Annotated in this window: 216 protein-coding genes and 6 pseudogenes (1 of these 222 only partly in view); 73 read left to right on the forward strand and 149 right to left on the reverse strand. The window is 71.3% G+C overall.

What is annotated here, in order from left to right:
• Both ACXJMZ_RS04900 and ACXJMZ_RS04905 read right to left on the reverse strand, forming a co-directional pair.
• A partial coding sequence (locus ACXJMZ_RS04900) for an acyl-CoA dehydrogenase family protein (protein WP_457028747.1) occupies positions 1–181 on the reverse strand: 181 nt, incomplete at its 3' end.
• A 128-nt stretch (positions 182–309) separates the two neighbouring features.
• Positions 310–1437, reverse strand: coding sequence for an LCP family protein (locus ACXJMZ_RS04905; RefSeq protein ID WP_457028748.1), 1128 nt, complete (start codon positions 1435–1437; stop codon positions 310–312).
• A gap of 154 nt (positions 1438–1591) precedes the next feature.
• Between ACXJMZ_RS04905 and ACXJMZ_RS04910 the strand changes: the two genes are divergently transcribed.
• Both ACXJMZ_RS04910 and ACXJMZ_RS04915 read left to right on the forward strand, forming a co-directional pair.
• The gene (locus ACXJMZ_RS04910; RefSeq protein WP_457028749.1) at positions 1592–2935 is read left to right on the forward strand and encodes a UDP-glucose dehydrogenase family protein; all 1344 of its coding nucleotides are present in this window, start codon (positions 1592–1594) and stop codon (positions 2933–2935) included.
• 29 nt (positions 2936–2964) lie between these two features.
• A complete protein-coding gene (locus ACXJMZ_RS04915) occupies positions 2965–3366 on the forward strand; it encodes a CoA-binding protein (protein WP_457028750.1) in 402 nt (133 codons plus the stop codon).
• A 122-nt stretch (positions 3367–3488) separates the two neighbouring features.
• On the opposite strand, the gene ACXJMZ_RS04920 is transcribed toward ACXJMZ_RS04915, so the two are convergent.
• Positions 3489–4289: a DUF1028 domain-containing protein gene (locus ACXJMZ_RS04920; protein WP_457028751.1), complete on the reverse strand. Its 801-nt coding sequence runs from the start codon at positions 4287–4289 to the stop codon at positions 3489–3491.
• A 45-nt stretch (positions 4290–4334) separates the two neighbouring features.
• The gene (locus tag ACXJMZ_RS04925) at positions 4335–5510 is read right to left on the reverse strand and encodes a dipeptidase (protein ID WP_457028752.1); all 1176 of its coding nucleotides are present in this window, start codon (positions 5508–5510) and stop codon (positions 4335–4337) included.
• Positions 5511–5635: 125 nt separating this feature from the next.
• Between ACXJMZ_RS04925 and ACXJMZ_RS04930 the strand changes: the two genes are divergently transcribed.
• Genes ACXJMZ_RS04930 through ACXJMZ_RS04940 form a run of 3 tightly spaced genes read left to right on the forward strand, consistent with a single transcriptional unit; the run spans position 5636 to position 8925 of the window.
• Positions 5636–6934, forward strand: a complete 1299-nt coding sequence (locus ACXJMZ_RS04930) for an MFS transporter (RefSeq protein WP_457028753.1) — start codon at positions 5636–5638, stop codon at positions 6932–6934.
• Positions 6935–6943: 9 nt separating this feature from the next.
• Positions 6944–7606 (forward strand): response regulator, encoded by a 663-nt coding sequence (locus ACXJMZ_RS04935; protein ID WP_457028754.1) that lies wholly within the window; start codon positions 6944–6946, stop codon positions 7604–7606.
• Positions 7606–8925 carry a sensor histidine kinase gene (locus tag ACXJMZ_RS04940; RefSeq protein ID WP_457028755.1) on the forward strand — a complete coding sequence of 440 codons (1320 nt, stop codon included), beginning with the start codon at positions 7606–7608 and terminating at the stop codon, positions 8923–8925. The genes ACXJMZ_RS04935 and ACXJMZ_RS04940 overlap by 1 nt, the downstream gene beginning before the upstream one ends.
• Here the strand turns inward: ACXJMZ_RS04940 and ACXJMZ_RS04945 are convergent.
• Genes ACXJMZ_RS04945 through ACXJMZ_RS04955 form a run of 3 tightly spaced genes read right to left on the reverse strand, consistent with a single transcriptional unit; the run spans position 8919 to position 11496 of the window.
• The gene (locus ACXJMZ_RS04945; RefSeq protein WP_457028756.1) at positions 8919–9851 is read right to left on the reverse strand and encodes a TAXI family TRAP transporter solute-binding subunit; all 933 of its coding nucleotides are present in this window, start codon (positions 9849–9851) and stop codon (positions 8919–8921) included. The two genes, ACXJMZ_RS04940 and ACXJMZ_RS04945, sit on opposite strands and share 7 nt — an antisense overlap.
• A gap of 5 nt (positions 9852–9856) precedes the next feature.
• Positions 9857–10381, reverse strand: a complete 525-nt coding sequence (gene purE / locus ACXJMZ_RS04950; RefSeq protein WP_457028757.1) for a 5-(carboxyamino)imidazole ribonucleotide mutase — start codon at positions 10379–10381, stop codon at positions 9857–9859.
• Positions 10378–11496: a 5-(carboxyamino)imidazole ribonucleotide synthase gene (locus ACXJMZ_RS04955; protein WP_457028758.1), complete on the reverse strand. Its 1119-nt coding sequence runs from the start codon at positions 11494–11496 to the stop codon at positions 10378–10380. Before ACXJMZ_RS04955 ends, purE begins: the two co-directional genes overlap by 4 nt.
• Before the next feature lie 250 nt (positions 11497–11746).
• On the opposite strand from ACXJMZ_RS04955, the gene ACXJMZ_RS04960 reads away from it, so the two are divergent.
• Positions 11747–12268, forward strand: coding sequence for a GtrA family protein (locus tag ACXJMZ_RS04960; protein WP_457028759.1), 522 nt, complete (start codon positions 11747–11749; stop codon positions 12266–12268).
• A gap of 12 nt (positions 12269–12280) precedes the next feature.
• Here the strand turns inward: ACXJMZ_RS04960 and ACXJMZ_RS04965 are convergent, their stop codons facing one another.
• Complete coding sequence (locus tag ACXJMZ_RS04965; protein ID WP_457028760.1) at positions 12281–13525, reverse strand: ATP-binding protein; 1245 nt, start codon at positions 13523–13525, stop codon at positions 12281–12283.
• A gap of 16 nt (positions 13526–13541) precedes the next feature.
• The gene (locus tag ACXJMZ_RS04970; protein WP_057231015.1) at positions 13542–14216 is read right to left on the reverse strand and encodes a response regulator transcription factor; all 675 of its coding nucleotides are present in this window, start codon (positions 14214–14216) and stop codon (positions 13542–13544) included.
• A gap of 365 nt (positions 14217–14581) precedes the next feature.
• Here ACXJMZ_RS04970 and ACXJMZ_RS04975 point away from each other — a divergent pair, with 365 nt between their 5' ends.
• Positions 14582–16090 carry a peptide MFS transporter gene (locus ACXJMZ_RS04975; RefSeq protein ID WP_457028761.1) on the forward strand — a complete coding sequence of 503 codons (1509 nt, stop codon included), beginning with the start codon at positions 14582–14584 and terminating at the stop codon, positions 16088–16090.
• 7 nt (positions 16091–16097) lie between these two features.
• Here ACXJMZ_RS04975 and hutI read toward each other — a convergent pair whose 3' ends face one another.
• The 7 genes from hutI to ACXJMZ_RS05010 form a co-directional block, all read right to left on the reverse strand.
• A complete protein-coding gene (gene hutI / locus ACXJMZ_RS04980; RefSeq protein WP_457028762.1) occupies positions 16098–17174 on the reverse strand; it encodes an imidazolonepropionase in 1077 nt (358 codons plus the stop codon).
• Positions 17141–18601 carry a formimidoylglutamate deiminase gene (locus ACXJMZ_RS04985; protein ID WP_457028763.1) on the reverse strand — a complete coding sequence of 487 codons (1461 nt, stop codon included), beginning with the start codon at positions 18599–18601 and terminating at the stop codon, positions 17141–17143. Before ACXJMZ_RS04985 ends, hutI begins: the two co-directional genes overlap by 34 nt.
• Positions 18592–19776 (reverse strand): allantoate amidohydrolase, encoded by a 1185-nt coding sequence (locus ACXJMZ_RS04990; RefSeq protein ID WP_457028971.1) that lies wholly within the window; start codon positions 19774–19776, stop codon positions 18592–18594. Before ACXJMZ_RS04990 ends, ACXJMZ_RS04985 begins: the two co-directional genes overlap by 10 nt.
• Positions 19777–19787: 11 nt before the next feature.
• Entirely contained in the window at positions 19788–21458 is a 1671-nt protein-coding gene (gene hutU, locus ACXJMZ_RS04995) for a urocanate hydratase (RefSeq protein WP_457028764.1), read from the reverse strand.
• A 103-nt stretch (positions 21459–21561) separates the two neighbouring features.
• Positions 21562–21885 (reverse strand): hypothetical protein, encoded by a 324-nt coding sequence (locus ACXJMZ_RS05000; RefSeq protein ID WP_457028765.1) that lies wholly within the window; start codon positions 21883–21885, stop codon positions 21562–21564.
• Between the two features lie 106 nt (positions 21886–21991).
• Positions 21992–22807 (reverse strand): formate dehydrogenase accessory sulfurtransferase FdhD, encoded by an 816-nt coding sequence (fdhD, locus tag ACXJMZ_RS05005; protein WP_457028766.1) that lies wholly within the window; start codon positions 22805–22807, stop codon positions 21992–21994.
• Between the two features lie 40 nt (positions 22808–22847).
• The gene (locus ACXJMZ_RS05010; RefSeq protein ID WP_457028767.1) at positions 22848–25046 is read right to left on the reverse strand and encodes an MMPL family transporter; all 2199 of its coding nucleotides are present in this window, start codon (positions 25044–25046) and stop codon (positions 22848–22850) included.
• A 135-nt stretch (positions 25047–25181) separates the two neighbouring features.
• Here ACXJMZ_RS05010 and ACXJMZ_RS05015 point away from each other — a divergent pair, with 135 nt between their 5' ends.
• Positions 25182–26318, forward strand: a complete 1137-nt coding sequence (locus tag ACXJMZ_RS05015) for a sensor histidine kinase (protein WP_457028768.1) — start codon at positions 25182–25184, stop codon at positions 26316–26318.
• A complete protein-coding gene (locus ACXJMZ_RS05020) occupies positions 26315–26980 on the forward strand; it encodes a response regulator (RefSeq protein WP_457028769.1) in 666 nt (221 codons plus the stop codon). The genes ACXJMZ_RS05015 and ACXJMZ_RS05020 overlap by 4 nt, the downstream gene beginning before the upstream one ends.
• On the opposite strand, the gene ACXJMZ_RS05025 is transcribed toward ACXJMZ_RS05020, so the two are convergent.
• A complete protein-coding gene (locus tag ACXJMZ_RS05025) occupies positions 26977–27570 on the reverse strand; it encodes an MBL fold metallo-hydrolase (protein WP_457028770.1) in 594 nt (197 codons plus the stop codon). The two genes, ACXJMZ_RS05020 and ACXJMZ_RS05025, sit on opposite strands and share 4 nt — an antisense overlap.
• Before the next feature lie 83 nt (positions 27571–27653).
• On the opposite strand from ACXJMZ_RS05025, the gene ACXJMZ_RS05030 reads away from it, so the two are divergent.
• Both ACXJMZ_RS05030 and hutH read left to right on the forward strand, forming a co-directional pair.
• Positions 27654–28613, forward strand: a complete 960-nt coding sequence (locus ACXJMZ_RS05030; RefSeq protein ID WP_457028771.1) for a GlxA family transcriptional regulator — start codon at positions 27654–27656, stop codon at positions 28611–28613.
• A 42-nt stretch (positions 28614–28655) separates the two neighbouring features.
• Positions 28656–30230 (forward strand): histidine ammonia-lyase, encoded by a 1575-nt coding sequence (gene hutH, locus ACXJMZ_RS05035; RefSeq protein WP_457028972.1) that lies wholly within the window; start codon positions 28656–28658, stop codon positions 30228–30230.
• Positions 30231–30257: 27 nt separating this feature from the next.
• Here hutH and ACXJMZ_RS05040 read toward each other — a convergent pair whose 3' ends face one another.
• Positions 30258–30647: a hypothetical protein gene (locus ACXJMZ_RS05040; RefSeq protein WP_457028772.1), complete on the reverse strand. Its 390-nt coding sequence runs from the start codon at positions 30645–30647 to the stop codon at positions 30258–30260.
• A 193-nt stretch (positions 30648–30840) separates the two neighbouring features.
• On the opposite strand from ACXJMZ_RS05040, the gene ACXJMZ_RS05045 reads away from it, so the two are divergent.
• Positions 30841–31710: a MurR/RpiR family transcriptional regulator gene (locus ACXJMZ_RS05045; RefSeq protein WP_457028773.1), complete on the forward strand. Its 870-nt coding sequence runs from the start codon at positions 30841–30843 to the stop codon at positions 31708–31710.
• Positions 31711–31716: 6 nt separating this feature from the next.
• Here the strand turns inward: ACXJMZ_RS05045 and ACXJMZ_RS05050 are convergent, their stop codons facing one another.
• From ACXJMZ_RS05050 to ACXJMZ_RS05080, 7 genes and pseudogenes are all read right to left on the reverse strand, one after another.
• The gene (locus tag ACXJMZ_RS05050) at positions 31717–32955 is read right to left on the reverse strand and encodes a cytochrome P450 (RefSeq protein ID WP_457028774.1); all 1239 of its coding nucleotides are present in this window, start codon (positions 32953–32955) and stop codon (positions 31717–31719) included.
• Positions 32948–36004 (reverse strand): non-ribosomal peptide synthetase, encoded by a 3057-nt coding sequence (locus ACXJMZ_RS05055; RefSeq protein WP_457028775.1) that lies wholly within the window; start codon positions 36002–36004, stop codon positions 32948–32950. The genes ACXJMZ_RS05050 and ACXJMZ_RS05055 overlap by 8 nt, the downstream gene beginning before the upstream one ends.
• Before the next feature lie 209 nt (positions 36005–36213).
• Positions 36214–36522, reverse strand: a complete 309-nt coding sequence (locus ACXJMZ_RS05060) for a hypothetical protein (RefSeq protein ID WP_457028776.1) — start codon at positions 36520–36522, stop codon at positions 36214–36216.
• Between the two features lie 715 nt (positions 36523–37237).
• Positions 37238–38461: pseudogene (locus ACXJMZ_RS05065) on the reverse strand (diguanylate cyclase domain-containing protein); the annotation flags it as partial.
• A gap of 152 nt (positions 38462–38613) precedes the next feature.
• Complete coding sequence (locus tag ACXJMZ_RS05070; RefSeq protein ID WP_457028777.1) at positions 38614–39720, reverse strand: adenylate/guanylate cyclase domain-containing protein; 1107 nt, start codon at positions 39718–39720, stop codon at positions 38614–38616.
• A 156-nt stretch (positions 39721–39876) separates the two neighbouring features.
• Positions 39877–40770 (reverse strand): biotin--[acetyl-CoA-carboxylase] ligase, encoded by an 894-nt coding sequence (locus ACXJMZ_RS05075; protein ID WP_457028778.1) that lies wholly within the window; start codon positions 40768–40770, stop codon positions 39877–39879.
• A 23-nt stretch (positions 40771–40793) separates the two neighbouring features.
• Positions 40794–41234 carry a nuclear transport factor 2 family protein gene (locus ACXJMZ_RS05080; protein WP_457028779.1) on the reverse strand — a complete coding sequence of 147 codons (441 nt, stop codon included), beginning with the start codon at positions 41232–41234 and terminating at the stop codon, positions 40794–40796.
• Positions 41235–41507: 273 nt separating this feature from the next.
• Between ACXJMZ_RS05080 and ACXJMZ_RS05085 the strand changes: the two genes are divergently transcribed.
• The 4 genes from ACXJMZ_RS05085 to ACXJMZ_RS05100 all read left to right on the forward strand — a co-directional run bounded on the left by ACXJMZ_RS05085 (position 41508) and on the right by ACXJMZ_RS05100 (position 44321).
• Complete coding sequence (locus ACXJMZ_RS05085; RefSeq protein ID WP_457028780.1) at positions 41508–43100, forward strand: acyl-CoA carboxylase subunit beta; 1593 nt, start codon at positions 41508–41510, stop codon at positions 43098–43100.
• 25 nt (positions 43101–43125) lie between these two features.
• Complete coding sequence (locus tag ACXJMZ_RS05090; protein WP_057240907.1) at positions 43126–43347, forward strand: acyl-CoA carboxylase subunit epsilon; 222 nt, start codon at positions 43126–43128, stop codon at positions 43345–43347.
• A gap of 53 nt (positions 43348–43400) precedes the next feature.
• On the forward strand, positions 43401–43526 hold the full coding sequence (mmpB, locus tag ACXJMZ_RS05095) for a morphogenic membrane protein MmpB (protein WP_457028781.1): 126 nt from the start codon (positions 43401–43403) through the stop codon (positions 43524–43526).
• A 198-nt stretch (positions 43527–43724) separates the two neighbouring features.
• The gene (locus ACXJMZ_RS05100; RefSeq protein ID WP_457028782.1) at positions 43725–44321 is read left to right on the forward strand and encodes a nucleoside triphosphate pyrophosphatase; all 597 of its coding nucleotides are present in this window, start codon (positions 43725–43727) and stop codon (positions 44319–44321) included.
• 11 nt (positions 44322–44332) lie between these two features.
• Here the strand turns inward: ACXJMZ_RS05100 and ACXJMZ_RS05105 are convergent, their stop codons facing one another.
• A complete protein-coding gene (locus ACXJMZ_RS05105) occupies positions 44333–45079 on the reverse strand; it encodes an alpha/beta hydrolase (protein WP_457028783.1) in 747 nt (248 codons plus the stop codon).
• A 268-nt stretch (positions 45080–45347) separates the two neighbouring features.
• Here ACXJMZ_RS05105 and ACXJMZ_RS05110 point away from each other — a divergent pair, with 268 nt between their 5' ends.
• Together ACXJMZ_RS05110 and ACXJMZ_RS05115 are read left to right on the forward strand one after the other, a co-directional pair.
• Positions 45348–46076, forward strand: a complete 729-nt coding sequence (locus tag ACXJMZ_RS05110; protein ID WP_457028784.1) for a hypothetical protein — start codon at positions 45348–45350, stop codon at positions 46074–46076.
• Positions 46077–46326: 250 nt separating this feature from the next.
• Entirely contained in the window at positions 46327–48102 is a 1776-nt protein-coding gene (locus ACXJMZ_RS05115) for an acetyl/propionyl/methylcrotonyl-CoA carboxylase subunit alpha (protein ID WP_457028785.1), read from the forward strand.
• Between the two features lie 123 nt (positions 48103–48225).
• Here the strand turns inward: ACXJMZ_RS05115 and ACXJMZ_RS05120 are convergent, their stop codons facing one another.
• Both ACXJMZ_RS05120 and ACXJMZ_RS05125 read right to left on the reverse strand, forming a co-directional pair.
• Positions 48226–49119 (reverse strand): DeoR/GlpR family DNA-binding transcription regulator, encoded by an 894-nt coding sequence (locus tag ACXJMZ_RS05120; protein ID WP_457028973.1) that lies wholly within the window; start codon positions 49117–49119, stop codon positions 48226–48228.
• Positions 49120–49342: 223 nt separating this feature from the next.
• Positions 49343–50797, reverse strand: coding sequence for an NAD(P)H-quinone dehydrogenase (locus tag ACXJMZ_RS05125; protein WP_457028786.1), 1455 nt, complete (start codon positions 50795–50797; stop codon positions 49343–49345).
• 159 nt (positions 50798–50956) lie between these two features.
• Here ACXJMZ_RS05125 and ACXJMZ_RS05130 point away from each other — a divergent pair, with 159 nt between their 5' ends.
• From ACXJMZ_RS05130 to ACXJMZ_RS05150, 5 genes are all read left to right on the forward strand, one after another.
• Positions 50957–51394, forward strand: coding sequence for a gamma-glutamylcyclotransferase (locus ACXJMZ_RS05130; RefSeq protein ID WP_457028787.1), 438 nt, complete (start codon positions 50957–50959; stop codon positions 51392–51394).
• 152 nt (positions 51395–51546) lie between these two features.
• A complete protein-coding gene (locus tag ACXJMZ_RS05135) occupies positions 51547–52368 on the forward strand; it encodes a purine-nucleoside phosphorylase (protein ID WP_457028788.1) in 822 nt (273 codons plus the stop codon).
• A 102-nt stretch (positions 52369–52470) separates the two neighbouring features.
• Positions 52471–54150 (forward strand): phospho-sugar mutase, encoded by a 1680-nt coding sequence (locus ACXJMZ_RS05140; protein ID WP_457028789.1) that lies wholly within the window; start codon positions 52471–52473, stop codon positions 54148–54150.
• 107 nt (positions 54151–54257) lie between these two features.
• On the forward strand, positions 54258–54731 hold the full coding sequence (locus ACXJMZ_RS05145) for a hypothetical protein (protein WP_057231080.1): 474 nt from the start codon (positions 54258–54260) through the stop codon (positions 54729–54731).
• Positions 54728–55081, forward strand: a complete 354-nt coding sequence (locus ACXJMZ_RS05150) for a hypothetical protein (RefSeq protein WP_457028790.1) — start codon at positions 54728–54730, stop codon at positions 55079–55081. Before ACXJMZ_RS05145 ends, ACXJMZ_RS05150 begins: the two co-directional genes overlap by 4 nt.
• A 66-nt stretch (positions 55082–55147) precedes the next feature.
• On the opposite strand, the gene ACXJMZ_RS05155 is transcribed toward ACXJMZ_RS05150, so the two are convergent.
• The 5 genes from ACXJMZ_RS05155 to ACXJMZ_RS05175 form a co-directional block, all read right to left on the reverse strand.
• On the reverse strand, positions 55148–55828 hold the full coding sequence (locus ACXJMZ_RS05155; RefSeq protein WP_457028791.1) for a PH domain-containing protein: 681 nt from the start codon (positions 55826–55828) through the stop codon (positions 55148–55150).
• Positions 55829–55919: 91 nt separating this feature from the next.
• The gene (locus tag ACXJMZ_RS05160) at positions 55920–56657 is read right to left on the reverse strand and encodes an ABC transporter permease (protein ID WP_457028792.1); all 738 of its coding nucleotides are present in this window, start codon (positions 56655–56657) and stop codon (positions 55920–55922) included.
• Positions 56654–57385 (reverse strand): ABC transporter ATP-binding protein, encoded by a 732-nt coding sequence (locus ACXJMZ_RS05165; protein ID WP_457028793.1) that lies wholly within the window; start codon positions 57383–57385, stop codon positions 56654–56656. Before ACXJMZ_RS05165 ends, ACXJMZ_RS05160 begins: the two co-directional genes overlap by 4 nt.
• 65 nt (positions 57386–57450) lie before the next feature.
• Positions 57451–58074, reverse strand: a complete 624-nt coding sequence (locus tag ACXJMZ_RS05170) for a TetR/AcrR family transcriptional regulator (protein ID WP_457028794.1) — start codon at positions 58072–58074, stop codon at positions 57451–57453.
• 310 nt (positions 58075–58384) lie between these two features.
• On the reverse strand, positions 58385–59086 hold the full coding sequence (locus tag ACXJMZ_RS05175) for an aminoglycoside 3'-phosphotransferase (protein ID WP_457028795.1): 702 nt from the start codon (positions 59084–59086) through the stop codon (positions 58385–58387).
• 131 nt (positions 59087–59217) lie between these two features.
• Between ACXJMZ_RS05175 and deoC the strand changes: the two genes are divergently transcribed.
• The 5 genes from deoC (at position 59218) to ACXJMZ_RS05200 (ending at position 64038) form a co-directional block, all read left to right on the forward strand.
• Complete coding sequence (gene deoC / locus ACXJMZ_RS05180) at positions 59218–60204, forward strand: deoxyribose-phosphate aldolase (RefSeq protein ID WP_457028796.1); 987 nt, start codon at positions 59218–59220, stop codon at positions 60202–60204.
• Between the two features lie 5 nt (positions 60205–60209).
• On the forward strand, positions 60210–61688 hold the full coding sequence (locus tag ACXJMZ_RS05185) for an aldehyde dehydrogenase family protein (RefSeq protein WP_457028797.1): 1479 nt from the start codon (positions 60210–60212) through the stop codon (positions 61686–61688).
• Positions 61681–62577: an aldehyde dehydrogenase family protein gene (locus ACXJMZ_RS05190; protein WP_457028798.1), complete on the forward strand. Its 897-nt coding sequence runs from the start codon at positions 61681–61683 to the stop codon at positions 62575–62577. Before ACXJMZ_RS05185 ends, ACXJMZ_RS05190 begins: the two co-directional genes overlap by 8 nt.
• 380 nt (positions 62578–62957) lie before the next feature.
• Complete coding sequence (locus ACXJMZ_RS05195) at positions 62958–63350, forward strand: hypothetical protein (protein WP_457028799.1); 393 nt, start codon at positions 62958–62960, stop codon at positions 63348–63350.
• Positions 63351–63399: 49 nt separating this feature from the next.
• Positions 63400–64038: an ATP-binding protein gene (locus ACXJMZ_RS05200; RefSeq protein WP_457028800.1), complete on the forward strand. Its 639-nt coding sequence runs from the start codon at positions 63400–63402 to the stop codon at positions 64036–64038.
• 170 nt (positions 64039–64208) lie between these two features.
• Here ACXJMZ_RS05200 and ACXJMZ_RS05205 read toward each other — a convergent pair whose 3' ends face one another.
• Positions 64209–65117: a SigE family RNA polymerase sigma factor gene (locus tag ACXJMZ_RS05205; protein ID WP_457028801.1), complete on the reverse strand. Its 909-nt coding sequence runs from the start codon at positions 65115–65117 to the stop codon at positions 64209–64211.
• 235 nt (positions 65118–65352) lie between these two features.
• Here ACXJMZ_RS05205 and ACXJMZ_RS05210 point away from each other — a divergent pair, with 235 nt between their 5' ends.
• The 5 genes from ACXJMZ_RS05210 (at position 65353) to ACXJMZ_RS05230 (ending at position 68862) form a co-directional block, all read left to right on the forward strand.
• Positions 65353–66030 carry a response regulator transcription factor gene (locus ACXJMZ_RS05210; protein ID WP_184918780.1) on the forward strand — a complete coding sequence of 226 codons (678 nt, stop codon included), beginning with the start codon at positions 65353–65355 and terminating at the stop codon, positions 66028–66030.
• Positions 66031–66055: 25 nt separating this feature from the next.
• Complete coding sequence (locus tag ACXJMZ_RS05215; protein WP_457028802.1) at positions 66056–67552, forward strand: ATP-binding protein; 1497 nt, start codon at positions 66056–66058, stop codon at positions 67550–67552.
• Complete coding sequence (locus ACXJMZ_RS05220; protein ID WP_457028803.1) at positions 67549–67845, forward strand: hypothetical protein; 297 nt, start codon at positions 67549–67551, stop codon at positions 67843–67845. The genes ACXJMZ_RS05215 and ACXJMZ_RS05220 overlap by 4 nt, the downstream gene beginning before the upstream one ends.
• Before the next feature lie 85 nt (positions 67846–67930).
• Entirely contained in the window at positions 67931–68494 is a 564-nt protein-coding gene (locus tag ACXJMZ_RS05225) for a VanZ family protein (RefSeq protein ID WP_457028804.1), read from the forward strand.
• A gap of 185 nt (positions 68495–68679) precedes the next feature.
• Positions 68680–68862: a PspC domain-containing protein gene (locus ACXJMZ_RS05230; RefSeq protein WP_057231113.1), complete on the forward strand. Its 183-nt coding sequence runs from the start codon at positions 68680–68682 to the stop codon at positions 68860–68862.
• 87 nt (positions 68863–68949) lie between these two features.
• On the opposite strand, the gene ACXJMZ_RS05235 is transcribed toward ACXJMZ_RS05230, so the two are convergent.
• The 4 genes from ACXJMZ_RS05235 to ACXJMZ_RS05250 all read right to left on the reverse strand — a co-directional run bounded on the left by ACXJMZ_RS05235 (position 68950) and on the right by ACXJMZ_RS05250 (position 72916).
• Positions 68950–69417, reverse strand: coding sequence for a hypothetical protein (locus ACXJMZ_RS05235; RefSeq protein ID WP_457028805.1), 468 nt, complete (start codon positions 69415–69417; stop codon positions 68950–68952).
• A 209-nt stretch (positions 69418–69626) separates the two neighbouring features.
• Positions 69627–70787, reverse strand: coding sequence for an adenosine deaminase (locus tag ACXJMZ_RS05240; RefSeq protein ID WP_057231117.1), 1161 nt, complete (start codon positions 70785–70787; stop codon positions 69627–69629).
• Positions 70788–70890: 103 nt separating this feature from the next.
• Entirely contained in the window at positions 70891–71916 is a 1026-nt protein-coding gene (locus ACXJMZ_RS05245; RefSeq protein ID WP_457028806.1) for a GNAT family N-acetyltransferase, read from the reverse strand.
• Between the two features lie 37 nt (positions 71917–71953).
• Positions 71954–72916, reverse strand: coding sequence for a polysaccharide deacetylase family protein (locus ACXJMZ_RS05250; protein ID WP_457028807.1), 963 nt, complete (start codon positions 72914–72916; stop codon positions 71954–71956).
• Positions 72917–73161: 245 nt separating this feature from the next.
• Here ACXJMZ_RS05250 and ACXJMZ_RS05255 point away from each other — a divergent pair, with 245 nt between their 5' ends.
• A complete protein-coding gene (locus ACXJMZ_RS05255) occupies positions 73162–73449 on the forward strand; it encodes a hypothetical protein (protein ID WP_457028808.1) in 288 nt (95 codons plus the stop codon).
• Between the two features lie 27 nt (positions 73450–73476).
• On the opposite strand, the gene ACXJMZ_RS05260 is transcribed toward ACXJMZ_RS05255, so the two are convergent.
• On the reverse strand, positions 73477–74433 hold the full coding sequence (locus ACXJMZ_RS05260) for a LysR family transcriptional regulator (RefSeq protein WP_457028809.1): 957 nt from the start codon (positions 74431–74433) through the stop codon (positions 73477–73479).
• A 64-nt stretch (positions 74434–74497) separates the two neighbouring features.
• Here ACXJMZ_RS05260 and ACXJMZ_RS05265 point away from each other — a divergent pair, with 64 nt between their 5' ends.
• The 3 genes from ACXJMZ_RS05265 (at position 74498) to ACXJMZ_RS05275 (ending at position 76634) form a co-directional block, all read left to right on the forward strand.
• Positions 74498–75790: an MFS transporter gene (locus ACXJMZ_RS05265; protein ID WP_457028810.1), complete on the forward strand. Its 1293-nt coding sequence runs from the start codon at positions 74498–74500 to the stop codon at positions 75788–75790.
• Positions 75787–76341: a Uma2 family endonuclease gene (locus ACXJMZ_RS05270; protein WP_457028811.1), complete on the forward strand. Its 555-nt coding sequence runs from the start codon at positions 75787–75789 to the stop codon at positions 76339–76341. The genes ACXJMZ_RS05265 and ACXJMZ_RS05270 overlap by 4 nt, the downstream gene beginning before the upstream one ends.
• Positions 76342–76412: 71 nt before the next feature.
• On the forward strand, positions 76413–76634 hold the full coding sequence (locus ACXJMZ_RS05275) for a hypothetical protein (protein WP_457028812.1): 222 nt from the start codon (positions 76413–76415) through the stop codon (positions 76632–76634).
• 32 nt (positions 76635–76666) lie between these two features.
• Here the strand turns inward: ACXJMZ_RS05275 and ACXJMZ_RS05280 are convergent, their stop codons facing one another.
• The 8 genes from ACXJMZ_RS05280 to ACXJMZ_RS05315 all read right to left on the reverse strand — a co-directional run bounded on the left by ACXJMZ_RS05280 (position 76667) and on the right by ACXJMZ_RS05315 (position 87045).
• Positions 76667–77944 carry a thymidine phosphorylase gene (locus ACXJMZ_RS05280; protein WP_457028813.1) on the reverse strand — a complete coding sequence of 426 codons (1278 nt, stop codon included), beginning with the start codon at positions 77942–77944 and terminating at the stop codon, positions 76667–76669.
• A gap of 107 nt (positions 77945–78051) precedes the next feature.
• Positions 78052–78447, reverse strand: coding sequence for a cytidine deaminase (locus ACXJMZ_RS05285; protein WP_457028814.1), 396 nt, complete (start codon positions 78445–78447; stop codon positions 78052–78054).
• Positions 78444–79712, reverse strand: a complete 1269-nt coding sequence (locus ACXJMZ_RS05290; RefSeq protein WP_457028815.1) for an ABC transporter permease — start codon at positions 79710–79712, stop codon at positions 78444–78446. Before ACXJMZ_RS05290 ends, ACXJMZ_RS05285 begins: the two co-directional genes overlap by 4 nt.
• Entirely contained in the window at positions 79709–80860 is a 1152-nt protein-coding gene (locus ACXJMZ_RS05295) for an ABC transporter permease (protein WP_457028816.1), read from the reverse strand. Before ACXJMZ_RS05295 ends, ACXJMZ_RS05290 begins: the two co-directional genes overlap by 4 nt.
• A gap of 5 nt (positions 80861–80865) precedes the next feature.
• The gene (locus tag ACXJMZ_RS05300; RefSeq protein WP_457028974.1) at positions 80866–82437 is read right to left on the reverse strand and encodes an ABC transporter ATP-binding protein; all 1572 of its coding nucleotides are present in this window, start codon (positions 82435–82437) and stop codon (positions 80866–80868) included.
• 272 nt (positions 82438–82709) lie between these two features.
• Positions 82710–83768 carry a BMP family lipoprotein gene (locus ACXJMZ_RS05305; RefSeq protein WP_457028817.1) on the reverse strand — a complete coding sequence of 353 codons (1059 nt, stop codon included), beginning with the start codon at positions 83766–83768 and terminating at the stop codon, positions 82710–82712.
• A 219-nt stretch (positions 83769–83987) separates the two neighbouring features.
• Positions 83988–85238: an amidohydrolase gene (locus ACXJMZ_RS05310; RefSeq protein WP_457028818.1), complete on the reverse strand. Its 1251-nt coding sequence runs from the start codon at positions 85236–85238 to the stop codon at positions 83988–83990.
• Positions 85239–85455: 217 nt separating this feature from the next.
• Positions 85456–87045, reverse strand: a complete 1590-nt coding sequence (locus ACXJMZ_RS05315; protein ID WP_457028819.1) for an acyl-CoA mutase large subunit family protein — start codon at positions 87043–87045, stop codon at positions 85456–85458.
• A 232-nt stretch (positions 87046–87277) separates the two neighbouring features.
• Here ACXJMZ_RS05315 and ACXJMZ_RS05320 point away from each other — a divergent pair, with 232 nt between their 5' ends.
• The 6 genes from ACXJMZ_RS05320 to ACXJMZ_RS05345 all read left to right on the forward strand — a co-directional run bounded on the left by ACXJMZ_RS05320 (position 87278) and on the right by ACXJMZ_RS05345 (position 92474).
• Positions 87278–88018: an SDR family oxidoreductase gene (locus ACXJMZ_RS05320; protein WP_457028820.1), complete on the forward strand. Its 741-nt coding sequence runs from the start codon at positions 87278–87280 to the stop codon at positions 88016–88018.
• A 293-nt stretch (positions 88019–88311) separates the two neighbouring features.
• Positions 88312–88830, forward strand: coding sequence for a 2-oxo-4-hydroxy-4-carboxy-5-ureidoimidazoline decarboxylase (locus tag ACXJMZ_RS05325; protein ID WP_457028975.1), 519 nt, complete (start codon positions 88312–88314; stop codon positions 88828–88830).
• Positions 88831–89051: 221 nt separating this feature from the next.
• Complete coding sequence (gene sdhC / locus ACXJMZ_RS05330) at positions 89052–89432, forward strand: succinate dehydrogenase, cytochrome b556 subunit (RefSeq protein ID WP_457028821.1); 381 nt, start codon at positions 89052–89054, stop codon at positions 89430–89432.
• A 6-nt stretch (positions 89433–89438) separates the two neighbouring features.
• The gene (gene sdhD / locus ACXJMZ_RS05335; RefSeq protein WP_457028822.1) at positions 89439–89930 is read left to right on the forward strand and encodes a succinate dehydrogenase, hydrophobic membrane anchor protein; all 492 of its coding nucleotides are present in this window, start codon (positions 89439–89441) and stop codon (positions 89928–89930) included.
• Positions 89931–89958: 28 nt separating this feature from the next.
• The gene (sdhA, locus tag ACXJMZ_RS05340; protein WP_457028823.1) at positions 89959–91701 is read left to right on the forward strand and encodes a succinate dehydrogenase flavoprotein subunit; all 1743 of its coding nucleotides are present in this window, start codon (positions 89959–89961) and stop codon (positions 91699–91701) included.
• On the forward strand, positions 91701–92474 hold the full coding sequence (locus ACXJMZ_RS05345; protein WP_457028824.1) for a succinate dehydrogenase iron-sulfur subunit: 774 nt from the start codon (positions 91701–91703) through the stop codon (positions 92472–92474). Before sdhA ends, ACXJMZ_RS05345 begins: the two co-directional genes overlap by 1 nt.
• Here ACXJMZ_RS05345 and ACXJMZ_RS05350 read toward each other — a convergent pair.
• Together ACXJMZ_RS05350 and ACXJMZ_RS05355 are read right to left on the reverse strand one after the other, a co-directional pair.
• On the reverse strand, positions 92471–93925 hold the full coding sequence (locus tag ACXJMZ_RS05350) for a hypothetical protein (protein ID WP_457028825.1): 1455 nt from the start codon (positions 93923–93925) through the stop codon (positions 92471–92473). The two genes, ACXJMZ_RS05345 and ACXJMZ_RS05350, sit on opposite strands and share 4 nt — an antisense overlap.
• Before the next feature lie 88 nt (positions 93926–94013).
• Positions 94014–94259, reverse strand: a complete 246-nt coding sequence (locus tag ACXJMZ_RS05355) for an SCO4848 family membrane protein (protein ID WP_457028826.1) — start codon at positions 94257–94259, stop codon at positions 94014–94016.
• 138 nt (positions 94260–94397) lie between these two features.
• Here ACXJMZ_RS05355 and ACXJMZ_RS05360 point away from each other — a divergent pair, with 138 nt between their 5' ends.
• On the forward strand, positions 94398–95609 hold the full coding sequence (locus ACXJMZ_RS05360; protein WP_457028827.1) for a D-alanyl-D-alanine carboxypeptidase family protein: 1212 nt from the start codon (positions 94398–94400) through the stop codon (positions 95607–95609).
• 7 nt (positions 95610–95616) lie between these two features.
• Here ACXJMZ_RS05360 and ACXJMZ_RS05365 read toward each other — a convergent pair whose 3' ends face one another.
• From ACXJMZ_RS05365 to ACXJMZ_RS05375, 3 genes are all read right to left on the reverse strand, one after another.
• A complete protein-coding gene (locus tag ACXJMZ_RS05365) occupies positions 95617–96540 on the reverse strand; it encodes a YihY/virulence factor BrkB family protein (RefSeq protein WP_457028828.1) in 924 nt (307 codons plus the stop codon).
• Positions 96541–96630: 90 nt separating this feature from the next.
• Positions 96631–97590, reverse strand: a complete 960-nt coding sequence (locus tag ACXJMZ_RS05370; RefSeq protein ID WP_457028829.1) for a class I SAM-dependent methyltransferase — start codon at positions 97588–97590, stop codon at positions 96631–96633.
• A 256-nt stretch (positions 97591–97846) separates the two neighbouring features.
• A complete protein-coding gene (locus ACXJMZ_RS05375) occupies positions 97847–98863 on the reverse strand; it encodes a glycosyltransferase family 2 protein (RefSeq protein ID WP_457028830.1) in 1017 nt (338 codons plus the stop codon).
• Between the two features lie 75 nt (positions 98864–98938).
• Between ACXJMZ_RS05375 and ACXJMZ_RS05380 the strand changes: the two genes are divergently transcribed.
• From ACXJMZ_RS05380 to ACXJMZ_RS05395, 4 genes and pseudogenes are all read left to right on the forward strand, one after another.
• Entirely contained in the window at positions 98939–99502 is a 564-nt protein-coding gene (locus tag ACXJMZ_RS05380) for a class I SAM-dependent methyltransferase (RefSeq protein WP_457028831.1), read from the forward strand.
• A 119-nt stretch (positions 99503–99621) separates the two neighbouring features.
• Positions 99622–103170 (forward strand): bifunctional glycosyltransferase/CDP-glycerol:glycerophosphate glycerophosphotransferase, encoded by a 3549-nt coding sequence (locus ACXJMZ_RS05385; RefSeq protein ID WP_457028832.1) that lies wholly within the window; start codon positions 99622–99624, stop codon positions 103168–103170.
• Positions 103171–103396: 226 nt separating this feature from the next.
• Positions 103397–105241, forward strand: a pseudogene (locus ACXJMZ_RS05390) (CDP-glycerol glycerophosphotransferase family protein); the annotation flags it as partial.
• A gap of 152 nt (positions 105242–105393) precedes the next feature.
• Complete coding sequence (locus tag ACXJMZ_RS05395) at positions 105394–105801, forward strand: CDP-glycerol glycerophosphotransferase family protein (protein WP_457028833.1); 408 nt, start codon at positions 105394–105396, stop codon at positions 105799–105801.
• 25 nt (positions 105802–105826) lie between these two features.
• Here ACXJMZ_RS05395 and ACXJMZ_RS05400 read toward each other — a convergent pair whose 3' ends face one another.
• The 6 genes from ACXJMZ_RS05400 to ACXJMZ_RS05425 all read right to left on the reverse strand — a co-directional run bounded on the left by ACXJMZ_RS05400 (position 105827) and on the right by ACXJMZ_RS05425 (position 110878).
• A complete protein-coding gene (locus ACXJMZ_RS05400; RefSeq protein WP_457028834.1) occupies positions 105827–106387 on the reverse strand; it encodes a 2'-5' RNA ligase family protein in 561 nt (186 codons plus the stop codon).
• On the reverse strand, positions 106387–107424 hold the full coding sequence (gene trpS / locus ACXJMZ_RS05405; RefSeq protein WP_457028835.1) for a tryptophan--tRNA ligase: 1038 nt from the start codon (positions 107422–107424) through the stop codon (positions 106387–106389). The genes ACXJMZ_RS05400 and trpS overlap by 1 nt, the downstream gene beginning before the upstream one ends.
• 30 nt (positions 107425–107454) lie before the next feature.
• Positions 107455–108336, reverse strand: a complete 882-nt coding sequence (locus ACXJMZ_RS05410; RefSeq protein ID WP_457028836.1) for a hemolysin family protein — start codon at positions 108334–108336, stop codon at positions 107455–107457.
• Between the two features lie 83 nt (positions 108337–108419).
• Entirely contained in the window at positions 108420–109409 is a 990-nt protein-coding gene (locus ACXJMZ_RS05415) for a malate dehydrogenase (RefSeq protein WP_457028837.1), read from the reverse strand.
• 204 nt (positions 109410–109613) lie between these two features.
• Positions 109614–110015: a DUF3017 domain-containing protein gene (locus ACXJMZ_RS05420; protein WP_457028838.1), complete on the reverse strand. Its 402-nt coding sequence runs from the start codon at positions 110013–110015 to the stop codon at positions 109614–109616.
• A gap of 5 nt (positions 110016–110020) precedes the next feature.
• On the reverse strand, positions 110021–110878 hold the full coding sequence (locus tag ACXJMZ_RS05425; protein WP_057231179.1) for a bifunctional methylenetetrahydrofolate dehydrogenase/methenyltetrahydrofolate cyclohydrolase: 858 nt from the start codon (positions 110876–110878) through the stop codon (positions 110021–110023).
• 209 nt (positions 110879–111087) lie between these two features.
• Here ACXJMZ_RS05425 and ACXJMZ_RS05430 point away from each other — a divergent pair, with 209 nt between their 5' ends.
• The 3 genes from ACXJMZ_RS05430 to ACXJMZ_RS05440 all read left to right on the forward strand — a co-directional run bounded on the left by ACXJMZ_RS05430 (position 111088) and on the right by ACXJMZ_RS05440 (position 112750).
• On the forward strand, positions 111088–111489 hold the full coding sequence (locus ACXJMZ_RS05430) for a DUF4190 domain-containing protein (RefSeq protein WP_457028839.1): 402 nt from the start codon (positions 111088–111090) through the stop codon (positions 111487–111489).
• Positions 111486–111899, forward strand: a complete 414-nt coding sequence (locus ACXJMZ_RS05435; protein ID WP_457028840.1) for a DUF2752 domain-containing protein — start codon at positions 111486–111488, stop codon at positions 111897–111899. The genes ACXJMZ_RS05430 and ACXJMZ_RS05435 overlap by 4 nt, the downstream gene beginning before the upstream one ends.
• Positions 111900–112042: 143 nt before the next feature.
• A complete protein-coding gene (locus ACXJMZ_RS05440) occupies positions 112043–112750 on the forward strand; it encodes an RDD family protein (RefSeq protein ID WP_457028841.1) in 708 nt (235 codons plus the stop codon).
• A gap of 69 nt (positions 112751–112819) precedes the next feature.
• On the opposite strand, the gene purH is transcribed toward ACXJMZ_RS05440, so the two are convergent.
• Positions 112820–114400, reverse strand: coding sequence for a bifunctional phosphoribosylaminoimidazolecarboxamide formyltransferase/IMP cyclohydrolase (gene purH / locus ACXJMZ_RS05445; RefSeq protein WP_057231186.1), 1581 nt, complete (start codon positions 114398–114400; stop codon positions 112820–112822).
• Positions 114397–115071 (reverse strand): phosphoribosylglycinamide formyltransferase, encoded by a 675-nt coding sequence (gene purN / locus ACXJMZ_RS05450; protein ID WP_457028842.1) that lies wholly within the window; start codon positions 115069–115071, stop codon positions 114397–114399. The genes purH and purN overlap by 4 nt, the downstream gene beginning before the upstream one ends.
• A 340-nt stretch (positions 115072–115411) precedes the next feature.
• Here purN and ACXJMZ_RS05455 point away from each other — a divergent pair, with 340 nt between their 5' ends.
• Entirely contained in the window at positions 115412–116077 is a 666-nt protein-coding gene (locus ACXJMZ_RS05455) for a hypothetical protein (protein ID WP_457028843.1), read from the forward strand.
• Positions 116078–116090: 13 nt separating this feature from the next.
• On the opposite strand, the gene ACXJMZ_RS05460 is transcribed toward ACXJMZ_RS05455, so the two are convergent.
• Positions 116091–117461 carry a cell division protein PerM gene (locus ACXJMZ_RS05460; protein WP_457028844.1) on the reverse strand — a complete coding sequence of 457 codons (1371 nt, stop codon included), beginning with the start codon at positions 117459–117461 and terminating at the stop codon, positions 116091–116093.
• 114 nt (positions 117462–117575) lie between these two features.
• Here ACXJMZ_RS05460 and ACXJMZ_RS05465 point away from each other — a divergent pair, with 114 nt between their 5' ends.
• Positions 117576–119033, forward strand: coding sequence for a LuxR C-terminal-related transcriptional regulator (locus ACXJMZ_RS05465; protein WP_457028845.1), 1458 nt, complete (start codon positions 117576–117578; stop codon positions 119031–119033).
• Between the two features lie 115 nt (positions 119034–119148).
• On the opposite strand, the gene sucD is transcribed toward ACXJMZ_RS05465, so the two are convergent.
• The 5 genes and pseudogenes from sucD to ACXJMZ_RS05490 all read right to left on the reverse strand — a co-directional run bounded on the left by sucD (position 119149) and on the right by ACXJMZ_RS05490 (position 126322).
• Positions 119149–120033 carry a succinate--CoA ligase subunit alpha gene (gene sucD, locus ACXJMZ_RS05470; RefSeq protein WP_457028846.1) on the reverse strand — a complete coding sequence of 295 codons (885 nt, stop codon included), beginning with the start codon at positions 120031–120033 and terminating at the stop codon, positions 119149–119151.
• 16 nt (positions 120034–120049) lie between these two features.
• The gene (gene sucC, locus ACXJMZ_RS05475; protein WP_457028847.1) at positions 120050–121222 is read right to left on the reverse strand and encodes an ADP-forming succinate--CoA ligase subunit beta; all 1173 of its coding nucleotides are present in this window, start codon (positions 121220–121222) and stop codon (positions 120050–120052) included.
• Positions 121223–121605: 383 nt separating this feature from the next.
• Positions 121606–122790: a VWA domain-containing protein gene (locus tag ACXJMZ_RS05480; RefSeq protein WP_457028848.1), complete on the reverse strand. Its 1185-nt coding sequence runs from the start codon at positions 122788–122790 to the stop codon at positions 121606–121608.
• A pseudogene (locus ACXJMZ_RS05485) lies at positions 122787–125158 on the reverse strand (DUF5682 family protein). The gene ACXJMZ_RS05480 and the pseudogene ACXJMZ_RS05485 overlap by 4 nt, the downstream one beginning before the upstream one ends.
• 54 nt (positions 125159–125212) lie before the next feature.
• Positions 125213–126322, reverse strand: a complete 1110-nt coding sequence (locus ACXJMZ_RS05490; RefSeq protein WP_457028849.1) for an ATP-binding protein — start codon at positions 126320–126322, stop codon at positions 125213–125215.
• Between the two features lie 248 nt (positions 126323–126570).
• Between ACXJMZ_RS05490 and ACXJMZ_RS05495 the strand changes: the two genes are divergently transcribed.
• On the forward strand, positions 126571–127869 hold the full coding sequence (locus tag ACXJMZ_RS05495) for an SWIM zinc finger family protein (RefSeq protein ID WP_457028850.1): 1299 nt from the start codon (positions 126571–126573) through the stop codon (positions 127867–127869).
• Between the two features lie 232 nt (positions 127870–128101).
• Positions 128102–129667 (forward strand): DUF5691 domain-containing protein, encoded by a 1566-nt coding sequence (locus ACXJMZ_RS05500; protein WP_457028851.1) that lies wholly within the window; start codon positions 128102–128104, stop codon positions 129665–129667.
• 11 nt (positions 129668–129678) lie between these two features.
• On the opposite strand, the gene ACXJMZ_RS05505 is transcribed toward ACXJMZ_RS05500, so the two are convergent.
• The gene (locus tag ACXJMZ_RS05505) at positions 129679–130086 is read right to left on the reverse strand and encodes a cobalamin B12-binding domain-containing protein (RefSeq protein WP_057231203.1); all 408 of its coding nucleotides are present in this window, start codon (positions 130084–130086) and stop codon (positions 129679–129681) included.
• Between the two features lie 171 nt (positions 130087–130257).
• Positions 130258–131076 (reverse strand): LysR family transcriptional regulator, encoded by an 819-nt coding sequence (locus ACXJMZ_RS05510; RefSeq protein ID WP_457028852.1) that lies wholly within the window; start codon positions 131074–131076, stop codon positions 130258–130260.
• Between the two features lie 108 nt (positions 131077–131184).
• Here ACXJMZ_RS05510 and ACXJMZ_RS05515 point away from each other — a divergent pair, with 108 nt between their 5' ends.
• Positions 131185–131694 carry a nuclear transport factor 2 family protein gene (locus ACXJMZ_RS05515; protein WP_457028853.1) on the forward strand — a complete coding sequence of 170 codons (510 nt, stop codon included), beginning with the start codon at positions 131185–131187 and terminating at the stop codon, positions 131692–131694.
• Here the strand turns inward: ACXJMZ_RS05515 and pcrA are convergent.
• From pcrA to ACXJMZ_RS05530, 3 genes are all read right to left on the reverse strand, one after another.
• Positions 131579–134224, reverse strand: coding sequence for a DNA helicase PcrA (pcrA, locus tag ACXJMZ_RS05520; RefSeq protein ID WP_457028854.1), 2646 nt, complete (start codon positions 134222–134224; stop codon positions 131579–131581). The two genes, ACXJMZ_RS05515 and pcrA, sit on opposite strands and share 116 nt — an antisense overlap.
• A gap of 92 nt (positions 134225–134316) precedes the next feature.
• Positions 134317–135015 carry a LuxR C-terminal-related transcriptional regulator gene (locus tag ACXJMZ_RS05525; RefSeq protein WP_457028855.1) on the reverse strand — a complete coding sequence of 233 codons (699 nt, stop codon included), beginning with the start codon at positions 135013–135015 and terminating at the stop codon, positions 134317–134319.
• A complete protein-coding gene (locus tag ACXJMZ_RS05530; protein ID WP_457028976.1) occupies positions 135008–136378 on the reverse strand; it encodes an ATP-binding protein in 1371 nt (456 codons plus the stop codon). The genes ACXJMZ_RS05525 and ACXJMZ_RS05530 overlap by 8 nt, the downstream gene beginning before the upstream one ends.
• A 214-nt stretch (positions 136379–136592) precedes the next feature.
• Here ACXJMZ_RS05530 and ACXJMZ_RS05535 point away from each other — a divergent pair, with 214 nt between their 5' ends.
• Together ACXJMZ_RS05535 and ACXJMZ_RS05540 are read left to right on the forward strand one after the other, a co-directional pair.
• Positions 136593–138062 carry a PspC domain-containing protein gene (locus tag ACXJMZ_RS05535; protein WP_457028856.1) on the forward strand — a complete coding sequence of 490 codons (1470 nt, stop codon included), beginning with the start codon at positions 136593–136595 and terminating at the stop codon, positions 138060–138062.
• Positions 138059–138295, forward strand: coding sequence for a hypothetical protein (locus ACXJMZ_RS05540; RefSeq protein ID WP_457028857.1), 237 nt, complete (start codon positions 138059–138061; stop codon positions 138293–138295). The genes ACXJMZ_RS05535 and ACXJMZ_RS05540 overlap by 4 nt, the downstream gene beginning before the upstream one ends.
• Here ACXJMZ_RS05540 and ACXJMZ_RS05545 read toward each other — a convergent pair.
• The 8 genes and pseudogenes from ACXJMZ_RS05545 to ACXJMZ_RS05580 form a co-directional block, all read right to left on the reverse strand.
• Positions 138292–138747 (reverse strand): QcrA and Rieske domain-containing protein, encoded by a 456-nt coding sequence (locus tag ACXJMZ_RS05545; RefSeq protein ID WP_457028977.1) that lies wholly within the window; start codon positions 138745–138747, stop codon positions 138292–138294. The two genes, ACXJMZ_RS05540 and ACXJMZ_RS05545, sit on opposite strands and share 4 nt — an antisense overlap.
• A 42-nt stretch (positions 138748–138789) precedes the next feature.
• Positions 138790–139308: pseudogene (locus ACXJMZ_RS05550) on the reverse strand (DoxX family membrane protein); the annotation flags it as partial.
• Between the two features lie 161 nt (positions 139309–139469).
• A complete protein-coding gene (gene guaA, locus ACXJMZ_RS05555) occupies positions 139470–141065 on the reverse strand; it encodes a glutamine-hydrolyzing GMP synthase (protein WP_457028858.1) in 1596 nt (531 codons plus the stop codon).
• A 743-nt stretch (positions 141066–141808) separates the two neighbouring features.
• Positions 141809–143305, reverse strand: a complete 1497-nt coding sequence (locus ACXJMZ_RS05560; protein ID WP_457028859.1) for a hypothetical protein — start codon at positions 143303–143305, stop codon at positions 141809–141811.
• Positions 143306–143354: 49 nt separating this feature from the next.
• Positions 143355–145121 carry a GMC oxidoreductase gene (locus tag ACXJMZ_RS05565; protein WP_457028860.1) on the reverse strand — a complete coding sequence of 589 codons (1767 nt, stop codon included), beginning with the start codon at positions 145119–145121 and terminating at the stop codon, positions 143355–143357.
• Positions 145122–145163: 42 nt separating this feature from the next.
• Complete coding sequence (locus ACXJMZ_RS05570) at positions 145164–146783, reverse strand: succinic semialdehyde dehydrogenase (RefSeq protein ID WP_457028861.1); 1620 nt, start codon at positions 146781–146783, stop codon at positions 145164–145166.
• A gap of 71 nt (positions 146784–146854) precedes the next feature.
• Positions 146855–148429, reverse strand: coding sequence for a protein kinase domain-containing protein (locus tag ACXJMZ_RS05575; protein WP_457028862.1), 1575 nt, complete (start codon positions 148427–148429; stop codon positions 146855–146857).
• A gap of 54 nt (positions 148430–148483) precedes the next feature.
• Entirely contained in the window at positions 148484–149434 is a 951-nt protein-coding gene (locus ACXJMZ_RS05580; protein WP_457028863.1) for a hypothetical protein, read from the reverse strand.
• A gap of 125 nt (positions 149435–149559) precedes the next feature.
• On the opposite strand from ACXJMZ_RS05580, the gene ACXJMZ_RS05585 reads away from it, so the two are divergent.
• Complete coding sequence (locus ACXJMZ_RS05585) at positions 149560–150078, forward strand: SHOCT domain-containing protein (RefSeq protein ID WP_457028864.1); 519 nt, start codon at positions 149560–149562, stop codon at positions 150076–150078.
• Between the two features lies 1 nt (position 150079).
• On the opposite strand, the gene ACXJMZ_RS05590 is transcribed toward ACXJMZ_RS05585, so the two are convergent.
• Positions 150080–151651 (reverse strand): serine/threonine-protein kinase, encoded by a 1572-nt coding sequence (locus tag ACXJMZ_RS05590; protein WP_457028978.1) that lies wholly within the window; start codon positions 151649–151651, stop codon positions 150080–150082.
• Positions 151652–151837: 186 nt separating this feature from the next.
• Here ACXJMZ_RS05590 and ACXJMZ_RS05595 point away from each other — a divergent pair, with 186 nt between their 5' ends.
• Complete coding sequence (locus ACXJMZ_RS05595) at positions 151838–152320, forward strand: hypothetical protein (RefSeq protein ID WP_457028865.1); 483 nt, start codon at positions 151838–151840, stop codon at positions 152318–152320.
• Between the two features lie 61 nt (positions 152321–152381).
• Here the strand turns inward: ACXJMZ_RS05595 and ACXJMZ_RS05600 are convergent, their stop codons facing one another.
• The 4 genes and pseudogenes from ACXJMZ_RS05600 to ACXJMZ_RS05615 all read right to left on the reverse strand — a co-directional run bounded on the left by ACXJMZ_RS05600 (position 152382) and on the right by ACXJMZ_RS05615 (position 156774).
• Positions 152382–153506, reverse strand: a complete 1125-nt coding sequence (locus ACXJMZ_RS05600) for a GuaB3 family IMP dehydrogenase-related protein (protein WP_457028866.1) — start codon at positions 153504–153506, stop codon at positions 152382–152384.
• A 133-nt stretch (positions 153507–153639) separates the two neighbouring features.
• Positions 153640–155085 (reverse strand): annotated as a pseudogene (guaB, locus tag ACXJMZ_RS05605) (IMP dehydrogenase); the annotation flags it as partial.
• Positions 155086–155337: 252 nt separating this feature from the next.
• The gene (gene shbA / locus ACXJMZ_RS05610) at positions 155338–155967 is read right to left on the reverse strand and encodes an RNA polymerase sigma factor ShbA (protein ID WP_457028867.1); all 630 of its coding nucleotides are present in this window, start codon (positions 155965–155967) and stop codon (positions 155338–155340) included.
• Between the two features lie 195 nt (positions 155968–156162).
• Positions 156163–156774: a response regulator transcription factor gene (locus tag ACXJMZ_RS05615; protein ID WP_014136228.1), complete on the reverse strand. Its 612-nt coding sequence runs from the start codon at positions 156772–156774 to the stop codon at positions 156163–156165.
• Positions 156775–157266: 492 nt separating this feature from the next.
• Here ACXJMZ_RS05615 and ACXJMZ_RS05620 point away from each other — a divergent pair, with 492 nt between their 5' ends.
• Complete coding sequence (locus ACXJMZ_RS05620; protein ID WP_057231235.1) at positions 157267–157593, forward strand: WhiB family transcriptional regulator; 327 nt, start codon at positions 157267–157269, stop codon at positions 157591–157593.
• A gap of 49 nt (positions 157594–157642) precedes the next feature.
• Here the strand turns inward: ACXJMZ_RS05620 and ACXJMZ_RS05625 are convergent, their stop codons facing one another.
• The 3 genes from ACXJMZ_RS05625 to groES all read right to left on the reverse strand — a co-directional run bounded on the left by ACXJMZ_RS05625 (position 157643) and on the right by groES (position 160932).
• Positions 157643–158644: a LysR substrate-binding domain-containing protein gene (locus ACXJMZ_RS05625; RefSeq protein ID WP_457028868.1), complete on the reverse strand. Its 1002-nt coding sequence runs from the start codon at positions 158642–158644 to the stop codon at positions 157643–157645.
• A gap of 260 nt (positions 158645–158904) precedes the next feature.
• The gene (gene groL, locus ACXJMZ_RS05630; protein ID WP_457028869.1) at positions 158905–160527 is read right to left on the reverse strand and encodes a chaperonin GroEL; all 1623 of its coding nucleotides are present in this window, start codon (positions 160525–160527) and stop codon (positions 158905–158907) included.
• A gap of 99 nt (positions 160528–160626) precedes the next feature.
• Positions 160627–160932 carry a co-chaperone GroES gene (gene groES / locus ACXJMZ_RS05635; RefSeq protein WP_057231242.1) on the reverse strand — a complete coding sequence of 102 codons (306 nt, stop codon included), beginning with the start codon at positions 160930–160932 and terminating at the stop codon, positions 160627–160629.
• Between the two features lie 249 nt (positions 160933–161181).
• Between groES and ACXJMZ_RS05640 the strand changes: the two genes are divergently transcribed.
• Positions 161182–161598: a DUF6234 family protein gene (locus tag ACXJMZ_RS05640; RefSeq protein WP_457028870.1), complete on the forward strand. Its 417-nt coding sequence runs from the start codon at positions 161182–161184 to the stop codon at positions 161596–161598.
• Between the two features lie 19 nt (positions 161599–161617).
• Positions 161618–162790 carry a THUMP-like domain-containing protein gene (locus ACXJMZ_RS05645; protein ID WP_457028871.1) on the forward strand — a complete coding sequence of 391 codons (1173 nt, stop codon included), beginning with the start codon at positions 161618–161620 and terminating at the stop codon, positions 162788–162790.
• Positions 162791–162793: 3 nt separating this feature from the next.
• Here the strand turns inward: ACXJMZ_RS05645 and ACXJMZ_RS05650 are convergent, their stop codons facing one another.
• The 5 genes from ACXJMZ_RS05650 to tsaB are packed head-to-tail and all read right to left on the reverse strand — an operon-like array spanning position 162794 to position 166126.
• Entirely contained in the window at positions 162794–163621 is an 828-nt protein-coding gene (locus ACXJMZ_RS05650; protein WP_457028872.1) for a polysaccharide deacetylase family protein, read from the reverse strand.
• Positions 163622–163673: 52 nt separating this feature from the next.
• The gene (locus tag ACXJMZ_RS05655; RefSeq protein ID WP_457028873.1) at positions 163674–163934 is read right to left on the reverse strand and encodes a hypothetical protein; all 261 of its coding nucleotides are present in this window, start codon (positions 163932–163934) and stop codon (positions 163674–163676) included.
• Complete coding sequence (tsaD, locus tag ACXJMZ_RS05660; protein ID WP_457028874.1) at positions 163931–165010, reverse strand: tRNA (adenosine(37)-N6)-threonylcarbamoyltransferase complex transferase subunit TsaD; 1080 nt, start codon at positions 165008–165010, stop codon at positions 163931–163933. Before tsaD ends, ACXJMZ_RS05655 begins: the two co-directional genes overlap by 4 nt.
• On the reverse strand, positions 165003–165485 hold the full coding sequence (rimI, locus tag ACXJMZ_RS05665) for a ribosomal protein S18-alanine N-acetyltransferase (protein ID WP_457028875.1): 483 nt from the start codon (positions 165483–165485) through the stop codon (positions 165003–165005). The genes tsaD and rimI overlap by 8 nt, the downstream gene beginning before the upstream one ends.
• Positions 165482–166126 (reverse strand): tRNA (adenosine(37)-N6)-threonylcarbamoyltransferase complex dimerization subunit type 1 TsaB, encoded by a 645-nt coding sequence (gene tsaB / locus ACXJMZ_RS05670; protein ID WP_457028876.1) that lies wholly within the window; start codon positions 166124–166126, stop codon positions 165482–165484. Before tsaB ends, rimI begins: the two co-directional genes overlap by 4 nt.
• A gap of 141 nt (positions 166127–166267) precedes the next feature.
• On the opposite strand from tsaB, the gene ACXJMZ_RS05675 reads away from it, so the two are divergent.
• A complete protein-coding gene (locus ACXJMZ_RS05675) occupies positions 166268–166822 on the forward strand; it encodes a L,D-transpeptidase (protein WP_457028877.1) in 555 nt (184 codons plus the stop codon).
• A 7-nt stretch (positions 166823–166829) separates the two neighbouring features.
• Here ACXJMZ_RS05675 and ACXJMZ_RS05680 read toward each other — a convergent pair whose 3' ends face one another.
• The 6 genes from ACXJMZ_RS05680 to ACXJMZ_RS05705 form a co-directional block, all read right to left on the reverse strand.
• Positions 166830–166964 (reverse strand): hypothetical protein, encoded by a 135-nt coding sequence (locus tag ACXJMZ_RS05680; RefSeq protein ID WP_457028878.1) that lies wholly within the window; start codon positions 166962–166964, stop codon positions 166830–166832.
• 96 nt (positions 166965–167060) lie between these two features.
• Positions 167061–167555 (reverse strand): tRNA (adenosine(37)-N6)-threonylcarbamoyltransferase complex ATPase subunit type 1 TsaE, encoded by a 495-nt coding sequence (gene tsaE / locus ACXJMZ_RS05685; protein WP_457028879.1) that lies wholly within the window; start codon positions 167553–167555, stop codon positions 167061–167063.
• Positions 167552–168637, reverse strand: a complete 1086-nt coding sequence (locus ACXJMZ_RS05690; RefSeq protein ID WP_457028880.1) for an alpha/beta fold hydrolase — start codon at positions 168635–168637, stop codon at positions 167552–167554. The genes tsaE and ACXJMZ_RS05690 overlap by 4 nt, the downstream gene beginning before the upstream one ends.
• Positions 168634–169815, reverse strand: a complete 1182-nt coding sequence (gene alr, locus ACXJMZ_RS05695) for an alanine racemase (RefSeq protein ID WP_457028881.1) — start codon at positions 169813–169815, stop codon at positions 168634–168636. Before alr ends, ACXJMZ_RS05690 begins: the two co-directional genes overlap by 4 nt.
• Positions 169816–169964: 149 nt before the next feature.
• Positions 169965–171422: an NAD(P)H-hydrate dehydratase gene (locus ACXJMZ_RS05700; RefSeq protein ID WP_457028882.1), complete on the reverse strand. Its 1458-nt coding sequence runs from the start codon at positions 171420–171422 to the stop codon at positions 169965–169967.
• Positions 171423–171438: 16 nt separating this feature from the next.
• Positions 171439–171807 (reverse strand): holo-ACP synthase, encoded by a 369-nt coding sequence (locus ACXJMZ_RS05705; RefSeq protein WP_057231267.1) that lies wholly within the window; start codon positions 171805–171807, stop codon positions 171439–171441.
• A gap of 136 nt (positions 171808–171943) precedes the next feature.
• Between ACXJMZ_RS05705 and ACXJMZ_RS05710 the strand changes: the two genes are divergently transcribed.
• Positions 171944–172501 (forward strand): Uma2 family endonuclease, encoded by a 558-nt coding sequence (locus ACXJMZ_RS05710; protein ID WP_457028883.1) that lies wholly within the window; start codon positions 171944–171946, stop codon positions 172499–172501.
• 30 nt (positions 172502–172531) lie between these two features.
• On the opposite strand, the gene glmS is transcribed toward ACXJMZ_RS05710, so the two are convergent.
• Positions 172532–174388: a glutamine--fructose-6-phosphate transaminase (isomerizing) gene (gene glmS / locus ACXJMZ_RS05715; protein ID WP_457028884.1), complete on the reverse strand. Its 1857-nt coding sequence runs from the start codon at positions 174386–174388 to the stop codon at positions 172532–172534.
• 88 nt (positions 174389–174476) lie between these two features.
• Here glmS and coaA point away from each other — a divergent pair, with 88 nt between their 5' ends.
• The 4 genes from coaA (at position 174477) to ACXJMZ_RS05735 (ending at position 179751) form a co-directional block, all read left to right on the forward strand.
• Positions 174477–175469, forward strand: coding sequence for a type I pantothenate kinase (gene coaA / locus ACXJMZ_RS05720; RefSeq protein ID WP_057231273.1), 993 nt, complete (start codon positions 174477–174479; stop codon positions 175467–175469).
• A gap of 184 nt (positions 175470–175653) precedes the next feature.
• Positions 175654–176973 (forward strand): glycosyltransferase family 2 protein, encoded by a 1320-nt coding sequence (locus ACXJMZ_RS05725; protein WP_457028885.1) that lies wholly within the window; start codon positions 175654–175656, stop codon positions 176971–176973.
• Positions 176974–176986: 13 nt separating this feature from the next.
• Positions 176987–178087: a glycoside hydrolase family 26 protein gene (locus ACXJMZ_RS05730; RefSeq protein WP_457028886.1), complete on the forward strand. Its 1101-nt coding sequence runs from the start codon at positions 176987–176989 to the stop codon at positions 178085–178087.
• A gap of 50 nt (positions 178088–178137) precedes the next feature.
• Positions 178138–179751 carry a glycosyltransferase family 39 protein gene (locus tag ACXJMZ_RS05735; protein WP_457028887.1) on the forward strand — a complete coding sequence of 538 codons (1614 nt, stop codon included), beginning with the start codon at positions 178138–178140 and terminating at the stop codon, positions 179749–179751.
• A 25-nt stretch (positions 179752–179776) separates the two neighbouring features.
• Here the strand turns inward: ACXJMZ_RS05735 and ACXJMZ_RS05740 are convergent, their stop codons facing one another.
• The 44 genes and pseudogenes from ACXJMZ_RS05740 to rfbB form a co-directional block, all read right to left on the reverse strand.
• Positions 179777–180877: a glycoside hydrolase family 26 protein gene (locus tag ACXJMZ_RS05740; RefSeq protein WP_457028888.1), complete on the reverse strand. Its 1101-nt coding sequence runs from the start codon at positions 180875–180877 to the stop codon at positions 179777–179779.
• Between the two features lie 36 nt (positions 180878–180913).
• Positions 180914–181942, reverse strand: a complete 1029-nt coding sequence (locus tag ACXJMZ_RS05745; RefSeq protein WP_457028889.1) for a hypothetical protein — start codon at positions 181940–181942, stop codon at positions 180914–180916.
• Between the two features lie 145 nt (positions 181943–182087).
• A complete protein-coding gene (gene glmM / locus ACXJMZ_RS05750) occupies positions 182088–183455 on the reverse strand; it encodes a phosphoglucosamine mutase (RefSeq protein ID WP_457028890.1) in 1368 nt (455 codons plus the stop codon).
• Positions 183456–183634: 179 nt separating this feature from the next.
• Positions 183635–184150, reverse strand: coding sequence for a 30S ribosomal protein S9 (gene rpsI, locus ACXJMZ_RS05755; protein WP_221504372.1), 516 nt, complete (start codon positions 184148–184150; stop codon positions 183635–183637).
• Positions 184151–184180: 30 nt separating this feature from the next.
• Complete coding sequence (rplM, locus tag ACXJMZ_RS05760; RefSeq protein ID WP_057231290.1) at positions 184181–184624, reverse strand: 50S ribosomal protein L13; 444 nt, start codon at positions 184622–184624, stop codon at positions 184181–184183.
• A gap of 222 nt (positions 184625–184846) precedes the next feature.
• On the reverse strand, positions 184847–186511 hold the full coding sequence (locus ACXJMZ_RS05765) for an ABC-F family ATP-binding cassette domain-containing protein (RefSeq protein WP_057231292.1): 1665 nt from the start codon (positions 186509–186511) through the stop codon (positions 184847–184849).
• A 42-nt stretch (positions 186512–186553) separates the two neighbouring features.
• On the reverse strand, positions 186554–187453 hold the full coding sequence (truA, locus tag ACXJMZ_RS05770) for a tRNA pseudouridine(38-40) synthase TruA (protein WP_457028891.1): 900 nt from the start codon (positions 187451–187453) through the stop codon (positions 186554–186556).
• Between the two features lie 94 nt (positions 187454–187547).
• Positions 187548–188033 (reverse strand): 50S ribosomal protein L17, encoded by a 486-nt coding sequence (gene rplQ / locus ACXJMZ_RS05775; RefSeq protein ID WP_057231296.1) that lies wholly within the window; start codon positions 188031–188033, stop codon positions 187548–187550.
• A 129-nt stretch (positions 188034–188162) separates the two neighbouring features.
• Complete coding sequence (locus tag ACXJMZ_RS05780) at positions 188163–189185, reverse strand: DNA-directed RNA polymerase subunit alpha (RefSeq protein ID WP_441245653.1); 1023 nt, start codon at positions 189183–189185, stop codon at positions 188163–188165.
• Positions 189186–189313: 128 nt separating this feature from the next.
• Positions 189314–189721 carry a 30S ribosomal protein S11 gene (gene rpsK, locus ACXJMZ_RS05785; RefSeq protein ID WP_057231298.1) on the reverse strand — a complete coding sequence of 136 codons (408 nt, stop codon included), beginning with the start codon at positions 189719–189721 and terminating at the stop codon, positions 189314–189316.
• 71 nt (positions 189722–189792) lie between these two features.
• Positions 189793–190173 carry a 30S ribosomal protein S13 gene (gene rpsM, locus ACXJMZ_RS05790; RefSeq protein ID WP_057231300.1) on the reverse strand — a complete coding sequence of 127 codons (381 nt, stop codon included), beginning with the start codon at positions 190171–190173 and terminating at the stop codon, positions 189793–189795.
• Positions 190174–190367: 194 nt separating this feature from the next.
• Positions 190368–190481 carry a 50S ribosomal protein L36 gene (gene rpmJ, locus ACXJMZ_RS05795; RefSeq protein WP_003956441.1) on the reverse strand — a complete coding sequence of 38 codons (114 nt, stop codon included), beginning with the start codon at positions 190479–190481 and terminating at the stop codon, positions 190368–190370.
• A gap of 35 nt (positions 190482–190516) precedes the next feature.
• Complete coding sequence (infA, locus tag ACXJMZ_RS05800) at positions 190517–190738, reverse strand: translation initiation factor IF-1 (RefSeq protein WP_014047798.1); 222 nt, start codon at positions 190736–190738, stop codon at positions 190517–190519.
• 161 nt (positions 190739–190899) lie between these two features.
• Entirely contained in the window at positions 190900–191322 is a 423-nt protein-coding gene (gene mscL / locus ACXJMZ_RS05805; RefSeq protein ID WP_057231302.1) for a large conductance mechanosensitive channel protein MscL, read from the reverse strand.
• 90 nt (positions 191323–191412) lie between these two features.
• The gene (gene map, locus ACXJMZ_RS05810) at positions 191413–192252 is read right to left on the reverse strand and encodes a type I methionyl aminopeptidase (protein WP_057232107.1); all 840 of its coding nucleotides are present in this window, start codon (positions 192250–192252) and stop codon (positions 191413–191415) included.
• 88 nt (positions 192253–192340) lie between these two features.
• Positions 192341–192886, reverse strand: a pseudogene (locus tag ACXJMZ_RS05815) (adenylate kinase); the annotation flags it as partial.
• A complete protein-coding gene (secY, locus tag ACXJMZ_RS05820; protein ID WP_457028892.1) occupies positions 192886–194193 on the reverse strand; it encodes a preprotein translocase subunit SecY in 1308 nt (435 codons plus the stop codon). The pseudogene ACXJMZ_RS05815 and the gene secY, both read right to left, overlap by 1 nt.
• Before the next feature lie 297 nt (positions 194194–194490).
• Complete coding sequence (rplO, locus tag ACXJMZ_RS05825) at positions 194491–194946, reverse strand: 50S ribosomal protein L15 (RefSeq protein ID WP_057231308.1); 456 nt, start codon at positions 194944–194946, stop codon at positions 194491–194493.
• Between the two features lies 1 nt (position 194947).
• Entirely contained in the window at positions 194948–195130 is a 183-nt protein-coding gene (gene rpmD, locus ACXJMZ_RS05830; RefSeq protein ID WP_057231310.1) for a 50S ribosomal protein L30, read from the reverse strand.
• Positions 195130–195765 (reverse strand): 30S ribosomal protein S5, encoded by a 636-nt coding sequence (gene rpsE, locus ACXJMZ_RS05835; protein ID WP_057231312.1) that lies wholly within the window; start codon positions 195763–195765, stop codon positions 195130–195132. Before rpsE ends, rpmD begins: the two co-directional genes overlap by 1 nt.
• A gap of 48 nt (positions 195766–195813) precedes the next feature.
• Positions 195814–196197: a 50S ribosomal protein L18 gene (gene rplR / locus ACXJMZ_RS05840; protein ID WP_057231314.1), complete on the reverse strand. Its 384-nt coding sequence runs from the start codon at positions 196195–196197 to the stop codon at positions 195814–195816.
• 3 nt (positions 196198–196200) lie between these two features.
• Positions 196201–196740 carry a 50S ribosomal protein L6 gene (gene rplF, locus ACXJMZ_RS05845; RefSeq protein WP_057231316.1) on the reverse strand — a complete coding sequence of 180 codons (540 nt, stop codon included), beginning with the start codon at positions 196738–196740 and terminating at the stop codon, positions 196201–196203.
• Positions 196741–196762: 22 nt separating this feature from the next.
• Entirely contained in the window at positions 196763–197170 is a 408-nt protein-coding gene (gene rpsH / locus ACXJMZ_RS05850) for a 30S ribosomal protein S8 (protein ID WP_057231318.1), read from the reverse strand.
• A 267-nt stretch (positions 197171–197437) separates the two neighbouring features.
• The gene (locus ACXJMZ_RS05855) at positions 197438–197623 is read right to left on the reverse strand and encodes a type Z 30S ribosomal protein S14 (RefSeq protein ID WP_057231320.1); all 186 of its coding nucleotides are present in this window, start codon (positions 197621–197623) and stop codon (positions 197438–197440) included.
• A 4-nt stretch (positions 197624–197627) separates the two neighbouring features.
• Complete coding sequence (gene rplE, locus ACXJMZ_RS05860) at positions 197628–198197, reverse strand: 50S ribosomal protein L5 (protein WP_057231323.1); 570 nt, start codon at positions 198195–198197, stop codon at positions 197628–197630.
• Positions 198197–198508, reverse strand: a complete 312-nt coding sequence (gene rplX, locus ACXJMZ_RS05865; protein WP_057231325.1) for a 50S ribosomal protein L24 — start codon at positions 198506–198508, stop codon at positions 198197–198199. The genes rplE and rplX overlap by 1 nt, the downstream gene beginning before the upstream one ends.
• 15 nt (positions 198509–198523) lie before the next feature.
• On the reverse strand, positions 198524–198895 hold the full coding sequence (gene rplN / locus ACXJMZ_RS05870; RefSeq protein WP_030263487.1) for a 50S ribosomal protein L14: 372 nt from the start codon (positions 198893–198895) through the stop codon (positions 198524–198526).
• Between the two features lie 102 nt (positions 198896–198997).
• Positions 198998–199273 (reverse strand): 30S ribosomal protein S17, encoded by a 276-nt coding sequence (gene rpsQ / locus ACXJMZ_RS05875; protein WP_057231327.1) that lies wholly within the window; start codon positions 199271–199273, stop codon positions 198998–199000.
• Entirely contained in the window at positions 199273–199497 is a 225-nt protein-coding gene (gene rpmC / locus ACXJMZ_RS05880) for a 50S ribosomal protein L29 (protein WP_030393300.1), read from the reverse strand. The genes rpsQ and rpmC overlap by 1 nt, the downstream gene beginning before the upstream one ends.
• Positions 199497–199916: a 50S ribosomal protein L16 gene (gene rplP, locus ACXJMZ_RS05885; RefSeq protein WP_057231329.1), complete on the reverse strand. Its 420-nt coding sequence runs from the start codon at positions 199914–199916 to the stop codon at positions 199497–199499. Before rplP ends, rpmC begins: the two co-directional genes overlap by 1 nt.
• A 5-nt stretch (positions 199917–199921) precedes the next feature.
• Positions 199922–200758 (reverse strand): 30S ribosomal protein S3, encoded by an 837-nt coding sequence (rpsC, locus tag ACXJMZ_RS05890; RefSeq protein WP_057231331.1) that lies wholly within the window; start codon positions 200756–200758, stop codon positions 199922–199924.
• Positions 200758–201105 carry a 50S ribosomal protein L22 gene (gene rplV / locus ACXJMZ_RS05895; RefSeq protein ID WP_057231334.1) on the reverse strand — a complete coding sequence of 116 codons (348 nt, stop codon included), beginning with the start codon at positions 201103–201105 and terminating at the stop codon, positions 200758–200760. Before rplV ends, rpsC begins: the two co-directional genes overlap by 1 nt.
• Before the next feature lie 49 nt (positions 201106–201154).
• Complete coding sequence (gene rpsS / locus ACXJMZ_RS05900) at positions 201155–201436, reverse strand: 30S ribosomal protein S19 (protein WP_057231336.1); 282 nt, start codon at positions 201434–201436, stop codon at positions 201155–201157.
• Between the two features lie 11 nt (positions 201437–201447).
• Complete coding sequence (gene rplB / locus ACXJMZ_RS05905) at positions 201448–202284, reverse strand: 50S ribosomal protein L2 (RefSeq protein ID WP_057231338.1); 837 nt, start codon at positions 202282–202284, stop codon at positions 201448–201450.
• Positions 202285–202326: 42 nt separating this feature from the next.
• The gene (rplW, locus tag ACXJMZ_RS05910) at positions 202327–202647 is read right to left on the reverse strand and encodes a 50S ribosomal protein L23 (protein ID WP_030393296.1); all 321 of its coding nucleotides are present in this window, start codon (positions 202645–202647) and stop codon (positions 202327–202329) included.
• Entirely contained in the window at positions 202647–203324 is a 678-nt protein-coding gene (rplD, locus tag ACXJMZ_RS05915) for a 50S ribosomal protein L4 (protein WP_057231341.1), read from the reverse strand. Before rplD ends, rplW begins: the two co-directional genes overlap by 1 nt.
• Positions 203325–203328: 4 nt before the next feature.
• Positions 203329–203973: a 50S ribosomal protein L3 gene (gene rplC / locus ACXJMZ_RS05920; protein WP_057231343.1), complete on the reverse strand. Its 645-nt coding sequence runs from the start codon at positions 203971–203973 to the stop codon at positions 203329–203331.
• A gap of 14 nt (positions 203974–203987) precedes the next feature.
• Complete coding sequence (gene rpsJ, locus ACXJMZ_RS05925; RefSeq protein WP_012785157.1) at positions 203988–204296, reverse strand: 30S ribosomal protein S10; 309 nt, start codon at positions 204294–204296, stop codon at positions 203988–203990.
• 473 nt (positions 204297–204769) lie between these two features.
• Positions 204770–206560 carry a hypothetical protein gene (locus tag ACXJMZ_RS05930; RefSeq protein ID WP_457028893.1) on the reverse strand — a complete coding sequence of 597 codons (1791 nt, stop codon included), beginning with the start codon at positions 206558–206560 and terminating at the stop codon, positions 204770–204772.
• 115 nt (positions 206561–206675) lie between these two features.
• On the reverse strand, positions 206676–207446 hold the full coding sequence (locus ACXJMZ_RS05935; RefSeq protein ID WP_457028894.1) for a glycosyltransferase family 2 protein: 771 nt from the start codon (positions 207444–207446) through the stop codon (positions 206676–206678).
• The gene (locus ACXJMZ_RS05940; RefSeq protein ID WP_057231351.1) at positions 207443–207844 is read right to left on the reverse strand and encodes a DUF2304 domain-containing protein; all 402 of its coding nucleotides are present in this window, start codon (positions 207842–207844) and stop codon (positions 207443–207445) included. Before ACXJMZ_RS05940 ends, ACXJMZ_RS05935 begins: the two co-directional genes overlap by 4 nt.
• A 99-nt stretch (positions 207845–207943) precedes the next feature.
• A complete protein-coding gene (locus ACXJMZ_RS05945) occupies positions 207944–209005 on the reverse strand; it encodes a lipopolysaccharide biosynthesis protein (RefSeq protein ID WP_457028895.1) in 1062 nt (353 codons plus the stop codon).
• On the reverse strand, positions 208984–209157 hold the full coding sequence (locus tag ACXJMZ_RS05950; RefSeq protein ID WP_457028896.1) for a hypothetical protein: 174 nt from the start codon (positions 209155–209157) through the stop codon (positions 208984–208986). Before ACXJMZ_RS05950 ends, ACXJMZ_RS05945 begins: the two co-directional genes overlap by 22 nt.
• Positions 209158–209173: 16 nt before the next feature.
• A complete protein-coding gene (rfbB, locus tag ACXJMZ_RS05955; protein WP_057231354.1) occupies positions 209174–210151 on the reverse strand; it encodes a dTDP-glucose 4,6-dehydratase in 978 nt (325 codons plus the stop codon).
• 81 nt (positions 210152–210232) lie between these two features.
• Between rfbB and rfbA the strand changes: the two genes are divergently transcribed.
• The 4 genes from rfbA to ACXJMZ_RS05975 all read left to right on the forward strand — a co-directional run bounded on the left by rfbA (position 210233) and on the right by ACXJMZ_RS05975 (position 213785).
• On the forward strand, positions 210233–211108 hold the full coding sequence (gene rfbA, locus ACXJMZ_RS05960; RefSeq protein WP_457028897.1) for a glucose-1-phosphate thymidylyltransferase RfbA: 876 nt from the start codon (positions 210233–210235) through the stop codon (positions 211106–211108).
• The gene (rfbC, locus tag ACXJMZ_RS05965; protein ID WP_057231359.1) at positions 211105–211704 is read left to right on the forward strand and encodes a dTDP-4-dehydrorhamnose 3,5-epimerase; all 600 of its coding nucleotides are present in this window, start codon (positions 211105–211107) and stop codon (positions 211702–211704) included. The genes rfbA and rfbC overlap by 4 nt, the downstream gene beginning before the upstream one ends.
• Positions 211705–211895: 191 nt before the next feature.
• Positions 211896–212798: a glycosyltransferase family 2 protein gene (locus ACXJMZ_RS05970; RefSeq protein WP_457028898.1), complete on the forward strand. Its 903-nt coding sequence runs from the start codon at positions 211896–211898 to the stop codon at positions 212796–212798.
• A gap of 27 nt (positions 212799–212825) precedes the next feature.
• Positions 212826–213785 carry an NAD-dependent epimerase/dehydratase family protein gene (locus tag ACXJMZ_RS05975; RefSeq protein WP_457028899.1) on the forward strand — a complete coding sequence of 320 codons (960 nt, stop codon included), beginning with the start codon at positions 212826–212828 and terminating at the stop codon, positions 213783–213785.
• Here the strand turns inward: ACXJMZ_RS05975 and ACXJMZ_RS05980 are convergent.
• The 6 genes from ACXJMZ_RS05980 to tuf form a co-directional block, all read right to left on the reverse strand.
• Positions 213682–215751: a hypothetical protein gene (locus tag ACXJMZ_RS05980; RefSeq protein ID WP_457028900.1), complete on the reverse strand. Its 2070-nt coding sequence runs from the start codon at positions 215749–215751 to the stop codon at positions 213682–213684. The genes ACXJMZ_RS05975 and ACXJMZ_RS05980 overlap by 104 nt on opposite strands.
• Positions 215752–215952: 201 nt before the next feature.
• Positions 215953–216405 (reverse strand): GtrA family protein, encoded by a 453-nt coding sequence (locus ACXJMZ_RS05985; protein WP_457028901.1) that lies wholly within the window; start codon positions 216403–216405, stop codon positions 215953–215955.
• Between the two features lie 41 nt (positions 216406–216446).
• On the reverse strand, positions 216447–218840 hold the full coding sequence (locus ACXJMZ_RS05990; protein WP_457028902.1) for a hypothetical protein: 2394 nt from the start codon (positions 218838–218840) through the stop codon (positions 216447–216449).
• Positions 218841–218943: 103 nt separating this feature from the next.
• Positions 218944–219957, reverse strand: a complete 1014-nt coding sequence (locus ACXJMZ_RS05995) for a glycosyltransferase family 2 protein (protein ID WP_457028903.1) — start codon at positions 219955–219957, stop codon at positions 218944–218946.
• 187 nt (positions 219958–220144) lie between these two features.
• A complete protein-coding gene (locus ACXJMZ_RS06000; protein WP_457028904.1) occupies positions 220145–221335 on the reverse strand; it encodes an acyltransferase family protein in 1191 nt (396 codons plus the stop codon).
• Positions 221336–221361: 26 nt separating this feature from the next.
• On the reverse strand, positions 221362–222516 hold the 3' portion of the coding sequence (gene tuf, locus ACXJMZ_RS06005; protein ID WP_457028905.1) for an elongation factor Tu. 66 nt of this gene lie beyond the right edge of the window; 1155 of the gene's 1221 nt are visible here — the last part of the coding sequence; its start codon lies beyond the right edge, outside the window; the stop codon is at positions 221362–221364.

The raw sequence follows: 222516 nt of genomic DNA on the forward strand, positions 1-222516 counted from the left end.
TGTGCAGGTCGTTGGCCTGCAGCGCGTCCAGCGCCTCCTGCGGGAACCGGCCCTGCTCGTCCACCTCCGCCGCGAACGGAGCGATCTTCGCCTCCGCCAGCGACCGCACCGCCTCCCGGAGCATCTCGTGCTCCTCGGAAAGCCGGAAGAGGTCGAAATCCGCCCCGGAGTTGCCCGCCATGTGCCTCGCCCCTTGAATTCGGACCACGTTAGTTACCGTTAAGTAAGCGTAATTCTAGGCTCGCGCCCTGCCTACCCCGTACGTGACATGCGTGACACCGACTCATCACACCGGTTCAGCACGCCGGCTCAGCGGACGTTCTCGTCCAGCGTGTCGCCGGTGCCGGGGTGCTGGGCCAGGTACTCGAGCACCCCGTCGTTGCGGACCGCCTCCCAGAGCTGCTTGGCCACCCGCTGGTCGAGGTAGACCACCGACTGGCCGCCCTCGTCGCCGAAGCCGCCGAACGGCGCGTTCATGAACCGCACTCCGTCGCCGCGCAGCCCGCGCAGGCTCCAGGCCAGGTCGTAGAGGTCGGTGTTGCTCAGCTTGTCGTCCACGCTGACCACCTCGCCGACCGAGCCGAGCAGGCCGGTCAGCTTGCCGGGGTTGCCCAGGGTGCCGGAGCTGAGGGTCTGCTGCATCAGGGCGCGCAGGAAGTTCTGCTGACGCTTCGTCCGGTCCAGGTCGCCGTTGGGCAGTCCGTACCGCTCCCGGACGTAGAGCAGTGCGGTCGCCCCGTCCATGTGCTGGGTGCCGGCCGCCCAGTGCCTGGCCTCGCCCTTGCCCTCGATCTCCTTCGGGATGGTGATGTCCACCCCGCCGACCGCGTCGGTGAGGGACCGGAAGCCGTTCCAGTCCACCACCGCCAGGTGGTCGATCGGGATGCCCGTCAGGTCCTGGATGGTGCGCACCATCAGGGCCGGGCCGCCGAACGAGTACGCCGCGTTGAGCTTGGCCTTGCCGTGGCCCGGCACGTCCACCCAGGTGTCCCGGGCCAGCGAGATCACCGAGGCGTTCTTCCGGTCCGCCGACAGGTGCAGCAGCATCATGGTGTCGCTGCGGGCCGCCCCCGCCTGCCAGACCGGGGCCTTGGCAGGGGCGCCCGGGTCGGTCCTGGCGTCCAGGCCGACCAGCAGGAAGGTCACCCCGGCGTTGGGCACCGGCTTCGGCCGCTCCGACTCGGCGAGGCTGGGCAGCGCACCCGGGATCCGGGCCACCGAGGAGGCGTAGTGGTCGGCCGTCCAGTACACCGCTCCCGCGCAGCCGCCGGTGATCAGCAGCACCGTCAGCAGGACGCCCAGCAGCAGCCGGCGGCCCCGCCGCCGGGACCTGGGCGGGGCCGCAGGCTCCTCGACGTCCCCGGCCTGCTCGGGCCGGTCCGACCGGTCGGCGAAGATGCTCAGTCCGGCGGAGTCCGCCCCGTCCTCGGTGCTCATGCGGGCATTGTCCGGTCGGACGGCGCGCACCGGGCCGGAACCGGTACGAGGAGGGCGAAGTCGTTACCTCTCGGCCATGGGTACTCGGCGCGGCCGCCGCCGGATAACATCGGTCCCTGCCCGACCGAGCAGATCTGAACCAAAGGGGAAGCGCGTGACCCTCCGCATTACGGTGATCGGCACCGGATACCTCGGTGCTACGCATGCCGCGTGCATGGCGGAGCTCGGTTTCGAGGTGCTCGGCCTGGACATCGACCCGGAGAAGATCGCCACGCTGGCCGCCGGGAAGATCCCGATGTACGAGCCCGACCTGGCCGAGCTGCTGGTCAAGCACGTACCCGGTCACCCCGGCTCGTCCGGCAGGCTGCGCTTCACCACCTCGTACGAGGAGGTCGCGGACTTCGGTGACGTGCACTTCATCTGTACCAACACCCCGCAGAAGAAGGGTGAGTTCGCCGCCGACATGTCCTATGTCGACGCCGCGCTGGACTCGCTCGCCCCGCACCTCAAGCGCCCCACCCTGGTGGTCGGCAAGTCCACCGTGCCGGTCGGCAGCGCCAACCGACTCGCCGTCAGGCTGGCCGAGCTGGCCCCGGTCGGCGCGGCCGCCGAGCTGGCCTGGAACCCGGAGTTCCTCCGCGAGGGCTTCGCCGTCGGCGACACCCTGCACCCCGACCGGCTGGTGGTCGGCGTCCGCAGCGAGCGGGCCGAGGCGCTGCTCCGCGAGGTGTACGCGACGCCGGTCTCCGAGGGCGTGCCGTTCGTGGTGACCGACTTCCCCACCGCGGAGCTGGTCAAGGCCGCGGCCAACTCCTTCCTGGCCACCAAGATCTCGTTCATCAACGCGATGGCCGAGGTGTGCGAGAGCGCGGGCGCGGACGTGGTCCAGCTCAGCAAGGCGCTCTCCTTCGACGAGCGGATCGGCGGCAAGTTCCTCAACGCCGGGGTCGGCTTCGGCGGCGGCTGCCTGCCCAAGGACATCCGGGCCTTCATGGCCCGCGCCGGGGAGCTCGGCGCCGACCAGGCGCTGACCTTCCTGCGCGAGGTCGACTCGATCAACATGCGCCGCCGGTCCCGGATGGTCGAGCTGGCCCGCGAGCAGTGCGGCGGCGGCTTCCTCGGCCGCCGGGTCGCCGTGCTCGGCGCCGCCTTCAAGCCCAACTCCGACGACATCCGGGACTCCCCCGCGCTCAACGTCGCCGCGCAGATCCAGCTCCAGGGCGCCCAGGTCACGGTCTACGACCCCAAGGCGATGGACAACGCCCGCAAGATGTTCCCCAGCCTCAGCTACGCCGGCTCCGCCGTCGAGGCGGCCGAGGGCGCCCACGTGGTCCTGCACCTGACCGAGTGGCAGGAGTTCCGCGACCTCGACCCGGCCGTCCTGGGCGGCGTGGTCGCCGAGCGCCGGATACTGGACGGCCGGAACATCCTGGACGACGCCAAGTGGCGCGCGGCCGGCTGGCACTACCGCGCGATGGGCCGCCCGACGGTGGAATAGCCGCTGTCCACCGGGGAGTTGCAGCGGGTATGAGCGACGACGCGGTGGTGCGGAAGATCCTGCTGGAGAGTGGCGACACCTGGGCGGTGGTCGGGCTGTCCAACAACACCGCCCGGGCCGCGTACGGGGTGGCCCGGGTGCTGCAGCGGGCGGGCAAGCGGGTCGTGCCGGTGCACCCCAAGGCCGAGACGGTGCTCGGCGAGCCGGGCTACGCCACGCTCGCGGACATCCCGTTCGCGGTGGACGTGGTGGACGTCTTCGTGAACTCCTCGCTGGCCGGGGCGGTCGCCGACGAAGCGGTCGCCAAGGGCGCGAAGGCGGTCTGGTTCCAGCTCGACGTGATCGACCACGAGGCGTACGCCCGCACCACGGCGGCCGGCCTCGACATGGTGATGAACCGCTGCCCGGCGATCGAGCTGCCGCTCCTCTGAGCTGCCGCCCAGCCAGGCACCACCAGGGGCTCGGGGAACTGCGAAAGTGCCTGACCATCTACGTACGGATCGCCTTGTACGAGGTCGGCGTCGCAGTTCCCCGAGCCCCTGGTGGCTGACGCCTAGGCTCTGCGCAGGTGGTCCAGGACCAGCGGGTCGATGTAGCCCGGGACGAGGCGGCCCTCGAGGTTCTCGACGCCGGCCCAGCGGTCCAGGGTGGGGTGGCCGGCGGCGGTCAACAGGCCGGTGACCTCGATGGCCAGCTCTCCGGTCAGCTCCAGCAGGGTGGCCGGGTCCGGGGTGCCGAAGAGGGTCTCGTGGATGACGAGCAGGCGGGCCAGTTCGGTGACCGGGTCGGGGTGGTCGTCCACCCGGAGGTCGTGGGAGGTGTCGCTGAGGCCGCCGTAGCCGGCGCCCCGGTCGGCGATGTACAGGGCCGCGCTCTGTCGGCCCCGGCTGTCGCCGCCCGCTGCGTCACCGGCCGCCAGGGTGGCCACCAGCCGGTCGGCGAACGGGAGTTCGGCACCGCCGAGCCACGCCGCCTCCATCGCCTCGACCACCTCGGGCCCGGTCAGGATGTTGCCCTGGATCGCGTAGCCGGGGCCCGCGACGCCGCCCGCCCAGTCCAGGCAGTCCGCCCCGGTCCAGGTCACGCCGTCGCCGGAGGTGCCGACCAGGCCGAGCTGGCGGTCGGCCCGGCCCGGGTCGGCGGCGGTCAGTCCGGCCACCACGTCGGCGGGGGCGACGCCGGTCCGGAGCAGGGTGAGGCCCTGCGGCCGGTAGGCGAAGTTGGCCATCGCCTGGGTGGCCAGCGCACCGACCTCCGCCTCGGCGGCCGGGACGACCGCGCCTGCGGCGAGGAACTTGCTGGCCACCGCGACACCGACGGCGCTGCCCGAACGGGCCACTACGGAGAAGGTCACGCCGACGGACGATAGCCGTTCGTCGCGTCCATGCCTAGAGAGTGCCTAGAGAGTGACGATCGACGGCCGCCGGACCGACCGGAGGTCACGGGCCACCGCCTCCGCGTCCCGCAGCACCCGCACCGCGTTGTGCCAGGTGAGCTTCGCCAGATCGGCCTCCGACCAGCCCCGGCCGAGCAGTTCGGCGATCAGGTGCGGGTAGCCGGCCACGTCGTCCAGGCCGGCCGGGGTGAAGGCCGTGCCGTCGAAGTCGCCGCCGATCCCGAGGTGGTCGATCCCGGCCACCTGCCGCATGTGGTCGAGGTGGTCGGCCACGGTGCCGACGGTGGCGACCGGGCGGGGGTGGGCGTCCTCGTAGGCGCGCTGCACGGCCATCGCCTCGGGGGTGGTCTCCAGCGGGTGGAAGCCGTGCGCCCGCATGTTCTGGTCGGCGTCCACGGTCCACTCGATCGCGGCGGGCAGGATGAACTTGGGCACGAAGGTGACCATCGCGACGCCCCCGTTGGCGGGCAGTTGGGCCAGCACGTCGTCGGGGATGTTGCGCGGGTGGTCGCAGACCGCCCGGGCCGAGGAGTGCGAGAAGATCACCGGCGCCTCGGTGATCCGCAGGGCGTCCCGCATGGTGTCGGCGGAGACGTGCGAGAGGTCGACCAGCATGCCGAGCCGGTTCATCTCCAGCACCACCTCCTCGCCGAACGCGGTCAGGCCGCCGTGCTCGGGCTTGTCGGTGGCCGAGTCGGCCCAGGGCACGTTGTCGTTGTGGGTGAGCGTCAGATACCGCACACCCAGCTGGTACAGCGCCCGCAGGGTGGCCAGCGAACTGTTGATCGAGTGCCCGCCCTCGGCGCCCATCAGCGAGGCGATCCGGCCCTCGGCGCGGGCGGTCTCGACGTCCTCGGCGGTGAGCGCGAGCTGGAGCTGGTCCGGGTAGCGCTCGGTCATCATCCGGACGAAGTCGATCTGTTCCAGGGTGGCGCTGACCGCCTGGTCCCCCGCGTAGTCGGACCGCACGTACACCGACCAGAACTGCGCGCCGACCCCGCCCGCCCGCAGACGGCCGAAGTCGGTGTGCAGTCGGGACCGCTGATCGGCCGTCAGGTCGATCGCGTCCAGGTCGTACCCCACCTGGGCGCGCATCGCCCACGGCAGGTCGTTGTGACCGTCCACCACAGGTGCGGTTCGGAGAAGCTCACGGGCTCGGGCCAGCGGGTCGGTAGTCATACCAACAGTTCTACCGCCTCTGTTAACCAGAGGTTAGTTCTTCGCCGCTGCCCTGGGCCGGTCCGCTCACTCTGCTGGACGCTGCGAGGCACAGCGGAACCCTCCACCCACCCGGGAGCGACCCCATGAAGTCAGCGACACCCTGGAAGGCCGTGATCGGCGGCTCTGTCGGCAACCTGGTCGAGTGGTACGACTGGTTCGTCTATGCCAGCTTCGCCACCTACTTCGCCTCGGCGTTCTTCCCGCACGGCAACCCGACCGCCCAACTCCTCAACACCGCAGGCATCTTCGCGGTCGGCTTCTTCATGCGACCGGTCGGCGGCTGGCTGCTCGGCCGGTACGCGGACCGGCGCGGCCGGAAGGCCGCGCTCACCCTGACCGTGTCGCTGATGTCGGTCAGCGCCCTGCTGATCGCCGTCGCCCCGACCTACGAGCAGGTCGGCTACGCGGGCGCGGTCGTCCTGCTGGTCGCCCGGCTGCTCCAGGGTCTGTCGGTCGGCGGCGAGTACGCGGCCAGCGCCACCTATCTGACCGAGGCGTCGCAGCCGGGCCGGCGCGGGTTCGTCTCCAGCTTCCAGTACGTTTCGATGACCTTCGGTCAACTGCTGGGCCTGGGACTGCAGATCGTGCTCCAGCACACCATGACCACGGCCGACCTGCACGCGTACGGCTGGCGGATCCCGTTCGTCGCCGGGGCGCTCGGTGCGGCGGTGGTGTTCTGGCTGCGGCGCAACCTCGTGGAGACCGAGGCGTACACCGAGACCGAGGGCTCCGCCGAGCGCGGCACGCTGCGTCGACTGCTGGCGCACAGGCGGGAGTTCGTCCTGGTGATGGCGCTGACCATGGGCGGCACGGTGGCGTACTACACCTACACCACCTACCTGACCAAGTACCTCTCCAACACCGCCGGGCTGAGCAAGAACGACGCCGCCCTGGTCAGCTTCTGCGCGCTGACCGTCTTCATGCTGCTGCAGCCGCTGGCCGGTTCGCTCTCCGACCGGATCGGCCGCCGGCCGCTGCTGATCACCTTCGGGGTCGGCGCCACCTTCGGCACGGTCCCGCTGATGACCACGCTCTCGCACACCGGGAGCTTCGGCGGGGCGCTGCTGCTCGCGGTGGCCGCGCTGGTCATCGTCACCGGCTACACCTCGATCAACGCCGTGGTGAAGGCCGAGCTGTTCCCGACCCAGATCCGGGCGCTCGGGGTGGCGCTGCCGTACGCGCTGGCCAACGCGCTGTTCGGCGGGACGGCCGAGTACGTGGCGCTCTGGTTCAAGGACGCGGGCATCGAGTCGGGCTACTACTGGTACGTCTCCTCGCTGGCGGCGGTCTCCCTGGTGGTCTACCTGACGATGCGTGAGACCCGGGACAACGCACTCACCGAGGGCCGTCAGTCGGCTGCCAAGGCCACGGTCCCCGCCTAAGGTGTGGTCATGCGCGTGCTTCTGGTCGAGGACGACGACCGTCTCGCCGCCGCTCTGATCCCGGCGCTCGCCCGGCACGGCCACCAGGTGGTCCGGGCCGGGCGGGCGGACGACGCCTTCCGGCTCAAGGACACCTGCGAGTTCGTCCTGCTCGACCTGGGCCTGCCCGACCTGGACGGTCTCGAACTGCTGCGCCGGCTACGCCGGGTGTCCACCGTGCCGGTGATCGTGCTGACCGCCAGGACCGAGGAGCGGGACATCCTGCGCGGCCTGCGCTCGGGCGCCGACGACTACCTGGCGAAGCCGTTCCGGACCGCCGAACTGGCCGCCAGGATGGCCGCGGTGGTGCGGCGCGGCTCCCGTCCGCTGGCCGTCGCCGGGCGGGTGGTGCAGATCGGCGACGTCCTGATCGACCTGGAGACCCGGCGGGTCACCGTGACCGGGGAGCCGGTCGCCCTCACCCGCCGGGAGTTCGACGTGCTGGCCGTGCTCGCCCGCGAGCCCGGCACGGTGCGCGGCCGGGAGGAGATCCTGGACGAACTCTGGGGCGACGTCCAGCTGTCGGCCTCCCGCTCGCTGGACGTGCACATCGCCGGCATCCGCTCCAAGACCGGCCGCCCGCAGCTGGTCGAGACGCTCCGGGCCACCGGCTACCGGCTGGCCGCCCGCTGATGCAGCGTCGGCTGCTGGTGGTCCAACTCCTGCTGATCGGCTGCCTGGTGGCGGCGCTGGCGGTACCGCTCGCACTGGCGTACTCCTCGCACCGGACCGGGCAACTGCTGCTCGCCCGCCGGGCGGACGCCACCCGGTTCGCCGAGCTCACCGACCGGGCGCTGCGCGAGGGCGGCCCGTCCGGCCTGCCGGCCGAGGTCACCCGGTACGCGGAGCTGTACGGCACAGCGGTGGAGATCCGGGACCGGGACGGGCGGCTGATCGCGGGCACCCCGGTCGGCGGGGACCGGGCGGCCGGGCGGGCGCTGTCCGGCCGGACCACGGACGGGCTGCCGCTGCTCACCCCGTTCGGCCCGGCCTCGGTGCTGGTCGCCGAACCGGCCGGGCGGGACGACCAGGTGTCCGGGGTGGTGGTGCTCCGGGTCTCCACGGCGGCGGCCCGCCGCTCGGTGGCCGTGGTCTGGGCCGCGCTCGCGGTCGGCGCGGTGCTGGCGCTGCTCTGCTCGCTGATCGCCGCCCGGCGGCTGACCGCCTGGGTCCTGCGACCGGTCGGCGAACTCGACCGCACCACCCGGGAGATCGCCGAGGGGCGGCTCGGCGCCAGGATCGGCACCGTCCGCGGCCCGGTCGAACTGCGCCGCCTGGAGGAGCGGTTCAACGCCATGGCGGACGCCATCTCGGTCGCCGTGGAACGCCAGCGCGCCTTCGTCGCGGACGCCTCGCACGAGCTGCGTACCCCGCTCACCGTGCTCTCGCTGCGGCTGGAGAACCTGGAGCCGTACCTGACCGCCGAGGGCCACCCTGGGTACCAGCAGACGCTGGCCGAACTCGACCGGCTGGAGGCCCTGTTGGAGGACCTGCTGACGCTCGCCCGGGTGGAGGCGGACGCCGGGCTGCCGGAGACCCTGCCGGCCGGCCGGTTGCTCGCCCGGCTGACCGGCTGGCAGGAGCTGTACACCGCCAAGGGCCTGACCCTCACCGTGCACGTCACGGACGGACCGCCGCTGCCCGCCGCCGTGGCCCGGATCGCCGACATCGCCCTCGACAACGCGGCGAAGTTCGTCCCGGCCGGCGGCCGGGTGGAGGTCTCGCTGACCGGCCGGGTGCTCCGGGTCGCCGACGACGGCCCGGGGCTGGACGAGACCGGCCGCCGGGCCGCCGTCGGCCGGTTCTGGCGCGCGCCGGAGCAGCGCAACGTCACCGGCAGCGGCCTGGGGCTCGCCATCGCGGTCGAACTGGCCCGCAGCTGCGGCGGCACACTCGCCCTGCTGCCGAACCAACCATCCGGCCTGGTGGTCGAGTTGAGGCTGGGTCAGTAGACCGCGCGGTAGTGCCGGGCCGCACCCGGGTGCAGCGGGACGGTACCGGTGCCGATCGCGTACCGCTCGTCCAGCCGGCCGCCCGGCGCGTCCGGGGTCTGCAGGTGGTCCCGGCGGCGGAACAGCACCTCGGTGACGGCCTGCACGATGTCCGGGTCGAGACCGGCGGCGCAGACCAGGTAGCTCGGGGTCCCGACGGTCGGGGTCGGCCCCGGTTGACGGTAGGCGCCGAGCGGGATCGAGACGCTCTCGTACACCGGCCCGTACGCGGTGCGCAGCGCGGCCGACTGCGCCGCCAGCGGGACCAGCCGGACCGGCCGCAGCTCGGCCAGCTCGGTGATCGCCCGGGTGGGCACGCCGCCGGACCAGAAGAACGCGTCCAGCTCCCCGGCCCGCAGCGCCGCCACCGACTCGGCCGGGCCCAGCAGTTGAGCGCCCACCGTGCTCAGACCGGCGGCGGTCAGCACCCGTTCGGCCACCACGGCGGTGCCGGACTCGGCGGCGCCGATCGAGTACCTGCGCCCGGCGAGTTCACCGACGGTCGAGAGCTGCCGGTCCGAAGGGGCCACCAGGTGCAGGTAGTTGAGGTACAGCCGGGCGATCGCGGTCACCGTGACCGGCCGGGTGAAGGCACCGCGCCCGGCCACCGCGTCGGCCGCACTGTCGGCCAGGGCCAGCCCCAGCTCGGCCCCGCCCTCGCCGATCAGCCTGAGGTTGCGCACGCTCGCGGCCGTCGACAGCACCTCGACGGTCAGGCCGGGGTGAGCCTGCCCGATCTCCTCGGCGAGCCGCCGGCCGAAGGTCTGGTACGGCCCGCCCTCGGGGCCGGCCGCCAGCCGCAGCACGCCACGCGGCGCGGGCGCCGAACACCCCGTCAGCACCGCGGCGGCCCCCAGGGCGAGGGCCGCGCGGCGCGACAGTGACAAGCGCCCTACTTGCCGAAGCCGAAGGAGCCGGAGCCCGCCACCTTGGCGCGGAGCTTCTTGCCCTTCTCGGTGGCCTGGCTGTTCAGCTCGGCCTGGAACTCGGTCATCTTCTCGGACAGCTCCGGGTCGAAGGCGGCCACGATCCGGACCGCCAGCAGCCCGGCGTTGCGGGCCCCGGCGACCGAGACGGTGGCGACCGGCACCCCGGCGGGCATCTGAACGATCGACAGCAGGCTGTCCATGCCGTCCAGGTAGCGCAGCGGGACCGGCACGCCGATCACCGGCAGCGGGGTGACCGAGGCGAGCATGCCCGGCAGGTGGGCAGCACCGCCCGCGCCCGCGATGATCGCCTTCAGGCCCCGGGTGTGCGCCTGCTCGCCGTACGCGATCATCTCGCGCGGCATCCGGTGCGCGGACACCACGTCGACCTCGTACGGGATCTCGAACTCGTCGAGCGCCTGGGCGGCGGCCTCCATCACGGGCCAGTCGGAGTCGGAGCCCATCACGATGCCGATAACTGGCTGGGTCATTCGGTGATCGTCCCTCGCAGGTAGGCGGCCGCGTGGCGGGCGCGCTCGCGGACGTCGTCGAGGTCGTCCCCGAAGACGTTGACGTGGCCGACCTTGCGGCCGGGCTTCACGTCCTTTCCGTACATGTGGATCCGCAGGCCGGGGTCGCGGGCCATGCAGTGCAGGTAGGCCCGGTACATGTCCGGGTAGTCGCCGCCGAGCACGTTGACCATCACGGTCCACTTGGCGCGCGGACGCGGGTCACCGAGCGGGAGGTCGAGGACGGCCCGCAGGTGGTTCTCGAACTGCGAGGTGACCGCGCCGTCCTGGGTCCAGTGACCGGAGTTGTGCGGCCGCATCGCCAGCTCGTTGACCAGGATCCGGCCGTCCCGGGTCTGGAACAGCTCGACCGCCAGGTGGCCGGTGATGTCCAGCTCGCCGGCGATCCGCAGGGCCAGCTGCTGGGCCTGGTCGGAGAGCGCCGGGTCGAGCTCGGGGGCGGGGGCGGTGACCTCGGCACAGACGCCGTTCTCCTGGAGGCTCTCCACCACCGGGTAGGCGACCGCCTGGCCGCTGGGCGAGCGGACCACGTTGGCGGCCAGCTCGCGGAGGAAGTCGACCTTCTCCTCGGCCAGCACCGGCACACCCGCCAGGAACGGCGCGTGAGCCTCGTTCTCGTCGCCGACGACCCAGACACCCTTGCCGTCGTAGCCGCCGCGCACCGTCTTGAGCACCACGGGGTAGCCGTCGCCCTCCTCGGCGAACGCGGTCACGTCGGCCGGGTCGGCGACCAGCCGGTGCCGGGGGCAGGGCACGCCGATCGAGTCCAGCTTGGCCCGCATCACACCCTTGTCCTGGGCGTTGACCAGAGCCTCCGGGCCCGGGCGGACGGCGATGCCGTCGGCCTGCAGGGCGCGCAGGTGCTCGGTCGGCACGTGCTCGTGGTCGAAGGTGATCACGTCGCACCCGGCCGCGAAGCGGCGCAGGGTGTCGAGGTCCCGGTAGTCACCGAGCACCACGTCGGAGACCACCTGTGCGGCGGAGTCCTGAGGGGTGTCGGCGAGGAGCCGGAAGCGGATCCCCAGCGGGATGCCCGCCTGGTGCGCCATCCGGGCGAGCTGTCCGCCGCCGATCATGCCCACCACTGGAAAATTTGCATTGCCCGCGAAAGTCACGCTGCCCAGGATATCCGGGCCGGTGGGGGGCGGTGCACCAGCCGTCGCCGGCGGGGAGGCGGGGGTGGGCAGCGGCGGGGTGCCCGGCGGGAGCGAGTAGCCTGGTTGGCCGGGCCCGAAGCACACTGTCCGATCATGTGTTTGCGAAGCAGCCCACCGCGCTGCACCTGCGCGAGCACCGTTTCGTCGGCAAAACACTGGAGATCCGCGGATGACGAGCATGACCGGCCCGAAGCCCTCGCTGACGCAGAAGCTCCGGGGCATCCGCGGCGAGGCGCTCAAATTCGGCCTGGTCGGCCTGAGCGGCGTGGTCGTCAACTTCGCGGTCTTCTGGATCTGCATCAACGGCCTCGGGCTGGCCACGCTGCGCTCCAACATCGCGGCCACCCTGGTGGCGATCGCCAGCAACTACCTCGGCTACCGGTACTGGCTCTACAAGGACCGCGACGCCAGCTCGCGCAAGCGGGAGATCACGCTCTTCCTGCTGTTCAGCGGCGCGGGCATGCTGATCGAGACCGGCATCCTCGGACTGTCGGAGTACGGGTTCGGCTTCGACAGCGACCTGCAGAAGTTCGCCGCCAAGACCCTCGGCCTGGGCATCGGCACGGTGTTCCGCTTCCTCTCCTACCGCACCTGGGTCTTCAAGGCGCTGCCCGAGCTGGCCGAGCCCGCCGCCGTCCCGGCGCCCGGCGCACCTGCCGTGGCCGTCGAGCAGCCGCAGTACGCGAAGTGACCTGACCAGGTCTCAGCTCTCCTCGTCCGCCCGGGTGAGGAAGAGCGCGAAGACCGGCGGCTGCAACGAGAGCAGCTCCAGCCGCGCCCCGTCCGCCTCGGCCAGGTCGCGGGCCACCGCGAGCCCGATGCCGGTGGAGTTGCGGCCGCTGACGGCCCGTTCGAAGACCCGGTTGCCCAGCTCGGTCGGCACTCCGGGGCCCTCGTCCTGCACCTCGAGCACCACCGAGCGGCCGGACGGCCTGGCCCGGACGGTGACCGTCCCGGCGCCGTGCATCAGCGAGTTCTCGATCAGGGTGGCCAGCACCTGGGCCACCATCCCGGGCGTGCCCAGCACCCGCACCTCGCGCAGGCCCTCGACCCGCAGGGTCCGGCCGGTGCCGCGCATGGTCGGGCTCCACTCGGCCAGCTGCTGCTTGACCACCTCGTCCAGCTCGAAGACCACCGCCGTGGGGCTGCGCGGGTCGCGCTGGTTGGTGAGCAGCCGCTGCACCACGTCGGTGAGCCGCTCCACCTGCTGGAGCGCGATGGTGGACTCCTCCTTCACGGTGTCCGGCTCGCTCGCCAGTGTGTTGATCTCCTCCAGCCGCATCGAGAGCGCGGTGAGCGGGGTACGGAGCTGGTGCGAGGCGTCGGCGGAGAGCCGTCGCTCGGCGGACAGCATCCGGGCGATCCGCTCGGCGCTGGCGTCCAGCACCTCGGCCACCCGGTCCAGCTCCGGTACGCCGTACCGGCGGTCCCGGGGCCTCGGGTCACCGGAGCCGAGCCGCTCGGCGGTCTCCGCCAGGTCGACCAGCGGCCGGGCCAGCCGCTTGGCCTGCCAGACCGCCAGCGCCACCGCCGCCTGGACCGCGAGCAGCGCGACCGCGCCGAGCAGCAGCAGCATGTTGGCGATCTCGTGGTCCACCCCGCGCCGGGACTGCACCACCGTGACCGTCTCGCCGTCGGCGCCGGACTCGGTGACGCTGAGCACCGGCGGCGCGGGCGGGGTGCCGATCGACAGCACCGGCTGCCCCGGCACCGCGATGGTGACGTAGCCGCCCTCGGGGAGCTGGGCGGTGAACTTCTCGCCGGTGATCGGCTCCTGCGCCGCGAGCCGGCTCTCCACCAGGCCGAGCACCCGGACGGCCTGGGCGTCCACCCGGGCGTCGGCGGCGTTGACGATGGACTGCTTCTCGACCAGGGCGATCGGGACGCAGAACACCACCACCATCACCAGGACCACGCCGAGCAGGGAGTTGATCATCCGGCGTTTCACGCGGGCTTGCCCCTGATCAGTTCTTCTCGAAGCGGAAGCCGACGCCGCGGACGGTGGAGATGTAGCGCGGGTTGGCCGCGTCGTCGCCGAGCTTCTTGCGCAGCCAGGAGATGTGCATGTCCAGGGTCTTGGTCGAGGTCCACCAGGTGGTGTCCCAGACCTGACGCATGATGTCCTCCCGGGTGACCACCCGTCCGGCATCCCGGACCAGTACCCGGAGCAGCTCGAACTCCTTGGCGGAGAGGGTCAGCTCCTCCTCTCCCAGCCACGCGCGGTGCGACTCGATGTCGATCTTCACGCCGTGCGCCCCGGTGGTCAGCTGGTCCACGTTGCCACGCCGGAGCAGCGCCCGGACCCGGGCCAGCAGCTCGGCCAGCCGGAACGGCTTGGTGACGTAGTCGTCCGCCCCGGCGTCCAGGCCGACCACGGTGTCCACCTCGTCGGCCCGGGCGGTGAGCACCAGCACCGGACAGGTCCGGCCCTCGGCGCGGAGCCGACGGGCCACCTCCAGGCCGTCCATCTCGGGCAGGCCGAGGTCGAGCACGATCAGGTCGACGTCCTCGGTGAGCCCGGCCGCGAGCGCCCCGGGGCCCTCCTCGCGGACGAGCACCTCGTAGCCCTCCCGTCGGAGCGCACGGGCCAGCGGTTCGGAGATCGCCGGGTCGTCCTCGGCCAGCAGCACACAGGTCATGTGGCAGATGGTAGTCCGAGTGCGACGCGACGTTCAGAGGCTTCGGCCCGCCGGGGCGACCTGGGAGCCGGAGGGGCCCCTGAGGGTCCGTCGGCTCTGTGAACTAGTTCACAGAGCGTTAGCGGGGCGGACCCACGGCCCTCCGGCGGGATTTTCGCACTGATCATGACATCGACGACAGATATGCCGGATGCGGCTGCGATTTCAAGGACATGCCCCGGAATGACCATGGATCCAGGCACCGTGGAGGTGTTTCTCTTTACTCGGGCATTAGGTATATAGAGGGCCTTGTCCCCTGATAGGTCCTGAAAACGCGACGTAGAGTGTTCTGGTCCCTGCCCCGCCGCCACAAGGAACCCCCACTCATGGCGTCAACAACTCTGGACGTCGGCACTGCGCCGAACCCGACCAGCAGCGGCCCGACCTTCTTCGGACACCCCCGTGGACTGGCCACCCTCTTCATGACGGAGATGTGGGAGCGGTTCAGCTTCTACGGGATGCGCGCCCTGCTGGTGCTCTACATGGGCGCGAGCGTCGCGGACGGCGGCGTCGGGATGAAGGTCGCCACGGCGGCCGCCGTGTACAGCGTCTACAACGCCATGGTCTACCTGCTCGCCCTGCCCGGCGGCTGGATCGCCGACCGCTTCCTCGGCGCCCGCAAGACGGTCGCGATCGGCGGCGCGATCATCATGCTCGGCCACTTCGCGCTGGCGCTGCCGCCCGAGGCCACCTTCTTCGCCGGCCTGGGCCTGATCGCGATCGGCTCCGGCCTGCTCAAGGCCAACATCTCCACCATGGTCGGCCACCTCTACGACGGCCCCAACGACCCGCGCCGCGACGGTGGCTTCACCATCTTCTACATGGGCATCAACCTCGGTGCCTTCGTCGCCCCGCTGGTGATCGGCACGGTCGGACAGACGGTGGACTGGCACCTCGGCTTCGCGCTGGCCGGGGTCGGCATGGCGATCGGCCTGATCCAGTACCTGCTGGGCAGCCGTCACCTGAGCGCCCGCAGCAGCGTGGTGGCCGCTCCGATGTCCGAGGCCGAGAAGCGCGGCGTGCTCCGCAAGGCGCTGTTCTGGCTGACCCTGGCCGTGGTCTTCTACGGCGTGGTCGCGCTGACCACCGGTCTGAGCATCAACTGGATCATCTGGCCGCTCTCGATCGCCGGCATCGTGATCCCGGTGGTCTACTTCGCCCGGCTGCGCCGGGACAAGGACCTGAGCAGCGACGAGAAGTCCAAGATGAGCGGCTACATCTGGTTCTTCGTGGCCGCCGCCGTGTTCTGGATGATCTACGACCAGTCCGGCTCCACGCTGAACCTGTTCGCCCAGGACAACACCGCCTCCTCGCTGTTCGGGTTCGACTTCCCGTCCAGCTGGTTCCAGTCGCTCAACCCGCTCTACATCATGGCGCTGGCCCCGGTCTTCGCCTGGCTCTGGGTCTGGCTGGCCCGGCGCCGGCAGAACCCGTCCACCACGGTGAAGTTCGCCTTCGGCCTGCTGATGATCGGCGGCTCGTTCCTGGTGATGATGCTGGCGATGGCCGCCGCCTCCGGTGGCACCAAGGTCACCCCGCTCTGGCTGGCCCTGGTCTACCTGATCCAGACCGTCGGCGAACTGACCCTCTCCCCGGTCGGACTCTCCGTCACCACCAAGCTGGCGCCCGCCAAGTACGCCAGCCAGATGATGGGCATCTGGTTCCTCGCCGTCACCGCGGGCGACTGTACCGCCTCGATCATCCAGCTGCTGGTCGGTGACTCCACCGGCAGCACCTGGTACTTCGCCTCCCAGGGGCTGCTGGCCATCCTGGCCGGGGTGGCGCTGCTGATGTACCGCAAGAAGGTCGTGAAGCTGATGGGCGACGTGCACTGACGTCTGCTCAGCCCGGAGGGGGGGGGGGGGGGAGCCCGACGTCGGTTCGGCGCAGCGCGCGAGCGCCGCCGGCGGTGGCCGCGTACACCGCCTCGTCCGGGGTCATGCCCATCTCGCGGACCGCGACCGCGATGCAGAACGCCATCGAACTGGTGAAGCTGGAGCCGGGGTTGCAGTCGGTGGAGAGCGCGACGGTGACGCCCGCGTCCAGCAGGCGGCGCGCGTCCGGGTACTTCGCCCGGGTGGAGAACTCCGCGCCGGGGAGCAGCGTGGCGACGGTGTCGCCACCGGCCAGCGCGTCCACGTCGGCGTCGGTCAGGTGAGTGCAGTGGTCGGCCGAGGCCGCCCCCAGCTCGACCGCGAGCTGGACGCCCGGGCCGTGGTGCAGCTGGTTGGCGTGTACCCGGGGGATCAGCCCGCGCTTGGCCCCGGCGGTCAGGATCGCCCGGGCCTGGTCGCCGTCGAAGGCGCCCTGCTCGCAGAACACGTCCACCCAACGGGCGTGCGGGGCACAGGCGTCCAGCATCTCGCCGGTCACCAGGTCGACGTACGCCGCCGGGTCGTCCTTGAACTCCGGGGCCACCACGTGGGCGCCGAGGTAGGTGGTCTCCGGGGTGTGCGCGGCGGCGATCCGCAGCGCGCGGGCCTCGTCCTCGGTGGTCAGGCCGTAGCCCGACTTGCACTCGATGGTGGTGGTGCCCTGGCAGAGCGCCTCGCCGATGAAGCGGGTGAGGTTCGCCTCCAGCTCGGCGTCGGTGGCGGCGCGGGTGGCGGCGACGGTGGTTTTGATGCCGCCCGCGGTGTAGGACTGGCCGCTCATCCGGGCGTTGAACTCGGCGGTGCGGTCACCGGCGAAGACCAGGTGGGCATGCGAGTCGACGAAGCCGGGGATCATCGCCCGGCCCTCGGCGTCGAAGCGGTCGTCGGCGGGCGGCGCGGCGGCGGCTGCGCCGACCCAGGCGATCCGGTCTCCGTCGATCACCACGGCGGCGTCGGTCAGGGGGGTGCCGGTGTTGGTGACCAGGGAACCGAGGTTGGTGATCAGGGTGCTCACGGGATTGCCTTTCGAGGGGAGCTCAGGCATCTACGGTCCAGGGGCGACATGCGAAAGTGCCTGACCATGTACGTACGTTGAACGCTTCCGAGGTCGGCGTCGCCGTTCCTCGAGCCCCTGGTGGTGCCTGGCTGAGCGCCTGCGACACGTGTGCCCGAGAGGATCAGCCCCTCTCGGGCATTGACGATGTGCCGGCCGCCGACCACCACGTGGCGGACGTCGGCGGCCGAGGCGGCGAAGACCGCCGTCTCGGCGCCGAGTGCGGGCGGCGGCCCGGCGGTACGGACCGAGTCGAGCGCCAGCACGGTGAAGTCGGCCAGTGCGCCGACCTCGATCCGGCCCGCCTCGGACCAGCCGAGGGAGGCGTGGCCGTCCTGACTGCCCGCCCGGAGCAGGGAGTTGGCGGTCCAGTGGCCCCGGGTGCGGGTCCGCAGGCGTTCGTCCAGCTCCAGGGCCCGGGCCTCCTCGAACGGGTCGATCACCGCGTGGCTGTCGCTGCCGAGGGTGACCGGGCAGCCGGCACTGGCCAGCCGCCGGGCCGGCCCGATGCCGTCCGCGAGGTCCCGTTCGGTGGTGGGGCACATGCAGATGGTGGTCGAGGAGTCCGAGAGCAGCTGGATGTCCTCGTCCGTCAGGTGGGTGGCGTGCACCGCGGAGGTGCGCGGCCCGAGCACGCCGTGGTCGGCGAGCAGCCTGGTGGGGGTGACGCCGTGGGCGGTGAGGCAGGCGTCGTTCTCGGCGGTCTGCTCGGAGAGGTGGACGTGCAGCGGGGCCTCGGCCTGCGCGGCCCACTGCGCGACGGTGCTCAACTGCCCGGCGGGGACGGCCCGGACGGAGTGCACGGCAGCGCCGATCCGGGCGTGCTCGGTCGGCTTGAGAGCGCTGACCCGCTCTGCCCAGGCGTCCGAGTCACCGTCGCTGAACCGGAGTTGGGGCCTGGTCGGTTCGGCCCCGAAGCCGGAGGAGAGGTAGCAGGTGTCCAGCAGGGTGATCCGGATACCGGCCCGGGCCGCCGCCTCGATCAGGGCGTGGCCCATCGCGTTCGGGTCGGCGTACCGGCTGCCGCCGGGAGCGTGGTGCAGGTAGTGGAACTCGCCCACGCTGGTGATCCCGGCGAGTGCCATCTCGGCGTAGACGGCGGTGGCCAGCGCCAGGTAGCTGTCCGGGTCGAGCGCACCGGCGAACCGGTACATGGTGTCCCGCCAGGTCCAGAAGGTGCCGGAGCCGACCTGGACGCTACCCCGGAGCGCCCGGTGGAAGGCGTGCGAGTGGGCATTCGCCTGGCCGGGCAGCAGCAGCCCGGCCAGGCGGACCGCGCCGGACGGGCAGGGCCCGCTGTCCGGCGTGACCCGGGTGATCCGCCCGTCCGCCACCGCGATCTGCACGTCCCGCTCGACCACCGGGCCGTTGGCGTGCGGCAGCCAGGCGTGCTCGGCCCAGTAGGTGGTCACTGACACGCCAGATCCTCCAGGACGTCGGCGAGCGCGGTCACACCGGCCAGGCAGTCGGCCTGCTCGGCGTACTCGGCCGGGGAGTGCGAGACCCCGCTCGGGTTACGTACGAACAGCATGGCGGTCGGGACGGCCGATGCCAGGATTCCGGCGTCGTGTCCTGCTCCGGTCGGCAGCACCGGCACGCCGCCCAGACGCTTGGCGAGGCGGTCGCGCAGCGGTCCGTCGAAGTCGACCACCGGGGTGTACGACTCGCGGGTCAGTTCGACCCGGACGCCGTCCCGCTCGCCCCGCCGCAGTGCGGACTGCCTGATCTGCTCGACCAGTTCGGTCAGCACGCTCTCGTCGGCCGCCCGGGAGTCCAGCCAGCCGCGGATCAGCGAGGCGATCGCGTTGGTGCCGTTCGGCTCCACCGCGACCTTGCCGAAGGTGGCCAGCGCCCCGGCCAGTTCGGCCTGCTGCCGGGCCGACAGGACGGTGTCGGCGAAGGTCAGCATCGGGTCGCGGCGGTCCTCGATCCGGGTGGTCCCGGCGTGGTTGGCCTCGCCGTGGAAGTCGAACCGCCACCGGCCGTGCGGCCAGATCGCGCTGGCCACGCCGACCGGCTGATCCTCCGTCAGGTAGCGGCCCTGCTCGACGTGCAGCTCGACGAAGGCGCCGATCCGGCGCAGCCGGTCGTCGTCCGCACCGATCGCGGCCGGGTCGTAGCCCGCCCGCTCCATCGCGTCGGGCAGCCGGACGCCGTCGGCGTCGCGCAGCTCGTACGCGCTCTCGCGGGAGAGCACCCCGGCGCTGAGCCGGGAGCCGATGCAGGCCACGCCGAACCGGGCACCCTCCTCGTCGCCGAAGTTGACGATCGCCAGCGGGCGGGTGAACTCCGTACCCCGGTCACGGAGTTCGTCCAGCGCGGCGAAGGAGGAGACCACCCCGAGCGGGCCGTCGAAGGCGCCGCCGTCCGGCACCGAGTCCAGGTGCGAGCCGGTGACGATCGCGCCCTCTGCGGTCGGATCGCCCAGCCAGGCCCACTGGTTGCCGTTGCGGTCCAGCTCGTACGTCAGGCCCCGGTTGGTGGCCTGCTGCTCGAACCAGGCCCGGCACTCGGCGTCGGCCGAGTTCCAGGCGTGCCGGCGGTAGCCCCCGGAGGAGGCGGAGCGGCCCACGGGGAGCAGCTCCGCCCACATCGATTCGAAGGTCACAGCTCACCCATCGGGATGCGCACACCACGCTCGTCGGCGACCTCGACCGCGCGGTCGTAGCCCGCGTCCACGTGCCGGATCACGCCCATGCCCGGGTCGTTGGTGAGCACCCGGCGGATCTTCTCGCCCGCCAGCGCGGTGCCGTCGGCGACCGTGACCTGGCCCGCGTGGATCGAGCGGCCGATGCCGACGCCGCCGCCGTGGTGGATGGAGACCCAGGAGGCGCCGGAGGCGACGTTGACCATGGCGTTCAGCAGCGGCCAGTCGGCGATCGCGTCGGAGCCGTCCAGCATCGCCTCGGTCTCCCGGTACGGGGAGGCCACCGAGCCGCAGTCCAGGTGGTCGCGGCCGATCACGATCGGCGCGGACAGCTCGCCGGACGCGACCATGTCGTTGAAGCGCTCGCCGGCCTTGTCGCGCTCGCCGTAGCCGAGCCAGCAGATCCGCGCCGGGAGGCCCTGGAAGTGCACCTTCTCCTGGGCCATCTTGATCCAGCGGTGCAGCGACTCGTTCTCCGGGAAGAGGTCGAGCACGGCCTTGTCGGTCTTGTAGATGTCCTGCGCGTCACCCGAGAGCGCGGCCCAGCGGAACGGGCCCTTGCCCTCGCAGAACAGCGGCCGGATGTACGCCGGCACGAAGCCGGGGAAGTCGAACGCGCGCTCGTAGCCCGCGAGCTTGGCCTCGCCACGGATCGAGTTGCCGTAGTCGAAGACCTCGGCGCCACGGTCCTGGAAGCCGACCATCGCCTCGACGTGCCTGGCCATCGACTCGCGCGAGCGCCGGGTGAAGTCGGCCGGCTCGGCCGCCGCGTAGGCCGCCATGTCGTCGAAGTCGACACCGATCGGCAGGTAGGCCAGCGGGTCGTGCGCGCTGGTCTGGTCGGTCACGATGTCGATCGGCGCGTCCATCGCGAGCAGCTGCGGGAACAGCTCGGCCGCGTTGCCCAGCAGGCCGATCGACAGCGGCTGCTTCTTGTCCCGGGCGGCGGTGGCGAGTTCGAGCGCGTGGTCGAGGTTCTTGGCCTCGACGTCCAGGTAGCGGTGCTCGATCCGGCGGGCGATCCGGGACGGGTCGCAGTCGATACAGATCGCCACGCCACCGTTCATGGTGACGGCCAGCGGCTGGGCGCCGCCCATGCCGCCGAGACCGGCGGTCAGGGTGATGGTGCCCTCAAGGGTGTCGTTGAACTTCTTCGCCGCGACGGCACCGAAGGTCTCGTACGTGCCCTGCAGGATGCCCTGGGTACCGATGTAGATCCAGGAGCCGGCCGTCATCTGGCCGTACATGGTGAGCCCGAGGTTCTCCAGCCGGCGGAACTCCTCCCAGTTGGCCCAGTCGCCGACCAGGTTGGAGTTGGCGATCAGCACCCGGGGCGCCCACTCGTGGGTCTGCATCACACCGACCGGCCGCCCGGACTGGACCAGCATGGTCTCGTCCTGCTTGAGGGTCTGCAGCGTGCGCACCATCGCGTCGTACGAGCGCCAGTCCCGGGCCGCCTTGCCGGTGCCGCCGTAGACCACCAGCTTCGACGGGTGCTCGGCCACCTCGGGGTCGAGGTTGTTCATGAGCATCCGCAGGGCGGCCTCCTGCTGCCAGCCCTGCGTCGTCAGCTGCGTCCCACGCGCCGCACGCACCTCGCGCGGACCACTGCCCTGCTGCTGCACCATGCTCACGGTCTCCTTGCGGATGGATTCATTCAAAGCCTGTTCGACTGAATATATCCAATCATCCGAACGGCGGCCAGAGGCAACCCCGGGCTTTCGGTACTGCTCAGGCCGCGTCGCCGTCGTTCCAGCTGATGCCGTTGTCGGCGAGCCAGGCGCGGTCGTCGGCGTGCGGGGCCTCCGGGGCGACGGGTTTCGGCGGGCGGGGGATCTCCTGGATCGGGCCCAGTCCGTACTTCTCGGCGGAGGCCGAGGCGGCCGGGCCCGGGTTGATCACGCCGACGTGGACGGCGGTCTCGTCACCCTCCTCGAGAATCTGCAGGTCGGGGTGGGGCGGTTGGCGGAGAGCGATCCGGCGGCCGCAGGTGGGGCAGGACCACTCGTCGGCGCCCGAGGCGAGGCGGCCGACCAGTTTCATCTCGTGGATCACGCGCATGGCTGTGCAGACCCCCGTCCGGCCCCGAACGCCAGGGCCTACTGACGGGATGCCCGCGCACGGACCGTCAACAACCGTGCGACACCAAGCTGTTGCAGGATCAGGCCAACCGGTCGGCACCCGTGTAGACGTTGGCCCCCTCGCCACGCAGGAAGCCGATCAGGGTCAGGCCCAGCTCCTCCGCCAGCTCCACCGCCAGCGAGGACGGCGCCGAGACGGCGGCCAGCACCGGGATGCCCGCCAGCGCCGCCTTCTGGGTCAGCTCGAACGAGGCCCGCCCGCTCACCAGCAGCAGGTGCCCGGTCAGCGGCAGCAGGCCCTCCCGGAGCGCCCAGCCCACCACCTTGTCGACCGCGTTGTGGCGTCCGACGTCCTCCCGGACGCAGAGCAGCTCGCCCTCCGCCGTGAAGAGACCGGCCGCGTGCAGGCCACCGGTCGAGTCGAACGCCCGCTGGGCGGCCCGGAGTTGGTCCGGCAGCCCGTACAGCACCTGCGGCCGCACCCGGACTCGGTCGTCCGCGACCGGCCAGCGCACCCGGGTCCGTACCGCGTCCACGGTGTCCCGGCCGCACAGGCCGCAGGCGCTGGTGGTCAGCAGGTTCCGGTGGGTCGTCAGGGCGGGGCGGCCGCCGCGCAGCGTCGCGTCCACCACGTTGTAGGTGTTCAGCCCGTCCGCGTCGGTCCCGGCGCAGTACCGCAGCGCGGCCAGCTCCTCCGAGGCGTGCAACATCCCCTCGCCGACCAGGAAGCCCGCCACCAGATCGAAGTCGTGGCCAGGGGTGCGCATGGTCACGGTCAGCGGCTCGCCGCCGACCCGGATCTCCAGCGGTTCCTCCGCCGCCAGCAGGTCCGCCCGCTCGCCCCGCTCGTCGCCGCGCAGCCGCAGCACCCGCCGCCGCACCGTCGCCCGTGCCATTCGTACCCCTTTCACGGCCGACCGGCCACCGCCTGCCAGGCTACGACGGCTCCCGGACGGCCTCGGACCACGCGCGGTGCTGAGGGTGGCCGGCCTCGACGGCCCGCGGGCGGAGCGGCCACCAGATGGCCCGGCCGAGGAGTGCCGCGAGGGCGGGGACCAGCACCAATGAGAGGACCAGCGCGGAGAGCATGATGCCGAGCGCCATCGCGAAGGCGACCTGTTCGCTTCCCGGGGTGGTGGCGAGCGTGGCGAAGGAGCCGGCCAGCACCAGACCGGCCGTCGCGATGGCCGGTGCCGTGTGCCGTACCGCACGGGCCACGGCGGCCCGGGCCGAGCCCGGCCGCTGCATCTCCTCCCGGATCCGGTCGGCGATCAGGATGTTGTAGTCGGTGCCCAGGGCCACCACGAACAGGAACAGCACCAGGGGGAGCGTGAAGCTGACGCCCGGCCGGCCGAGGCCGTGCTGGAACAGCAGGGTGGCGGCGCCGAGGGTGGCGGCGAAACCGAGCCCGACGGAGAGCATCAGGACCACCGGGGCGAGCAGACTGCGCAGGAGCAGCAGCAGGATCAGCCCGATCAGCGCGGCCGCGACCGGGAACACGATCGTGAGGTCGTGGTCGACGGCGGTCGAGACGTCCGCGAGGATCGCCGCCGACCCGCCCACGTGGGCCGTCGTCCCGGCGGGCGTGTGCTGGGCGACCGCAGCCCGGATCGGCCCGGAGGCCAGGTCGCGGGCCTGCTGGCTCTGCGGGTCGGCGGTCGGGTAGAGGTCGATCCGGGCGGCCCGGTGGTCCTTGTTCAGGACGGTCGGTGCGACCTGGCCCACGCCGCCGACCTGGGTGAGTGCCCGGGAGAGGCCGTCCAGCCCGGCGGTGCTGAGGGTGCCGCCGTCGGTGGCGGTGACGAAGACGCTGGTCGGGTCCGACACTCCGGCCGGCAGCGCGCGCGAGATCTCGGCCGCGGTGGCCACCGCGGGCGTCTGCTCCCCGGAGCCGCCCCGGCCGTAGTCCATCCGGATGCCGGTCATCCCGGCGGCCAGCGCGGCGAGCAGGGCGACGGAGACTGTCAGCATGGCCAGCGGCCGTCGGGTGACCAGTGCGCCGAAGCGGGCGGCGCGGCCCTCGGGCGGTCGCCGGCGCAGAGCGCGGGAGGGCCAGAACATCTTGCGCCCGGCGGCCGCGAGCAGCGCGGGCATCAGGGTGAGGCTGCCGAGCAGCATCACCAGGACCGCGGTGGCGATGGCCGGGCCCAGCGAGCGGAACTGCCCGAAGGTCGCCAGGCCCAGCGTGGCGAACGCGGCCACGATGGTCAGCGCCGCCGAGGTGATCGCGGTGCCCACCCGGCCGGAGACCTGGGCGGCCGCCTCGCGGGCGGGCTGCTCGGGCCGGTCGCGCAACTGCTCGCGGAAGCGGAACAGCAGGAACAGCAGGTAGTCGATGCCGATGCCGAGCAGGACCACGCTGATCAGGCCCGGGGTGCTTGGGTCGAGCTTGCTCCCGGTGATCATCGCGGCACCCGCGACCGCACCCGCCGCCACGCCGCCGATCAGGGCGACCGCGAGCAGCGGAAGCACGGCTGCCAGCACACTGCGGAACACCAGCACGTTGAGCAGGACGATGAGCCCCGTGACGAGGGCGCCGCCGACCTTGGTGGCGGTCTCGTTCGCATCGGTGCTGTCGACCAGGTCGGCGAGACCACCGGTGAAGCCGGTGCGCATCCCCGCGTCGGCGAACTGCGTCCGGGCGGCATCCCGGAAGGTCCGGTAGACCCCCTGGACCCCCTCGTCGGACGGATTCCCGGCCAACTGGACGGAGAGCAGCTCGAAGCTCCGGTCGGGCGCCGTCATCGCCGGGGCGATCCGGGGCGTCTGGGAAGCGTCCGGGGCCAGGAACTGCGGGGCGTCGTCCTTCCTCGGCATGGCCACCCGGCGCTGGGCCAGCTTCGCCGCCTCCGCCTCGACCCGCTGCTGGTCGGCGGCGCTGAGGGCGCTGCCGTCGGACCTGGCGACCAGCACCGTCACGGTGGTGGCTTCGAGGTCCACCCCGAACTGCTCCTCGGCGATCCGCAGCGCGGCGGCCGAGTCGTAGCTCGCGGGCAGGAAGTTCCCGGTCTGGTGCTGGGTGACCCGGGCCATCATGGTCGGGGCCAGGGCGGTCAGGGCGAAACCCAGCACCGCCCAGAGGCAGATGACCTTCCATGGGTTTCTGGTGGAGTATCCGGTCAGGGCGCGGATCAAGGAGTCCTCCGACGGACGGGCTCGAGTACGGACGTGGGGGGGGGGGGGGGTCACGGGCCCGGTCCGCCGCTGGTACTGCCGCTGCGGCCGCTGTGCAAGGCTGTTCGGGACAGCCGGACAGAAGGGGAACGGACAATGCCCAGCAGCAGCAGCGAGCCGCCGTGGCCCCGCAACGACGCGCTCGTGGCCGCCGGGGCCTGCGCACTGAACCTGCTCAGCTACGTGTTCTTCACCGACCCCGGTGGCCGGCACCAGGTGAGCGTGTCCGGGTTCCTGCTCGTCGCGGTGGCGGCCGTGCCACTGCTCGCCCGGCGCAGCCACCCGGTGGCGGTGCTCGCCGCCGTACTGGCCCTCGACGCGACCGCCGCGCTGACCCTCCCGCTGCCCAGCCACTTCGGTGCCGTCCTGGTCGTCGCCCTGTACTCGGTCGCCCGGGCCTGCCCCGGCCGGGTGACGGCGGTCGCCGCCGTCGCGGCGGCGGCGCTGACGGTGCTGAGCCAGAGCAGCGACCCGATCCCGCCCTGGCGGGAGGCCGTCGGCCCGCCGCTCTCCGTCCTGATCGTGGTCGGCGCCGCGCTCGCGGTGAACCGCTGGCAGCGGGAGGTGGAGGCCAACCGCAGGCTGCTCGCCGACCGTGCGGTGGCCGACGAACGCCGCCGCATCGCACGGGAGTTGCACGACATCGTGGCCCACCACATCACCACCATGCAGCTGATGGCCGGCGGCGCCCGGGCCAACCTCGGCAGACCCGAGGTGGTCCGGGACGCCCTGGTCACCCTGGAGTCCTCCGGGCGGCTCGCGCTCCGCGAGATGCGCCAACTCCTCGACGTACTAAGGGCCGACGACGAACCGGAGGCCGCGCCCTCGCTGCCCCAGCCCGGTGCCGACGACCTCGACCGCCTGGTGGCCGAGTCCCGGCTGGCCGGGCTGCCGACCGAGCTCACGGTCCACGGGGCGGTACACCCGCTGCCACCGACCGTCGGTCTGACGGTCTTCCGGATCGCCCAGGAGGCCCTGACCAACACCCGCAAGTACGCGGGGTCCGCCCGCGCCTCCGTGCGGCTGACGTACGGTCAGAACCTGGTCACCGTCGAGGTGCGGGACGACGGCGGGGACGCGCCGCCACCGACCGGTCCGGGCGGCTACGGCCTGATCGGGATGCGCGAGCGCGTCGCCCTGCACGGCGGAACGCTCACCGTCGGCCCGCTGCCCGAGGGAGGCTTCGGCGTGCTGGCCGAGCTCCCGCTGACCACGGAGGAGGTGCACCGGTGACACCGATCAGGGTGCTGATCGCGGACGACCAGCCGCTGGTCCGGCGCGGCCTGTCGCTGATCCTCTCCCCCGACCCGTCCATCGAGGTGGTGGGCGAGGCCGAGAACGGCGCTCAGGCCGTCACCCTCGCCGCCCGGCTGCGCCCCGACGTCGTGGTGATGGACATCCGGATGCCCGTCCTCGACGGGGTGGCCGCGACCGCGGAGCTCGCCGCCACCCTGCCCGGCTGCCGGGTGCTGGCCCTCAGCACCTTCGACCTGGACGAGTACGTGGTCGGCGCGCTGCGTGCCGGTGCCCACGGGTTCCTGCCCAAGGACAGCTCCCCGGAGGACCTGGCTGCGGCGATCCGCACCGTCCACACCGGCGAGGCCGTGGTCGCGCCGCGCCTGCTCACCCGGCTGATCTCCACCTACGTACGGGTACCCCGCGATGCCCGTCCGGCCCCGGCCGACCTGGGTGAACTCACGCCCCGCGAGGTCGAGGTGTGGCGTCTGATGGCCACCGGCCTCGACAACGCCGGGATCGCCCGCGCCCTGGAGCTCAGCCTCTCCACCGTCAAGAACCACATCACCAGCATCTTCGACAAGCTCGCCGTCCGGGACCGCGCCCAGGCGGTCATCGCGGCCTACGAGTCCGGTCTCGTCACCGCCGGGAAGTCCTAGAGCGGTGCGTTCTCGTCGGCCTTGAACGCGGGTCCGTGGCCGGGGACGAGCAGGTCGGCGGCGGCCAGGACGCGCAGCCGTGAGGTGCGGTGCTGGTCGTGGTCCGACGCGACCGGGTCCTCCACCGGGCCGTTCGGCCGCCACCAGAGGTCGCCGACGAAGGCCACCACGCCCTCGGGGGTGCCGGCCAGCAGGGTGATGTCCTCGGGGCTGTGGCCGGGGGTGCGGATCAGCCGCAGCGACGGGGTGAGCTCGTATCCCTCGGCGTCCCGGTCGGTCCACTGGTCGCCCTGGTAGACCGCCTTGTGGTCGTGCACCCGGGCCAGGCCGAACAGGCCGACGTTCATGGTGTTGTCCGGGTGGTGGTGGCTGAGCACCACGTCGGTGATGTCGTCGGGGCCGAGGCCGAGCTCGGCGAGCGGGCCGAGGATGCGGTCCCGGCTCGCCACCATGCCCGGGTCGACGATCACGTGCCGGTCGCCGTCCCGCAGGTAGGAGACGGTGGCGGCCACGCCGGGGCCGGTGGAGAGGGTGTAACCGGTGGTCAGGATCGTGTACTTGGCGCTGCGGCCGAGCGGTGCGTCTTTCATGGCCCTGAGTCTTCCGGGCCACCCGGACCCGTACGAGTGGCCTTCCTGCCGCTGATCGCGGGATTCGTGCCAGACTCCCCCGCATGCCTTTCCTGACCGTCGCCGCCTACGCCCCGCCCGGCGTCGGCATCCTGGCCGCCGGCATCGTGGCCGAGGTGTTCGACCCGCGCGGGGGCGGCCTGCCCGTCTTCGACTTCGCGCTCTGCACCGACCGTCCCGGACAGGTCAGGACCGACACCGGCCTGCCGCTCGTGGTCGGACACGGCCTGGAGCGGCTGGCCACCGCCGATCTGGTCCTCACGCTGCCCTGGGCGGACTTCCGCACCCCACCGGCACCCGCCGTCCTTGACGCCCTGTCAGCCGCCCACCGGCGCGGCGCACTGGTCGCCAGCCACTGCGTCGGCGCCTTCGCCCTCGCGGCCGCCGGGCTGCTCGACGGCCGCCGGGCCACCACCCACTGGCGGTTCGCCGACCTGCTGGCCCGTCAGTACCCGGCCGTCCAGGTCGACTCCACCGCCCTGTACGTCGACGAAGGTCCGCTGGTCACGGGCGCGGGCGCGGCGGCCGGCTTCGACCTCTGCCTGCACCTGATCCGGCGGGAGTACGGCGCCGCGACGGCCAACGCGATCGCCCGGGACCTGGTGCTGCCCTCGCACCGGGACGGCGGGCAGGCCCAGTACGTGGCGGCGCCCGTCCCCGAGGACTGTCAGGACGAACGGCTCGGCGAGGTGCTCGGCTGGGCCCGCGAGCACCTCGACCAGCCGCTCCCGGTCGCCGAGCTGGCCCGCCGCGCCCTGATGAGCCGGCGCTCCTTCGCCCGCCGCTTCACCGCGGCCACCGGCACCACCCCGCACTCCTGGCTGCTGAACCTGCGGCTCAGCCGGGCCGAGGAACTGCTGGAGACCACCAGCCTGCCGGTCGAGGAGATCGCCCGCCGGGTCGGGTACGGGAGCGCGGCGGTGCTGCGCGAACAGTTCGTCCGCCGCCGAGGCGTGCCGCCCCGCTCGTACCGGCGCTCGTTCGCCCAGGTGTCCGCACCGTAGTTGTCATATCTTCATTCACCTGGTGTGATTGTGTATATGGATATGCACAGTGCTGTGGACCCCGACGCTCCGCTGGTCCTGGTCGGCAAGGCCGACGTCAGTGCGGAGGACGTGATCGCCGTCGCGCGCGGCAACGCCCGGGTCGAGATCGGCCCCGACGCGCTCGCCGAGATGGCCACCGCCCGCGCCCGGATCGACGCGCTGGCCGCCGAGCCGCGCCCGGTCTACGGCATCTCGACCGGCTTCGGTGCACTCGCCGTCCGGCACATCAGCCCCGAGCTGCGGGCCCAGCTCCAGCGCTCGCTGGTCCGCTCGCACGCCGCCGGCATGGGCCCGGTGGTGGAGCGCGAGGTGGTCCGCGCGCTGATCTTCCTGCGGATGAAGACGCTGGCCTCCGGCCGCACCGGGGTCCGCCCGCTGGTCGCGCAGACCATGGCCGCCCTACTGAACGCCGGCATCACCCCGGTGGTCCGGGAGTTCGGCTCGCTCGGCTGCTCCGGCGACCTGGCGCCGCTGTCGCACTGCGCGCTCGCCCTGATGGGCGAGGGCACCGCGTTCGGCCCGGACGGCGTCGAGCGGGACGCCGGCGAGCTGCTCGCCGAGGCCGGTATCAAGCCGGTCGAGCTGCTGGAGAAGGAGGGCCTGGCCCTCATCAACGGCACCGACGGCATGCTCGGCATGCTGGTGATGGCGCTGGCCGACCTGGCCCGGCTGTTCACCACCGCCGACATCACCGCCGCGATGTCCCTGGAGGCACTGCTCGGCACCGACAAGGTGCTGGCCCCCGAGCTGCACGGCCCGATCCGCCCGCACCCGGGCCAGGCGCTGTCCGCCGCCAACATGCTCGCCGTGCTCAAGGGTTCCGCCCTGACGGGCCATCACCAGGACGACGCGCCCCGGGTCCAGGACGCGTACTCGATCCGCTGCGCCCCGCAGGTCGCGGGCGCCGGCCGGGACACCCTGGCGCACGCCCAGCTGGTCGCCTCCCGCGAGCTGGCCGCCTCGGTCGACAACCCGGTGGTGCTGCCCGACGGCCGGGTCGAGTCGAACGGCAACTTCCACGGCGCCCCGGTCGCGTACGTGCTGGACTTCCTGGCCATCGCCGCCGCCGACCTGGGCTCGATCTCCGAGCGCCGCACCGACCGGCTGCTCGACAAGGCCCGCTCGCACGGCCTGCCGGCCTTCCTGGCCGACGACCCGGGCGTGGACTCCGGCCTGATGATCGCTCAGTACACCCAGGCCGCCCTGGTCAGCGAGAACAAGCGGCTCGCCGTTCCGGCCTCGGTGGACTCGATCCCGTCCTCCGCGATGCAGGAGGACCACGTCTCGATGGGCTGGTCCGCCGCCCGCAAGCTGCGTCAGTCGGTGGAGAACCTCGGCCGCATCCTGGCCGTCGAACTGACCGCCTCGGCCCGCGCGCTGGAGATCCGGCTCGACAACGGCAGCGGCCCGCTGGCCCCCGCCACCGCCACCGCCCTGGCCACCGCCCGGGCCGCCGGGGTCGGCGGCGCCGGCCGCGACCGCTTCCTCTCGCCCGACCTGGAGGCCGCCGCCGCGCTGGTCGCCACCGGCGAGCTGGTCACCGCGGTCGAGAAGGTCACCGGACCGCTGGCGTAGTGCCCCCCAGGCCGGGGTGACTGGACGTCAGTGCCAGTCGCTCCGGCTGCGGGAGCCGCGCTCGTTGCGGCCGGCGAAGGCGGCGGCGAAGTTGACCCCGACGATGCCCGCCCAGCAGACCAGCATCCCGGGCAGGTGCTCGCCGGACGCGATGGCGGTGAGCGGAATGGCCAGGCCCAGCGAGATCAGCGGCAGCCGTCCGGCGCCCGGCCAACTCCGGCTGCCGCGCGGCCCGTTGCCCACCCCGTGCTGGGCCAGCCGGTCCTCCACCCGCTGGTCGACCTGGGCGTCGATCCGGGCGTCCAGCCGGGTCAGGAAGGAGTCGACGATCTCCGTCTCGTACTCCTGTCCGAGCTCCTTGCGGGTCTGCAAAGCCGCGTCGAGATCACGCTTCAGGTCGTCCTGGCGACTGTTCATACCAGTCATCCTGTCGTCCCCCGCCCGGCCCGGTCCACTTCAGGTCTGCGGTTTCCGGGACACCTCAGGGGTAAATCAGGGTCACCCCCGAGAGCGCCCGCCCCGTCCCACTGTTCGATACCTCGTTGCCGGTGTCCCCGGACTGCTGCACAGTCGTCCGGAGCACCGCCCGAGCTGCCCGGAGGAACCGCTGATGACCGCCACGGACGACACGGGTACGGTCGGCCCGTCCGCCCGGCTGCTCCAGCTGTTCGAGGGGCACCGGCTCACCCCGACCCAGCGCCGGATCGCCCACTCGCTGGTGAAGCACGCCGCCGAGGCCCCGTTCCTCTCCAGCGTCGAGGTCGCCGAGCTGGCCGGGGTCAGCCAGCCCTCGGTCACCCGGTTCGCGGTCGCGCTCGGCTTCGACGGCTACCCGGCCCTGCGCAAGCAGCTCCGCGAACTCGGCGCGGGCGAACCGACCGCCCCCGAGTCGCACGCCGACGTGGTCCGCAACGAGCACCAGCAGGCCGTACTCGCCGAGATCGCCCACCTGCGCCACCTCGCCGAGCTGCTCGCCGACCCCGAGCCGATCGTCCGGGCCGCCCGACTGCTGGCCGCCTCCCGGCCGCTGCCCGTGCTCGGCCTGCGGGCCGCCTCCGCGCAGGCCAGGGGCTTCGCGTACTTCGCCGCCAAGGTGCACCCCGACGTCCGGCTGCTCGACGAGGGCGGCTCGATGCTCGCCGACCGGCTGGAGCAGGCGGTCGCGGCCGGGGCCTCGGCCCTGCTCTGCTTCGCGCTGCCGCGCTACCCCAAGGAGCTGATGGAGGCTCTGACGGTCGCGCGGGACTGCGGGTTGACCGTGCTGACGGTGGCCGACAGCGCCTTCGCCCCGGTCGCCAAGCTCTCCGACCTGCTGCTGCCGGCCGCCGTCGGCACCGGGCTGGTCTTCGACACCGCCTGCGCGCCGATGATGCTCGGACGGGTGCTGCTGCAGACCATGTGCGACTTCATCCCCGGTGCCGAGGCCCGGCTGGAGTCGATCGAGCAGTCCGCCGCCGCCCGCGGGCTGTTCCTCGACTAGAGCGCCTTATCCGGCCGCCGACAGTGCGAGCGGGAGGGTGTCGTAGGCGGCCACGAAGTTGGACGCCCGGCGGGTCGGCGGCCCGAGCAGGGTGATGGTGTCGACCCGGGCCAGCAGCGCCTCCAGCACCAGCCGGAGCTGGCTGCGGGCCAGCGCGGCGCCCATGCAGAAGTGCCGACCGCTGGTGAACGAGAGGTGCGGGTTCACCGCCCGGTCGACCCGGAAGACGTCCGGATCGGGGAAGACCTCCTCGTCCCGGTTGGCCGACGGCAGCCAGAGGCAGAGCAGGTCGCCGGGCTCCAGCGCCGTGCCGCCCAGGCGGGTGGGGCGCAGCACCGTCCGGGCCAGGTGCAGCGGGGGTGTGGTCCAGCGCAGCACCTCCTCGATCGCCCGGTCGACGTGCTCGGGGTGGCGGCGCAGCCACTGCCACTGCTCGGGGTGCGCGGCGAACGCGGCCAGGCCCGCGGCGGTGGCGTTCTTGGTGGTCTCGTTGCCGCCGATCGCCAGGTTGAGGCAGTTCAGCAGGACCTCCTCGCGGGTCAGCCGGTCGCCGTCCAGCTCGGCCTCCAGCAGACGGCGGATCAGCCCGTCCTCGGCCAGTTCGGCATGGTCGAGCAGCCCGGCCAGGTGCACCAGCAGCTGCCCGTTGGCGGTCGCGGTGGAACGCCGACGGGCCGTCAGGTCACCGGCGCCGGGGTCGTGTTCGCCGAGCGAGCCGCAGACGGCGCGGCTCGCCCGGTCGGCCAGGGTGGCCCACTCGCGCTCGGGGAGGCCGAGCAGCAACCCGGCCCCGGCGGACGGTACCCGGGCGGCGACCGCGCCGACGAAGTCCGTCTCGCCGGCCCGGACGGCCTGCTCGACCCAGTGCTCGACCCGGTCCCGGAGCAGGCCGTCCATGGTGCGGGTGGCGGAGCGGGTCAGCCCGCTGCTGACCAGCTTGCGCAGCCGCTGATGGCGCGGCGGGTCGGTCAGCTCGATCATCCGCCCGGCAGCCGGATCCGGTTCGCCGAGCGCGGTGTCCAGGGTCATGCCCCACTCGGAGCTGTAGCCGGCCGAGTCCCGCAGCACGGCGTCGATGTCGCGGTAGCGGGTCACCGAGTGGAACGCCGGAGCGCCGTCCCGGTCCTGCCGGTGCAGTCGGCCGCTGCGGCGCTGCTCGGCCCAGAGCTCGTACGGCGGCTCGGGCAGGAAGGCCCTGGGATCGGACAGGTCCGTGGTCGGCCCCGCCCAGCGGAGTTCAGACACCGACGGCCTCCTCGGCGAGCGGGGCCGCGATGAAGCCGGAGGCGTGGAAGTAGTCGAGGTAGCGGTCCAGCAGCTCGGCGTCGACGGGCGGGCAGACCAGACCGCTGCCCGCCAGGTCCCGTTCGATCCCGGCCCGGTCGAGCCGGGGCGAGAAGCGCGAGGTGGCCAGCTCCTCGACGGTCGCGCCGCCGCCCGCGGCCTCGGTGGTGAACAGCGGGACGAACGGCGCGAACGGGTGGTCCGGGCGGTCCGCGAGGTGGGCGAGCAGGGCGTCCACCCAGGCGTGGTAGCCGACGGTGCGGATCGGGTGGCCGTACGCGCGCAGCCGCTCCACCAGGTCGCCGAGCATCGCCTCACGCGGGTTGGTCAGGTGGTAGGTCTGCCCCTCGGCGGCCCGGTGGGTCGCCAGCCGGACCACCGCACCGGCCGCGAAGTCGATCGGCACCAGGTTGAGCGGCAGGTCGAGGTCGGGGGCCAGCCGCAGTTCGGCGATCACCCGGAAGAACTCGCAGAGCGCGGCGGCGCTGTTCCAGGTGTACCCGGTGGTGTCCCCGGACAGCTCGTACGGGCGGTGGATCGCGACCGGCAGCCCGGCCCGACCGGCGCCCCGGACCAGCTCCTCGGCCACCCACTTGCTCTCGGTGTAGCCCATCGACAGCAGTTCGACGTGGTCGAGCGGGGTGGCTTCGGTGACCTCCCGGACCCCGGCCGCCCCCATGCCGTGCACCACCGCGACGGTGGAGATGTGGTGCAGCGGGATCGCCCGGGCGGCCGCGAGCCGGATGATCTCCTGGGTGCCGTGCACGTTGGCGGCCCGCAGTTTCTCGTACGGGTAGAGGAAGTTGACCTCGGCCCCGCAGTGGTGGATCACGTCGGTGCTGCCGGCCTGGTAGTCCCACTCGAGCTCGCTCATGCCCAGTCCGGGCCTGGCCAGATCGCCCAGCACCGGGCGCACCCGGTGGGCGGGCAGCGGCCGCTCGATGCCGTACCTGAGCTGGGCCTCGGCGAGCCGGCGGTGGGCGTGGTCGGTGTCGCGGGCCCGGACCAGGGCGTGCACGTCCGCGTCGGTACGGTCGAGCAGTTCGCGCAGCAGGTAGGCGCCGAAGAAGCCGGTGGCGCCGGTGAGGAACACGTGGTGCGGGGTGCGCCAGCCCGGCCGGGGGAACGCGGTGGTGATCCGGGGCTGGTCCCAGCTCAGGTCGGGCCGCCAGCGGTCGGCCGGGGCGGCCGGCTGCTCGGCGGCGGCGGTGCGGACCAGCTCCGCCACGGCCGTCCCGAAGGCCCGCAGCACCGGTTCGCCGAGCAGCTCGGTGACCAGTCGGTAGTTGTGCAGGTCGCTGATGCCCAGCTCCTGCTGCACCCGGGCCACCAGCTGGACGGCCAGCAGCGAGCTGCCGCCGGCCGCGAAGAAGTCCTCCTCCGGTTCGGCCCGGCCGGCGGGCAGCACCGCGGCCCACACCCGGGCCACCGTGTCGGCCACCGACTCGGTACCGGGCTCCGGCTGCGGCTGCTCGGCCGCCCGGGCCGGCTCGGGCAGCGCGGCCCGGTCCACCTTGCCGTTCGGGGCGAGCGGCAGCCGGTCCAGCACCGTGACGGTGGCCGGGACCATGAAGGCGGGCAGCCGCCCGGCCAGGTGGGTCCGCAACTCCGCTGCGGTGGGCGCAGATCCGGCCCGGACGGCGACGTAGGCGGCCAGCCGTCGGGTGATGCCGTCCTCCCGGGCCACCAGCACCGCGTCGGTGACGTCCGGGTGGTCGGTCAGCGCGCGGCGGACCTCCTCCGGTTCGATCCGGAAGCCGCGCACCTTGACCTGGTCGTCCCTGCGGCCCCGGAACTCCAGCCCGCCGTCCGGCCGACGGAGCACGAAGTCACCGCTGCGGTACAGCAGTTGGGGAGCACCGTCGGGCCCGAGGCCTAGGGTGCGGAACCGGCGGGCGCTCTCCTCGGGGTCGTTCAGGTAGCCGGTGGCGATCCCGCCGCCACCGAGATACAGCTCACCCTCCTCGTCGGCGCCGGCCGGGCTGCCGTCCTCGCGCAGCACATGGCAGACGGTGTCGGCGATCGGGCGGCCGATCGGCACCCCGGTCGCCTCCGCCGGGACCTCGGTGACCAGCTGGGCGGTGGCCACACAGGCCGCCTCGGTGGGCCCGTAGGCGTTCACCAGGTGCTGCGGGCGGCCGAGTTCGAGCACCCGTCGGGCGGCGTCCGCCCGCCGCGCCTCGCCGCCGGTCAGCACGTAGCGCAGGCCCGCGAAGGTCTCCGGCCGCTCCCCGGCGATCCGGTGGAAGATGCTGGTGGTGAGGAACAGCGCGGTGATCCCCCGCTCCCGCACCACCCGGTGCAACTCCGGTGCGGACAGCAGCACTTCGGAGGGGACCGGCACCAGGCAGGCGCCGTTCAGCAGGGTCGGCCAGAACTCCAGCACCGAGGCGTCGAAGGAGAGCGTCGCGGCGTGCAGCACCCGGTCCTCGGGGCCGGGTTCGAAGAAGCCGTTGGCCACCGAGAGCCGGGCCACCCCGCGCTGCGGCACCGCCACCGCCTTCGGCCGGCCGGTGGTGCCGGAGGTGAACATCACGTACGCCGCCGCCTCCGGTCCCGGCAGCTCGAACGGCTCGTCACCCGCCGACCCGCCTGCCGCCAGCACCTCCTGGTACCGCAGCACCGGCACGTCCGCCCCGGCGAGCCGGCCCGCCCCCGGCAGCCGGACCACGGCCACCGCACCGGCGTCGGCCAGCATGCCGTGCAGCCGCTCGGGCGGCAGCGCGGCGTCCAGCGGCAGGTAGCTCGCCCCGGCGTAGGCCACGCCGAGCAGCGCCGCACAGGCCTCAGGACCGCGCTGCCCCAGCACACCGACCACCGCACCCCGGCCCACCCCGGCACCACCCAGCCCACGGGCGAACCGCTCGGCCAGCGCACCGAGTTCGGCGTACGTGTACCGCAGCAGCGGCCCGTCGACCGCGTACCGCTGCGGATGCCTGCGCACCTGCGCCGCGAACAGCTCGGCCAGTGACCGGCCGTACGGATCCGTCTCCGCTGCCACCGTCGTCATCGAGTCGCTCCCCTCCACCACCGTGTCCCGGACGCCGGGATCGTAGGACGGGCCGAACGGGCCTGACGAGCCGTCGGGGACCTGCGGGGCTAAGGGAGAAGCGCTGGTGGGACGGGGTGACCGTACCCAGGGGCGGAGCCGTACTGTGCCAGGTGGACACCCGTACCGGCCGATCTCCGGCCCATCGGAGGGCCGTCTGGGCGCGGTGGTCAGTGCCGGTCGTTGCCGCGCCGCTTCATGGCCAGGACCACCAGGATCACCGCGGCGGCCAGCAGGCCGAGCAGCACCAGGATGATCAGGATGGCGACGACCGACAGGCCCTTCTTCTTCTTGCTCTTCGACTTGGCCAACTCGGTGGTCGCAACCGTCTTGGCGACAGCGGGGGCGGCGACCACCAGCACGGCGTCGCTCGGCTGCGCACCCTGAACGGCCGTCAGCGTGACGCTGTTCCTCGGCTGCACGCTCGCGGCGCTGGCCGTGGCGGTGGTGGCGGTCAACCCGCCGAAGGCGAGCGTCATCGTGAGCAGTGTGGCAGCCAGTCGTGTCCGCATGTTCCCCGTACCTCGTTCCCGCCCAGGCCCCTCCGGCTGGCGTTCCCGCCCACTGTGGCAGAGGCCGGGCCGACGCGACAGCCTTGTGCCAGAGCTGTGACGACCATGACCGCGGGGCTCACGGCGGCGGCGAGGCGGGCCCGGCCAGTGCCACCGCGACCAACGAGCGGAGGGCGGGGGCGATCTGACCGAACGGCAGGGTGGCCTCGTCCGCGAAGAGCTCGAGCAGCCAGCCGCCCGCCGCGTTGCCGCCGCCCGCCGCGACCATCGCCTTGTAGCCGCTCACCATCATCATCGCCTCCTCGGCCGGGTCGTTCCCGGCCGCCCCCGCGCGCAGCGCGAACGCACCGCCGCGCACCGTCCGGCGGGTGAGCGGGTAGTGGCCGAGGTCGAAGACCGCGTCGGGCGCCTCGATCTGGGCCCGCTGGGTCTCCGCCCCGGCGCTGGTCGGACCGCTGGTCATCCGGTACACGGCGTGCCGGGAGGTGCGCATGAACTGCGAGCCGGGTGCCACGTACGAGATCCACCAGCCGACCGCGTCCAGCAGCCGGGCGGCGGTCTCGGCGACCACGGCCAGCCGGCTGATGGTGTCGGCGGGGTGGCTGGCCCGGCCGGCCCCGCTGCGGTCGAGCTCGCCGAGCACCACGTTGAGCAGCTGGCCCGGGTCGGCGCTGTGCGCGGCGCCACGGAACCGGCGGCGGTCGGCGGCGCCGATCCGGCCGGGGCGCGGGCGGCCGTCGGCGCGGTGGTGCGGGTCGGCGGCGTCGGCGAGCAGCACGGTGGGGTCGGGCGAGAACCCGGGGCCGTGGCTGCGTCCTGCCACCACGGGGTGGGCCGCCCTGGCGCCCTTGGCCCGGTACTGCGCGGCGTCGGCGAGCCGGAACAGCCGGTCGGGGGTGGTCACCGGGCCGATCGAGTCGCCGGTGGAGGCGACCCCGCAGGCCACGCCCTCGCCGTCGGCCAGCTGGAGCGCCCGGGCGCACAGCTCCTCGGCCACCGCGACCACCTCGTCGGCCTTCTGGCCCTCCGCGAGCAGGCAGAACTCGTCACCGCCGAGCCGGGCGGCGAGCGATCCCGGCAGCCGGGCGGCGGCCAGCGAGAGCTGGTGGGCGAATCGTTCCAGCAGCCGGTCGCCGACCTCGTGGCCGAGCCGGTCGTTGACCCGCTTGAGGCCGTTGACGTCGCAGACCACCAGCGAGACCACGGTGCCGTCCCGGTTGTGCGCCTGCAGCGCGCTCTCCAGCCGGGCGTCCACCGCGCGGCGGTTGGCCAGGCCGGTGAGCGGGTCGGTGAAGGCGAGCCGGCGCAGGTCGGCGAGGCGTTCGGTGGCGGCCAGACCGGCCGAGATCTGGGCGGCCAGCAGGGTGGCGTACTCGGCGTCGGAGTCACTGAAGACGGCAAGACCGACCTTCCGGGCCAGGTAGAGCTCACCCCAGGCCTGGCCGTGCAGCACGATCGGCGCGACCAGACAGCACTCCCGGCCGCGCCGGCGCAGTCCAGCAGCGCGCTGCTGGCAGAACGCGCCCGCGCCGGGGTGCGCGTGCTGGGTGTGCGGTTCGGTGTTCTCGGCGGTCTGCACCCAGGCGCGCGGGAGGCGGCCGGTGCTCCAGCGCTCCTCCAGGTAGGTGACGATCTCCGGGAAGTCGGCCACCGGGTAGGACTCGTCCTCGGGGAGCTCCTCCTCCCCCGCCGCCAGCTCCCCGTGGTTGACCAGCACCCGCAGCCGGCCGGACTCGCGGTCCCAGACCGAGACGGCGGCCATCGTCGCACCGAGCGCGGTGGTGGCCCGGACGGCGGCGGCCCGGACCGCCTCCAACGGGGTCAGCGCCCCCGCCATGTCCTGGGCCAGTTCGACCACCGCGCGCAACCGTCGGTCCGTCGACGGTGCCTGTACGCATTCCGCCATGGTCGCCTCGCTCACCGGCTCGCCTCGTCCCTGGTGCAGGTTGATCTGCCCGCTCTGTACCAAGGTTATGACGCTTTGTTAAGACTTTGTCCGTTTTGCCGGATCCATCTCGGGGCGAAGCTGTGAGAATCCGGTGCCGGTGCGGCCCGGTGTTACGGCAGGTGGGTGCGTCCGATCCGGGTGAGCAGCCACGGCTCCACCAGCCCCAGGCCACGGACCGGGCGCCGCCACATCGGCTGCAGGTGGAAGCGGTGCGGCCCGGCCCGTTCGGTGCCGTCCGGCTCACCGGAGGGCTCGGCGGCGCCGCTCCCCTCCAGCGCGGCCGCGAACTCACCGTCCAGCAGCACGGCGTCCTTGGGCGCGATCGAGGTGAGCCGGCTGGCCAGGTTGACCGTGGTGCCGAAGACGTCGCCCATCCGGGAGGTCACGGTGCCGAAGGCCATGCCGACCCGCAGGGCCGGGATGTTCTCCGCGTCGGCCAGCGTCTCGACCAGGCTGAGCGCGATCTCGGCGGCGGTGGCCGGGTCCTCCGAGACGTACAGGATCTCGTCACCGAGGGTCTTCACCACCCGGCCGCCGTGACCGGCGATCAGGTCGGAGCAGGTGTTCTCGAAGCTCTCGACCAGCTCGCCGAGCTCCTCCTCCTCCAGGCGGCGGGACAGCCGGGTGAAACCGACCAGATCCGCGAAGCCGACCGCGAGCCGACCGCTGGTGATCTCGGTGTCCTCGGCGGCCTGGACCACCCGCCCGGTGACGGCGGCCAGTTGACGCCGCCAGACGTACACCAGGAACTGCTCCAGCTCCGGCAGCAGCAACTCGACCAGCGGGTAGGCCACCTCGGCCCTGGTCAGCCCGGGTTCGACGGCCTGGGTCAGGTTGTCCAGGAAGGTGTCCATCTGCCAGCCGGCCAGCCGGGCGGTGGTCTGGCCGGTGGAGCGGGCCACCTGGATCGCCATCGACTCGCTGAGCAGTCCCGACTCGACCAGACCGGCCAGTCGGCGCAGCGCGATCACGTCGCCGTCGGTGAGGGCGCGGGACTGGCCGATGTCGGGGAAGCCCATCGCCCGCCAGAACCTGGTGGCCAGCTCCATCGGGACGTCGGCGGCACGGGCGGCCTGGTACGGCGTGTATCTGCGCGGTGCGTCGAGGATCAGGCGCTCCAGGTCCAGCGCGACCGTCCGGCCGTCGTGGTCCTGCTCCTCGCCGCCGCCTTCGTGCTCCACCGGTACGTCCCCGTGCGGTTGCCGCACTTGCCTCATGTCCTGACTGTCCAGGGGCGACCGACCACCACGCGGGTAGTGGTGCGCCTCACACCGCTGCCAGGTGGAATCGTCGCACGGAATCCCCCGATCCGGGGCATCCGCCGGAGAGCCGACCGGCTCGTGGACGGTGTCGTGTCCACGAGCCGGACGGTTTCAGGCTTCCTGCGGCCGTACGTGCACGACATCCCCGGCGGCCACCGGGTGGCGGGTGCCGTCGGCCGTCCTGACCACCAGCCTGCCGTCCCCGTCGATCGCCACCGCCTCGCCCAACAGTTCGCGGTCGCCCGGCAGTTGGACCTTCACCGGACGGCCCAGGGTGGTGCACCTGGCGGTGTACGCGGGCAGCAGCCCACTGGCCTGCGGGTCACCCGCGGCCGCCACCCACTCGCCGTACAGCTCGGCGAACTCGCGCAGCAGTGAGCGCAGCAGGGTCTCCCGGTCGGTCACCTCGGCCCCGGCCAGGGCCAGCGAGGTGGCCGTGGGCACCGGCAGCTCGTCCTCGCGCAGCGAGACGTTCACGCCGAGTCCGACCACCACCGCGCCGTCGCTCAGCTCGGTCAGGATGCCGCCGAGCTTGCGCTCGGCGCCGCCGACCGTGACCTGGAGGTCGTTCGGCCACTTCAGGCCGGTGTCCAGCCCGGCGACCCGGCTCAGGGTGGACGCGGCCGCCACCCCGACCAGGATCGGCAGCCAGCCGTACCGCTCCATCGGAACGTCCTTCGGCCGCAGCAGCAGCGAGAGGAAGAGGCCGGAGCGCGCGGGCGCCGACCACTGCCGCTCCAGCCGGCCCCGGCCGGCCGTCTGCTCCTCGGCCACCAGCACCGCGCCCTCGGCTACGCCCTGCTTCGCCCGGGCCGCCAGATCGGTGTTGGTCGAGCCGGTGCCGGCCACCACGTCCAGCGCCGTCCACAGCCCGCCGGGGGTCAGCAGGTCCTGCCGCAGCGCGGCCTGGTCGAGCGGCGGCCGCTCCAGATCGGTCCAGGGGGAGGGCCCGTCGTGGCCGAAGCCACGCAGACCACTGCGTCGGGGGCGAGGAGTCTCGGTCACCGGGCCAGCGTACCGACGGCGCGTCAGTCGTCACTTCCGGCGCGTGCACCGAAGATGGTCCGGTCGGCCTCGGCGATCGGCAGGTCGTTGATGCTCGCCTCCCGACGGCGCATCAGCCCGTCCTCGGCGAACTCCCACTGCTCGTTGCCGTGGCTGCGCCACCACTGGCCGGTCCGGTCGCGCCACTCGTAGGTGAACCGCACCGAGATCCGGTTGCCGGTGTACGCCCACAGCTCCTTGCGCAGCGCGTACTCCTCCTCCTTCGCCCACTTCCGGGTGAGGAACTCGACGATCGCCTCGCGCCCGGCGAGGAACTCGTCGCGGTTGCGCCAGGCCGAGTCGGGTGTGTACGCCAGCGCCACCCGCTGCGGGTCGCGGGAGTTCCAGGCGTCCTCGGCCGCCCGGACCTTGGCGGCGGCACTCTCGGCGGTGAACGGCGGAAGCGGGGGACGGACAGCGGACATGACGAATCCTCACTGGTCGCACCTGATGACCGGACAGGACTCACCCTAACCCTTTATCTGGCGAGTAGAGGTTAGAGCGCCGAATCGCCCGCCACCGGGCCGTGAGCCGCACCATGCTGCCGCAGAAACACGCCAGGCTGCACTGTGTCGCTGGCCATAACCGGAACGGCCCCGGGCTGGCTACGCTACCCAGCGGTAGTTCGCAGCGCCGCACCTGCCCTCACGCAGTCATGCACCCGGGAGCGGCCGATGGATTCAGGGAGAGCCGACCGGATGACCGAGGCGTCGCACGACCCGCACACCACTGCCGGCAAGCTCGCCGACCTGCGCCGCAGGATCGACGAGGCCGTGCACTCCGGCTCGGCGGCCGCCGTCGAGAAGCAGCACGCCAAGGGCAAGCTGACGGCCCGTGAGCGCGTCCAGGAGCTGCTGGACGAGGACTCCTTCGTGGAGTTCGACGAGTTCGCCCGGCACCGCTCGATCAACTTCGGCCAGGAGAAGAACCGGCCGTACGGCGACGGCGTGGTGACCGGCTACGGCACCGTGGACGGCCGTCAGATCGCGGTCTTCGCCCAGGACTTCACCGTCTTCGGCGGCTCGCTCGGCGAGGTGTTCGGCGAGAAGATCGTCAAGGTGATGGACTTCGCGCTGAAGACCGGCTGCCCGGTGATCGGCATCAACGACTCCGGCGGCGCCCGGATCCAGGAGGGCGTGGTCTCGCTCGGCCTGTACGGCGAGATCTTCCGCCGCAACGTGCACGCCTCGGGCGTCATCCCGCAGATCTCGCTGATCATGGGCCCGTGCGCGGGCGGCGCGGTCTACTCCCCCGCGATCACCGACTTCGTGGTGATGGCCGACCAGACCTCGCACATGTTCATCACCGGACCGGACGTGATCAAGACCGTCACCGGCGAGGACGTCGGCATGGAGGAGCTGGGCGGCGCCCGCACCCACAACGCCAAGTCCGGCAACGCGCACTACCTCGCGGCGGACGAGAAGGAGGCGATCGAGTACGTCAAGAGCCTGCTCTCGTACCTGCCCTCCAACAACCTCTCCGAGCCGCCGGCCTTCCCCGAGGAGGCCGACCTCGAGATCACCGACGAGGACCTCGAACTCGACACCCTGGTGCCCGACTCGGCGAACCAGCCGTACGACATGCACAAGGTGATCGAGCACATCCTCGACGACGGCGAGTTCCTGGAGACCCAGTCGCTGTACGCCGGCAACATCCTCACCGGCTTCGGCCGGGTCGAGGGCCACCCGGTCGGCATCGTCGGCAACCAGCCGATGGACCTGGCCGGCTGCCTGGACATCAACGCCAGCGAGAAGGCCGCCCGGTTCATCCGGACCTGCGACGCCTTCAACATCCCGGTGATCACCTTCGTGGACGTCCCCGGCTTCCTGCCCGGCACCGAGCAGGAGTGGAACGGCATCATCCGGCGCGGCGCCAAGCTGATCTACGCGTACGCCGAGGCGACCGTCCCGATGATCACCGTGATCACCCGGAAGGCCTTCGGCGGCGCGTACGACGTGATGGGCTCCAAGCACCTCGGCGCCGACCTCAACCTGGCCTGGCCGACCGCGCAGATCGCCGTGATGGGCGCCCAGGGCGCCGCGAACATCGTCTATCGCCGCGAGCTGACCGAGGCCGCCAAGGCCGGCCAGGACGTCGACGCCCGCCGCGCCGAGCTGGTCGCCGAGTACGAGGACACCCTGCTCAACCCGTACCTGGCCGCCGAGCGCGGCTACGTGGACGCGGTGATCGCGCCGAGCGAGACCCGGCGGCACATCGTCCGGGGGCTGCGGGCGCTGCGCGGCAAGCGCGAGGTCCTGCCGCCGAAGAAGCACGGCAACATTCCGCTCTAGGCGTTCACGGGGAGATGATTGAGCTATGACTCCGATTCAGGTGCTGCACGGGCAGCCGACCCCTGAGGAGCTGGCCACCGTCCTGGCGGTGGTCTCAGCCCGGGCCGCCGCCGCACAGGCCGCCGCAGAGGCGGCCCGCCGCGCGGGTGGTGGCCCGGCCTCGGCCTGGAACGACCGGGCACGGCGGATGCGGCACACGCCGAAGCCCGGCTTGAACGTCTGGCGCACGTCCGGATGGGCAGGCTGAGTTGAGTATCCGTACTCAAGCGTTCCGGGTGGTCGGCAGCGCACCCTGAGAAGGTGCTCTGGTCAGACCCCCGGGACGAACCGTCGACCGAGGCCCGTCGCGTACAGCGGATGCTGCGACGGGCCGGTCCGGTGCTGGCGGCGCTCGCGCTGCTGCTGGCGGTCCTCCTGATGCTCTGATCGCGCCCAGCTGCTCAGCCAGGGACTACCCAGGGGCTCGGGGAACTGCGACGCCAACCTCGTACAACGTGATCCCTGCGTACCTGGTCAGGCACTCTCGCATGTGACCCCGGCGCCAGATCTCCTCGCAGTTCCCCGAGCCCCTGGTCTCACACGGCTGAGCTCTTGCCGACAGCGCTGCCATCTAAGGTGGAGCGCATGACCAACCGCCTACTCGTCCTCGCCTCCGCCTCCCCCGCCCGTCTCGGGCTGCTGCGCCAGGCGGGCCTCGCCCCGCAGGTGATCGTGAGCGGGGTGGACGAGGACGCGATCACCGCGTCGACCCCCGCCGAGCTCGCCCTGGTGCTGGCCGAGGCCAAGGCCCGGGCAGTGGCGGGCGAGTTGACCGACGGTCAGCTGGTGATCGGCTGCGACTCGGTGCTCGAGCTGGATGGCCGGGCGCTCGGCAAGCCCACCGACCCGGCCGACGCACTGGCCCGCTGGCAGGCGATGCGCGGCCGCGAGGGCGTGCTGCAGACCGGCCACTGCCTGATCGACACCGCCACCGGCAAGGAGTCCTCGGCGACCGCCTCCACCACCGTCCGGTTCGGCACCCCGGACGACGCCGAGCTGGCCGCCTACATCGCCTCGGGCGAACCCCTGCACGTGGCAGGGGCGTTCACCCTGGACGGCCGCTCGGCACCGTTCATCGACGGCATCGACGGCGACCCGGGCAACGTGATCGGCCTCTCGCTGCCGCTGCTGCGACGGCTGCTGGCCGACCTCGACGTCCGGATCACCGACCTCTGGAGCTGAGACCGACCGGTCTAACTGCTCGGCGCGTTCTTCGCCAGGAAGGCGAGCAGGTCGGCCTTGGCGGTGCCCTGCGGCAGCAGCCGGGCGCCGTGGCTGCTGCCCTGGTAGATCTTCAGCTCCTTGACCGGGGCGGTGGCGGCCTTCGCCAGCTCGGCGGCGTTCTCGGCGAACGGCTGGTCGTTCTCCTGAGCGGCGATGAACAGCGGTGCGCTGATCCTGGCGATCGCCGCCACCCCGTTCCAACTGCCGAAGCTGGTGGGCGCGCTGAGCGTGACCACGGCCGCCACCGGGAGCGGCCCACCGGCGGTCGCGGCCGCTGCCAGCGAGCCGGTACCGCCCTTCGAGGCGCCCACCAGGACCACCTTCTCGACGCCCTTCCCCTTGAGGTACTTGGCCGCCGCCTCGATGTCCTGCGGCAGGTCTCCGGCCGAGGTGTAGGCCAGCGTCGCGTAGCCGGCCTTGGTGAAGTCCTCGACGAACGGGATCCAGTCGCAGAGCGTGTCCCCGTTCTCGTGCGAGAACACCACCGCGACCTTGGCCTTGCCCGGGTCCGAGTCCTGGTAGTAGGCATCCCGCTTCACCACGCTGTCGAGCGCGAACGAGCCCTGGTCGGCCCTGGCCTGCTCCAGGCAGCCGTAGCCGTCAGCGGTGTGGCTGGGCGCGGCCTTGGCCGGGCCCTGGCCGTCGCTGCCGCAGCCCGCGAGCAGCAGGACGGCGGCCAGCCCGCCGAGCGCGGGCATCACCGTACGAATCTTCATCTCTTCGACTCCCCCGTCGAGTTGACGACGGGCACCGGGCGGCGACCGTCGGCCGAAACGCTAGGGATCAGCGGGAATCCTCGTCAATGGTCCAGACCATCACGGTTGAACACCGGTCGAACCGGATCCTCCGACTCCGCTTCGGGCGTGCTGATCCGGACAGATCCTGGCCCGTACATCTGTTGCCCTGAGCCACCCTCGCCGGGCGGGCCCGGCCGCTAGGCTGGCGCGGTCGCCGGATCGGGAAGGGACCAGGAAGGGACAGCGCATGATCGACAGCCTGCTCAACCTGGTGCTCGGCCTGCTGGCCAGCGCCATCAGCGCCGGCCTCGGCTGGCTCGCCCCCACCCTGCGCCGACGCCGGAGGCTCGGCCGGGTGCGGGAGTTCTTCGGCATGCCCGGCGGCACCGAGTGCCTGCTGGTGGTGAACCGGCACACCGCGGCGACGAGTTCGAAGAGCGTCTCGCGCAACGACGTGTACGCGCTGATGGAGTTGGCCGCACTGGTCAAGGAGTGCGGCGCGCAGGCCGACATCGTCGCGCACGACCAGGTCCGCCAAGGGCTGGGCGGGAAGGCCGAGTTCTGCCTCGGCGGCCCGGAGAGCAACGAGCGGACCGCCGCCCACCTGCGCAACTGGCTGCCCGGGGTGAACTTCGCCGCGGAGCCAGGACAGCACTACGCCAGCACCATCGCGGCGGGCGACGAGACCTTCCGCTACGACTCCGCCGACGGTGTGGCGCAGGCGTACGTCCTGCTGGCCCGGGTGCACGCCGGCGCCGGCAGCCGCCCGGTCTTCCTGATAGCCGGCCAGACCGCGACCTCCAACCACGCGGCGGTCCGCTACCTGACCTCCCGTCACCGGCAACTGGCCCACCGGCACGGCCGGGACGGCGCCTTCGCCCTGATGCTCCGCGTGGTCAACCCGGAGGCGTACGGACCCGATGTGGTCGAACTCGCCTCCGACATAACGGCCAAAGCGTTCGCGGCGGCCGGATGAGGTGGGCGAATGAGGCGGACGGTGCGGGTGATGTGGCGAAGGCCACGGCGCGCCCGCAGCGCCCCGGACCGGCTTCGGGCTCGCTATAGGCCGACCGCGTAACGTCGCCACCAGCGGCGCATGCCGCTCCGTATCCGGGTGATCACGAATTCGCGTCACGCTCCGTGTGGGCAAGCTCACCACCTGGGGCTACTCGCCGGTACACCCTCGCAATCCATAAACTCAACGTGGTTCAAGAAGGGAGCCAAACGTGCGCAAGGTGCTCATCGCCAACCGTGGCGAAATCGCCGTCCGAGTCGCCCGGGCCTGCTCGGATGCCGGTATCGCCAGCGTCGCCGTCTACGCCGAGCCGGACCGGGACGCTCTCCATGTCCGTGCGGCCGACGAGGCGTACGCGCTCGGCGGCGACACCCCCGCCACCAGCTACCTGGACATCGCCAAGGTGCTCCAGGCAGCGGCGGACTCCGGGGCGGACGCGGTCCACCCCGGCTACGGCTTCCTGTCCGAGAACGCGGACTTCGCGCAGGCCGTGATCGACGCGGGCCTGACCTGGATCGGCCCGCCGCCGCAGGCGATCCGCGACCTCGGCGACAAGGTGACCGCCCGTCACGTCGCCCAGCGCGCCGGTGCCCCGCTGGTGGCCGGTACGCCGGAGCCGGTCCAGGGTGCCGACGAGGTCGTGGTGTTCGCCCGCGAGCACGGCCTGCCGGTCGCCATCAAGGCGGCGTTCGGCGGCGGCGGCCGCGGCCTCAAGGTCGCCCGCACGCTGGAGGAGATCCCCGAGCTGTACGAGTCGGCGGTCCGTGAGGCGGTCGCCGCCTTCGGTCGCGGCGAGTGCTTCGTCGAGCAGTACCTGGACAAGCCGCGGCACGTGGAGACCCAGTGCCTGGCCGACAGCCACGGCAACGTGGTGGTCGTCTCCACCCGTGACTGCTCGCTCCAGCGCCGGCACCAGAAGCTGGTCGAGGAGGCGCCCGCGCCGTTCCTGACGGCCGAGCAGAACGCGGAGCTGTACCGGGCCTCCAAGGCGATCCTCCGCGAGGCGGGCTACGTCGGCGCCGGTACCTGCGAGTTCCTGGTCTCCCAGGACGGGCTGATCTCCTTCCTGGAGGTCAACACCCGTCTCCAGGTGGAGCACCCGGTCTCGGAGGAGGTCACCGGGATCGACCTGGTCCGCGAGATGTTCCGGATCGCCGACGGCGAGGCCCTCGGATACGACGACCCGGAGATCCGCGGCCACTCGATCGAGTTCCGCATCAACGGCGAGGACCCGGGCCGCAACTTCCTCCCGGCGCCCGGCACCGTGACCCTGTTCGCGCCGCCGTCGGGCCCCGGCGTCCGGCTGGACGCGGGCGTCGAGACCGGCTCGGTCATCGGCCCCGCCTGGGACTCGCTGCTGGCCAAGCTGATCGTCACCGGCGCCACCCGCAAGCAGGCGCTGCAGCGCGCCGCCCGGGCGCTCGCCGAGTTCAAGGTCGAGGGCATGGCCACCGCCATCCCGTTCCACCAGGCAGTCGTCACCGACCCGGCGTTCGCGCCGGAGGTGCACGACAGCGAGGGCCCGTTCACGGTCTTCACCCGGTGGATCGAGACCGAGTTCGCCAACACCATCCCGGCCTTCACCGGCGGGGGCGCGGACGCGGACGAGGCCGACCAGCGGGAGACCGTGGTGGTCGAGGTCGGCGGCAAGCGGATCGAGGTCTCACTGCCCTCCTCGCTCGGCGTCTCCTCCGCACCGGCGGCCGGCGCCTCGGCGACCGGCAAGGCCAAGCGCCGGGTCGGCGCCAAGAAGGCCGGCGCGGCGGCCCGCGGTGACACGCTGGCCTCGCCGATGCAGGGCACCATCGTCAAGGTCGCCGTCGAGGAGGGCCAGGTGGTCGCCGAGGGCGAGCTGATCGTGGTCCTGGAGGCGATGAAGATGGAGCAGCCGCTCAACGCCCACAAGGCGGGCACCGTCACCGGCCTCAAGGCCGAGGTCGGTGGCAGCGTGAGCAGTGGCGCGGTGCTCTGCGAGATCAAGGACTGACCTTCGGTCCAGGCTCCGCCTGCACTGTCCAGGGGCTCGGGGRACGGCGACGCAGAAGAGACCTTCTACGAGGTCGGCGTCGCAGTTCCCCGAGCCCCTGGTCGTGCGCCGGGTGCCCTCGGCTCAGCGCACACGGGACGGGCTCAGTTCGGTGAGGCGGCCCGGGAGTTGGTGGCCCGGACGGCGCTGGCCCGGGAGCGGGGCGGGGCGCCGGGGGGTGGTGGCGCCGGCCGGGACGGGCTGCTGGTGCACGGGGGTGTCGGCCGGGGGGCCGAGCGGGGCGATCGAGATCTGCACGCCGCAGTCGGCGAGCGCGTCCAGCTCGCGGGCGGTCGGGTCCGTCCCGGCGGCCTGCTCGTCCGTCACCAGGCGGGTGATCGCCTCGGTCGGGACGGTCTGGAACATGGTGTCCGCGCCGAGCTTGGTGTGGTCGGCGAGGACGATGACCTCGGTGGCCGACTGCACCAGCGCCCGGTCCACGCTCGCGGAGAGCATGTTGGTGGTGGAGAGACCGCGCTCGGCGGTCAGGCCGCTGCCGGAGATGAAGGCCTTGGTGACCCGCAGGCCGTTCAGCGACTGCTCCGCCCCGCTGCCGACCAGGGCGTAGTTGGATCCGCGCAGGGTGCCCCCCGTCATCACCACCTCCACCCGGTTGGCATGGGCCAGCGCCTGGGCGACCAGCAGCGAGTTGGTGACCACGGTCAGCCCGGGCACCCGGGCCAGCCGGCGGGCCAACTCCTGGGTGGTGGTGCCCGCGCCGACCACCACGGCGTCCCCCTCCTCGACCATCGAGGCGGCGAGATCGGCGATCGCGCTCTTCTCGGCGGCCGCGAGATGGGTCTTCTGCGGATAACCGGGCTCCCGGCTGAAGCCGCCGGGGAGCACCGCGCCGCCGTGCCGGCGGTCGAGCAGCCCTTCGGCCTCCAGCGCCCGGACGTCTCGGCGTACGGTGACTTCGGAGGTCTGGACGACGCGGGCCAACTCGCGGAGCGATACCGCTCCGTTGGCGCGCACCATTTCGAGGATCAACTGGCGACGTTCTGCAGCAAACACAGAACCGACGGTAACTGAATGACCGTCTGCTTTCAGGCGTTTGCAGCTGGTATCGGGAAATGCTCACCTCGGAGCAGCGTGCGACCGTACAATACGCGCCGTCAGCTGCCGGTGATCACGCTCGGCCGGGCGGGTGAGACGGCAGAGGCGGCCGCCGTCGGCGACCGCCCCAACTCCGTTCCGCAGCTCAGGAGTCCGAGTCCTCCCGCTTGCGGATGTGCAGCTGACGGGCGGCCTCGGCCGTGGAGCCGGAGAGCGACGGGTAGACCGTGAAAGCACCGGCCACCTGTTCGACCGTCAAGTTGTTGTCCACAGCGAGCGAGATCGAATGGATGAGTTCGCTGGCGCGCGGCGCGACCACCACACCACCGACCACGATGCCGGTGCCAGGGCGGCAGAACAGCTTCACGAAGCCGTCCCGGATGCCCTGCATCTTGGCCCGCGGGTTGCCGCGCAGCGGGAGCTTGATCGCGATCGCGTCCATCTTCCCGCAGGAGACGTCGGTGGCGGTGTAGCCGACCGTGGCGATCTCCGGGTCGGTGAAGACGTTGGAGGCCACCGTCTTCAGGTTGAGCGGCTGCACCGCGTCGCCGAGCACGTGGTACATCGCGATCCGGCCCTGCATCGCGGCGACCGAGGCGAGCATGAAGACGCCGGTGCAGTCGCCGGCCGCGTAGACGCCGGGGGCGCTGGTCCGGGAGACCCGGTCGACCTGGATCTGGCCCCAGTCGTTGAGCTTGACCCCGGCCTCCTCCAGGCCGAGACCGGCGGTGTTCGGCACCGAGCCGACCGCCATCAGGCAGTGGGTGCCCTCGATCACGGTGCCGTCGGCCAGGGTGACCTCGACCCGGTCACCGATCCGCTTGGCGCTCTCGGCCCGCGAACGGCCCATCACGTTCATCCCGCGACGGCGGAAGACCTCTTCGAGCACCTCGGCGGCGTCCGGGTCCTCGCCGGGCAGCACCCGGTCGCGGGAGGAGACCAGGGTGACCTTGGAGCCGAGCGCCTGGTACGCACCGGCGAACTCGGCGCCGGTGACACCGGAGCCGACCACGATCAGCTCGCGCGGCAGCTCCTCCAGCTCGTAGACCTGGGTCCAGTTCAGGATCCGCTCGCCGTCCGGCTGGGCGTCCGGGAGCTCGCGCGGGTGCACGCCGGTGGCGATCAGCACGGCGTCGGCCCGGAGCGTCTCGGTCGAGCCGTCGGCACCGTCCACGATCACCTCGCGGGAGCCGTCCGCCGCTTGGCCGCCGGAGCCGAGCCGGCCCTTGCCGCGCAGCACCGTGACCCCCGCCCGGGTGACCGACTGGGTGATGTCGTGCGACTGCGCGATGGCGAGCCGCTTCACCCGTCGGTTGACCTTGCCGAGGTCCACCCCCACCACCCGGGCCGACCCCTCGATCGGCGGGGTGTCGTCCGCGACGATGATGCCCAGCTCCTCGTACGAGCTGTCGAAGGTGGTCATCACCTCCGCCGTCGCGATCAGGGTCTTCGACGGCACGCAGTCCGTCAGCACCGCCGATCCGCCCAGACCGTCGCGGTCGACAACGGTCACCTCCGCGCCGAGCTGGGCGGCCACGAGGGCCGCCTCATATCCGCCGGGTCCGCCACCGATGATCACGATCCGAGTCACATGCACCATTGTCCCGTACGCCGAGACCGGCGCCACGCCGGGGGCGTTGCATTGTGCTCAGCTCCGATCGGACCCGGTCGTGAACTGTCCGGACTGCGCGTTCGGACGGACCGTCAGAAGCTCCGTACCCGCTCCCTTGCGGGCTCCGCTCTCCCGTATGGTGACGCCATGCCCCTCTACGCCGCGTACGCCACGAACCTCGACGCCCGGCAGATGAGCCGTCGCGCCCCCCACTCGCCGCTGCGCGGCACCGGGTGGCTGGACGGCTGGCGGCTGACCTTCGGCGGCGAGCAGCTGGGCTGGGAGGGCTCGCTGGCCACCGTGGTGGAGGACGAGAAGGAGCAGGTCTTCGTCTCCCTCTACGACGTCGCGCCGATGGACGAGGACGGTCTGGACCGCTGGGAGGGCCTGCAGCTCGGCATCTACCGGAAGATCCGGCTCCGGGCGCACACCCTGGACGGGGAGATCCCGGTCTGGACGTACGTGCTGAACGACTGGGAGGGCGGACTGCCCGCCGCGCGCTACCTGGGCATGATCGCGGACGCGGCGGAGAGCGCGGGCGCACCGGACGACTACGTGCTGGACCTGCGGCGACGACCGTGCTGACGGTATGACTGTCGGCCTGGTTGTAGAACCCTCCGAACAGGGCGGCCCGTAGCGGGTGTTCGTTTGGGTCTCTAGGTCATCCGGGTAACGATCCGGCATGGTTCACCGGGTATGTCTACGCGCGTAGGCGATTGCCGTCTATTCTCGGTGACGTGAACGCATCTCCTCAGTCCAACGTCTCCGCCGACCCCTACGCCGCCGCTCGGACGGCCGCCGAGCGTCTGCGTGAGCTGACCGGTGCCGAGCGCCACGACGTCGCCCTGGTGATGGGCTCCGGCTGGGTGCCGGCCGCCGACGCCCTCGGCGAGACCGTGGCTGAGTTCCCGGTCACCGACCTGCCCGGCTTCCCGGCTCCGGCCGTGGCCGGCCACTCGGGCAAGATCCGCTCGGTCAAGATCGGCGACAAGCGCGCCCTGATCTTCCTCGGCCGCAACCACTACTACGAGGGCCACGGCGTGGCCACCGTGGTGCACGGCGTCCGCACCGCCGTCGCGGCGGGCGTCGAGACCGTGGTGCTGACCAACGGCTGTGGCGGTCTGCGTGAGGGCTGGGTGCCCGGCCAGCCGGTGCTGATCAGCGACCACATCAACCTCACCGCGGACTCCCCGATCGTCGGCGCCAACTTCGTCGACCTCACCGACCTGTACTCCAAGCGGCTGCGCGAGCTCTGCCGCGAGGTGGACTCCTCCCTCGACGAGGCCGTCTACGTGCAGTTCCGCGGTCCGCACTACGAGACCCCGGCCGAGATCGGCATGGTCCGGGCGATCGGCGGCGAGCTGGTCGGGATGTCCACCACGCTGGAGGCGATCGCCGCCCGCGAGGCCGGCGCCGAGGTGCTGGGCATCTCGCTGGTCACCAACCTGGCGGCCGGGATCACCGGCGAGCCGCTCAACCACGAAGAGGTGCTGGAGGCCGGCAAGGCCAGCGCCGAGCGGATGGGCGCGCTGCTGGCGAAGGTTCTTGAGCGGATCTGACCGTCATCTGACGCAGAATCAGTAGTCCGGAGCCGTCCACCCGCTGTCCGGGGTGGCGGCTCCGTCTCTTTTCCCACTCACCCTCAGAGGGAGCTGGCAGCAATGTCCCAGACCACCGATCTGCTCGCGCGCGCCCGGACCTGGCTCGCCGAGGACCCGGACCCGCAGACCCGCGAGGAGCTGACCGCGCTGCTGGCCGCCGCCGAGGGCGAGCCCGAGGGCAGCGAGCGGATCGCCTGGTCCCGGCTGGCCGAACGCTTCAGCGACCGGCTCCAGTTCGGCACCGCCGGGCTGCGTGGCGAGCTGGGCGCGGGCCCGATGCGGATGAACCGCGCCGTGGTGATCCGGGCCGCCGCCGGTCTGGTCGCGTACGTGAAGGCCGAGCAGCTCGGCGACCTGGTGGTGATCGGCTACGACGCCCGGCACAAGTCGTACGACTTCGCCCGGGACACCGCCGCCGTGGTGGTCGGCGCCGGGCTGCGCGCCGCCCTGCTGCCCCGCGCGCTGCCCACCCCCGTACTGGCCTTCGCCGTCCGCCACCTCGGCGCGGCCGCCGGCGTGACCGTGACCGCCAGCCACAACCCGCCGCAGGACAACGGCTACAAGGTCTACCTGGGCGACGGCTCACAGATCGTCCCGCCGGCCGACGCGGGCATCGCCGCCGAGATCGACGCGATCGTCTCGCTGAACCAGGTGCCGCTCGCCGACGGCGGCTGGGAGGTGCTCGGCGACGACGTCGTCGAGGCGTACCTGGACCGCGCCGTCACCGTGGTCGACCCGGCCGGGGCCCGCGACCTCGAGGTGGTCTACACCCCGATGCACGGCGTCGGCCGGGACACCCTGGTCGCCGCCTTCAAGCAGGCCGGCTTCCCCGCCCCGACCGTGGTGGCCGAACAGGCCGAGCCCGACCCGGACTTCCCCACCGTGGCCTTCCCCAACCCGGAGGAGCCGGGCGCGATGGACCTCGCGTTCCGCACCGCCACCTCGGTCGGCCCCGACATCGTGATCGCCAACGACCCGGACGCGGACCGCTGCGCCGTCGCCGTCGCGGACAACGGCGGCTGGCGGATGCTGCGCGGCGACGAGGTGGGCGCACTGCTCGGCTCCGCCCTGGTCGCCAAGCGGGCCACCGGCGTCTTCGCCACCACCATCGTCTCCTCCACCCTGCTCGGCCGGATCGCGGCCGCCGCCGGGCTCGGCTACACCGAGACGCTGACCGGCTTCAAGTGGCTCTCCCGCGCGGACGGCCTGCGCTACGGCTACGAGGAGGCGCTCGGCTACAGCGTCGACCCCGAGGGCGTCCGCGACAAGGACGGCATCACCGCCGCCCTGCTGGTCGCCGAACTCGCCGCCACCCTCAAGCAGTCCGGCCGCACCCTGACCGACCTGCTCGACGACCTGGCGCTGGAGCACGGCCTGCACGCCACCGACCAGCTCTCGGTCCGGGTCGAGGACCTCTCCGTCATCTCCGACGCCATGCAGCGCCTGCGCTCCCAGCCCCCGACCGCCCTGGCCGGCCTGCGCGTCACCCGCGCCGACGACCTGGCAACCGGCACCCCGGAGCTCCCGCCCACCGACGGCCTGCGCTACTACCTGGCCGGCGAGTCCGTCACCGCCGCCCGCATCGTGGTCCGCCCCTCCGGCACCGAGCCCAAGCTCAAGTGCTACCTCGAGGTCGTCCTCCCGGTCGCCACCGCCGCCGACCTGGCGGACACCCGGGCGCGGGCGGCGGAGCTGCTCGCAGCGATCAAGCGCGACCTAGCAGCGGCCGCCGGCATCTGACGGGACGTCGACGGCGCCCGGGCTCCTCCACCAACCCCGGGCACCGTCGACTGCCGACACGAGCGTCCAGCTATCGGACCGGCAACATCCGAGCTAGTGTGGATGTCATGACTGTGGCCTACGAGGACGTGCCGTTCAGCGAGCTGCTCCACCATCCGGCCGCAACCACCCGACGCCTGGACGCCGTCCGAGCGCTGCGCCTGCGGCGGCGCGACGCCGGCGACCTCGCGCTCATGCGTGTCGACCAGCTGGAGCAGGACACCACCGTGGTCGACTTCACTGCCCGTCTGCTCGCTGGACTGGTGCGCACCGAGAACACCACCGCACTGCGTCAAGCCCTTCCCGAGGCCCTGCCGTGGACCACGTTCCTTCCGTCGGAGGACATGGACACCTTGCTCGCCGAGCTGGTGGACACCGCCCAGGGTGCAGCGGCCCTGGAGAACCTGGCGCCGATCGCGATACTGCTGGCCCAGTGGCGTCACAGCGCCGAGATCTACGCGGATCCAGCCCTGCTCGCCCTCCTCACCCGTGAACCCGAAGGAGACCTCGGCCCCGTCCCGATGCCACAGGCCGCCGAGTGAGCCCGAAGCGGGGCGACCGGGCGGCCCCGCCTCCGGTCGACGACGAGTACGACCTTCGGTTCGCCAACTCCGAGGCCGCCGACGGCTGGGAGCACCTGTCCCGCCACGCTTCGGGCAATCTGCGCCGTGCCTTCGAGCGAATCCGCTCCGCCCCGCGAGCATCGGACAGCCCCGAACGCCAACACCGCCTCAGGGGCAAGCTCGGCACCACCACCTTCAAGGGACAGACCCTTGAGCGCTGGCAGTACGAGGTCACCGGTGGCGGCCGCATCTGGTATCTCCTTGACGACGCCAATCGCACGGCCTGGATCGTGTACGCAGGAACCGGCCACCCGAAAGCCACGGACTGAGCCGACCCGTGACAGCACTGTGCCCGGCTCCCCATGGGCGGGAGCCGGGCACAGCCATACGTGCCGTCAGTTGGTGGCGATGATCAGGGTGACCAGGGTGACCAGGCCGATCGCGGTGGGGGCGATGATCCACCAGCACCAGCGGACCACGACCGGGCCGACTGCGGCGGGGTTGCCGGCGTTGCGTTCGGCGATCTCCAGCAGGGTGCTGACCACCTGGTCGGACCAGGCCTTGGTGGGGTCGGGCTGGCCGGCCCGGACGGAGCGCATCGGGTTGACCAGGCCGGAGCTGCGGGAGGCCCGGGGGTCGTCGGCGGCTGCGGCGCGGGAGGCCGCACGGGTGGCCTTCTTGCGGGCCCGGAGCGACACCGGGACGGCCCAGACCTGGTACTTCCTGCCGCCGGCGAAGAGCTCCACCGAGTACCCGGCCCGCAGGCCCTCGACCGAGGCCCAGGGCGCGTGCACGGTCCGGAACGGGTTGCGGACCAGCAGCCGCCGGTCGTCCGCGCGCACCGTGGGCCGGATCGTGTAGGCGCCCACCGGCAGCATGAAGACCGGGGCACAGGCCAGTGCGACCCAGGGAGTCCGGCCGGTGCCGGTCAGCAAGGCGTCGATGATCAGCCAGGCGGCCACCGCCAGCAGCAGCACGCCGGAGATCACGCCGGGAACGGAGCGGTAGACGCGGTCGGCGTACTTGGGCTCGGAGGCGGCGCTGCCCGGGTCGGGCCTGCCGTCGGAATCGGTCATGGGGCCGATTCTGCACCATGCATCCCACCCGGCGCCGGGAGGAGTGGCCGCCCGGAGGGTCCGAGCCCGGCGCCGGGAAACCGACGCCCCGTCAGGCCGTCCGACGGCGCAGCGTGGCCGCACCGAGGGTCAGGGCGAGCAGGACGCAGCCACCGATCACCGCCAGGTCGCGGATCACGGCGCCGGTGACGTCCGGACTGCTGGTGAGGTGGTCCATCGCGTCGACCGCGTACGAGAGCGGGAGGACGTCGGAGACCCAGCGGAGCACCGGGGCCATCGCGTCCCGGGGGACGAACAGACCGCAGAGCAGCAGCTGGGGCAGGATCACCGCGGGGAGGAACTGGACGGCCTGGAACTCGGTCTCGGCGAACGCCGAGACCAGCAGGCCGAGCGCCATGCCGAGCAGCCCGTCGCCGACCGCGACCGCGAAGACCAGCCAGGTCGGGCCCTGGATGTCGAGGCCGAGCAGACCGAGGGTGAGGGCGGACGCCAGCGCGGCCTGGACCAGGGCGACCACGCCGAACGCGATCGCGTAGCCGAGCAGCAGGTCGAGCTTGCCGAGCGGCATGGTGAGCAGTCGCTCCAGGGTGCCGCTGGTCCGCTCACGGAGCATCGCGACCGAGGTGACCAGGAACATCACCAGCAGCGGGAAGATCCCCAGCAGTGCGCCGCCGACCTGGTCGAAGACCTGGGGCTGCCCGTCGAACATGTACCGGAGCAGGGTGAGCAGCAGACACGGCACCACCAGCAGCATCGCCAAGGTCCGTGGGTCGTGCCGGAGTTGGGCCAGCACGCGGCGAGCGGTGGCCAGGGTGCGGTGAAGGTTCACGAGGTGCTCCCGACCAGGCTGAGGAAGGCGGCGTCCACATCGGCGGCACCGGTACGGGCCAGCAGACCGGCCGGGGTGTCGGCGGCCAGCAGGCGGCCGTCGCGCATCAGCAGCAGGCGGTCGCAGCGCACCGCCTCGTCCATCACGTGACTGGAGACCAGCAGGGTGCTGCCCGCGTCGGCGAGGTCCCGGAAGAGCTGCCAGAGGTCGCGGCGGAGCACCGGGTCGAGGCCGACCGTGGGCTCGTCCAGGACCAGCAGTTCGGGCCTGCCGAGCAGCGCGGCGGCGAGCGAGACCCGGGCCCGCTGGCCGCCGGAGAGCTGGGCTGTGCGGTGGTCCCGGTGAGTGGTGAGGCCGACCGCCTCGATCACCCGGTCCGGGTCGGTGGCCGGGGCGCCGAGCACGGCGGCGAAGTAGCGCAGATTCTCGGCCACGGTGAGGTCGCCGTAGACGGACGGGGCCTGGGTCAGGTAGCCGATCCGGCTCCGCAGGCCGGCACTGCCGGCCGGTTCGCCGAGCACCTCGACCCGGCCGCCCGAGGTCCGCTGCACGCCGACGATCGAGCGCAGCAGGGTGGTCTTGCCGCAGCCGCTCGGCCCGAGCAGGCCGGTGACCGTCCCGGCCGGGACGTCCAGGTCGAGGCCGTGCAGGACGGGGTGGCCACCCCGGACGACCGTGAGGCCGCTGATCCGGATGGCGGGCGCCGGGCCCGCCGAAGAATTCATCATGCGATGAGTTTCCCGCTGCGGCCCAGTGCCGTCAAGCAGTGCGACCGAAGGATTCGGGCAGCGGGTCAGGCGCCGCCCAGGTACCCCTGAAAGGTCGGCGCGAGCAGCGGGAGCAGCTCCTCCCGGGTCGCCGACGCCAGCGGCTCGACCGCGATCACGTACCGGGCCATCGCCAGTCCCATGATCTGGGAGAGCATCAGCTCCGTCCTCAACTCCGGCTGGTCGATGTCGAGTTCGTCGGCTGCCCGGCGGACCAGCTCCTCCAGTACGAAGCCGCGCATCAGCTGCGCGACCTGCTCCGTGGTGGCCGCCGCCCGGATCAGCGCGAGCAGCCGGTCCAGCACCCCCGGCTGTTCCCAGAGCGTCAGCACAAACCCCGCCACCCGCTCGCCGACCGTCGCCCGGTCACCCGCCAGCACCTGCTCGACCACCACCCTCGGATCGACCGGGAACTCCAGCGCGGCCAGGAAGAGCTGGTCCTTGCTGCCGAAGTAGTGGTGCAGCAGCGCCGCATCCACCCCGGCCGCCCGGCCGATCGCCCGCATGCTCGCCTTCTCGTACCCACGCGCGGCGAACTCCGCCCGGGCCGCCTCGAGCACCGTCCGACGGGTGTCGGTCGAGCCGGGGCGGCGGCCGGTCCGCTTGCGGGGCGTCTGGCCTGGGGCTGCGGGCTGCTCTGCTGAGGTCACCAGGCCATTGTCACGGGGCGGCAACTCTTTCGAGTGAGCCTGAACGTTTCTTCTCCGCACGCGAATGAGCAGAACTGCAGCATGCGCGCCGTGCACACGGGCTGGCAGCCCATCCGGGCGGATCATCCTGGAGCAGCGGGAGCAGGAGGGCGCCCGACCCTCCTGCGCAGTTGGGCAACAAGCTGTTGCCCAACTGCCCTGGGCTACGTGACCGTCCTTCTTGCCTGGCCAAGAGCCGCCCCCGGAGATTGGGCCGCAGCTTGTGGCCCAACCTCGGGACGACCGGGACGAGGGGAAGCATGAGGGGTCGTCAGTTGACCGTCTCGTCCAACAGCCGGTAAAAGGCGAGCCGCTGCTCGTCCAGCGGCGTTGCGCCGTAGCGGGCGACGAAGCGGTCCGCGCTGCGCGGGCCGTACTGCGGGTTTAGGCCGTTGCCGAGGCTGCGGGCCATCTGGGCCAGGTCGGTGTAGCGGTCGGCGACGCCGAGAGTACCGACGTCGACCAGGGCGGTGACGGTCAGCGTGTCCGGGTCGAGCAGGATGTTCGGGGCGCAGTAGTCGCCGTGACAGACCACCAGATCCTCGACCGGCGGGCGAGGGATCGTGAGTCCGGCAAAGGGAAGCAGCGTGGCCAGGCTGCGGTCGAACGGGCAGTCGCCGGCGGGCAGCGCGTGCAGGGCGGCCGCGCAGTCCGCGAGCGCGTCCACCACTGCGTCGCGCCGATGCTCCGGCCAGGGCTCGGCGGCCGAACGGCCGGGTGCGGCCGTGGTCAGCAGCCAGCCGCCGCGTTCATCCGCACCGTGCTCCACCACCTCGGCGGTCGGGAAGCCCTGTTCGGCCAGCCAGGAGTAGCGCTCGGCCTCGCCGAGCAGCGCCATGCCGAGCGCGCCCGGCGCCAGCTTGAGGAAGTACGCGCTCCCGCCGACCAGATGCCAGACCTCGGCGCCCGACATCCCGATGGTGACGGGCCGCCAGTCGTGGCGGTCGAAGCGGCGACGGAAGGAGTCGATCACCCGGAGACCGTACGCCCCGGCCCCGGCCGACCGCGAGCGACTTCCCTCGACCGGGGCAGATATCGGTCCAGCATCGAAACCGGGTGGGCCTAGCGCATCGCTACGCGCGTAGATATGCTGGTCTGGTGACTATGTCCACTGTTGCAGCCAAAGCCCCCGGCGCTGCGGGCGGCGGCCTTGAGGACGTTGCGGCGTCCGAGGCCTCGCTCCGCCGTTTCCTGCACGGCCTGCCCGGCGTCGACGCCGTCGGCCTGGAAGCCCGCGCAGCCACCCTCGGTACTCGATCGATCAAGACCACGGCGAAGGCGTACGCCATCGACCTGGCGATCTCGATGATCGACCTGACCACACTGGAAGGCGCGGACACCCACGGCAAGGTGCGCGCCCTGTGCACGAAGGGCCGGAACCCCGACCCGACCGACCCGACCGCCCCCCGGGTCGCCGCGATCTGCGTCTACCCGGACATGGTCGCCACTGCCAAGGCCGCCCTCGCGGGCACCGACATCCAGGTGGCCTCGGTGGCCACCGCCTTCCCGGCCGGGCGCGTCGCGCTGCCGGTGAAGCTGGCCGACACCGCCGACGCGGTGGCCGCCGGGGCCGACGAGATCGACATGGTGATCGACCGGGGGGCGTTCCTCTCCGGCCGGTACCTGGACGTCTTCAACGAGATCGTCGCGGTCAAGCAGGCGTGCAAGCGCGCCGACGGCACCTCCGCCCACCTCAAGGTGATCTTCGAGACCGGCGAGCTGCAGACGTACGACAACGTGCGCCGCGCCTCCTGGCTGGGGATGCTGGCCGGCGCCGACTTCATCAAGACCTCCACCGGCAAGGTCGCCGTCAACGCGACTCCCCCGGTCACCCTGCTGATGCTGGAAGCCGTCCGCGACTTCAAGCAGCAGACCGGCGTCCAGATCGGCGTGAAGCCGGCCGGTGGCATCAAGACCACCAAGGACGCCATGAAGTACCTGGTGATGGTCAACGAGACGCTCGGCGACGACTGGCTGTCCCCGCACTGGTTCCGCTTCGGTGCCTCCAGCCTGCTCAACGACCTGCTGATGCAGCGTCAGAAGCTCACCACCGGCCGGTACTCCGGTCCCGACTACGTGACGGTGGACTGATCCCCATGGCCAAGAACAAGCAGGCGCAGCAGGTCGAGGCCCCCAAGGGCGGCCTGTTCACGTACGCCCCCGCGCCGGAGTCCCCGGCCGCCGCCGGTGAGATCGCGACCTCGTACGGCCACTTCATCGGCGGCGAGTTCGTCGACTCCTCCGGCAGCGAGGCGCTGAAGACCGTCAACCCGGCCACCGAGCAGGTGCTGGCGGAGTTCGCGCAGGGCACCGACGAGGACGTGGAGCGTGCGGTCGCCGCCGCCCGCAAGGCGTTCACCGACTGGTCGGCGCTGCCGGGCAGCGAGCGGGCCAAGTACCTGTTCCGGATCGCCCGGATCATCCAGGAGCGCTCGCGCGAGCTGGCGGTGCTGGAGTCGATCGACAACGGCAAGCCGATCCGGGAGACCCGCGACGTCGACCTCCCGCTGGTCGCCGCGCACTTCTTCTACTACGCGGGCTGGGCCGACAAGCTCGACTTCGCCGGCTACGGCAGCAACCCGAAGCCGCTCGGCGTGGCCGGCCAGGTCATCCCGTGGAACTTCCCGCTGCTGATGCTGGCCTGGAAGATCGCCCCGGCGCTCGCCACCGGCAACACGGTCGTGCTCAAGCCGGCCGAGACCACCCCGCTGACCGCGCTGCGGTTCGCCGAGATCTGCCGTCAGGCCGGTCTGCCCAAGGGTGTCGTCAACATCGTCACCGGTGACGGCCGGACCGGCGCCGCGCTGACCTCGCACCCGGACGTCAACAAGGTCGCCTTCACCGGCTCCACCCCGGTCGGCCGGGCGATCGCCAAGCAGCTCGCGGGCAGCCGCAAGAAGCTGTCGCTGGAGCTCGGCGGCAAGGCCGCGAACATCGTCTTCGACGACGCGCCGATCGACCAGGCGGTCGAGGGCATCGTGAACGGCATCTTCTTCAACCAGGGTCACGTCTGCTGCGCGGGCTCCCGCCTGCTGGTCCAGGAGTCGATCCAGGACGAGCTGCTGGACGCGCTGAAGCGCCGGATGGGCACCCTGCGGGTCGGCGACCCGCTGGACAAGAACACCGACATCGGCGCGATCAACTCGGCCGCGCAGCTCGCGCGGATCACCGAGCTGTCCGCGGCGGGCGAGGCCGAGGGCGCCGAGCGCTGGGCCCCGGAGTGCGAACTCCCGGGCGCCGGTTACTGGTTCCGGCCGACCCTGTTCACCGGCGTGAGCCAGGCGCACCGGATCGCCCGCGAGGAGATCTTCGGCCCGGTGCTCTCGGTGCTGACCTTCCGCACGCCGACGGAGGCGGTCGAGAAGGCCAACAACACCCCGTACGGGCTGTCGGCGGGCATCTGGACCGAGAAGGGCTCGCGCATCCTCTGGATGGCGAACCAGCTCAAGGCCGGTGTGGTCTGGGCCAACACCTTCAACAAGTTCGACCCGACCTCGCCGTTCGGCGGTTACAAGGAGTCGGGCTACGGCCGCGAGGGCGGCCGCCACGGCCTGGAGGCGTACCTCGATGTCTGAGACCACCCTGAGCGTCTTCAAGACCTACAAGCTGTACGTCGGCGGGAAGTTCCCGCGCTCCGAGAGCGGGCGGGTGTACGAGGTGTCCGACTCCAAGGGCCAGTGGCTCGCCAACGCCCCGCTCGGCACCCGTAAGGACACCCGGGACGCGGTGCTCGCGGCCCGGGCGGCCGTGAAGGGCTGGGCCGGCACCACCGCGTACAACCGTGGCCAGGTGCTGTACCGGATCGCCGAGATGCTGCAGGGCCGTCGCGAGCAGTTCACCGCCGAGGTGGCGCTCGCCGAGGGCATCGGCAGCAAGAAGGCCGCCGCGCTGGTGGACGCCGCGATCGACCGCTGGGTCTGGTACGCGGGCTGGACCGACAAGGTCGCGCAGATCGCGGGCAGTTCCAATCCGGTCGCCGGGCCCTTCTTCAACCTGTCCACCCCGGAGCCGTCCGGTGTGATCGGTGTGGTCGCGCCGCAGTCCGGTGCCGGCTTCTCCTTCCTCGGGCTGGTCTCGGTGATCGCCCCGGCGATCGCGGCGGGCAACACCGTGGTGGTCGCGGCCGCCACCGACGCCCCGCTGCCCGCGCTCTCGCTGGGCGAGGTGCTGGCCACCTCGGACCTGCCCGGTGGCGTGGTCAACCTCATCTCGGGGAAGACCGCCGACATCGCCCCGACGCTGGCCTCGCACCAGGACGTCAACGGCCTGGACCTGGCCGGCGCGATCGCGGCCGAAGGCCCCGGCGCGGCGGTCGAGCTGGAGGTGCTCGCCGCGGATACTCTGAAGCGAGTCATCCGCCCGGCGGCCGACCAGGCCTCGCTGGACTGGACCAATGCGCCGGGAACGGAGCGGCTACTCTCGTTCCTGGAGACCAAGACGGTCTGGCACCCGATGGGTATCTGACCCTCCCGCAGGGAAAACTCCACACAGACTGGCCGTCCCCAGTGCCCTACCCCCCCCGGGGCCCGGACGTGCCACAGACGGGCCCGCACCTCTCCCCCCCTGGTGCGGGCCCGTCGACCTTTCCGGGCTCGCCCTTAAGACCCTCCGGCTATTGGGGGGTGGGTGAAGGAGCGGTGGTGGAGTGCGTGGCTCGGCGGTGCCGAGGAGGGAGTAGATGCGGAGCATCGGCCACCGACGACAAGCCGGCGAGGTGCGTGCCCCGGCGCCGCGACGCCGCCCCCCAATCGCCGGAGGGCCCAAGACCCGCCGGTCGGGGGTGCACCCGGGCCGGCCCGCGTCGGTAGGGTCCGGAGTGCGCCACATGATCTTGGGAGGGCACCGTGTGGGAGATACTCGGCGAGCTGGCCGTGCTGCTGGGGGACGGGCCGCTGCGGGCCCTGCGGGCGCGCCGGGCACTGCGTCGGCTGCGGGCCGGGAAGCAGACCAGGCTGCCCTGCGCGGTCCGTTCCGACCGGCCCGGCTGGCCGGCCGAGTACACCAACGGGAGCCTGCTGTTCACGCCCGGGCAGGCCGAGGCGGCGTTCGGGTCCCGGGCGTACCCGTACCTGCTGTTCCCGGTCGGCGGCGAGCTGCTGGACCCGGAGCCGGAGGCGTGGCACGACCAGGACTGGGCGGCCAAGCTCTACACGCCGGCCGAGGGTGACGCGGTACACATCCAGGTGCACAGCCGCTACCTGCCCGCGCTGGCGACGGCTGTCGGCGGCAGAAACTGACGTCCCGTCTGTTTCGGCATCGCCCTCCGATGCGTCAGACTGGTGTCTCGTGAGTGACTCCCCCATGAACCCCGCCCCGACGGCACCCGCCCTGGTCGTCCTGCTGTCCGGGCCGTCCGGATCGGGGAAGTCCTCGCTGGCGGAGCGGACCGGACTGCCGGTGCTCCAGCTGGACGACTTCTACAAGGACGGCGACGACCCGACGCTGCCCGTACTGCCGGACGGCGACGGGACCGACTGGGACTCGCCGCTCTCCTGGCACCGTGAGCAGGCACTGGCCGCAATCCGGCAACTGACCGGGAGCGGCCGGGCCGAGGTGCCCGTGTACTCGATCCCGGCCAACGGCCGGGCCGGCACCCACGTACTCGACCTGGCAGGCGCCCCGGCCTTCATCGCCGAGGGGATATTCGCCGCCGAACTGGTCGGGCAGTGCGCGGCCGAGGGGCTGCTCGGCGCGGCGATCTGCCTGCGCAACCGTCCGCTGACCACCGCCTGGCGACGGTTCCGCCGGGACGTCCGGGAGGCCCGCAAGTCCGTGCCGTACCTGCTCCGGCGCGGCTGGCGGCTGATGCGGGCCGAACGCGGCATCGTGGCCCGGCAGGTCGAGCTCGGCGCCTACGCCTGCGCCGGGCCCGAGGCCGAGCAGCGGATCGGCGCGGTGGCCGGACGGCAGCCGCAGCCCGCCTGACGCCCCGTCGACACCTGGAGATACGGAAGGGCCCGGAGCCGCTCCCCGGCACCGGGCCCTTCCGCTTCGGTCACATCCCTCCGGCGGTCCGCTCCCCCGAGTCGACCTGCCGTACTTCCGTGACCTGCCCCGTCCCCCGACGGGAGTCCTGTGTACGTGACTTACGCGACCTACGCGACCAGCTCGCCGAAGGCGAAGACGGTGTCCCCGGTGCGGTTCAGCTGGTCGTCCTCGCGCAGCCGGCGCAGCGCCCGCCAGATGCTGCTCTTCACCGTGCCGACGCTGATGCTCAGGATGTCGGCGATCTCCGGGTCGGTGCGGCCCTCGTAGTAGCGGAGCACCAGCATGGTCCGCTGGTTCTCCGGCAGCTTGGCCAGCGCCTGCCAGAGCACGGCGCGCAGCTCGGTGCCGCCCATCGCGTCGGTGTCGCCGACCGTCTCCGGCAGCTCCTCGGTCGGGTACTCGGCGACCTTGCGGCGGCGCCAGGCGGAGATGTGCAGGTTGGTCATGGTGCGGCGGAGGTAGCCCCCGACCGCGGCCTTGTCGGTGATCCGGTCCCAGGCCCGGTAGGTCGAGAACAGCGCGCTCTGCAGCAGGTCCTCGGCCTCGTAGCGGTCGCCGGTCAGGTGGTACGCGGTGGCGTACAGCGAGGCCCGGCGCTCCCGGACGTACGCGGTGAACTCGGCAACATTGTCGCTCGGAGCGGTGGTCTGCTCCTCGGTGGCCGGCGCGAGCCTCAGCAGCGTCGCACCCGCGGCCTCCCGTCCGGCCGGCTCCCCCGAGCCGGTACCGGACAGGCCCTCCCCCGTACCCCCCGTGTTCTCCCGACCCTCGACGCGGACGGGAAGGATTCCCCGCAGCGTCATGGTCGAGGCGGAGTCGGCCGCACTCCCCATGCGACCGATCCCGAACAGCTCCCCCCTGCTCCCGCCACCGAGGCGGCGGGATCCGGTGCTGTGTGCGCACCCCCGTACGATCACGGCACCGGAGGTCTCGTCGGTCCGTACCTCGAAGTGCGTGTGAGACGAACGCGCGTTGTGGACGGCCGCGTTGCTGCGGGTCTTGAGCGTGGCGTTCATCGTGCACCCCCATGGATCGGTACCAGCGGTTCTGCCGCCCGGTACTGCGGCGACAAGGAAAATCCTGCCGGTCCGTTGTGATGGCGGTGTCCGCCGACTGTCACAGGGCTGTCACAGCCACCGGGACCTTCGACCCTTCAAGCCTGGACGCAGAACCCCGGGTTCCGGTTGCAGAGGAACTACGGGACTGGACCTGGTGGGTGAACACTGGCGCCACTTGGTCCAGAATGAGCCCGTGCCTTTCCTCCTTCTGATCGAGGACGACGACGCCATCCGGACCGGCCTCGAACTCGCTCTCACCCGCCAGGGCCACCGCGTGGCCGCCGCTGCCTCGGGCGAGGACGGCCTGAAGCTCTTCAAGGAGCAGCGTCCCGACCTGATCGTGCTCGACGTGATGCTGCCCGGTATCGACGGTTTCGAGGTGTGCCGCCGGATCCGGCGCACCGACCAGCTGCCGATCATCCTGCTCACCGCCCGCTCGGACGACATCGACGTGGTGGTCGGCCTGGAGTCGGGAGCGGACGACTACGTGGTCAAGCCGGTCCAGCCCCGGGTGCTGGACGCCCGGATCCGGGCGGTGCTGCGACGCGGCGAGCGGGAGAGCTCCGACTCCTCGGCGTACGGCAGCGTGGTGATCGACCGCTCCGCGATGACCGTCACCAAGGACGGCGAGGATCTCCAACTCACGCCCACCGAGCTGCGGTTGCTGCTGGAGCTGAGCCGCCGTCCGGGCCAGGCACTGTCCCGTCAGCAGTTGCTCAGGCTGGTCTGGGAGCACGACTACCTCGGCGACTCCCGGCTGGTGGACGCCTGTGTGCAGCGGCTGCGGGCCAAGGTCGAGGACGTACCCTCCGCCCCGACCCTGATCCGCACCGTGCGCGGGGTCGGCTACCGGCTCGATCCGCCGGCCTGATCCCTGACGATGGTGAGCTGCTCCGTTGACTGACCTCAAGATCCCGCCCCGTCCGCGCCCGGGGCGGGGGCGGCACCTGCGCTCGCTCCGGGTCCGGCTGATCGCGGTCTTCGCGGTGGTCGCGCTGACCACCGCGGTCTCCGCCTCCGGGATCGCGTACTGGCTGAACCGGGACGCGGTGCTCAAGCGCGCCCAGGACACCGCGCTGAACGACTTCCGGAACTCGCTGAGCCGGAACGTCTCTGCACTGCCGCTGGACCCGAGCTGCAACCAGCTGGCCTACCTGGCCTCCCAGGTGGCCAGTTCCGGGCTGAGCTACGAGGTGGTCGTGGTGGCCCCCGGGCTGCCCGACTGCGTGGCCTCCTCGGACCCGGCCAGGTTCACCGCGGCCCAGGTCCCGGCCTCGCTGCGCGGCACGGTGAACGACCCGCGCGAGGTCGGCCCGGGCAATCCGTACGCGTATCACCTCTACTGGCAGCGGGTGAACCTGCCCGGCCCGTACCTGGTCGGCGGCACCCGGGTGGTGCCGACCGGGCCGACGGCGTACATGTTCAAGTCGCTGGAGAACGAGCGGGCCGACCTGAACACCCTCGGCTGGTCGCTGGCGATCGCCACCCTGCTCGCGCTGATCGGCTCGGCGCTGATCGCGCAGGCCGCCGCCGCCACTGTGCTGCGGCCGGTGAAGCGGCTCGGCGAGGCGGCCAGGCAGCTCGGCGAAGGGCACCTGGACACCCGGCTCGAGGTCGAGGGTGCGGACGAACTGGCCGAGCTGGCACGGACGTTCAACCGGACCGCGGAGTCGCTCTCCGGCCAGGTGGCCGAGCTGAGCGCCCGGGAGGCGCAGAGTCGCCGGTTCGTCGCCGACATGTCGCACGAGCTGCGGACGCCGCTGACCGCGATGACCGCCGTGACCGACATCCTGGAGGACGAGGCGGAGTCGCTGGACCCGATGATCGCGCCGGCCGTCCGGCTGGTGGTGAGCGAGACCCGGCGGCTGTCCGACCTGGTGGAGAACCTGATGGAGGTGACCAGGTTCGACGCGGGCACCGCGAAGCTGGTCGCCGACGAGGTGGACATCGCCGATCTGATCATGTCCTGCATCGACGGCCGGGCCTGGTACGACGCGGTCGAGCTGGACGCCCCGCGCGGGGTGCTCGCGGTGGTCGACCCCCGGCGCCTGGACGTGGTCTTCGCCAACCTGATCGGCAACGCGCTCAAGCACGGCGGCTCGCCGGTCCGGGTGAAGGTCCGTCAGATCGACGAGACCGTGGTGGTCGAGGTCTCGGACAGCGGCCCCGGCATCCCGGAGGACGTGCTGCCGCACGTGTTCGACCGCTTCTACAAGGCCGACAAGGGCCGGGCCAGGTCCGAGGGCAGCGGGCTCGGCCTGTCGATCGCGATGGCCAACGCCCAGATCCACGGCGGCTCGATCACCGCGGCGAACGGCTCGACCGGCGCGGTCTTCACCCTCACCCTGCCGCTCACCCAGCCCGCGCCGATCTTCCAGGAGGGCCCGAAGTGACGCTACGTCGCCTGCTGACCGCGGCCCTGCTGGGCGCCGCGCTGACCACCGCCGCCGGGTGCGGCATCCGGCCGACGGCGGTGCCGGTGGACGCGGGCGCGCCCGCCAGCCGGACCGCCTGCCCGACCCCGGTACGGGTGCCGGAGGCGGCCGAGCCGACTCCGTCCCTGCCGAGCGCGCAGCCCACCCTGGCGCCCGTGCGGCCGACGCCGGGCGCGGTGTCGAAGTCGCCCGCGGTGCTGTTCAGCGCCTCGCCGGGCACCGCCTCGCCGAGCGCGACCGCCTGCCCCTGAGCGGCGCAGCTGCCCGGCGCACCCGTCCGGCCGTACCTGACAGCCGCCGGGAACCGTCCGCGCACGGGCTCGCGTCCCTGCCGGTGTGACGGACCAGGCGAACCCCTCGCAACCCGCGCCGGAGGTGTCGCCCCGGCTGCGGCTGCTGGGCATCCTGTGGCTGACCGGCTACCTGGGCCTGATCGGGTGGCTGATCCTGCGGCCGCTCGCGGTCGGCTGGACCTCACCGGCCAACCTGACGCCGTTCGCCTCGGTGCGGCTGGCCTTCTCCGTCGGCAGCCTGGACGGCCTGCTCCGACTGGCCGGCGGACTGCTGCCGCTGGCGCCGCTGGGTGTCCTGCTACCGCTGGCCGGCGGCCGGCTGCGGGTCGGCTGGCTGCCCTCGCTGCTGCGGACGGCGGGCTGCGCGGCGCTGATCGCCACCGGCCTGGAGATCCTCAAGGGCTGGGCGCCCGGACACGTGCTGAACGTGGACGACATCGTGCTCGGCGTACTCGGCGTGGCCGCCTGCCACCTTGTGGTCGTCCCGTTCACCCGGTCCCGCCTGGTCGAGCGCTCCGGCCCCCGCCCGGTCCGCGGCCGGGCCCCCTACCGGCTGCCCGCTCCACTCAACACCCTCACCGCACGCGGCAGTTCCCCCCAGCGCTGAGCTCTCCGCGGCAGGGAGCGTCAGGGTTACCCCGAGGACGACCCTGAGCTGCGGATACCTCGGAGCGGTGAGGAATCCAGGGGCCTGGATCGGCATCAGGGCGGAGGATTTCGCGGGGCGCGGCGCCGACGATGGATACATGCCCACCGGAGAGACCGGCCCGGGCGACGTAACCGGAGCTGACCATGAGCGCACTTGCCCGCCCCCGACACCACCGCGTCATCGCCGGCGTCTGCGCCGGGATCGCCAAGCGCTTCGGACTCGCCCCCTGGACGGTCCGGATCATCTTCCTGGCTTCCTGCCTGCTGCCCGGCCCGCAGTTCCTGATCTACCTGGCGCTCTGGCTGATCCTCCCTCAGGAGCCGTGACCCAGCCGTCCCGCAAGCCCGAAGGGCCGCCTCCCCCGCCGCGTGCGGGAAGGCGGCCCTCAGGCCGTCCGGTGTTTGGGGGGTGGGTCAGCCACCCAGGCCCGGCAGGCCGCCACCACCCGGGAGACCGCCGCCGAGCGCACCGGTCACGGTGCTGACGCCGGGCGCCTGGGTCAGGCCCTCGGCGCCGGGCACCGGGAGCGGCAGGCCGCGCGGGGTGGTGGCCTCGGCGACCGGGGCGGTCGCGCCGTCGGTCATCGGGGCGGTCTGCTCGGTGACCGGCGCGGTCATCGGCTGGGCGGACTCCGGGGCCTGCGCCACCGGTCCTGCGACGTCCGGGTTGAGGTTGCCGACCGCCTCGGTCACCGGCGCGGTGGCGGGCAGCTGGCTGACGGTGCTGGTGGCCGCTCCGGTCAGCGCACCGGAGTGGGCGAGCGCTCCGGTCGGGAGACCGAGCCCACCGGGCGTGGCGGCGGAGGCGGAACCGGCAGCCGCAGCCGCGAGCGCAACGCCGAGCGCAGCGGTCCCGGCAGCCTTCAGAGTGGCCTGCTTCATGAGTTGGTCCTCGTGTCCTCGTCGGTGGCCGACGTCGCGGGCGGGCATCCGAGAAGGCCCACCGCTACGCCGTGTCAGCTCTGACTGGCACACCGTAGTGACAACGTCGCGCACAGATCAAAGGCGAGTAACTCACTTGGCTGAATAGTCAGATGAGCGCATGGCCACGGCGAAGGCCACGCGCTCATCCGTCACCAGGTCGGCTACCGTCAGGCGCCGACGCCCGCACCCGCGCTGAACAGCCACTCCGCCTTCAGCTCGGCATAGCCGGGCTTGATCACATCGTTGATCATCGCCAGCCGCTCGTCGAACGGCAGGAACGCGGACTTCATCGCGTTCACCGTGAACCACTCCATGTCGCCCAGGGTGTAGCCGAAGGCGTCCACCAGGTGGCCGAACTCCTGGCTCATGCTGGTGCCGCTCATCAGCCGGTTGTCGGTGTTCACGGTGACCCGGAACTTGAGCCGGCTGAGCAGGCCGATCGGGTGCTCGGCGTACGAAGTCGCCGCCGCAGTCTGCAGGTTGGAGGTCGGGCACATCTCCAGCGGGACCCGCTTGTCCCGCACGTACGCGGCCAGCCGGCCGAGCTCGACGCTGCCGTCCTCGTTGACCGTGATGTCGTCGATGATCCGGACGCCGTGGCCGAGCCGGTCGGCGCCGCAGCACTGCAGGGCCTCCCAGATCGACGGCAGGCCGAAGGCCTCGCCGGCGTGGATGGTGAAGTGGTTGTTCTCGCCCTTGAGGTAGTCGAAGGCGCCCTGGTGCCGGGTGGGCGGGTGGCCCGCCTCGGCGCCGGCGATGTCGAAGCCGACCACGCCGTGGTCCCGGAAGCGGTTGGCGAGTTCGGCGATCTCCTGCGAGCGGGCGGCGTGCCGCATCGCGGTGAGCAGGGTGCCGACCCGGATCCGGTGGCCCTTGGCGCGGGCGTTGGCCTCGCCGAGCCGGAAGCCCTCGTTCACCGCCTCGACCACCTGATCGAGGGTCAGGCCCTGCTCCAGGTGCTGCTCCGGGGCGTACCGGACCTCGGCGTAGACCACGCCGTCGGCGGCCAGGTCCTCGGCGCAGTCGGCGGCGACCCTGACCAGCGCGTCGCGGGTCTGCATCACGGCGCAGGTGTGCGCGAAGGTCTCCAGGTACCGGACCAGCGAGCCGGAGTCGGCCGCCTCCCGGAACCAGAGGCCGAGCTTGGCCGGGTCGGTGGTGGGGAGACCCTCGTAACCGCAGGCCGCGGCCAGCTCGACGATGGTCTCCGGGCGCAGCCCGCCGTCGAGGTGGTCGTGCAGGAGCACCTTCGGGGCGCGGGCGATCTGGGCGGCGTCGGGGATGCGGGGGCCTGTGGTGCCCGCGGTAACAGGGATCTGCTTCTCCATTGCGGGAGTGTAGCCCCTACGCGCGTAGATTCACCATGCGGTTGCTCACTTTCCATCGTTGGAGAGCACCTCGTTGGGCCGGTCGGCCCTTCGGCGGGCCCGGTCAGCCCTTCACCCGGTACTTGAGCCCGAGCAGCGCGCCGGACAGCCCGTGCGGGACCAGCCAGCTCTGGTCCGCGCGGTCGGCCGCGTCGAACCGGTACTTGTACGACTCGGTGCCGCGCAGGAAGTCGAAGGTGGTCAACTTCCGCTCCGCGCAAGCCCGGACGGCCTCGGCGATGATCGCGGTGCCGAGCCGCAGCGGCGCCCAGGCCGGGTCCCAGCCGATCTGGTAGTAGGCGAAGGTGTCGCCCCAGAGGAAGCCGTACAGCCCGCCGACCACCTCGCCCTCGTGCTCGGCCAGCAGGAAGGCAGGCCCGGCGGACGGCCGCGCGCGCTCCAGCAGCCGGGTGTGCAGCGGCAGCCGCTGCTCGTCGAAGGTGGTGCCCCGGCCCAGCGCGTCCCGGCGGAGCCGGTGCAGCCGCACCACGGTGTCCAGCAGCCCGGGCCCGGCCTCGCCGGGCGGCACCCAGCGGAAGGTCACCCCGGCGGCGGCCAGCTTGCGCCCGTACCGCCGCAGGTCGGCCCGGAACTGCCGGGAGCCGAGCGACTCGAGGCCCCCGGTCAGGTCGGCCCGGGGGCAGGACTGCCGGGACACCTCGCGCCGGGTGGCCGGCAGCAGCTCGCCGAGCAGCGGATCCACGTCCGGGAACCAGAGCGTCTCGCGCCGGGCCAGCTCGGTCAGCCAGCCCCGGACCTCGTCCGCCCGGCCCGGCCGGACCGCGAACCCGCCGTGGTCGGCGGCGCCCGGTCCGGCGCCGAGCACCGTCCGGCAGCCGACCGTGAACGGGAGCCTCGGGTGCAGCCGGAGCCTGGTCCGGCACAGCGGCACCACGGCCTCCACCGCGCCGTCCCGGCCCCGCCAGACCGCGATCTCGGCCGGGCCGCGCCGACCCAGCGTCTCCCACCAGGACAGCACCCAGTCGGGGGTCAGGAACCACGACCCGCGCTCCGCCAGCTCTGCCACCAACTCCCGCCAGCCGTCCACCAGTTCCGGCGTCAGCTGCTCAGGCGTGTACCGCTCGACCATGTCCGCTCCCCACCCCGCCCGGCCCCGCCACACTGTTTCAGCAGCCGCCACGGAGTCGGTGCACGGCCGGGTGCAGCCCCGAGAGGATTGTGTCGAACCGGGCCCGGCTGGTGTCGGAGTTCACCCGAAGTCGGCTGATCCGCAACGGATGTGGCGGCAGCAGCGCGTCCTGCCGGTGGTCGAAGAGGAAGCCGAGCCGGTAGCCCAGCTCGCGCAGCACCGTGTCGGCCCCGGCGTCGAAGTTCCCGTTGGGGTAGGCGAACGCGGTCGGCGCCACGCCCAGCCAGCCGGTCAGCAGGCGGTGCGCCTGCTCGATCTCGGTGCGCACCACGCCCGGCTCGCACCGGTCGAGGCAGGGATGCCCGAGGGTGTGGTTGCCGATCGTCACCCCGGCGGCGACCAGGTCCAGCAGCTCCAGCGCGGAGAGCTGCTGCTGACGGGCCGCCGGCCGGGCCGCGGTGGCCCGCAACTCCTCGATGGCAGCGCACCGTTCGGCGTCCGGAAGAAGCTTGAGGCGGCCCACCACCGCAGCCGCCGGAACACCGGACAGCGCACCGGCGGTGCCGCCCGAGGCGGCCAGCCCGGCCGCCTCGCGCCACCAGAACGGCTGGTCCCCGTCGACGAGTCCGGCCACCACGAAGGCGGCGGCCGGCACCCCGAGCCGGGCCAGCACCGGCAGCCCCCGGGTGAGCAGCGTACGGTCGCCGTCGTCGAAGGTGACCAGCACGCTGCGCGGCGGCAGCGGACGCCCTTCGGTGACGGCCCGCTCGACGGTGCCGAGCGAGACGGGGGTGGCGCCCCTGGTCAGCCGCTCCAGCTGGGCGGTGAAGCTCGGCAGGTCGTCCACCCCGTGATAGGCGAGCACGGAGAGCCGCTGCGCGGCCCGGGCCCGGAAGAACGGCTGGAGCGGCGAGCGCCTCAGCATCCGGTCCAACCGCCCCCGCCGGGCCTCACCCGGCGCACCGCCGTCGACGCGCGCGGCCGTGTCCTGCTCCGACACGATTCCCCCTGGTTCGATCCTTGCAGCCGTGCCTGCAGTCCCCCCATCAATATCCCTCAATTTGGTAAAGAGCGGTATAAGTTCGGGAAGTTGGCCCGCTCCTGGCCGGATACCGACACCCCTGCTGAGGTGTGCGGCACCGTGGCGCAGCGGAAGCCCCGCCCCTTCCGCCGGGGGGGGCGACTGGCTAGGCTCTGCCCGGCTCTCCGCCCGGAGGCCCGCCCCCGCTGCCCCGAGGAACCCACGTGTCCAAGCTGTCCCGCACCGGCGAGCCGAAAGCACCCCGGAAGAACCCGTTCGAAGGGCTCGCCCCCTGGCAGAAGGCACTGTCGATCCTGCCGATGGGGCTCCTCATCGTGGGCGGCGCGATCGGCGGCGCGCTGGGGGCGGGTGCGCTCTTCCTCAACACCTCGATCGCCCGGAAGCCGCTCGCCACCCCGGTGAAGGCGCTGGCCATGGTCGGCGTCACGCTCGGCGCGACCCTCGCCTACCTGATCATCAAGGGCCTGCTGACCTCGGCACTCAACCGCTGACCAGCGGCGCCCTGCTCGGCCCGGCGCTCAGTCGTGGTCGAGCAGGCGGCCCCGGCGGGACAGCACGAAGTCCCGGAAGGCCGCCACCGGCGGGGTGAGCGGACGGCCCGTCACCCAGGCCAGGCCGATCGCCCGGCGGGTGCGGGGTGAGGTGACCTCCAGCTCCACCACGCCTGGCCGGGGCACCAGGGCCGGGGGCAGCAGGGCCACCCCGAGCCCGGCCGCGACCAGCCCGCGCAGGGTCTCCGCCTCCTCCCCCTCGAACGCGATCCGCGGCGCGAAGCCCGCCTCCGCGCAGAAGCCGTCGGTGATCACCCGCAGGCCGTACCCCTCCTCGACCGCGACGAACGGCTCCTCCGCCACCTCCGCCAGCCTGATCCGGCGCCGCCCGGCCAGCCGGTGGTCGGCCGGGACGGCCAGGTGCAGCCGCTGCTCGTCCAGCGGACGGGTCGTCAGGTCAGGGTCGTCCGGCAGCGGTGAGACCAGGCAGAGATCCAGCTCCCCCGACCGCAGCCGCTCCAGCATCGCCGCCACGTAGTCCTGCACCAGCTGGAACCGGACCTGCGGATGCCCCACCCGGAAGCCGCGCAGCAGCGCCGGGACGGCATCCGACCCCATCGTGTGCAGAAAGCCGAACGCCACCCGGCCGACCGCCGGATCGGCCTCCGCCCTGGCCGCCTCCGCCCCGCGCTCCAGCTCGGCCAGCGCCCGCTCGACCGAACCGAGCAGCATCCGCCCGGCCCGGGTCAGCCGCACCGTCCGCCCCTGACGGGCCAGCAGCTGCACCCCGAGCTCCGCCTCCAGCCGGGCCACCGAGCGGGACAGGGTCGGCTGCGGCATCCCGAGCAGCTGGGCCGCCTGGGTCACGTGCTCCAGCCGGGCCACCGCCGCGAACTGTGCCAACTGCGGGGCGAGCAGCGCGAGATCGGTCTCCGGGCCGAGGTCGGCCAGGGTCGGCGGCGGTGAGCTGCTCTCATGCGACATGGCATGAATTATCGACGAATCATGCATTGGACGCATCAGTGACCTGCCCCCTAACTTCACTTCCATGCCGCCTGCCAGTACCGGGGCATCCGCAGCCGAGCTGCCGGGTGCCCTCTCCTCGCCGTCCCCTGCCGCCACTTCGGTCGCCTCCGCCGACACCAGGCACCGCCCCGGTGACCGCGCCTTCCGGCGCGCGAACCTGGCGCTGTTCGCCGCCGGGATCGCCACCTTCGTCCTGCTGTACTCCACCCAGGGCCTGCTGCCGCTGCTCTCCGCCGACCTCGGCCTGACGCCCGGTCAGGCCAGCTGGACCGCCTCGGCGGCCACCCTCGGCCTCGCCCTGGCGCTGCTCCCGGCCAGCGCGCTGTCCGACCGGTACGGGCGGACGGCGGTGATGACCGCCTCGATGCTGGCCGCCGCCGGGATCGCCCTGCTCCTGCCGTTCGCGCCGAACCTCACCACCCTGGTGGTCCTCCGCGCCGTCCAGGGCGCCGCCCTCGCCGGGCTGCCCGCCACCGCGATGGCATACCTGGCCGAGGAGATCCACCCGAGCGCACTGGCCTCCGCGATGGGCCTGTACGTCGCGGGCAACAGCATCGGCGGCATGGGCGGCCGACTCGCCTCCGGCTGGGCGGGCGCCGCCTGGGGCTGGCGCTGGGGCCTGGCCGTCTCGGCCGTCCTCGCCCTGACCGCCGCCCTCGCCTTCCGCCTGCTGATCCCCGCCGCCCGGCAGTTCCGGCGCACCCCGCTGGACGCCCGCGCGCTGGCCCGCACCGTCACCGGCCATCTGCGCAACCCGCTGCTGCTCCGGCTCTACGGGCTCGGCCTGCTCTTCATGGCCGTCTTCGGCGCGGTCTACAACACCGTCGGCTACCGACTGGTCGCCGCCCCGTTCGACCTCCCCGAGTCGGTGGCCGCCTCGGTCTTCGTGGTCTACCTGGTCGGCACCCTCTCCTCGGCCGGCGCCGGCCGCCTGGTCGGCCGCCTCGGCCGCCGCGGCACCCTCTACGTCGCCATCGGCACCACCACCGCCGGCCTGCTGCTCTCGCTCTCCGACACCCTGGCCGGCATCCTGCTCGGCCTGACCCTGATCACCGCCGGCTTCTTCGCCGGCCACGCCACCGCCTCCTCCTCGGTCGGCCGCACCGCCACCGAGGGCCGTGCCCAGGCCTCCGCCCTCTACCTGATCGCCTACTACCTCGGCAACAGCCTCGGCGGCACCCTCGGCGCCGACGCCTACCACTCCACCGGCTGGCCCGGCACCGCCACCGTCGGCCTCACCGCGATGACCCTGGCCGCAGGCGTCACCCTCTACGCCACCCGCAAGGCCATGGCCGTCCGTACACTCCGGGCATGAGCCGCACCCCGACCGCGTACGCCCGGCTTCGCGAGATCGCCGACCAGCTTCCGACGGTGCCCGGAATCGGCAGGACGGAGATCGCGAACGGCGTGATCGTCATGACGCTGCCACCGGTCATGCGCCACGAGCTCGCAGTGCTCCGGATCGCCCGACAGCTCAACTCCCAGCTCCCCGGCACACACCCCGGCCACATCGCCCTCCCCGGCGCCGACCTGGAGGACCCCGGACTCGGCAGGCTGCGCTGTCCGGATCTGATGGTCTTCGCGGAGAAGTCGCTGGAAGGCACCATGCCGGCGTTGCTTCCCCAAGAGGTGCTGCTGGTGGTCGAGATCGTCTCCAAGTCCAACCCCGAGAACGACTACGAGAACAAGGTCCACGACTACGCGGCCATGGGCATCCCGCATTACCTCCTGGTGGACCCCCGCGACGGCACCGGCCTCGTGCACTCCCAGCCCGGCTACGCCTCCCGGGAGAAGTTCGTGTTCGGCGACACCGTCGCCGTCGGCCCCTGGTCGATCGACACCGGCGGACTGCTCACCTACGCCTGAGCGACGCATCCGATCGGGCCGTCGCGGGTAGGCAACAGGTGCCGCAGCCCCGAGAGTTGGGATCGCCCGCCATGCGCAGGGACCAGGACAAGACCGCCGAGCTGGACGCGTTCATCGGCTTCGCCGCCGGGCTGCTCACCGCCCTGGTGACCGCGCTGGCCCTGGCCGGGCTCGCCGAACTGCTCACGGTCGGGCCCGGCTGGCACCAGGTCGGGTACGGGCTGATCGCGGCGGCCGGGCTGACCGGCGCGGTGGCCGCCTACCTGCGGCTGCGCACCCGCCGGGCGCCCTGACGCCCGCTCACCAGGCGTCAGGGCGGGACTGGTTACGCGATCCGGTCGAGCACGATCGGGTTCGGGGTGAAGGAGGTGCCCTCCGGGGCGATGGTGACGCCGCCGGCCAGGGCCTCGATCGCGTAGTCGTAGCGCTCGGGGGTGTCGGTGTGCAGGGTCAGCAGCGGCTGACCCGCCGTCACCCGGTCGCCCGGCTTGGCGTGCATCTCGACGCCCGCGCCGGCCTGCACCGGGTCCTCCTTGCGGGCCCGGCCGGCGCCCAGGCGCCAGGCGCAGACGCCGACCGCGTAGGCGTCCAGGCCGGTCAGCACGCCGGTGGCGGAGGCGGTGATCACGTGCTGCTCGCGGGCGACCGGGAGCGGGGCGTCCACGTCGCCGCCCTGGGCGGAGATCATCCGGCGCCAGTGGTCCATCGCGGAGCCGTCCCGCAGCGCGTCGGCCGGGTCCTTGCCGTGCACGCCGGCCGCCGCGAGCATCTCGCGGGCCAGCGCCAGGGTCAGCTCGACCACGTCGGCGGGGCCGCCGCCGGCCAGCACCTCGACCGACTCCCGGACCTCCAGCGCGTTGCCGGCGGTGAGGCCGAGCGGGGTGGACATGTCGGTGAGCAGCGCGACGGTGTTGACCCCGGCGGCGGTGCCCAGGCCGACCATGGTGCGGGCCAGCTCCTGGGCGTCGGCCAGGTTCTTCATGAAGGCGCCGGAGCCGACCTTCACATCGAGGACCAGCGCACCGGTCCCCTCGGCGATCTTCTTGGACATGATCGAGGAGGCGATCAGCGGGATCGCCTCGACCGTGCCGGTCACGTCGCGCAGGGCGTAGAGCTTCTTGTCGGCCGGGGCCAGGCCGTCACCGGCGGCGCAGATCACCGCTCCGGCGTCGCGCAGCACCGACATCATCTCCTCGTTGGAGAGCAGCGCCCGCCAGCCGGGGATGGACTCCAGCTTGTCCAGGGTGCCGCCGGTGTGGCCGAGGCCACGGCCGGAGAGCTGCGGGACGGCCGCGCCGCAGGCGGCGACCAGCGGGGCCAGCGGGAGGGTGATCTTGTCGCCGACGCCGCCGGTGGAGTGCTTGTCGGAGGTCGGGACGCCGAGCGCGGAGAAGTCCATCCGGACGCCGGAGCGGATCATCGCGTCGGTCCAGCGGCTGATCTCGCGCAGGTTCATGCCGTTCAGCAGGATCGCCATGGCCAGCGCGGACATCTGCTCGTCGGCGACCTCGCCACGGGTGTAGGCGTCGATCACCCAGTCGATCTGAGGGTCGGTCAGCTCGCCGCGGTCGCGCTTGGTCCTGATGACGGAGGGGGCGTCCATGAGGGTTCTCCAGAAGGTGCGAAGAAGAAGTTCGAAGAAGAAATGCGAAGAGTGCCGCAGGGGAGCTGATCCCCCGCGACACTCTACGCGCGTAACTAAAGAGGTAGCTAGAGCCGCTCCGGCCCGAACGCGTCCGGCAGGACCTCGCTCATCGGCCGCACTCCGGACGGCAGCTCGACCAGCAGCGACGGTCCGCCGTGCTCGTACAGCAGCTGGCGGCAGCGCCCGCACGGCATCAGCAGCTCGCCCGCGCCGTCCACACAGGTGAAGGCGACCAGCCGGCCACCGCCGCTCGCGTGCAGCGCCGAGACCAGCCCGCACTCGGCGCACAGCGCGAGGCCGTACGAGGCGTTCTCCACGTTGCAGCCGGTGACCACCCGCCCGTCGTCCACCAGGGCCGCGGCGCCGACCGGGAACTTGCTGTACGGGGCGTACGCATGCCCCATCGCGTCCCGGGCGGCGGTCCGCAGCTGTTCCCAGTCGACCGACCGATCGGTCGTCACTTGCCCTGCCCGCGGCGGTAGATCTGGCCGTCGGCCTTCGGCATCCGCAGTCGCTGCGAGGCCAGCGCGAGCACCACCAGGGTGACCACGTACGGGGTGGCCACGATCAGCGCGCGCGGCACCGTGTCGGTGGTGGCGAACCAGGCCGCCAGACCGGCGGCGACCACGAAGCTGATCGCGGCACCCCTGAACTGACGCCGGTACAGCTTCCAGAGCGCCAGCAGCACCATCGCGATGGAGACCGTCAGCAGCAGCACGTGCACCGAGTCGGGGTCGCGCAGCTGGAGGCTGTCGGTGAAGCCGAACAGGCCGGCACCCATCGCCAGACCACCCGGCATCCAGTTGCCGAAGATCATCGCGGCCAGACCGATGAAGCCTCGGCCCTGGGTCATGCCGTCCTTGTAGAAGTGCGCCGCGACCAGCGACAGGTACGCACCGGCCAGACCGGCGAACGCGCCCGAGGCGATCACCGCGAGGTACTTGTACTTGTAGACGTTGACGCCCAGCGACTCGGCCGCGGTCGGGTTCTCACCGCAGGAGCGCAGCCGCAGGCCGAAGACCGTCCGCCAGAGCAGGAAGTAGCTGGCCACCAGGAACACGGCGGCGATCACCACGACCACCGAGAGGTTGGAGACCATGCCGCCGAGGATGCCCGCGACGTCGGAGACCAGGAACCAGTGGTGCGCCTCGATCGTGTCCAGCCAGTCGGCCAGGCCGGGGATGGTGATGTACGGCAGCGGGTCGGCCGGCGGGGACTGGTTCGCCCCGGCGCCGAAGGCCACGTAGTCGCGGAAGTAGATCCGGTTGACGTAGGCACAGATGCCGGGGATCAGCAGGTTGATGCCGACACCGGAGACGATGTGGTCGACGCCGAAGGTGACGGTGACCAGCGCGTGCAGCAGACCGCCGAGCGCGCCGCCCGCCATACCGGCGAGCAGGCCGACCCAGGGGTTGACCAGGTAACCGGCCCAGGCGCCGCAGAAGGTGCCGGCGACCATCATGCCTTCGAGGCCGATGTTGACCACACCGGCCCGCTCGGCCCAGAGACCGCCGAGACCGGCCATCGCGATCGGCACCGAGGCGCCGAGCGCGGCCGTGATCTGCCCGGAGGAGGTCAGGCCGTGGTTGCCGGTGGCCGCGCCGACGGCGGAGAACAGCAGCAAGGCTCCGGCGATCAGCAGCAGCACGACCGGGACGGTCAGCTTGCCCTTCTTGGCGGGCGAACTGCCCGGCGACTTCGGCCGGGCGACAGTGGCGGTACTCATGCGGCCACCTCCTTCTTGGCAGCGGCGGCCTGAGCGGCCAGCTCGGCGCCGACCTTCTGCTGCTGGCGCTTGAGGCCGTAGCGGCGGACCAGCTCGTAGGCGACGACGACACAGATGACGATGGTGCCCTGCATGACGTTGACGATCTCCTGCGGGTAGCCACCCTGGAGCGGCAACTGAGTACCCGCCACGTCGAGGAAGGCGAACAGCAGCGCCGAGAAGGCGATGCCGATCGGCGAGTTGCGGCCGAGCAGGGCGACCGAGATGCCGATGAAGCCCAGACCCGGCTGGATGTTCTGCCCGAAGTAGTAGGAGCTCGTCATCAGCTCGGGCAGGCCGATCAGGCCGGCGATCCCGCCGGAGACCACCATCGAGGTGATCACCATGCGCTTGACGTTCACGCCCGAGGCGGTGGCGGCGCTCTCCGAGCGGCCGGTGGCGCGCAGGTCGAAGCCGAACCGGGTCCGGCTCAGGGTGAACTGGAAGAGGACGCCGACCAGGATCGCGATCACGACGAAGCCCCAGAGGGTGCCACCGGCGGTCTCGACGGTGAAGAAGTGGCTGGAGGCCGAGATCGGCTCGGTCTGGATCGCGTTGGTGGCGGTGCCCTTGTCCGGGGCGAAGACGCCCGGCACCAGCAGCAGACCGACCACGGCGGTCGCGATGGCGTTCAGCATGATGGTCGAGATGACCTCGCTGACGCCCCGGTAGACCTTGAGCAGACCGGCGATGCTCGCCCACATGCCACCGACCAGCATCGCGGTCACCAGCAGCAGCGGGACCTGCAGGACGGCCGGCAGGTCGACCTGGCTGCCGACGAAGGCGGCGAACAGCACGCCCAGCTTGTACTGGCCGTCGACGCCGATGTTGAAGAGGTTCATCCGGAAGGCGAACGCGGCGGCGGCACCGGCCAGGTAGTAGACGGTGGCCCGGTTGAGGGTCAGCACCTGGCCGTCGGAGGCGGTCCCGTAGGAGAACATCACGTCGAACGCCTTGAACGGCTCCTTACCGGAGACCGCCAGCAGAACGGCGCAGATCACCACCGAGAGCAGCACGGCCAGCACGGGGGCGGCCAGGCCGAGCACGATCTTCTCGGTGTCGAACCGCTTCTTGTCCGCCGGCTTGGCGGCGGATTTGGGACTGGTCATGTGGGTTACTCCCCCGCCTGCGCGTCGGTGGCGGTGTCGTCGGTGGACTCGGCCTCGGTGCCCTCGGCCACGATCACCTGGAACTCGGCGACCGCCTCCGGAGCCGACTCGATGTGGCCGGCGGCCGCACCCGTCATCGCGGTGCCCAGGTCCTCGGCCGTCACGGTGGCCGGGTCGGCGTCCGCGACCAGGCGGCCGCGGTAGATCACCCGGATGGTGTCGGAGAGGCCGATCAGCTCGTCCAGGTCGGCGGAGATCAGCAGCACCGCCAGGCCCTCGCGCTGGGCGACCCGGATCTGCTCCCAGATCTGCGCCTGCGCGCCGACGTCCACACCACGGGTGGGGTGCGAGGCGATCAGCAGCTTGGGGTGGTGGCTCATCTCGCGGCCGATGATCAGCTTCTGCTGGTTGCCACCGGAGAGCGAGGCGGCGGTGACCTCGATGCCGGGGGTACGGACGTCGTACTCCTCGACGATCCGCCGGGTGTCCTTGCGGGCCCCGGCCGGGTCCAGCAGCATCCCCTTGGAGTTCGGCGCCTCGGTGACGTGACCGAGCATCCGGTTCTCCCAGAGCGGAGCCTCCAGCAGCAGGCCGTGCTTGTGCCGGTCCTCGGGGATGTAGCCGATGCCGGCCTCGCGGCGGGCCCGGGTCAGCGTGCCGGTCAGGTCGACGCCGTCCAGCGTGACGATGCCACCGTCCAGCGGCAGCATGCCCATGATGGCCTCGACCAGCTCGGCCTGGCCGTTGCCCTCGACACCGGCGATGCCGAGGATCTCGCCCTTGCGGATCCGCAGCGAGATGTCGTCCAGCACCACGCGCTCGATGCCCTCGGCGTCCGCCTTGGCGATCCGCAGGGTGTCGACCCTGAGCATCTCGGTCTCGGTGACGGTCGACTCGCGGCTCTCCGGGGAGGGCAGCTCGGCGCCGACCATCAGCTCGGCCAGCTGACGGGCGGTCACGGTGCGCGGGTCGGCGTCGCCGACCGTGGTGCCGCGGCGGATCACGCTGATCGCGTCGGCCACCGAGAGCACCTCGTGCAGCTTGTGCGAGATGAAGATGACGGTGACGCCCTCGGACTTGAGGTCCCGGAGGTTCGCGAATAGCGCGTCCACCTCCTGCGGCACCAGCACGGCGGTGGGCTCGTCCAGGATGAGGATCCGGGCGCCCCGGTAGAGCACCTTGAGGATCTCCACGCGCTGGCGGTCCGCCACGCCGAGGTCCTCGACCAGGGCGTCCGGGCGGATGCCCAGGCCGTACTGGTCGGAGATCTCGCGGATCTTCGCCTTGGCCTTGGCTCCTATTCCGTAGAGCTTCTCGCCGCCCAGGACGACGTTCTCCCACACCGTCAGGTAGTCGGCCAGCATGAAGTGCTGGTGCACCATGCCGATGCCGCGCGCGATGGCGTCCCCGGGAGTGTTGAACTCGACCTGCTCGCCGTTGATGGCGATGGTGCCCTCGTCCGGCTTCTGCATGCCGTAGAGGATCTTCATCAGGGTCGACTTGCCGGCGCCGTTCTCACCCATCAGGGCGTGCACGGTGCCGGGAGCCACGGTGATGTCGATGTCGTGGTTGGCCACGACACCGGGGAAGCGCTTGGTGATGCCGCGCAGTTCGACGGCCGGTGTCGCCGTCCCCGCGCTGGGGTTGCCGCCCGTGGGGGTCGGGGCGGGTTCGGAAGCGGTGATGGCGATCTCCTGGTGGTCACAGGGCGCGTCGTTGCGCTGGAGAAGGCTTGGGGGAATAGGAGGAGCCCGGTGGCGTGCGTCGTGCGCACCCCGCCGGGCCCCGCCCTGATGCTGTGTCAATCATGCGCGCTGACCGCGAAGGTCAGCGGCAGGCTGAGCAAGTGTCAGCTGGTGGTGGTCGGGATCTTGGTGGCGCCCGAGGTGATCGCCGTGGTGGCGTCGTCCAGCTTCTTCTGGATGTCGGAGATGAAGCCGCCGGTGGTGGCCAGCGACACGCCCTTCTCCTTCAGGTCGAAGTTCTTGGCGCCCGTGATCGGGGTGCCCTTCTTGACCGAGTCGATGTACGAGAACACCGCGGTGTCGACGTTCTTCACCATCGAGGTGAGGATGCGGTCCTTGTACTTGGCCAGGGCCGGCTGGGCGGCCTGGTCCGAGTCGACGCCGATGGCCCACTTCTTGGCGTTGAAGACGGCCTCGATGGCGCCGTTGCCGGAGGAGCCGGCGGCGGAGTAGATGACATCCGCGCCCTTGTCGAGCTGGCCCTGCGCGGCGTCCTTGCCCTTGCCCGGGTCGTTGAAGCCCGAGAAGTCCGGCGGGGTGGTGAGGTAGGTGGTCTCGATCTTGATGTCCGGGGTGACCGACTTGGCGCCCGCGACGTAACCGGCCTCGAACTTCTTGATCAGCTCGGACTGCACGCCACCGATGAAGCCGATGTGCTTCGCGGTGCTCTTCGAGGCGGCGGCGACGCCGGCCAGGTACGAGCCCTCCTGCTCCGAGAAGGTCAGCGAGGTGACGTTGGTCGGCTGGGTGGAGGAGCCGGAGTCGATGATCGCGAACTTGACGTTCGGGTTCTCCTTGGCGACCTTCTCGACGGCGGCCTGGTAGACGAAGCCGACCGCGATGACCGGGTTGTAGCCGCTGGTCACCAGGGACTTGAGGCGGGTCTCCTTGTCGGCCTCGGCCTCACCGGTCTTGGCCTCGGCCTCGGTGACCTGCACACCGAGGTCGGCCTTGGCCTTGTCCAGGCCGCGGGCGGCGGAGTCGTTGAACGACTGGTCGCCACGGCCGCCGATGTCGTACGCCATGCCGACCTTGATGCCGGAGGCGCCGGCGGCCGGGGAGGCGGTGTTGCTGTCGGTGCTCTTTGCGCCGCAAGCGGCGAGCGAGGCGATGCCCAGGGAACCCGAGAGCACAACCGCGGCGAGCTTCATTGAACGGCGCAAGGGAGTATCTCCTTCTCACACACCCGTATGGCGTGGTCGAGCGCCACCGTAACGCGCGTAGAACACGGTTGTGTTACGGGCCGGAAGGGCATTCGGGTTGTTATCAAAACGTGGTCCTATGTCGGGACAAACCAGACATATGACCAAGCTTGCCACACCTGAATGTCACTACTCCCTGGTAGTACGCCGCCACTCTACGCCGACCTCGGCCTGCGGGTCTCAGACTCGGCCGTACTCCAGCGCGAGGGCTGCGAACAGTTCGACGCCGATCGCGATCGCCCGCTCGTCCACGTCGAAACGCCCCTGGTGCAGGTCGCGGACCGTGCTGTCGTGCGGGCTCCTGACACCCAGCCGGGCCAGGGCGCCGGGCGCGTGCTCCAGGTACCAGGAGAAGTCCTCGCCGCCGAGGCTCTGCTCGGTGTCCTCGACCACCGGGCCCGCCCCGGCCGCGAAGCGGCCGGTCATCGCCGCCTCGAACTGGCTGATCGAGGCGTGCTCGTTCACCACCGGCGGCACGCCCCGGTGGTAGTCGACCGTCCACTTGGCCCGGTAGAGCTCGGCCAGCTTGGCGGTCAGCTCGTGCAGCGCGTCCGGCGCCTCGCGCCAGCCGGCCAGCTCCAGGCAGCGGACGGTGCCCTCCAGCTCGGCGTGCTGCGGGATCACGTTGGAGGCCGAGCCGGAGGCGATCCGGCCCCAGACCAGGCTGACGCCCCAGCGCGGGTCCATCCGGCGGGCCAGCGCGGGCGGCAGGTCGGAGGCCAGCCGGGCGACCGCGGTGATCAGATCGGTCGTCAGATGCGGGCGGGCGGTGTGGCCGCCGGGCCCGTCCAGGTGCAGCACCAGCCGGTCGCAGGCCGAGGTGATCGCGCCGACCTTGAGGCCGATCCGGCCCACCTGGACCTTCGGGTCGCAGTGCACCGCGAAGATCCGGCCCACGTCGGCCATCCCGCCGGCCTCGATGACGTCCAGCGCACCACCGGGCATCACCTCCTCGGCGGGCTGGAAGATCAGCCGCACCGGCTGCTTCAGCTCCCCCGCCCGGGCCGCCTGGGCCAGCACCAGCGCAGTGCCGAGCACCACCGAGGTGTGCACGTCGTGGCCGCAGGCGTGCGCCCGGCCGGGCAGCGTGGAGCGGTACGGGGCCTCGGTCTTGGCGTCGTCGATCGGCAGCGCGTCGATGTCCGCCCGGAAGGCCAGGAACGGGGTACCGGGCTTGCAGTCGGCCGGCACGATGTCGACCGTCATCCCAGTGCCGCCCGGCAGCAGCCTCGGCGAGAGCCCGGCGGCCAGCAGCCGCTCGCGGAGCAGCCGGGTGGTGCGGAACTCCTGCCGCCCCAACTCCGGGTGCCGGTGCAGGTCACGGCGGAAGGCGATCAACTCCGCCTGGTAGGCCCGTACCCGTGCCCGCAGGTCCGAGCCGGGGCGGGCGGGGGTGAGAGTGGCCTGAGCGGCGGGCTGAGGATCGTTCACCTCAACAAGACTAGGCCGGTGGTGGGGTTTTGGCCCGACTTCCGCCGAACTGGTCCCCGGATGGGTGCATACCGGCCCTGCAGCTGGGTATGACATACCGTTTCATCCGCCTTCCGGTGCTCGCTGGTCTGTGCAACGAGCGGTCGGGGGGCAGGACACGGCGCGGGGCCCGAGGCGTGCGCCCCGGACCCCGTCGACGTACCGGACTGACGTCCGCTCAGAACCGGTCGACCGGGACGTAGGTGCCCCAGATCTCCCGCAGCGCGTTGCAGACCTCACCGACGGTGGCCCGGGCGGCCAGCGCCTCCTTCATCGGGTAGAGCACGTTGTCGCTGCCCTCGGCCGCCTTGCGGAGTGCGGTCAGCGAGCGGTCCACCGCCGAACTGTCGCGCTCCGCACGGAGCCTGGCCAGCCGCTCGGCCTGCTGGGCCTCGATCGCCGGGTCCACCCGGAGCGGCTCGTACGGGTCCTCGGTGTCCAGCTGGAAGCGGTTGACGCCGACCACGGTGCGCTCGCCGGAGTCCTGCTCCTGCTGGATCCGGTAGGCGGTCCGCTCGATCTCGCCCTTCTGGTAACCCTGCTCGATGGCGGCCACCGAACCGCCCATCTCCTCCACCTTGTGCATCAGTTCCAGCGCGGCGGCCTCGACCTCGTCGGTCATCTGCTCGACCACGTAGGAGCCGGCGAACGGGTCCACCGTGGCGGTGATGTCGGTCTCGTACGCCAGCACCTGCTGGGTGCGCAGCGCCAGCCGGGCGGACTTCTCGGTGGGCAGTGCGATGGCCTCGTCGAAGCTGTTGGTGTGCAGCGACTGGGTGCCGCCGAAGACCGCCGCGAGCGCCTGGACCGAGACCCGAACCAGGTTCACCTCGGGCTGCTGGGCCGTGAGTTGGACCCCGGCGGTCTGGGTGTGGAAGCGCAGCATCAGCGACTTCGGGTTCTTCGCGTGGAACTCCTCGCGCATCACGCGGGCCCAGATCCGGCGCGCGGCACGGAACTTGGCGACCTCTTCGAGCAGCGTGGTGCGGGAGACGAAGAAGAACGAGAGCCGGGGGGCGAAGTCGTCCACGTCCATCCCGGCCGCGACCGCGGTGCGGACGTACTCGATGCCGTTGGCCAGCGTGAAGGCGATCTCCTGCGCGGGGTTCGCCCCGGCCTCGGCCATGTGGTAGCCGGAGATCGAGATGGTGTTCCACTTCGGGATCTCGGCCCGGCAGTACTGGAACACGTCGGCGATCAGCCGCAAGCTGGGCTTCGGCGGGAAGATGTACGTGCCGCGCGCGATGTACTCCTTCAGCACGTCGTTCTGGATCGTGCCGGTCAGCTGGTTGGAGGCCACCCCCTGGGCCTCGCCGACCAGTTGGTACATCAGCAGCAGCAGCGATCCCGGCGCGTTGATGGTCATCGAGGTGGAGACCTCGCCCAGCGGGATGCCGCCGAACAGCACGTTCATGTCGTCGACGCTGTCGATCGCCACGCCGACCTTACCGACCTCGCCGGCCGAGATCGGGGCGTCCGAGTCGTAGCCCATCTGGGTCGGCAGGTCGAAGGCGACCGAGAGGCCCATGGTGCCGTTGGCGATCAGCTGCTTGTACCGGGCGTTGGACTCGGCCGCGGTGCCGAAGCCCGCGTACTGACGCATCGTCCAGGGCCGGCCGGTGTACATCGAGGGGTAGACACCACGGGTGTACGGGTACTCGCCGGGCCGGCCGAGCTTGGCCTCCGGCCTCCAGCCGGCGAGGGTCTCCGGACCGTACAGCGGCTCGATCGGGAGGCCCGACTCGGTGCGACGGGGCTCGGCTGCCATGGGGGGTCCTCCGCAGGGTGAGGGATGCGGTGAGTGAATGCTGATTAACGTCAGCTGGAGCTACGCAATGTAGTCGGCCACGGTCCGGAGCGGACAGATGCCACGGCTGGGACCTTGCTCACAGGCCGCATCCGGCCCGACACTCCCCGCCCCGGCCGGTGCCACCCGCCCGGGGCGCGGACCTGCCGTTTGCGATGATCGGCGGCAACGACCGAACAACTGGGGAGTGGAAATGACCGAGCGGAAGGTGGCCGTGGTCACCGGTGCGAGCAGTGGCATCGGCGCGGCGACGGCGCGGCGGCTGGCGGCGGACGGCTTCGAGGTGGTCGTCACGGCCCGCCGGACCGAGCGGATCGAGGCGCTGGCCAAGGAGATCGGCGGCCGGGCCTTCACCGTCGACGTGACCGACCGGGCCGCGGTGGACGCGTTCGCGGCCGAGGTCGGCCCCGTCGACGTGCTGGTCAACAACGCGGGCGGCGCGATCGGCGCCGAGAGCGTCGAGGCGGCCGACCCGGCCGACTGGCTGGCGATGTACCAGGTGAACGTACTCGGCGTGCTGCACGTGACCCAGGCCCTGCTGCCCGCCCTGCGGGCGAGTGGTGACGGCACGGTCCTGGTGCTCAGCTCGACCGCCGCGCTGGCCGCGTACGAGGGCGGCGGCGGGTACGTGGCCGCCAAGACCGCCGCGCACACCATCGCGGCCACCCTGCGGCTGGAGCTGTGCGGCGAGCCGATCCGGGTGATCGAGATCGCCCCCGGCATGGTGAAGTCCGAGGGCTTCGCGGTCACCCGCTTCCGGGGCGACGAGGAGAAGGCGGCGGCGGTCTACGCGGGCGTGGCCGAACCGCTCAGCTCCGAGGACGTCGCCGACACCGTCTCCTGGGCGGTCACCCGGCCGCCGCACGTCAACATCGACCTGCTGGTGGTCCGGCCGCGCGCCCAGGCGGCCAACCACAAGGTGTACCGGGGCTGACCTCGACCCGGCGTCGGGGTGGCCGGGCGGGCCGGCCACCTCAACGAACATGACAACGTTACGACTTGATAGCTCGTTCGAGTGAATTCGGTATGACCCTTCCTCAATTGACGAACCCTCAACTACCGTGGTGCCGCTGCCCGGGCGGTCCACAAGATGCCTGTTCCCGGGCCTGGCCGACCGGTCCCTCGCGCAACCGCTGACCACCTACGTTTCGTCTCTGGAGCAACTCCCCTTCCCGCCCTCACGAGGAGGACCCGCTGTCCAGTGACATCCCGCCACGACGGTTCGACCTGCCGTTGCTGGTGCCGTCCCTGCTCGGGCTTCACCGTTTCAACGAGGCCGACCCCGGCGCTGCCGAGGAGGCCCTGCTGGCCTGTTGCGGCAGCCACCGGTGGGCGCTTCGGCTCACCGCACACCGCCCCTACCCCGACATAGAGTCCCTGTTGGCCGCCGCCAGCGAGGCCTCCTACGACCTGCGCCCGGCCGATCTGGCCGAAGCGCTGGCCGACGAGAGCTGGATGCCGCAGCCGCTCCTCGGCATGCGCGCACCCGGCAGCCAGGCTGCACACACCGCACTGCGGGCCGCCCACGCCGCGTACGAGGCGCGGTTCGGCCACGTCTTCGTGGTCTGCCTGGACGGGATCGAACCGGAGGAGATGCTCGACACCGTGCTCAGCTCCGTACGGACCAGGCTTGCCAACGATCCGGACGAGGAGCGGCTGATCGCGGCCGACGAGCTCCGCCGGATCGCGCTGACCCGGCTGGAGCACCTCGTCGCCACCGCCACCGCCACCCGGTCGGGCAACTGACCGGGCGGCGGTGACGCCGCCTTGGCGCGGGCAATGACGTGACTCAGAGTCACATTCGGGGGGTCGATTAGGCCGTGCGTGCCTGTTTGATCACACCTGACACCCCCGGACGCGGTTCACCGCACGGCGTCGATAGGATGCTGGCGGCCGGAGACCGTACCGGCCGGGCTGACCGACACCGAAGCCGGCCGAGCCCCCAATCCGCTTCCGGAGGGTTTTCCGTGCCGGCTGGAACGCTGTACCGCGGCCGGGAAGGCATGTGGAGTTGGGTGGCTCATCGAGTCACCGGCGTCCTCATCTTCTTCTTCCTGTTCGCCCATGTTCTCGACACCGCTCTCGTGCGGGTGTCACCCGAGTCGTACGACACCGTGATCCAGACGTACAAGACACCGCTGGTGAACCTGATGGAGTACGGCCTCACCGCCGCCATCCTGTTCCACGCACTGAATGGTCTTCGGGTCATCGCCGTGGACTTCTGGTCCAAGGGCCCGAAGCTCCAGAAGCAGATGCTCTGGTCCGTCGTCGGTGTCTGGGTCGTGCTGATGGCGGCGTCGTTCTACCGCATCCTCGAGCACACCCTCCTCTCCTGGTTCGGGAAGTGATCGACGATGGCTGCTGACACCAACGAGACCCTGGTGGTCCCCTCCGTCCACGCCCACACGGGCCAGGGCCTGGGCACCGGGAACCCCGCCGACGCCTTCGTCGTCGAGCCCCCGCGTACGCGTACCAAGAAGACCCCTCGGCGTACCCGCACCAATTTCGAGATGCTCGCCTGGCTGTTCATGCGCCTGTCGGGTGTCCTGCTGGTCGTGCTGATCCTCGGTCACCTGCTGATCATGCTGGTGCTCGACGGCGGCGTGTCGAAGATCAACTTCGCCTTCGTGGCGGGTCGCTGGGCCTCGCCGTTCTGGCAGGGCTGGGACCTGCTGATGCTGTGGCTCGCCATGCTGCACGGCAGCAACGGCATGCGCACGGTCATCAACGACTACGCGGAGAAGGACTCCACCAGGCTGTGGCTGAAGACCCTGATGGGTGCCGCGACCGTCTTCACGGTCCTGCTCGGCACCCTGGTGATCTTCACCTTCGACCCGAACATCTAATCGGCCAGCCAGAGGCGACGTAGACCCCATGCAGATTCACAAGTACGACACCGTCATCGTCGGCGCCGGTGGCGCGGGCATGCGCGCGGCCATCGAGTCGACCCAGCGCAGCCGCACCGCGGTGCTGACCAAGCTGTACCCCACTCGCTCCCACACCGGCGCGGCCCAGGGCGGCATGTGCGCCGCCCTCGCCAACGTCGAGGAGGACAACTGGGAGTGGCACACCTTCGACACGGTCAAGGGTGGTGACTACCTGGTCGACCAGGACGCCGCCGAGATCATGTGCAAGGAGGCCGTGGACGCCGTCCTCGACCTGGAGAAGATGGGTCTCCCCTTCTCCCGGACCGAGCAGGGCCGGATCGACCAGCGCCGCTTCGGCGGTCACACCCGCAACCACGGTGAGGCGGCCGTCCGGCGGTCCTGCTACGCCGCGGACCGCACCGGTCACATGATCCTGCAGACGCTGTTCCAGAACTGCGTCAAGCACGGCGTCGAGTTCTTCAACGAGTTCTACGTCCTGGACCTGCTGATCAACGACGGCAAGACCGCGGGCGTCGTCGCCTACGAGCTGGCCACCGGCGAGATCCACGTCTTCCAGGCCAAGTCGGTGGTCTTCGCCTCCGGCGGCACCGGCAAGTTCTTCAAGGTGACCTCCAACGCGCACACCCTGACCGGTGACGGCCAGGCGCTGGTCTACCGTCGCGGCCTGCCGCTGGAGGACATGGAGTTCTTCCAGTTCCACCCGACGGGCATCTGGCGGATGGGCATCCTGCTCACCGAGGGAGCCCGCGGCGAGGGCGGCATCCTGCGCAACAAGGACGGCGAGCGCTTCATGGAGCGCTACGCCCCGGTCATGAAGGACCTCGCGTCCCGTGACGTCTGCTCGCGCGCGATCTACACCGAGATCCGCGAGGGTCGCGGCTGTGGCCCGGACGGCGACCACGTCTACCTGGACCTGACGCACCTTCCGCCGGAGCAGCTGGACGCCAAGCTCCCGGACATCACCGAGTTCGCCCGGACCTACCTCGGCATCGAGCCCTACACGGACCCGATCCCGATCCAGCCCACCGCGCACTACGCGATGGGCGGCATCCCGACCAACGTCGAGGGCGAGGTGCTGCGCAACAACACCGACGTGGTGCCCGGCCTCTACGCGGCCGGCGAGGTGGCCTGCGTCTCGGTGCACGGCGCCAACCGCCTGGGCACCAACTCGCTGCTCGACATCAACGTGTTCGGCAAGCGGGCCGGTATCGCCGCCGCCGACTACTCGTCGAAGGTCGACTTCACCGAGCTGCCCGAGAACCCGGCCGAGAAGGTCGTGGCGATCATCGAGGGTCTCCGCGACTCCGAGGGCACCGAGTCGGTCGCGCAGATCCGCAAGGAACTGCAGGAGACCATGGACACCAACGCCATGGTCTACCGCACCGGCGAGACCCTGAAGCAGGCCGTGGCCGACATCGCCGGGCTGCGCGAGCGGTACAAGCACGTCGCGATCCAGGACAAGGGCCAGCGCTACAACACGGACCTGCTGGAGGCCGTCGAGCTGGGCAACCTGCTCGACCTGGCCGAGGTGCTGGCCGTCTCCGCGCTCGCCCGTGAGGAGTCGCGCGGCGGTCACTACCGCGAGGACTTCCCGACCCGTGACGACGTGAAGTTCATGCAGCACACCATGGCGTACCAGGAGGTCGCCGCGGACGGCACCACCTCGATCCGCCTCGACTACAAGCCGGTCGTCACGACCCGCTACCAGCCGATGGAGCGTAAGTACTGATGAGCACTCCGACCGTGGAGACGCACTCGGCCGCTCTGGACGCGGCCGAGGCCGGTGGCATCAAGCTGATCACCGTCACCCTCAGGATCCGCCGGTTCAACCCGGAGGAGCTGCCGGACCCGGTGTGGGTCGACTACCAGCTGGAGATGGACCCGAAGGAGCGCGTCCTTGACGCCCTCAACAAGGTCAAGTGGGAGCAGGACGGCACCCTGACGTACCGCCGTTCCTGCGCGCACGGCATCTGCGGCTCCGACGCGATGCGGATCAACGGCCGCAACCGGCTGGCGTGCAAGACCCTGATCAAGGACGTCAACCCGGAGCAGCCGATCACGATCGAGGCCATCAAGGGCCTCACGGTCCTCAAGGACCTGATCGTGGACATGGACCCGTTCTTCCAGGCGTACAAGGACGTCATGCCGTTCCTGATCACCAACGGGAACGAGCCGACCCGCGAGCGCCTGCAGACCGCCGAGGACCGCGAGCGGTTCGACGACACCACCAAGTGCATCCTGTGCGCCGCGTGCACCTCGTCCTGCCCGGTGTTCTGGAACGACGGCCAGTACTTCGGCCCGGCGGCCATCGTCAACGCGCACCGCTTCATCTTCGACTCGCGTGACGAGGGTGCCGAGCAGCGCCTGGAGATCCTGAACGACCGTGAGGGCGTGTGGCGTTGCCGCACCACCTTCAACTGCTCCGAGGCCTGCCCCCGTGGCATCGAGGTCACCAAGGCGATCCAGGAAGTGAAGCGGGCCCTGGTGACCCGCCGCTTCTAGTCTTCGCCACGAACTGAGGGCCCGTCCGGCGTCTGCCGGGCGGGCCCGCAGCCGGTGGCCCCGTCACCGTCGCCGTCACCGGAGCTGCCCAGGGTCGGGTACTGCGCGACCGGGAAGCTGCCCAGCACCGTCCCGGCCGCCGGGTCGGCCAGCGCCGCGAAGTCGTACACACCGGCCGCGTCGCGCGGGACGGCGTACGCCCGCAACGTGCCGGTCGCCTTCTCCCGGGCCCAGACGGTGAGGTTGCCGGCCGCGTCGGGGCCGGGACCGATCAGCTGGTACCCGCCCCAGTTGCCGGTGGTGGTGACCCGGACGGTCTCCCCCCACCAGCCCTCGATGGCGGCCACCCAGAGGTCCCCGTCGACCACGGTGAGCTGCTGCAGGCCTTCCGGGGCCGAGCGGGAGCCCGAACCGATCGACACCAGCTGCCCCGCCCGGGACCAGTCGAGCCCCTCGGCATCCGGCAGGTAGTCGTACGTCGGCGACGACCGGACGGGGTCGAGGCCACCCCGGTAGAGGTAATAGCCACCGGCCGAGCCCGGGCGGCGGACCAGTACGTCGTCCACCGGGTTCCTGCCCCGGGACCAGCCGCCGTGAGTGATCTCCAGACCGTCCCAGCTGCCCGTACCACCCGGCGCGACCTGGGCCGGGAAGACGGCGCTCGGCTCGGTGCCGGTGGCGTCCGCACTGATCACCTGAAGGTTGCCCGCCAGGTCGGTCAGCACGATGTCCGGGACACCGTCGGCGTCCACGTCGCCGAACGCCTTGGGGGCGTTGGCGTTCCAGGGGGCGTAGAAGCTGTAGTAGGTGGGCTGGGTCACGTTGCCGGCCCGGTCCACGGCCTGGACCTGGAGCACATGCGTCCCCCAGTCGCGAGGCCTGAGCGTGACCGTCGCGGAGCCGTCCGCTCCCGCCGGTACGGCTCCCGTGCAACCGTCCCCGACACTGATCGTGCCGTCCAGCACGTACCGGTAGCACGCCACTCCGGAGCCGGTCTCGGTCGCGCGGAAGGTGAAGACGCCCTTCTGGCCCGCGAACTTGTTGGTGCCCTCGGCCGGGAAGTCGGTGGAGCTGACCGCCGCGACCGGCGCGGTGACGTCCACCCCGAAGCCGCACTTGGCGGTGGGCTGTCCGCCGCCCTGCGGCCAGAACCGCCAGGCGTACCGGTGACCGTCCGTCAGCGCCTCGGGGGTGACGGACAGCTGCCCGGCCTGGCCGTCGACCTGACGGTCCACCAGCTTCGTACCGGTGGTCTCGTCCCAGAGTCCGAACCGGGCGCCCGTACCGGAGGTGGTCCCGGTCAGGACCGGGGTCGTGGTGTTCAGCCAGTCCGCCGTGCAGGCCGCGGTGACCTGGTCGGGCGAGGCCGCCGACGCGGCCGGGACCGAGAGCAGGCCGGAGACGGCCGCCACCGTCGCGGCGGAAGCCAGCAGCCGTCGAGAGAGAGTCACTTGGAAATCCCCACCCAGAAGAAAAAGGGTGCGCCGTGTACGCCCCCGGCGGGGATCCTGGCATTTCCGCCGGGTGGGGGCAATGCCTTTAGGCCCGGCGGAGGGTGCGCAGGCTGCGGACGCCGACCGCGCCGACCAGCAGACCGAGCACCAGGGAGGTGACGGCCAGCAGCAGGTGGACCCAGAAGAAGGTGGTGGGCTGCCCGTGGTCGCCGTTGGTGAAGGCCTGGCCGCCGGAGTCCTTCCAGAGGTTCTTCAGGAAGGTGGTCCAGATGATCACCGACCAGACGCCGAAGGCGGTGAGGAACCAGGAGGTGCGGCGGCCGAGCTTCATGGGAGGTCCTAGCGGGCGGGGGCGGAGCTGTCCGGTCCAGTATGCGGAGTGGGCCGGGCGGGCCAACCGGCGGCACTCGTTCGGGGGACGATGGCGGCGCGGCGGGCCGTCGGCGGGGCGTCCGGGTACGGTCCCTGGGTGTCCACACTCCGTCACTTCGTGTACCGGTGCGCCGCGGTGGCCGCGGCCGTCTCGCTCTGCTCCGCCGGAGTGCCCTGGCAGGATCCGCCGCCCGGGATGTCCGCCGTGGGCGGCGAGCGGCTGGGCCAGCCAGGAGTGCAGCTGGCGCCGTCGGCCGGTGCGCCGCCGCTGCCCGCCGGGCTGACCGGGCAGTCCTGGCTGGTCGCGGACGCGGGCAGCGGTGAGGTACTGGCCTCGAACAACGCGCACCTGCGGCTGCCGCCCGCGAGCACGCTGAAGATGCTGTTCGCCGACACCGTGCTGCCCAGGCTCGACAAGAACACCGTGCACCGGGTGACCGACGCCGAGCTGGCCGGGATGGGCCACGGCAGCAGCATGGTCGGGATCAAGGAGAACCTGGACTACCGGGTGGAGGACCTGTGGCGCGGGGTGTTCCTCAGCTCGGGCAACGACGCGGTCCGGGTGCTGGCGCACATGAACGGCGGGATCGCCGAGACGGTGGCTCAGATGCAGGCCAGGGCGCAGGCGTTGGGGGCGTTGGACACCAAGGTGGTGACACCGGACGGGTACGACACCGACGGGCAGCTCTCCTCGGCGTACGACCTGACGCTGTTCGCCCGGTCCGGCCTGCGCAACCCGGACTTCCGGGTCTACTGCGCCACCCGGGACGCGCAGTTCCCCGGGCTGGTCGACAAGACCACCGGGCTGCGCGGCAGTTTCGGCATCGCCAACACCGACCGGCTGCTGGGCAAGTACCAGGGACTGATCGGGGTGAAGAACGGCTACACCACCAACGCCGGGGCCACCTTCACCGGCGCGGCCGAACGGGGCGGCCGCACGTTGCTGGTGACGGTGATGCGCCCGGCCGGGTACCAGCAGGTCTACGACGAGACGGCGGCGCTGCTGGACTGGGGCTTCGCGGCGGCGGGGAAGGTCACCCCGGTCGGCCGGCTGGCCGACCTGCCGCCCGCCCCCACCACCCCCGCCACCCCCGCCGGGGGTGCCGGGGGTGCCGGGGCCGCCACCGGCCCGGCCACCGCCACCGAACCGCCACAGGCCGCACCGGTGGAGCAGGCGGAGCAGGTGGAGCAGGTCGCGGCGGCGCCCGTACCCGAGGGAATCGGCTGGCCCGGCTGGCTGGCCGCCGGGCTCTGCCTGGCCGCCGTGGTCGGTGCCGTGCACTGGGCCAGGCGCCGGCCCACCCGCTGACCCGGCGTCAGCGGGCCTCGGCCGGCGGCTCGGCCGCGCTCTCCAGCAGCGCGTCGGCCTGTGCCCTGGTCCTGGCCCGGGCCGCGGCCGGGTCGGCCAGCGCGGTCCAGGAGGCGCAGAACAGCAGCAGCCGGCAGACGAAGTTGATCCAGAGCAGCAATGCAACCGGCACGCCGAAGGCCCCGTACAGGCTCTTGCCCGCGACCGAGCCGAGGTAGGAGGAGAGCAGCAGCTTGAGCAGCTCGAAGCCGACCGCGCCGATCAGGGCGCCCTGGAACAGGGCGCGGCGCCGCTGCTGCTCGGTGATCCGGGGGAACGGGCCGAGCAGATAGGCGAACAGCACCAGGTCGGCGGCGACCGCGATCAGGAACCCGACCAGGGTCAACAGCCAACCCACGCCGTCGAGTTCGAGCCACTCGGCGGCCCTTCGGGCCAGCGTGGTGGCCAGCGCCGAGGCGCCCAGCGAGACCGCCGAGACCAGGCCGAGGCCGAGCAGCACCGCGCAGTCCCAGAGCTTGCCGATCACCGGGTTGCCCGGGTCGGCGGGCAGCCGCCATATCTCCCGGACCGAGCCGCGCATGGTCGCCACCCAGCCGAGCCCGGAGATCAGCAGCAGTACGCCGCTGATCAGCCCGACCGTGCCCGCGTTGGCGACCAGCGAGGGCAGGTCGAGCGAGTCGGACAGGCCGGGCAGCTGGTCGGCGATGTCCTGCTGGAGCTGGTCCACCCGGCTGTCCGAGAGAGCGGCCACCGCGATCGCCAGCGCCACCGTGAGCAGCGGGAAGAGCGCCAGGAAGGCGAAGAAGGTGACCGCCCCGGCCAGCCGGTTGCCCTGTACCTCGGTGAAGTGGGCGTACACCAGCCAGGGCCGGCTGCGTAGCACTCGGGCGGCGAGCGGGCCGATCACCGGGAGCTTGGTCAGGAATTCCACGGCCACCTTGCCGGTCGGGTCCGGAACGTCCGGTCCTGTATACCGGCCCGAGCGGCGGGCCGGAGCGTCAACGCTCCGGCCGGCGGCGGCTCACTTCGCGCGGCGGGCCCTGCGGACGGCCGAGGTGACCACCGGCGGGAGCAGGTCGACGGCCACCCGCTTGGCCACCTCGACCGGGCGGCGGGCGACGGCGGCCTTCGCGCGACGGCCCGCCAGGTCCTTGGCGGCGGCCCGTCCCTTCCGGGACGCGGCCTCCTTGACCAGCCGGTCGTGGTGCCGGGAGACCGGGAAGTCGGCGAGCAGCTCGGGCTGGCCGTCGAGGCGGAGCACCCGCTGCCCCGCGATGGTGTCGGTCACCACCCAGACACCGGAGGCGCCGCCGGAGCTGGCCAGCAGGGCCTCCTGGGCGGGCGCCGGGTCGCCCCAGGTGCCGTAGAACTTGCACTCGGTCAGCAGGATCGGCCGCAGCCCCAGGTTGAACACCGCCTCCCAGGTCGCGGCGGCCACGCCCGGGGTGTGTGCGGAGCGGTAGTCGTCCAGCACCAGCACGCCGTCCTTGGCCAGCGCGTCCCGGGCGACCTTGATGTCCCCGGCCACGTGCTCGTACAGGTGCGAGGCGTCCACGTGGACGAACCGACAGCTGCCCGCCGGGACCCGGCCGTCGGCCAGCACCGAGGTGGGGGCCTGGATCAGTTCGGGCAGCTGGTCGTGGAAGGCCAGGTAGTTGACCTCGAACGCCTCGCGGGTGAGCGTCTTGCGGTACGACATGGTCATCTCGGCCGAGTTCTCGTCGTCCGGAGCGTCCGAGTCGAACAGGTCGCAGACCGTGAACCGCTCGCCGGACTGGAGGTGACGGCCCATCACGATCGCACTGCGGCCGAGGTAGGCACCGAGCTCCATCAGGTCGCCACCGACGCCGGCCTGCTCCTGACGGTCCAGGAACCACTCGAAGGCGTGCCGGTCCAGATCCCAGAACCAGCCCGGAACGTCACCCAGCACCGCCGGTTCGACGATTCTGGGGCTGTCGCTGGTCGCGGTGCTTCCGGTCATCGGTACTCCTCACAGCTGCACGGCCGACCGCCACGGACGGCCCAACCGGAGCAACGACCCGGTGCCGTCCGGGTGACCACCGCTCCTGGGTGAGCTTCGGTACGGATGGTTGACCGCCCTCACCCGCCAGGTGCGGATTCACCCGTCCGGCGGCCTGCCGTCACGGCACGCTGTCCCTTAGGTGCGCGCGACACTACCGCACCGGCGCCCGGCCTTAAAGGGCTCCGACAACCCTGGTCGCGGACCGGCCGGAGCGCTACCCGCGCCCCCGGGTCAGCCTGCTGAGAGCGCTCCGGCCGCGGGCCAGCACGCGGAACCCCTGGTACGTCAGAAACCGTCCACGGCCGAGCAGTTCGGCCCGCAGACCCGCGACGCCCGGGGCCGGCCGGTAGTCGGCCGGGCGCAGCCGGGCGCAGTGCTCGGCGGCCCGGCGGAAGTACGCGCGGCGGTCGCCCGGCGGGATCCGGCCCGGCTTGGAGACCACCGTGTCGAGGTGGTGCAGCATCCGGCCGTAGACCACCGGGCGCCAGCGGGCCAGGTCGGGGCGGCGGTCCAGGAAGGCGAAGACCCGGTCGTACTGGTCGAAGATGTCGAAGTGCCTGCGGGTCGCGGTGGCCAGGATGTTGCCGCCCTCGCGCCGCTGGCGGTAGTGCACGCCGACCAGGTCGAGCACTGTGATCCGGCCGGCGGCCAGCAGGGCCGGGAAGGTCCAGGGGGTGTCCTCGTAGTACCCGGCCGGGAAGGTCAGGCCCTGCTCGGCGAGGTAGTCCCGGCGGTAGGCCTTGTTCCAGACCACCATCAGCAGGTCGAGCAGGTCGGGGCGCCCGTCCAGGTCGAAGACCTCGGGGCCAGGGCGGGCGAAGACCGGGGCCGATGCGGAGCGGACCACCCGGCCGTCCCAGTAGGTGCGGGCGTAGTCGTAGACCAGCAGGTCCGGGTCGGCGGTGGCCTTGAGCCGGCCCTCGACCGCCTGCAGCAGACCGGGGGTCAGCGTGTCGTCGCTGTCCAGGAAGATCACGTAGTCGCCGGTGGCGACCTCGAGACCGGCGTTCCTGGCCCGGCCGAGGCCGACGTTGGCGGCGAGGTGCAGCACCCGGATCCGCTCGTCGCGCCGGGCCGCCCGGTCCAGCTGGGCGCCGCAGCCGTCGGGTGACCGGTCGTCCACCGCGATCAGCTCGAAGTCCGGACAGGACTGGGTGAGCACCGAGTCGAGACACTCGGCCAGGTACTCCTCGACCTGGTAGACCGGGACGATCACACTGAAGCGGGGCATTTGCCCCTCATCCTAGGACTGCCTCTAGTCTCCTCTCACCAATCCGTCCATCGGAGCGCCTGGAGAGGCCCTGCCATGTCCGAACTCCGCGACCCGCAGACGCCCGGCTCGAGCCTGCTGCCCACCCGGGCCCTGCACCGCTGGCACCTCAGGCGGCTCCGGCTCGGCCGGACCCTGGACCTCGGCTGCGGCGTCGGCCGCAATCTGCGGCACTGCGGGCCCGGCAGCATCGGCGTGGACCGCGACGAGGCCTCGGTGCGGGCCGCCCGCGCGGGTGGCCTGGAGGCTTACACGGCAGCCGAGTTCGAGGCCGACCCGGAGCTCGGGCGGCCCGGCGCGTTCGACAGCATGCTGGTCGCCCACGTGCTGGAGCACCTGGACCCGGAGACCTGCCGGGCGCTGCTGGCGAGTTACCTGCCGAGCGTCCGCTCCGGCGGCCGGGTCGTCCTGATCACCCCTCAGCCCGCCGGGTACCGCTCGGACCCCACCCACGTACGGTTCGTCGACCTCCCCACCCTGCGCGAACACGCCGGACAGGCCGGTCTGCGGATCGGGCGCAGCTACTCCTTCCCACTGCCCGAGGCGGCCGGAAGGGTCTTCAGGGACAACGAGTACGTGCTGGTCGGCATCGTGCCCTGACGGGCTGCGGCACCGCGGGAGAGGACGGGCCGGACGGTAGGATCGCGGAAGACCTGTGTTCGGTCGCAGAGACCGGACACAGCTGGTCGCACGTCCCCGATGAAAGGCCCGCGCAGCCGATGGCCCCCCGCCTCTCCGTCGTCGTCCCGATCTACAACGTCGAGCGCTACCTCGAGGAGTGCCTGGACTCGATCGCCGCCCAGACATTTGGTGACCTTGAATGTGTGATGGTCGACGACGGCTCCAAGGACGGCAGCGCGGCACTCGCCGAGGCCTACGCCGCCAAGGACTCGCGCTTCCGCCTGGTCAGGCAGGAGAACCAGGGTCTCGGCGCGGCCCGTAACACCGGCTACCGGCACATCTCGCCGGACACCGAGTTCCTGAACTTCGTCGACAGTGACGACACCCTGCCGCCCAGCGCGTACGAGCTGATGATCGGCACGCTGGAGGAGACCGGCTCGGACTTCGTCACCGGCAACGTGCTGCGCTTCCGGGCGGTCGGGTACTACCCGTCCGGCGGGCACCGCAAGCCGTTCGCCGAGACCAGGCTGAAGACCCACGTCACCGAGCTGCCCAGCCTGGTCACCGACCGGACGGCGTGGAACAAGGTCTACCGCCGCTCGTTCTTCGACGCGGCCGGCGTGCTGTACCCCGAGGGCATCCTGTACGAGGACGCCCCGGTCAGCGTGCCGCACCACTACCTTGCGAAGAGCGTGGACGTGCTCTCCGAGCCGATCTACCACTGGCGCGAGCGCGAGGTCGGCGAGATGTCGATCACTCAGATGCGCACCAACCCCAAGGGGTTGATCGACCGGGTCAAGTCGATGGAGCTGGTCCGGGACTGGCTGCTGGCCAGGACCGAGCCGGAGTTCAAGGAGTACCTGCGCTCCTACGACGAGAACAACCTCGTCGAGGAGATCCCGATGTTCTTCTGGTCCGTCCTGGAGGGCGACCAGGACTACCGGGAGGCCTACCAGGCGAACGTCAGCCGGCTGCTCCGGGCGATCGGCCCCGAGCAGGTCCGCAAGCTGCGCGCGCCGCTGCGGCTCAAGTACCACCTGACGCTGCAGAACCGGATGTCCGAGTTCATCGACCAGATGGAGTTCGAGAAGGACAGCAACGGCGCCGCCCCGGCCCGTGGCCTGCTCCGTCCGTACGCCGACTACCCGTTCCTGCGCGGCGGCCGCAAGAGCGTGCCCGCCGACGTGCTGCGGCTGGACAACGCGCTGGTGATGCGCAGCCGGCTGTACGACTCGGCCTGGGAGGACGGCAAGCTGCGGATCACCGGGCACGCCTTCCCCGAGCACCTGGGCGCCGAGAACCGGCACGACATGGTCAAGGTGCTGGTGCTCCGGGAGGCCAAGGGCCGCCGGGTGCTGGCCGTGCAGACCAGGGCCATGTACAGCCCGGAGGCCACCGCCTCCTCACCGCACGACCTGTACAACTGCGACTGGGCGGGCTTCTCCGCCGTCATCGACCCCAAGCGGCTCAAGCACCGGGGCGAGTGGCGGGACGGCTCCTGGCGGGTGCTGATCGCGGGCATCGGCAAGGGCGGCGTCTACAAGGGCCGGATCTCGGGCGGCTGGAGCGACACCGCCGAGTACCCGCCGGTGCAGTGGGTCGAGGACGACGTCCGGATCGTGCCGTGGCTCAAGAACAACCACGTCTACCTGCGGGTCGAGCGGGTCCGGGTGCGGGCCCTGACGGTCAGTGAGCAGGGCGGCGAGATCACCCTCAGCGGGCAGGCCGGCTCCGGCACCGACCTGGCCGGGGTGCAGCTGCGGATGCTGCACACCGAGTCCGACCGCGAGCTGCTCTTCCCGGTCGAGCTGGGCACGCCGGCCGGCCGCGACGTGCCGTTCACCGCGAGCTTCCCGATCGACCGGCTGATCGCCGTCCGCGAGGCCTGGGACGCGCTCGACCCGGCCGCCGAGGAGCGGCTGCGGGACCGCTGGGCCACCGAGCTGCTGCTCGCCGACGGCACCACCCTGCCGGTGGTGATAGACGACCGCCGGGCCCCCCAGCAGCTCAATCTGCCGATCCTGAACGGGACCAGGGCGCTGTTCTCCAAGCCCTCGCCGAGCGGGTACCTGCAGTTCACCGACCAGGTGCTGCAGCCCGTGGTGGACGAGATCGTCCGGGCCAAGGACACCGAGGGCTTCCTGCTCAGCGGCAGCTTCCCGCTGACGGGCAGCCACCACTACGAGCTGGTGATCCGGCACAGCTGGCTGGAGGAGGAGCACCGCTACCCGGTCGAGATCACCGACGGCCGGTTCCGCGCCGCGCTGCCCGCTGTGCCGACCGCCTCGTTCGCCGGGCAGGTCCCGCTGCACCGCGGCACCTGGGCCGTGGAGTTCCGCCCGGKCGGCGCCGAGCCGGGCAGCCTCTGGCCGAGCGCGCTGCTGGCCTCCACCAGCCACCGCGAACTGCCGATGGAGGTCCAGGCCCGCGGCCGCCGGGTGGTGCTGGAGCGCCGCATCTACGACAGCCTCTCGCTGGAGTCGCACTCCGACCTGCTGCCGGAGGAGCGCAGCGGCTACCGCCAGCGTCGGCTGCGCAACGGCTTCGCCGAGGCCCAGCGTGCTCCGCTCACCGACACGGTGCTCTACGACGCCGGGCTGGGCAGCCAGTACGCGGGCTCGCCGCGGGCCGTGCACGAGGAGCTGGTCCGCCGGGGCGCCCCGCTGCGGCACGTCTGGACCAGCACCGACATGCAGGCCGACCTGCCGCAGACCGCAGAGCCGGTCCGGCAGTTGAGCCCCGAGTGGTACGAGCACCTGGCCACCGCCAAGTACGTGGTGACCAGCGCCCACCTGCCGGACTTCTTCGTCCGCAGGCCCGGCCAGGTGGTCCTGCAGACCTGGCACGGCACCCCGCTCAAGCGGATCGGCCACGACTTCGAGAAGGTCTGGTTCACCGACTCCGAGTACCTCAAGCTGCTCGACCGCGAGGTCGCCCAGTGGAGCCTGCTGGTCTCCGGCAACACCTTCTCCACCGGGGTGCTGCGGCGGGCCTTCAAGTACCAGGGCGAGATCCTGGAGTCCGGCTACCCGCGCAACGACGTGCTGCTCGCCGCCGACCGGGAGAAGACCGCCGAGCAGGTCCGCGAGCGGCTCGGCCTGCCCGAGGGCAAGAAGGTGGTGCTGTACGCGCCGACCTTCCGGGAGGACCGGCGCCGGCCGCAGGGCGGCTACCAGCTCGACCTGCGGATCGACCTGGCGGCGGCCCAGGCCGCCCTGGGTGAGGACCAGATCCTGCTGATCCGGGCCCACGAGCTGATGTGCGGTCAGGTCCCGAGCGCGGGCAACGGCTACGTCTGGGACGTCGGCACCTACCCCGACATGGCCGACCTGCTGCTGATCGCCGACGTCCTGGTGACGGACTACTCCTCGGTCACCTTCGACTTCGCGAACACCGGCAGGCCGATCCTGTTCTTCACGCACGACCTGGAGCACTACCGGGACAACCTGCGCGGCTTCAGCCTCGACTTCGAGGCGGACGCGCCGGGCCCGCAGCTGGCGACCTCGGCCGAGCTGGTCGAGGCCCTCAGCCGGGTCGACGCGGTGGCCGCGCAGCACGCCGACGCGTACGCGGCCTTCCGGCAGAAGTACTGCGACCTGGACGACGGCCAGGCCTCGGTCCGGGTGGTCGACGCCCTGCTCGGCTGACCGGATTCGAACCGATGTCCGGGCCGAGCCCGGACATCGGTTCGATCAGGACCCCCGATCGGGTCGTCCTCAGGGCCTTCCTGACCGCATCGGTTGACCTGCGGGTCCAGCAGGTATGTCATGGGCGGTCACAGTCCGTGTCAGGGTCGGCACCGTCGATCCACGGCAGCCGGCCGGACCGTCGGCCGTCCTGCGGCCGGCCGCGCCGCCCAGGAAGCCGCCCGCGATGCCCGTAGCCCGTTCCCGCCTTCTGCTGCCGTCCCCTCGACCGTCGAGACCGACGACCACCGCCACGACCACCACCGCGCCGCCCACCGCCCTCGCGCTCGGGCTGCGCTCCGCCAGGTGGACCGAAGGACGGCTGGAACTGACCGGCTTCGCCCGCCGGGACGACCGCGGCAGCGGCAAGGTCCGCAGCTCCTTCACCGTGCTGGAGCTCGCCCGCCCCGGCCGGCCGCCGATCCGGTTCCGCACCCGGCCGCTGCGGCTGCCCGAGGTGACCGAGGACAGCGCGCAGAGCGACCACAACCACGACTGGGCCGCCTTCACCGCCACGGTCGACCCCGGGCGGCTGCGCACCGGCGACGGCGCCTGGCCGGACGCCGAGTGGGAGGTCAGCGCAGGGCTGCTGCACACCCTCGGGCCGACCGGCGTACGGCGCGAACAGGGCCCGCTCCGGCCGTACTGGTGCGGCTCGGGCGAGTACCCGCCCGCGCACTGGCTGGAGCAGAACGTCCGGGTGCTGCTGTACTTCGCCGACCAGCGGCTGCGGCTCAAGGTGCACCGGGTGTGGAGCCGGCTCACCGGCCTCCGGCCGGTGGACGACGGCCTCGAACTCACCGGCTGGGCCCACGACCTGCCGCCCGGCACGGTGTTCCGGCTGGCGCACCGGCACACCGGGGCCGAGAGCCGGCACCCGGTCGCCGCCACCGGCCAGGACTTCACCGTCCGGCTGCCGTTCGAGGCGTTCGCCGCCGTCGGAGCGACCACCGCCTCCTGGCACGGCGAACTGCTCCGGCCGGACGGCTCCACCGAACGGCCGGTGCTCGACGAACGCCCCTGGCCCGGTGGCCTGCTGCTCGCCCGGCCTGCGGGCGGCGCCCTGCTGGTCCGTCAACTAGCCGACGGGTACCCAGAGTTCTGCGTCCAGCCCGGGGCCGTACTGGTCGACCGGATCACCCCCGGCCCGGACGGCTTCCGGCTCACCGCGCACGTCGCCCTCCCCGGTGACGGCCCGCTGGAACTGGTGCTCCGGCACGCCAACGGCACCGGCGAGATCCGCCACCCGGTCGAACGCGGCACCCCCGCCGAGCTCACCGTGCCCGCCGTGGTGACCGCGCCCGACCTCAGCAGACGCCCGCTCCGGCGCGGCATCTGGGAGCTGCGGCTGCGCCCGGCCGGCCGGGCCGACGCCGAACAGCCCCTGCTGCTCAGCTCGCGGGCGCTGGCCCAACTCCCGTGCACGGTAGGGCTCGGAGCCACCGCAGGGGTGGTCGCCGGGGGCGCCAAGCGGGCCGTACTGCAGAGCCGCTGGCACAACACCCTGATCCTCGACTCCACGCCCGTCCTGGCCCCCGCCGAGCGCAGCCGGTACGCCCAGCGACGGCTGCGCACCGTCGACTACCCCGCCGCCCGCCGTCGGCCGCTCCGCCCCGCCGTGCTCTACGACGTGTTCGGCGGACGCGGCTACGCCGACTCACCCCGCGCCGTCCACGCCGAACTCGCGCGGCGGGCAATCCCGTTGGAGCACCTCTGGGTGGTGGACGACGCCCAGGCGGTGATCCCGGCCGGGGTCCGGCCGATCCGCAGCCACAGCCCCGAGTGGTACGAGGCGCTGGCCACCTCGCGCTACCTGGTCGGCAACACCCACCTACCGGAGTTCCTCGAACGCCGCCCCGGTCAGGTGGTGCTGCAGACCTGGCACGGCTCGCTGCTGAAGCGGATCGCCCACGACGTGACCAATCCCCTGCTGGCCAAGGCCGGCTACCTGGCCGCGCTCGACCGCGAGGTCCCGCAGTGGAGCCTGCTGCTCTCCCCCAGCGCCTTTGCCACCCCGATCCTGCGCCGCGCGTTCCGCTACACCGGCGAGGTCCTGGAGTCCGGCTACCCCAGGAACGACCTGCTGGCGGGCCCGGCGGACGCCTCGGCGGTCCGCCGCCCCTGGCCGCCGCCCGGGCCGCGCTCGGCGAGGACCACGTCCTGCTGGTCCGCCCGCACACGCACGTGGCCGAGCCGCTGCCGGGCGCCGGCGACGGCTTCGTCCTGGACGTCGGCGACTACCCCGACGTGCAGGAACTCCTGCTGGCCGCCGACGTGTTGGTCACCGACTACTCCTCGATCATGTTCGACTTCGCGATCACCGGCAGGCCGATCCTGTTCTTCACCTACGACCTGGAGCACTACCGGGACGCCCTGCGCGGCTTCTACTTCGACTTCGAACGCGAGGCCCCGGGACCGCTGTTGGCCGACTCGGCCGAACTCATCGGCGCGCTGCGGTCGTTGACCACCGGCAGCACACTGCCCGACCGGTACGCGGACGCCTACCGGAGGTTCCGCGCCACCCACTGCCGACTGGACGACGGCCGGGCCGCCGCCCGGGTGGTGGACCGCCTGCTCGAACTGGGCGGCTGAGCCCGGGCGGCCGAGCCGATCAGGGTCAGCCGGTGCCGAAGGCGTAGCCGCGCCACGGGCGCCAGACCTCGTCCTCGCCGAACCGGGAGAGCACGAAACCGGGCACCGGGAAGGCCGCGTGGAAGGTGCGGGCCTCGGTGTACGCCCGGTCCAGCACCGCCTCGGGGAGACCGTGCGCGACCGTGACGTGCGGGTGGTACGGGAAGGCCAGCTCGCGGGCCAGCGGACCGGAGCGGACGGCCGCCTCCAGCGCCCGGCACTCCTGGGCGCCCTCCTCGACCCGGACGAAGACCACCGGCGAGACCGGCCGGAAGGTGCCGCTGCCCTGCAGCAGCATCGGGAACGGGGCGTGCCCGGCGGCCACCGCGCGCAGATGGGTCTCCACCTCGGCGAGCCGGTCGAGCGGGATGCCGGTCGGCGGCAGCAGCGTGACGTGGGTCGGTATCGAGCGGGCCAGCGGGTCGCCGTGCCCGGCCCGGGCGTCCTGGATCGCGGAACCGTACGGCTCCGGGACGTGTATGGACACGCCGATGGTGACGGCCTCGGGGAGGCCGTCACCGACGGGGGCGGGCACGGCGGTCGACATCAGCGCTTCGGAGCCAGGAAGCCGATGCGGTCGTACACGGTGGCCAGCGTCTCGGCGGCGACCGAGCGGGCCTTCTCCGCGCCCAGACCGAGCACCCGGTCCAGCTCGGCCGGGTCGTCCAGGTAGGCCTGGGTGCGCTGCTGGAACGGGCCGACCCAGTCGGTGAACAGCTCGGCCAGCTCGGTCTTCAGCGCGCCGTACATCTTGCCGTCGAAGTGCTCGACCAGCTGCTCGATCGACCGGCCGCTGAGCGCGGAGTGGATCCGCAGCAGGTTGGAGACGCCGGCCTTGTTCTCCTCGTCGTAGGAGACCACGGTGCCGGTGTCGGTGACGGCGCTCTTGAACTTCTTGGCGCTGACCTTGGGCTCGTCCAGCAGGTTCACCAGGCCCTTGGGCGAGGAGGCCGACTTGCTCATCTTCGCGGTCGGGTCCTGCAGGTCCAGGATCTTGGCCGTCTCCTTGAGGATGTACGGCTTCGGCACGGTGAAGGTGGGCTCGTAGCGGGTGTTGAAGCGCTCCGCGAGGTCGCGGGTGAGCTCCAGGTGCTGGCGCTGGTCCTCGCCGACCGGGACGGCGTCGGCCTGGTAGAGCAGGATGTCGGCGATCTGCAGGATCGGGTAGGTGAACAGGCCGACCGAGGTGCGGTCGTTGCCCTGCTTGGCGGACTTGTCCTTGAACTGGGTCATCCGGGCGGCCTCGCCGAAGCCCGTCATGCAGTTCATGATCCAGGCCAGCTGGGCGTGCTCGGGCACGTGCGACTGGACGAAGAGGGTGCAGCGCTCCGGGTCCAGGCCCGCGCCGAGCAGCTGGGCGGCGGAGATCCGGGTGTTCGCCCGGAGGACGGCCGGGTCCTGCTCGACGGTGATCGCGTGCAGGTCGACCACCATGTAGAAGGCGTCGTTGGCCTCCTGCAGGTCCACCCACTGGCGCACCGCACCGAGGTAGTTGCCGAGGTGGAACGAGCCCGAGGTGGGCTGGATGCCGGAGAGCACCCGGGGACGGTCCTTCGTCGGACCGGTGACCGCTGCGTTGACCATGAGCGCCATTCTTCCAGCTTCACCGACCGCTCAGGAAACCTCAGCCCCTGGAGGTTCCGACAGTGTGACGGCACTCACCCGGATCCGTTCGATCCGGCGGCCGTCCAGCTTGGCCACCGCGAGCCGCAGGCCGTCCTCGGTGGCCACCTGGTCACCGGTGCTGGGCAGCTTGCCCAGCTCGCTGACCAGGTATCCGGCCACCGTCTCGTACGGCCCCTCCGGCAGGGTGACGCCGGTCTCCTCGGCGAAGTCGGCCAGGTTGAGCAGCCCGTCGAGCTCCATCCCGCCGCCGGCCAGCCGCCGGGTCGCGGTGGTGTCCTGGGCGTCGTACTCGTCCCGGATCTCCCCGATCAGCTCCTCGACCAGGTCCTCCAGGGTGACGATGCCCGCGGTGCCGCCGTACTCGTCCACCACGATGGCCAGGTGGTGGCCCTCCCGGCGCATCTCGCCCATCGCCGCCAGCACCCGTTTGGTGGCCGGCAGCAGCTTCACCGGCCGGGTCAGCTCGCGGACCCGGCGGGCGTGCTCGCCGCGCGCCCCGTACAGGTCGCGGACGTGCACGAAGCCCGCCACCGAGTCGTAGGAGCCCTCCACCACGGGGTAGCGGGAGTGCGGCGAGCGGCTGGTCTCGGCGCGCACCTCGGCCAGCGGGCGGTCGGCGTCCAGGAAGGTGACCTCGGTCCTGGGGACCATCACCTCGCGCAGCTGCCGCTCCCCCGCCGAGAACACGTCGGCGATCAACTCTCGCTCGTCGTGGCCGAGTTCGGTGTTGGCGGCGACCAGGCCGCGGAGCTCCGCGGAACTGATCGCGGGCTCCTCGCGGAGTCCCCTGGCGTAGCCGAGCAGGCGGCTCAGCGGGCGGAGCAGTTCGGCCGACGCGGCGGTGAGCAGCAGGAGCAGGGCGAGGGTCACGGGGGGTCAGTGTACGGCGACGGCCGGGCCGCCCCTGTCGGGGCGACCCGGCCGTTCGGGTGAGCCGGGGCTCAGGATCGGGCTCAGATGAGGCCGAGCTCCTTGACCGCGTCGCGCTCCTCGACCAGCTCGCCGACCGAGGCGTCGATCCGGGCGCGGGAGAAGTCGGAGATCTCCAGACCCTGGACGATCTCGAACTTGCCGTCCTTGGTGGTGACCGGGAAGGAGGAGATGATGCCCTCCTCGACGCCGTACGAGCCGTCGGAGACGATGCCCATCGAGGTCCAGTCGCCCTCGGCGGTGCCGTTCACCCAGGTGTACACGTGGTCGATGGCGGCGTTCGCGGCCGAGGCGGCCGAGGAGGCGCCACGGGCCTCGATGATCGCCGCGCCGCGCTTGGCGACGGTCGGGATGAAGGTGTCGGCCAGCCACTTCTCGTCGTTGACGGCCTCGGCGGCGTTCTTGCCGTTGACCAGCGCGTGGAAGATGTCCGGGTACTGGGTGGCCGAGTGGTTGCCCCAGATGGTGAGCCGCTGGATGTCGTTGACGGTGACACCGAGCTTCTTGGCGAGCTGGGCGACCGCGCGGTTGTGGTCCAGGCGGGTCATCGCGGTGAAGCGCTCGGCCGGCACGTCCGGGGCGTTGCGCTGGGCGATCAGGGCGTTGGTGTTGGCCGGGTTGCCGACCACCAGGACCTTGATGTCGTCCGCGGCGTTGTCGTTGATGGCCTTGCCCTGCGGGCCGAAGATGCCACCGTTGGCCTGCAGCAGGTCACCGCGCTCCATGCCCGCGGTACGCGGACGGGCGCCGACCAGCAGGGCCACGTTGGCGCCGTCGAAGGCGGTGGCCGGGCTGTCGGTGATGGTGATGTCGCGCAGCAGCGGGAAGGCGCAGTCGTCCAGCTCCATCGCGGTGCCCTCGGCGGCCTTGAGACCCTGCGGGATCTCCAGGAGGCGCAGGTTCACCGGCACGTCCGCGCCGAGCAGGTGGCCCGAGGCGATGCGGAACAGCAGCGCGTAGCCGATCTGGCCGGCCGCGCCGGTGACGGTGACGTTGACGGGGGTGCGAGTCATTTTCTGTCTACTCCAGCGATCGCCAGCCACGCCCCACGCGCGCCCGACGCGCTGGAGCCGAGGACGGTCTCTCGACATCGAGAGATCCGGCGTCAGGTTATCGCAAGCCCGCCGCCGGGGATGCCCACGGCACTGGCTGATACGTCACAACGGCCCCCGCCCGGGTGCGGACGAGGGCCGTTCGTGGGAGTTCGACCGCGAGCGTCAGCGCCGCTGACGGCCGATGAACTGCCCGATGTTGTCCAGCACCGAGAACCGCAGCCACGGATCCGGCTGGGCGATCAGGGTGAGCAGCACGATCGCCCCGCCGAGAAAGGTCAGCACCGTCACGTCGGTGAAGCGGCTGCGCACCGCCAGCATGCCGACCTCGGGCAGCACCAGCCGGAGCACCGCCCCGATCAGCACCGCCCCGCCGACGGTCAGCAGGCCGTACTTGAAGTCACCGAACCAGGTGATGCCGAGCCCGGTCGCGACCAGGGCCAGCACCATCGTTATCGGCCACTGCCGGGCCGGCAGCGGGTGGCTGCGGTCCAGCGCCGCCGCCGAACCCTCCGGCGGCAGCGTGCCGGTGGTCTTCACCGGCCGTCGGCGTGACTTGGCCGCCATCGGCGTCAGCCGTTGGCGCGGCGCTCGGCCGCCACCACGATGTTGTTGAGCAGCATCGCGCGGGTCATCGGGCCGACGCCGCCGGGATTCGGGGAGATCCAGCCGGCCACCTCGGCGACCGCGGGCTCCACGTCGCCCATGATCTTGCCCTCGCCGTCCCGGCTGACGCCGACGTCCAGCACGGCCGCGCCGGGCTTGACGTCCTGAGCCTTGATCAGGTGCCCGACACCGGCGGCGGCCACGATGATGTCGGCCTGGCGCAGGTGCTTGGCCAGGTCCACGGTGCCGGTGTGACAGAGCGTCACGGTGGCGTTCTCGGACCGCCGGGTCAGCAGCAGGCCGATCGAACGGCCGACGGTCACGCCGCGGCCGACCACCACGACCTCGGCGCCATCCAGCTTGACCTCGTGCCGGCGGAGCAGCTCGACGATGCCGTACGGGGTGCAGGGCAGCGGGCCCTCGATGCCGAGCGTGAGCCGGCCGAGCGAGGTGGGGTGCAGGCCGTCGGCGTCCTTGTCCGGGTCCATCAGCTCCAGGACGGGGTTCTGGTCCAGGCCCTTGGGCAGCGGGAGCTGGACGATGTAGCCGGTGCAGGTCGGGTCGGCGTTGAGCTCGCGGACGACGTCCTCGACCTGCTGCTGGGTGGCGGTGGCCGGGAGCTCGCGCTGGATCGAGGCGATCCCGACCTCGGCGCAGTCCTTGTGCTTGCCGTTGACGTACCAGCGGCTGCCCGGGTCGTCGCCGACCAGGACGGTGCCGAGGCCGGGGACGATGCCCCGCTCCTTGAGGGCCGCCACGCGGACGGCGAGTTCGGACTTGATCGCGGCCGCGGTGGCCTTGCCATCGAGAATCTGGGCAGTCATGGCGCCATTGTCCCGGATCGCGGCCCGTGCTCGGCACGTGCCGTCCGGGTTGCGGTTGCGCCACAGTTCCGCCCGGGTACCGATCGCCGCTGGACAGCCCCGGGGGCGCCCGCCCACGATATGACCGGCACGACCATGCTCCGACGGCCGGTGACGGCCCGTCGGAGCGGCACGGGGGAGACAGCACAGCTCGGGGGGACCGAAGAACAGTGAGCAATCCGTACCAACAGCAGCCGCCCGATCCGTACGGGTACGGGCCGCCGCAGCAGCCGTACGCCGCGCCGCAGTACCCGCAGCCGATGCCTCAGCAGCCCGGCTACGGCTACCCGCAGCCGCCGGTACCGGCGCCCGCGCCCGTGCCGAACAACCTGGCCGTCGCCGCCATGGTGCTGGGCTTCCTGAGCATCCTGATCTGCTTCTACGGGGCGCTGCTCGGCCCGGTCGGGCTGGGCCTGGGCATCGCGGGCCTGAACAGGGCCCGGCAGACCGGGACCGGCCGCAGCCAGGCGATCGGCGGCATGGTGCTCTCCGTCCTCGGGATCCTGATCGGCATCGCCGGTGTGGTCTTCTACTCGACCGTCGCCGACCTCTCCGAGAACTACGGATCGTGAACCACCAGTTGACGGCTCGCTGGACGAGCACGGCCGGTACCCCGCTGGGCGGTGCGCTGCGGACTGCGCTGCGCGGGGCCGGTGCGGCGGCGGCCGCGCTGACGGTCGCCGCGCTGCACGACGTGCACGACCCCGGCGCGCTCTGCCCGCTGCGCCGGTTCACCGGCATCCCCTGCCCCGGCTGCGGGAGCACCACGGTCTTCATCGAGGCCGGCCACGGCGCCTTCGGCGCCGCGCTGCTGGCCAACCCGGTGACGGTGGTGGTCGGGCTCGGTCTGCTGGTCGCGCCGCTCGGCCCGGGGCGCTGGTGGTGGCAACTCCCCAACCTCCACCGGAATGTCCTGATCGGTACCGCTTTAACAGCGTCCTGGCTCTGGCAGTTGCACCGCTTCGGCGTCGTACTGCCCTGAGCCTGACGCTTTCTGACGGTAACTGACCTTCGCGGTGTCACCGCGTTCCGCTAATGTCCCACCCGGTCGGCAACTCAACTGCCTGTCCGTCCCAGGGTCTTCCTGTCCCGTCCCGCACCTCACCATCCTGCCCGGAGGCACTGATGAGCTACCCGCCCGACCCGAACAACCCGTACAACAAGCCGCCGCAGCCCCCGCAGCAGCCGCAGCAGCCCGGTTACGGCTACCCGCAGCAGGGCCCCCCGCAGGGCGCGCCCGGCTACGGCTACCCGCAGCAGCCCCCGCAGCAGCAGGGCTACCCCCAGCAGCCCCCGCAGCAGGGCTACGGCATCCCGCCGCAGCAGGGCTACGGCCAGCCCGGCGGCTACCCCAACGCCGGTCAGGTGCAGAACTTCTACGCGAGCTGGGGCTCCCGGGTCGCCGCCTCCCTGGTCGACGGCCTGATCATCGGCATCCCGGCGGGCATCCTCTACGGCCTCGCCTTCGCGATCGGCTACGAGGCCCCGGTATGCAGCACCGGCCGTTACAGCTCGGTCTGCACCGGCGGCGGCTTCACCGGCGCCGGCCTGGCGGTCGCGGGCATCGGCTGGCTGATCGCGGTCATCGGCGGCTTCTGGCTGCTCTACCAGGTCGGCACCACCGGCCAGACCCCCGGCCGCAAGATGGTCAACATCCGGGTGGTCCGGGAGGCCGACGGCCAGCCGCTCGGCTTCGGCATGGCCTTCGTCCGCCAGCTCTGCCACATCGTGGACGAGATCTGCTGCATCGGCTTCCTGTGGCCGCTCTGGGACGCCAAGAAGCAGACTTTCGCGGACAAGATCGTCGGCACCGTGGTCGTCAAGTCCAACTGACCGCACGGCAGATGCCCCGCACGCCCTCGACGGGCGTGCGGGGCGTGCGGGGCATCTGCCGTTCCCGGGTCAGTGGAAGAAGTGCCGCGTCCCGGTCAGGTACATCGTCACGCCGGCCGCCTTCGCCGCCGCGATCACCTCGTCGTCGCGGACCGAACCGCCCGGCTGCACCACGGCCTTGACGCCGCCGTCGAGCAGCACCTGCAGACCGTCCGGGAACGGGAAGAACGCGTCCGAGGCGGCGTACGAGCCCTGGGCCCGCTCGCCGGCCCGCTCGACCGCGAGCTTGGCCGAGTCGACCCGGTTGACCTGGCCCATCCCGACGCCGACCGAGGCGCTGCCCTTGGCCAGCAGGATCGCGTTGGACTTGACGGCCCGGCAGGCCCGCCAGGCGAAGGCCAGCTCGGCCAGCTCGTCGGCGGAGAGCGCGTCGCCGGTGGCCAGCGTCCAGCCCGACGGGTCGTCACCGGCCGCGTCGATCCGGTCCACCTGCTGGAGCAGCGCGCCACCGGAGATCGGGCGGACCTCGACCCGGTTGGCCGGGGCCTCGGCGGCGCGCAGCACCCGGATGTTCTTCTTCCGGGCCAGCACCTCGACCGCGCCGTCCTCGTACGCCGGGGCCACCACGACCTCGGTGAAGATCTCGGCGATCTGCTCGGCCAGCTCGACGGTGACCGCACGGTTCACCGCGATCACACCGCCGAACGCGGAGAGCGGGTCACAGGCGTGCGCCTTGCGGTGCGCCTCGGCGACGTCCGCACCGGTGGCGATGCCGCACGGGTTGGCGTGCTTGATGATCGCGACGGCCGGCTCGGCGTGGTCGTACGCGGCCCGGCGGGCGGCGTCGGTGTCCACGTAGTTGTTGTACGACATCTCCTTGCCGTGCAGCTGCTCGGCGCCCGCCAGGCCGCCGGTGCCGTCGGTGTAGAGCGCCGCGCCCTGGTGCGGGTTCTCGCCGTAGCGGAGCACGTTCTGGCGCTCGTAGGCGGAGCCGAGGAAGGCCGGGAACGCCTCGGTGTTCTCGGTGTAGCCGGAGCCCTCGAACCAGGAGGCGACCGCCACGTCGTAGGCGGCGGTGTGGGCGAAGGCCGCACCGGCCAGCCGCTTACGGGTGAGCAGGTCGAAGCCGCCGCCCTGAACCGCCGTCAGCACGTCCGCGTAGCGGGCCGGGTCGACCACGACGGCGACCGAGGGGTGGTTCTTGGCCGCCGCACGGACCATCGACGGACCGCCGATGTCGATCTGCTCGACGCACTCGTCGGGGGTGGCGCCGGAGGCGACCGTGGCGGTGAACGGGTAGAGGTTCACCACCACCAGGTCGAAGGGCTCGATCTCCAGCTCGGCCAGCTGCGCACGGTGCGAGTCGAGGCGCAGGTCGGCGAGCACACCGGCGTGCACGCGGGGGTGCAGCGTCTTCACGCGCCCGTCCAGGCACTCCGGGAAGCCCGTCAGCTCGGAGACCTCGGTGACCGGGACGCCCGCGGCGGCGATCCGGCCGGCCGTCGACCCGGTGGAGACGATGGTGACCCCGGCGGCGTGCAGGCCCTGGGCCAGCTCCTCCAGACCGCTCTTGTCGTACACGCTGATCAGCGCGCGGCGGATCGGGCGGATGTTCTCCGAGACGGGGGGCGTGGTGGAGCTGGCACTCATGCCGGAATCCATACCTTTCGGTCCTCGATACGGTGACCCTCGCGAGCCAGTCGGCCCACGACGTCGACGAGCAACTGACGCTCGACAGTCTTGATGCGCTCGTGCAGCGCGGCACCGCCGTCGGCGTGGTCGGTCTCCTCGACCGGCACCACACCCTGCGCGATGATCGGCCCGGTGTCCACGCCGCCGTCCACCAGATGGACGGTGCAGCCGGTCACCTTCACCCCGTACGCCAGCGCGTCGGCCACGCCGTGCGCGCCGGGGAAGGCGGGCAGCAGCGCGGGGTGGGTGTTGACGATCCGTCCGGCGAACGCGGCGATGAACTCCGGGCCGAGGATCTTCATGAACCCGGCGGTGATCACCAGGTCAGGCCGGTACCCGGCGACCGAGGCGGTCAGCGCGGTGTCCCAGGCGGAGCGGTCGGCGTGGTCCTTGATCCGGTGCACGAAGACCGGCAGGCCGGCCTGTCCGGCCCGCTCCAGCCCGGCGATGCCGTCCCGGTCCGCACCGACCGCGACGATCTCGGCCCCGAAGGCCGGGTCGGCGACGGCGTCGATCAGCGCCTGCAGGTTGGTGCCAGAACCGGAGACCAGCACCACCAGCCGGGCCGGGCCCGGGGTGCGCGGCGGGAAAGTCTGACTACGGGCGGACTGGGCGGAAACAGCGGCCACTGCGCGATTCTCCGTACGTCGTTGCGCCCGCTGGTACATCCACCGTCGGTGGGGCCACTACGGGCGGCGCCAGGTCGCGTCGGGAGGCGGCGGGGCTGCTCCGAACTGCTGACCGTCACCACGATAACGGCTGGTCGGAGGCCTCCTGTAACCCGACAGCAACGCTACGCGCGTAGTTGAGGCGTGGGCCACACCCGGGGCTGCGGTCCGGGTCGGAAGCGGCATCCGGAACCGCCCCGGAACGCCACGCGATCCGGGTTCGCGATACCCGTGTGAATCTCGTACACCCCTGCGGGATCATTGAGCGAGCCCGACCACACGACGAAGGATTGGCTGACCGATGAGCAGCGGCGACAACACCGGCGAGCGCAACCCCTTCGCGCCGCCGCCGGCGGATGCCCCCGACCAGCCCTGGCAGCCGCGCGCCCCGCAGCCGCCGCACGGCTCCTCCGACGGCTCCTCCGCCGGGTCCGGTGATTCCGGTGACTCCGGCGACGGGTCGTCGGAGCAGGACGACCGCCCGCAGGTGCCGCCGCCGCACCCGTGGAGCCCCGGCTACCAGGGCGGGTGGTCGCCCCAGCAGCCGCCCGCCGCACCGAAGTTCGACCCGAACGACCCGGTCCAGCGGCGCTCCCGGTACGCGCTGAGCGCGGGCATGGGCAGCCTGTTCTGCGTCGTGCTCGGCGCGCCGTACGTGGCGCTGCTGCTCGGCGCGCTGGCCGTGTACTGGGGCATCGGTGCGCTGCGCGCGCCCCGTTCGAAGTCCACCGAGGGCACCCCCGCCCAGCACGGCCCGCAGCCGGTCCGGCCGCAGACCCCGGCCGCGATCGGCGGGCTGGTCACGGGTGGGGTGACCATCCTGTTCGTGTTGGCCTCGCTCGGCGTCACGCTGTACTACCAGGACTACGTGAGCTGCGTCAGCGAGGCGCTCACCACCCAGGCCCGGGACAGCTGCGACAACCTGGCCCCGGACTTCCTGGTCAACCTGTACAACCAGAACCGCTGACCGAGGTCTCCGCTCAGGTATCCGTCCGCCGGGGTGGCAGGTGGTCGGCCGCCCAGGTCAGGCCCTGCCCGGCGGCCCGCCGGGCCCGGCAGAACTGACGGCCGGTCAGGTCGATCCACCAGGCCGGCGGGGCCACCCACCAGCGGGCCAGCAGCGCGCCGGGCACGGTGACCAGGGCCAGCCAGGCCGCCGCCATCGGGGCGACCAGCCACGGCACCGGGCCCAGCTCCGCCATCCTGGCATCGGCCAGTGCGCCGCCCGCGAGCCAGGCGCAGGCTCCCGCGCCGAGCCCGGCCAGCAGTGAACTGCCCACGGCCGACGCAGCGATGGCCACCGGATGCCAGCGGGCCTCCGCCGCCGCCCGGCCGAGCAGCAGTGCCGGGACCAGCCCGGCCAGCAGAGGCAGCGCGCAGACCACCGGCCACCAGGGCGCCCCGCCGGTCTCCGGGAGCAGGGCGAAGAGCGGGAAGTCCGGCACCGGCCCGACCCGGGCACCGGTCGGCGCCACCACCGTCCCGCTGCCCACGGCGAAGCCGGGGCCGAGCGCGTACGAGGCCGCCCAGAGCACGGCGTTGGGCACCAGCAGCAAGCAGGCCAGGGTCAGCCCGCCGACGGTGGAGGGCCCGCCACCGTACCCGGCTGCCGACCGGCCGGCCGCTCCCAGGCCGAGCAGCACGGTCACGGCCAGCACCACGCCGCCCGCTGCCAGCAGTCCGAAGCCGCCTGCGGCGGCGGCCCGGCCGGTCACCGGACCGCCCCCGGTCGGCCTGGCCCAGCCGGGCACCCGGGCCCAGCCAGGCGTACGGGCCCATGCGGGTGCCCGGGCCCAGTCCGGTGCCCGGTCCAGCCACCGTCCGGGCCGTGCCGACCACCCGCCGACCGCCGACCAGAGCCCCGCCCCGACCGAACCGGCCACCAGCACCGCGACCGCCACCAGGTCGAGCAGCGGGACGGCCCGCAGCGCACCCGCGCCGGAGCACTCGGCGACCGCGCCCAGCGCGACCGACAGGTACCCGGCGCACACCGCCAACGGCGCGCGCCAGTGCAGGCGTTCGCGCCCGCCGAGGCGCCGGCCGGTGCGGACCAGCAGCACGACGGTGAACAGCGTGAGCAGCAGCGGGGTCAGCGTCAGCGGGGCCTGGGCCACCCCCCTGGTCAGCGGGGCGCCGTGGCCGAGCAGCCAGAGCGCACAGGCCAGCCGCCCGGCACCGGCGGCGGTGTCGTCCGCGTACGGGGTGAGCACCCAGAGGGCGAGTACGGGGACGGCCACCACCGCCAGGGTGAGCAGCGCTGCCCGGACACCGGTGAGCAGGTCGGCGAGGAACGGGCGGACTCCCAGTTCGCCCGGCAGGCCCAGGATCGGACGGCCCATCAGCTGAGTCATGGGCCTCATGCTCCCAAGATCACCCGTTATGCCCCGTGAAGAGGCGAAGCTCCGCCGTGTCCCGGATTATCTGTTTATGTGTCTACTTTCAGCCCGCCTGCCCCGGGCGGTGCGGTGACCTCACCTTCACCTGCACCCGCACGCCCGCACGCCGATCCCACCCAACTGCTGCGGCTGCTGACACCTCGTGAGACCCAGGCCCTCGCCCTGTTGGCGACCGGCCTGGACACCCGGGCGATCGCCGAACAGCTCGGCATCTCCCCCGGCACCGCCCGCACCCACCTGCACCGGGCGATGCGCAAGCTCGGCGTACGCACCCGCGAGGAGGCCACCGCCCTCGCCGGCCGGCTCTCCGCCGCCCCGGTCACCCACCCGGCGCCCGCTGCCGTAGCGGCCGGGCCGCTCCCGGTGACCGAGCCCCGCCCCGCGAGCTTCGAGGAACTCTGTTCACTCACCCACACCCGGCTGGTGCAGCAGACCTTCCTGCTCACCGCCTGCCGTCACCGTGCCGTGCACGCGGTGCACCTGGCCCTGTCGGCCGCCGGGCGCCGCTGGGCCGAGGTGTCCGGGCTGCCGGACCCGGAGGGCTGGGTCCGGGAGTACGCCTTCGAGACCGCCCAGGCGGTCTGGCACCGGGGCGGGCCCCGCCGGGCGCACCTGCTCAGGCTGCCGCACCGTCAGATCCGGGTGCACCCGCCGTCCGACCCTCCACCGCGCCCCGACCTGCCGCCGCGTCCCGACCAGGGCCGGCTGACACCGCGCGACCGTGATCTGCTCAAGGCCCTCAAGCGGCTGACCCGGCCGCAGCGCCGAGCGCTGGTGCTGCACGACGCACTCGGGCTGCCCGCCGTCCGGGTGGCCGCCGAGGTGCAGTCCAGCACCGCCGCCGCGACCGGACGCGTCCTCAGCGCCCGGGCCGCACTGGCCCGGACGGTCCCCGCCCTGGTAGGCCCGGACCCGGCTGATCCGGAGTTCGGCCCCCGCCTGGGCGCCCTGCTGCACCAGGCCGCGGTACGCGGCTGCCCCTCGCCCCGACCGCCCTCCGCGCGACTGCTCAAGGCCCGGGGCCGGACCCGGGCTGGTCTGGCCACCGCGGCCGCCGGAGCGGTCACCCTGGCGATGGCGGCCGCGATCGTGGCGACGCTGACCGGCAACGGTCCGTCAGAACTGTTCCGCCCTGCCGAGCTGGGCCCCGGCCAGGTCTGCTCGACCGCCACCAGCGGCAGCGCGGGGCCGGCTATCCCGAGCCCCGGCGGTGGGGCCTGGCCGGGGCTGCGCAGTCACTGGTGCGGCCCGACCCCTGGGCAGCCCATACCTCGCGGCCCCGCTCCGGCTGCCGCTCCTGCCACTGCTCCGACCGCTGCCCCGACGACGGCTGCGGCTGCCGCTGCCGCTGCACGGCCGACCGGCCAGGGGCTCCGGCCGGTGGCCACGCCGCCCGCTGCGCCGCCACTGCCATCGCTGCCGGTCACCGTCCCGCCCGTGCCCTGCCCCACTCTGCGGCTCTGCCCGGGTACGCCGGGTACGCCGGGTACGGCCGTCGCGCTCCGAACGGAGCTGCCGGTCCGCTGAGCCCGGCGACCCGGACCAGGAACGCCAGGAGTGCTCCGGGCCGAGCCGCCTGACGGAACGCCGGAGGCCCCMCACCCGAGATCGGGTGGGGGGCCTCCGTGGCGAATGCCGAGCCTTACTTGGCGATCAGCTCACGGGCCAGGCGAGCGGTCTCGGACGGCGTCTTGCCGACCTTGACACCGGCGGCCTCAAGGGCCTCCTTCTTCGCCTGGGCGGTGCCCGAGGAGCCCGAGACGATGGCGCCGGCGTGGCCCATGGTCTTGCCCTCCGGGGCGGTGAAGCCCGCGACGTAGCCGACGACCGGCTTGGTGACGTGCTCGGCGATGTAGGCCGCCGCACGCTCCTCGGCGTCGCCGCCGATCTCGCCGATCATGACGATGATCTTGGTCTCCGGGTCCGCCTCGAACGCCGCGAGGGCGTCGATGTGCGTGGTGCCGATGACCGGGTCGCCGCCGATGCCCACGGCCGAGGAGAAGCCGAGGTCACGCAGCTCGTACATGAGCTGGTAGGTCAGGGTGCCCGACTTGGAGACCAGACCGATCGGACCGGTGGTGGTGATGTCCGCCGGGATGATGCCCGCGTTGGACTGTCCGGGCGAGATCAGGCCGGGGCAGTTCGGGCCGATGATCCGGGTCTTGTTGCCCTTGGCACCGGCGTACGCCCAGAAGGCGGCCGAGTCGTGGACCGGGACACCCTCGGTGATGACGACCGCGAGGCCGATCTCGGCGTCGATCGCCTCGACGACGGCGTCCTTGGTGAACTTCGGCGGCACGAAGATGACGGTGACATCGGCACCGGTCTTCTCGATCGCCTCGGCGACGGAGCCGAAGACGGGCACCTCGGTGCCGTCGACGTCAACCGTGGTGCCGGCCTTGCGCGGGTTCACGCCACCGACGATCTGGGTGCCCGAGGCGAGCATCCGGCGGGTGTGCTTCATACCCTCGGAGCCGGTCATGCCCTGGACGATGACCTTGCTGTCCTTCGTGAGGAAGATAGCCATGATGTAGTCCTCTTCCTTACTTGTTGGCCAGCTCGGCGGCGCGGGCAGCCGCACCGTCCATGGTGTCCACCTGCTGCACCAGCGGGTGGTTGGCGTCGGTCAGGATCTTGCGACCCAGCTCGGCGTTGTTGCCGTCGAGGCGGACGACCAGCGGCTTGGTGACCGCCTCGCCCTTCTCCTCGAGCAGCGCGAGCGCCTGCACGATGCCGTTGGCGACCGCGTCGCACGCGGTGATGCCGCCGAAGACGTTGACGAAGACCGACTTGACGTCGGGGTCGCCCAGGATGATCTCCAGGCCGTTCGCCATCACCTCGGCGGAGGCGCCGCCACCGATGTCGAGGAAGTTGGCGGGCTTGACGCCGCCGTGCTCCTCGCCGGCGTACGCGACCACGTCGAGGGTGCTCATGACGAGACCCGCGCCGTTGCCGATGATGCCGACCTCGCCGTCGAGCTTGACGTAGTTGAGGCCCTTGGCCTTCGCCGCCGCCTCGAGCGGGTTGGCGGCGGCCTTGTCCTCGAGCTCGGCGTGGTGCGGCTGACGGAACTCGGCGTTCTCGTCCAGCGAGACCTTGCCGTCGAGCGCGATGATCTTGCCGTCACCGGACTTGATCAGCGGGTTGACCTCGACGAGGAGCGCGTCCTCGGCGATGAAGACCTTCCAGAGCTTCACCAGCACGTCGGCGACCTGGTCGGCGATCTCGGCCGGGAACTTCGCCGCAGCGACGATCTCGGCGGCCTTCTCCGGGGTGCAGCCCTCGTTGGCGTCGACGGGGATCTTGGCGAGCGCGTCGGGGTTCTCCTCCGCGACGACCTCGATCTCCACGCCGCCCTCGACGCTGGCCATGGCCAGGAAGGTGCGGTTGGTGCGGTCCAGCAGGAAGGAGACGTAGTACTCCTCCTTGATGTCCGCGGTCTGAGCCAGCATCACCTTGTTGACGGTGTGGCCCTTGATGTCCATACCGAGGATCGCCTCGGCCTTGGCGACTGCGTCGGCCGGGTCGGCGGCGAGCTTGACGCCGCCGGCCTTGCCTCGGCCACCGACCTTCACCTGAGCCTTGACGACGGCGCGTCCGCCGAAACGCTCGGCGATGGCGCGAGCGGCTTCGGGGGTCTCGATGACGTCCCCGTCAAGCACGGGTACACCGTGCTTGGCGAAGAGGTCCCTCGCCTGGTACTCGAACAGGTCCACGTGTGTTCGTCCTTGTTCGTGGTCGCGGATTGTGTCTCTACGAGCGTGCCACGGCAGGATCTTCGCTGCGGGTCGTCGAGGCTGGGCGGGTACGCAGAGATACGGCCTTGCGGCCCACACAGCCACGGGCGCACACGTCAACCAACACGCGCGTCACGTCCGTGTGGCAGGTTATCCCCGGACGACGGGCGTGTTTCGCCCGGGGCCCGGTCGGCTTTGGTGAGAACCGTCACAACGGGTGCCTCCGGGCGCGCCGCCCGCCCAGCTCACCACCCGTACGCGGGCCCGGTGAGGCCGTCGGAAGGTCGGGCCCGGCCGTCGCACGTCCGGGTGAATCGGCCTCAACACTCCGTCAGCTCCCTGTCTGCTCCGCTCACCTGTCGTCAGCTCTCCGGGATCGGCAGCGGGCGGCGTTCGATCGCGGCGGCCATGATCTCCGGGAAGGCGTCCGGTGTGCAGGCGAAGGCGGGCGCCCCGAGCGCGGCCAGCGCGGCGGCGTGCGCGTGGTCGTAGGCCGGGGCTCCCTCGTCGGAGAGTGCGAGCAGCGCGACGAACTGAACGCCCGACGCCTTCATCGCGGCCACCCGCTTGAGCATCTCGTCCCGGATACCGCCCTCGTAGAGGTCGCTGATCAGCACCACCACGGTGTCGGCCGGCCGGGTGATCCGGGACTGGCAGTACGCCAGCGCCCGGTTGATGTCGGTGCCGCCGCCGAGCTGGGTGGCGAACAGCACGTCCACCGGATCGGTGAGCTGCTCGGTCAGGTCCACCACCGAGGTGTCGAAGACCACCAGCCGGGTGGACAGGCTCTTCATCGAGGCCAGCACCGCGCCGAACACCGCCGAGTGCACCACCGAGGGCGCCATCGAGCCCGACTGGTCGACGCAGAGGATCACCTCCTTCTTCACCGCGCGCTGCGCCCGGGCGTAGCCGACCAGCCGCTCGGGCACCACGGTGCGGTACTCGGGCAGGTAGTTGGTCAGGTTGGCCCGGATGGTGCGACCCCAGTCGATGTCCTGGTGGCGGGGGCGGTTGACCTTGGCACTGCGGTCGAGTGCGCCGCCGAGGGTGGTCCTGGTCCGGTCGGCGAGCCTGCGCTCCAGGTCGGCGACCACCTTGCCGACCACCGCCCGGGCGGTCTCCCTGGTGGTCTCGGGCAGAGCGTGCTTGAGCGAGAGCAGGGTGCCGACCAGGTGCACGTCCGGCTCGACGGCCTCCAGCATCTCCGGCTCCAGCAGCAGCCGCTCCAGCCCGAGGCGGGTGATCGCGTCCTGCTGCATCACCTGCACCACCGAGGTCGGGAAGTACTCCCGGATGTCGCCGAGCCAGCGGGCCACCTGCGGGGCGGAGCCGCCGAGACCGGCCGTCCTGGTCCCGCTGGACCGACCGCCGGGGCCTGCTGCCTCGGCGCCCCGGTAGAGCGCCGCGAGTGCGCCGTCCATCGCGGCGTCCCGGCCGGTGAGGGTGCAGCCGGTGCCGTCGGAGTCGCCACCGAGCACCAGGCGCCAGCGGCGGAGCCGGTCCTGCTCGGGGGTGTCGGGGCCGGGGGCGAACTGAGTGGTGGTCATCCGGCACTCCTGCGGTCGGTCTGACGGGGGATCCGGGCCACGGGGGTGGCAGGGGTACTGTCCGGGCTCAGCCCCAGCAGCAGGGTGAGCACCGGCAGGGCGGCGTCGGCGCGTTCGTCGTCCAGCTCGGCGGGCGGCGCGGCCGAGCTGGATCCGGCGGCGGTGCTGCCCAGGGCACCGGCCGCGACCCGCTCGCCGACGGTGCGGCGGACCCCGGCCTCCAGGGCGGCGAACGTGCGCCGCAGCAGCGGCAGGACGTCGGTGAACGCCTCGGCGGGCACCCCGCTCAGCCAGCGGTCGAGCAGGCCGAGCAGTGCCGGGTCGTGCAGCAGCAGTACGCCGCTGCCCGCCAGGAAGCCCTCCACCCAGCCCGCGGTGTCGGCCGGCTGATTGCCGTGCGAGAGAGCCAGGCCGAGCCGCTGCCCGGCCTCCTCGGAGTCGATCCGCCCACCGTCCAGCAGCAGCCGGGTGGCCCGGCCCCGGAGCAACCCGGGCACGCCGGCTCCTGCCTGCGCCGGGGGCTGACGCCGCGCCAGCGAGCGCAGCGTGGCCGCCCAGCGCTCGCCCAGCGAGTCGGCCGACGAGCCGGCGGGCGCCGCCGCCCGGGGCGGCTCGTCCGTCTCCAGCAGGCCGATCGCGGCGTGCACACTCTCCAGATGGCCGCGCAGGGCGGCCGCCTGCTCCGCGTCCAACCCGACGCAGGCGGGCGGGAGCCCGACGCAGATCCGGTCGGCGAGGCCCCGGGCGACACCCTCCAGGGCCGCGCTGTCGGTCCCTCGGACGTCGCCGTACCGCAGCGCCCGGACCAGTGCCGGGAGCGCCTCGGCGAGCTGGGCCACGTCGGTGTCGAGGGCGGCCCGGTCGGCGAGGGCCCGCATCACGGCGGGCAGAGCGGCCGGCAGCCCGGCCAGCAGGCAGTGCTCGACCAGCTCGGTGAGCTGTGGCAGGGCGGTCGCCCGGGCGGCCCGCTCGACCGCGCGGCCGGKGGCGGCCGCCTCGACCGTGGTGCCCCACTGGGCCGCCACCGCGATCCGGACCGCGAACTCCGGCTGCCAGCGCAGCCGCCAGCTCTCCCGGAAGGTGCCGGTCGAGTTGACGGTCGAGCGGGCCGGGCTGCCCCAGTCGATGCCGAGCAGCCGCAGCCGGTGCAGCAGCAGCGAGCGGGCGGTGTCGTTCTCCTTCCGGAGGTCGAGGTCGAGCTCGCGCGGATCCGGCTCGGGTCTGAGCCGCAGGCTGCGCTGAAGCCTGGTCAGATCCCGCTGGAGCGGCACCGTCGGCGCCGACTCCGGGACCTCGCCGAGCGCGTCGCCGACCACCAACCGGTCCTGCACCAGCGCGAGGGCCACCTCCGAGCCGTCGCACATCACGGACCGGACCGCGTCCAGCGTCTCGGCCAGCCCGGCCAGCGGGCGGCCGCGCATCGCGGCGAGCGTCTCGGCCAGCCGGACCGCCTCGATCACGTGTGCCGAGGAGACCGGGTGGTCCTCGGCCCGCAGCAGCTCGGCGACCCTGGTCATCCAGTGCGCCAGGGCCCGCGACCCGCCGCCCGAACTCCCGCCGCCCGAACTCCCCTCGCCCGAAGCACCGTTGGTGAACAGGTGGTGGTACCAGCCGGGCGAGTCGATGCCCGCGCCGTAGCCGGTGTGCTGGGAGAGCCTGCGGTGCGTCCAGGGCACCCAGGTGATCTCCGTCCGCACCTTCTTCGGCAGCTCGGCCAGCAGCGCCCGGTCGTGCGCCACGGTCGGCATGGTGCTCAGCGCCGGGACGTGCCAGGCACCGCAGACCACCGCGATCCGGACGTACTTGGCGCGCCGGGCGGCCCGGACCGCCTGGCGCATGTACGCCTCGCGCAGCTCGTCCCGGCGGCTGGTGGCGGCCCGCTCGCGCAGTGCCGTCATCGCCTCGGCGACGGCGGCGAACGGGGCCAGCGCGTCGGCCCCCGGGTCGGCGGACGGGGCGCGGTGCTCGACCACGTCCTCCCACCAGCTCTCGGAGTCGGCGTGACCGGCCGCAGCGGCCAGCTGCCCGATCGGATCGTGCGGCAACTCGCCATCGCCATCGGGGGCTTCGGGCGCCCGGCCATCGGGTGCGGAAGTGCCCCCCGGCACTTCATCGCCACCCACTCCGGGGAGAAGGCTGCGAACGGCCAGAACGCCGCCTGCGCCGGGTCGTCCACCGCGTGGGCCAGCAGGGCGACCGGCGGCACCATGCCGGGCTCGGCCGCCAGGCCGACCACGGCGTCCGCCTCGGGCGGGCCCTCGATCAGCACCACGTCCGGCCGCAGCCGCTCCAACGCGGCGGCCACCGCCCGGGCCGAACCCGGGCCGTGGTGCCGGATGCCCAGCAACGTCACCGCTGCGTCGCTCATACCGTGCTCCCCTCGAACGAGTCGTCTACTGCCTGTGGCTCAACCAGGCGTCGGTCAGCGGGAGTTCTCCCGGCTGGCGCGGTAGAAGTCCTTCCAGCCGTCCCGCTCGCGGAGCACGCCCTCGACGTACTCCTGCCAGATCACCCGGTCGGTGGCCGGGTCGCGCAGGACGGCACCCGCGACACCGGAGACCACGTCACTCGCCCGGAGCACGCCGTCGCCGAAGTGGGCGGCCAGGGCCAGACCGTTGGTAACCACCGATATCGCCTCGGCGGTGGAGAGCGTGCCGCTGGGCGTCTTCACCTTCGTCCGGCCGTCGGTGGTCACGCCGTCCCGCAGCTCGCGGAAGACGGTCACCACCCGGCGGATCTCCTCCGCGCCCTCGGGCAGCGCGGGCAGGTCGAGCGAGCGGCCGAGCTGGCCGACCCGGCGGGTGACGATGTCGACCTCCTCCTCCAGCGAGCCCGGCAGCGGCAGGACCACCGTGTTGAACCGGCGGCGCAGCGCGCTGGACAGCTCGTTGACCCCCCGGTCGCGGTCGTTCGCCGTGGCGATCAGGTTGAAGCCGCGCACCGCCTGGGTCTCCAGACCGAGCTCGGGGATCGGCAGGGTCTTCTCCGAGAGGATGGTGATCAGGCTGTCCTGCACGTCGGCCGGAATACGGGTCAGCTCCTCGACCCGGGCGATCTGGCCGTCCGCCATCGCCCGCATGATCGGGGACGGCACCAGGGCGGCCCGGCTGGGGCCGTTGGCCAGCAACTGGGCGTAGTTCCACCCGTACCTGACCGCCTCCTCGGGCGTCCCCGCGGTGCCCTGCACCAGCAGCGTCGAGTCACCGCTGACGGCGGCGGCGAGGTGCTCGGAGACCCAGGTCTTGGCGGTGCCGGGGACGCCGAGCAGGAGCAGCGCCCGGTCGGTGGCCAGCGTGGTGACGGCGACCTCGACGATCCGGCGCGGGCCGACGTACTTGGGCGTGATCACCGTGCCGTCGGGCAGCGTGCCGCCCAGCAGGTAGGTGGCGACCGCCCAGGGCGAGAGCAGCCAGCGCTCGGGGCGCGGCCGGTCGTCCTGCGCGGCGAGGGCGGCGAGCTCGGCGGCAAAGGCGTCCTCGGCGTGCTCGCGGAGCACCTCGCTGGTCTCGGGGGCACTCGTGCGAGTGGTCATCAGGGCTCCTTCGGATCGGCCGCGGGGCAGGCTCAAGGGCAGAGCTGTGGCAGGGAATGGAGAAGTCGGGGTGACTGGGCGCAGGCGTCTTACCAGTGAGGACAGGCTCCGGAATCGGACATCCGTTCCCGGGCTGCGAGAACAACCATGCACCTCGGGACTGACAATGCGAGCCCCAGGAGTGACAGATCATCAGTTCGAGTGAACGACCCGCTCGATTGTCAGTGCCCCCTCCTAGCGTCATCGGCATGGAGGAACGCTGGAGCACCGAACACGTCCTGTCCCTCGCCCCCGACCAGCCGTCCCGCAAGGCCGCGGGCAAGCTGTCCGCCGCCACCCCCTGGTCCGTGACCGGCCAGGGCGAGGGCGCACTCTGGGGCCTGTGCGCGGGCAGCGGGAGCACGCCGTACCGAACGGTCGTCGAGCTCACCACGCCCGCCTACAAGTGCAGTTGCCCCAGCCGGAAGTTCCCGTGCAAGCACGCGCTGGGCCTGTTGCTGCTCTGGAGCGGCAGCGAGGCGGTCCCCGCGGCCACCCCGCCCGACTGGGTCGCCGAGTGGCTGAACAGCCGTCAGCAGACCGCCACCCGCCGGGCCGCGGCCGCCACCGCGACCGCCCCGGCCGATCCGGTCGCTGCCGCCCGCCGGGCCGCCCGCCGCACCACCCGGATCGCGGCCGGCGCAGCCGAGCTGCGGCTCCGGCTAGCCGACCGGGTCCGGCACGGCCTGGCCGACGAACCGCCCGGCGACTGGGACGAGGTGGCGGCTCGGATGGTCGACGCCCAGGCACCCAGACTCGCCGCCCAGGTCCGGGAGTTGAGCCACCTGCCGAGCGAGCAGCGACTGGCCGAGTACGCACTGCTGCACCTGCTGGCGGGCGCGGTCGGCCGGGCCGACCAGCTGCCCGAGGAGCTCGCCGCCACCGTCCGCAACCGGGTCGGCGTCCCCGCCGACACCGCCGAGCTGCTGTCCGGGCCGACGGTCCGGGACCGCTGGCTGGTGCTCGGCTCCCGGGACACCGCCGACGACCGGCTGACCACCCGCCGGATCTGGCTCCGCGGCGCCAAGACCGGCCGCCCCGCCCTGCTGCTCGCCTTCGGCGGCCCGGGCCGGGCCCCCGAGCTCGCCCTCCCCGTCGGCCGGCTGCTGGAGGCCGAGCTCGCCTTCCACCCCGGCGTCCGCCCGTTGCGGGCCGTGCTCGGCACCCGGTACGGCGAGCCGGAGCCGGACGCCTCGGTGCCCGACGGAGTGACGGCTGGGGAGGCGGTGGCCGAGTACGGCCGGGCGGTCGCCGAAGACCCCTGGGTGGATTCCTGGCCGACCGTGCTCTCCGGCGTCGTCCCCGTCCTCGGCAGCGACGGCTGGCGCCTGACGGACGGTCGGCACAGCCTCCCCGTCCGCACCGGCAGCTGCCCCGAGCCCGCCCTCTGGCGCCTCGCCGCCGTCTCCGCGGGCCACCCCCTCACCGTCTTCGGCGAATCCGGCCACCGCGGCTTCGCCCCGATCACCGCCTGGCCCACCAACGGCCGGGCCACACCGCTCACTTAGGCACCCGGCCAAGTGGCACACGCCAGGGGCTCGGGGAACTGCGACGCCGGCCTCAGGAACGTGATCGCCGCGTGATTGGCCAGGCACTTTCGCTTGAACCCGCACGCCAGGCATCGCCATCCGCGCCCGGGGTTGACCACACCCACACCTTGACCTCGCCCCGTGGCCGGCGTCGCAGTTCCCCGAGCCCCTGACTTCCGAGCCGTGTGCCCTGACTACTACGGAGTCCTCGATGACCGTCACCGACGCCTGGCAGGAGCTGCACACCACCGCCCTGCTCGGCACCGACCGCCGCCCTCTGCCGCCCACCCCGACCGGCCCGGCCGCCGAGGTGGACCGGTCCGACCCGGCCACCGCGCTGCTCGATCTGGCCGCGCTGGAGACCGTCCGCCGCCGCGCCGGCGCCCGCCCGGAGCCGGCGGTCCAGCCGCCCGCCCCGGCCGCCGAAGACACCCGGCCTGAGCCCCCGTCAGCAGCCGTCCGTCGGCTGACCGTCCTGCTCGGCGGCCACCACACCGGCACCGCCAACCTGGGCGAGCTGCTCCCGCAGTGGCTCGCCGCCGCCCGCCGGTATGACTACCGGGCCCCGGCGGCGGCCGTCCCGGCGCTGCTGGACGCCGCCCGGGCGCGCAGCGAGCTGCGCCCCGACGTGGTGGCCCTCGCCGGTCCGCTCGGCCGCTGGCTCGCCGGGCAGAATCCGGACTGGAAGTACGTCCACCGCACCGCCACCGAGCAGCCGGCCGCCGAGCCCGACGAACAGCTCTGGCTGGAGGGCCTGTTCGCCGAGCGGGTCACCCTGATCTCCCGGCTGCGTCGGACCGAGCCGACCGCCGCGCTGGAGCTGCTGCGCGGCACCTGGTCCACCGAGCGCGCCGAGGACCGGCTGCTTTTCCTGGACGCCCTGCACGAAGGCCTGTCCCTCGCCGACGAGAGCTTCCTGGAGACGACCCTCACCGACCGGAGCAAGAACGTCCGGGCCACCGCCGCCGAGCTGCTCTCCACTCTCCCGGAATCGGCCCTGGCCGTCCGGATGGCGGAGCGCGCCCGGGCCGCCGTGCGCCTGGAGGAAGCAACCAGCCGACTGACCGTCAGCCCACCCCTGGAGTGCGACGCCGGAATGCAGCGGGACGGCATACCGCTCAAGTCGCCCACCGGCCGGGGGCAGCGGGCCTGGTGGTTCGGTGAGGTGATCGCCGCCGCGCCGCTCGCGCACTGGACGACGGAGACCGGGCTGACCCCGGAGCAGCTGCTCCGACTGCCCGTCAGCGACACCGACCCGGCCGGTCCTGACTGGGCCGAGGACCTGCACGAGGCCTGGGCCCGCGCGGCGGTCCGTCAGCAGCACGCCGGCTGGGCCCGCGCCCTGCTCGGTCCGGCTCCCCGGCGCACCGGCAACCTACCGGCACGTACGGCAGGTAAGCCCTCGCCGGGCGCACCGGCCCGGCTGCTCGCGGTCCTGCCGGAGTCCGAACGGGCCGCCTGGACGGCCGCGTTCATCCAGACCCACGGGCTCGGCGAGGCGTTCCAACTGCTCGGCGCCTGCGCCACGCCCTGGACCCCGCCGCTGAGCACCGCGGTGGTCGCGGCGCTGGAGCGGGCCGCCGCCTCGGGAGCGTACCCGTGGAGCCACAGCGGGGTGCTCGGCATGACCGAGCGCGCCCTTGCGCCCGAAACCGCACCCGCAGTCGCCGCCCTGGCCGCCGACGCGACGCCGAACTCGGCCTGGGCGGACACCCTGGCCCGGCTCGCCGAGACGCTCCGGTTCCGGGCCGTCATGCTCGCCGAACTGGCGGGCTGACCGACGACCGATCAGCTGGCGACGCGGAGGTTCGCCTCGACCCAGGCGACCACGTCGCGGGTCGGGGTGCCCGGGGTGAAGATGTCCGCGACCCCGATCCGCTTGAGCTCGATGATGTCGGCCTCCGGGATGATCCCGCCGCAGAAGACCTTGATGTCCGCCGCGTCCCGCTCCTTGAGCAGCTCGATCACCCGGGCGCAGAGCGTCATGTGAGCGCCCGACAGGATGGACAGGCCGATCCCGTCCGCGTCCTCCTGGATCGCGGTGTCGACGACCTGCTCGGGCGTCTGGTGCAGGCCGGTGTAAATGACCTCCATACCGGCGTCCCGCAGGGCGCGCGCAATCACCTTGGCGCCCCGGTCGTGACCGTCAAGCCCCGGCTTGGCGACGACCACACGGATCGGCCCTGACACACCCATGACTGCCTCCTGGACCACGTCGTCCCACCACCAGCGGCCGACCTGATCGGACGCACGTGGTTAACCACTGATAACGAATCTGAGGGGAGGTTAGCGCTCCCGGGGCCCGTTGGCGGATTCCCCTCCCCAGAGGAGGGGAAAATCACAACATCCACGGGCCCCGACACCCCCTCAGCCAGGCACGCCGAGCAGCTCCCGCATGACCTCCTCGAAGAGCCGGACCCGGGCGGTCGCCCCGTCCGCCCGCCAGTGCAGCCGCCACTCCAGCGGCTCGGCACCGTCGAGCCGCACGTACCCGACATCCGGCCGCGGGTGGTACCGGCGGACGTGCGCCCCCACCGGGAAGACCCCCTGCCCGGCCCCCACCAGCGTCAGTGCCTCCTGCAGGGACGTCTCGGCCGCCAGCAGCCGGAGCTCGCCGAGCTCCGCCACCGAGACCGACTCCCGCCCCGCCAGCCGGTGCCCACCCGGCACCGCCAGCAGCTGCGCCTCGGTCACCAGCACCGGCCCCGCCACCAGGCCCTCCACCGACGACGCCAGCGGCAGGCAGGTCAGCACCAGCTCCACCTCCCCCGTCAGCAGCCATGCCGCCGCGTCGCCGGGCTGCACCTCCCGGATCACCACTTCGCACTCGGGCTGCCGCTTCCTGCACAACTCGGCCGCATCGACCAGCAGTTGACCGCCCGGCGTCCCGGTGAAGCCGACCCGCAGCACCCCGCTGAAGCCCCGCCCCGCGTTGACCGCCCGCGCGAGCCCCGCCTCGATCAGGTCCCGGGCGGGCCGCAGATCCTGCTCCAACCGGAGCCCGATCGCGGTCAGTTCCACCCGCCGGCTGGTCCGCCGGAACAGCAGCGCCCCCACCCTGCGCTCCAGTGCGCCGATCGTCTGGCTCACCCGCGCCGTGGAGAGGTGCATCCGCTCGGCGGTGCGACCGAAGTGCAACTCCTCGGCCAGGGTCAGGAAGATCTCCAACTCGTGCCGTTCCAGCATGTCCCTCCCACCGTTAAGGGTGACTCAACGATCCTTGCGCAGAAGCGCGTTGATCGGCGCGGCGGCCCGCCTCAGAGTGGAACCACCACCGAGCAACAGGAGCCCCCGATGTACGTCACCACCGACCACGCCCTCGCCGCCACCGCCGAGGACCCGACCGCCCTGCTGCGCGAACTCCGCGACCGGACCGAGATCCTGGACGCGCTGCTCCGCTTCGGTCTCGGCCAGGATCTCCACGACAAGGACCTGTTCGCCTCCGCCTTCGCCCCCGACGCCGAACTCGACTTCCGCCCGGCCGCTGCAAAGTGGGGAGCCGAACCGCCGCTGATGACCGGACGCGAGGCCATCGTCGGCGACATCCTCGCCATGTTCGCCGACCGGGTGGTCACCACCCACGTGGTGACCAATCCCCGGATCACCGTGACCGGCGACACCGCCTCGCTGACCGCCCTGGTCGAGGCCCAGCACCTGCTGACCGCGGACCACGCCACCCACGCACTGCTCAAGAACCGCTACGCCGTCGACCTGGTCCGGGACGACGCCCGCTGGACCATCCGCCGCCTGCACATCGACAACGTCTGGTACACCGGCGACCCCAACGCGATCTTCGGCGGCTGAGCTCGCCCGTGGTCGCCACCACCGTGCCGAGCCCGAAGCTGTCGTGGGTGACCCGGTCGCCGACCGCCAGCGAGACGGCCTCCCGCTCGGTGACCCGCCGGGCCGACTGACCCCAGCCGGCCTTCGGCGAACTCGCCGCCCCCGCCGACTTCCTGGCACCCGAACCACCCGAACCACCCGAGCCGGACAAGCCACCCGAGGACGAGAACCGCGAGGCCGGCACCGCCGACGCCCCCGTACGCTTCCACTCCACCAGCTCGGCCGGGATCTCCTCCAGGAACCGCGAGGCCGGGTTGTACGAGGGCTGCCCCCACGCACTGCGCAGCACCGACCTGGTCAGGTACAGCCGCTCGCGCGCCCGGGTCAGCCCGACGTACGCGAGCCGCCGCTCCTCCTCCAGCTCCTTGACCTGGTTGAGCGCCCGCATGTGCGGGAAGATCCCGTCCTCCATGCCGGTCAGGAACACCACCGGGAACTCGAGCCCCTTCGCGGTGTGCAGCGTCATCATCGTGATAACCCCTGCCCCGTCCTCGTCGTCGGGGATCTGGTCCGAGTCCGCGACCAGCGCGACCCGCTCCAGGAAGTCCGCCAACGAGCCGACCGGCGGCGTCCCTTCGTCGTCACCCTCCGGCCGCTCGCCCGGGTCCTGCTCGTACTCCAGCGCCACCGAGGCAAGCTCCTGGAGGTTCTCCACCCGGGTCTCGTCCTGCGGGTCGGTCGACGCCTGAAGCTCCGCCAGATACCCGGTCTCCTCCAGCACCGCCTCCAGCACCGCCGCCGGACCTGCCCCGGATTCGACGATCTGCCGCAGCCCGGCCATCATCTCGTTGAACTTGCGCACCGCGTTGGCCGACCGGGCGGCCATCCCGTACGCCTCGTCCACCCGCACCAGCGCCTGCGAGAAGCTGATCCGCTCACGCTGCGAGAGCGCGTCGATCATCGCCTCCGCGCGGTCGCCGATCCCGCGCTTGGGCACGTTCAGAATCCGCCGCAGCGGCACGGTGTCCTCGGGGTTCGACAGCACCCGCAGGTACGCGAGCACGTCCCGGACCTCCTTGCGCTCGTAGAAGCGCACCCCGCCGACCACCTTGTACGGCAGGCCGACCCGGATGAACACCTCCTCGAACACCCGGGACTGCGCGTTCGTCCGGTAGAAGATCGCCACGTCACCGGGCCGGGCGTGCCCGGCATCCGTCAGCCGGTCGATCTCGTCGGCGATGAACTGCGCCTCGCCGTGCTCGTCGTCCGCGACGTAGCCGATCACCTTCTCGCCGTGGTCACCGGCCGTCCAGAGCTTCTTCTCCCGGCGCCCGGTGTTGCGCTCGATCACCGAGTTCGCGGCGCTCAGAATCGTCTGCGTGGAGCGGTAGTTCTGCTCCAGCAGGATGGTGGTCGCGTTCGGGTAGTCCTCCTCGAACTGGAGGATGTTCCGGATCGTCGCGCCACGGAAGGCGTAGATCGACTGGTCCGCGTCACCCACCACGCACAGCTCGGCCGGCGGCACCTCGGACAGCCGGCCGGCCGCCGGGTTCACGAAGTCCCCGTCCACCGTCCGCTTCGGCTTCGCGGCCACCGCGCCACCGCTCAACTCCCGGACCAGCATGTACTGGGCGTGGTTGGTGTCCTGGTACTCGTCGACCAGGATGTGCCGGAACCGCCGCCGGTAGTGCTCGGCCACGTCCGGGAAGGCCTGGAGCAGGTTCACCGTGGTCATGATGATGTCGTCGAAGTCCAGCGCGTTGGCTTCCCTCAACCGCCGCTGGTAGAGGTGGTACGCCTCGGCGAGCTTCCGCTCCATCGGGTTCGCCGCCTGGCCGGCGTACGTCTCCTCGTCGATCAGCTCGTTCTTCAGGTTGCTGATCTTCGAGGTGAAGGACTTCGGCGGGAACTGCTTCGGGTCCAGGTCCAGATCCCGGCAGACCAGCGCCATCAGCCGCTGCGAGTCCGCCGAGTCGTAGATCGAGAAGCTCGACGTGAAGCCGAGCACCTTGCTCTCCCGGCGCAGGATCCGCACACACGCACTGTGGAAGGTCGACACCCACATCGCCCGCGCCCGCGGCCCGACCAGCGCCTCGACCCGCTCCCGCATCTCGCCCGCAGCCTTGTTGGTGAAGGTGATCGCCAGGATCTCCCCCGGCTGCACCCCCCGCGCCCCGAGCAGATACGCGATCCGGTGCGTCAGCACCCGGGTCTTCCCCGACCCGGCCCCGGCCACCAGCAGCAGCGGCGACCCCGAGTGGATCACCGCCTCCCGCTGCGGGTCGTTCATCCCCTCCAGCAGCTGCGCCGGATCGATCACCGTCCGCGCCGCACCGTTCCGGTAGAACGCGTCCCGCTCGGCCTGAGCCGCGTGGTCGGTCTGGAACAGCCCGTCCGGCACCGCCTCTTCGTACGAGTCGTCGTACGGCACATCGTCGTACGGCGGCGGCTCCTCGTCCGCGAACGGGGGCTCTGCGGGTGGCTGCTTCGACCCGGCCGAGGACGGAAGCTCGAAGCCGGGGAGCGGAAGGTTGTCAAAGAGGCTAGTCATGGCCCTACGAGTCTATGGGCCCGCACCGACACCTCCGGAGAAAACAGCGCACTCCCCCCGACCCCAGCCCCCGCCCCGGCGCCGGACTGCCGTCAGACCAGCCGGCGGGCCGTCGCCCAGCGGGTCAGCTCGTGCCGGTTGCTCAGCTGGAGCTTGCGCAGCACCGCCGACACGTGCGACTCCACCGTCTTCACCGAGATGAAGAGCTGCTTGGCGATCTCCTTGTACGCGTAGCCGCGCGCGATCAGCCGGAGCACCTCGCGCTCGCGCTGGGTGAGGCGGTCCAGGTCCTCGTCGACCGGCGGGGTGTCGGTGGCGGCGAAGGCGTCCAGCACGAAGCCGGCCAGCCGCGGGGAGAACACCGCGTCGCCGTCCGAGATCCGGAAGATCGCGTTCACCAGGTCGGCACCGGTGATGGTCTTGGTGACGTAGCCGCGCGCGCCGCCGCGGATCACGCCGATCACGTCCTCGGCGGCGTCGGAGACCGACAGCGCCAGGAACCGGACCCCGTTCGGGTCGGACATCAGCGGTGCGGAGCGGCGCAGCACCTCGACCCCACCGCCGCCGGGCAGGTGGACGTCGAGCAGCACCACGTCGGGCCGGGTCTCGGCCACCACCTGGATCGCCGACTCGACGTCGTCGGCCTCCCCGACCACGTCGATGCCGGTGACCTCGGTGCGCCCGATCTCGGCCCGCACCCCGGTCCGGAACATCCGGTGGTCGTCCACCAGCACCACCCGGGCAACCCGGTCCGGCCCAGCCTCAACGGCCCCCGACACAGCGTCAGTCATCTGCTCTCTCCATCTCCAGCTCGACCTCGGTCCCGCCGTCCGGCGCGGGCCGCACCCTCGCGGTGCCGCCGTTGCGCTTCATCCGGCCGATGATCGACTCCCGTACGCCCATCCGGTCCTCCGGCACGCTGTCCGGGTCGAAGCCGGGCCCGTGGTCGCGGACGAACACCGACACCGTCCGTCCCTCCACCTCGGCGTAGACCTGGACCGGTCCTCCGCCACCGTACTTGGCGGCGTTGACCATTGCCTCCCTCGCGGCCTGGATCTGGGCCGCGATCCGGTCGTCCATCGGGCAGTCGCCGACACAGACCAGCTCGACGGGCACCCCGTGCAGGTCCTCCACCTCGGCCACCACCGAGCGGATCCGCTCGGCCAGGGTGTCGGGGGCGGCCTCGGCGGCGGCCTCCGGGCGGTACAGCCAGAGCCTCAACTCCCGTTCCTGGGCCCGGGCGAGACGGAGCACCTCCTTGGCGTCGTCGGCGTTGCGCTGAATCAGCGTCAGGGTGTGCAGCACCGAGTCGTGCACGTGGGCGGCGATCTCGGCCCGCTCCTGGGCCCTGATCCTGGCCGTCCGCTCGGTGCCGAGGTCCTGCCACATCCGCAGCGCGTACGGGCCGACCAGCACCAGCACGCCGGCCAGCACCGCGAGCGCGGCCTCGATCACCGAGGACACCGTGGAGTCACTGCCCTGCAGGATCAGGAAGCCGACGGTGCCCGCGACCACCAGCAGCACCCCGGTGCCGACCCTGGTGTACGCGGCCCGCCGCTTGGTGCCCTCCTCCAGACCGAACCAGCGCTGCCAGCGCGAGTCGTCGGCCTGCCGCCAGACCAGCGCGACGCCGACCCCGATGGTGAGCAGCGGCCAGACGTACGGCCTGGCGGTCTGGATGTGCAGCGCGTTGAGCAGTGCCATGATCCCGACCACCAGCAGCAGCAGCGCGAGCAGTTGCCCGAGCCCGCCCCTGGCCGGCCTGGCGTCCGCGACGGCCTCCGAACCGCCTCCGGCCACCGCCGTCTCGCCGTGGAAGGTGCGCTGCAGCAGCTCGCGCAGCCGGCCGACCCGGCCGGGCCGGCCCTTGCGCAGCTCGCCGCCGACCACCGCGTCGGCGGGCACGAACCCGCCGTTGACGTACGCCCAGCGCGGTCCGCCGCCCGGCGCGGGCTGGCCGATGCCGATCGGCACCACGAACCAGAACGCCGCGTACAGCAGCACCCCGATCCCCTGCGCGAAGAACAGCAGCACGAAGGCGACCCGAACCCAGGTGACCGGCAGGCCGAGGTGCAGGGCCAGGCCGTGCGCCACGCCGCCGAGCATCCGTCCGTGCGGGCTCCGGTAGAGCCGGCGGTAGGGCGGGGGCGCCACCCCGAGGTCGGCTGACGGTGCGTCAGAAGTTCGCGGGCCGTCGGGTGCGAGGGGTCTGGGATCGGTGCCGGGTGCTGCCACGCCACCGATGGTCACACGTCCGCCACCCCGAACGCATCAGGGTGGCACCCCCGATCCTTCTCAGGGAGAGATCAGGGTCCGTACCGGGCACCGGAAGGTTGGGCACGAGCGGTCGGACCAGCAGGATGGAGGCATGACGGACGACCAGATCACCGCGCCGGGCCCGACGGGCACGCCGGCCGACCCGGAGCGGCAGCGCCCGCCACTGACCCGCAGCGAACGGCACCGGGTGGTGGCCGGCGTCTGCGGCGGTCTCGGGCGGCACCTGGACATCGACCCGGTGGTGTTCCGGGTGGTGATCGCGGTGCTCTGCCTGTCCGGCGGCCTCGGCCTCTTCCTGTACGGCCTGGCCTGGCTGATCGTGCCGCGCGAGCCGACGGCCGAGGGCCGGCCGGGCCGGACCGAGCTGCAACGGGTGCTGACCGGCCGGGTGGACGGGCAGTCGATCGGCGCGGTGCTGCTGACCTTGATCGGCACCGGGGTGTTCTTCTCCTCGATGGGCGACGGCGGGCAGCTGTTCCCGATCCTGCTGCTCGGCGGCCTGATCCTGCTGGCCGTCAGGTACGACCCGGAGCGGCGCCGCCGGGGCCGCCTCGGCCGGCGCTTCCACCACCGGCAGGACGGCCCGGCCGGGCCGTACGACCGGCCGGTCGACGAGGACGGCCACCCGTACGACCTCGGTGGCACTCCGGCTCACTGGCGGGAGCGGGCGGCCGAGCAGCACGCCCGGGAGCGGTCGGCGGGCACCGTACCGGCCGACACCCCGGCGCCGGGTCCTTCCGGCTACCTCTGGGATCCGCGGCACCCGGAGCGCAACCCGTACGCCGGGCAGCTCCCCCAGCCGCCGCTGGCCCCGCAGCCGCCACCGGCCCCGCGTCCGCCGCACGAGGCCCTGCCGTGGTGGCAGCGCACCGATCTGCCGCCGGGCGACCCGCTGCGCAAGAGCGGCCGGTCCGCCCCGCTGCCGCCGCGGCCGCGACCCGTGGTGCGCCGGGAGCGGTCGTTCCTGGGCCCGGCCGGGCTGTTGCTGGCCGGCGGTGCGGGCACGCTGGCCTGGTGGCTGATGAGGAGTCAGGGTGACACGGTGCGGGTCTCCACCGTGCTGTCGGCCGCACTGCTCGCGCTCGGGGTGGTGGTCCTGGTCGGCGCCCGGTACGGCCGGGCGCGCGGGCTGACCGTACCCGCCGTGCTGCTGACCGTCGCGCTGGCGGCGGCCTCCGGCTCGAACGTCACCCTGGAGGGCAGTTTCGGGGACCGCCTGTGGGCGCCCGCCTCGGTCGCCGACGTGCAGCCCGAGTACCGGCTCGGCGCGGGCGACGCCGGCCTCGACCTGAGCGGGATCGACCCGGCGGGCGGCACCGTCACCACGGCGGCCAAGCTCGGCGCGGGTGACCTGCGGGTGACCGTCCCCGGTGACGTGGACGTCCGACTGACCCTGCACGCCGTCCTGGGCGACGTCCGGGTCGCCGATCGCAACCTGTCCTCGGGGGCGGGCAACAACGTGGAGTACCTGTTGCATCCGACCAACGGTCAGCCGTCCAAGGGGACGCTCGACCTCACGCTCACCGTCGGCCTCGGCGACCTCAGGGTGGTGCAGTCATGAGGAAGCACCGGCTGGACGTCTACTCCCTGATCGCGGGCACCCTGTTCACCGTGATCGCCGTGCTCTACCTGGTCGCCTCGCTGAACGACCGCACGGTGAACGGCCGGATCGTGCTCCCGGTCACCTTCATCGTGCTCGGCACGGCCGGCCTGGCCGGCGCGGTGACGGCGATGACCCGGCGCGGCCGGTCGGCAGGGGAGCTCCCGGCCGACCCCGACGAACGACAGCTCTAGGACTGCACCGCACCCAGGTCCAGCTGGTCACCGTTCTTGGTGACGGTGTACTTGGGCAGCGGCTTGGTGGCCGGTCCGTTGATCACCGCACCGGTGGTGGCGTCGAACTTCGAGCCGTGGCAGGGGCAGTACATCTGGTTGTTCTTCGGAGCGTCCACGGCGCAGCCCGAGTGGGTGCAGACCGAGGAGAAGCCGCAGTACTGCCCAGCCTTGGGCTGCACGATGTAGACCGCGTCGCCGGAGGCCGGGTCCTTCACCTGGGCCGACCCGCCGACCGGGACACTGGCGGCGGCGACCGACACCTTGGCACCGCCCGTGGCGGCACCCGGCGAGGAGGTGGGCGGCGGTGTCGGGGCGGCGACGGTCTTGGTGTCCCGCCCGAAGGTGGCGGTCAGCGACCCGGCCAGCAGCCCGGCCCCGCCCAGCGCGACGGCTGCGATCCCGCCGTCCACCAGCGCCCGGCGGCGGACCTGGTCCTCCGCCAGCCCGCGCCCCCGGTCCCGGCCCGAGCGCCCGGCCAGGTAGCCGTCGACCGACAGGTACGGCGTGCCCGCCAGCACCAGCGGCAGCCAGGCCATCAGGTAGACCAGGTCGTTGCCGAGGTAGTACGGCGCGACGTTCCAGCTGACGGTCAGCCAGAGGCTGAGGCTGATCAGGGCGCCACCGGTGGCCGCGATCCGGCCCCAGAGGCCGAACAGGGTGCCGAGGCCGACCGCCAGCTCGCCGAAGGCGATGGCCAGCGCGAAGAAGGTGGGGTAGTCCAGCGCCGGACCGAGCGCCCAGCCGATCGGGCTGAGCGGCTTCACGGCAGTGGTCTGCGAGACGAAGGAGGCCGCGTCACCGGCCCCGGCCAGGTAGTGCGAGTCCGACAGCTTGTCGAAGGCGGCATAGACGAAGGTCAGTCCGAGGAACAGCCGGAGCGGCAGCAGTGCGTACCGGGTGCCCAACTCCCGCCACTGCGCCACTCGTTCCGCTCTTCCCGACTGTTCCGGCCCACCATGCCCCACCGCCATGCGCCGACACCCTCCGCTCACGGCCCGTCAACTGCTGACAGGTCCGGTCCGATTCTGCCCGTTGTCCCGCCGTTTCGGTGGCACGGCCCCCTACCGAAACGGCCGCGCCGCCACCCCTTCATACGGGGGCAGCGGCGCGGCCGTTCATCACACGGTGGGAATTACTCCCACTCGATGGTGCCCGGGGGCTTGCTGGTGATGTCCAGCACCACCCGGTTGACGTCCTTGACCTCGTTGGTGATCCGGGTCGAGATCTTCGCCAGCGCCTCGTACGGCAGGCGGGACCAGTCGGCCGTCATGGCGTCCTCGGAGGAGACCGGGCGCAGCACGATCGGGTGACCGTAGGTGCGGCCGTCGCCCTGCACGCCGACGCTGCGGACGTCCGCCAGCAGGACCACCGGGCACTGCCAGATCTCGCGGTCGAGACCGGCCAGCGTGAGCTCCTCGCGGGCGATCGCGTCGGCCTCGCGGAGCAGGTCCAGCCGCTCCTTGGTGACCTCACCGACGATCCGGATCCCCAGGCCGGGGCCCGGGAACGGCTGGCGCTGGACGATCTCCTCCGGCAGGCCGAGCTCCTGGCCGACCATCCGGACCTCGTCCTTGAACAGCTTGCGCAGCGGCTCGATCAGCTTGAACTGCAGGTCCTCGGGCAGCCCGCCGACGTTGTGGTGCGACTTGATGTTGGCGGTGCCGGTGCCGCCACCGGACTCCACCACGTCCGGGTACAGGGTGCCCTGGACCAGGAACTCGACCTCTTCGCCGTGCTCGCCGGCCTCGGCCACGATCTCGGCCTGGGCCTGCTCGAAGACCCGGATGAACTCCCGGCCGATGATCTTGCGCTTCTGCTCGGGGTCGCTGACCCCGGCCAGCGCGGTCAGGAAGCGCTCCTGGGCGTCGACCACCTTGAGCTGGATGCCGGTGGCGGCGACGAAGTCCTTCTCGACCTGCTCGGTCTCGCCCTTGCGCATCAGACCGTGGTCGACGTAGACGCAGGTGAGCTGCGAGCCGATGGCCCGCTGCACCAGCGCGGCGGCGACGGCGGAGTCCACGCCACCGGAGAGACCGCAGATCGCGCGCTTGCTGCCGACCTGCTCGCGGATCAGCGCGACCTGCTCGTCGACCACGTTGACGGTGGTCCAGTTCGGCGCGATCCCGGCACCCCGGTAGAGGAAGTGCTCCAGGATCTGCTGGCCGTGCGTGGAGTGCAGCACCTCGGGGTGGTACTGGACCCCGTAGAGCTTCTTCTCGTCGTTCTCGAAGGCGGCGACCGGCACCACGTCGGTGGACGCGGTGACGGTGAAGCCCTCGGGGGCGGCGGAGCAGGCGTCGCCGTGCGACATCCAGACCGCCTGCTCGGCAGGGGTGCCCTCGAACAGGGTGGAGCCGGACTTGCTGACATGCAGTTCGGTGCGGCCGTACTCACGGGCACCGGAGTTGTCGACGGTGCCGCCGAGCGTGATGGCCATCAGCTGGAAGCCGTAGCACATGCCGAAGACCGGGACTCCGGCCTCGAAGATCGCGCGGTCCAGGCGGGGCGCGCCGTCCTCGTAGACCGAGGAGGGGCCACCGGACAGGATGATCGCCTTCGGGTTCTTGGCGAGCATCTCGGCCACCGGCATGGTGCTCGGGACGATCTCGCTGTAGACCCGGGCCTCACGCACCCGACGGGCGATGAGCTGGGCGTACTGGGCGCCGAAGTCGACCACCAGTACGGTGTCGAGCTCGGGAGCGGACAGGTCGGGAGTAGCAGAGGACACGGACGGCCTTCCGGCAGCGGTGTGGGGGTGTCACCTCAGATTCTACCGGCCGACACAGCGCCCCTGTTTCACCCGCTTGCCCACGCCGTCCGGCGTGACCGGCGCCCGGCAGGATCGTTGCTCCTGACGACCGCACCTTCCGGGTCGCGCCTGCCAGGCGCGAGGCCGGCCGGGTGGTCGAACCCGACCCATGCGCGTGGATCTCTCAGTCCACCGGCGCGCGTGGCGCCGCCGCTCCCCTGTCGGGGACGGCCCGCCGTGGGACCGTGCGCGGGTGGTGTGACCGGATCGGCAGGGGACAGCCGCCCGGGCACGACTGAAACCAGTGAAAGAGGTACGGCGGCCTGCGTCCGGGACGCCGGGCTCCGGCCGCCGTACCTCTGGAGCTCTCGACCCGTCCCCACTGGCCACTACTACGGAGCGTAGTCGACCTTCCGGTCTGATTCGCTCGTCTCCGAACCGTCGGACAGGGTACGCCGGTCCGACCGAGTACGAGGCGGACTGTACCGAACTGCGTCGAACCGGTTGCAGACCCGGGGCTCCGTCCAGCACGATGCTGCATGCGGGGTTGACCTGTCGTCAGCCTGAACATCACGCTCCGTTAAGGGACGCCTCGCGTCCGGACCATCCTTCCGGACGGCGCTCATCCCCCGGCGCCGTCACCGCAGCACCGGCGCCGCCCTGACGCCGTGTGCTGAACGACAAAGGGCCCCGTTCCCCCGCGGGGCCCTTTGCCCGTCCGGCTACCTGTCGGTCGTGTGCGAGTCCAGCACCTCACCGGTGAACGGCACGTGTGTCGGCTGCGGCGGGACCACTGACGGCAGCTCAGGCGGCAGCACCGGCAGCACCGGCAGCGGCTCGCGGCGGAACAGCAGCGGCACCGCGAACGCACCGACCGCCGTCCAGACCAGGTTGGCCGCAAGGACCGGGAGCACCGCCAGACCGACCGAGGCCTCGGCGCCCACGGGCTCGGCCGGGTCGACCCCGAACGCCTCGCCGGCCATGCCACGCAGGTCGACGCCGCTCCACTGGGTCATCCCGGAGAGCAGCATCAGCAGGCCGGCGCCGATCCAGTAGAACCCCGCCGCCCGGATCCGGCCGGCCAGGTCGAACCGGCGCACCGCCCAACCGAGCAGCAGAGCGGCAGCCAGCGCGAGCAGTACGGTCCACCGCCAGTGACCGGTCTGCCCGGCCAGGTCGAAGAGCGAGAAGTTCTGGTCCAGGTCGTCGCGCAGGTCGACCTCGGCCGGCCCGCTGCGCTCCTGCCACAGCCCCGCTGTGGCACCCGAGCCGAAACCGAGCAGGTTCAGCCCGAGGTTGGGCAGCACCAGGAGCCCCAGCAGTGTCACCTCCAGCGGCATCAGCGAAGCCGTCAGGACCAGCGCCACCACGGCGGCCAACGCGACCGTCAGCGACAGCGCCCGAGCGGCGGCCGCGGCACTCGCCGTCCAGTCGCCGAGGGCCCTGCGCAGCCTGTCCGCGCCGTACACCCCCGCAGCCAGAGCCGTGGCCAGGACGGCCGAGCCGAGTGTCGACCAGGCCGTGCCGACCGACACCGTCACATGGTCGGCAAAGGCGAACTGGAACAGCCAGTCCATCGGCCCGCCCAGTTCCTCCCGGCGGCCGGAGGTGTGGTGATCGACCCCGGCGAGCAGGCCGAGCGCGGCGGTGACCACCACCGTCAACAGCACCGGGCGTCCGGCTTCGACCAGCAGCCGACGGACGGTCGGCTCCGGCGCCAGGCGCCGCCTGGCCGCCCGGAGGCCGTATGCGAACAGAACGGCCCAGAGCAGGGTGACCGTCATCGGCAGTACCCAGATCTGGTTGACCATCGCTGAGGAGAACTTCTCGTCACCGATCTCGATGCGACTGCCGACCGGGCCGCCGAAAGCGGTCAGCACGACAGCGAGCGCGACGCCGAAGCGAGTGCCGAAGCCGAGGGTTCCGCGCTCGCCGGCCAGGCCGAACGACACCAGCAACGCGACCACCAGCAGCAGCGCGGTCGGCGCGGCCACCACCCTCAGCGCCGGACGCCAGTCGGCCTCGGTGAACCAGCGCAGCACGGCCGGCCGGGGCCGCGCCCCGACCTCCACCCCGGCTCCCCAACTCCCCTGCTGCAACGGCGCACCGAGCCCACCACCGCCGAACTCGACCTCACCGATCGCGAACGACTGCCCGCACGCCGCACAGCGCGTCGCCCCATCGGCCGACGCCGCGCCGCACCCACCACAGATCGCCATCTCGTCCCCCTCGTCAGGGGCCGTTTATCCCACCGCCGTCGAGAGAGTGTCAACCGAGCTTCTTCGGCACCTTCGGCACCGGGATCAGCAGCTCACCGAAGGCGCCCTTCGGGACGGCCGGCGCCAGCGGGGTGACCGCGGGCACCCGGCGGTACTCCGCGCCCTGCTCGGGGCGGGCGTCCGCCTCGCCCTTGTTCGGCCACATCGACATAGCCCGCTCCGCCTGGGCGGTGATGGTGAGTGAGGGATTGACGCCGAGGTTGGCGGAGATGGTGGAGCCGTCCACCACGCTGATGCCGGGGTAGCCGTAGAGCCGCTGGTACGGGTCGACCACGCCGCCCTCGGGGCTGTCCGCGATCGGGCAGCCGCCGATGAAGTGGGCGGTCATCGGGATGTCGAAGATCTCGCCGACCGTGCTGCCGGCGAAGCCGTTGATCGACTCGGCCAACGCCCTGGCGCCCGCCTCGGCGGCCGGGATGTACGTCGGATTCGGTGCACCGTGACCCTGACGGGAGGTCAGCTTGCCCTTGCCGATCCCGGACTTCTTCAGCGAGACGGTGATCGAGTTGTCCAGCGACTGCATCACCAGGCCGATGATGGTCTTCTCCGACCAGCGGTGCTGGTTCATCGACTGCGCGAAGATCACCGGGTGCCTGGCCGCCGTGACGGCGTACCGCAGCCAGCGCGGCCCGCGGCCGACCCCGGGCACCTGCTGCACGCTGAGTGCGCCCATCGCGTTGGAGCCCTTGCCGTAGCGGACCGGCTCGATGTGGGTGAACTCGTCCGGGTGGATCGAGGAGGTGATCGCGACGCCCTTGGTGAAGTCGACCTTCTCGCCGTACCGCCGGTCGGTGGTGGAAGCCCCCACCAGCGCCTCGGAGTTGGTCCGGGTCAGCTCTCCGAGCCTGGCCGAGATGGCGGGCAGATGGCCGTTGTCGCGCATCCGGTGCAGCAGGGTCTGGGTGCCGTAGGTACCGGCCGCGACCACCACCCTGGCGGCGGTGATGGTCCGGGCGCCGGCCTTCTCCCGGTCCTTGGAACGGGAGTTGGTGCGCCGGACGTCTACCGCGAAGCCGCCCTCGACCGGGCGCAGCCGCTCGACCGTGGTGAGCGGGTGGATCTCGGCGCCGTTCCGCTCGGCCAGGTAGAGGTAGTTCTCGGTCAGGGTGTTCTTGGCCCCGTGCCGGCAGCCGGTCATGCACTCACCGCACTCGATGCAGGACTTCCGCTTTGGCCCGGCCCCGCCGAAGTACGGGTCCTCGACCTCGGTGCCCGGCGCCACCTTGGCCTCGCCGTCACCGTCCCGGCCGTCGCCGAAGAAGACGCCGACCGGCGCCAGGTGGAAGGTGTCGGCGACGCCCATCTTCTCGGCGGCGGCCTTCAGGTGGACGTCGGAGGGGGTAATGGTCGGGTTGGTACGCACCCCGAGCATCCGCTGGGCCTGGTCGTAGAACGGGCCCAACTCCTCCTGCCAGTCGGTGATGTGCTGCCACTGCCGGTCCTCGAAGAACGGCTTCGGCGGGACGTACAGGGTGTTGGCGTAGTTCAGCGAGCCGCCGCCGACCCCGGCCCCGCCCAGCACCAGCACGTTGGCCAGCAGGTGGATCCGCTGGATGCCGTACAGGCCCAGGGCGGGAGCCCAGACGTAGTTCTTGGTGTCCCAGGAGTTCTTCGGCAGCTCGTCCGGGCCGAACCGCCGCCCGGCCTCCAGCACCGCGACCCGGTACCCCTTCTCGGTCAGCCGCAGCGCGGCCACCGAACCGCCGAAACCCGAACCCACCACGACCACGTCGTAGTCGAGAGCGCCATCCGCCATTGTCTGCAACTCCTAGAAAGAACGCTCTACTTGAAGCCTCGACTACTTGAAACGGAGGACCTTCAACGCCTTCAGGCTGGTGGTGAACAGCGCGGCGAACTTCTCGTCGTCCAGACCGAGCGAGGGCCCGATCGGCAGCATCCGCTGGGTGGCGATGGTCTGCGCCTCGGTGAAGCGCAGGATGCCGTCCGAGCCGTGCCGGCGGCCGAGCCCGGAGTCGCCCATGCCGCCCATCGGCGCGCCGACCGAGCCGTAGGCCGCGGCGTACGCCTCGTTCACGTTGACGGTGCCGGTGCGCAGCCGGGCCGCGATCGCCCGGCCGCGCCGGGCGTCCTTGGTCCAGACGCTCGAATTCAGGCCGTACGTGGTCGAGTTGGCGGCCTCGACCGCCTCGTCCTCGGTGTCGAAACGGTAGACCGAGACGACCGGGCCGAAGGTCTCCTCGCCGCAGACCGACATGCCGGGGGTGACCCCGTCCAGGATGGTCGGCTCGAAGAACAGCGGGCCGAGGTCGGGACGGGCCTGACCGCCCGCCAGCACGGTGGCGCCGGCCTTGACGGCCTCCTCCACATGCCGGGTGACGGTCTCCAACTGCCGGTCGGAGACCAGCGATCCCATGTCCGCCCCGTACGCCAGACCGCCGCCGAGCCGCAGCGCGCTGGTCCGCTCGGCGAACCGGCGGAGGAACTCCTCGGCCACCGAGCGGTGCACGTAGAGCCGCTCGATCGAGATGCAGAGCTGCCCGGCGGAGGAGAAGCAGGCCCGGACGGCGCCTTCGGCAGCCTTGTCCAGGTCCGCGTCGGCGAGCACCAGGAGGGCGTTCTTTCCGCCCAGCTCCAGCGAGGCGCCGACCAGCCGGGCGGCGGCGCGCTGGGCGACGTCGCGGCCGGTCCGGGTGGAGCCGGTGAACGAGACGTAGTCGGCGTGCTCGACCACGGCCGGGCCGATCACCGGTCCGTCGCCGATCACGATCTGCCAGAGGTCGGCGGGCAGCCCCGCCTCGATCAGCAGCTCGCGGGCCCAGAGCGCGGTCAGCGCGGTCTGTGTGTCCGGCTTGTTGACCACCGCGTTGCCGGCCACGAAGGCGGGCAGCGCATCGCCGACCGAGAGCTCCAGCGGGTAGTTCCACGGCGAGATCTGCCCGATCACGCCCTTGGGGCGACGGGCCTCGATCGCGTGTGTGAGCACCGGCATCGCACCGCCACGACGGCGGTCGCGCAGGTAGGACGGCGCCTTCCGGCCGTAGTGCCGGGCCGCCAGCGCGGCGCCGAGCACCTCCTCGAAGGCGTGCAGCCTGGCCTTGCCGGTCTCGGCCTGGATCAGGTCGAGCACCTCGTCCTGCCGCTTCAGCAGCAGGTCGTGGAAGCGCAGCAGCACTCCGGCCCGGCGGCGCACCGGCAGCGCGGCCCACGCCTTCTGGGCCCGCCTGGCCAGCTGGTACGCCACCTCGACGTCGGCCGGGGTGGACTGCGGCAGGGTGGCCAGCCGCTCGCCGGTGAGCGGAGCGGTGGTGTGCACCAGCTCGGGCTCGCCGGTCGCGGTGACGCCCTTGGCGAGCCGGGCGACCACCGCCGCCGGGACCGCCGAGGCGACCGTCCGGGCCGCGCCCGGGGCGGCAGGGTTGCGTCCGGTGGTCTGTCCGACTGCCGTGATGTCCGTCATGGGGCGCAGCCTAGGCGCTCGAAGCCCCGAACGGTACCCGTCGGTAACAGGAAAATATCTGTGGCAGATCTTTATCTCGTCGGTACGAACTCGTTGAGTACCGTGGTCAGGATCCGCTGCCCCGCGACCCAGTCCTTGTCGTTGTCCGGCGTGGCCACCAGCAGCGTGTACGAGGTGCCCTTGGCATCCCGGAACTCCACGTCCTTGACGTGCCGTCGGTTACCGTCCTTGGTGTACGTGAACTCCCAGACCGCACCCTCGGCCCCGTTCACGTCCACCTTGGTCAGCGAGATCTGCCGGTAGTCCTTGCTCGCCTTCTCGACCGACAGCTCCAGCTCCCGGAAGTGCGCGATCGGCGCCAGCGGCTGGCCCACCGCCACCGCGAACTGCAGGTAGCGCTGGCGGCTCTCCGGCCGGTCCGGCGAGTAGTAGATCTGGTTGTTCTCCACCGAGCGCGCCCAGGTACCACCCTCGGTCGGCAGCAGGAACCGGAACCCGGCCGGATCGTCCACCCAGCGGTAGCCCTTCGGCGCGGCCGCCGAGGACTCCGACGTGGTCGGCACCGGGCTCTGCTGCTGCTCCTGCGCCGCCGCGCCGCCCTTCGTCACGGTGGTGACCGCGTACGTGGCGGCCCCCGCCAGCACCGCCGTGGCCACCCCGGCCACCAGCACCCGGAGCCAGACCCGACGACGGGCCAGCCGCTCGGTCGGCGGTTCCGGTGCGACCACCGGCTCGGCCGGCTCGGACCGGTCCACCACCGGGACGGACTGGGTCGGCTCCACCTGCGGCCGGGGCGCGGGCGCCGCCTTGATCTCCAGGGTGTGACCGGCCGTCACCTCCGCCAGCATCCGCAGCGCCTGGTCCGCCCCCGGCCGGTCGGCCGGGTCCTTCGCCATCAGCGCCGCCAGCACCGGGCCGAGCGCCCCTGCCCGGCGCGGCTCCGGCAGCGGGTCACCCACCACGGCGGCCAGCGTGGTGATCGGCGAGCTGCGCCGGAACGGCGACTCGCCCTCCACCGCCGCGTACAGCGTCGCGCCGAGACCCCACAGGTCAGAGGCCGGTCCCGGACGCTCGCCCTGGGCCCGCTCCGGCGCCAGGTAGTCCGGCGATCCGACCAGGTCCCCCGGCCTGGTCAGCTCGGTCGAGCCCTCGAAGGTGGCGATCCCGAAGTCCAGCAGCACCACCCGTCCGGTGCCGTGCTCCAGCAGGACGTTGGCGGGCTTCACATCCCGGTGCAGTACGCCGAGTTGGTGCCCCCGGTGCAGCGCGGCCAGCACCTGGGCGCCGACCTCGGCCGCCTCCCGGGGCGTCAGAGTGCCGTCCTGGCTGATCACATCGGCCAGCGAGCGGCCGTCGATCAGCTCCATCACGATCCACGGACGGCCGTCCTGCTCCAGCACGTCGTGGATGGTGATCACACCGGGGTGCTTGATCCGCGCGGCCGCCCTGGCCTCGCGCTTCATCCGGGACTGGAGGATCTCCAGCTCCTCCTCAGGCAGATGGCTGACCGTCAGTTCCTTGACCGCCACCTCGCGGTCCAGCAGCTCGTCCCTGGCCTGCCAGACCGTGCCCATCCCGCCCCGGCCCAGCCGCTCGCCCAGCGCGTATCTGCCGGCCAGCAGCCGCTGACCCTCCCCTGCGTCCACAGTGGCTGCTCCCCCGTACCAGACGTTCGATTCACGTTCCCTGCACAGGTTAGATCAGCCCCCGAACGCGACCACCGCCGCCAGGGCCGCTGCCAGCAGCACCAGCACCCCGCCCACCAGCAGCGGCCCCAGCAGCATCGGGCTGACCTTCCGTCCGGCCCGGCCCGCGGTCACCACCGGGGTCTTCGCCCGCGGCCTGCGCACCACCGGACCGCGCGGCCGGACCACCGGCAACAAGGGGGTCACCCGCTCGAACGGCTCCGGCGCCCCGGCCAGGAACGCGGCCAGCCAGGACCGCAACTGTCCCAGCGTCAGCCCCCCGGCCAGCAGTCCCTCGACCGCAGGCCGGAGCGGACCACAGCCGTCCGCCGGGGCGGCCCGCCCGTCCCGGACCGCCGCCAGCAGCTCGCCCAACTCCCGCTCCGGGTAAGGTGAGTGGCCGGTCAGCAGCCGGTACATCAGCACCCCGAGCGCCCAGCCGTCCCCGGCCGCCCCGCCGACCGGCGCCCACCGCTCGGCCCGCACCCCGAGCAGCACCGCCCGCGCCTCGTACACCCGGCGCGGCACCGGACCGCCCAGCGCGGCACAGAACCCCTCCTCCGCCGCCCCGGCCAGCAGCCCGCCGAGCAGCGCCGCCCCGTCCTCGCCGACCAGCACCGAATCGGCCGAAACGTTCCCGTGCACCAGCCCGGCCCGGTGCAGCGCACCCAGCGCACCCGCCAGATCCGCCGCCAACTCCGCCACCCGGTACGGCGACCACGGCCGCTCGGCCAGCTCGGCCAGCGGCACCCCGGCGGGCAGTTCCTCCGCAACCCAGAGCCGCCGCCCCTCGACGAACGCCCCGAAACCCCGCAGCAGCCGGGAGTGCACCGGCACCGTCGCGAGCCCGGCCGCCAGCCGCCCGGCCAGCCCGGTCCACGGCTCCGCGTCCCAGTCGTCCTGATTGAGCAACTCCGGCAGATCGAGCGCCACCAGCCGGGTCTGCTCACCGCTGTGAGACTCCACCGCGCGCACATCAGCACCGATCGGACGGTCCGTCACCCGGTACCGCCCGCCTACCACCTGCCCCGGGGCCAGCATGCGTCGTCCCTCCCTAGGGGTGTCACAGTACGCGGGCTAACCTCGAAACCATGGACTGGACCGATCTGATCGACGTAGCCTTCGACGCCCTGGGCAGTGACAGCAACAGGAGCTCGGCCCTGCACGCGGTGCAGCAGGCCGCCCTGCCCGACGAACAGCCGGTCGCCGCCACCGCCGGACGCCACCCCGACCACTTCCGCAAGGGCGCGCTGGTGCTCACCACCCACCGCCTGCTCTTCCTGAAGGACGGGAAGCCCCCGGTGCCGGTTCCGCTGGAGGGCGTCACCGACGTGACCGTCACCAGGAGCCGCCTGAACGGCGAGATCCTCCAGGTAGTCGCCCTCACCGGCGCCCACCGCTTCGAGGACGTGAGCAAGGCCGAGTTCTTCGCCGAGCAACTCCGCAGCACCGCCCGGTCCGCCCACGACCGGCACCACGCCCCGGCCCCCGCCGCTCCGGCCCCCACCGACCTGCTCGACCAGCTCGAACGGCTCGCCGCCCTGCGCACCGCCGGGGCGCTCACCGACCAGGAGTTCGCCCTCGCCAAGGCCAAGCTGCTCCAGGGCTGAGCTACTGCGCGGGCTGGAAACTGTCGAAGGACACCTGCCGGGCCTGCACCAGGTCGGCCCCCGCCCAGGACGCCTCCGGGCTGGTCCAGTAGATCGCGTAGCCGTACTTGCCGGTCACGAAGCCCCGGTTGAGCGAGTGCACGCGGGTGCCGTTCTTGTCGTACGTCCACTCCCAGTCGGCCGCGTTGGTCCAGGAGCGGTAGGTGAGCGCCCGGGTCCCCAGGCTCTGGTACCCGGGGAAGTTCTTCTTCCCCTCCCGGTCCGAGCCCTCCCAGTCCGCCAGCGCGCTCTGGCCCGGCGTCCCGGTCCACTCCACGATCAGCGTGCTGCCGTTGGCCCGGAAGATGTGCTGCGCCCCCTTGATGCCTTCGTCCTTGAGCCAGTCGGGCACCTTCACGGTGAAGCCCTGCGAACTGTGCACCTCCCGATAACCCGTCAGCTGACTCGGCGTCGGCGCGGGCGTCGGGCTCTGCGCGGCAGACGGGGCGGCAGACGGGGCAGTGGACGGAGCGGTGGACACCGCCGGCGACGCCGCCGCCGAGCCGGGCGCGGCCGGGGCGCTCGCCACGGCGGACGTCTTGACCGCGTCCGCCGAGCTCGTGCCCTTCTTCTTCCACGGCTGCCACATCAGCGCACCCGCCACCAGCACCGCGACCACCAGTACGGCCGCCACCGCCAGCAGCGTCCGCCGGGACGGCGCGGCCGCCGGTATCGCCGCCACCTCGGTGGTGGACTCCGCCCGCACGGTGCCCTCGGCCACCACCCGGCGCAGCAGCGGCCGGGCCGCCGCCGCATCCACCCGCAGCGCCGGGTCCTTCTCCAACAGCCCCTCGATCAGCGGCGTCAGCAGCCGTCCGGCGTTCACCGGCGGCGTCAGCGGCTCGGTCATCACGGCCGTCAGGGTGGCCAGCGCGGAGCCCCGGTCGTACGGGGGCCTGCCCTCGACCATCGAGTACAGCGTGCCGCCCAGCGACCACATGTCGGCCGGCGGTCCGGGCTTCTGGCCCCGGGCCCGCTCCGGCGAGATGTACGAGGGCGCGCCGACCAGCATGCCGGTGGAGGTGACCGAGGTGTCGCCCTCCACGCTGGCGATGCCGAAGTCGGTCAGCACCACCCGGCCGTCGTCCCCGATCAGCACGTTGGACGGCTTCACGTCCCGGTGCAGGATGCCCAACTCGTGGGCCTCGCACAGCACTCCGAGCACCTCGAGGGCGATCTCGGCGGCCCGGACCGGCGTCAGCGGGCCGTCCTCCTTGATCACCTCGGCCAGCGAGCGGCCGCCGACCAGTTCCATCACGATCCACGGCCGGTCGTCCTCCTCGACCACGTCGAAGACCGTCACCGCCGCCGTGTGCCTGATCCGGGCGGTCGCCTTGGCCTCGCGCAGGGTCCGGACCACCAGCCGGTGCCGGTCCTGCTCGTCGACGCCGTCGTGCATCCGGAGTTCCTTGACCGCGACCGTCCGACCGAGCATCTCGTCCTCGGCCCGCCAGACGGTGCCCATGCCACCGCGCCCGAGCACCCCGGTCAGCCGGTAACGCCCGCCCAACAGACGTCCGCCGGTCTCGGTCATCGCCACGTCCCCCATAGTGCGGTCGGCCAAGCCCCCATCATGTCGTGTCACCCCGACCACGCGTCAGCCGCCCCCGGGCAGAGCGGAGTTCGTACTCGACCCGTGATCAGAAATGGCTGTTCCCGGCCACTTCGGCGCTGCTAGCGTTCGCCGTCGTTCACTTCTTCTCCCCGGGGGACACCCACCATGAGCACCGACCTGCCCGGCCCCACCATGCCCGCACCACCGGCCGCCCCGGCTCCGGCCGCCCCGGCTCCGGCCGCCCCGCAGGCCCAGGGCGTCGCCATCGCCGCCGCCGTCGGCGCCGCGATCGTCGCCGGGCTGGCGTACGGCTTCATCGCCAAGGCCATCGAGCGCGAGATCGGCTGGGCCGTGATCGGCATCGCCGCCGCCGTCACCTTCACCCTGGGCCGGCTCGGCGGCCGGGGTCAGGCGCTGCCCGTGATCGGCGCGGCGCTGAGCGTCCTCGGGCTGTTCTTCGGCCAGATCTTCACCATGGCGCTCTTCGGCCACCAGGAGCTCGGCCTCTCGGTCGTCGACCTGCTGACCAGCCGACTGGACCTCACCATCGAGGTCTGGAAGGCCGAGCGCGACATCATCGACGTGCTGTTCTACGGCTTCGCGGTGTACTTCGGCTACACCTACACCGCCAAGTTCGCCTCGTCCTGACCCGCAACGCCGAAGGCCCCCGCCGTGTCGTCACGGCGGGGGCCTTCGGCGTGATGCACCGTCAGCGGTGCTGCGCGGGGTTGACCGTCACCTCGACGCGCTGGAACTCCTTGAGCTCCGAGTAGCCGGTGGTGGCCATCGCCCGGCGCAGTGCGCCGAACAGGTTCATGGTGCCGTCGGGGGTGTGCGACGGGCCGGTGAGGATCTCCGCCGTGGTGCCCACGGTGCCGAGGTCCACCCGCTTCCCACGCGGCAGCTCCTCGTGCACGGCCTCCATGCCCCAGTGGAAGCCCTTGCCGGGTGCGTCGGTACCCCGGGCCAGTGCGGCACCGATCATCACCGCGTCCGCGCCACAGGCGATCGCCTTGGCCAGGTCGCCGCTGTAGCCGACCCCGCCGTCCGCGATCACGTGCACGTACCGGCCGCCGGACTCGTCCATGTAGTCCCGGCGGGCGGCCGCGACATCGGCCACGGCGGTGGCCATCGGGACCTGGATGCCCAGCACGTTGCGGGTGGTGTGCGCGGCACCGCCGCCGAAGCCGACCAGCACACCGGCGGCGCCGGTCCGCATCAGGTGCAGCGCGGCGGTGTAGGTGGCGCAGCCACCGACGATCACCGGGACGTCCAGCTCGTAGATGAACTGCTTCAGGTTCAGCGGCTCGGCCGCACCCGAGACGTGCTCGGCGGAGACCGTGGTGCCCCGGATCACGAAGACGTCCACGCCCGCGTCGACCACGGCCTTGGAGAACTCGGCGGTCCGCTGCGGCGAGAGCGCGGCGGCGGTGACCACACCGGACTCACGCACCTCCTTGATCCGCTGCTTGATCAGCTCCGGGTCGATCGGCGCGGAGTAGATCTCCTGCAGCCGACGGGTGGCCTGGGCCTCGTCCGAGATGGTGGCGATCTCGTCCAGCAGCGGCTGCGGGTCCTCGTAACGGGTCCACAGACCCTCCAGGTTGAGCACACCGAGCCCGCCGAGCCGGCCGATCTCGATGGCCTGCGCGGGCGAGACCACGCTGTCCATCGGCGCCGCCAGGAACGGCAGCTCGAACCGGTAGGCGTCGATCTGCCACGCGATCGAGACCTCCTTCGGGTCGCGGGTACGGCGGCTGGGGACGACGGCAATGTCGTCGAAGGAGTACGCCCGGCGGCCGCGCTTGCCTCGCCCGATCTCGATCTCAGTCACTTCGAGCCCTTCCTGCTGCTTGCTGGTCGCCCCAAGTATCCCGTACGCGGCCCCCTGGCCCTCGCCACGACCGCACCATGGACACCCGAAACGGCAGGGCACCACCTGCGGAACTGCCGCGGGTGGTGCCCCTCTCCTTGAGGCCCGCCGAGGTGATCCGGACGAACCGGCCCTTGGACTCCATCTCGGCGACCGTGGCCGCGCCGACGTAGCCCATGGTCTGCCGCAGACCGCCGACCAGCTGGAACAGCACCGTGGACAGCGGGCCGCGGTAGGGGACCTGGCCCTCGATGCCCTCGGCGATCAGCTTCTCGTCCGAGGAGACCTCGGCCTGGAAGTAGCGGTCCTTGGAGTACGAGCGGCCCTGGCCGCGCGACTGCATGGCGCCCAGCGAGCCCATGCCCCGGTAGGACTTGAACTGCTTGCCGTTGATGAACAGCAGCTCACCCGGCGACTCCTCGCAGCCGGCCAGCAGGCTGCCCAGCATCACGGTGTCGGCACCGGCGGCCAGCGCCTTGCCGATGTCGCCGGAGTACTGCAGGCCACCGTCACCGATCACCGGCACGCCGGCCGCCTGACAGGCCACCGCGGCCTCGTAGATCGCCGTCACCTGCGGGACGCCGATGCCGGCCACCACGCGGGTGGTGCAGATCGAGCCCGGGCCGACGCCGACCTTCACACCGTCCACGCCCGCGTCGATCAGCGCCTGGGCGCCGTCCCGGGTGGCCACGTTGCCGCCGACCACGTCGACCGCGACGGCCGACTTGATCTTGGCGATCCAGGACAGCGCGTTGTGGCTGTGCCCGTGCGAGGTGTCCACCACCAGGAAGTCCACCCCGGCGGCCACCAGGGCCTGGGCCCGCTCGAAGGCCTCGGCGGAGGCACCGACGGCGGCACCGACCAGCAGCCGGCCCTCGGCGTCCTTGGCGGCGTTCGGGTACTTCTCGGCCTTGACGAAGTCCTTGACCGTGATCAGACCCTTGATCCGGCCCTCGTCGTCGACCAGCGGGAGCTTCTCGATCTTGTGCCGGCGGAGCAACGCCATCGCGTCCACACCGGAGATCCCGACCTTGCCGGTGATCAGCGGCATCGGGGTCATGATCTCGCGGACCTTGCGGTTGCGGTCCGACTCGAAGGCCATGTCGCGGTTGGTGACGATGCCGAGCAGCTTGCCCGTCTCGTCCGCGATCGGCACACCGGAGATCCGGAACTTCGCACAGAGCGCGTCCGCGTCGCCCAGCGTGGTCTCCGGACCGACCGTGATCGGGTCGGTCACCATGCCGGACTCGGAGCGCTTGACCAGGTCGACCTGGTTGGCCTGGTCCTCGATCGAAAGATTGCGGTGCAGCACGCCGACGCCGCCCTGGCGGGCCATCGCGATCGCCATCCGGGCCTCGGTCACCTTGTCCATCGCGGCCGAGAGCAGCGGGATGTTCACGCGGACGTTGCGAGAGACCCGGGAGGAGGTGTCCACCTGGTTCGGGAGCACCTCGGAGGCACCGGGCAGCAGCAGGACATCGTCGTAGGTCAGTCCGAGCATCGCGAACTTCTCGGGTACGCCTGCGGCGTTGTAGGACATGAGTGGGGACCTTCCGTGGCGGCCGTCGAATTGATCCCGTGCCCGCTGAGGGTTCGGGCACGCTGCTCTCGAACCGGCACCAGCTCAGACCACCAAGACACCCGAGGCCCTGGAGGAACCTCCAACGGAACCTCACGCGCACCCGCGAAACTTTGGCGACCTGCCCAGGCGCCGATACCCCATGGTACTGGCATCCCGAATGCCGAACTCGCGCCCCCTTGACAACACCGCGAGGGCTCGATCCCTTCCAGGTCAGGAAGGTTCCCCGGTCAGCTCGGCCAGCGCGCGCAGCCGGCTGAGCGCCCGGTGCTGGGCGACCCGGACCGCGCCGGGCGACATCCCGAGCACCTCCCCGGTCTCCTCCGCCGACAGCCCGGCGGCCACCCGGAGCAGCACCAGCTCGCGCTGACGGGCCGGCAGATTGGAGAGCAGCTCCTTGGCCCAGGCGGCGTCGCTGCTCAGCAGCGCCCGCTCCTCGGGGCCGAGCGCGTCGTCCGGCAGCTCGGGCATGTCGTCGGGCGGGATCACGGTCGAACCGGGGCCACGCATCGCGGCCCGCTGCAGGTCGGCCACCTTGTGCGCGGCGATCCCGTAGACGAACGCCTCGAACGGGCGCCCCTCGTCCTTGTACCGGGGCAGCGCGCAGAGCACCGCCACACAGACTTCCTGGGCCACGTCGTCCACGTGGTGCCTGGCGCCGCCGGGCAGCCGGACCAGCCGCCCCCGGCAGTAGCGCAGGGCCAGCGGGTGGACGTACGCCAACAGGGCCTCGACGGCCGGGCCCTCGCCCGACACCGCCGCAGCGACCAGGGAGCTCAACTCGACCGAGGCCACCGATGCCGAGGGCGAACCGCCGGCTCGGGGAGGATCGTCGTCGCGCATCGGTCCATGGTGCCTGGTCGGAGCGGAAAACATGGCACCGCGTCCGGAGTTGTGCATCGGAACGTTATGCGCCTCCCCCACCGCCGCCTCCGCCCGCTGGTCCCCGAGGTGCTCCATTACTCCATGGTGCAGCCTCGGGACCGTAACGTCACACGTCTGAGCGAGCATTGGACTCTGCCGGCCGGTGAGGGCCGGTCAGCGGACCAGGCCCCAACGGAAACCGAGCGCCACGGCGTGCGCGCGGTCCGAGGCGCCGAGCTTCTTGAACAGCCGCCTGGCGTGCGTCTTCACGGTGTCCTCGGAGAGGAACAGCTCGCGCCCGATCTCGGCGTTGCTCCGGCCGTGGCTCATCCCTTCGAGCACCTGGATCTCACGCGCCGTCAGCGTCGGTGCGGCACCCATGTCCGGGCTGCGCAGCCGGCGCGGGGCGAGCCGCCAGGTCGGGTCGGCCAGGGCCTGGGTGACGGTGGCCCGCAGCTCGGCGCGCGAGGCGTCCTTGTGCAGGTAGCCCCGGGCCCCGGCGGCTACCGCGAGCGCGACCCCGTCCAGGTCCTCGGCCACCGTGAGCATGATGATCCGGGCCCCCGGGTCGGCCGAGAGCAGCCGACGGACCGTCTCCACCCCACCCAGGCCGGGCATCCGGACATCCATCAGGACGAGATCGGAGCGGTCGGCCACCCAACGGCGGAGGACCTCCTCACCGTTCGTCGCCGTGGTCACCCGGTCGACACCGGGGACCGTCGCCACCGCGCGGCGAAGCGCCTCCCGGGCGAGGGGGGAATCGTCGCAGACGAGTACGGATGTCATGACCGTCCTCCGCAGCTGATCCGCGTCACGTTGAGCCTCCTGGCTGGTACGAATCTCTCCGACACGGCCGAATGACGAAGGACTTCGGTCGGACCGACGGTCTCCCGTGATCGTTCCCGACGTCCAGCGTCTGCTAACCGCCTCCGCACTTCCAACGACCGTCACTCGAATGAGTTACGGCTTTCAGGGCCATCTCCACCACTGTACGTGGCCGACCCGTTACCGATCAGCCGCATCGCGGTGCACACGCCGCGCATTTGTGCTGATCACACGCATGCCGCGCACCACCAGCGCTCTTGAGCATCCCCCCACGCCCCCGGCGCCACCCGAATGCCACGCCGGTACCCGCAAACACCATGCCCTCTTTGTCCGGTTTTATAGCTTCTGTACGGTCATTGACTGTTGTGTGGCTCTGTGAGTGACTTGTCCCAGTGGTTGCCGTAAGTCATATTTCCAGGTGTGCATACCGGTCCATGAAGGGATACAAGAGCCATGGCAGACTTTTCCCGCCTCCCCGGCCCCAACGCAGACCTCTGGGACTGGCAGCTCTCCGCCGCCTGCCGCGGCGTGGACAGTTCGCTCTTCTTCCACCCGGAGGGCGAGCGCGGGGCCGCGCGCAGTTCGCGCGAGGCAAGCGCCAAGGAGGTCTGCATGCGGTGCCCGGTCCGGACCGAGTGCGCGGCGCACGCGCTGGCGGTCCGCGAGCCGTACGGCGTGTGGGGCGGCCTCACCGAGGACGAGCGCGAGGAACTGATGGGCCGTTCGCGCAACCGGCTGGTCGAGGTACCGCTCACCCTGCCCGCCACGATCAGGCGCTGACCGGGCGTCAGGTAGTGCAGAAACGTTTCGTCGACGAACCCCGCCCCGGCTACCGGCCGGCGGCCGCCCCGGCGAGCTGATCCAGCATCAGCGCCACGGCCGGGACCTCCGCCAGATCCGGCAGGGTCAGTGCGACCACCTGCCGCACCGCCGGGGCACCCGAGGCGGCCCGCACCGGCACCGCGGCCACCTTGGAGTGCCGCACCGCCTCCAGCGCGAGGCCCGGCAGCACCGCCACCCCGAGCCCGGCCGCCACCAGCCCGACCACCGCCGGGTAGTCGTCGGTGGCGAAGTCGATCCGCGGCTCGAAGCCCGCGCCCGCACACAGCTCCACCAGGTGCCCCCGACACTGCGGACAGCCCGCGATCCACTGCTCCGCCGCCAGCTCCGCCAGATCCACCGGCCTGCTCTCGTCCCTGGCCGCCAACGGGTGGCCGATCGGGAGCAGGCCGATCAGCGGGTCGTCCAGCAGCGGCCGGACCACCAGGTCCGACCAGTCGTTCGCGGCCTGGCTGGCGGCCGCCTCCAGGGTCGCCTCGGCCCTCGCCTCCCGGGCCGTGGTGTGCGGGGCGGGCAGCACGGCCCCACCGTGCGAGTCCGGGTACCGGAACGCCAGCGCCACCTCGCACTCGCCACCCCGCAGCATCGCCAGCGACTCCGGCGGCTCCGCCTCCACCAGCGACACGCGCACCCCCGGACGGGCGCCCCGCAGACGGGCTACCGCCGGCGGCACCAGAGTGGAACTCGCGGTCGGGAACGACACCAGCCGCACCCGCCCGGCCCGCAGCCCCGTGATCGCGGCCACCTCCTCCTCGGCCGCCGACAGGCCGGAGAGAATGCCGTTCGCGTGCTTCAACAGCACCTGACCCGCCTCGGTCAGCTGCATCCCCTTCCCCGACCTGGCCACCAACGGGGTCGCCACCGACTTCTCCAGCGCCTTCATCTGCTGGCTCACCGCAGGCTGCGTACAACCCAGCTCCCGGGCAGCGGCAGAGAACGAACCGCTACGGGCAACGGCGCGCAGGACACGGAGATGGCGGGCCTCGATCATGCCTCAGTTATAAGCGATCCTTTGGGCAAATGGCCAACCACATCAGGGGCTCGGGGAACTGCGACGCCGACCCTTGCAAGGTGATCCGTACCTAGGTGGTCAGGCACTTTCGTATGTGACCCCGGCGCCAGATCTCCTCGCAGTTCCCCGAGCCCCTGGGTAGTAGACGGCTGAGCCCCTGCCAAAAGCTGAGCCCCTGCGAAAACGCCGAAGGCCCGGCTCACCGAAGTGAACCGGGCCCGCGAGGTGGTGACGGAGCGTCAGTGCGAGTGGCCGTGGCCGCCGTGGCCGGCCGGCTCGTCGTCGGCCGGCTTCTCGACCACGAGCGTCTCGGTGGTGAGCAGCAGCGACGCGATCGAGGCCGCGTTCTCCAGGGCGGAGCGGGTGACCTTGACCGGGTCGATGACGCCGGCCTTCAGCAGGTCGCCGTACTCGCCGGTGGCGGCGTTGAAGCCGTGACCGGCCTCCAGCTCCGCGACCTTGTGGGTGATGACGTAGCCCTCGAGGCCGGCGTTCTGGGCGATCCAGCGCAGCGGCTCGGCGAGCGCCTTGCGGACGACCGCGACACCGGTCGCCTCGTCGCCGGTCAGGCCGAGGCCGCCGTCGAGCACCTTCTGGGCGTGCACGAGAGAGGCGCCACCACCGGCGACGATGCCCTCCTCGACCGCCGCGCGGGTCGCCGAGATGGCGTCCTCGAGACGGTGCTTGCGCTCCTTGAGCTCGACCTCGGTGGCCGCGCCGACCTTGATCACGCAGACGCCGCCGGCCAGCTTGGCCAGGCGCTCCTGCAGCTTCTCGCGGTCCCAGTCCGAGTCGGTGTTGGCGATCTCGGCCTTGATCTGGTTCACGCGACCGGCGACGGCGTCCGACTCACCGGCACCGTCGACGACCGTGGTGTCGTCCTTGGTGATGGTGATGCGGCGGGCGGAGCCGAGCACGTCCAGACCGGCCTGGTCGAGCTTGAGGCCGACCTCCTCGGAGATGACGGTGGCACCGGTGAGGGTGGCCAGGTCGCCGAGGATGGCCTTGCGGCGGTCGCCGAAGCCGGGGGCCTTCACCGCGACGGCGTTGAAGGTGCCACGGATCTTGTTGACCACGAGGGTGGAGAGCGCCTCGCCGTCCACGTCCTCGGCGATGATCAGCAGCGGCTTGGAGGTGCCGCCCTGCAGGATCTTCTCGAGCAGCGGGAGGAGCTCCTGGATCGAGGAGATCTTGCCCTGGTTGATCAGGATGTACGGGTCCTCGAGGACCGCTTCCTGACGCTCGGCGTCGGTGACGAAGTACGGCGACAGGTAGCCCTTGTCGAACTGCATGCCCTCGGTGAAGTCGAGCTCCACGCCGAAGGTGTTCGACTCCTCGACGGTGATGACACCGTCCTTGCCGACCTTGTCGATCGCCTCGGCGATCAGGTCGCCGACCTGCTGGTCCTGGGCGGACAGGGACGCGACGGCGGCCACGTCCTCCTTGCCCTCGATCTCGCGGGCGCTGGCGAGCAGGTGCGCGGAGACGGCGGCGACGGCCTTGTCGATGCCCTTCTTCAGGGCGGCCGGGCCGGCGCCCGCGGCGACGTTCCGGAGACCCTCGTTGACCAGGGCCTGGGCCAGCACCGTGGCGGTGGTGGTGCCGTCACCCGCAACGTCGTTGGTCTTGGTGGCGACCTCCTTGACGAGCTGCGCGCCAAGGTTCTCGTACGGGTCGTCCAGCTCGATCTCGCGAGCGATGGTGACACCGTCGTTGGTGATGGTCGGGGCGCCGAACTTCTTGTCGATGACGACGTTGCGGCCCTTGGGACCGATGGTCACCTTGACGGTGTCGGCCAGCTTGTTCACACCACGCTCGAGCGAGCGGCGGGCGTCCTCGTCGAACTGCAGGATCTTCGGCATGATTCCGTTTCCTAAAGGGGTCTACTGACGACGTGAGCCAACAACCGCGCCCCGGGCCCCTGTCACTGGTGACAAGAATCCGGGGCGGGCTGGTACGTCTTACTTCTCGATGATGGCGAGAACGTCGCGCGCCGAGAGAACCAGGTATTCCTCACCCTGGTACTTGACCTCGGTGCCGCCGTACTTCGAGTACAGGACGATGTCGCCGACGGCGACGTCCAGCGGGAGACGCTGGCCGTCCTCGAAGCGACCCGGACCGACGGCCAGGACGACGCCCTCCTGGGGCTTCTCCTTCGCCGTGTCCGGGATGACCAGGCCGGAGGCCGTGGTGGTCTCGGCGTCGAGCGGCTGGACCACAATGCGGTCCTCGAGCGGCTTGATGGCAACCTTGCTGCTGGCGGTCACGTCCGAGCTCCCCTTCGGAGATTACGGGGTTGTTCTTCAGGTAGGTGGCGATGAGTACGGGTCTGCCGTCGCGGGGGTCAGACTCGCTTCATCGCGTTAGCACTCACCCGGTGGGGAGTGCCAGGAACGACCATAGGCGGCCGTTAGCACTCAGTCAACCAGAGTGCCAACGGCGTGGCCCGGAGAACCGCCGGAACCGAGTGTCCGTACCCATGTACGAGGCGGCCCCGGCTCGGCAGAATTACCCCCATGCCAGCAGTCAACCGCCCCCTGCCGGACCGCCGCTCGGACCTCGTCTCGGCGTTCGCGCTCCTGCTGCTCTCGGTCGGCGGGTGGCTCTTCGTCCTCCTGTTGCTGGGCCTGCGGGCCTGGGCCTCCTCCTCCAACCAGGCCAGGCCCGCAGGGGCGCCTGCCCCCGCACCGCCGCCGTACGACTGGATGCCGATGTTGTCGATCGGGGGGCTGGTGCTCTGGATGCTGCTGGTCACCGGCTTCGCCTGGTACGGAGGGCGCCGGGTGACCGCCACCGTGCAGGGTCTGCTGCTGGCCGTGGTGCTGCTGTTCACCGGGGCGGGCTACGCCGCCGAGCACCGCACCGCCCCCGAGCCCGAGCCGCTCCCCTCGAACTACCAGCCCTGCTACAGCGGCAGCGGCCGGTGCAATTGAGGCCGGGCAGAATGGGCCCGTGGAGATCGAATCGTTCCGTGGCCTGTTGACCGACCAGGGCCAGTCCCTGCTGGCCGAGCTCCGGGAGTTCAAGCCCGGCGAGGAGCTGGCGCTGGCCACCCGGCTGCGCAAGGAGCACCCGGCCGGGCTGGTCAGTGCGGCGCTCGCGCAGGCGGGGCTGCGGCAGCGGGCCAGGGCGAAGTTCGGTGACGACGCCGACGCGATGTACTTCACCCCGAACGGGGTCGAGCAGGCCACCCGCCGCAGCGTCGCCGAGTGGCGGGCGCAGCGGTTCGCCGCGCTCGGCGTGCGGCGGCTGGCCGACCTGTGCTGCGGGATCGGCGGCGATGCGATCGCCCTGGCCAGGGCCGGGATCGCGGTCCTGGCGGTCGACCGGGACGAGCTGACCTGCGCCGTGGCCGAGGCCAACGCGGCCGCGCTGGGCCTGGGCGAGCTGATCGAGGTCCGGCAGGCGGACGTCACCGAGGTGGACGTCACCGGGTACGACGCGGTCTTCACCGACCCGGCGCGCCGGACGGCGCGCGGGCGGGTCTTCGATCCGGAGGCGTACTCCCCGCCGCTCTCCTGGGCGATCGAGGCGGCCCGCCGCACCCCGTACGGGGCGCTCAAGGTGGCGCCCGGCATCCCGCACGCGCTGGTGCCCGCGGGCGCCGAGGCCGAGTGGGTCTCGGACCACGGGGAGGTCAAGGAGGCGGTGCTCTGGTTCGGCACCGGGGCCACCGAGCCGCACCGGGCCACCCTGCTGCCGGGCCCGCACACCCTGACGGGCGGTCAACTCCCCGACCCGGCGCCCGGGCCGGTCGGCCGCTACCTGTACGAGCCGGACGGCGCGGTGATCCGGGCCCACCAGGTGGCCGAGGTGGCCGGGCAGGTGGACGGCCGGCTGATCGACCCGATGATTGCCTACCTGACCTCGGACCGACTGGTGGCGACCCCGTACGCGCACGCGTACGAGCTGACCGACGTACTGCCGTTCCACATCAAGAAGCTCAAGGCGCTGCTGCGCGAGCGCGGCGTCGGCACCGTGGTGATCAAGAAGCGCGGCATCGCGATCACCCCCGAGGACCTGCGCAAGCAGCTCAAGCCGAGCGGCCCGAACGAGGTCACCGTGATCCTCTGCCGGACCGACCGGGGCCCGCTGATGATGCTGGGTCAGCCGGCCAAGGCCTGAGGCCTACCGGTCGGCCTGGATGTAGTCCTCCAGCCGGGCCACCGCGAAGCCCTGCTCCTGGATCCGGCGCAGCAGCTCGGCGAACATCTCGGTCATCGTCTCGCCCTTGAGGTCCTTGGGCCCCCGGAAGTGCGCCAGCACGATGTCGCCCGGCTTGAGCTTCTTGTCGGCGGCCTGGTACTGCATGTCGTGGATCTGCATCGACTCGCGCCAGAGCACGATCGCGCGCGGGCCGCACTGCGCCACCGCGGTGTTCAGCTGCGGGGTGTGCGCGCCGTCGCCGTACGGAGGGCGGAACAGCAGCGGGGCCTTGCCGTACTGCTGGGTGAGCGCGGCCTGGGCGTCGCAGACCTCGGACTTCTGCTTCTCCGCCGAGACCTTGCTGAGCTGGGCGTGGTCGGTGGTGTGGTTGTGCACGTGGTTGCCGAGTGCCTGGAGCGGCTTGAAGTAGCCGTAGTCGTCCTTGACGATGTCCCGGGTCAGGAACATCGAGATCGGGACCTTCAGGTCGGTGATCATCTCGACGAACTTCGGGTCCTTCTCGGCCCCGTCGTCGATCGTGACGAAGACCACCTTGTCCTTGGTCGGCACCTCGCTGAAGACCGGCACCGGCCCACCGGCCGTCAGCTTGACCGGCTTGTCGGACGGGGCGGCGGGGGCCGGCGGCAGTGCGGTCAGGCCCCACTTGGCCCAGCCCCCGGCCGCCGACGGCGTCGCCGGCGGAGCGTCAACCGGCTTGCCGGCAACCGGAGTCGGTGACGGCGGACCCGCCGGCGCCCGGCCCCCACCGCTGCCGCAACCGGTCGCCAGCAGCAGGGCAAGCACAGCCACCCCGTACGTCTTCTTCACCGTTCCCCCGTCGTTCAGCCAACTCTCAGGAAGGCTACTCGACGTGTTCGCTGGTGAACCCCCACCGATGGGCGGGGCGCGCCAGCAGACCGGCGGGGGGCTCGGCCACCGGCACCGGATCGCCGTCCCACCAGGTGATCAGCAGCACCCGGTCACCGGCCGCGGCGAACAGCTCGGTCCGCACCAGGCCGGCTGAGCCGCGCAGTTGGGGCAGCGCGAACTCCCGCACCCAGACCGAGAGTTCACCGGCCCGGCCGTCGGCAGCCCGGGCCTCCCACATCTGCGCGACGGTCACCGCAGCGCCTCGTGCGCGGCCGCGTGCAGGTCGGTGTGCGGGACGGAGACCTCGGTGACCGGCAGCGAGGAGTCGGCTGACAGGGCGAAGGAGGAGGGCGCGCGGTTGCGCCAGACCATCTCCGAGCCGAGCGCCGCCACCATCGCGCCGTTGTCCGTGCACAGCCCGGGGCGCGGCACCCGGAGCACGATGCCCGCCTTGTCGCAGCGCTGCTGGGCCATCTCGCGCAGCCGGGAGTTGGCCGCCACGCCGCCGCCGATCATCAGGTGGTCGACGCCCTGGTCCTTGCAGGCCTTGACCGCCTTGCGGGTCAGCACGTCGGTGACCGCCTCCTGGAAGGAGGCCGCCACGTCGGCGATCGGCACTGTCTCGCCCGCGCGCCGCTTGGCCTCGACCCAGCGGGCCACCGCGGTCTTCAGGCCGGAGAACGAGAAGTCGTACTCCGGGTCCTTCGGACCGCTCAGCCCGCGCGGGAACCTGATCGCCTTCGGGTCGCCGTCCCGGGCCATCCGGTCCACCACCGGGCCGCCGGGGAAGCCGAGACCGAGCACCCGGGCGATCTTGTCGAAGGCCTCGCCCGCCGCGTCGTCGATGGTCGAGCCGAGCGGGCGGACGTCGGTGGTGATGTCCTCGCTGAGCAGCAGCGAGGAGTGCCCGCCGGAGACCAGCAGCGCCATCGTCGGCTGCGGCAGCCGGCCGTGCTCCAGCTGGTCCACGCAGATGTGCGAGGCCAGGTGGTTCACCCCGTACAGCGGCTTGTCCAGCGCCCAGGCGAAGGCCTTCGCCGCCGAGACGCCGACCAGCAGCGCACCTGCCAGGCCGGGCCCGGCCGTGACGGCGATGCCGTCCAGGTCGGAGCCCTTGATCCCGGCGGTGTCCAGCGCGCGCTGGATAGTCGGGACCATCGCCTCCAGGTGCGCCCGGCTGGCGATCTCCGGCACCACGCCGCCGAACCGGGCGTGGTCGTTGACGCTGGAGGCGACCGCGTCGGCCAGCAGGGTGGTGCCCCGGACGATGCCGACACCGGTCTCGTCGCAGGAGGTCTCGATACCGAGGACCAACGGTTCGTCAGCCATCGGCCGGCTCCTTGGGATTGTCGAGACGCATCACCAGTGCGTCCACGTTGGCGGGTTGGTAGTAGCCGCGGCGGATGCCGACCGGCTCGAAGCCGAAACGCTCGTACAGCCGCTGGGCGCGCGGGTTGTCCATCCGCACCTCCAGCAGCAGTTCGGCGCACTGCCGCCGGGCGGCCTCGGCCACCAGGTCGGCGAGCAGCCGGGCACCGAGCCCGGCGCCCTGCTGGTCCTCGGCGACCGCGATGGTCTGCACGTCGCCCTCGGCGCCGACGGCCATCAGACCGGCGTAGCCGACGATGCCGCCGTCCTCGCCGACCGCGACCGTGTAGTGCCGGGTGCCGCCGGGGCCGGTGTCGGCCAGTTCGGACCAGTACATGCCGCGCGACCAGGCGTCCTCGGGGAAGAGCCGGAGCTCCAGCTCCATCACCGGCTCGATGTCCCACCAGCGCATCGGCCGCAGCCGGGCGGCGGTCATGCCGGGAGCACCGCCTTGTAGCCTGCGGGCACCTGGGCGTCCGGACGGCGCAGGTAGAGCGGCACGTTGGGCAGCAACTCCCGCCCGGCCGCCAGCTCCTGGGCCGCGAAGTCGGCCAGCCAGCCGGCCGACACGTGCTCGGGGCCGGTCACCTGCGGAAAACTCTCGGGGTACAGCAGCGCGCCCGCACCGACCGCGACCGCCTCGGGCGTCAGCTCGGCCGCGCGGCCCACCTCGGGGCCCGCCGTCCGCCGCTTGTCCGCGTCGTACGAGGCCCAGTAGACCTCCTTGCGCCGGGCGTCGGTGGCCACCGTGAACGGACCGGTCACCTCGGCCTGGTGCGCGATCGCGTCCAGCGTGCAGACACCGTGCACCGGCACGCCGAGCGCGAATCCCAGGGTGGCCGCGGTGACCAGGCCGACCCGCAGGCCGGTGTACGGGCCCGGGCCGACCCCGACCGCGATGCCGGTCAGCGCGTGCTTGTCGACACCCGCCTCCCGCAGCACCCGGTCGATCGAGGGCAGCAGCAGCTCCCCGTGCCGTCGGGCATCCACCTGGTGGGCCTCGGCCAGCACTCTGGTGCCGTCGTGGACGGCGGCCGTGACGGCGGGGGTGGCGGTGTCGAACGCAAGCAGCAGCACGGGTCAAGGTTAAGGGGTGCGCCGGGGTCGGTATTTCATACCGGTCCTGAACACACGGCCACGACGGTCCGGACGGGCTCACCGGACCTGGCACGATGGGCCGGGAGAGCACGAGCGGGTACGAGCCTGGCGGGAGCAGACGTGTCACGTCCTGGAGTGGTGGTCACCGGTCTGACCCTGGCGGCACTGGCGGCGGTCGGCCTGCTGGCCTTCCAGGCCAACGGCGCGGCCGTCCAAACCCCGGAGGCCAAGCCCGCCGCGAGCTCGGCCGCCGCCCCGAGCCCGAGCGCCTCCGCCAGCCCCTCCGCCCCCGCGCTGCCCGCCTCCTCCGGCACCGGCCGACGGGTGGTCTACTCGGCGGGCAGCCACTACGTCTGGCTGGTCGACCCGAAGAAGACCCCGCCGAACCAGGCCGCCTTCCCGGTCGCCCCGGGCTCGGTCGAGCCGACGCCCGGCAGCTACACGGTCTACAGCCGGACGGCCGCGGGCATGGGCACCGACGGCCGACAGATCGAGCACGTGGTCCGGTTCGCCCAGCAGAACAACGTGGTCTTCGGCTTCAGTGCCGCACTGGACGGGACGACCCCGCCGGCCGATCCGAAGACCAGGACCGGCGGCATCCGCTCCGGCCGGGCCGACAGCCAGACCCTCTGGGACTTCGCGCCGAACGGCACCAAGGTCGTGGTGATCCCCTGAGCCGGGCTCAGGCCGCCTTCTTCACCTCGGGCCGGTCTGCCACCGGGGCCTTCGGCGGCGTGGAGACCGCACGGGCCGCCGCGGCGGCGGCGAGCAGGGCCCGCATGGGGGTCTGCTGTGGAGCGGGTGTCGTGCTCGACATGATGCGTCTCCCTAGTTAGGCACACCTAACCGCGGAGTCCATCCCACCACATCCGGGACCTCACCGACAACACTTTGCCGACACTCCGTCGGAAACTCAGACGGTACCGAGCTCCGCCAGGTCCACCCCGGCCCATCGGGCGCCGATCCCGGTCAGCCGGACCTGGCGCGGGTCGGCGTCGTCCTCGGCCGCGCCGCCGATCGCCCGTTCGATCCGGACCTCCAGCCGATCGTCCGTCAACTGCTCGACCTTGCCCTCACCCCATTCGACCACCACCACCGACTCCGGCAGCGAGACGTCGAGATCGAGGTCCTCCATCTCGTCCAGGCCGCCGCCCAGCCGGTACGCGTCCACGTGCACCAGCGCCGGTCCCCCGGTCAGCGAGGGATGCACCCGGGCGATCACGAAGGTCGGCGAGGTGACCGCGCCGCGCACCCCGAGGCCCTCGCCGAGCCCCCGGGTCAGCGTGGTCTTGCCCGCGCCCAGCTCGCCGGAGAGCAGCACCAGGTCGCCGGGGCGCAGTACGCCCGCCAGCGCCCGCCCGAGCCGGTTCATCCGTTCGGGGGTCTCCACTGTGATCACCGCGGTCACTCCTTCGCTCCGGCGGCGGCCAGCAGCTCCGTCAGGTGACGGTCCACCAGCTCCGGCCGCTCCAACATCACCAGGTGCCCCGCGTCCGGCACCAGCACCAGCTCCGCGCCGGGCAGCGCGGCCGCGATCGCCTCGCTGTACTCGGGCGGGGTCAGCAGGTCCTTCGTCCCGGCCAGCACCAGCGAGGGACGCCCGGCCATCGCCGCCAGCGCGGCCAGCTTGTCGTGCGCGCTGAACGCCGGGTAGAACTCGGCCACCACGTCGAACGGGGTGGCGTCCAGCATCTGCTCGGCGAACCGGGACACCCCGGGATCGACGTCCGCGCTCCCGAACGAGTACCGCCGGTAGAACACCGCCGTCACATCGGCCCCGAACCTCCGGGTCGCCTCCACCAGGCCCGCCTGACGGCCCAACAGCTTCACCACCCCGGGCGCCAGCCGCTTCATCGGCTTCGCCAGAGCGGCGGGCAGGCCCAGCGTGACGGAGTCCCAGCCCGCCGCCAGGGTGCCGACCAGCGCGACCCCGGCCACCCGGTCCCGGAACAGCTCCGGCTGCTGTTCGGCCAGCGCCATCACGGTCATCCCGCCCATCGAGTGCCCGACCAGCACCAGCGGCCCGGTCGGCGCGACGGCGTCCAGCACCGCCTTCAGGTCGGCGCCCAGCAGGTCTATGCTCGCGGGCTCCCCCGCCAGGTACGAACGCGAGCGCTCGGACCGGCCGTGGCTGCGCTGGTCCCAGAACACCAGCCGGGCGCTGCCGCGCAGCGCGGCGCGCTGGAAGTGCCAGCTGTCCTGGTTCAGGCAGTACCCGTGGCTGAACACCACCGTGAGCGGCGCGTCCTCGACCCCGTCCAGCTCGACGTACAGCTCGGTCCCGTCGGCGGCCGCCACCCTGACCGGACGGCCGCGCAGCGACCCGTACGGGGCGGTGGCGTCCAGTTCCTCCTGCGCCCGGCGCCGGGTCGCCCGGCCCACCGCCAGCCGCTCCACCGCGACCCCGGCCGCCGCACCGGCGGCCAGCAGACCGACCGAGATCCCGATCAGTCCGGCGGCCCGGCCCACACCCGGCGTCTTCTCGGTCACGACGATGCCCCCAGGTAGCGACGCGGCACCCGGGCGCCGATCCGGGTGACGATCTCGTACGAGATGGTGCCGCAGGCCCGGCCCCAGTCCTCGGCGGTCGGCTCGCCGTGCTCACCGTTGCCGAACAGCCGCACCTCGTCGCCCGCCCGGGCGGTGTCCCCGCCGAGGTCGATCACGAACTGGTCCATCGCCACCCGGCCGGCCACCGTGTACCACTTGCCGCCGACCTGCACCGGGCCGGTGCCACTGGCGTGCCGGGGGATGCCGTCCGCGTAGCCGATCGGCACCAGGCCGAGCGTGGTCTCGCCCGAAGTCGTGTAGTGGTGCCCGTAGCTGACGCCGTGTCCGCCCGGTACGTGCTTCACCAGCGCCAGCCTGGCGGTCAGCGCCATCACCGGCCGCAGCCCGAAGTCCGCCGGTCCGCCGACCTCGGGCACCGGGGAGAGCCCGTACATCGCCAGACCCGGGCGGACCAGGTCGTAGTACGACTCCGGGAGCAGCAGGGTCGCGGGCGAGTTGGCCAGGTGCCGCACCTCCGGGCGCAGCCCGGCCCGCTCGGCCGAGGCCACCGCCTCGGCGAAGCCGTCCAGTTGGAGCCGGATCGAGGGGTGGCCGGGCTCGTCGGCCGCGGCGAAGTGCGACCAGAGGCCGACCACCGTGATCAGACCCTCGGCCTCGGCAGCGCGGGCCGCCGCCACCAGGTCCGGCCAGTCCCGGGGCTGGCAGCCGTTCCGGCCGAGCCCGGTGTCGGCCTTCAGGTGGACCCGGGCCTGGATGCCGGTCTCCCGGACGGCGGCGAGCAGCTCGTCCATCGCCCACCGGCCGCTGACCGAGATGTCGATCTCGGCCCGGAGCGCCTGCGCCCACGGCCCGCCCGGGGTCCACAGCCAGCACAGCACCCGGGCCAGGTCCGCCCCGATCCCCGCCGCCCGCAACGCGAGCGCCTCCTCCGGCGTCGCCGTACCCAGCCAGCGGGCGCCGGCCGCAACCGCCTCCCGGGCGCAACTGACCGCGCCGTGGCCGTAGGCGTCCGCCTTGACCACTGCCATCAGCTCGGGGCCGTGGGTGCGCTCGCGCAGCGCAGCGAGGTTCCCGCGCAGGGCGGCCAGGTCGATGGTCGCCTCGGCGCGGACCCCGTCGGTGAGCAGGGCCGTCCCGGTCGTGTTCGCAGTCGTCATCGCGTATCAGTCTCCCAGACCGGCCCATAAGCACCCGCCAGGGGCACACACCAGGGGCTCGGGGAACTGCGACGCCGGCCACGGGACGGGGCAAGGTGCGAGAGTGGTCAACCCCGGGCGTGGCTCAGGTCACCCCATTCACGCGGCGATCACGCTCCTGAGGTCGGCGTCGCAGTTCCCCGAGCCCCTGGTAGTGCCTGGTTGAGCACCTGCGCGACGTCCATCGCGGTGATCGGGGTCCCCGCTGCTGCAGCCTGCCGCCCCGCGAGGCCGTGCAGGTAAGCAGCGACCGAGGCGGCATCGAACGGCGTGAGCCCGGCCGCCAGCAGGGAGCCCAGCAGGCCGGCCAGGACGTCGCCGCTGCCCGCCGTGGCCAGCCACGAGGTGCCCGTCGGGTTGACCCGGCAGCGGCCGTCGGGAGCGGCGATCACCGTGGTGGAGCCCTTGAGCAGCACCGTCGCCCCGTACAGCTCCGCCAGCCGCCGCGCGGTGGCCAGCCTGGTCGAAGCCAGCTCCTCCGCAGGGGGCGGCGCCTGACCGGTCGCCCCGGCGAGCAGCCGGGCCGCCTCACCGGTGTGCGGGGTGAGCACCAGCGGTACGTCCGCGCCGGGCCCCCGCCGGGCCAGCTCGGTCAGCCCGTCCGCGTCGACCAGCACCGGGGCCCCCGTCGCCAGCGCCTGGTCCAGCACCTCGCCGACCCCGTCGCCGCCGCCGGGCCCGACCACCCAGGACTGCACCCGCCCGGCCGCCGCCAGGTCCCCGGCGCTGACCAGCACCTCGGGGAACCGTCGCACCACCTCGGCCGCCGCGGAACCGACGTACCGGACCGCCCCGGCCCCGCCCCGCAGCGCCCCCGCCACCGCGAGCACCGCCGCGCCGGGGTACTTCGCCGACCCGGCCGCGATGCCGACCACACCCCGGCGGTACTTGTCGCTCTCGACGCCGGGCACCGGCAGCAGCCGCCGCACGTCCGCGTCCTGAAGGGCCGTCACCGCCGCCTCCGGCAGGTCGAGCCCGATCCCCACCAGGTGCACCACCCCGGCGTACGAGGCCCCGGGATCGACCAGCAGCCCCGGCTTGTACGTACCGAAACAGACCGTCACATCGGCCCGCAGCGCCGCCCCGGCCACCTCACCACTGTCCGCGTCCACCCCGCTCGGGACGTCCACCGCAACCACCGGCCCCCGCCGCGCCATCCCGGCGAACCCTGCCGCCGCCGGCCGCAGCCCACCCCGGCCGCCGATCCCGACGATGCCGTCGAGCACCAGGTCGGCCTCGGCGAACTCCGCCTGATCCACCGTCACCCGCCCACCGGCGGCCCGCAGCGCCGCCAGTCCGCCCGCGTGCACCCGCTCCGGTGACAGCAGCAAGGCCCGGACCCGCGCCCCCCGCCGGGCCAGCAGCGCGCCCGCGTACAGCGCGTCGCCCCCGTTGTCGCCGCTCCCGGCCAGCACCAGCACCCGGCTGCCGTAGACCCGGTCCAGCAGCCGTACGCAGACGGCCGCCAAGCCGTACGCCGCCCGCTGCATCAGCGTCCCCTCGGGCAGCCGGGCCATCGCCCCGGCCTCCGCCGCACGTACCTGTTCCACCGTGTGGGCGTACCGCATGCCACAACCTCCGGGCTCAGCCTTCCGCGATCACCACGGCCGACGCTACGCCCGCATCGTGGCTCAGCGACACGTGCCACGACCTGACGCCCAGTTCGGCCGCCCGCGCCGCCACCGTCCCACGCACCGTCAGCAGCGGCCGCCCGGAGTCCCCGACCTCCACCTCGGCGTCGGTCCAGTGCATCCCGCCGGGCGCCCCGAGCGCCTTGGCCAGCGCCTCCTTCGCCGCGAACCGCGCCGCCAGCGAGGCCACCCCCCGCCGCTGACCGTTGGGCAGCAGCAACTCCCCCGGCGTGAACAACCGCTCCGCCATCCCGGGCGTCCGCTCCAGCGCCGCCCCGAACCGCTCGATCTCCGCCACGTCGATCCCGACCCCGACAATCACCGCGACCTGCTCCTCTCCCTCGCTGCCCGGACCTTACGGCACACTTTCGAGTGAGAACCGCTTCGATCCCCTCCGGGTTGTGGCCCGCGCTCCTACTCTTTCGCGCAGACCGCACCCGCCAGGAGGGAGAAGGGCCATGGTCGCCATGCCAGCCATCGAGCATCCGCTGCCCGAGGACGATCTCCTGCAGACCTTCCTCAGCCTTGAGACACCGCTGGGCTACAAGGCAGAGCTCATCGAAGGGGAGATCATCGTGACCCCACCGCCGGACGGCTCGCACGAGACGACGTTCGCCTCGATCAACCGGCAGTTCATGCGCAATGCCGCCACCGAATTGGACCTGGCCGGCATGAAGGGCCTGATCACCCCCCTCGGCCACTTCATCCCGGACGGCACCGTCAGCCCGGTCGGCCACTTCCACGATGCCGAGCCGTGGGCCGACACCACCGGCGTCCTGCTGGTCTTCGAGGTCACTTCCAGCAACCCCGCCAAGGACCGGGACGCCAAACGGCGCGGCTACGCAGCCGGCCTGATCCCCTGTTACCTGCTGATCGACCGGACCCGCGCCGAGGCCGTGCTCTTCACCGACCCGGTGAACGGCGACTACGCCGCCCTCACCAAAGTCCCGTTCGGCAAGCCGCTCGACCTGCCCGCCCCGTTCTCGTTCCCCCTGGACACCACTCCCCTGCGGTAGCCGACACCGCAGGGGAGCAGCACGTCAGCCCTACTCGACCGTGACGGACTTCGCCAGGTTGCGGGGCTGGTCCACCTCGTGGCCCTTGGCGGTGGCCAGCTCGCAGGCGAAGACCTGCAGCGGCACCGTCGAGACCAGCGGCTGCAGCAGCACCGGCGTGACCGGGATCCGGATCAGGTGGTCGGCGTACGGGGCGACCGCCTCGTCACCCTCCTCCGCGATCACGATGGTCCGGGCGCCACGGGCCCGGATCTCCTGGATGTTGGAGACGATCTTGTCGTGCAGGATCGACCGGCCGCGCGGCGAGGGCACCACCACGACCACCGGCAGGCCCTCCTCGATCAGCGCGATCGGGCCGTGCTTGAGCTCGCCCGCCGCGAAGCCCTCGGCGTGCATGTACGCCAGCTCCTTGAGCTTGAGCGCACCCTCCAGGGCCACGGGGTAGCCGACGTGCCGGCCGAGGAAGAGCACCGACTTGGCGTCCGCCAGGGACCGGGCCAGCTCGCGCACCGGCTCCATGGTCCGGAGCACCTGCTCGACCTGCTTGGGAGCCTCGCGGAGCTCCTGGATGACGCTCTGGATCTCGTCGCCCCACTTGGTGCCGCGCACCTGGCCCAGGTACAGCGCGACCAGGTAGCAGGCGACCAGCTGGGTCAGGAACGCCTTGGTCGAGGCGACCGCGACCTCGGGGCCCGCGTGCGTGTAGAGCACCGCGTCCGACTCACGCGGGATGGTCGACCCGTTGGTGTTGCAGATCGCCAGCACCTTCGCGCCCTGCTCCCGCGCGTGCCGCAGCGCCATCAGGGTGTCCATCGTCTCGCCGGACTGCGAGATCGCGATCACCAGCGTGCGGTCGTCCAGGATCGGGTCCCGGTAGCGAAACTCCGAGGCGACCTCGACCTCGCACGGGATCCGGGTCCAGTGCTCGATCGCGTACTTGGCGATCATGCCGGCGTGGAACGCGGTGCCGCAGGCGACGATCACCACCTTGTCGACCTGGCGCAACTGGGCGTCGGAGATCCGCAGCTCATCGAGCGTCAGCTGCCCGTCCGCGCCGATCCGGCCGAGCAGGGTGTCGGCGACCGCCTTCGGCTGCTCGGCGATCTCCTTGAGCATGAAGTAGTCGTAGCCGCCCTTCTCGGCGGCCGAGGCGTCCCAGTCCACGTGGTACTCGCGGACCTCGGCGGGCCCCCCGTCGAAGTCCGTGACGGTCACCGACTCCGCGCGCAGCTCGACCACCTGGTCCTGGCCGAGCTCGACCGCCTCCCGGGTGTGCGCGATGAAGGCCGACACGTCCGAGGCGAGGAAGTTCTCGCCCTCGCCGCGCCCGACCACCAGCGGCGAGTTCCGCCGCGCGCCGACCACCACGCCGGGCTGGTCGGCGTGCACCGCGACCAGGGTGAACGCACCGTCCAGCTGACGGCACACCACCCGCATCGCCTCGGCCAGGTCACCGGCGAACGCCTCGCCCAGCAGGTGCGCGACCACCTCGGTGTCGGTCTCCGAGCGGAGCGTGTGCCCCCGGTCGGCGAGCTCGGCCCGGAGCTGGGCGAAGTTCTCGATGATGCCGTTGTGCACCACCGCGACCCGGCGCGCGTCGTCCAGGTGGGGGTGGGCGTTCGCGTCGGTCGGGCCACCGTGGGTGGCCCAGCGGGTGTGGCCGATACCGGAGGTGCCGGCGGGGAGAGGGGTCTCCGCCAGCGCCTTCTCCAGATTGACCAGCTTGCCCGCGCGCTTGTCCGTGGCGAGGCTCCACTGCCCGTCGGCGCCTCGCGTCTGAACGGCCACACCGGCGGAGTCATAACCCCGGTACTCGAGCCGTCGCAGACCTTCGATCACTACATTCTGGGCCTCAAGAGGGCCCACATAACCTACGATTCCGCACATCGCGCCAGGATATCGGCGCTCCCCCGAACCCCTCGCCACCCCCTGGTGACCGACACCACAGCACCCCGAACCCCCGGAACGGCCCACAATGGACCATGTGCTGACCGAACTCTGTACGAGGGGCGCCCCCGCGACGCCCACCCCCTCCCCGTACGTGGATCTGGACCGGGCCGAGTGGAGCGCGCTGCGCGAGCGCACCCCGATGCCGCTGACCGCCGAGGAGGTGGAGAAGCTGCGCGGCCTGGGCACCGCCCTCGACCTGGACGAGGTGCGGGACGTCTACCTGCCGCTGTCCCGGCTGCTCAACCTCTACATCCACGCCACCCACGAGCTGCGCAGCACCGTCGGGACCTTCCTGGACACCCCCGACACCGAGCGCACCCGGACCCCGTTCGTGATCGGCGTGGCCGGCTCGGTGGCGGTCGGCAAGTCCACCACCGCCCGTCTGCTGAAGGCCCTGCTGGCCCGCTGGCCGGAGCACCCCCGGGTCGAGCTGGTCACCACCGACGGCTTCCTGCTCCCCAACGCCGAGCTGCGCCGCCGGGGCCTGATGGCCCGTAAGGGCTTCCCCGAGTCGTACGACCGCCGGGCGCTGATGCGCTTCGTGGCGGACGTGAAGGCGGGCAAGGAGCTGGTCACCGCCCCGGTCTACTCGCACCTGGTCTACGACATCGTGCCGGACGAGCGCCTCACCGTGGAGCGCCCCGACATCCTGATCGTCGAGGGCCTGAACGTGCTGCAGCCCGCACTGCCCGGCACCGACGGCCGCACCCGGCTCGCCGTCGCCGACTACTTCGACTTCTCGATCTACGTCGACGCCCGCACCGACGACATCGAGAGCTGGTACCTGTCCCGCTTCAAGAAGCTCAGGGACACCGCCTTCCAGGACCCGAACTCCTACTTCCGCCGCTTCACCGAAGTGCCGGAGGAGGAGGCGATGGAGTACGGCCGCCAGGTCTGGCGCACCATCAACAAGCCCAACCTGGTGGAGAACGTGCTGCCCACCCGCGGCCGGGCCACCCTGGTGCTGCAGAAGGGCGCTGACCACAAGGTCCGGCGGGCACTGCTGCGCAAGCTTTAGGGGGGGTCCGTTCGCTCAACTCGGTTTGCTCCGTGGGCATCACGAATACATCCCGATTGACCGGAATCACATCCCGACCTGTCCGATTAGGTAGTAATTGTCGCAAATAGTGCACAAGTGCTGGCCGTAGTATCAGCGATGTCAGTCACTCCCAGCCTCTAAATCGACACGGACCACCTCAAAAATGCTTGCCTTCCTCCTTGAGATACAGCAGTGGTGGACCTCCGGGACGATCTATCCGTTCGCGGTCTTCATGTCCGTCGTATGGCTGCTGTGGCTCATCCGGATCGTTCTGACCCGCCGTTACAAGCCTTGGGTGCGCCCGTACTCGACCACCACGTCCGTGATCATTCCGGTGGTGGACGAACCCGCCGACCTGTTCCGCTCGGTGCTGGACCGCATCATCGAGCAGCAGCCGACCGAGATGGTCGTGGTGATCAACGGCAAGCGCAACGAGGTGCTCGAGCAGGTCTGCGACCGGCTGGGCGTCTACTGGGAGTGGACCGAGACCCCCGGCAAGCGCAACGCCCTGCGGGTCGGCCTCGAGGTCTGCACCGGCGACGTCGCGGTCCTGGTGGACTCCGACACAGTCTGGACCCCGACCACCCTGAGCGAACTGATCAAGCCCTTCCGCGACGCGGAGGTCGGCGGGGTGACCACCCGTCAGCGCATCCTCGACCCCGGCCGCTCCGTGCTCACCCGCTGGGCGGACTGGCTGGAGAGCGTCCGCTGCCAGTACTCCCTGCCAGCCATGAGCGTGCTCGGCACCGTCGGTTGCCTCCCGGGCCGGACCATCGCGTTCCGCCGGCAGATCCTGGTGGACTGCATGGAGGACTTCCTCAGTGAGAAGTTCCTCGGGGTGTTCCTGGAGGTGAGCGACGACCGGACTCTCACCAACTACACGCTCAAGCAGGGCTACAAGACCGTCTACCAGTCGACGTCCCTGGTGTATACGGACGCCCCGCTGGCACTGGGCAAGCTGGCCAAGCAGCAGTACCGCTGGGCCCGCGGCTCCCAGTACAACACCCTGCGGATGCTGCCCTGGATGCTGCGGCGGGCCAAGATGCTCGCCCTCTTCTACACGGTCGACATCCTGGTCCCGTTCATGCTGCTGGGCAGCTTCTCGTCCTGGGCGGTGGCCATCTGGCACGGCTCGGGCCCCAGCCTGTACGAGGGCCTGCCGCTGCCGGTCGAGCACTGGAAGGCGCTGCTGTCGCTGCTCGTCCTGGCGGCCATGCTCTCCACCGTGTCCCTCGCCATCCGCTTCGGAAGGCACTTCGCCTACCGCTCCACCGACATGCTCTATCTCCCGATCTTCATGGTGATCAACACCTTCCTGCTGCTCCCGGTCCGCCTGCTCGGCTTCTTCAAGATGGGCCACAACGCGTCCTGGGGCACCCGCGACGACAGCTTCGCCGGAGAGCGCGCCCGGAGCCCGAAGGTCGTCATCCCCTACCTGCTCGGCGGAGCGATTCTGATCGGCTCGGTGATGATGAGTGTCTAGGCGCGCGAAGAAGATGCACTGGTGGAGCCGTGGCTCCGGCGTGCGGCTCCGGCTCTGGATGGTCTGCAACGTCGCCATCCTCTCGGTGCTGACCTACGGCGTGATGGCCGCCCTGGCCGTCGCGGACGACGGTGCCCGCTACGAGGGGCTGGGTCAGAACGCCGGCGTCCCCGCCCTCAGTGAGCTCTTCCAGCCGGAGAAGAAGGCGCCGCCGATCCCGGATCGCAGCGTCTTCAGCGCACCGGACGGCAAGCACTTCGGGGTCAGCACCAAGGAAGCGCCCTGGTCGGGCAAGGAGCTCCAGCAGGTCAAGCAGTCCTCGGGGGCCTGGCCGACCATGGTCGAGTACTTCGTCCGCTGGAACCAGAACTTCGACCCCAAGGCGGTCAGCGCGGCCTACAGCCACGGGACCCTGCCGGTGCTGGCTTGGGAGCCGTGGGCCGGCGGCGAGGCGGGCTCGGCCAACCAGCCGAACTACAGCCTCTCCACCATCATCGACGGCAAGCACGACGAGTACCTGAGCGCCTTCGCCCAGGGCGTCGCCGCCCAGAAGTGGCCGCTGGCGATCCGCTTCGCCCACGAGATGAACGGCAACTGGTACCCGTGGTCCGAACAGGTCAACGGCAACCAGCGCGGGCAGTACGTGCAGGCGTGGCGCCACGTGCACGACGTGTTCGCCAAGGCGGGTGCCACCAACGTCATCTGGATCTGGAGCCCGAACATCCTGCGGCCGGTGAAGGACATCAGCATCCCCGACCTCTACCCCGGTGACGAGTACGTCGACTGGATGGGCATGGTCGGCTACGGCACCAACCGCGAGCGCACCGCCGACGAGACCTTCGGTCCGACTCTGGACACCCTGCGCCAGATCTCCAAGAAGCCGGTCCTCATCACGGAGACGGGGCGTGAGACCAGCGCCGCCTACAAGCCCGCCTGGACCGCGGACTTCTTCACCTGGCTCGCCAAGCAGCCGGACGTGATCGGGTTCATCTGGTTCCAGCGCAACGTCGCCGAGGGCGGCAAGGCCAACTGGCGCTTCGACGAGAGCACCGCGTCGTTGCGGGCCTTCTCGAACGGCATCCGACAGATCACACTCGCCAAGGGACTGGGCTGACCCAGCGTCAACTCCCGGCACGCCACCACGGACGGCAGGAAGAACACAGAGTGAGCATGCAGCAGTCGCCGCTCCGCACCGCACCGCAGCGGGCCACCGACCCCGCACCCCCGGAGCGTCGGCAGCCGACGGAAGCCGCGCAGCCCACCGAGCCCGTCCTCTCCCCGGCGAGGCGGCGGGCCCTGACGCTGCTCACCGTCCTGCCCCCCGCAGCGGTCGCCCTCTACCGCTGCCTCGACGGGATCGGCAGCCGTCAGCTGTGGCGCGACGAGCACGCCAGCTGGTGGGCCGCCGCCCTGAGCTTCCAGGACCTGCGGGCGCTGCTCGGCACCATCGACGCCGTCATCGCGCCGTACTACCTGCTGCTGCGCCTGTGGATCGCCGGCTTCGGCGACTCCGCCGCCTCGCTGCGCACGCCCTCCGCTCTGGCGATGGCGCTGGCCGCCGCCGTGACCGCGGTGCTCGGCCGCCAGCTGGCGACCCGGGCCGGCGTCTCCAGCACGGGCCTCGCGGCCACCCTGACCGGACTGGGCGCGGGCCTGGCGTTCGCACTGCTGCCCGCCGTCGCGCGGTACGGCCAGGAGGCTCGCCCCTACGCCTTCTCGGTGCTCGCCGTCCTGGTCTCCACCCTGCTGCTGCTGCGGGCCCTGGAGCAGCCCTCGGTGGCCCGCTGGGCCTGGTACGCCACGAGCGTGACCCTGGTCGGGGCCGCCCACCTGGTCTCGCTGCTCGTGCTGGCCGCCCACCTGATCGCCGCGCTGACCCTGGCCCTGCGCGCCCGCGAGCGCGCCGCGTTCTGGCAGTGGGCGCTCGCCGCGCTGGTCGGGGTCGGGGGCATTGCCGCCCTGTTGCTGCGGGGCAACGGCCAGAGCAAGCAGATCGCCTGGAACAACCCGACCCTCGACGACCTGACCGACCTGCCCAAGGAGCTCTTCGGCTCCTGGACCACCGCAGCCGTCGTGCTGGGGCTCGCGGTGATCGGCCTCTGGCCCGCCCGGCGCCACGCCGGTCTGCTGGTCTGCTGGATCGTGCTCCCGCCCGTCCTGACGTACGTCACGGCGGACCGGCTGCACCTCTTCCTGGACCGCTACCTGCTGTTCGTCCTGGCGCCGTGCGTGCTGCTGGCCGCCGCCGGGGTCGGCTGGCTGCTCTCCCCCGTCGGCCGGTCCGCCGTCGGCCGGGTGGTGGCCGGTGTGCTCGCGGTGGCGCTGCTCGGCGGGGTCGCCGTCCTCGGCCAGCCGACGATGGCGACCCTGCGCGACAACCTCAAGTCCGAACCCGACTACCGGGGCGCCGCCGACCTGCTCGCCGCCCAGACGAAGCCCGGCGACGGCATGGTGATCAACAGTCTGCTGAACGCCCGCCGGGCCCTCGCCTACGAACTGCGGGACCGTCAGGCGCCGACCGACATCCTGCTCCAGTACTACCCGGAGGACCTCGGACGCTTCCAGGGCGTGGAGTGCACCGACCCTTCGGAGTGCGCGCGCTTCACCGACCGGCTCTGGCTGGTCAGCACCGCGATCGGGCCCAACCCGCTCGCCCAGCTGCCGAAGAACACCCAGGACGTCCTGACGCAGCAGTTCAAGACCGTCGACACCAAGCAGCTGCACGGCCTCAAGCTGGTGCTGCTGGAGCGCATCCAGCCCGCGCCCGGGGAGGAGTGACCCCCGGTTCTTCCGGTGGGGGAGCTCAGCTCATCGGCCAGGACACCAGGTTCTGGTCCGCCAGACCGTCCTGGAAGGCCTTCAGCGCACCGGGCGAGGTGGTGAACCGCCAGTCGAAGCGGCCGCCCTCCTGGTCGCTGTGCTGGAACCAGGAGAAGCCCACCAGCTGGGGGCGGTTCTTGATCCAGCGGAAGAAGTCGACGGTCCACAGCGCCTTGTTGGGGGTCGGCTTGACGCCGGTCTCCCCGATGAAGATCGGCTTCCGGGAGAGCGAGACCAGGTCCTCGTAGGTCTCGTCGAAGACCTGTCCGGCGGACGTCTCGCTCTCGCTGTATCCGTCCATACCGATCCAGTCGACGTACTTGTCACCCGGGAAGTACCGCGCCAACTCGTGCTTGTTGGTGCCCCGGTGGATGTTCGGGCACCAGAACCAGAGCGCGTTCGCGACCTTGCGGGTCGCGAAGACGTCGTAGACGTGCCGCCAGGCGTCCACGAAGTCGCCCGGCCGGTTGCCGCTGTGCTGCTCGGACCACGGGTACCACTCGGCGTTCATCTCGTGCGCGAACCGGATCACCACCGGCCGGCCGGCGCTCTTGACCGAGTCCGCGAACCGGGCGATGTAGGCGTCGTGCGCGCCCGAGGCGATCAGCCTCAGGGCATAGGTGGGCTGGTCCTCCCCCGCCTCCTTGCCGGCCGAGGGCTGCCAGGTCACCACCGGTACCGCGCCCAGGCGATACGACTCCGTCACCCGGTCGGGTTCGAACTCCTGGTTCCAGTTGACGAAGTACTCCTGAACGGTGGGCCGTCGGCCGGCCGCGGTGGCCACCGTCTCGGTCTCCGGTTCGTTCGGCGAGCCGGGCGTACTCACTCCGAAGTGCAGCGCCTTGGGCGCGCGGAGCTCGGCCATCGTGGTCACGGTGCCGGAGCCGGAGGGCTTGGGGGTCTCCCTCGGCCGTTCCGGTGCGGTGGACGTCGGCCGGCCACCGGGCATCCCGGCCTGGCCAGGGCCGTCCTCGCTTTCGAAGGCGAGCAGCCCGACGAGCATCACCAGCGCCAGCCCGCAGATCATCGACGCCCCCCAGGCCGGGCTGAACCGTATCCGCCGCAGCCCGCCCGACAGTGCCACGCCCGCCGCTTCCCTCCACCACGCCATCGAGTGCCGTCAGCCCGTCTTCTTGGCGGCTTCGGTCCCCCGGGCGACCAGTACGGCCTTCAGCGCGTTGGTGACGTCCTTGCCGCTCGGGTCGGTGGCGGCCAGCGGAGCACCGTCCTTGCTGCCCGCCACGGTGAAGTACAGGTAGCGGCCGAAGGATTCGTGCGTGACCGCGCAGCTCTTCACGTCGGTGCAGAACTTCTGCACCCCGCCCTTGGCGAGGGGCTGGCCGTTGCCCTTGAAGACGCTGCCGGCCTTGTCCGCCTGCGCCTTGGTGTCGAAGACGGCCACCGCGAGGGTGACCGCGATCTTGTCCGCGGTGTAGGTCGCCCGGTAGATACCCCGGCACATCTGGTCACGCAGGATCGGCCCGAGGCCGTTGGCCGTGTAGTCGCCGCAGCTACCGCTGAAGTCGACGGCTGCCTTGGTGTACGTCCGTCCCTGGACGGTGAAGGTGGCGTTCGGGAACAGCGCATCCGCGTTGAGGGTCGCCTTGTCCGTGCTGCCCTTGGAGAGGAACTCCTCGGGCTTCTTGGACGGCGGCAGGGCCGGCTGGCTGGCGGAGGGGACGACGCTGGCCGAGGGGGCGGGCGCGGTCTGGACCGCGGCCACCGGGACGCGCGGCTGACCATTCGTCATGTAGACCGACACGGCCACGACCGCGCCGATCACCAGCATCGCTCCGAGGCTGCTGAAAGCCCTCAACACCCGACGCTTGCCGAGGCGACGCGCCTCCGCGTTCTGCTGGGCCAACGCCGACCAGTCGGGCTCGTCGACGTCGGGCGAGCGGAAGGTGGACGGGCCGTACCGGCCCTCGACCGGCTGGCCCGGGTAGGCCTGCGGGGCGTCACCCTGGCTCTGGCCGCCCCGGTAGGGCGGCGTTGCGGCCACCCCGCGGGCCCTGGACGGGACGGACGGTGACTGCGGATTGCCGCGCCCCGGGGCCGCGGGCCGACCGGACAGCGGCGGCCGACCGGCCGGCGGGTCACCCGCCGACCCGGGCCCCTCCAGCTGTTCCTGCTGCTGCCCGTCGGTCATTTGAGCCTCCGCCACCTTTAAGCCAATGCGTCCAGATGATATCCGGAAAATGTGATGGTCCCATGGCCATACCAAGGCGTGGGCCAACCATTTGTCATACCGGAACGCAACTGTGCCCAACGGCCGGCCGCCCCCTGACGGGGAATCAGCCCAGGTGAGTGCGTACGGCTTCGGCCAGCCGCTCGGCAATCGCCTGTGCCTGCACCTGGTCGGCGGCCTCCACCATCACCCGGACCAACGGCTCGGTCCCCGACGGACGGAGCAACACCCGCCCGGTGGCGCCGAGTTCGGCCTCGGCCTCGCCGACCGCGGCGGCCAGCTCGGCCGAGCTGTTCACCTTCGTCCGGTCCACGCCCTTGACGTTGATCAGCAGCTGCGGCAGCCGGGTCATCACGGCGGCCAGGTCGGCCAGCGGCTGCTTGGTGGCGGCCAGCCGCGCGCCGAGCATCAGGCCGGTCAGCGTGCCGTCGCCGGTGGTCGCGTGGTCGAGCAGGATCACGTGGCCGGACTGCTCACCGCCGAGCGCGAAGCCGTGCTGCTTCATCTCCTCCAGCACGTACCGGTCGCCGACCGCGGTCTGCACCAGCTCGATGCCCTCGCGCTCCATCGCCAGCTTGAAGCCGAGGTTGGACATCACGGTGGCCACCGCGGTCCCCCGGCGCAGCGTGCCGGCCTCCTTCATGGCGACGGCCAGGATGGCCAGGATCTGGTCGCCGTCCACCTCGTTGCCGTCCGCGTCGGCGGCCAGGCAGCGGTCGGCGTCGCCGTCCAGGGCGATGCCCAGGTCGGCCTTGTGCTCGCGCATCGCGACCTGGAGCTTGTCCAGGTGGGTCGAGCCGACGCCGTCGTTGATGTTCAGACCGTTCGGCTCGGCGCCGAGCGTGTAGACCACCTCGGCCCCGGCCCGGGCGAACGCCTCGGGGGCGACCCGGGCGGCCGCGCCGTGCGCGCCGTCGATGACGACCTTCACACCGTCAAGACGGTTCGGCAGCACGGCGACCAGGTGCGCGACGTACTTGTCGAAGCCCTCGGTGTACTGCCGGACCCGGCCGACGGCCGCGCCGGTCGGGCGCACCCAGTTCTCGTCCGTGCCGACCCCGTAGCGGTGGTAGTGCGCCTCGATCGCGTCCTCGATCGCGTCGTCCAGCTTGTGCCCGCCGCGGGCCAGGAACTTGATGCCGTTGTCGGGCATCGCGTTGTGACTGGCCGACAGCATCACGCCGAAGTCCGCGCCGAGCGCGCCGGTGAGATACGCCACAGCGGGGGTGGGCAGCACGCCCACCCGCAGGACGTCCACGCCCGCGCTGGCCAGGCCGGCGATCACGGCGGCCTCCAGGAACTCCCCGGACGCCCGGGGGTCGCGCCCGACCACGGCGACCGGCCGGTGGCCGTCGAAGGCCCCCGCGTCACCGAGCACATGGGCCGCCGCCACCGACAGACCGAGCGCCAGCTCGGCCGTCAGGGTCTGGTTGGCCACACCGCGCACGCCGTCCGTACCGAAGAGTCGTCCCACAGTTTCCGTCCTCCGTCGCCGTTCCACAGGCAAGAAATCTCTCGCGACTCCCCGGCCTCCGCACAGGCGTACGGGGAGAGAAAAACAACACACCCCGGAGCACACGGGGTGCTCCGGGGTGTTGCAGCACACCCCGGGGGTGCGAACCATCGAGATGGTACGCCCCCCGGTGGAGGTGCTTAGCGCTTGCTGTACTGCGGGGCCTTACGGGCCTTCTTGAGACCGGCCTTCTTGCGCTCGACGGCACGCGCGTCACGCATCAGGAAACCGGCCTTCTTGAGCGCGGCGCGGTTGTTGTCCACGTCCGCCTCGTTCAGCGCACGGGCGACGCCGAGGCGCAGCGCGTAGGCCTGACCGGAGACGCCGCCACCCGAGATGCGGGCGACAACGTCGTAACGGCCATCGAGCTCAAGGAGCTTGAAGGGCTCGTTCACGGTCTGCTGGTGCACCTTGTTGGGGAAGTAGTTCTCCAGGGTGCGGCCGTTGATCTTCCACTTGCCGGTGCCCGGAACGATCCGGACGCGGGCAATGGCCTCCTTGCGACGGCCGAGGCCGGCGCCGGGGATGGCCTCGCCGAAGCGACCGGCCAGCGACTCGGAGGTGTAGCTCTCCTCGGAGGTGAACTCTTCGACGGTCTCGTCGAAGTCGACCTCAAGGGTGTTCTCGATGGCAGTCTCGGCCACGGTGTTCCTCAGCTTCTCAGTGATGGGGCTTGGTGGCCGGAATTACTGCGCGACCTGGGTGATCTCGAACGGCACCGGCTGCTGCGCAGCGTGCGGGTGCTGGTCGCCCGAGTAGACCTTCAGCTTGGAGAGCATCTGGCGGCCCAGGCTGTTCTTGGGGATCATGCCCTTGATGGCCTTCTCGACGGCCTTCTCCGGGTTCTTGTCCAGGAGGTCGTCGTAGCGGACCGCGCGGAGACCGCCCGGGAAACCGCTGTGGCGGTAGGCCATCTTCTGGGTCTTCTTGTTACCCGAAAGGTGCACCTTGTCCGCGTTGATGATGATGACGAAGTCACCAGTGTCAACGTGCGGCGCGTAGATCGCCTTGTGCTTGCCCCGGAGGAGGTTGGCGACCTGGGAGGCCAGGCGGCCGAGCACGACGTCTTGCGCGTCGATGATGTGCCACTGACGCTGGACGTCGCCGGGCTTGGGGCTGTACGTACGCACGGTCGTAGCCTTCGCTTTTCAGTGAGTGAGTCCTGACAGGAGCACCCGGACGAGAGATCAGCCTGGTCCCGCTTGGACGCAATTCAAGGGGGAGCCGCTGGTCATCGGCCTGGGTATCTCCGGCGTACCGACCTCTCACGTGAGATGGAGCGAGCCAATACGCACAACAAGGGCCCAGCCTACCGGGCAGCTCCGTACGGGTCAAAAACGCACCGCCCGAACCTACCGATCGCGCTGCACCCGGGTCTCGTCCCAGACCGGTTCGAGGGACTCGTAGACCCGTCCGTCGGCCCCGAACACCAGGAAACGGTCGAAGGTCTTGGCGAACCAGCGGTCGTGGGTGACACACAGCACAGTGCCGTCGAAGGCCTCCAGGCCCTGCTGGAGCGCCTCGGCGCTCTCCAGGTCCAGGTTGTCCGTCGGCTCGTCCAGCAGCAGCGCGGTGACGCCCGTGAGCTCCAGTTTGAGGATCATCAGCCGGGCCTGCTGGCCGCCGGAGAGCGACTCGAACTTCTGCTCCTCCTGCCGGTCCAGCTCGTACCGGCGCAGCGCGCCCATCGCGGCGCCGCGGCTGAGCGCGTGCTCCTCCTCGATGATCGACCTGACGGTCCGTCCGAGCAGCTCGGGGTGGGCGTGGGTCTGCCGGAAGTGGCCCGGCACCACCCGGGCGCCGAGCCGGAACGCGCCGTTGTGCTTCACCGTCTCGTCGCCCGCCAGCAGCCGCAGGAAGTGCGACTTGCCGGAGCCGTTCGAGCCGAGCACGCCGACCCGCTCGCCGTAGAAGACCTCCAGGTCGAAGGGCTTCATCAGGCCGCTCAGTTCGAGCTGCTCGATGGTCAGCGCCCGGACACCCGTCCGGCCGCCCTTCAGCCGCATGGTGATGTTCTGCTCGCGCGGCGGCTCCTCCGGCCGGCCCGCCTCCTCGAACTTCTTCAGCCGGGTCTGCGCGGCCGCGTACCTGGTGGCCAGCGCATGGCTGATCGAGGCGGCCTGACGGAGGTTCACCACCAGCTTCTTCAGCTTGGCGTGCTCCTCGTCCCACCGGCGGCCCAGCTCCTCGAAGCGCTCGAACCGCTCCTTGCGGGCGTCGTGGAACGACTCGAAGCCGCCACCGTGCACCCAGACACTGCTGCCGCCGCCGCCGAAACCGGTCTCGACACTGATGATCTTGTCGGCGGCCCGGGACAGCAGCTCCCGGTCGTGTGAGATGAACAACACGGTCTTCGGAGTGGCCCGGATCGCCTCCTCCAGCCAGCGCTTGCCCGGCACGTCGAGGTAGTTGTCCGGCTCGTCGAGCAGCAGCACCTCCTCGGGGCCGCGCAGCAGCGCCTCCAGCACCAGCCGCTTCTGCTCACCGCCGGAGAGCGTGTTCAGACCACGGAACTGGGCCCGGTCGAACGGCATCCCCAGCGCGGCCATGGTGCAGACGTCCCACACCGTCTCGTAGTCGTAGCCGTCCACGTCGGCCCAGTCCGAGAGCGCCTGCGCGTACGCCATCTGCGACTTCTCGTCGTCCTGCGCCATCATCGCCAGCTCGGCCGCGTCCACCGCCTTCGCGGCCACCGCGATCCGCGGCGGTGCCACCGACACCAGCAGGTCCCGCACCGACGCGTCGGCGGCCAGCGCCCCCGGCGTCTCCCGCTGGTCCTCCCGCCCGGTGGTCCCGACGAACTGGCGCATCACGCCCAGCCCACCGCTCACCGTCACCGAGCCGCCGTGCGGCTGGGTGTCCCCCGCGATCATGCGCAGCAGCGTGGTCTTACCGGCCCCGTTGGCCCCCACCAGTGCGATGGCGGACCCTTCGCCGACCCGGAAGGACGCGTCGTCGAACAGCACCCGCCCGTCCGGCAGGTAGTACTCCAGGTGCGAAATCTCGACGTGTCCCATGGCAGGAATTGTGCCAAGCGTGTCGCTACGGACCAAAACCCTTTATGTCTGCCCCGGAAGCGACCGGAGTTGCCGCGACACGCGGTTCCGCTCGGCGAGCCGGTCGTCGGCCGGGTAGCCGACCTCCTCCAGCGTCAGCCCGTACGGCCGGACCACGTTGACCGCCGAGTGCCGCACCCGGCCCGCCAGCACCTGACCGGGGAACTCCACCGGCCGGTGGCCGTCGCCGACCAGCAGCATGGCCCCCACCAGCGCGCGCACCATGTTGTGGCAGAACGCGTCCGCCCGCACCGTGGCGACCGCCATGGTGCCCTCCTGGGCCGCGTACGGGTCCACCGGGACGCGGTCCCAGCGCAGTTCGAGCAGGGTACGGATGGTGGTCGCGCCCTCGCGCTTCTTGCAGTACGCGGCGAAGTCCTGCTCGCCGAGCAGCAGCTTGGCCGCCTCGTTCATCCTCTCGACGTCCAACGGCCGGTCGTGCCACAGCACATGACCCCGCAGCAGCGGGTCCACCCCGCCCTGCTGGTCGGCGACCCGGTACGCGTACCGGCGCCAGATCGCGGCGAACCGCGCGTCGAAGCCTGCCGGCGCCTCGGTCAGCCGGTACACCCGGATGTCGGCGGGCAGCCGCCCGGCCAGCCGGCGGAGCAGCTTCTCGCGGTGCGCGGCCCACAGCTCGACCGGCAGGTCGACGTGCGCGACCTGGCCCCGGGCGTGCACCCCGGCGTCGGTCCGGCCCGCCACGGTGAGCGGGAACAGCTCGGCGCTGCGGGTGACCACCTGGAGGGCGCTCTCCAGCTCCTCCTGGACGGTGCGCCGGCCCGGCTGCCGCGCCCAGCCGGCGAACTCCGCGCCCTGGTAGGCGAGGTCGAGCCGGATCCGGACCCGGCCCTCCGCCGGACCGTCCTTGACCGGGGGCTGCTCGGCGCAGTCGTTCTGCACATCTACTCCAGACAGAAAGGAACGGGCCCGCCTCCCAAGCCCCTTTTGAAATAAAGGAGAGCGGGAAGCGGGCCCGAACGAACACCTAAAGGTGTCAGGCCTTGTCGGCCTCGACCTCGTCAGCGACGACCTCGGTCTCGGTGGCCTCGACCTTGGCGTCGGCCTCCTTGACGGCGCGCTTGGTGGCGCCCTCGGCCTCGCCGACAGCGGTCTGCGCGACGGTCAGCGCCTCGACCAGCTCGATCACGGCCATCGGGGCGTTGTCGCCACGACGGGGACCGATCTTGGTGATACGGGTGTAGCCACCCGGGCGGTTCTCGTAGCGCGGCGCAATCTCGGTGAAGAGGGTGTGCAGCACGGAGACGTCGGTGATCGTCTTGCGGACGATGCGACGGTTGTGGATGTCGCCGACCTTCGCCTTGGTGATGAGGCGCTCGGCCAGCGGGCGCATCCGACGGGCCTTGGCCTCGGTCGTGGTGATGCGGCCGTAGGTGAACAGCTCGCGGCACAGGCCGGCGAGCAGCAGCGGCTCGTGGTGCGGGCCACCGCCGAGGCGGGCACCCTTCGTGGGACGGGGCATGATTGCTCCTCAAATCTCCGAACCCGGCCGTATCAGGTACCGGGACGGGCGTACGGGCACTGTTGCCCGTACGGCTTTCTTGCATCGAAGCGGGGGCGGTCCGCAGGGGCCGCCCCCGACTCCAAATCCTTAGTACTGCTCGGTCTCCGCGTAACCCGCGTCGTCCAGGTCGTCGGCGCCGAAGGCGTCGGCGGCGGCGGTCGGGTCGAACCCGGGCGGGCTGTCCTTGAGCGCCAGGCCCATGCCGGCCAGCTTCGCCTTGACCTCGTCGATCGACTTCGCACCGAAGTTGCGGATGTCGAGCAGGTCGGCCTCGGAGCGGGCGACGAGCTCACCCACGGTGTGGATGCCCTCGCGCTTGAGGCAGTTGTACGACCGAACGGTGAGCTCGAGCTCCTCGATCGGCAGGGCGAGATCAGCGGCCAGGGCGGCGTCCGTCGGGGACGGGCCCATGTCGATGCCCTCGGCGTCGATGTTCAGCTCGCGGGCGAGACCGAACAGCTCCACCAGGGTCTTACCGGCCGACGCCATGGCGTCACGCGGGCGCATGGCGGGCTTGGTCTCGACGTCGACGATGAGCTTGTCGAAGTCGGTCCGCTGCTCGACACGGGTGGCCTCGACCTTGTAGGTGACCTTCAGCACGGGGCTGTAGATCGAGTCGACCGGGATACGGCCGATCTCCTGGCCGGAAGCCTTGTTCTGCACGGCGGAGACGTAGCCGCGACCGCGCTCGACGGTCAGCTCCATCTCCAGCTTGCCCTTGCCGTTGAGCGTGGCGAGGACCAGCTCGGGGTTGTGGCACTCGACACCGGCCGGGGGCGCGATGTCGGCGGCGGTGACCACACCCGGACCCTGCTTGCGCAGGTACATCACGACCGGCTCGTCGTGCTCCGAGGAGACGACCAGCTGCTTGATGTTGAGGATGAGGTCGGTCACGTCCTCCTTGACGCCCGGCACGGTGGTGAACTCGTGCAGGACACCGTCGACCCGGATGCTGGTGACAGCGGCACCGGGGATCGAGGAGAGGAGCGTGCGGCGGAGCGAGTTGCCGAGGGTGTAGCCGAAGCCCGGCTCGAGCGGCTCGATCACGAACCGCGAGCGGAACTCGTCGACGACCTCTTCGGTCAGCGAGGGGCGCTGAGCGATCAGCATGTTTTCAGATCCTCCAGTTGGAACTCGGCACCCACTATTTGATGCCGAACAGAACCAGCGTACGGGGTCCCGTCAGAAACAGGACCCCGCACGTGGTTTAAAAACTCAGACTGCCCGAAGGCGCTGCGTCAGACGCGGCGGCGCTTCGGCGGACGGCAGCCGTTGTGCGGGGTGGGGGTGACGTCCTGGATCGAACCCACCTCCAGGCCGGTGGCCTGGAGCGAGCGGATCGCGGTCTCGCGGCCGGAGCCCGGACCCTTGACGAAGACGTCGACCTTGCGCATGCCGTGCTCCTGCGCGCGACGGGCAGCCGACTCGGCGGCCATCTGCGCGGCGAACGGAGTGGACTTGCGCGAGCCCTTGAAGCCGACGTGGCCGGCAGAGGCCCAGGAGATCACGTTGCCCGAGGGGTCGGTGATCGAAACGATGGTGTTGTTGAACGTGCTCTTGATGTGGGCGTGCCCGTGAGCGACGTTCTTCTTCTCCTTGCGGCGCACCTTCTTGGCGCCGGCAGCCTGACGACCCTTGGGGGGCATAAGTCTGTTCTCCTACTGAGGTGGTCGGTCCGCTAACCCGCGGGCCGGAGGGAAGTCCGGTTACGGGCGGACTACTTCTTGCCCGGCTTCTTCTTGCCGGCAATCGCGCGACGCGGGCCCTTACGGGTACGCGCGTTGGTGTGGGTGCGCTGGCCGCGGACGGGGAGACCCCGGCGGTGACGCAGACCCTCGTAGCAGCCGATCTCGACCTTGCGGCGGATGTCAGCGGCAACCGCACGGCGGAGGTCACCCTCGACCTCGAAGTTGGCGTCGATGTACTGGCCGAGCTTGACCAGGTCGTCCTCGGAGATTTCGCGAACCCGGGTGTCCGGGTTCACGCCGGTCTCCGCGAGCGCGAGCTGCGCGCGGGTGCGACCGATGCCGTAGACGTAAGTGAGGGCGATCTCGATGCGCTTCTCACGCGGGAGATCAACGCCTGCGAGGCGTGCCATTCAAGGCTCCTGTTTTTCTTCAGAGGTCTGACGTGCTACCTACTCCGACACCTCTCGGTGTGGGAGCCCCGGCCTCTGACCGGGGGTGGCAGTCCGTCCTGGGGACGGATCGGGTAGCCCGCTTATGACGTTTTTTCGCGTCGCGCGAAGCAGTGCTCACGCAAAGACGTACGAGAAATGCTGGGTGAAGCTGATCAGCCCTGGCGCTGCTTGTGGCGCAGGTTGTCGCAGATCACCATGACCCGGCCGTGACGGCGGATCACCTTGCACTTGTCGCAGATCTTCTTGACGCTCGGCTTGACCTTCATGCTTCAGGTACTCCGGGTCTAGATCTGACAGTTGCTTACTTGTACCGGTAGACGATCCGGCCGCGAGTCAGGTCGTACGGGCTGAGCTCAACGACCACGCGGTCGTCCGGGAGGATACGGATGTAGTGCATCCGCATCTTGCCGCTGATGTGCGCGAGGACCTTGTGACCGTTCTGCAGCTCAACCCTGAACATGGCGTTCGGAAGAGACTCGATCACGGTGCCCTCGATCTCAATGGCGCCTTGCTTCTTTGCCATGAACTGCGAGATCCACCTTCCGGGGACGGCTACCGTATGCGGCACGCTCGTGCGAACCTGGGTTCACCCCTGCCCGAACCGGGTAGAGGGCGCGCTGAAGCACGCTACGAGTGAGCCGACGGTCCATCGTACGCCACCGCCTGCTCCCGGACCAAAACGGCTCAGACGCCGACCTTGACCAGTGGTTCGACGTGCGCGGTGCAGGCCGAGCAGCGCCGGGCGGCCTCGGGGATCTCGGTCAGGCACTCGGGGCACGGACGCTTCGGCGCCTTCGGCTTCTTCGGCAGGTACCGGGCGGTCGCCTTGGTGACCGGCAGCACCACGCAGAAGTACAGCACCGCAGCGGTCAGCAGGAACGCGATCAGCACGTTCAGGAACTGGCCGTACGGGAAGGTCACCCCGACCAGCTCGAAGCTGTACGAGCGGAAGTCGCCGGCCGCGCCGACCACCACACCCACCAGCGGGGTGAGGAAGGCCGCGACGAAGCCGGTCACCACCGCGGTGAAGGCCGAGCCGATGACGACACCGACCGCCATGTCGATCACGTTGCCGCGCATCATGAAGTCGCGGAATCCCTTGAGCACTTGCTGTCCCTTCGAAGTTGTCAGCTCCTAAAAATAGGACAAAGGGCCCGGTGGGCGAAACCCACCGAGCCCTTGACGATCCGTCAGCGACTAACCCAGGGGGTCCGGCGCTGCGACGACGCCCAGCTTGGCCAGCTCGGCCTTGCCGCCGTCGAAGGCGGTCAGCACCAGCGGGCCCTGCTCGGTGATCGCCACCGAGTGCTCCCAGTGCGAGGCCCAGGTGCCGTCGTTGGTGACGACCGTCCAGTCGTCCTCCAGCACCGTGGTGTGCGGGGTGCCCAGCGAGACCATCGGCTCGATCGCCAGCACGGTGCCGGGGACGAGCTTCGGGCCCTTGCCGCGGCCGCGCTCGACGTAGTTCAGCACGTGCGGCTCCATGTGCATCGCGGTGCCGATGCCGTGGCCGCCGTACCCCTCGGTGATGCCCCACTTGCCCTTGGGCGGCAGCGGCTGGCGGCGGACGAAGCCCTCGATCGCCTTGGAGACCTCGACCAGGCGGTTGTTCTTCTTCATCTGGGCGATGCCGGCCCACATCGAGCCCTCGGTCACCCGGCTGAGCATCTCCACCTCGGGCGCGACCTCGCCGACCGCCACGGTGATCGCGGCGTCGCCGTGCCAGCCGTCCACGATCGCCCCGCAGTCGATCGAGATGACGTCACCCTCGACCAGCACCCGGTCGCCCGGGATGCCGTGCACCACCTCGTTGTTGACGGAGGCGCAGATCACACCCGGGAACCACAGGCCGCCGTGGTCCGCGCGGAAGTTGGAGGTGGCGCCGTGGTCGGCGATCACCTTCGCCGCGATGTCGTTGAGCTCCTGGGTGGTGACACCCGGACGGACGGCCTCGCGGGCCGCCTTCAGCGCCTCGGCGACGACCAGTCCGGCCACCCGCATCTTGGCGATCTGCTCGGGGGTCTTGATCTCCACCATCTGGTCCACGCCTTCCACTGTCGAATGCCCGTCCGGTCCTTGCCGGGGGGCCGTGCTGCCGTTACCACCGTACGACGACAGAACGGCCGGGACTCCCCCGTGCGTGGTAGACCTCCAGCCGCGTCCGCACCTTCTCCTCGGTGTCGTCCGAGCGCTGGTACAGCTCGCCGCCGCACTCGTCGCAGACGCCCTCGGTCTTCGGCGGGCTGTAGACCACGTGGAACACGTGGCCGCCGTTGACCCGACAGACCCTGCGGCCGGCGATCCGCTTGACCACCTCGTCCTCGGGGACCTCCAGGTCCAGCACGCCGTCGAGGGCAATGCCGAACTCGGCCAGGATCTCGTCCAGGGCCTTGGCCTGACCGAGGTTCCGGGGGAACCCGTCCAGCAGGAAGCCGTTGGCGGCGTCGGGCTGCGACATCCGGTCCTTGGCCATCCCGATGGTGACCTCATCCGGTACCAGTCGACCCGCGTCCATGTACGCCTTGGCCTCGAGCCCCAACGGGGTGCCCTGGCTGATGTTGGCGCGGAACAGGTCTCCGGTGGAGATGTGGGGAATGGACAGGGTCTTGGCCAGGACGTGCGCCTGAGTACCCTTCCCTGCCCCGGGAGGTCCGACGAGGACGATACGCATCAGCGGAGGAACCCTTCGTAATTACGCTGCTGGAGCTGGCTCTCGATCTGCTTCACAGTTTCGAGTCCGACACCGACGACGATGAGCACGCTGGTGCCACCGAACGGGAAGTTTTGGTCCGCGTTGAAGGCGACCAGGGCGATCATCGGGATCAACGCGATCAGGCCCAGGTAGAGCGACCCCGGCCACGTGATGCGGGTAAGCACGTAGTTAAGGTACTCGGCCGTCGGTCGGCCGGCCCGGATGCCCGGGATGAACCCACCATACTTCTTCATGTTGTCGGCAACTTCTTCGGGGTTGAAGGAGATTGCGACGTAGAAGAACGCGAAGAACACGATCAGCACGAAGTACGTGGCCATGTAGAGCGGGTGGTCACCGCGGACGAAGTTCGCCTTGATCCAGGTGGCCCAGCCGGCCTCACTGCTCGTCAACTGGGCGACCAGCGCCGGGATGTACAGCAGCGACGAGGCGAAGATGACCGGGATCACACCGGCCTGGTTGACCTTCAGCGGGATGTAGGTCGACGTCCCGCCGAACGCCTTGCGGCCGATCATGCGCTTCGCGTACTGGACCGGGATCCGGCGCTGCGCCTGCTCGACGAAGATGACCAGGACCACCACGATGACGCCGATCGCGATGACGCTGAAGAACTCGACCCAGCCGTCGCCGATCGTGCCCGAGAGCTTGATCGCCCACATCGAGCCGGGGAAGCCCGACGCGATCGAGGTGAAGATCAGGATGGACATGCCGTTGCCGATGCCGCGGTCGGTGATCAGCTCACCGAGCCACATCACCATCGTGGTACCGGCCGTCATCGTGATCACCATGGTGGCGATCCGGAAGACCGACTGGTCCGGCACGACCTGGTTGGCGTAGACGCAGCCCGAGAACAGCGCACCGCTGGAGGCCGTCGCGACGATGCCGGTGCCCTGGAGCACGGCGAGCGCGATGGTCAGGTAGCGGGTGTACTGGGTGATCTTGGCCTGGCCGGACTGGCCCTCCTTCTTCAGCGCCTCGAGTCGCGGGATCACGACGGTGAGGAGCTGGAGGATGATGCTGGCCGTGATGTACGGCATGATGCCGAGCGCGAAGATCGTCAGCTGCAGTAGCGCGCCACCGCTGAAGAGGTTCACCAGGCCGAACAGGCCGTTGGGGCCTGCCTTCAGACACTGGTTCACCGCGACGAAGTCGACGCCCGGCACGGGGATGTGAGCGCCCAGCCGGAACAGCACCATGATGCCCAGCGTGAACAGCAGCTTCTTGCGCAGGTCGGGCGTCTGGAACGCCCGCGCGAACGCACTGAGCACGGTGCCTCCTGCGCCTCCCGCACGTCGTCGGCGGGAGGGTCGGTCCTGAATGGGGAGTGGAGAGTGCGGGCTCCCCCGAGGAGTCCGGTCAACCGGACGGTCCAGGCAAGCCTGGGCGCAACCTACAAGGGAACTCCACGGACTCTAACAGTGTGTGGCCACCCGAAAGAAGCGTGCGCGGCCCCTCCCCCACGCACGGGGGACGGGATGCCCGTTTTCAACCACAAAAGCCACCCTGAAAGCACGAACCCCGTACCTCCCAGGAGGGAGATACGGGGTTCGTGGATGTCAACTGGCTCAGAGGAGCTCGGTGACCGTACCGCCGGCGGCGGTGATCTTCTCGATCGCGGAGCCGGAGACGGCGTCAACCGTCACCTGCAGCGCAACCGCGATGTCGCCGGTGCCGAGGACCTTGACGAGCTCGTTCTTGCGAACGGCGCCCTTCGCGATCAGATCGGCCACGGTGACCTCGCCACCCTGCGGGTAAAGCTCGGCCAGCTTCTCCAGGTTCACGACCTGGAACTGCTTGTGCGCCGGGTTCTTGAAGCCCTTGAGCTTCGGCAGACGCATGTGGAGGGGCATCTGCCCACCCTCGAAGCGCTGCGGAACCTGGTAGCGGGCCTTGGTGCCCTTGGTACCACGACCTGCGGTCTTACCCTTGGAACCCTCACCACGACCGACACGGATCTTGTCGGTCTTGGCGCCGGGGGCCGGGCGCAGGTTGTGGATCTTGATCGGCGAGTTGTCTGCCATTTCAGTCCACCTCCTCAACCGTGACGAGGTGACGAACGGTCTGGACCATGCCGCGGATCTCCGGGCGGTCCTCCTTCACCACGGTGTCGTTCAGCCGCTTCAGGCCGAGCGAACGCAGGGTGTCACGGTGGTTCTGCTTGCTGCCGATGTACGACTTGGTCTGAGTGACCTTCAGGCGAGCCATCAGGCACTCACCGCCGCGGTCCCGGCCGCGCGAGCGCGGAGCAGAGCAGCGGGGGCCACGTCCTCCAGCGGCAGGCCACGGCGGGCCGCGATCTCCTCGGGGCGCACGAGGCCCTTCAGAGCAGCCACGGTGGCGTGCACGATGTTGATCGCGTTGTCCGAGCCGAGCGACTTCGACAGGATGTCGTGAACGCCGGCGCACTCCAGAACGGCACGCACCGGGCCACCGGCGATAACGCCGGTACCGGGGGAAGCCGGCTTCAGGAGCACGACGCCAGCGGCCTTCTCGCCCTGGATCGGGTGCGGGATGGTGCCCTGGATACGGGGGACCTTGAAGAAGTTCTTCTTGGCCTCCTCAACACCCTTGGCGATGGCGGCCGGAACCTCCTTCGCCTTCCCGTAGCCAACACCTACGGTGCCGTCACCGTCGCCCACCACGACCAGCGCGGTGAAGCTGAAACGACGACCACCCTTGACAACCTTGGCAACACGGTTGATCGCGACCACGCGCTCAACGTAAGCAGTCTTCTCGACGGCGGGGGCGTTGCCCCGGTCGTCGCGCTTACGATCACGTCGCTCGCCGCCACCGCCGGTGCCGCCGCCGGCGCCGCTACCGCGGCGCTGGGGTCCAGCCATTGGAATTACCTCTCTCGATTACGTCCGTCGACTGAGCCGACGAGCGGCTTAGAAGTCGAGCCCGGCCTCACGGGCAGCGTCCGCCAGGGCGGCGATGCGCCCCGCGTAACGGTTGCCCGCGCGGTCGAAGACGACCGACTCGATGCCGGCGGCCTTGGCGCGCTCGGCGACCAGGGCTCCGACCTTCTTGGCCAGCTCGGTCTTGTCGCCCTCGTTGCCACGGATGGACACGTCGAGGGTGGACGCCGACGCGAGGGTGTGACCCTTGGCGTCGTCGATGACCTGGGCGACCATGTGGCGGTTCGAGCGGGTCACGACCAGACGAGGACGAGCCTCGGTGCCGGTGACGCGCTTGCGAACGCGGATGGCGCGGCGCTTGCGGGCAGCGTTCTTGTAGCCGTTGCCCTTGCCGATCTTCACAGAAAGACTCATGGCTTACTTACCGCTCTTTCCGACCTTGCGGCGGATAACCTCGCCCGCGTACTTGACGCCCTTGGCCTTGTACGGGTCGGGCTTACGCAGCTTGCGGATCTTGGCCGAAACCTCGCCGACCAGCTGCTTGTCGATCCCGTCCACGTGGAACTTGGTGGGCGACTCGACCACGAAGGAGATGCCCTCCGGGGCCTCGATCAGGATCGGGTGGCTGTAGCCGAGCTGGAACTCCATGGAGGAGCCCTTCGCTGCGACTCGGTAACCAACACCGCTGATCTCCAGCGACTTGCGGTATCCCGCGGTCACACCGGTGATCATGTTCGCCACCAGCGTGCGGGAAAGGCCGTGAAGGGCCTTCGACAGACGCTCGTCGTTGGGGCGGGTGACGAGCAGTGTGCCGTCCTCGCCCTTGCCGATCTCGATCGGCGCGGCGACAACGTGGGTGAGGGAGCCCTTGGGGCCCTTCACCGAGACTGCCTGGCCATCGATGGTGACGTCCACGCCGGCGGGAACCGGGATGGGCAGCCGTCCAATGCGCGACATTGCTGTACCTCCTGTTCCCGAATTACCAGACGTAGGCGAGAACTTCTCCGCCTACGCCCTTCTTGGCGGCCTGCTTGTCGGTCAGGAGGCCGGAGGACGTGGAGATGATCGCCACGCCCAGGCCGCCGAGAACCTTCGGCAGGTTGGTGGACTTTGCGTAAACGCGCAGACCCGGCTTGCTGATGCGCTTGATGCCGGCGATGGAGCGCTCACGGTTGGGGCCGAACTTGAGGTCGATGGTCAGCTTCTTGCCGACCTCGCCCTCAACCGGCTCCTCAACCTTCCAGGAGGAGATGTACCCCTCCTGCTGCAGGATCTCGGCGACGTGCGCCTTGATCTTGCTAGCCGGCATCGCCACGGTGTCGTGGTACGCCGAGTTCGCGTTACGCAGACGCGTGAGCATGTCTGCGATGGGGTCGGTCATGGTCATGATGGCCTCAGGCCTCTCTCGCCGTGGTTTCTCCGCGCCAGGTCCCCCCACCGCACTCACGAGGAGTGCGGGCAGGGGCACAGACGCAGGGGACCTGCGGCGTTAGTAAGACTGGGTGCGAGCCCTCATAGGAGGGTCGCGGACAGCTCTGGCTGCCGCGACAGGGGGCCCGACCCCACTACCTTACGGGATTCCGTACGGGACCCCAAAAATGGGGCACGTGGGGTCGGGCACACCTGCTGATTCGCAGGGAACCTAGAGCCTGGGTTACCAGGAGCTCTTGGTCACGCCCGGCAGCTCGCCGCGGTGCGCCATCTCACGGAGGCAGACACGGCAGAGGCCGAACTTGCGGTACACCGAGTGCGGGCGGCCGCAGCGCTGGCAGCGGGTGTAACCGCGGACAGCGAACTTCGGCTTGCGCTCGGCCTTCGCGATAAGGGACTTCTTCGCCATGGTGTTACGCCTCCTTGAACGGGAAGCCCAGAGCGCGCAGGAGCGCCCGGCCCTCGTCGTCGGTCTGGGCGGTGGTCACGACGGTGATGTCCATACCGCGCTGACGGTCGACCTTGTCCTGGTCGATCTCGTGGAACATGACCTGCTCGGTCAGACCGAAGGTGTAGTTGCCACGGCCGTCGAACTGCTTCGGGGAGAGGCCACGGAAGTCGCGGATACGCGGCAGAGCCAGCGACACCAGACGGTCCAGGAACTCCCACATGCGGTCACCGCGAAGGGTGACGTGGGTGCCGATCGGCTGGCCCTCACGCAGCTTGAACTGCGCGATGGACTTACGAGCCTTCGTCACCGCCGGCTTCTGGCCGGTGATGGCGGTGAGGTCGCGGATCGCGCCCTCGATCAGCTTGGAGTCGCGGGCGGCCTCGCCCACACCCATGTTGACCACGACCTTGACCAGGCCGGGGATCAGCATGACGTTCTCGAACGAGAACTCCTCCAGGAGCTGCCCCTTGATCTCGGAGTTGTAACGCTCCTTGAGGCGGGGGGTCACCTTCTCAACAGTCGTCTCAGACATCAGATGTCCTCACCGGTTCGCTTGGCAACGCGGATCTTGTTGCCCTCGTCATCGAAGCGGTAGCCAACGCGGGTGACGACCTTCTTGCCGTCCTTCTCCACGACCAGCTGGACGTTGGAGACGTGAACCGGGGCCTCGACGGTGATGATGCCACCCTGAGTACCCGGACCCGGCTTGGTGTGCTTCTTGACCCGGTTGACACCCTCGACCAGGACCTTGTTGGTAGCGGGGATGGCCTGAATGACCTTGCCCTGCTTGCCGCGGTCCTTGCCGGTGATGACCTGGACCAGGTCACCCTTCTTGATCTTCATGCTGTTTGCCATGGGTTAGAGCACCTCCGGCGCCAGCGAGATGATCTTCATGAACTTCTTGTCACGCAGCTCGCGGCCCACCGGGCCGAAGATGCGGGTGCCACGGGGGTCACCATCGGTGTTCTTGAGAACGACCGCGGCGTTCTCGTCGAAGCGGATGTACGAGCCATCCGGACGACGACGCTCCTTGACGGTCCGAACGATGACGCACTTGACGACGTCACCCTTCTTCACCGAGCCACCGGGGATCGCGTCCTTGACGGTGGCGACGATGACGTCCCCGATACCGGCGTAGCGGCGACCGGAACCACCGAGAACACGGATGCAAAGGATTTCCTTGGCACCAGTGTTGTCGGCGACCCGCAGTCGCGACTCCTGCTGGATCACTGCTTTCTCCTGATCGTCAACGAGAGACGACGGGCCGGCCGCTGCTCACACCAGCGCCCCTGGGGGACCTGGTGCACATACGGCCGTACCACATCGGCTTCGTTACTTGGCCTTCTCGAGGATCTCGACGACGCGCCAGCGCTTCGTCGCGGACAGCGGACGGGTCTCCATCAGGAGAACCCGGTCGCCGATGCCGCAGGCGTTGGCCTCGTCGTGCGCCTTCAGCTTGTTCGTACGGCGGATGACCTTGCCGTACAGAGCGTGCTTGACGCGGTCCTCGACGGCGACGACGACGGTCTTGTCCATCTTGTCGCTGACGACGAGACCCTCACGGGTCTTGCGGAAACCGCGCGTCTCGTTGGTGGTGTTCTCAGTCATCAGGCGCTCTCCACCGTCTCGATGCCCAGCTCGCGCTCGCGCATCAGGGTGTAGATCCGCGCGATGTCCTTACGGACGAGCTTGAGCCGTCCGTGGTTGTCGAGCTGCCCGGTCGCCGCCTGGAAGCGGAGGTTGAACAGCTCCTCCTTGGCCTCGCGGAGCTTCGCAACGAGACCCTCGTTGTCAAGCTCGCGCAGCTCAGCAGCCTTGGTGCCGGCCGACATCAGCTCTCACCTGCCTCGCGCCGGACAATCCGGCACTTCATCGGGAGCTTGTGAGCAGCGCGGGTGAGCGCCTCACGAGCAACCTTCTCATTGGGGTAGGACAGCTCGAACATGATCCGTCCCGGGTGAACGTTGGCAATCCACCACTCGGGGGAACCCTTACCGGAACCCATGCGGGTCTCGGCAGGCTTCTTGGTGAGCGGGCGGTCCGGGTAAATGTTGATCCAGACCTTGCCACCACGCTTGATGTGACGGGTGACGGCGATACGAGCGGACTCGATCTGCCGGTTCGTCACGTAGGCCGGGGTGACGGCCTGGATGCCGTACTCGCCGAACGCGAGCTCGGTGCCACCCTTGGCAGCGCCACGGCGCTTCGGGTGGTGCTGCTTACGGTGCTTGACCCGACGGGGGATCAGCATGACGGTCAGGCCTCCGTTCCGGTGCTCTCGGCAGCCGGCGTCTCCGTCACAGCCGCGGCCGGAGCCTCGGTGTTCTGGGGACGACGGGCGCCACCACGGGCGCCGCCACGCTCGCCACCACGGCCACCGCGCTCGCCGCCACGCGCGGGGCGGGCGTCGGTGCGGGCCGGGCGGTTGCCCGAGCGGGCAGCAGCGTTCTCAGCGCGGACCTCGGCGATGTTCTTGACGTCGCCCTTGTAGATCCAGACCTTGACGCCGATACGACCGAAGGTCGTCTTGGCCTCGAAGAAGCCGTAGTCGACGTTCGCACGAAGGGTGTGCAGCGGCACACGACCCTCGCGGTAGAACTCCGAACGGCTCATCTCGGCGCCGCCGAGACGACCGGAGCACTGGACCTTGATGCCCTTGGCGCCGGACTTCATGGTGCCCTGCATGCTCTTACGCATGGCACGGCGGAACGACACGCGGGAGGACAGCTGCTCCGCGACGCCCTGAGCCACGAGCTGGGCGTCCAGCTCGGGGTTCTTGACCTCGAGGATGTTCAGCTGGACCTGCTTGCCGGTCAGCTTCTCGAGGTCGCCGCGGATGCGGTCGGCCTCGGTGCCACGGCGACCGATGACGATGCCGGGGCGAGCGGTGTGGATGTCCACGCGGACGCGGTCACGGGTGCGCTCGATCTCAACCTTCGAGATGCCGGCCCGCTCCATGCCCTTCGTCATCATGCGACGAATGGCAACGTCTTCCTTGACGTAGTCCGAGTACAGCTTGTCGGCGTACCAGCGGGACTTGAAGTCCGTGCTGATGCCGAGGCGGAACCCGTGCGGGTTAACCTTCTGGCCCATTACCGGGTCCCTTCCTTGCTGCTGACGACCACGGTGATGTGGCTGGTCCGCTTGCGGATCCGGTAGGCACGGCCCTGGGCACGCGGACGGAACCGCTTCAGGGTCGGGCCCTCGTCAACGTACGCCTCGCTGATCACGAGGTCGTCCACGTTGGAGTGGTTGTAGTTGTGCGCGGCGTTGGCAATGGCGCTGTTGAGCACCTTGCCGACCGGCACGGTGGCGGCCTGCGGAGCGAAACGCAGGACGGCCTGTGCCTCCGTGGCGCTCATGCCACGGATGAGGTCCACCACGCGGCGGGCCTTCATGGGCGTGACGCGGATGTACCGCGCCTGGGCCCTGGCTTCCATGGTTGTCCCCTTGCTGGTGTAAGTCATTGAGTCGGTACTTCGCTGGCGACTAGCGACGCTTCGACTTGCGGTCGTCCTTGACGTGCCCGCGGAAGGTGCGCGTCGGCGCGAACTCGCCGAGCTTGTGGCCGACCATCGACTCGGTGACGAACACCGGGACGTGCTTACGGCCATCGTGGACCGCGATCGTGTGACCGAGCATGCTCGGGCTGATCACGGAGCGACGGGACCAGGTCTTGATGACGTTCTGGGTACCCGCCTCGTTCTGCGCGTCCACCTTCTTGAGAAGGTGGCCGTCAATGAAGGGGCCCTTCTTGAGACTGCGCGGCATCTGACCTGCTCCTAGCGCTTCTTGTTGGACTTGCGGCGGCGCACGATGAGAGCGTCCGAAGCCTTGTTGGCCTTACGGGTGCGACCCTCCTTCTTGCCCCACGGCGAGACCGGGTGGCGACCACCGGAGGTCTTACCCTCACCACCACCGTGCGGGTGGTCGATCGGGTTCATGGCCACACCACGCACGGTCGGGCGAACGCCCTTCCAGCGCATACGGCCGGCCTTGCCCCAGTTGATGTTCGACTGCTCGGCGTTGCCGACCTCGCCGACGGTCGCGCGGCAGCGCGCGTCCACCAGACGGATCTCACCGGAGGGCATGCGCAGGTGCGCCATGCGACCCTCACGGGCGAGCAGCTGAATGCCCGAACCGGCGGAGCGGGCCATCTTGGCACCGCCACCGGGACGAAGCTCCACCGCGTGGATGGTGGTACCGACCGGGATGTTGCGCAGCGGCAGGTTGTTGCCGGGCTTGATGTCGGCCGTGGGGCCGTTCTCAATCCGGTCACCCTGGCCGACGCCGCGCGGCGCGATGATGTAGCGCTTCTCGCCGTCCGCGTAGTGCAGCAGCGCGATGCGAGCGGTGCGGTTGGGGTCGTACTCGATGTGCGCGACCTTGGCCGGCACGCCGTCCTTGTCGTGACGACGGAAGTCGATCACGCGGTAGGCGCGCTTGTGTCCGCCACCCTGGTGGCGAGCGGTGATACGACCGGCGTTGTTACGGCCGCCCTTGCTGTGCAGGGGGCGAACCAGCGACTTCTCCGGCGTGGACCGCGTGATCTCTACGAAGTCGGCCACGCTGGAGCCACGACGGCCCGGCGTAGTCGGCTTGTACTTGCGGATGCCCATTTGGCTCTCTCGTCCTCGTCCTTATCGACGATCCGGACCCCGTTAGGAGGTCGGACCACCGAAGATGTCGATGCGGTTGCCCTCAGCCAGCGTCACGATGGCGCGCTTGGTGTCCTTGCGCTTGCCAAAGCCCGTCTTGGAGCGCTTGCGCTTGCCCTGACGGTTGAGCGTGTTGACGGACTCGACCTTGACCGAGAAGACCGCCTCGACGGCCTGCTTGATCTGGGTCTTGTTGGCACCCGGCGACACGACGAACGTGTACTTGTTCTCGTCGAGGAGCGAGTAGCTCTTCTCGGAGATGACCGGCTTCACCAGGACGTCACGGGGGTCCGTGAACGTCTTGCTCGTGATCTCTGCAGCCATCAGGCGGCGCTCCCTTCGAGCTCGCCCTCAGCAGCCACAGCCTTGGCGGACGCGGCCGGACCGGCCACGAAACGCTCGAAAGCAGCCTGGGTGAAGACCACATCGTCGGAGACGAGCACGTCGTAGGTGTTCAGCTGACCGGCGTCCAGGATGTGCACGTTCGGCAGGTTGCGGGCGGACTTGATGCCCACCTCGTCCGCGCGCTCGACGACCAGGAGGACGTTCTTGCGCTCGGAGATCTTGCCGAACAGGCCCTTGGCGGCCTTGGTCGACGGCGCCTCGGCCGCAATCACGTCGGTGATGACGTGGATGCGGTTGTGGCGGGCCCGGTCGGTGAGCGCGCCACGCAGAGCGGCGACGATCATCTTCTTGGGCGTCCGCTGCGAGTAGTCGCGCGGCTTGGGGCCGTGCACGACGCCACCGCCGACGAACTGCGGAGCGCGGGTCGAGCCCTGACGGGCGCGGCCGGTGCCCTTCTGGCGGTACGGCTTGCGGCCGCCGCCTCGGACCTCGCCACGACGCTTGGTCGAGTGGGTGCCCTGACGGGCCGCAGCGAGCTGCGCCACGACGACCTGGTGCATCAGCGGAACGCTGACCTTGGCGTCGAAGATCTCGGCGGGCAGCTCGAGGCTGCCGGCCTTGTCGCCCGAGGGCGACAGGATGTCAATGGTGCTCATATCCTCACAGCCCCTTTGCCGCGGTGCGGACGAGGACGAGGCCGCCGTTCGGGCCCGGGATTGCGCCCTTGATGAGGAGCAGCCCCTTCTCCGCGTCAACGGCATGGACGGTCAGGTTCTGGGTGGTCACGCGCTCGTGGCCCATCCGGCCGGCCATCTTCATGCCCTTGAACACGCGACCCGGGGTGGCGCAGCCACCGATCGAGCCGGGCGAACGGTGCTTGCGCTGCACGCCGTGACCGGCGCCGAGGCCCTTGAAGTTGTGACGCTTCATGACACCGGCGAAGCCCTTGCCCTTGGAGGTGCCGGTCACATCGACCTTGACACCCGCCTCGAACAGCTCAGCGGTGATCTCCTGGCCGAGGGCGTACTCGGACGCGTCCGCGGTGCGGAGCTCGACCAGGAAACGACGCGGGGTGACACCGGCCTTGGCGAAGTGGCCCGCGAGGGGCTTGTTCACCTTGCGGGGGTCGATCTCGCCGAAGCCGATCTGCACGGCGTCATAGCCGGCAGCGTCAGCGGTGTGGATCTGGGTAACGACATTGGGCCCGGCCTTGACGACGGTCACCGGAACGATCCGGTTGTTCTCGTCCCAGACCTGGGTCATGCCGAGCTTCTCGCCCAGGATTCCCTTAATCTGCTTTGCCATCTTCGTCGCGCCTCTCAGAGCTTGATCTCGATGTCGACGCCGGCCGGAAGGTCGAGGCGCATCAGCGAGTCAACGGTCTTCGGGGTCGGGTCGAGGATGTCGATCAGACGCTTGTGAGTGCGCATCTCGAAGTGCTCGCGCGAGTCCTTGTACTTGTGCGGCGAGCGGATGACGCAGTACACGTTCTTCTCAGTGGGCAGCGGCACCGGGCCCGCGACCTGCGCACCAGTGCGAATGACGGTCTCGACGATCTTCTTCGCCGAGGAGTCAATCACCTCGTGGTCGTAGGCCTTGAGCCGGATGCGGATCTTCTGTCCCGCCATGGCTACTCAGTAGTCCTTTGTCTCGTCTGCTGCTTCTTCTGCCGGATTCGGCCGGGTGGCTTGGTCCGGTGGCCCCTTTGGGTGGTTACTTCCGACCCCCGCGCTCGGGCGTGTCGCCCTGGCGCTTGCAAAGAACCGGGAAGGTTTCCCTTCTCGGCTTGCGGGATCGGTGAGCCTTGCACCCACCAGGTGCCGGATCGAGGCCCCGCCCACGCTTCCCGGAAGATTCCCGTACGTCCGCCCCGCAGCTGCCGCGGTGTCGACTACACACCACTGCATCCACACAAGACACGTGGACACATGAACGGCCATCACGGGAACGACGAGTACCTGGGACTCGCTTCCAGTCCTCCCGGTGGGAGGCGCGCAGCATCGGCACTCAACCGAGCAACTTGGCTATCCTGCCACAGCACGCTGCACAAATGCCAATCGGGGCGGGCGAGGTCTCCCTCACCCGCCCCGACCGATGCGGGTCAGCCCTTACGGCCGCAGACCGCCCACTGGTCCTCCGTGTTGGCGCACCACAGGTGCGGCTGGTCCGGTACGAAGGTGTACTCGGACAGCTCCATGTTGATCGGGTTGCAGTCCTGCTTGCCCTTGTACGGCGAGTACTTGGGGCACTGGCCGTTGTCCAGCTGCTGGAGGTGGGCACGGTACGCGTCCAGGCCCATGTCCTCCACCTTGGGGTTGGCCGAGGGCATGTAGCGGTTCGCCGACCACGAGGCGCCCATCGTCCCGAACAGGGCGATCACGCAGATCAGGCCGGTCGCCAGCTGCGCCGACGTCCGCGGGGAGATCAGGGTCACGGCCTTCGCGGGGTTCACCGCCTCGAACGCGCTGCGGAACCGGCCGGCTCCGCGCTCGTACGAGAGCTTCACACCGAGCACGGCCAGGATGATCAGGCAGTACAGGATGATCCAGGTGGTCCGCGGGTACAGCTGCACGGCCTGGTTGTGCGCCATGTGCGAGGCGAACCAGAAGCGCAGCAGCCAGGCGCCGACCAGCACGAACCCGGCGGTCCGTACCACGACGTTGCGCAGGCCCAGCCCGACCCCGAGCCCGACGCCGAGCAGCAGGACCACCGCGAAGCCGCTCTGGCCGGCCAGCTCACCGGAAGCCGGCCAGTCGTGGTACGTCAGCGGGCCGGGGCGGTCCGAGGCCCAACTCATCACGTAGGCCGGGTCGATGTAGGTGTTGATGTAGGCGTACCGGTCGACCGTCGTGGCACCGAGCCGGACCAGCTGGTAGAGCAGCGGGGCACCGATCACCGCGGCCGTGACCAGCATGCCGCCGAGGAAGACGAGTGCGCGCTTGACCGCGAGACGGCCACGCCGCCAGGGGAAGAGCAGCCCGGCCAGCAGGAACGCACCGGGCGCCGCCCACAGGTACCAGCCGGAGTACCAGATGAACATCGCGCCGAACGCGACTCCGAAGCCGACCCCGCGCAGCAGGGCGGAGCGGGTCGACAGCTCCCCGGCCCGGCGCAGCTCGCGGAAGCAGGCGGCCAGCAGCGGGAGCAGCACCAGCATCGCGCCGTGGCTGTACGGCCGGATCGGGTCGAGGAAGGTGATCGAGGTCGGCACCGCGATGGCCATCGCCCAGAACGGGCGCAGCATCATCCGCCAGGAGAGGTACGCCATCGGTCCGACCAGTGCGCTGAGCAGCAGCTGCAGGTCCTTCAGCGCGTGCCCGACACCGGCGACACCGCCGTGGAAGAGCTCCGCCCAGAGCGCCAGCAGCGCGGGGAAGCCGGGCGGGTACACCCCCGGCAGGCCCTCGCCGCGCATCATGTCGTTGGCCATGCCCATCAGGTTGCCCGGGTCGCCCTCCTGGCCGCCCAGGCCCCACGGCGTGCCGTGCAGGGCGACGGCGATGCCGCCGGCCACCACGCCGGTGGCGAGACCCGAGATGGCGGCACAGGCCAGCCGCTGCACCATCCGGTAGTTCCGCAGCGTGCCCCGGTAGGCGACGAAGAGCAGGACCGCGAGGACGGGCAGGCCGACGACGGCCACGTACTGCTGCACCTTGGCGAGGCCGCTGACCTGGCCGATCCGGTTCAGCGGGTTGACGCTGATGTGCATGCAGAGCAGCATGATGCCGATGCCGGCGGTGATGCTCACCACGCCCTCGGCCAGCGGGAGCACCCAGCGCCGGGAGGTCAGGCGCTGGATCCGGGAGATGCCACGGGTGGAGTTCTTCAGGTCCGCCTGCGTGGCCTCGCCCCGGCTTCTCTCGGTGGGCGGGCCGCTGACCAGGTCCGTCATCTCAAATCACTTTCGTGAAGCGGCGTGCTGCCGCGGCTGGGGCGGTCCCCCCGGATCTGCTCGGGTGGGGACCGCCCTGGGAGGACCGCGGCGCCGTAGCGGGCTGCGGCCTGGTTCAGCGGCCGACGAGCTGCCGGCCACGGTGGTCGGGAGCGGATGCCGCGATGGCCTTGAGGTGCGGCGGCATCCGGCGGATCATCGCCAGCAGCAGGACCAGCCCGGCCCGCGAGAGGTAGACCATCGCCTTGATCGGGGAGGCGCTCGGTGTGCCGGTGGTCCGCTCGCGCATCGCAACCGGCACCTGGCGCACCACGAAGCCGCAGCGGGCGGCGCCCACCATGCTCTCCACCGTGTCGCCGAGGTACTCGACCGGGTACCAGTTGGCGAAGAACTCGATGAGCGACTTGTTGCAGGCGCGGAAGCCCGAGGTGGTGTCGGTCAGCCTGGTGCGGGTGATCCGGGAGAGCACCACCGAGAGCAGGCCCATCGCCCACTTGCGCGGGCCACGGACCTTGTAGTCGCCCTCGCCGTCGAAGCGGGCGCCGATCACCAGATCGGCTTCCTTCAGCTTGTCCAGCAGGACGGGCACGTAGGACGGGTCGTGTTGGCCGTCCGAGTCGATCTGGATGGCCACGTCGTAGCCGTGCAGGTGCGCGTACCGGTAGCCGAGGCGCATGGCGCCGCCGACGCCGAGGTTGTACGGCAGTTGGGCCACCGGTGAGCCGGAGGCCGCCGCGACCGCAGCAGTGCGGTCGGTCGAGCCGTCGTCGACGACCAGGGTGTCCGCCCCGGGCAGGTGGGCCTGGATCTCCTTGAGGATGCTGGGGAGACCGTCCGCCTCGTTCCAGGCGGGGAGGATGATGAGGACCCGTCGTCCGTCGATCATGAGTACACCTTGGGGTCAGTGCCGTCCAGGGCGGAGTCCTGGTGCTTGGTCACGGGGTAGCCGTGGTGCTCCACGAGGTGGGACCTCATCAGGGCCACCTCCTCGGAGAGGGTGCGGGTCTCGGCCTCCAGCCGGCTGGCCTCCCAGCTGAGGTGCAGGCTGACCATCAGCACGAGCACGAAGCCCGCGAACAGGACGAGGCTGACTCCGGAGGCGATCCCGAGCCTGCGCGCGGTCGAGTCCAGGATGCCCGGGAAGAAGCCCAGCGGCGCCACGACGACGCCGATGGCGAGCCAGATCGTCGCGTACTTCTCCCGAAGCTGCTGGCGGCGCAGCAGTTCGAGGATGTACACGAGCACCAGGAGTCCGGTGACCGAGGTGATGACGGTGAGTTGCACGACGGGAGGCGCCTTTCAGCGGCAGTGGCGTGGCAATAGTAGGCAGATCATATGGGCGTGTCGCACTCATGTTCTTCACGCCCGCGGTGCACCGCGACCTCAGGAGCTTCGCAGCGCTCCGGCCGGACGCTGGTCGACCGCCGACCGCTCCTCGCCGGGTACGGCCGGTTGTTCGGACAGCGAGCGGAACAGCGACCACAGCATGGCAGCCGCACTTGCGGCGGCACCAACCAGGTAGCCCACCTCGACCCTGGTGGCGATGTCACCCGGTACGAGCGTCACCACGACCATCAGCACGGTGCCCAGGAGCCAGGAGAACAGCTGGCGTTGGTGGCGGCCCAGCGACAGCAGCGCCTGCCCGAAGACGGTCGCCAGCATGTAGCAGAGGGTGCCGAGGACCAGCCAGAGGAAGTCCAGCGATCCGAGCACCGGCTGGGCCTTGAAGAGGACCTGGATCAGCCACGGCCCGAACAGGACGGTCGGCACTCCGGCCACCGCGCACATCAGCACCACGATGGCCGCCGTCCGCGAGAGCACCTTGCGGAACTCCCGGTGGTTGCCCACGGCCGCGGCACCGGAGAGCGCCGAGACCAGCGAGGCCTGGATGGCCGCGTAGGCGAAGAGCGGGACCCGGGCCAGCACCACCGCGTTGAGCAGGGCCGCGACCAGCGCCGTGGAGGAGGGTGAGAGCAGCTTCACGTTGACCACGGCCGCGTTGACCATCAGCTGGGCCAGCAGTGTAGAGCCGGTCAGCAGGACCAGACCGCGGGTGACCTCGCGCCAGGCCGGGGCGGGCCCGCCGCGCCGGTCCCCCAGCACGGACCGCAGCCCGATCACCGATGCGGCCAGCGGGGCCACCACCAGGATCAGGCTGAAGGCCAGCGCGGAGTGCAGGCCGAAGATCGGCACCATCGCCCCGAAGAGGATCCGCAGACCGCCGTCGACCGCCAACTGGGCGCCGTACGCACGGAAGTTGCCGAGCCCCGCGAGAGCGCCGCGGACCACGGAGCTGATCGCCAGGCCGACCAGCGCACCGCCGAGGCCCAGCACCAGCCCCCGGTCGCCGCCGAACAGGCGGTCGGCGATCGGCTGGGCCGCCGACAGGATCGCCAGCAGCACGACCGTCAGCACCCCAAGGGTCAGCAGCAGGACCTTGCGCACGGCGGGCAGCGGGCCGTGGCCGGCCGCGTCGCGGCCAGGAAGATGTACGAGGAGGCACCGAGAACCACGGTGCCCCCGACCACCAGCCGCACGCCCGGCGGCAGCGCGCCGAGCAGCTTGGCCGGCAGTCCCAGGGCCGGTGACTTGGTCATCGGCCGGTCACGAGGTTCATCCGGCGAGCTCGGCCTTCGTCTTGAGCGACTCCCACCAGGTGCGGTTGTCGCGGTACCAGGCGATGGTGGCCGCGAGGCCGTCCTCGAAGCGGACCTGCGGGGCGTAGCCCAGCTCCTCGCTGATCTTGCTGATGTCGAGGGAGTAGCGCAGGTCGTGGCCCTTGCGGTCGGCGACCGGCTCGACCATGTCCCAGCCCGCGCCGGCCGCCTCCAGCAGCAGGCCGGTCAGCTCCTTGTTGGTGATCTCGGTGCCGCCGCCGATGTTGTAGACGTGGCCGGCCCGGCCCTTGCGCATGGCCAGCTCGATGCCGCGGCAGTGGTCCGAGACGTGCAGCCAGTCGCGGATGTTGCCGCCGGTGCCGTACAGCGGCACCTTCTTGCCGTCCAGCAGGTTGGTGGTGAAGAGCGGGATGACCTTCTCGGGGAACTGGTAGTGCCCGTAGTTGTTGGAGCAACGGGTCACCACGATGTCCATGCCGTGGGTGCGGTGGTACGCCAGGGCCAGCAGGTCCGAGCCGGCCTTCGAGGCCGAGTACGGCGAGTTCGGCGCGAGCGGCCACTCCTCGGTCCAGGAGCCCTCCGAGATCGACCCGTAGACCTCGTCGGTCGAGACGTGGACGAAACGGCCGACCCCGTGCTTGCGGGCCGCGTCGAGGAGCACCTGGGTACCGACCACGTTCGTCAGCACGAACGGGCCCGCGCCCTCGATCGACCGGTCGACGTGCGATTCGGCCGCGAAGTGCACGACCACGTCGTGACCGGGCATCACCTGGTCGACGGCGTCGACGTCGCAGATGTCGCCGCGGACGAAGGAGTACCCGGGGTGATCCGCGACGGGAGCGAGGTTGGCCTCGACGCCCGAGTAGGTCAGCTTGTCGAGGACGGTGATCTGGGCCGAGGCGTCCGCTCCGAGCAGCTGGCGGACGAACTCTGAACCGATGAAGCCGGCGCCGCCGGTCACAAGGATGCGCATAGTGGGGGCAGTCTACCCGCGCCCCGTCAAGCACCCACCCCGGGCCAGCGGTCGGGCACACACCTCACATAAGCTGCCGACATGCGTGGAATTCTCCTGGCAGGCGGCACCGGCTCACGACTGTGGCCGCTGACCCGAGCCGTCTCGAAGCAGCTCCTTCCGGTGTTCGACAAGCCGATGATCTACTACCCGCTCTCCACCCTGGTGATGGCGGGCATCAGCGAAATTCTGATCATCACGACTCCGCAGGACCAGGAGCAGTTCCAGCGCCTGCTGGGCGACGGCTCCCAGTTCGGCCTGCGCCTGGAGTACGCGGTCCAGGAACGGCCCGAGGGCATCGCTCAGGCCTTCGTCCTGGGGGCCGACTTCATCGGCGACGAGTCGGTCGCGCTGATCCTCGGCGACAACATCTTCCACGGCAGCGGCCTCGGCACCAGGCTGGCCCAGCACACCGCCCCCGTCGGCGGCCGGGTCTTCGCGTACCCGGTGGCGGACCCGTCCGCGTACGGCGTGGTGGAGTTCGACGAGCAGGGCCAGGTGCTCTCCCTGGAGGAGAAGCCCGTCCAGCCGAAGTCGCGCTACGCGGTGCCGGGCCTCTACTTCTACGACAACAAGGTCGTCGACATCGCCCGGAAGCTGGAGCCCAGTGCCCGCGGCGAGCTGGAGATCACCGCGGTGAACGAGGCGTACCTCCAGGCCGGCGAGCTGCACGTGACGATCCTCGACCGCGGTACGGCCTGGCTGGACACCGGCACCTTCGTCTCGATGGTGCAGGCCTCCGAGTTCGTCCGGGTGATCGAGGAGCGCCAGGGCTTCAAGATCGGCTGCATCGAGGAGACCGCCTGGCGCGCCGGGCTGATCGACTCGGCGCAGCTGCGCGAGCTCGCCGAGCCGCTGCGCAAGAGCGGCTACGGCGACTACCTGATCGCCCTGCTCGACGAGGAGAGCGCCCGATGAAGTTCCGCGAACTGTCCATCGGCGGCGCCTACGAGGTCACCCCGCAGCTGCACGGCGACCCGCGCGGCCTGTTCATGGAGTGGTACCGCTTCGACCGCCTCGCCGAGGTCGTCGGGCACCCCCTCCGGCTGGCCCAGGGCAACCTGTCCGTCTCGGCCCGCGGCGTGGTGCGCGGCGTCCACTTCGCCGACGTGCCGCCCGGCCAGGCCAAGTACGTCAGCTGCGTACGCGGCGCGGTGCTGGACATCATCGTGGACCTGCGGGTCGGCTCCCCCACCTTCGGACAGTGGGAGGGTGTGCGGCTCGACGAGGTGGACCGCCGCTCGGTCTACATCCCCGAGGGGCTGGGCCACGGGTTCTGCGCCCTGAGCGACGACGCCACGCTCTCGTACGTCTGCTCGGAGACGTACAACCCCACCGGTGAGCACTCCGTGCACCCGCTCGACCCCGACCTCGGCATCGAGTGGCCGGCCGACAGCCCGCAGCTGTCCGCCCGGGACGCCGCCGCCCCGTCGCTCGCCGAGGCGCTCGCGTCCGGGCTGCTGCCCGACTACCAGGCCTGCCAGGCCTTCACCGAGAGCCTGCGCGGCGCCTGACCGACAGGCCGCACGACACCGCACCTCGCGCCGGGCCCGCCCGGCGCGAGGTGTCGTGCATCCGGCCCCCGGCCCGGGCAGGGTGCCGGAGGCGAGCAAGTAGGATTGCCCCGCCGCAGGCTGACCCTGCGCGGCAGCCGGGCCGGCAAGCATGCCCCCGCCACGACCTCGACCAGCGGATGTGCCCCACCATGACCACTCTGGATGTGCTCCTCCCGTACTACGGGGACGTCGCGCTGATGCAGGCCGCTGTCCACAGCGTGCTCGCGCAGACCGACCCGGACTGGCGGCTGACCGTCGTGGACGACGGCAAGGAGCCCGGCGTCCCCGAGTGGTTCGCGGAGCTCGACGACCCCCGGGTCAGCTACCAGCGCAACGAGCAGAACCTCGGGGTGACCGGCAACTACCGCAAGTGCCTCGGTCTCGCCGAGCACGAGTACCTGGTCTTCATGGGCACCGACGACATCATGCTGCCCAACTACGTCGCGACCATCCGGGCCGCCCTGGCCGAGCACCCCGGCGTGGCGATGGTCCAGCCCGGCGTCGAGGTCATCGACAGTGCGGGCAAGCCCGTCAGCACCCTGGCGGACGAGGCCAAGCGCCGCCTCTACGCCCCCAAGGACCAGGGCCGGACGCTGATGGGCGGCGAGGACCTCGCGGTCAGCCTGCTGCGCGGCAACTGGCTGTACTTCCCCTCGATCTGCTGGCGCACGGAGACCATCAGGAAGACCGGTTTCCGGGACAACCTGGAGATCATCCAGGACCTCGCCCTGGTCATCGACCTGCTGCAGGCGGGCGAGCAGATGGTCGTCGACGACACCCGCTGCTTCCAGTACCGCCGTCACACCGTCAGCATCTCGTCGAAGTCGGCGTACAGCGGCACCCGGTTCACCGAGGCCCGGCGGTACTTCCTGGACGCCGCCGACCGGCTCGACGCGCACGGGTGGACCCGCGCCGCCAAGGCCTCCCGGCTGCACCTCTCCGCCCGCATCCACGCCCTCACCCTGGTGCCGGGAGCCCTGCGCGCCGGTCAGTGGGACGGCGCCAGGACGCTGCTGCGCAACGTCACCTCGACCGCCAACCGGGCCCGCTGACCCTCTCCCGCTAGGAGCACCTCCGCTATGTCCGCACCGCATGTGGCCCCGGCCCGCGTCGCCGTCCTCGGTGGCTCCGGTTTCATCGGCCGGGTGCTCGGCGACCGGTTCACCGAGCTCGGCCACGACGTCCTGTCCATCGCGCGCAAGGCGCCCGACGCCCCCGCGCCCGGCCGGTTCGTCGCGTTCGACCTCACCTCGGCCGCCCCGGCCGAGCTCACCGAGCTGCTCGACCGTGAGCAGGTCGGACTCGTCGTCAACGCGGCCGGCGGGATGTGGGGCCTGACGGACGAGCAGATGCAGGTGGCCAACGTCGTCCTGGTCGACCGGCTGATCGAGGCGATCGGCGCGATGGCCGCTCCGGCCCGGCTGGTTCACCTCGGCACGGTGCACGAGTACGGCTTCGCGCCGATCGGGACCGACCAGCGCGAGGACAGTGCGGCCGCGCCCTCGATGGAGTACGGCAAGCTCAAGCTCGCCGCGACCGAGGCGGTGGCCCGGGCGGTGCGCGGGCACGGCCTGGACGCCGTCACCCTGCGGCTCGGCAACGTGGTCGGCGCCGGCCAGCCCGGGCACAGCCTGCTCGGCGTGATGGCCGCCAAGCTGGACGAGGCCCGGCTGGCCGGGCGGACCGCCCAGCTCTCGCTGGCCCCGCTCACCGCGCTGCGCGACTTCGTCGACCTGACCGACAGCATCGACGCGATCGTCGCCGCAGCCGCCACCCCGGGCACCCAGCCGGTGCTCAACATCGGTACCGGCTCCGCGACTTCGGCGCGCGAGTGGGTGGAGCTGCTGGTCGAGGTCAGCGGCGTGCCCACCGAGATCACCGAGGTCCCCGGCCCGGACGGCGCAGGCCCGGAGACCGAGTGGCAGCAGCTCGACATCACCGCGGCGGGCGAGCAACTCGGCTGGGCCCCTCGGCGCAGCATGCGGGAGTCCCTCGAGTCGCTCTGGCAGGCCCAGGTCCGGTCGACGCCCGTCGGATAGCGCTCAGCTCAACTGGAACGGGGGGGGGGGGGGGGGGGGGGGGGGGGGGGGGGCGCGCCTTGCCGGCCGGCATCAGCTCGATCGCATGCTTGAGCGACGTGACCGAGTTGTCGTACTGCGTCTTCGCGACCGGGCTGCCACCGATATAGACGTTGAGCAGGTCGCTGTACTTCGCCGCCAGGCCGCCCTGGCGGGCCAGCGTGGTGGCGAAGAAGCTGAGCTTCCAGTTCACGTAGCCGTCGTTGGTGTAGAGGGTGACCACGGCCGAGCCGGCCTCGACCCGCGCCATGTCGCGGGTGACCAGGATCCTGGCGACGGTACTGTCCCCGCCCTTCTCCTTGCTCCACTGGGCCAGCTCACTGCTCTGCCAGACCGTGGGAGCGGCTTGCACCGACGGGACTCCCCACTGAATCCCGGCGAACAGGCTCAGCCCGGCCGCCAAGGCCACCACCGAGGCGACGCCCTCGACCCACCAGCCCTTGCGGAAGGTCTTGACCGACGGACCGAACGGACGCAGCATCGTCCCCACCGTGCCGAGCCCGACCAGGCAGAGCACGAAGCCGCCGGTGGCGAGCTTCTCGAAGTAGTACGGCAGGCTCCCTATGGTGTGCATCTGCCAGGCGCCGAACACCCCGAGCACCAGGGCCCCGCCCGCGACGGTGCCGAGCATCATCGTGCCGACGCCGGTGCGCCGCCGGCCGGCCAGCAGCGCGACCAGCACGATCACGAGCGCGAGGCCGAGCAGCAGCGACCGGTCGAACGGCAGCACCATCCCCCGGGCCTGGGCCTGGGCCTCGACGTCGAACGTACCCATCACCGACATCAGGCTCGGGAGCACGGCGACCGCGCCGCCCACCGCCTGGATCCCGTACAGCAGCCAGCGGTGGCGGGCCTGGCGCTTGCGGTACACGAAGGCCGCGACCACCAGCGCGATGCCCACGAACACCGCGAGGATGTTGTAGGTGTACGCCACCGTGATCAAGGCGCCCACCGACACCGCGGCGTACGTGCCCCAGCCCATCGCGGGGCGGACGATCAGCGGGACGGCCACCGCCAGGAAGATCAGGCCCGAGATCTGCGAGTCGAAGCCGACCTTGACCATGCCCCCCAGCGGGCTCGCCACCGCCAGCCCGGCCACCAGGGTGCAGACCGCCGCCGTCCGCCAACCGGTCAGCCGCGGTCCGGCGATCCACCGGGCGCCCCAGACGATCAGGGCGCAGAGGATCGCGAACGACGCCAGGACATAGAGGTAGTAGCGGTTGTACGCGGCCGTCGGGTCACCGGTCGCGGTATTCGACCGCACGAAGATGTCGAACCAGGTCAGCAGGAAATGCGAGCCCTGCGGATAAACCGCCTCGGTCGGCGTGGGCACCAGGACCTTGGCGGATTCCTGGTGGAAAAAGAGAAATCCACCGAATTGGTGGATCGCGTCAAAAATGGAGAAATGGACGATTCGGTCCTCGATGGACAGGACGAAAGGAAGACGCCCCGTCAGCGAACGCCCGACCAGCGGGTGGTGGATGTAATGCCAGACGAGCGCACCGGTACCGATGATCATCAGGTCGGAGGTGCGGAAGCGCCAGGGCAGCCGGGGTGCCCGGCGACCGACCCAGGCCGCGATGCTGACCGTCGAGAGGATCACACCGGAGGTCGGGACGGGCTGCATCCCCCAGGGCCACAGCGACAGCACGAGACCGAGTGCGAGAAGTGAACCGCAGAGCACGAAGGTGGCGATGACCAACCGGTCGAGGAGGCCTCCGCCGACCCTCAGCAGACTCGCGACCGCGAGCACGAAGACCGGGATCAGGACGATGTCCAGATTCAGCGCGTCGAGCACGACGGGGAGTACCCAGGAAGCGGTCAGCGCGCCGGCCAGCAGCCCCAACCGCCGGCCGCGCGGGCCCGGGGCGGGGCTCGGCTGCGGGACGCCCGGGCGCTCCGTCGACTCCGATAGCTGGCTTGCCATGTCCCCACCGTCTCCTTGAATACCCATACGCGAAAGAAGTGTCGTTCACATCACGGTCGGGTCTGATTTGGGCAACCGCCGCGCCGCCTGTCGGAAAGCCCGATCTGCGGATTCCCGGAAGCCACCGGTCATGGTACTTGAGCGCCCGGCAGCCCCTGACAGAACTCCCTCGGGTATCAGCACGGTCCACCACTGAAAGGCTTAGTCGGACTTGAAAACCCAGACCTTCATCAGCAGGAACCGCACGAGCGTCGCCAAGCCGTTGGCCACGATCAGGCCCCCGACCTCGACCACCCGCGAGGCGTCCGGCGCGGCCAGCTCGAGCAGGGCCAGCGCACCGCTGCTGAGAGCGAGGCCGACCACGAAGGCCACCCCGCCCTGGAGCTGGTGCCGGAGCGCCCCCTCGGAGCCGGTGATACCGAACGTGAAACGGCGGTTGGCCGCGGTGTTGGCGACCGCGCTGACCAGCAGTGCGATCAGATTGCCCAGCTGCGCGTCGACGACCTGACGGGCCGCCACGTAGAGGAGCAGGTAGAAGAGGGTGCTCAGGATCCCGATCACCAGAAAAGCCGGGAGCTGCCGCTTCATCGTGCCGGACGACCCGGCGTCCGGACCGGCCTGCGGCGCAGCGGCCGACTCGTCGAGAGGAAGCATGGGAGAAGCCACCGATTCGCTTGGGATATGGACTGGTGTCATCAGGAGATCTCGTAGACGGCCACCCGGCCGTTGTCGTACACCGGCCGGGCCAGCGACTTCAGCAGCGCGGACTCGGCGTGAACCTTGCGGTCCACCACCACGTACCGGACGTGGTGCTCGACCCGCAGCGTGTGGAGCAGCCCGGCCGTCGGGGCGTAGACGGCGTCCTCGTTGAGCTTGAGCAGCGGAAGGTCCCAGAAGGCCGTCGACTGCTCCGACATCAGCCGGGGCGAGTAGGCCCAGCCCTCGACCAGCACCGAGCGCTCGGAGTAGCCGCTGAGCCAGAAGGACTGCGCGTTGTTGGTGCAGACCCAGCCGGGGTCGCTGTAGTCGTCGAACGGCTGGCAGTGACTGTTGGTCGCCAGGACGTCCGAAGGATCGCTGTGGGCGCGGACCCAGCGGGCGGCCTGGACCTGCTCCGCCGGGAGCAGCGCCGTCCCGATCCATTCACTCTGCGAGGTCTGCATGACGTCCAGTACGAGCGCGGGGGCGCTCGCCATCAGGGCTGCGGTGAGCAGAACGACGCCGCCGCGCCTGCGCAGACCCGGCACCAGCCGCCCCGCGCCCCGCCACAGGAGGCCCAGCACGGCGGCGATAGCGGCCAGCGCCGCCGCGGCGCCGAGCGCCGGCAGCAACGCCGTGTACGACTTGGTGCCCGTGCTGTCGTCGAACAGCTTCAGGACGAACGTCGCCCAGTCACCGGCATACCGGTAGATGCCCACCGTCAGCAGGGCCGTGAAGGCCAGGCTGCCCACCCCGAGCAGGACCTTCGCGCGGACGGACAGCTCCGCCCGCTCGAAGACCTCGCAGTATCCCCAGGCGGACAGCAGTACGCCGAACGGGATCCCGGCCAGGGTGAAGTAGCTGGCGTTGAAGCCGTTCACCACGAGGTAGACGGCCGGGCCCGCGATCGCGCCGCCGAGCAGGAACCACTGGACCGGGTCGAGCCTCAGCCGCCGCCGCCAGATCAGCGGGATCGCGCCGACCATGCGCAGTTGGTGGTTGAGCAGGAACGCCGCCAGCGTCATGGCGACCACGGCGGCCTGGCCGGTCGTGGCACGGGTGTGCAGCGGGTCGGCCCAGTACCGGTTGACGTTGCCGCCCGGTACGACCTGCAGACCGTAGCTCTCGAACTTGAACAGGACGGCGGTGGCGAAGAGCTGCGCCACCCCGACGATCGCGCCCAGACCCACGATGGCCCAGGGGATCCGCCGCGTGCCGATGAGCACCATCAGCCCGGCGAAGGCGAGCGCGGCCAGGGTGACCGGGAGGGAGCTGGCCTTGGCCGCGCTGGAGGCCACCGCGAACATCGCGGTGAGGACGAAGGCCCCACGCCCCAGCCCCGGGGCCTGCCCGCCCGCACTGCCGTCGACGCCGTCCGCCTGCCGACCGCGCAGAACATCGCCGATGACGCCGATGAGGGCGATCAGCAACGGCAGGCTGTAGGTCAGCGAGAGGCTCGCCCAGGCCATCAGGGGGACGGCGGTCGCGCCGAACGTCCAGTTCGGGACGTTGTTGGGGTAGATCGCGTTGAAGTCGCCGATCAGGAAGACCAGCACGGCAGCCACCGGGCCGGCCCAGGCGCGGCCGGTGAGCCGCCGGGCCACCACCGCGGTGATCACCATGGTGAGCGCCACCAGCGCGGGGACCATCAGCCGCATCTGCACGACGGCCAGGTCGATGTGCCCGACCATGTCGGTCATCGCCATGTGGACGAAGGTGAACCAGTGGTAGTGCAGCGGTTCGCCGGCCGCCTGCGGGAAGGTCAGCGGAAAGTTGTGCTTGGCGTTGCCCGCCAGCGAGAGCAGGTAGGGCAGGTCGACGTACTGCTTGGCGTATCCCTCGACCGGCAGCACCTCGTACTTCCGCAGGAACACCGCGTACAGGTAGGTGCTGCCGACGCCGACCGTTGCGGCGACCGACCACGACCACCCGAGCGAGGTGGCCCGGTAGCCGCGCGGCCGCCAGTGCCGGCGCAGCCTCGGCACCGCCGCGAAGGGGACGACCACCAGCAGCGGCCAGGCCATCACCGCCGACTGGACGCCCGCCGCCATGAAGACCGCCCAGGCCGCCAGCTCCAGGACGAGGCCGGTGACCGCGCCGAACGCGAGGTCCTCGACCAGGGTGTACGGCCGCCGGCGCAGCACCCGGAAGACGAGCGTGCCCGGCAGCAGCACGCCCCAGGCGACATAGCCGGTGTAGCGCGCGATGTCACCGGCCGAGGTGTCGGCGGCCAGCAGCAGCCCGACGAGCAGAAGATAGGCGCTGACGGCCGGCAGGAACCTCCACAGCGCGGCACCGACCGGTCTCGCACCCTGACCCGCGGTCTTCGACCGCCCTCCTGGCGCGTTCAACACGCCGGAGACGGGTGCGGTGCTGTCGGTGGTGTCCATCGCTACGTGATCTCCTGCGAGCTCTGCGGTCAGCCGCGTGGTTGTGCCGGGACCTGCTGAATCGTCCCGTGGCAGTGGCAGCACCGCCACGGGACCGCCTGCCTCACCCTGCGGCGTGCGCCGCCGGAGCCAGGGCGGCCAGGGGGACCTCGTCCGCCGAGTCGTAGCCGACGAAGTAGGCCGGGCGGGCCTGGGCGGCCTCGTAGATCCGGCCGACGTACTCGCCGAGCAGGCCCATGCAGATGAGCTGGACACCCCCGATGAAGAGCATGGCGATGAAGAGCGAGGACCAGCCGGGCACGGTGGCACCGGCCAGGTACCTGACCGTGGTGTAGACGGCGAGGCCGAAGCAGACCAGGAAGCTCATCCCGCCGAGCCAGGTGGCCAGCCGCAGCGGGCTGGCGGAGAAGTTGGTGATGCTGTCGAGAGCCAGCCGGATCATCTTGGACAGCGGGTACTTGGTGCTGCCCGCCACCCGCTCCTCGCGGTCGTAGACGACCTCCCCGCTGCTGAAGCCGAGCCACGGAACGAGCAGGCGGTAGACCGGCTGGTGTTCGGGCAGCGACTTGAGCGCGTTCACGGCGGCCCGGCTGAGCAGGCGGAAGTCACCGGCGTGCGCGGGCATCTTCTTGCCGACGAGCTTGCGCATGAGCCAGTAGTAGCCGCCTGCGGTGCGGCGCTTGAAGAAGGTGTCGGTGTTGCGGTCACCGCGTACGCCGTAGACGATGTCGAGGTTCTGCTCGCGGGCGAGGGCGAGCATCTCCGTGATCTTCTCCGGCGGGTCCTGGAGGTCCGCGTCGATGCTGACGACGTAGTCTCCGAAGGCCCGGTGGATCCCGGCGGTGAGCGCGGCCTGGTGGCCGGAGTTGCGAGCGAACCGGACGATACGCAGCTGCGGCCAGTCCTGGCGGATCTTGTGCATGATCTGCGGCGTCGCGTCGGTGCTGCCGTCGTCGATGCCGACGACCTCGTAGGTCACGTCGAGCGCGTCCAGTATCGGACGCAGCCGCTCGACGGTCAGCGGCAGCGCCTCCTGCTCGTTGTAGATCGGGATCACTACCGACAACAGAGGAGCGGGCGCCGTGGTGCCGTCGGCCGGTGCTGCTGCGTTGTACATCGCTGTTCGCCTGTCCTTATGTCTCTGAGAGCGTTCGGCCGAGGTCAATGGGTTCACCGGATCCGCCGGCCGACCGACGACGGATGCGGGAGAGCTGCGTGGTCGGGCCGGGGCCACGGAGTCCGGCAGCCGAGCAGCTACCGCCCCACGCGGTTCGTCCCACGAGCGGCCACCGGGGCGATCAGGGTCACTTCTTGTCGGGAGCGGGCTCGTCGGACACCCGGCGAAGGGTGGCCATCGAGCGGTCCATCCCCTTCTTCAGCCACTTCGAGACCGGGCGTTCGACCAGCCGGTGGATCAGCCACGCGGTCAGCAGCGCCGTGGCGAGCGCCACCAGCAGGGCGGACTTGACGCCCAGCCCGCGGGTGAGCGAGAAGTGAATCATGGTCCACCCGGCCTCCTGGTGGATCAGGTAGAGCGGGTAGGTCAGCGCACCGGCGACCGTCAGCCACTTCCACTGCACCCAGTTGAACAGGCCCAGCGCCGCGCCGAGGACCAGAGCGAAGGCGAGGGTGACCCCGAGGGCCATCACCTTCCACGACAGGGGGTGGTTCAGTACCCCGACGTAGATCGTCTGGATGGAGGTGAGCCGGGTGAGCGCCAGGATCCAGGAGAAGCCGACGATCCCCCAGAGCAGCAGGTTCTGGCCGAAGCGGTACATCAGGAACATGCCGATGCCCGCGATGAAGAACGGCGACTCGTTCGGCATCGCGAAGGTGGTCAGCAGCGGGATCTGGGCCTGCGGGGCGAGCACCGCGAAGATCGTCCAGATGCCGCAGAAGGCGACCACCTTGCGGTAGGTCAGACCGGCCGCGACCACGATGGCGAAGAGCAGGTAGAACCGCATCTCGACCCAGAGCGTCCAGTAGACGCCGTCGACGTGCCGCATGCCAAGCGGCTGCTGAAGCATCGTCAGGTTGCCCAGGACGGTCTTGGTGTCGAGGCCGTCGTCGGCCCCCCAGCGGGCGTACTGGGTGAAGGTGAGCACCACGAAGGTGGTCAGCGCAATGGCCGCCCAGTAGGCCGGGTACAGGCGTACGACCCGGGAGGTGAAGAACTCACCGGCTCGCTTGCCCCAGCAGCTCATGCAGATCACGAAGCCGCTGATGACGAAGAACAGCTCGACCCCGAGCCAGCCGTAGGCCGCCACCCGGTTCAGCGCCGGAAGCACCTCTTTCGGGGTGACGCCCTGCCACACGCCGGCGATTCCGACGTACGCCGTCCAGTGGAAGGAGAGCACGCTCAGCGCCGCGAAGAGCCGCATGCCGTCGAGCGCGTACAGCCGGGGCCGCTGGGGACGGGCGGAAGGATCCTGCGAGCGGGCCGCCGAGCGGCGCCGAAGGCGCGATGGCTTCGTCAGGATCGGAGCAGAAGTCATTCGAGAGAGCTTTCGGCGAGTTGGGCTCAGAAGCCTCGATCAACCCTCGCACCTGGCGAAGGCTGTGGGGCGCTCAGTCTAGCGGCCTGTCTCCGACGGCTGCCGAACCGGTTGGCCCCAAGGAGGGACGTACGGCCGAGGGGCTCCGCACCACGTCCCGTCATGGCGGTGTTGTCGCCCGGCATGACCATCTCGGTGCCCTCGGGGAGGGTCACGACGCCGGTCACGTCCGTGGTACGGAAGTAGAACTGCGGGCGGTAGTTGTTGAAGAAGGGGGTGTGACGGCCACCCTCGTCCTTCGACAGGATGTAGGCCTGGGCCTCGAAGTCGGTGTGCGGCGTGACCGAACCCGGCTTGATGATGACCTGGCCGCGCTCGACGTCCTCGCGCTTGATGCCACGGAGGAGCAGACCGACGTTCTCGCCCGCCTGGCCCTCGTCGAGCAGCTTGCGGAACATCTCGATGCCGGTGACCGTGGTGGTGGTCTTGGTCTCCTTGATGCCGATGATGTCGACAGTCTCGTTGACCTTGAGCACGCCACGCTCGATACGACCGGTGACGACGGTGCCACGACCGGTGATCGTGAAGACGTCCTCGATCGGCATCAGGAACGGCTTCTCGACGTCACGCGCCGGGGTGGGGATGCTCTCGTCGACAGCCTTCATGAGGCCGAGGAGCTTCTCGCCCCACTCCTTGTCACCCTCGAGCGCCTTGAGCGCCGAGACGCGGACGACCGGCAGGTTGTCGCCGTCGAAGTCGTACTCGGAGAGCAGCTCACGAACCTCGAGCTCGACGAGCTCCAGGATCTCCTCGTCCTCCACCATGTCGGACTTGTTCAGCGCGACAACGATGTACGGAACGCCGACCTGGCGGGCCAGGAGCACGTGCTCCTTGGTCTGCGGCATCGGGCCGTCGGTGGCGGCGACCACGAGGATGGCGCCGTCCATCTGCGCGGCACCGGTGATCATGTTCTTGATGTAGTCCGCGTGACCCGGGCAGTCGACGTGGGCGTAGTGACGGTCCTCCGTCTGGTACTCGACGTGCGCGATCGAGATGGTGATACCGCGCTGCCGCTCCTCCGGCGCCTTGTCGATCTGGTCGAACGGCGTGAAGGGGTTGATCTCCGGGTACGCGTCGTGCAGCACCTTGGTGATGGCCGCGGTAAGGGTCGTCTTACCGTG

This window comes from Kitasatospora sp. P5_F3, assembly GCF_054049135.1.

Coding starts and splice junctions, on each gene's coding strand:
- ACXJMZ_RS04905 (WP_457028748.1), bottom strand. CDS start 1,437: ATGAGCACCGAGGACGGGGCGGACTCCGCCGGACTGAGCATCTTCGCC.
- ACXJMZ_RS04915 (WP_457028750.1), top strand. CDS start 2,965: ATGAGCGACGACGCGGTGGTGCGGAAGATCCTGCTGGAGAGTGGCGAC.
- ACXJMZ_RS04925 (WP_457028752.1), bottom strand. CDS start 5,510: ATGACTACCGACCCGCTGGCCCGAGCCCGTGAGCTTCTCCGAACCGCA.
- ACXJMZ_RS04930 (WP_457028753.1), top strand. CDS start 5,636: ATGAAGTCAGCGACACCCTGGAAGGCCGTGATCGGCGGCTCTGTCGGC.
- ACXJMZ_RS04935 (WP_457028754.1), top strand. CDS start 6,944: ATGCGCGTGCTTCTGGTCGAGGACGACGACCGTCTCGCCGCCGCTCTG.
- ACXJMZ_RS04940 (WP_457028755.1), top strand. CDS start 7,606: ATGCAGCGTCGGCTGCTGGTGGTCCAACTCCTGCTGATCGGCTGCCTG.
- purE (WP_457028757.1), bottom strand. CDS start 10,381: ATGACCCAGCCAGTTATCGGCATCGTGATGGGCTCCGACTCCGACTGG.
- ACXJMZ_RS04955 (WP_457028758.1), bottom strand. CDS start 11,496: ATGATCGGCGGCGGACAGCTCGCCCGGATGGCGCACCAGGCGGGCATC.
- ACXJMZ_RS04960 (WP_457028759.1), top strand. CDS start 11,747: ATGACGAGCATGACCGGCCCGAAGCCCTCGCTGACGCAGAAGCTCCGG.
- ACXJMZ_RS04970 (WP_057231015.1), bottom strand. CDS start 14,216: ATGACCTGTGTGCTGCTGGCCGAGGACGACCCGGCGATCTCCGAACCG.
- ACXJMZ_RS04975 (WP_457028761.1), top strand. CDS start 14,582: ATGGCGTCAACAACTCTGGACGTCGGCACTGCGCCGAACCCGACCAGC.
- hutI (WP_457028762.1), bottom strand. CDS start 17,174: ATGCCTGAGCTCCCCTCGAAAGGCAATCCCGTGAGCACCCTGATCACC.
- ACXJMZ_RS04990 (WP_457028971.1), bottom strand. CDS start 19,776: ATGTGGGCGGAGCTGCTCCCCGTGGGCCGCTCCGCCTCCTCCGGGGGC.
- hutU (WP_457028764.1), bottom strand. CDS start 21,458: ATGGTGCAGCAGCAGGGCAGTGGTCCGCGCGAGGTGCGTGCGGCGCGT.
- fdhD (WP_457028766.1), bottom strand. CDS start 22,807: ATGGCACGGGCGACGGTGCGGCGGCGGGTGCTGCGGCTGCGCGGCGAC.
- ACXJMZ_RS05015 (WP_457028768.1), top strand. CDS start 25,182: ATGCCCAGCAGCAGCAGCGAGCCGCCGTGGCCCCGCAACGACGCGCTC.
- ACXJMZ_RS05025 (WP_457028770.1), bottom strand. CDS start 27,570: ATGAAAGACGCACCGCTCGGCCGCAGCGCCAAGTACACGATCCTGACC.
- ACXJMZ_RS05030 (WP_457028771.1), top strand. CDS start 27,654: ATGCCTTTCCTGACCGTCGCCGCCTACGCCCCGCCCGGCGTCGGCATC.
- hutH (WP_457028972.1), top strand. CDS start 28,656: ATGCACAGTGCTGTGGACCCCGACGCTCCGCTGGTCCTGGTCGGCAAG.
- ACXJMZ_RS05040 (WP_457028772.1), bottom strand. CDS start 30,647: ATGAACAGTCGCCAGGACGACCTGAAGCGTGATCTCGACGCGGCTTTG.
- ACXJMZ_RS05045 (WP_457028773.1), top strand. CDS start 30,841: ATGACCGCCACGGACGACACGGGTACGGTCGGCCCGTCCGCCCGGCTG.
- ACXJMZ_RS05055 (WP_457028775.1), bottom strand. CDS start 36,004: ATGACGACGGTGGCAGCGGAGACGGATCCGTACGGCCGGTCACTGGCC.
- ACXJMZ_RS05060 (WP_457028776.1), bottom strand. CDS start 36,522: ATGACGCTCGCCTTCGGCGGGTTGACCGCCACCACCGCCACGGCCAGC.
- ACXJMZ_RS05070 (WP_457028777.1), bottom strand. CDS start 39,720: ATGAGGCAAGTGCGGCAACCGCACGGGGACGTACCGGTGGAGCACGAA.
- ACXJMZ_RS05080 (WP_457028779.1), bottom strand. CDS start 41,234: ATGTCCGCTGTCCGTCCCCCGCTTCCGCCGTTCACCGCCGAGAGTGCC.
- ACXJMZ_RS05085 (WP_457028780.1), top strand. CDS start 41,508: ATGACCGAGGCGTCGCACGACCCGCACACCACTGCCGGCAAGCTCGCC.
- ACXJMZ_RS05090 (WP_057240907.1), top strand. CDS start 43,126: ATGACTCCGATTCAGGTGCTGCACGGGCAGCCGACCCCTGAGGAGCTG.
- ACXJMZ_RS05100 (WP_457028782.1), top strand. CDS start 43,725: ATGACCAACCGCCTACTCGTCCTCGCCTCCGCCTCCCCCGCCCGTCTC.
- ACXJMZ_RS05105 (WP_457028783.1), bottom strand. CDS start 45,079: ATGAAGATTCGTACGGTGATGCCCGCGCTCGGCGGGCTGGCCGCCGTC.
- ACXJMZ_RS05110 (WP_457028784.1), top strand. CDS start 45,348: ATGATCGACAGCCTGCTCAACCTGGTGCTCGGCCTGCTGGCCAGCGCC.
- ACXJMZ_RS05120 (WP_457028973.1), bottom strand. CDS start 49,119: ATGGTGCGCGCCAACGGAGCGGTATCGCTCCGCGAGTTGGCCCGCGTC.
- ACXJMZ_RS05125 (WP_457028786.1), bottom strand. CDS start 50,797: ATGGTGCATGTGACTCGGATCGTGATCATCGGTGGCGGACCCGGCGGA.
- ACXJMZ_RS05130 (WP_457028787.1), top strand. CDS start 50,957: ATGCCCCTCTACGCCGCGTACGCCACGAACCTCGACGCCCGGCAGATG.
- ACXJMZ_RS05140 (WP_457028789.1), top strand. CDS start 52,471: ATGTCCCAGACCACCGATCTGCTCGCGCGCGCCCGGACCTGGCTCGCC.
- ACXJMZ_RS05145 (WP_057231080.1), top strand. CDS start 54,258: ATGACTGTGGCCTACGAGGACGTGCCGTTCAGCGAGCTGCTCCACCAT.
- ACXJMZ_RS05155 (WP_457028791.1), bottom strand. CDS start 55,828: ATGACCGATTCCGACGGCAGGCCCGACCCGGGCAGCGCCGCCTCCGAG.
- ACXJMZ_RS05165 (WP_457028793.1), bottom strand. CDS start 57,385: ATGATGAATTCTTCGGCGGGCCCGGCGCCCGCCATCCGGATCAGCGGC.
- deoC (WP_457028796.1), top strand. CDS start 59,218: ATGTCCACTGTTGCAGCCAAAGCCCCCGGCGCTGCGGGCGGCGGCCTT.
- ACXJMZ_RS05185 (WP_457028797.1), top strand. CDS start 60,210: ATGGCCAAGAACAAGCAGGCGCAGCAGGTCGAGGCCCCCAAGGGCGGC.
- ACXJMZ_RS05190 (WP_457028798.1), top strand. CDS start 61,681: ATGTCTGAGACCACCCTGAGCGTCTTCAAGACCTACAAGCTGTACGTC.
- ACXJMZ_RS05205 (WP_457028801.1), bottom strand. CDS start 65,117: ATGAACGCCACGCTCAAGACCCGCAGCAACGCGGCCGTCCACAACGCG.
- ACXJMZ_RS05230 (WP_057231113.1), top strand. CDS start 68,680: ATGAGCGCACTTGCCCGCCCCCGACACCACCGCGTCATCGCCGGCGTC.
- ACXJMZ_RS05235 (WP_457028805.1), bottom strand. CDS start 69,417: ATGAAGCAGGCCACTCTGAAGGCTGCCGGGACCGCTGCGCTCGGCGTT.
- ACXJMZ_RS05240 (WP_057231117.1), bottom strand. CDS start 70,787: ATGGAGAAGCAGATCCCTGTTACCGCGGGCACCACAGGCCCCCGCATC.
- ACXJMZ_RS05245 (WP_457028806.1), bottom strand. CDS start 71,916: ATGGTCGAGCGGTACACGCCTGAGCAGCTGACGCCGGAACTGGTGGAC.
- ACXJMZ_RS05260 (WP_457028809.1), bottom strand. CDS start 74,433: ATGTCGCATGAGAGCAGCTCACCGCCGCCGACCCTGGCCGACCTCGGC.
- ACXJMZ_RS05265 (WP_457028810.1), top strand. CDS start 74,498: ATGCCGCCTGCCAGTACCGGGGCATCCGCAGCCGAGCTGCCGGGTGCC.
- ACXJMZ_RS05270 (WP_457028811.1), top strand. CDS start 75,787: ATGAGCCGCACCCCGACCGCGTACGCCCGGCTTCGCGAGATCGCCGAC.
- ACXJMZ_RS05275 (WP_457028812.1), top strand. CDS start 76,413: ATGCGCAGGGACCAGGACAAGACCGCCGAGCTGGACGCGTTCATCGGC.
- ACXJMZ_RS05280 (WP_457028813.1), bottom strand. CDS start 77,944: ATGGACGCCCCCTCCGTCATCAGGACCAAGCGCGACCGCGGCGAGCTG.
- ACXJMZ_RS05290 (WP_457028815.1), bottom strand. CDS start 79,712: ATGAGTACCGCCACTGTCGCCCGGCCGAAGTCGCCGGGCAGTTCGCCC.
- ACXJMZ_RS05295 (WP_457028816.1), bottom strand. CDS start 80,860: ATGACCAGTCCCAAATCCGCCGCCAAGCCGGCGGACAAGAAGCGGTTC.
- ACXJMZ_RS05315 (WP_457028819.1), bottom strand. CDS start 87,045: ATGGCAGCCGAGCCCCGTCGCACCGAGTCGGGCCTCCCGATCGAGCCG.
- ACXJMZ_RS05320 (WP_457028820.1), top strand. CDS start 87,278: ATGACCGAGCGGAAGGTGGCCGTGGTCACCGGTGCGAGCAGTGGCATC.
- sdhD (WP_457028822.1), top strand. CDS start 89,439: ATGGCTGCTGACACCAACGAGACCCTGGTGGTCCCCTCCGTCCACGCC.
- sdhA (WP_457028823.1), top strand. CDS start 89,959: ATGCAGATTCACAAGTACGACACCGTCATCGTCGGCGCCGGTGGCGCG.
- ACXJMZ_RS05345 (WP_457028824.1), top strand. CDS start 91,701: ATGAGCACTCCGACCGTGGAGACGCACTCGGCCGCTCTGGACGCGGCC.
- ACXJMZ_RS05355 (WP_457028826.1), bottom strand. CDS start 94,259: ATGAAGCTCGGCCGCCGCACCTCCTGGTTCCTCACCGCCTTCGGCGTC.
- ACXJMZ_RS05370 (WP_457028829.1), bottom strand. CDS start 97,590: ATGACCGGAAGCACCGCGACCAGCGACAGCCCCAGAATCGTCGAACCG.
- ACXJMZ_RS05375 (WP_457028830.1), bottom strand. CDS start 98,863: ATGCCCCGCTTCAGTGTGATCGTCCCGGTCTACCAGGTCGAGGAGTAC.
- ACXJMZ_RS05380 (WP_457028831.1), top strand. CDS start 98,939: ATGTCCGAACTCCGCGACCCGCAGACGCCCGGCTCGAGCCTGCTGCCC.
- ACXJMZ_RS05400 (WP_457028834.1), bottom strand. CDS start 106,387: ATGTCGACCGCCGTGCCCGCCCCCGTCGGTGACGGCCTCCCCGAGGCC.
- trpS (WP_457028835.1), bottom strand. CDS start 107,424: ATGGTCAACGCAGCGGTCACCGGTCCGACGAAGGACCGTCCCCGGGTG.
- ACXJMZ_RS05415 (WP_457028837.1), bottom strand. CDS start 109,409: ATGACTCGCACCCCCGTCAACGTCACCGTCACCGGCGCGGCCGGCCAG.
- ACXJMZ_RS05420 (WP_457028838.1), bottom strand. CDS start 110,015: ATGGCGGCCAAGTCACGCCGACGGCCGGTGAAGACCACCGGCACGCTG.
- ACXJMZ_RS05425 (WP_057231179.1), bottom strand. CDS start 110,878: ATGACTGCCCAGATTCTCGATGGCAAGGCCACCGCGGCCGCGATCAAG.
- ACXJMZ_RS05440 (WP_457028841.1), top strand. CDS start 112,043: ATGAGCTACCCGCCCGACCCGAACAACCCGTACAACAAGCCGCCGCAG.
- purH (WP_057231186.1), bottom strand. CDS start 114,400: ATGAGTGCCAGCTCCACCACGCCCCCCGTCTCGGAGAACATCCGCCCG.
- ACXJMZ_RS05455 (WP_457028843.1), top strand. CDS start 115,412: ATGAGCAGCGGCGACAACACCGGCGAGCGCAACCCCTTCGCGCCGCCG.
- ACXJMZ_RS05460 (WP_457028844.1), bottom strand. CDS start 117,461: ATGACTCAGCTGATGGGCCGTCCGATCCTGGGCCTGCCGGGCGAACTG.
- sucD (WP_457028846.1), bottom strand. CDS start 120,033: ATGGCTATCTTCCTCACGAAGGACAGCAAGGTCATCGTCCAGGGCATG.
- ACXJMZ_RS05480 (WP_457028848.1), bottom strand. CDS start 122,790: ATGACCACCACTCAGTTCGCCCCCGGCCCCGACACCCCCGAGCAGGAC.
- ACXJMZ_RS05490 (WP_457028849.1), bottom strand. CDS start 126,322: ATGACCACTCGCACGAGTGCCCCCGAGACCAGCGAGGTGCTCCGCGAG.
- ACXJMZ_RS05495 (WP_457028850.1), top strand. CDS start 126,571: ATGGAGGAACGCTGGAGCACCGAACACGTCCTGTCCCTCGCCCCCGAC.
- ACXJMZ_RS05500 (WP_457028851.1), top strand. CDS start 128,102: ATGACCGTCACCGACGCCTGGCAGGAGCTGCACACCACCGCCCTGCTC.
- ACXJMZ_RS05505 (WP_057231203.1), bottom strand. CDS start 130,086: ATGGGTGTGTCAGGGCCGATCCGTGTGGTCGTCGCCAAGCCGGGGCTT.
- ACXJMZ_RS05510 (WP_457028852.1), bottom strand. CDS start 131,076: ATGCTGGAACGGCACGAGTTGGAGATCTTCCTGACCCTGGCCGAGGAG.
- ACXJMZ_RS05515 (WP_457028853.1), top strand. CDS start 131,185: ATGTACGTCACCACCGACCACGCCCTCGCCGCCACCGCCGAGGACCCG.
- pcrA (WP_457028854.1), bottom strand. CDS start 134,224: ATGACTAGCCTCTTTGACAACCTTCCGCTCCCCGGCTTCGAGCTTCCG.
- ACXJMZ_RS05525 (WP_457028855.1), bottom strand. CDS start 135,015: ATGACTGACGCTGTGTCGGGGGCCGTTGAGGCTGGGCCGGACCGGGTT.
- ACXJMZ_RS05535 (WP_457028856.1), top strand. CDS start 136,593: ATGACGGACGACCAGATCACCGCGCCGGGCCCGACGGGCACGCCGGCC.
- ACXJMZ_RS05540 (WP_457028857.1), top strand. CDS start 138,059: ATGAGGAAGCACCGGCTGGACGTCTACTCCCTGATCGCGGGCACCCTG.
- ACXJMZ_RS05560 (WP_457028859.1), bottom strand. CDS start 143,305: ATGGCGATCTGTGGTGGGTGCGGCGCGGCGTCGGCCGATGGGGCGACG.
- ACXJMZ_RS05565 (WP_457028860.1), bottom strand. CDS start 145,121: ATGGCGGATGGCGCTCTCGACTACGACGTGGTCGTGGTGGGTTCGGGT.
- ACXJMZ_RS05570 (WP_457028861.1), bottom strand. CDS start 146,783: ATGACGGACATCACGGCAGTCGGACAGACCACCGGACGCAACCCTGCC.
- ACXJMZ_RS05585 (WP_457028864.1), top strand. CDS start 149,560: ATGGACTGGACCGATCTGATCGACGTAGCCTTCGACGCCCTGGGCAGT.
- ACXJMZ_RS05590 (WP_457028978.1), bottom strand. CDS start 151,651: ATGACCGAGACCGGCGGACGTCTGTTGGGCGGGCGTTACCGGCTGACC.
- ACXJMZ_RS05595 (WP_457028865.1), top strand. CDS start 151,838: ATGAGCACCGACCTGCCCGGCCCCACCATGCCCGCACCACCGGCCGCC.
- shbA (WP_457028867.1), bottom strand. CDS start 155,967: ATGCGCGACGACGATCCTCCCCGAGCCGGCGGTTCGCCCTCGGCATCG.
- ACXJMZ_RS05615 (WP_014136228.1), bottom strand. CDS start 156,774: ATGACATCCGTACTCGTCTGCGACGATTCCCCCCTCGCCCGGGAGGCG.
- ACXJMZ_RS05620 (WP_057231235.1), top strand. CDS start 157,267: ATGGCAGACTTTTCCCGCCTCCCCGGCCCCAACGCAGACCTCTGGGAC.
- ACXJMZ_RS05625 (WP_457028868.1), bottom strand. CDS start 158,644: ATGATCGAGGCCCGCCATCTCCGTGTCCTGCGCGCCGTTGCCCGTAGC.
- groL (WP_457028869.1), bottom strand. CDS start 160,527: ATGCCGAAGATCCTGCAGTTCGACGAGGACGCCCGCCGCTCGCTCGAG.
- ACXJMZ_RS05640 (WP_457028870.1), top strand. CDS start 161,182: ATGCCAGCAGTCAACCGCCCCCTGCCGGACCGCCGCTCGGACCTCGTC.
- tsaD (WP_457028874.1), bottom strand. CDS start 165,010: ATGGCTGACGAACCGTTGGTCCTCGGTATCGAGACCTCCTGCGACGAG.
- rimI (WP_457028875.1), bottom strand. CDS start 165,485: ATGACCGCCGCCCGGCTGCGGCCGATGCGCTGGTGGGACATCGAGCCG.
- ACXJMZ_RS05680 (WP_457028878.1), bottom strand. CDS start 166,964: ATGTCGAGCACGACACCCGCTCCACAGCAGACCCCCATGCGGGCCCTG.
- alr (WP_457028881.1), bottom strand. CDS start 169,815: ATGACGACTGCGAACACGACCGGGACGGCCCTGCTCACCGACGGGGTC.
- ACXJMZ_RS05700 (WP_457028882.1), bottom strand. CDS start 171,422: ATGCGGTACGCCCACACGGTGGAACAGGTACGTGCGGCGGAGGCCGGG.
- ACXJMZ_RS05710 (WP_457028883.1), top strand. CDS start 171,944: ATGGTCGCCATGCCAGCCATCGAGCATCCGCTGCCCGAGGACGATCTC.
- glmS (WP_457028884.1), bottom strand. CDS start 174,388: ATGTGCGGAATCGTAGGTTATGTGGGCCCTCTTGAGGCCCAGAATGTA.
- coaA (WP_057231273.1), top strand. CDS start 174,477: ATGGACCATGTGCTGACCGAACTCTGTACGAGGGGCGCCCCCGCGACG.
- ACXJMZ_RS05725 (WP_457028885.1), top strand. CDS start 175,654: ATGCTTGCCTTCCTCCTTGAGATACAGCAGTGGTGGACCTCCGGGACG.
- ACXJMZ_RS05730 (WP_457028886.1), top strand. CDS start 176,987: ATGCACTGGTGGAGCCGTGGCTCCGGCGTGCGGCTCCGGCTCTGGATG.
- ACXJMZ_RS05745 (WP_457028889.1), bottom strand. CDS start 181,942: ATGACCGACGGGCAGCAGCAGGAACAGCTGGAGGGGCCCGGGTCGGCG.
- ACXJMZ_RS05765 (WP_057231292.1), bottom strand. CDS start 186,511: ATGGGACACGTCGAGATTTCGCACCTGGAGTACTACCTGCCGGACGGG.
- rplQ (WP_057231296.1), bottom strand. CDS start 188,033: ATGCCCCGTCCCACGAAGGGTGCCCGCCTCGGCGGTGGCCCGCACCAC.
- ACXJMZ_RS05780 (WP_441245653.1), bottom strand. CDS start 189,185: ATGCTGATCGCTCAGCGCCCCTCGCTGACCGAAGAGGTCGTCGACGAG.
- rpsK (WP_057231298.1), bottom strand. CDS start 189,721: ATGCCCCCCAAGGGTCGTCAGGCTGCCGGCGCCAAGAAGGTGCGCCGC.
- rpsM (WP_057231300.1), bottom strand. CDS start 190,173: ATGGCACGCCTCGCAGGCGTTGATCTCCCGCGTGAGAAGCGCATCGAG.
- rpmJ (WP_003956441.1), bottom strand. CDS start 190,481: ATGAAGGTCAAGCCGAGCGTCAAGAAGATCTGCGACAAGTGCAAGGTG.
- infA (WP_014047798.1), bottom strand. CDS start 190,738: ATGGCAAAGAAGCAAGGCGCCATTGAGATCGAGGGCACCGTGATCGAG.
- map (WP_057232107.1), bottom strand. CDS start 192,252: ATGGTGGAGATCAAGACCCCCGAGCAGATCGCCAAGATGCGGGTGGCC.
- rplO (WP_057231308.1), bottom strand. CDS start 194,946: ATGGCAGACAACTCGCCGATCAAGATCCACAACCTGCGCCCGGCCCCC.
- rpmD (WP_057231310.1), bottom strand. CDS start 195,130: ATGGCTCGCCTGAAGGTCACTCAGACCAAGTCGTACATCGGCAGCAAG.
- rpsE (WP_057231312.1), bottom strand. CDS start 195,765: ATGGCTGGACCCCAGCGCCGCGGTAGCGGCGCCGGCGGCGGCACCGGC.
- rplR (WP_057231314.1), bottom strand. CDS start 196,197: ATGAGTCTTTCTGTGAAGATCGGCAAGGGCAACGGCTACAAGAACGCT.
- rplF (WP_057231316.1), bottom strand. CDS start 196,740: ATGTCGCGCATTGGACGGCTGCCCATCCCGGTTCCCGCCGGCGTGGAC.
- rpsH (WP_057231318.1), bottom strand. CDS start 197,170: ATGACCATGACCGACCCCATCGCAGACATGCTCACGCGTCTGCGTAAC.
- ACXJMZ_RS05855 (WP_057231320.1), bottom strand. CDS start 197,623: ATGGCGAAGAAGTCCCTTATCGCGAAGGCCGAGCGCAAGCCGAAGTTC.
- rplE (WP_057231323.1), bottom strand. CDS start 198,197: ATGTCTGAGACGACTGTTGAGAAGGTGACCCCCCGCCTCAAGGAGCGT.
- rplX (WP_057231325.1), bottom strand. CDS start 198,508: ATGAAGATCAAGAAGGGTGACCTGGTCCAGGTCATCACCGGCAAGGAC.
- rpsQ (WP_057231327.1), bottom strand. CDS start 199,273: ATGACTGAGAACACCACCAACGAGACGCGCGGTTTCCGCAAGACCCGT.
- rpmC (WP_030393300.1), bottom strand. CDS start 199,497: ATGTCGGCCGGCACCAAGGCTGCTGAGCTGCGCGAGCTTGACAACGAG.
- rplP (WP_057231329.1), bottom strand. CDS start 199,916: ATGCTGATCCCCCGTCGGGTCAAGCACCGTAAGCAGCACCACCCGAAG.
- rpsC (WP_057231331.1), bottom strand. CDS start 200,758: ATGGGCCAGAAGGTTAACCCGCACGGGTTCCGCCTCGGCATCAGCACG.
- rplV (WP_057231334.1), bottom strand. CDS start 201,105: ATGGAAGCCAGGGCCCAGGCGCGGTACATCCGCGTCACGCCCATGAAG.
- rpsS (WP_057231336.1), bottom strand. CDS start 201,436: ATGCCGCGCAGTCTCAAGAAGGGCCCCTTCATTGACGGCCACCTTCTC.
- rplB (WP_057231338.1), bottom strand. CDS start 202,284: ATGGGCATCCGCAAGTACAAGCCGACTACGCCGGGCCGTCGTGGCTCC.
- rplW (WP_030393296.1), bottom strand. CDS start 202,647: ATGGCTGCAGAGATCACGAGCAAGACGTTCACGGACCCCCGTGACGTC.
- rplD (WP_057231341.1), bottom strand. CDS start 203,324: ATGAGCACCATTGACATCCTGTCGCCCTCGGGCGACAAGGCCGGCAGC.
- rplC (WP_057231343.1), bottom strand. CDS start 203,973: ATGGCAAAGCAGATTAAGGGAATCCTGGGCGAGAAGCTCGGCATGACC.
- rpsJ (WP_012785157.1), bottom strand. CDS start 204,296: ATGGCGGGACAGAAGATCCGCATCCGGCTCAAGGCCTACGACCACGAG.
- ACXJMZ_RS05930 (WP_457028893.1), bottom strand. CDS start 206,560: ATGACGGACCTGGTCAGCGGCCCGCCCACCGAGAGAAGCCGGGGCGAG.
- ACXJMZ_RS05935 (WP_457028894.1), bottom strand. CDS start 207,446: ATGATCGACGGACGACGGGTCCTCATCATCCTCCCCGCCTGGAACGAG.
- ACXJMZ_RS05950 (WP_457028896.1), bottom strand. CDS start 209,157: ATGACCAAGTCACCGGCCCTGGGACTGCCGGCCAAGCTGCTCGGCGCG.
- rfbB (WP_057231354.1), bottom strand. CDS start 210,151: ATGCGCATCCTTGTGACCGGCGGCGCCGGCTTCATCGGTTCAGAGTTC.
- rfbA (WP_457028897.1), top strand. CDS start 210,233: ATGCGTGGAATTCTCCTGGCAGGCGGCACCGGCTCACGACTGTGGCCG.
- rfbC (WP_057231359.1), top strand. CDS start 211,105: ATGAAGTTCCGCGAACTGTCCATCGGCGGCGCCTACGAGGTCACCCCG.
- ACXJMZ_RS05970 (WP_457028898.1), top strand. CDS start 211,896: ATGACCACTCTGGATGTGCTCCTCCCGTACTACGGGGACGTCGCGCTG.
- ACXJMZ_RS05975 (WP_457028899.1), top strand. CDS start 212,826: ATGTCCGCACCGCATGTGGCCCCGGCCCGCGTCGCCGTCCTCGGTGGC.
- ACXJMZ_RS05980 (WP_457028900.1), bottom strand. CDS start 215,751: ATGGCAAGCCAGCTATCGGAGTCGACGGAGCGCCCGGGCGTCCCGCAG.
- ACXJMZ_RS05985 (WP_457028901.1), bottom strand. CDS start 216,405: ATGCTTCCTCTCGACGAGTCGGCCGCTGCGCCGCAGGCCGGTCCGGAC.
- ACXJMZ_RS05990 (WP_457028902.1), bottom strand. CDS start 218,840: ATGGACACCACCGACAGCACCGCACCCGTCTCCGGCGTGTTGAACGCG.
- ACXJMZ_RS05995 (WP_457028903.1), bottom strand. CDS start 219,957: ATGTACAACGCAGCAGCACCGGCCGACGGCACCACGGCGCCCGCTCCT.
- ACXJMZ_RS06000 (WP_457028904.1), bottom strand. CDS start 221,335: ATGACTTCTGCTCCGATCCTGACGAAGCCATCGCGCCTTCGGCGCCGC.